The sequence below is a fragment of the Methyloceanibacter caenitepidi genome (assembly GCF_000828475.1).
In the GTDB taxonomy this organism is placed as follows: domain Bacteria; phylum Pseudomonadota; class Alphaproteobacteria; order Rhizobiales; family Methyloligellaceae; genus Methyloceanibacter; species Methyloceanibacter caenitepidi.
Genome location: NZ_AP014648.1, coordinates 3,054,956 through 3,285,641 on the forward strand (window position 1 = coordinate 3,054,956; position 230,686 = coordinate 3,285,641).

Below are 230,686 nucleotides of genomic sequence, written 5' to 3' on the forward strand. Positions count from 1 at the left end.
CGGCGGCGAAAGCGTGATGCTGTTCGACCAGCTGAAGGAAGGCCTCGCCGGGCCGCTCTCCGGCATGGGCATCGCCTTCTCGTCCTCGCTGTTCGGCCTCGCCGGCTCGCTCATTCTCGGCTTCCTCGATCTGCAGGCCGGCCATGCCCAAAGCCGCTTCTACAACGAGCTCGAGGACTGGCTCGCCAACGTCACCGAGCTCCAGACCACCGATCCGGGCGACAGCGTGCCGCCGCAGTTGCGCTACGCGCTGATGGACATGCAGCGTTCGATTTCGGACCTCGGCGATCGGGTCGGCCAGGGTGGGCAGACCGAAGCTGCCGTGCAGGACCTCGCCCAAGGCGTCGACAAGCTGATCCGCCAGATGCGCGCCGAGCAGAAAGTGGTGCGGGAATGGGCCGACGAGCAGGCTCAGCAGCAGCAGGAGATCGCCACCGTGCTGCGCCAGGTCGCGGCCAAGCCCAAGGCGCCCACCGGCCAATGAGCACGATGGAGCAACTCATGCACGCGAGGAGAGGATAGATGGCTCTCGCCCGCGGCCGCCGCGGCCAGTATCAGACCAATCTCTGGCCGGGCTTCGTGGACATGCTCTCCACGCTGCTGCTCGTGGTGATCTTCCTGATGTCGCTCTTCATGGTGACGAACTACATCATCACCCAGGCGTCGAGCGGCAAGGACACGATGCTGTCGCGTCTCAACCGGCAGCTTGCTGAGTTGACGGAGCTTCTCGCGCTGGAGCGCTCGCAGAAAGAATCCGCCGAGGATAATCTCGCCGCGCTGCAGGCGACGCTTCTCGATACCCAGGCCCAGAACAAGCGCCTCACCGGCCTGCTCGGCGATGCCAGCGGCGCCTCGACCGATGCGGAAGGGCGCATCGCCGCGCTCGGCACCCAGCTCGACGAGCAGCGCAACATCACCAATGACGCGCTCGCCAAGGTCGAGCTCCTGAATCAGCAACTCGCCGCCTTGCGCCTTCAGCTCGCCGCGCTGAACGAGGCGTTGGAAGCCTCGGAGGCCAAGGACAAGGAAAGCCAGGAAAGGATTGCCGATCTCGGGCAACGCCTCAACGTGGCGCTCGCCAAGAAAGCGCGCGAGCTGGCGCAATACCGGTCGAACTTCTTCGGCGAGTTGCGCAAGACGCTGGGTCAGCGCAAGGACTTCAGGATCGTCGGCGACCGCTTTGTCTTCCCCTCCGATGTGCTGTTCGATCCAGGCTCGGCCACGCTGAAGCCGAGCGCCTATGGCCAGCTCAACAATCTCGCCACGGCATTGAAAGAGATCGAGGGCAACATTCCCGCCGACATACCCTGGGTCATGCGCGTGGACGGGCATACGGACATCACGCCGATCGCCTCGTCCACCTTCCCCTCGAACTGGGAACTGTCGGCGGCGCGCGCCATCTCGGTGGTACGCTATCTCATGGCGCGCGGCATCGCACCCGAGCATCTCGTCGCCGCCGGCTTCGGTGAATTCCAGCCGATCGACAGCGGCAACAGCCCGGCGGCGCTTGCCCGCAACCGCCGCATCGAACTCAAGCTGACGGAACGGTAGGTCTACTCGGCGGCGTCCGGCGCAAATTGCAGCGAGGCGAGACGCGCGTACAGCCCGCTCTTCGCGATCAGCTGCTGGTGGGTGCCCTCCTCCACGAGCGCGCCCCGGTCGAAGACCAGAATGCGGTCGGCATTCACGACCGTGGAAAGCCGGTGGGCGATGACCAGCGTCGTGCGGCCGTCCATCACCTTGTCCAGCGCCTTCTGCACCAGTGTTTCGTTGGTGGTGTCGAGCGCACTCGTCGCTTCGTCCAGCAGAAGGATCGGCGCGTCGCGCAGCACCGCGCGTGCGATGGCAATGCGCTGACGCTGGCCGCCCGACAACGTGACACCGCCCTCCCCGAGCTGCGTTTCGTAGCCCTCCGGCAATTCGGTGATGAAGTCGTGCGCGAACGCGGCTTTCGCGGCCGCCTCGACTTGCGCCCGCGTCGCGGTGTCGGCGCCATAGGCGATATTGGCGGCAACCGTATCAGCGAAGAGCGCCGTCTCCTGCGGCACCATGGCGAAGCGCGAGCGCAGAGCGTTCAAGTCGGCCATGTCCACCGGCACGTCGTCCAAGCGGACCGTGCCCGATTTCGGATCGTAGAAACGCAAGAGCAGCGCGAAGATCGTTGTCTTGCCCGCGCCGGACGGCCCGACAAGGGCGACGCGCTCGCCCGGCTTGACCGTAAAGCTCACGCTGTCCAAGGCCGCAATATCGGGCCGCAGCGGGTAGGTAAACGACACGTCGTCAAAGGCGATCTCGCCGCGCCCGGGTTCGGGCATCGGCGTCGGATGGGGCGGCGACTGGATCTCGGATTCCGCCTCGAGCAATTCGCCGAGCCGTTCGGCGGCGCCCGCTGCCTGCGCAACCTCGCCCCAGACGTCGCTGAGCCCGCCGACAGCGGCGGCGGCGAAGACCGCATACAGCACGAACTGACCGAGCGTGCCCCCGGTCATCGACCCGGAGAGGACATCCTGCGCGCCGTACCACAAAACGCCCACGACGGACAAAAACACCAGGAACATGGCGATCGCCGTCAGCCCGGCGCGCGCCTTGGCACGGTCGTTGGCCGCCTCGAAGGCTCGGTCCATAGCGCGGCGGAAGCGGCTCGTGGCGGCGCGCTCATTGGTGAAGGCCTGAAGCACTTTCACCTGGCCGAGGCTTTCGCTGGCATAAGCCGACGCTTCGGCCAAGGTGTCCTGGGCGTAGCGCGAGCGGGCGCGCACGGACCGGCCATAGGCGACGAGCGGCAGCACGATCAGCGGAATGGCGATGAGTACCGCCAGCGATAGTTTGGGGCTCGTCACGATCATCATGACGACGGATCCGACGACGAGCAGTAGGTTCCGCATCGCCTGGGACACGGCGGTGCCGGCAGCGGCCTTGACCTGGGTCGTGTCCGCCGTCAGCCGCGACATCACTTCACCGGAGTGGGACACTTCGTAGAAGGCGGGGCTGAGGCCCGTGAGATGCTTGAAGACATCGGTGCGGATGTCGGCCACGACGCGCTCGCCGAGCCAGTTCACGCAGTAGAAGCGCGCCGCACTTGCGATCGCGAGCAGCGCGCCGACACCGACCAACGTGCCGAAATAGACGTCCACCAGCTCGGGCTCGATGCCCGAAAAGCCGAGATCGATCATCCGGCGCAGCGCCAGTGGCAGCGCCAGCATCGCCCCCGCCGCAACGACGAGGGAGACGAGCGCGGCCAAGAGCATGCCCTTGTGGCGCAGAAGATAAGGTTTGAGCCGCCCCAGGGGCCGCAGGGAAACGCGCTTCGGCTTCCCGGTCTCTTCGGGCTCCAAGGGGGTTTCCACGGACGTCGGGTCGGAGGATGGCGCGGGCGTCCCCGCGGGCTTCAACGGAACAGGTTGCAACAGAACTACCCAGCAGAACTTTGGTCCGGCGTCCGAAATGGCGCCGGTTCGGGGCGACTTTAAGCGGCTTGTCACCGCGCGCAAAGCCCCAGATACACCCCAAATCCCCGGGACATAAGGGCAAAGTTAAGCCGCATGCATCGGCTCGGCGGTCAAAACGGCCGCGAAACCGCGCCTATTGCACCGCTGGCTCGGCAAAAACCACGTCCTGGTCGGCATTGTCGATCAGGTCGATCGTCGCGGACTTGGCCCCCTTGGGCAGGCGGATCTCCGTCTTGGACCCGAGCCGCAGCCGCAAGACGCCGTCGGTCAGCACGCCGGACCGGGACCAAGGCTCGAAATAGCTCTTGAGGACATCGATCTCCTCAGCGCTCTGGGTGACCGTCTCCCCGTTGCCGAGCTTGAAGGTGATGCTGCGCACATAGGCGCCGTTGGTCGAGGCGCCCGCGTTTACGTAGAGGACGGCCGCGTCCGGCAGCGGGGCCGGCTCGGCCACAATCCGGTAGGCCTCGACATCGGTGCGCCGCTCCAACTGGGCGATTCCGAAGTAGTAGTCGTAGAACCCGACCGTGAAGATGACCGACGCGGCGGTCAGCGCAATGGCCACGCCCTTGGTGAAGACACCCCGCAACGGATCGATGCCGAACAGATTGTCGAGGGCGAATGAACCGGGCCCGTATAGCATGACGCTCACCGAGATCGCGAAGCCCAGCGCGGCCATGGTCCACTCGTCGAGGCATTCGAAGCCCTGCCAGCCGAAGATGAGCATGAGCGCGATATTCAGAAGGGCCGCGCCGACGGCCGAAAGGCGCGTCAGGAACCCGAAAATGAGCCCCAGCCCCGCGAGCGCCTCGCCGATCGTCATCGCATACGTGGCGAACTCGGCCAGCCCCGGCCGCGCCAGCACGAAATGGACCACGCTCTCAATCGGCGAGCCCGGCGCCGCCGCCACGAGCTTGTTCGCCACGTCCTTGGCGCTATCGATGTCGAGCTTCGCCGGCGCGTTGTAGAAGCGCCGCCAGGCGGCGGACAGGAAGACAAACCCCATTGAAATCGCGGAGGCCCGCAAAGCAAGCTGCTTCACGTCCGCGAAACGATCCTCCGTCTGGTCCATCTTATTCCCTCTGGTTCCAAAGGCCGCCCCGGCAATCCGGTATTAGGGCCCGGTTTTACCGGATTCCAGTCACGATGGCGCGATCTTCGTGGATGCGCAGATGCTTGCCCTACCGGCGGTTCCGCGCTATAGGCTGCGGCCAATTCCGCTAGATCAACGACGCGACGCGGAGCTGCCCGGCACGCAGGGGCGGCCCGAGCAAACAAGGTTTTGAGCCATGAAAAAGGACATTCACCCCGATTACCACCAGATCAAGGTGGTCATGACGGACGGCACGGAGTTCGTCACCTACTCGACCTATGGCGCCGAGGGTGACACGCTGAAGCTGGACATCGATCCCAAGACCCACCCGGCCTGGACCGGTGGCGGTCAGCACCTGATCGACCGTGGCGGTCGCCTCTCGCGCTTCAAGAAGAAGTACGAAGGCTTCATCAAGTAGAATTCGGGACTCAAGTCTCACGCAATAAGCCGGTCCTTCGGGAGCCGGCTTTTTTGTTGCCGCCCCGAACCGTGCGCCCATCGATCGTCCATGGGCTCAATGACGCGCTGTCACCAGCCGCCGGTCCGTTGAAGGCAGCCCCATGGACACTGCCACGCGATCAATCGTCGTCGTCTGCACTTCGGTGCTTCTCGCTGAGAATGAATGCCAGCTCATCGCGCATGATGCGATTTAGCTCGTCGATGTGTTTGGAAGCCTTTGCGAGAACATCGCGAGCCTCTTTGTTGGATGAAACGAGATCGGACGAGTCCAACAGCTCCGTATACCGCCTATGAAGCGCGCCGTTCACCAGCATCATTTTGCCCAGCAAGGTGGCCTGCAAGGTCACAAGCTCCTCGAAGCTCAGCATCTCGGGGGAGGAATGGGCGAGACGTTCGTCTCGAAGTAAATGTGTCCACCAATTCAACTTGGACCTCCTTCGGCAAGTTGCCATCGCGTACTTCGAGGCGATGTGGAGATGCGGTACGCGTTTGAACCGCCTACGGACACTTTATCAATTGTGAAGCGTGAAGGCCCGGCTCCCATGTGAACCGGGCCTTCCGCTTGCGCCAACGCCGTTCGGACTGATGCGGGGAAACGGCGCAACGCAGACTGCAGTGCGACGAAAATCGCCACCAAATCAGTCAGTTTCCGACGGCGGCATCGCGTCCATCTTGGGTCGGACGGCAACTCCGTGCCGCGACAGGATTTCCCTCGCAAAATTTTCGGCTGGTGCTTCGCCCTTCAGGGTTTGCGCAATGAGCGCCGCCATGCCGAAAAGGTGGTCGCTGAGGGCTTCCGAGGCTGACCCATGCGAAGCTCGGGTCAGGTCGGCGACACTCTCAGCTTTGGCGACAAAATCTTGCAGGCATTCCGGCGGCAAACGCCCAGGGTCGATGCCATGCTTCCGAAGTTCATTCGCGAGTTGCGCTTGGGCGACATAGTCAGCCATCGGGATCTCCCAACAACGTTTTTCTTGATCGCTCCGACCCGGAGTCGGACGAGCCTTGGGAGGAACAGCGCGCACGCTGCCATCCCCGCCCCGAGCAGACCCCTAACGAGAGTGGTAATAGACACGGTGTTTCCTCCTCCTTTGGCGGCGTCGAGCCGCAATAGAATTTTACTGCAGTCGGACGTCGCCGACAGTTGATTCCCATCAACGCAGGCGACATTTCATCTGTATGCGTCTCAGCGCTCGTACGACTCCTGGTGGATCGAGCGCGGATGAACGAGGATGCCAAAAATGAGAAAAGCTCCGAACTGCCCCCATTCTCGTCCCGAACGCGTTATTACCAGTTGCAGCGTGTTCGCTGCTCACGACTAGCACCGGCGATCGCGCAAACGCCTTAGTAGGCATCGCCGCCGGGGCACCGTTGTCGGCCCTGCCCTCCACTCGGCGGCGACGAAACACGGCTGCGAAGCCCTGTCTCGATAGAAATTTCCGTCTGTAGATTGTCGGCCGGTGGTGATGTCATGATCCTGAGACAGGCGCGTCAAATCCAATCAAATGGAAGTACGAGCACGCTGCGCCGGCGCCGGGAGGATAGTGATGAGGTTCTTTAAGACTGGAGCGGTTTTGCTCCTGGCGGCGTTTGCCGCATCGGGAGCAGCATGGGCACAAGACAGTAGCGCGTCGAGCGGCAAGCCCAACATTCTCGTCATTTGGGGCGACGACATCGGTTGGCAGAACGTGAGCGCCTACGGCATGGGAACGATGGGGTACACCACGCCAAACATCGATAAGATCGGCAACGAGGGCATCAAGTTCACCGACCACTACGCCCAGCCCTCGTGCACGGCTGGCCGGGCAGCCTTCATCACCGGGCAGTACCCAATCCGCTCAGGCATGACTACGGTCGGGCAACCCGGTGACGCGCTCGGTTTGCAGGCGGCGTCACCGAGCCTCGCTAGAGTCCTCAAGAACGCCGGCTACAGAACCGGTCATTTCGGCAAGAACCATCTGGGCGACCGGAACGAGCACCTGCCGACGGCCCACGGCTTCGATGAGTTCTTCGGCAACCTCTACCATCTCAATACGCAGGAGGAGGCCGAGCAGCGCGACTACCAGCGTTTCGGCGAGGCTTATGCCGGCAACCTCGAAGACTACGAGGCAAAGTTCGGGACCCGCGGAGTCATTCACTCATTTGCAACCGATACGGACGACCCGACCGAAGATCCCCGCTTTGGCCGCGTCGGTAAGCAGACCATCGAGGACACCGGCCCTCTGACACAGGAGCGCATGAAGAACTTCGACGAAGGGGAGGTCATTCCCAAAGCGCTCGATTTCATGACGAAGTCGAAAGAGGAAGGAAAGCCATTCTTCATCTGGCTGAACACCAGCCGGATGCACCTCTACACGCGGCTGAACGACAAATGGCGTTACGCGGCCGAGGAGTACACGAGCGAAGCCGATTATCACGGCAGCGGGATGCTGCAGCACGACCACGATATCGGCCTCGTGCTCGACTACCTCAAGCAACAAGGGCTCGATGACAACACCATCGTCTGGTACTCCACCGACAATGGGCCCGAGCATTCGTCATGGCCACACGGGGCGACCACGCCGTTCCGCGGCGAGAAGATGACGACCTACGAAGGCGGCGTCCGCGTGATTTCGATGCTGCGCTGGCCGGGCACCATCGAGTCCGGGCAGGTGCTGAACGGCATCCAGGGTCACCAGGACATGTTCACGAGCTTCGCGGCGGCCGCTGGAGTGCCGGACATCGTCGAACAGATGGAAGCCGAGAAGAAGCAATACATCGATGGGGTCAACAACCTAGACTACTGGACCGGCAAGTCGCCCAAGTCAGCCAGAACCCACATCTTCTACTACTACGAGAGCAAGCTGATGGCCGTCCGCATGGGTCCGTGGAAGTTCCACTTCTCGACCAAGGAAGACTACTACGCAAACGTCATCCCCCGAACGGTTCCGCTTGTTTTCAACATCCGCATGGACCCGTTCGAATCCTATTTCAGCAAGGACTCCTACGGCCACCTCATGCAGAAGGTGTCTTGGTTGATACAGCCCATGGGCGAGTTGATGGCTCAGCATCTGCAGACCCTTGCGGAATACCCGCCTGTGCAAGGCGGCAAGTCCTTTGACATGTCGAACGTGGTGGAGGAGTTCGTCAACAAGGCGAGGCAATAAGTCAGGCGAAGCGCTCTCTTTCGCGGAGTCGGCCGCCCCCCGCGCGTCATGCAGAGGAACGAAAGCTTCATCGCTAGGGAATCGTGACAATTCTGCAGGCAAAAGCCGGCTCTTCGCGAGCCGGCTTTTTTGTTGGCGGCGGCGCCACGGCTATGCTTTCCCTGATTCCACCGAGGGAGTGTTCGACGGCGCGGCTCACGGCCGCCCTCACAACGAGAGGAGGCCTCCGATGCGCGTGAAGAAAGTGCCGAACTTCGGCGTCTTGCTACTCGTCTTATGCCTATTGATCGTCATTGCGCCGATCGCCACAAGTCCCGCCACGGCCTTCGCCATCGAATTGCTGTTCAACGTCGTCTTCATCGCCGGGGCATATTGGCTGGCGTCGGGAGACAGCACGCGGTGGGTCTATCTTTGCTTGACGCTGGCGGCCCTCGTCACGCGCTGGGCAGCGCTCCTAACGGGGGCGCCCTGGCTGCAAGTGACGTCGGCCACGGTAACCCTATTCTGGTTCGCACTCAGCATCGCGCTGATCTTCGGCGAGCTGGCCCGGCGGCGCGACGTCGACGCCAATACGATCATGGGTGCCGTTGTCGCCTATCTACTCTTGGCCGTCGCGTTCGCGTATCTCTACGGCATCATCGAACACATAAACCCCGGGTCGTTCTCCGGAATTCCCGCCGAGACCGGTCGCACGAACCTTAGCGACGCTCTCATCTATTTCAGCCTCGTGACCCTGACCACCGTGGGATATGGGGACATCGTTGCCGTATCGGGCCCCGCCAGGCCGTTGGCGGGCCTGGAGGCGGCTTGCGGGACGCTCTACGTCGCCGTCATGATCGCACGGCTCGTCGCACTCGAGGTAGCCGCTAGGCTTCGCGGACACGGCGAGCGCTAAGCAGGCAAACCCGCGCCTGGGCGAGACCCACTCGCGGCGCCCCTCTTGCCGTCGGACAAATCTGCACAGTTCGCGTAGCCCGTCGGCTACCCCTTGACCAAAAGACGTCAGCGGGAGACCCTACGTTACAAGGCGGCGCGAGCGGACGAAGTACGTTAGACTTGCATGCCGCCACATCTGCCCGTTCCTCCAATTGGAAGAGAATCATGCGCCTGCGACTGGGTTGCCGTCTCAGCTACCGGCTAGCTGCGCCTACACCGATGATTCTGCTTTTGAGCGTGCATTATTCGCGCACGAGCGACCTTGAGCGGCCTGATCTGCTCACCACCATCCCCGCAGTGCCCATCGAAAGCTATCGGGACGGGTTCGGCAATTGGTGCAATCGGCTGACCGCCCCTGCCGGTGAATTTTGCGTCTCGACCGACACCGTCATTCGCGATGCCGGCTTGCCCGACGAAAAGGACACAACCGCCGAGCAGCACACCGTCGAACGGTTGCCGGGTGAGGTGCTGACCTTCCTCTTGGCGAGCCGCTATTGCGAAACTGATATTCTGTCCGACTTCGCATGGCAGCAGTTTGGCCAGGAGCCTCTCGGCTGGGCACGCGTACAGGCGGTCTGCGATTTCGTGCATGATCGTATCCGCTTTGGGTACGAGTTTTCCCGCGCCACGCGCACCGCGGTGGAAACGATGAAGGAAAGAGTTGGCGTATGCCGCGACTTCACGCATCTCGCGATCACCCTGTGCCGCTGCCTCAACATACCGGCGCGGTACTGCACCGGATATGTCAGCGACATCGGACAACCACCGCCCTATGCGCCGATGGACTTTGCTGCCTGGATGGAAGTCTACCTCGGGGGGCGGTGGTGGGTATTCGACCCGCGCAACAACGACGTCCGCTTGGGCCGAATCCTCATCGCAAAAGGGCGTGACGCGGCTGACGTGCCGTTGACACACAGCTTCGGACAACATGAGCTGGTTGACTTCAATGTCTGGATTGATCGCGTGGACGATAATCCGATTCAGTGATGTTCGCCAACCCCGAGATGAAGCGGTACGAGGACAACGCTTGTCGGCTCAAGAGCGGCCGCTTGACGATTGCCAGGCTTGAAGATCGCAGCATCCAGGTGCCAGTCCGGTCTGCCGGACGCACGTTTGGGACATCAGATTGGCCGTGTCCGACTTCCGCGTTGATTTAACGCGGCAGTTACACAGGAAGGCCCCGCTCGCGAAACCTTGTGGTTTTCACCAAATGCGCCTATATAGAGAAATCGACATTTGGCCGGACCATTGGCCGTAGCGCACAAGCGCGCGTTTCAGACCCTCCCAAACATCGACAATCTCGCTTCGAGTCGCGCTTCGGCGCGTCTTCAGGCACGACTACATACACTTGGACGAAAGGAACCCCGATGAATACGGGAACCGTTAAATTTTACAACTCCACTCGTGGCTTCGGCTTTATTGCACCGGCCGATGGCGGCAATGACGTGTTCGTGCACGCTACTGCGCTGGAGCGCGCCGGCATTGCGCACCTGGCCGAAGGTCAGAGTGTCAAGTTCGACACCGAGATCGATCGCCGCAGCGGCAAAACCGCTGTGAGCACCATTGAGGCCGCGTAGTCTTTTTAGACTAACGCCTTGATGAATTAGAGCCGTCCCTTCGGGGGCGGCTCGTTAGCTTTACTCCAACCCGTCCATTGGATGGCGAACCGAACCAAAGGCCTGACATGAGAACGTCACTTGCCGCGCGCATGACGGCAGCCAAGCGTAGTGCCGAGTTGGTTCGCAGCCAGAGCCAACAGCGCCATGACAACCTGATGCGCGATCAAGAACGGGAGCGCCAGGCAACCGCCACAAAGACCGCCCGCTTGCGCGAACTTCGACTTGCGAAGGAAGCCGCCGAGAGGGAAGAGGCGGCGCTCAAGCCTGCGCCGGCCAAGCGCGTCAGAGCGCGCCGGTCGAAGCAAACGTGATCGCCGTTCAATAACGACACCGAGGTGCAGATGGCCAAGCCGAACTACAATTTTCAGAAAGCCGAACGAGAGCGGGCCAAGCACCTGAAGAAGCAGGAAAAGCTCAAGCGGCTCGAGGAAGAGACGGCCAAGCGCCAAGCGGAGCGTAGCGGTGAGACCGACCCGGACTCCCACGCCCCTACCGACGCAGGGGAACCCTAACCCGAAACAGCATACCGTTGCGGTTGTCCCAGCCCGAAAGGCGGCCAACGGCTCCTTTCGTCCTGGCAGAACCGCCCATGTTTGGCCCGTTGCAGTTTCGAACTCAGTCTTGGAGGAACCGTGGAACATCCTGGCTTTTTTGACCGCGGGACCCCTGTCTCACTCAGACACATTGCCGACGCGGTCGGCGCTGAGTTGAATTGTGCGGACGATGGCCTGACTGAAATCGATGACCTGCGCGCGTTGAACGACGCCGCCGCCACGCATCTCACATTTTGTACCGGCCCCAAATACGCCAAGGCTCTCTGCGCCACGAAGGCGCGGGCGTGCCTCATCAAACCCTCCGACGTCCGTCTCATTCCGGCAAATGTCGTCCCGATCATCACGGACGCGCCGCACCGCGCCTTCGCCATGGCGATTGGGGTTCTCTATCCCTCGTCGCTCCAACCCGAGGCGGACTCGCCGCACGCAACCATCGGCGGCCCGCTGGTACACCCGACCGCCAAGATTGGCGAAGGCGTCACTATAGGGCCCGGCGCCATTGTCGGGCGCGAGGCGAAGATCGGTGACCGCACCACGATTGCCGCAGGCGCCGTGGTTGGCTACCGCGTATTCATTGGAGCAGACTGCTTTGTGGGTCCCGGGGCCTCCGTAACCCATGCCCTGGTTGGCGATAGGGTCACGCTTCATGCTGGTTCCCGCGTCGGGCAGGATGGCTTCGGCTACGTCATGAGCCCGGAAGGGCATTTCAAGATCCCACAAATAGGACGGGTAATCATTGGCGATGGCGTCGACCTTGGTGCCAATTCGACTGTCGATCGCGGGTTCCTCACGGACACGAAGATCGGTGAAGGAACCAAGATCGATAACCTCGTTCAGATCGCCCACAACGTGGTGATCGGCCGCCACTGCATTATTGTGTCTCAAACGGGCATTGCAGGGTCGGCCGTACTCGGCGACTTCGTCATCCTGGGCGCCCAATCCGGCGTGGTGGAACACGTAAAGATCGGCGACGGGGCACTGATTGCCGGCATGGCCCACGTAAAGGACGATGTGCCGAAAGGGGCCCGGATGGGCGGAACGCCGGCACGCCCGTTCAACGAGTGGGCACGCGAGATCGCCGCGGTGAGGCGGCTCGGAAAGAAACGGAATTAGTTAGGCGTAGGCCATCTTCGCAGATTGAGCGCGCTCACGAGCCGGTTGGGTTTTGCAGCTCCCCGTCCGGCCAAAAACTGACCAACGGGCCGCGTCGTCCCGAGGTGCACGGCGCCTGGACGACGGGCGGGCCGCAAGCACCCTCTCCCCCTCTGACTACTCAAGCTGGCATCCGCGGAAGAGCCGTCGCTGTCATATCGCTGTCATAAGCTTGTGAGTCCGGCAGAAACTTCATATGACCTCGCATAGGAAAGCGGGGGGCACGCACCTTATGCCAGTGCAGAACGGCGATGAATCAGAGGTCGGCTTGGGCAGCACCAAGAAGCCGTCTCTCGACAAAGACCTCCAGAAAATCGAGCAATTGGAAGAAGCGACCCGCGCGGTATCCCGCGCCTGGCCTTCCGTTGGAATTGCTATTCTTTTTCTCGCCGTCGCGGGCATTTTTTCCAGCTTCCAGGCCGGGGCCGCGGCCGGCAGCGTACTGATTATCGCAGCGGCCATCATCGGTGGCTACATGGCGCTGACGATTGGCGCCAACGATGTCGCCAATAACGTCGGTCCGGCGGTGGGCGCGCGCGCCCTCACCATGACCGGCGCGCTTGTCATCGCTGCGATCTTCGAGTTTGCCGGCGCCATGATCGCCGGCGGCAGCGTTGTCCAGACTATTTCCAAAGGGATCATCGATCCAAACCTCGTTCCCAGCAGCGAGATTTTCGTTTGGATCATGATGTCCGCGCTCTTGGCGTCGGCGCTATGGGTCCATCTCGCCACCTATCTTGGCGCGCCGGTATCCACGACGCATTCGATCGTCGGCGGCGTGCTGGGCGCAGGCTTAGCGGCCGTTGGCGCCGACGCTGTCGATTGGTTCGTGATGGGGTCCATCGCCCTGAGTTGGCTCACCTCACCCCTGATCGGCGGCGTGATCGCCGCCGCGTTCCTGGCCTTCATCAAGATCAACCTGATTTACCAGGAGGACAAGATCACCGCGGCGCGGCGGTGGGTGCCGGTCCTGGTTGGGATCATGTCGGCGGCGTTTGGGGCCTATCTCGTCATGAAGGGCCTGAAGCACGTCTGGAAACCGGGACTGCCCGCGATCGCGGGAATCGCGATCCTCATCTACGCCGCAGCCTATCTTGCGGCGAGGCCCTGGGTCCGCAGGCAGTCGGAGGGCATGGAGAACCGCAACCAGAGCCTGCGGAAGCTCTTTCACCTGCCTTTGATCTGCTCCGCGGCACTTCTCTCATTCGCGCACGGCTCCAACGACGTCGCCAACGCGGTCGGCCCCCTCGCGGCAATCGTCAGCAGCGCCACGACAGGTACGCTGTCCAGCACGGTCGGCGTACCGATCTGGGTCATGGTGATTGGCGGGGCCGGCATCAGTCTTGGACTATTCCTGTTCGGTCCCCGCATCGTCCGCATTGTGGGCGATCAGATCACCAAGATGAATCCGATGCGCGCGTTCTGCGTCGCGCTCTCAGCGGCGCTCACGGTGTTGGTCGCCTCGCAACTCGGCCTGCCGGTATCGACCACGCACATCGTTGTCGGCGCGGTGTTCGGCGTCGGGTTCTTTCGTGAGCAGTACACTGCGCGCAGCAGGCGGCGGCGGGCCTATGTCAGGACGCATCGCATGCACAACAAGGGGCGCCCCCGCGCTCTGGCACCGGAAGAATTGAAGCACCGAAAGCTCGTACGGCGCTCGCACTTTTTCGGCATTGTCGCCGCCTGGGTCATAACCGTGCCGTCGGCGGCGGCGCTCGCGGCGGTGACCTTCCTCTGCGCCGATTGGCTGCGATAGGCAACGCACATTCGCAGCACCGAAGACTAATTCGGCTGCTGCTCCTCTAACCTCTTGTCTGCCATCTCCTTGAGGGTGTTGAGCATCTTCCCCAGGCTTTTCGTCAGGTCCGCGGCGGCAGCGGGGGACAGGGCAAGTCTCGAAGTGACGTGGATATTCGCCGCTCCAGTCCCCTCCACCGCCCCTGCGTCCGGATTGCCGGTAGGCAGGACACGCGCCACGCCAAAGGTCAAACTGACAGAAGCGCCGTCAAAGGCCGCACTAATGAGCTTGTTGACGTAGATCTCCGTGACAGATGGATCGTCCACTATTTGAGCTGCTGGTCTGGCCGTCATGGCAAAAACCTCCCACATTTTTCACGGCCTCTACTTCCCAAGCGATGCCGTCTCATCGTTCAGGCCCCGCGCGTGCCGGCACGCTCGCTTGCAAGCGAGGGAGAAAATCCCAAAGGTCTCTGTTCAGGTCTCGCAGATCGTGAATTGCAGCGGACATTTCGTCGATGCGCGCCTGGTCGACTTTGCGGGTCTCCCCGAACTTGAACTGGCCTCGCCGCTCCACGATGCGCAAAGACTGCGTGTGCGTTATGTCGCCTTGCTCGTTGAGCATGAACATCGCGTGGTTGAACTCGTTGCGCAGCCGTGTGGCTACCGTGAATCGCTCGATCAGGTCATCGAGCTCCTCCCGGACTTCGGGCTGACCAATTCGGATGAGCGCCAATCGCTGTATCAGATCAAGTCTCGCCCGCGTGGTGTTGAGCGTCGAGAACACGATTGCCGCCGATATTTCGTCCGTATCGAGCAGAAGCATCAGCACATAGATGAACATGCTCTCGTTGTTGGACCAGCTGAACGAGAGATTCCCGATCAGTGCGAGAAGCATTGTCCGGCGGTCGGCAGACGCGAGCGCGGCCGTCTCGATCGATTCGAAGTCGGGTTTCGGCGGCAATCGTGAAACCATGGGAAAGACTCGCAATTGATCCGTGAACGCGCGAAAATGACGATCCAACGCCAGTGTCGATCCCCTTCCGACGAGGGGTGATGCCATGTTTGGACTTCTGAAGGTCCGCCGCGCACGCAAGGCAACCGTCGCTTTGATCTCACCATTCGTCGAGGAGAGTCAGAGACGACTTTCCTCGAAACTGACGGAGCAAGTTTGGTTGGACCCCTACATGGTCGGCTTCATGAGCATGCTGATCTCCTTGGTCGCTGAATACACGACGGGGCGCCTCGATTCTCAAAGCGCGGGCCTCGTTCAACTCGAAGCGTGGCGGGACGTGACAGGATTTCCGAGCCATTTGATCGGAGAAGAGATCTGCTTGCTCAGCAGCGGGCACGACCGGAAATTCAGTCACGGCTGTCTCAACGCCAGCCGCTTCATGGAAGAACTGACGCGCTCCGTGTCTAATCATCCCGATCGCCTTCCACCTGGCTCTCGGGTACACGGCCTCAACTACGATCGATCCGCGGCAATGGCCCTTTGGTCAGACCTGTTTGAGGGCCACATCGAACCATTCGAACAGGATCCGGATCTGCCACCGTAGGACAGGCGCTTCCCATTTGACGCGGGTCGCCGCTGCCGATCTGGGGCTTCCTCAACCGATGCACTTGCAACCCAGAACCCCCGGATGACATAAGCGTTGTCATCGGATTCCACGGGCGCTGTAGGTGTCTTTGGGTGCACCGGAGGTGCAATTTCGGAGAAGGCCGCAAGAAACTCTGTTGTCAGCTCGCGACTGCCATTCTCTCTCAAAATAGTCAGAAAATTTTCGAGCTGACGCTCTCGCGGCGTTTGACCCGCCATATCCCTTGGGCGCGACATGTGACGCAACTCCTTACGCAACTGTACGCCATGACGACCATCGGGGCTTACGCAACCGACCCTACCCTACAACCTTAAGGCTATACTAACAGCACCCCTAAATGTTTATATTTTTTGTGACCATTCTGTGGCGACGGCCATAATCGTCAGTGTACGCCCGTAACAAAAATGGCAAAGCCGGGACATCTTGGAGGCAGCAAAGGAAATCGACCTTCTCGCGAGTGGCGCTGCTCTACCGGGTCCGACCCCGAAGGCGGAGCTTTTGCTCCAGTACGCGCAATCGAGAAAGCATTGCCGTCACGGTCTTGGCGGTGACACCCAGTATCTGCGCAGCTTTGTAGGACGTCAGTGACGGTCCCAGCGCACGGCTGAGCATGATGAGCTGCAGCCATTTGTGCATGGGGACCTTGCTGTCCTGAAAGATCGTTCCGAGTTTGACGGTGAAGGGACGCCGGCAGTCGTAGCACTTGTATGTGTGGATACGGGTGCTCGCCCCGTTCAGACGTCCGATGCGGCGGTTGCTGCCGCAATGAGGACAAACAGGTCCGTCGGGCCAGATTCTTCGCTCGACGAACTCGTAGGCCGCCTCTTCATCGCGGAACGTGCCGAGATCCAGTGTATCTCGCCTCTTCATACGTGCGTCTGACGCCAGCGACATCGCTCGCGATCCTCTAGCTCAACCACCCGGTGGACACCACCGTGAGCTACGTCACCCTGGCCAACTCTACCGTGCGCCCGCTTTGGGCTCAACAGTAGAAGTGGGTACGCGTTGTATATAGGATGGTACGTATAGTATTACGCACCGACCATGGGCAATCACCTAAAATTACAAGTCAGTAAGAAATATCACATGCCTTAGGTATGCTTAGTAATATACGCGAATTTTGCATTTATTTCCGAGATGTATGCTGGGTATGGATTAGAAAATCCTTGGTATGCATAAAATCATTGCGATAATTACTCTTCCTCCTCCTAATAACGAAGACTTGATCGGCGACTTCCGGTCAAGGAGCAAGAGGAAGGAGGCAAAGACCCGGAAGAGCAATCCCATTACCGCAGGCGGCAGATTGACGGTGTGTCTTGGCGTAAGCGAGCCATCCCGCAGTCCGGGCCGCAGATGATGAACCGAAACTGGACGTCATCGCATATGCGTTGCTCGCCGACGCAGAAGATCAGCGAGTTTCTCAGCCGCGGTGCGTCCCTTGTATGACCAAGGAGACCATCATGGGCTTCCGTGACTACGACCCCAAGCACAACGACCCTGATCAGGACCAGAAACAGGATCAGGATCAGAAACAGGATCAGGACCAGAAGCAAGATCAGCTTCAGGGCCAGGCTCAAGGCCAAGCGCAGGGCCAGGCTCAACTAGCGGTCCAGGCTCTCTACCAGGAAAGTGACAACAAGAACGACAACAAGAATGAGAACGAAAACAAGAACGAGAACGAGAACAAGAACGAGGTAGAGAACAAGGTAGAAAACGACGTCGACAATAAGGTCGAAAACGAAGTCGAGAACAAGATCGAGAACGAGGTCAAGAACGAGGTCAAGACTGAAGTCGAGACCAAGGTCGACGTGGATGTCGATATTGACCTAGACCTCGACAGCTTGCCGACTGACGACGATCTGATCGACATCGAGCACTTCAACGCGCAGGACAACGAAGGCATCGTCCAAGCCCTTGCAAACGACGTCTGGCAGGACGTTTCTGGCGCGGGCAACGACAACGCGTTCAATATCCAGCAGGTCAACTCGCTCGTCGATAACGACAAGGTGGAGCGCGCTGAAGTCAGCTACGAGGCCGGCGGCGGCGGTGACGGCAAATCCGATCCGAAGTGGGATTGGGGCCATCACGATTCCGACGGCGGCGGCGGCGGATTCTCTCAGAGCGCCTTCGCTCATGGCGGCGATGCCAAGATGGACGACGTCGACGCCGAGACCGAAATCGGCAATATCAGCGATGCCGCTACGGCGTCTGCCGATGGAATCGCCAGCAACGAAGCGTTCACCCAGAACATCGTTCAGGGTGCCAACATCCAGTTCAACTCAAATGAGATCTCGGTTGTTGGTGACGACGCAACGGACGCGATCCTGTAACCCAACCAACGAGCCCGCGCGGACACTCCGCGCGGGCTTTCTCAATGAGAAACGATATCAGCGGGGATACTTGGAGAGAGGCGCCAAGAGCCGAGCCGAGAGAAGTTCGGCGCGGAGGCATAAATGGGCACCGGTGCTACCGAGATCATCCGCCTGTTCGCAGGGCACTTCCATCTCAGCAATGAGACGGGCCGATTGCGCGAGTCCTACGATGAGTTCATGGCTCACCGGGCGCGCGGGGATTTCGACCCGGGCACGCACGACGCAATCTATAAGTCGCCCGACCTCGACGAATTCCATACGTACTCTCGATTTGTCGATCCGCAGTCGGAACCGCCCGGCTTGGTCGGTTACGGTCCGCTGTCGGCCGACCCTCTCCAATCGGAGCCGCGTCGCCTGGACATCAATCCGATCATCGACAACGCGCTCCCTGACGAACTGGCCGCACCTGGCGCTCCGCTCCTGATCGCCGCCCCCACGCTTCTACAGTACGAGATCGAGTACGGCGAACTGGCAATCAACGTCACGTACGATACCGGCGGGGATCAGCACCTGATTCAAGTCCAACAACTCAACGTCATGTGGGACAATGACATCGCGATCCCCGAGGGGTGGTCGGCGGAAGCGCTCCAGACGCTTCAGTTCCCAGATATCCCGGATACGCTTCAGGACCTTCATGACCAGGCCGTCGCCGCGGCGCCTCCGGAGCTATCCGACGTCTCCTTCAACACAGGCTCGCTGATATCGTTCGCCGGTGAATACGATGCCGAGTGGAAAGCCTCCGGTGAAACGACCCGGAACGACGTCGAGCCGGGGGTCTACGTAAACGGCGAACTGCAGCCCGAAGACGCCGAGTTGCCGGTATTCCCGGTTGGGCTTGGCGACGACGGGGAGGCTGAAAGCGCGTATCCGACGGACGTGCCCGGGCAGATCGTGACGGCAGGTTCGAACCTCGCCGCAAATGTCGCGGGCATCTTCGATATCAATCATGGGATCGGCACCCTGGTCGTCGTCGGCGACTACTTTAGGACCGACGCCATCGTTCAGCTCAATCTCTATGTCGACGACGACGACATCACGTATGCTGGCGACGGCGTTTTTCAGATCGAGGGCGATGGCAACGAGGCCTTCAACATCGCCACCTTTCTCGATACGGACGCAGGAGTTCCGAGCTTTGCCGGGAGCGATATCTTTCCCGGAATCGACTGGTACGTCGATGTGCTCGACGGCGACCTCTACGACGTCAGCGTGGTATCGCAGGCAAACTGGCTATACGACAACGACGTCTCTGTTCAGGACAATTACCTGACCAACTATCAGCTCCTCATGGGAGCCAACGAGCAAGGCAACTTCACCGAGATCCTGACCATCGGCGATAATTACGATCTGGTCATCGTTCTCGGCGACTACCACGAGCTAAACCTAATCTATCAGAAGAACATCCTGCTCGACCCGGACACGCTCAAAGTGCTCGGCTACGACGACGCCTTCGGGGACGGCGACGGTCTGGCTGACCCTTCCATAACGGCCGGTGCCAACTGGTTGCAGAACGAGGCGTTGATCGAGCAATGGGGAACCCAGTCCTTTCAAGAGCTCACGCCGGCCTGGGAGGCCTTGATCGCGCAGCTGAATGCCGGTGACACCGAATTGGATCTTTCGGCCGGCGTCGGCATCCCCAACTTTGGCGATCCTGCGTTCAACATCCTGCTGATCACCGGTGACGTCTATGACATCAACGCCATCGAGCAGGAGAACGTCGTTGCCGATGCCGATGTCGCACTCCAGCTCCTGCCCCCCGCGGCCGCGCATGAGGACCCGGCCATGCAAGTAGCGTCCACCGGAGAGAACGCTCTCGGGAACTTCGCCACCATCGTTCACACCGGTCCAGCGGCTGACTACTACATCGGTGGAGAGCTCTACGAGGATGAGATGCTCATCCAAACAGAACTGATCGCGAGCAACGACGACACGGTCACGGGCTCGGATCCGGACGTTCTGGCGAATGAGCTCGTCGCCTTCACCTTACCTCCCGAAGAAGACGGCCACGACGAGGATGCCGTAGCCGTTCCGGTTCACGATTCGGCTCATTCGGACGTTCTCGGCAATGTCCTCACCTAGCATGTCATCAGGGGCACACCTGCATCATGGGCAACGATAATCGACATCCGCTGCGCAACGGGAAGACGAACGGGGCCGGAACCGACGACGCCGAGGACATCGACTCTGCGCCGGCCGACGTCGAACCAGACAACACCGCCAAGGCCGCTTCCGGTAACGGCACCGGTAACGGCAAGGGCGCTGCGATCGGCAACATCTTCGACGGCATCAAGTCTCGCGCCAATGGCGTCAACGGCGCCGATGGCCATGGCGCAAATGGGAGTGCCGCGATCGGCGGGCGCGTTTCCAGCTTGGACTTCAGGGGCGTCCTCACGAAGGGCCTTGCCAGCTGCCGGCGCAATCTCGCGACCGTCGCGGTGTTCTCGTTCGTGGTGAACCTGCTTGTGCTGGCCATCCCGGTCTATCTTTTCAATCTATCCGACCGCGTTCTGACGAGCCAAAGCATGGACACGCTCGTCATGCTGACGATCGTCGTCGTCGGCGCAATCGGAGCACACGTCCTTTTGGACTTGGCACGCCGCACCATCCTCATGCGCGTCGCGGTCGATCTGGAAAGCAATCTCGGCGCGCCGGTCTTGAGCGCAGCGGCCCGGTCCTCGCAGAACGGGTCCAGCCGTGAGTTCCAAATCCTGTCGGAGCTGCAGCACCTGCGCAGCTTCATCACCGGCCCGGTACTTCTGACAATGCTCGATATGCCGGTGGTGCCGATCTATCTCGTCGTCGTCTTTCTGGTTCACCCCCATCTCGGCTTCATCGTCCTGGGGACCGGCATCGTCCTGCTTATACTTGCGCTCCTGAACCAGAAGTTCACGGCGGTGCATTTCGCCCGCGCAAACGCGTTCGGTACGCGGGCCAACTTGCAGGCCGACGCCATGGCGCGGAACGCACAGGTGATGAACGCCATGGGCATGGTCCCCGAGGGCGTCTTGATATGGGGCGGCGAGACGGCAGAGTCTCTAAAATCACAAGTGTCCGCGCAGGACCGCAATATTTGGCTGACCGCCTTGTCCAAGTTCGTGCGCCTCGGCACCCAGATCGCGATCCTGGGCTGGGGTGCCTACCTCGCAACGCATGGTCATTTGACGGGCGGCATGATTATCGCGGCGTCGATCGTCGGCAGCCGCGCCCTGTCACCGATCGAAGGCACGATCGAAGGTTGGCGCAGTTTCGTGCAAGCACGATCCGCCTTCGCTCGCGTGCGGAAGCTGCTGCAATCCTCGCCGCTGAATTTCGATAGGCTCCGCCTGCCGCGCCCAAAGGGGCATTTGATCGTCGATCGCATTCTTTACGTGCCGCAGCCCGCAAAGAAGGTGATCCTGAATGGTGTCTCGTTCGAACTGAAGCCGGGCGAGTCCCTAGGTATCGTCGGCGCGTCCGGCACCGGCAAGTCGACACTGGGCAAGATGCTTGTCGGCTCGATCTTTCCCACGGCCGGCAACGTCCGCCTCGACATGATGGATCTGCGCAACTGGGATCCGCGGCAACTCGGCGAGAACGTCGGCTATCTCCCGCAGGACGTCCAACTCTTCCCCGCGTCGATAAAGGAAAACATCGCGCGCATGCGTAAGGACGCGAGCGATGAGTCCATCTTCGACGCAGCCGAGATTGCGGACGTTCACGCCATGGTGTCGGAGTTCGCCCAAGGCTACGAGACTCAGGTTTCGATGGACGGGACGCCTCTTTCGGGCGGCCAGAAACAGCGCATCGGCCTTGCCCGCGCCTTCTTCGGAGACCCGCAGCTCGTCGTCTTGGATGAGCCGAATTCCAATCTCGATCCGCCCGGAGAGCGTGCGCTCGCCCGCGCTCTGGAGTTAGCGAAGAAGAAACAGATAACGGTGATTGCGATTACCCAGCGGCCGTCGCTGCTGAGGAGCGTGGACAAGATCATGATCCTGCAGAAGGGAACCGTCCAAGCGCTCGGCGACCGCAATGACATCATTCCGCTGCTCACAGCGCGCAAGGAGCTCGAAACACAGAAGGTCGAAGCCAACGGCGGCGGGGCAAACTATCAGGCTGAAGAGTTGGACGATTTGGACCGCGAGGACGAGTAGGAGCGCTGCGATGAGTCAGGTACCGGTGCCCCAGGAGTGGTATGCAGGCATTCCCCGATCGACGCGAGCAGCGACGATCTTCGGCATTTTCATAATGGTCGCATTTTTGCTCGGCTTTGGATCGTGGGCTTCAACCGCTCCTATCGCCGGCGCGATCATTGCGGGCGGCTCCTTCGTCGCGACTGGTGAGAACAAAATTATTCAGCATCTGGAAGGCGGCGTGATCAAAGAGATCCGCGTTCGCGAAGGTGATGTGGTCGAGAAGGGCGACGTTCTCATCGACCTGGATGAGCGGGAGCCGCGCACGGAACTGCGCCGCTTGGAACTGCGCAAGGCCCGCGCCATGGCCCAGGAAGCACGCCTGAAGGCAGAAATGAATGAACAGGACGATGTGACTTTCCCGCAGGAAGTTGCCGATCAGGAATCCAATCCGGATATCGTGGAAATACTCGAACGCGAACGCCAGGCGCTGACGGCGCGGCGCAATGCCGTCAAGACCGAGGTCGCAACTCTGATGGAAGGCGTAGACGCCTTGAACCAGCGGGTCGAAGGCGGAAAGCTCCAGCTCGCCGCGGTCCGCCAGCAGCTGGCCTATGTCGAGGAAGAGCTCGAAGGGAAGAAGGGTCTGCTCGAGAAGGGGCTCATCCGCAAACCGGAGGTCCTATCCCTGGAACGTGCGAAGGCAAATCTGTCGGGTGAGATCGGTAGGCTGACTGGGGAAATCGGTGACGCGCGCGAACGCATCGCACGCATCAAAGAGCAGGTGACCGGCGTCCGGAACAATACCGTCAAGACGGCTGTGGAGGAGATGCACAAGGTCTCCGCCGAGCTCAAGGACGTACGCGAACTCATAAACGCGGCAAAGGCAGTGGTCGAACGCGTCAGCATCACCGCGCCGGTCAAAGGGATTGTGGTGAAGCTCCAGTACCACACGCCCGGCGGCGTCATCGAGCCGGGTAAACCGATCATGGAGCTCCTTCCGGTTCAGGCGGAGTTGCTGATCGAGGCACAAGTCAGACCGCGGGACATCGACGTCGTGAAGCGGGGCCAGCATGCGATGGTGCGCCTCTCCGCTCTCAACCGCCGTATCACGCCGATGATTCCGGGCGAGGTCGTGTACGTCTCCGCGGATTCGCTCGTGTCAGGCAAACAGGACACATCGAACGCTCAAAGCGATGTCTATATCGCCCGCATCAAGCTGGATCTGATCGAGGCATCGAAACTCCCGGACTTCGCACCCACGCCCGGAATGCCTGTCGAGGTCTATATCAAGACGGCCGACCGGACCTTCCTCGAGTATCTGTTCAAGCCCATCGAGGACAGCATGTCTCGAGCTTTCCGCGAATTGTGACCGGCCGATATTCCCGAAGCCGCGTCACTGCTCAATGGACGAGAGCGCTTGTCTCTTGCTGTAGAGTCGATGCCGCCTGGAATGCTGAGTCGGCCTCCCCCGTTTTCCCGAGTGCCAGCAGTACCTGAGCGAGCCTCGAGTAAGCGGCGGCGTTGGAGGGTTTGCGCTGGAGAAACCGGCGGTACGTTTTTGCCGCGTCCGCAAAACGACTCTGCGCCTCGAAGGTGAGTCCGAGTCGGAGCCACACATTGTCTGCATCCGGCTTGATCGAAATGAGCTTGCGGAACATTTGCCTTGCTCCCTGATAGTCCTTCTTGCGCATCAAGAGCTGCCCGCAGCCATAGAGCGCCGCAGGGGATCGAGGCGTCACGTCGAGCACCTGGCGATAGCCTCGCTCGGCATCGGCGAGCTTGTTGGCCTTGTGGAGTTGCATCGCTTTTTGCAGGACGCGCGAAACACAGCGAGGATCGAGCTTGCCGCCGAGATTTCGATTCCCAGGCGCTGTGATGACGAGGTTATGGAGCAACACCTCTTCGACGCCGAACATGTACTTGTACTCTTCGTTGCCGCGCAGAAAGTCGTAGGTCGTGATTCCGTTCTCGATCGCATGCCGCAAACTGTAGGCATGGAGGGCGACGCCCGACGGGACCGGCGTACGAACCGTTTCGTCGCGTCCCGCCAGGAAGAACAGAAACGCCTTCTTCTGATGGTCGACCAGGGTGGCAAGCGCCCCGAGCGGCCTGTCTCCTTGCCACACGACGGGAAGAAACAGAGCCCCGCCTTCGAAGCAGTCCCGAAACATGCTTCGATTGACCCGCACCAGCCCGCGTAGGCGATCGCCTTTGCGCTGCGCCCATTTCGTCGCCCAGAAGTTCATGAGAATATCGAGATCGCGGTCGATCGTGTCCGCGTTGGCAACGGTGATGCGGTACTCCTGCCCCTCATCGACCTTCCGCAAAAAGCGGCGCATCTTCTGTCGCGTGTTCGAGCCGAGCCCCGCAAGATACGCGTCCCAGGAGTCCGGCAGGCTGATATACGGACAAACGAGATTGTTGACGTTGTCCCTCTTGTTGACCGCCGGAATTTCGATCCGGCGAAAATCTTTCGCCGGCAAACTTCGCAAGAGGCGCTCGAGTCTGTTGGGGGAGGAACGGAAGAATTCCAATGTCAGCGCGGCCCAATTCGCCCGCCGAAGATAGCGGCTGAACGCAGAGACTGTTTGTCCTTCGCATTCAGGCCGTGTGATGAGGCCGGAGTAGTCCGACAGCCCGCGGCCGGCCAGCGTAATCTCGTTGTAAAAGCCGCCGCCCTGCTTGCGCATTCTCGTGCGCAGTCTCAGCGGAAAGAACGCCACATAGTCGGAACAGCTGTCGGGCGCGGCGGCGAGAACGAACCATTGGGACCTGTCCCCATCCAGCCAGCGTGAGATCCAAGTCCAGGATAGGAAGAATTGCGCCTCGGGATCGCTCGCATACACGGCCTCCCAATTCTCCCTGATATCAAGCAGTTCCTGGTGCGTGTCGATGATGTCAATACGCATTGGGTACGTCTTATATCAGTTACTCCACCTCGTAGAGAGTACTATAAAGGAATGCTCATGTATAGAAACTTATCTGTTGAATAGAGTTAAAGTACACGCCGCGCCTCGGATCGATGTAAAGCTTGTGCAGATGCATGCCGGATGATAGATTTCCTTCGGTGCGCGAGAGTCCCGCCGATTTGGAAGGGAAACAGCCCCACTGCTACTGTCAGATCGAAAGGCGCTCGCGTACCGCTGTTAGCTTGGCGACACCCGACGCTGAGGGAGTCCTAAGTTGTTCGGTTGGCTGACCTCTCCAGGACCCGCCACACGGCACCAGCCGCGCAAGGCAACCTACGAAGGCTTCGTTGCGTGCAGCGACCGCGATGACGTGTGGGCCGACAAGCTTACGCAGCAACTCGAGCGCTATTACGCGGGCAAGCCGGGCGCAGGGACGCACCACTTTTTCCGGGCAAGCAAAGACGAAAGTGCGAAATACGCGCTGGCGCAAACCACGATTGGCGCCTTGGAGGCGTCTCGAAGTCTCATTGTCATTTGCTCGCCCGCGGCGGCAAAAAGCTATCAAGTGAACGAACAGATCCGTGCCTTCAAGGCTCAGCATCCCACGCGGCCTGTCTTCCCTCTGATTGTCGATGGCAAGGCCGGCGACGAAGAAAGAGAGTGCATTCCGCCGCTGCTCAAATTCGAGATGGACGCCGATGGCAACATTACGAAAGGGCCGGTCGACGTCGAGGCGGCCGATGTCAGCCAGGACAAGGACGAGCCGGAACGTGCCGCCGCCACAATAGCTTCCGACCTGTTGGGCTTGTCGCCGCGCAAAACGGCTCGGATAGGAGCGCGAGGAAAGAAGCGTGTCCGGAACCAACGCCTCGGCCCTTTGATGAACCTCGGCATCGTTGCGGGGCTGACCGCAATCGCCGTTTTGAGCGGCTCACCGAACAACAAAGCTTTCTTCGCCCGGACGTTTGATCTCGTCGACGCCAACGTGGGGGAACCCGCGCGGAAGGCGATTGCCGACGCTGCGCCGCAAACCACCGCCGTCAACGTCTTCGCCTACGGTGAGTCGTTACTCTGGGATGTCATGAAACGCGGTCCGCTCACGCCGGAGACGAAATACCGAAGAGCGGCGGTGCTGCTTCAATTTGCTCACACCTATAGAGAACTCGGCGACACCGAAAGGGCGGTGCTCGCCGCCGCTGATGCCCAACACCTCCTGCACTCGTTACGCAACGCCGAGCCGAGCAACGCCGACTTCGTACGCAGGCTGGAGATCGCTGACGATGATCTCGCGAAAATCCGGGCAGAAGAAAAACGCGCAACTGACATTCCGGATGGGAAAGAGCCGCTCTCTAAGTTGACAGAATAGTATCGGAACCGACAGCGAGATCATGTATCCCGCTTGGGTACGCAAAGTATAACCGTATGTCCTGAGAGCAAAAAATAAGGAAGCCCCGTACGGGGGGACACGGGGCCTCCTCAATTCCCATGGGCTGCGGTGGGAGGGAAACCACCACATCTGTAATTATAGCACATTTACTTACAAGGTTGGAGAAAATATGCAGTATTAGCGGAGTCGGGTGCAGCCGCGCGACCCGCCGGTCCGGGCTGCGTTATCGGACTGCGGTCCAATCGAAAAGGGGTTCTGCACTGGGTGCGTCGGCACCGGAAATGTCCGCTGACGGTACTGGGCGAACACCTCGAGCACGCGCGACGCGGACCCGCCACAAGGGCCGGGCAGACGCCCTGTCACGTTTCAGGAGACGGTCGCAGTCGTCTTAGAGACGGGCCCTATTCGCGGTCTTGGCCGAAGGCCGCCTGGAGCCGCGAGAAATGCGCGCCGACAGGATGATGGGCATCGGCGCCCGGCTCCTTGAAATCCATCATCTGGTCGAGCCGGACCACCTGCTCTTGCAGCTTCACGCTCTCCTCGATGAGCGCGCGCAGCCGTTCCGGTAGCGCTTCGAGATCGCGCACGGGCTTTGAATCCTCCACCGGAAGCTTGATCTTGCGTTGCTCCTCGACCGCCTGTTCGGGGGTCAGTTCGCCTTCCGTGACAGCCCGGCGGATCAGGAGCCAGGACGCGAGCTGCATCAGCCGCGTGGTGAGACGCATGCTCTCCGTGGCGTAAGCGAGAGAGTGCGGCGGCTTGAGCTGGCGGGCCTCCTTGCGGCCGTCGCCGTCGAGATAGGCCGCGGCCGCTTCGACCAGCGCCATGCCCTCGCGGAAGACGCTCTTGAACTGGTCGGAACGCGCGAATTTCGCGCCAAATGAGACGGTTACGCCGTCACCATAGGTTGTATTTTCGGTCTTCCCCGCCATGTCCCCCGGTACTCCATCGCCCCTCTTATTGAGCGGCATACTATGCCATGGGCCAGCGCTGTCGTTACCTTCCGTTAGGAAAGGTTAAAACGCAAGCTGTGGCGAGCGGAGGGCAAAAAAAAGGAGCCGCCGAAACGGCGGCTCAGGAAGTTAACAGGGAGGCGTCAAACAGAGTGGAACAGGCCACTCAGATCCAGAGGACTGGATAACGATGACTTTACGGGGGAGTCCCTAACAACCGGTTAAGACTAAGGGCCTCTTTACCTAAAGAAACTCTGTCCCGGCCGGTCTAGCGTTTGAACGCGGCCTCTGCGGCATTGCGCGAGGATTGTTTCTCGCCGAGCACGGCCTCGATGCGCGCGATCTCGCCCTTCAAGGTTTCGATCAGCGCGCGCAATTCGTCCACGGACAGTGTGGATAAGTCCTTCCCGATCTCGTGGCCCTTCGGCTTTTTCGGTGTGAGGTCGTCGAGGTCCATGGTCGAAATCTCCGCATCGCGCGCCGGCCATCGCATTCGTGCGATCGAGCTCATCCTAGCATCGCGCAGCCGTCTTCTCTAAGAGTGAACGAGCGAAAGCGAAGCCGAATGGGGACGAGAATGCTGCCAGAGACCATGACCGTGATCGAAGTCCGCGAGCCGGGCGGACCGGAACAACTGACGCCGGGCACGCGGCCCGTGCCGAAGCCCGCCGCGGACGAAGTCCTCATCGCCGTATCCGCCGCCGGCATCAACCGGCCCGACGTGCTGCAGCGCCAAGGTCTCTACCCGCCGCCAAAAGGCGCGTCCGATTTGCTGGGCCTGGAAGTGTCCGGGCCGGTCGTCGCCGTCGGAGAGAACGTGACCCGGTTCAAGCCCGACGATTTCGTCTGCGCGCTCGTGAATGGCGGCGGCTACGCGGAATACGCGGCCGCGCCCGAAGCCACCACTCTTCTTACGCCTCGAGGCCTGGGTGCGGTTGAAGCGGCGGCCCTGCCGGAGACCATCTTCACCGTCTGGCACAACGTCTTCGAGCGTGGATGCCTCAAGGAAGGCGATTGGCTCCTGGTCCACGGCGGGGCGAGCGGCATCGGCACCACGGCCATCCAGCTCGGGACCGCATTCGGCGCAAAGGTGATCGTCACGGTGGGCGACGATGAGAAGGCCAAAGCCTGCGAAGAGCTCGGCGCGGTGAAGGCCATCAACTACCGCAAGGAAGACTTCCTCGAAGTCGTCAAAGAGGTGACGAACAAGCACGGCGCCGACGTGATCCTCGACATGGTGGGCGGCGACTATATCGAGAAGAACATCCGCGCCGCGGCGCTCGAAGGCCATATCGTGCAGATCGCGTTCCTCAAAGGCTCCAAGGTCGAGGTGGATCTCATGCGGCTGATGATGCGACGCCTCACCCTCACCGGATCGACGCTCCGTGCTCAGACCGATGCGACCAAGGCGACAATGGCCCGGGTGATCGAGGAGAAGATTTGGCCTCTGGTCGAAAACGGCCAGTACAAGCCCGTTATCGACTCGACCTTCCCCCTCGTTGACGCCGCCGAAGCCCATAAGCGCATCGACGACCCCAGCCATGTGGGCAAGATCGTACTAACCACCACATAGGAGCGGGACTACGCCAGCCCCGAAGCCGCGATTTACTTCTTCCGCGGCGGCATCGGCACGATCATCGAAACGCGACTTTGGTAGTCGACATAGGCATCGCCGTGAATGGCGATGAGGTCGCGTTCCTCCAAGAAGATGCCGATAAGGATGTACCCCGTCGTCGCGATTGCGAACAGGAGATGGCCCACGCTCATCACCGGCGTCGCCCAGAATGCGAGCAGGAAGCCCAAGTAGATCGGGTGGCGAACGAACCGGTAGAACAAGGGCGACGTGAACTCAGGCGACCGGAACTCTTGGCCGCGCCAGTGCGCATAGACTTGCTTGAGGCCGAAAAGGTCGAAATGGCTGATCAGGAACGTGCTGATGAGCACGACCACCCAGCCGATCCAGAACAACGCCCATAGGATCCCCGCGCCGACAGGATTTGTGACGGACCAGACGACTGCGGGCATCGGGCGCCATAGCCAATACAGAAGGATCAACGCGAGACTTGACGCGAGCACATACGTGCTGCGCTCAAGCTCACTGGGCACGAACTTCGTCCACCAGCGCTTGAACTCCAGCCGTGCCATGACGCTGTGCTGTACGGCAAAAAGTCCAAGCAGGAGAACGTTCACAATGAGGGCCTCGGTCGTGGGACCCGCGAGACCGCTATCGATGGTCTTCGGAACCACAATGTTGCCCACGAAACCAATGGCATAGAGAAAGGTCAGGAGAAAAAGAACGTAACAGAAGGCACCGTAGATCAGCGCAGCCATGGCAACCTCCCTTAGCAATCAGCAAGAGACGAGAGCCTCGAACGGCTCTTTTGGTATCCATACTGACTAGTATCATACGCTGAGCGCAACGCGAACGCCACACGCGTCCCGCGTGCGTGAGCACTGGCGGCCTATTCTAATTGTCTGCCGCTGTGGCCGCTGTCCCGGCACGCGGCCCAATCACGCCGGGCCCGCAATACCTTGAATGAACGAGTCGATCATGCGGTCGTGCCAAGGCTCTCGCTCGCCGCGCTCATGGAACCCGAGATGCCCGCCGCTCCGGGCTAGAAAGATATCCACATTCGGATTGCCGTGTTCCCTGGCACGAAAATAGGGGCCCGGCGGAATCCACGGATCGTTCGCCGCGTGGATCATCAGTGTGGGAATCGCAATCGCCGGCACGAACTGCGCGCCGGCGGTGCGCGTATAATAGTCCAGCGCGCCGTCGAAGCCATTGCGGGGCGCCACCCAACGGTCGTCGAATTCAAACACGGAGCGGGTATCGGCGACGCTTCGGCGCTCTTGGGACGAGAGCACGCAAGACGACAGCACATCCCGCTTCATCCGCTGAATGAGGAAGTGGTGATAAAGCGCGTTGCGCGGCTGCAGGATCCGTTCGCAGGCTTGGGCCGGCTCGATCGGCGCCGATACGGTCGCGGCCCCGATCACGAACGCCGGATGGTCTGCACGCCCCAGCCAATTGAGCAGGACGTTTCCACCCAGCGAATAGCCGATCAGGAAAACGCCGTTTCCCGTTAGCGGCGGATCGAGCCCCTCCAGCACGCTCTGTACGTCCGGGGCGCAGCCCGCATGGTAGTAGTTTTTGGCGAGGGACCGGCCCGGACCTGCCCCGCGCAGGTTGAGCCGGAGAACCATGCGGCCGCGGGCGAGATGGAACCGCGCCGACGCGCGCATGTAGTCGCTGTCTTCGCACCCGGTGAGACCGTGCATGAGGACGATCAGCGGCGCGCGCGGGTCCGGCGCATCGGGCTCGCTCAGCGTAGCCTTGAGCCGGTCGCCACTTCCATCCGCGGTCTCGAATTCAACGGAGGATGCACGGCCCGGCAGAGGCTTGTTGCGCCGCATGACGACATTGCGCAGGGTCTGAAGATCGCCGCCCCACCAAGGGGCGCGATCCTGAAAGACGCCGCCGCGCGCTGCAGGTTTGATCGGTTCGTCCAGCACAACACAGCAGGTCGTGCCCGGTGTGGCGAATTCAAGCCCCCGCGCCAAAACACGCCCGCAAGGCGTTCCCGCCCACCCGCGGGAACCGATTGCCTATTTGAGCCCTTGCGCCTATATAGAGTGCATTCCCCTCAAATTGGGACGTTTGGCTCTTTCGCTGAAAAACGCGAGGGACGCGACGGAACCCTTTTAAGCAAGGTTTGAATGTCACTATGAATCGCACCCCATTGATGCCGAAGGCGACGGCGGTCTGGCTCGTCGACAACACCTCGCTGACCTTCGAGCAGATCGCCGAGTTCTGCCAGCTGCACGTGCTGGAAGTGAAGGGCATCGCCGACGGCGACGTGGCGCAGGGCATCAAAGGCATGGACCCGATCTCGTCCAACCAGCTCTCGCGCGAAGAAATCCACATCGCCGAGGAAGACCCCAAGCATCGGCTAAAGCTCTTGGAGCCCAAGGTCGAGGTGCCGGAAGTCAAGACGAAGCGCGGACCCCGCTATACGCCGGTGTCGCGCCGTCAGGACCGGCCCAACGCCATTTTGTGGCTTCTGAAAAGCCATCCGGAGCTGAAGGACAGCCAGATCATGCGTCTCGTGGGCACCACGAAGCCGACGATCCAGGCCATCAAGGAACGGACCCACTGGAATTCTCCGAACCTGGTGGCACAGGACCCGGTGACGCTCGGCCTGTGCTCGCAAATCGATCTCGACGCCGCCGTGAAACGGGCGGCCGCGCGGGTTGAGCGCGAGCAGAAGAAGGCCGGCAAGGGCGCCGAGAAGGCCGGCTCCCTGATCCCGACCGAGGAGACGATCGGTCTGACGGACACCCAAGGTGACGTGACGGGCGGGGGCGAAGGCCCCACGCCGTTCGCCCCGCCGCAGCCGTCGGAGGACGACATGGCCTCCTCGCTGGCCCAGGAGGCCCGCGACGCCATGGCGGCGCCCGAGCAGGTGGAGGAAGCGCCGGATGCGGATTCCGTGTTCGCCAAGCTCAAGGACCTGAAGGTCGAGGGTGAGAGCACGGAAGGCGAGAGCGCCGAAGACGAGAGCGACAAAGACGGCAATGAGGACGAGAAGAACTCGTCCGACGGCTGATTGCGATGACCGGCGCGGGCGGCGCGAATGCGTGCGCCCGTCCGTCGTCTGACCGTCGGCCACTGCCCCAATCCAGGCTTGATCTCCCTCAAGGCCGCAGGCCCGCTCTGCCGCGAGCATGCCCCCTTCGTCGCTCTTGATGAAAGGGAGGTTTTCATGAGCCCGACCGAAATGGGTATTCTCACCCTGATTATCGTTGCCTTCTGCGCATTCGGGATCACGCTCGCCTACTATTCGCACCGTTCCAGCTAGCGCTGAGGCAACCGGGCCGCACCGCGTGGATCTCACCGTCCACGAAGCCGATTTTTTTTGCCGGTCTGCCCATAAGAAGAATTGATTCATCGGGTCGCCCGTGGCTAGGGTGCGGCAACCAAACGCACCCAATCCGTAAGACCCATGACAAATCCGTATGACGCCGGGCTCGGCAAGACGCCGGCGAACTATCAGCCGCTGACGCCGCTCGTATTCCTCGAGCGGGCCGCCGCTGTTTATCCCGACCATATCGCCATCATTCATGGCAACGCGCATATCTCATATGAGACCTTCTATGCGCGCGCGCGCCAGCTTGCCTCCGCGCTCGCGGCACGCGAGATCGGCGTTGGAGACACCGTGTCGGTGATGCTGTCCAACACGCCCTCGATGCTCGAAGCGCATTACGGCGTGCCGATGACGGGCGCGGTCCTGCACTCGATCAATACGCGGCTGGATGCGCCCAATATCGCCTTCATGCTCGATCACGCCGAAGCCAAGGTCGTCATTTGCGACACGGAATTCGGAGACGTAATGAAAGAGGCCCTGAGCCTCGCAAAGGTCAAGCCGCTCCTGATCGACTACGAGGACACCGAGCTCGGCGAGCCGGGAACGCGCCTCGGTGACTTGGACTACGACGACTTCATCTCGGAGGGCGACGCTTATTACGCTTGGGCCATGCCCTCCGACGAGTGGAACGCTATCTCGCTGAACTACACGAGTGGCACCACGGGCAATCCGAAAGGCGTCGTTTATCACCATCGCGGCGCGGCCATGATGTGCTACGGCAACACCATCGCCACGGGCATGGGACAGCACCCGGTCTATCTGTGGACGTTGCCGATGTTCCACTGCAACGGCTGGTGCTTCCCCTGGTCGCTGAGCGTGGTGGCGGGCACTCACGTTTGCCTGCGGGCGGTTCGCGCCAAGCCCATGTACGATGCGATCGCCGACCACAAGGTCACTCATCTGTCGGGCGCACCCTTCGTCATGTCGGTGCTCTTGAACGCCTCCGACGAGGAGAAGCGCGACTTCGACCATCAGGTCGCCTTCAACCACGCCGCCGCGCCGCCGCCGGCCGCCGTCATGGCCGCCATGGCGGACGCGGGTTTCGCCCTCACCCATCTCTACGGTCTGACGGAGACTTACGGTCCCGCGACGCTCAATGCCTGGCGGCCGGCCTGGGACACGCTTTCCGCAGAAGAGCGCTCCAAGAAGCGCATTCGCCAGGGCGTGCGCTATCCGACGCTCGAGGATCTCACGGTCATGAACCCGGACACGATGGAGAAGACGCCGGCGGACGCGGAGACCATCGGCGAGGTCATGTTCCGCGGCAATATCGTCATGAAGGGCTATCTCAAGAACGAGAAGGCCACCAAGGAAGCCTTCGCCGGCGGCTGGTTCCACTCCGGCGACCTCGGCGTCATGCACCCGGACGGCTACATCCAGCTGAAGGACCGCTCCAAGGACATCATCATCTCGGGCGGCGAGAACATCTCGTCCATCGAGGTCGAGGATACGATCTACAAGCACCCCGACGTGCTGAGCGCGGCCGTGGTGGCCAAACCCGATCCGAAATGGGGCGAGACGCCGTGCGCCTTCGTGGAGCTGCGCGAGGGCTCGAAGACGGAGGCCAAGGACATCGTCGCGTGGTGCCGCGAGCACCTGGCCCACTTCAAATGCCCGCGCTACGTCGTCTTCGTGGACCTGCCCAAGACCTCCACCGGCAAGATCCAGAAGTTCAAGCTGCGGGAACTCGCGAAGGACGTTTAATCCATGCCCCTCCTCCGCTTTGACCTGATCGAAGGCCGGACCGACGACGAGATAAAGGCGCTGCTCGACGCGGCGCATCGCGCCATGCTGGCCGCCTTCAAGGTGCCGGAGCGCGACCGCTATCAGATCGTGCAGGAGCACAAGCCCGGCCGCATGATCGTGGAGGACACAGGGCTGGGCATCGAGCGCACCGCCAAGGTCGTGGTGGTGCAGGTCATCTCGCGGCCCCGGACCCGCGACAAGAAGGAAGCCTTCTACCGGCTTCTCTGCGAGGAGCTGGAGCGCTCTTGCGGCATCGCGCCCTCCGACGTGATGGTCTCCATCGTCGAGAATTCGGACGAGGACTGGTCCTTCGGGCTTGGACGCGGCCAGTTCCTGACCGGGGAGCTTTAGACCCCTTCGCTGTTTCCCCGCGCTGTCGGGCGCACCCCGAATCGGCGTAGTCTTCGCCGGTGACGGACCGGGAGGGCGCCATCACTTCGCTCGAGGAAACCTTCAATGTCGTCGCCAACTACGTGGCGCTGGGCGTCGAGTTCGGCGCCGTCATCGTCGTGGCGTTCGGATCGGCCCAAGCCGTCCTCGCCCTGATCCGCGCCATCGCCACCGGCACGGCGGATAGCCTGCGCGGCCGGGAGATCTGGCTCAAGTTTGCAACCTGGATCTTGTTGGCGCTCGAATTCGCCCTCGCCGCGGACATTGTCCGCACGGCGGTCGCCCCCACCTGGGACGATATTTGGAAGCTGGCCGTGATCGCCGTGGTCCGGACCATGCTGAACTACTTCCTGGCCAAGGACATCGCCGCCTTCAGCAAGCTAGAGCAGGCCCCGGAGGACAATTCGTCCCAGAATCCATCCTCTGGCTCCGTCTCCCCCTAATACGTTGGACCACCGAGCCAATTTATGTTTGAGTGGCGGAGATTATATCGCACCGCACGATGAGTGCGGCGTGCGGCTGCCCGGTTGGCCAAATTTCGGGCGGAATTGGGGGATAGATGCGGACCATGGCCAGGGCGCATTTTTCTGAAGCTGCGCAAAGACTTGAGCATCTTCGCCGCGCGGGGATTGCGCTTCACGGGATCGAGGGATGACAGAGTCAACACGGACGAAAAACGGCCGGCGTTTCCAATTCATCCTGATCAAGCCGTCTCACTACGACGCGGACGGTTACGTCGTGCAGTGGGTGAAATCCACGATGCCGTCGAACTCGCTCGCCGCCGTTTACGGCCTGGCGGTCGACGCGGCCGAGCGCGGCGTGCTCGGCCCAGACCTGCCCATTGACGTCACCGCGATCGACGAGACCAACAAGCGCGTCCGCTTCGACGAACTCATCAAGCTGATCAAGGACAATGGCGGCGAAGGCCTCGTGGGCATCGTCGGCGTGCAGTCGAACGAGTTTCCGCGCTCCGTCGACATCGCCCGGCCGTTCCTCGCCGAAGGCATCCAGGTGATGATCGGCGGTTTCCATGTTTCGGGCTGCCTCTCGATGCTTCCCGAGTTGCCTGACGACATCAAAGCCGCACAGGACCTTGGCATTTCCATCTTCGCGGGTGAAGCCGAAGAGCACATGGATACGGTGATCCGCGATGCGGCCGCGCATAATCTACAGCCCATCTACAACCACATGAAAGAAGAGCTGCCCTGCCTCGCCGATGTGCCGGCGCCGCCCTTCTTGCCGAAGGACTTCGTGGACCGGACCGTCGGCAACGTCACCAGCTTCGATGCCGGGCGTGGCTGCCCGTTCCAGTGCTCGTTCTGCACCATCATCAACGTGCAAGGCCGCAAGTCCCGCTACCGCACGCCTGATTCCATCGAGAAGATCCTGCGCTCCAATTACGAGCAGGGCGTGAACCGCTTCTTCATCACCGACGACAATTTCGCACGGAACAAGGACTGGGAAGCGATCTACGACCGCATCATCAAGCTGCGCGAAGAGGACGGCTTGGACGTGCGGTTCATGATTCAGGTCGACACGCTGTGCCACAAGATCCCGAACTTCATCGAGAAGTCGAAGCGCGCCGGCGTGACCCGCGTGTTCCTCGGGCTTGAGAACATCAACCCGGCCAACCTGATTGCGGCCAAGAAGCGCCAGAACAAGATCACCGAGTACCGCAAGATGCTGCTCGAGTGGAAGCGCGTCGGCATCATGACCTTTGCCGGTTACATTCTGGGCTTCCCCAACGACACACCGGAGTCCATCAAGCAGGACCTCGAGATCATCAAGAGCGAGTTGCCGCTCGACATGCTCGAGTTCTTCATCCTCACACCGCTGCCCGGTTCCGAAGACCACCAGGTTCTGTCGAAGAAGGGGGTCTGGATGGACCCCGACATGAACAAGTACGAGCTGGAGCACGTGGTCACCGGCCACGAGAAGATGTCCAAGGAAGAGTGGCAGGGCGCCTATGAATCCGCTTGGCGAATCTTCTACACCCGCGAGCACCTGGAGACGGTCCTGCGCCGCGCCTATGCCAGCGGCGTCAATATACGCTCGCTGATGCCCGTGCTGTTCTGGTTCAAGAACGCCGTGCCAGTCGAAGGACTGCACCCGCTGCAATGGGGCATTTTCCGCATCAAGCACCGCAAGGACCGCCGCTCGGGTCTGCCCATCGAGAACCCGATCACGTTCTACGCCAAATACGCGGCCGAGATTGCGCGCAAGGCGACCCTGCTCGGCAAGAGCTGGTGGGAGCTGAAACGCATCGTCAAGAAGATCGAGGCGGACCCGCACGCCGCGGACTACAAGGACCAGGCGTTGACGGCCGTCGCCGAGGAAGATTCCGAGCATATGGGCCTCTACAATCAGAACGAGGCCGCGCGGGTCGCCGTGCAGCGCGAACTGCGCGTCGCGAACAAGGCCACCGTTCAGGCCAACGGCGCCGCGAATGGAAACGGCAAAGGGCAGCCGAAACTGTCCGTGAAGCCGAAAAACGGCTTCGCGACGCCGGATGCGGCCAACGAGAGCGGCGCGGCAGGCGAGAAAGCACCGGCGGCTTAGGATAGCCGGATGATCGGATGAGCGCGTCCGAAGGCTTCCAGGAATTCCTCAGAGATCAGCTCGCGGGCTTCGGACCCGTTTCCATCCGCCGCATGTTCGGCGGCGCAGGCGTCTATGCGGACAACGTGATGTTCGGGCTGATCGCCGACGACACGCTCTATCTGAAAGCCGACGACACCACGGCGCCTGACTTCGAGGCCGAGGGCATGCGAGCCTTCACCTACACGGCCAAGGGCCGTAAGCCCGTCTCCATGTCCTATTGGGAGGTGCCCCTGCGCCTGCTGGAGGACCCGGACGAGCTCGTCGCATGGGCCCGCGCGGCCTTATCCATTGCCTGTGCGGCCAAGAGGCCTGCGCGCAAGAAGAAGCCGGCGCGCAGAAAGACAGCCCCAAAACGATCGACATAACCCATCGGACAATGCTCCACCGGACCGAGACCGCTCATGGCTGAGAAGAACGACCCTGCAAATTCTTCCGTCCGGCGCATCGTGACGGGCGACGGCACGGACGGAACCCCCGTGGTGGCGAGCGACAGCGATGTGCCCGCAATCGAGACACCGCTCATGCCGGGCGCGAAGTTCTTCAGCCTGTGGGGCGCGGACGCCCTCCCCTCGCTCCCCAACAGCGGAGAAGAGCCGCCCTTCCGCACCTGGTTTCCGCCTGCCGGCGGTTTCCGCTTCGAGCTCATCGAGCTACCGCCGGAGAATGAGAACGCAACGCCGCCCGCGGATATGAAGCAAGCCTTGAGAGAGACCGAAAATCGCCTGCCCGGCCTCATCCAAACCATGGACCCCAAAGAACCCGGCATGCACCGGACCGACACGATCGATCTGATCTATGTGACGGAGGGGGCGTGCCTGCTCACGTTGGATGGAGCGGCGCCGGTCACGGTCGGCACCGGCGACGCCGTGGTGCTGAACGGGCAGCGCCACGCATGGCGCAACCCGCATGGTTCCCCATGCCGGTTGCTCACGGTCTCACTGGGCGTGAAACGCGACGTCTAGATCAGTTGCCGAGGGATCAGTTGCCGAAGGCGCGGTTGATGATGTCCGCAAAGCCGCCACGGCCGATGGGGCGCCGAGTCTGTTGCTGCGGCTGCTCATCGTAGTAGCCGCCCGCCTGACCGTATTGCTGCGGACCGGCGGATGGCCCCAGCGCGTAGGCCTGGATCCAACCCTTGGCGTTGCTGTTGGGATCGGTCACCTCGACCCATTCCCCGTTGCGGGACACGACCTTCAAATCGCGCCCATAGGGAAAAGCGAACAGCACGGGTGAGTCTTCCGAGGCCGTCAGGCGCATACCCGAACCGGAAACGATGACCTTGGCCCACTCTTCTTGCGGCTGACCGTAGGGGGCCCCGCCATAGCCGGGCTGCTGACCCTGTTGCGGGTATTGCCCCTGGGAATACTGCCCTTGCGGATCTTGCCCTTGCGAATATTGCCCTTGGGGGTACTGGCCCTGCTGCGGGTATTGTCCCTGGGAATACTGGCCTTGAGGATATTGTCCTTGCGGGTACTGACCCTGTTGGGGGTACTGGGCCGGCGGATATTGCCCTTGGGTATTCTGACCCTGGGGATATTGGCCCTGTTGAGGGTACTGGCCCTGAGGGTACTGACCTTGGGCGCCGGGCGGGGCCTGATCCGGATAGTCCGGATAAGCTTGCTGCTGACCGCCGTAACCGCCCGATCCATACGGGTCTTGCCCGCCATTCATATTGGGATTGACCGACGCGGTCCGGTCGTAGGGCTGACCCTGACCATAGGGCTGCTGTTGCTGGCCGTAAGGCGGCTGGTTCTGGCCGTAGGCCGGGCCCTGACCATTGGGATTCTGCTGCGGCGCATTGAAGAAGTCCTGCGGCGGACCGTTGGGCGCGGTGCCGGGCCCCGGCGCCTCGACCACGCTTTCGCCTTGCTCATTCAGCCAAGGCAATTGCTGGGGCGCCGGCTCGTCCTGCCCCGGTGTCTGCGGCGCACCCGCGGCCTGCTGGTCAGGCGCGGGCTGCGCAGGCGCATTTCCGCCTGTATCCTTGGGCGCGGCGGCCTTCTTGGCGGCGCCGCCTGACGTGGCGGTGTCGCCGGACTTGGCGGTATCCTTGGACTTGGGCTGTGCCTTGGCGCTGGAGGCCTCGGCTTCTTCCTGCTGCTTGGCCGCAAGCGCCTGCTCATAGGCCAGCGCGCGCTTCTTGGGCGGAGGCGCCTTCGTCATCGTGTCGGCGATCGGCTCGTTGAACAGCAGCATCCAGACCGCGCCCAGCGCGATGATGCTCATGCTAGCCGAGAAGAACAGTAGCTTCTTGATGGTCGTAACTCCCCTCTTCAACCGCATTTGGCTGAGAAAAGGCGGCAATTGCGTGTCTTAGGCCAGTATTCTGCCTACGTTAACCCTAAAATTCCGTGAAGCGGCACGGGGCCGCAGCACCTGATTGTGGCCGGTGTCCGGGCGGTTCATGCACCAAAAACCCGCTCACCGGCGCTATAGTCTTGAGCGTAATGACGTGCATGACCGCTCCAACATTCCTCACGCTTACGGGACCCAAATCGGGCACATCCATGACAGGCGACCGTTCCGTCTTTTGACCGATCCGTCTTGGCAACTGCCGCCAATCAATCAAGAGGTACATTTCGTAGATGTTGTCCTATGTCGAACATGACAATGCCCAGGCCGTCGAAATCCACATTGGCGGCAAGGTATCGACCGAGGAGTTCGACCGCGTCGCGGACAAGTTGGAAGCCTTCATTGCGCGCCATGGCCAGGTGCGTGTCCTGGAACAAATCTCCGATTTCGAAGGCATGGATGCCGCCGCGCTGTGGCACGACGTCAAGTTCAGCCTCCGTCACCTCAAGGATTTCAATCGCATCGCCATCGTCTGCGACCCGCATATCCGCAATCTGTGGTCCAGCTTCGTGGCTCCCTTCATCACCTGCGAGGTCGAGCATTTCGAGCCGGACCAGATCGCCGAAGCCCGCGACTGGCTGATGTGGCCGGAAGGCGCCGCCGACGTCTGAGGAACTGGCGCAGCGCCTGCCCTCTGGCGCCTACTCCCTCTTCCCTATCCTTGCGCGTCCGGCGGCTCAGGCGTGGACGGCGCCGCCTCGGGCGCGACCTGGATCGACTGCAGATAGGCGATGATCGAATCCACCTCATCGGGTGGAAACACGAAGACGGGCATGTCCGGATGCCCGGACATGATGCCTTCGGCCAGCGATTCTGCCAGGTCGTCGACGGGATAGTTCTCGGAAAGAACGCGGAACGGCGGCGCGTCCTTGTTGGGGCTCTCGCCCGTCGCCCCGATCGCGTGGCAGCGGCCGCAATGCTCGCGGACGATCGCCTCGCCCTTGGCGATCGCCTCGCCCTTGGCCATCGCGTCGCCCTTGGCCATCGGCTCTTCGTCGGCGCCGAGCGCTGGCAATGTCGTGAGAACCAGCAGTGCCGTCAGCACGCCGCGTTCGAAAAAGCCGCCCAGTCCCCGCCGCATGGCCTCCGCCTCAAGTTTGATTCGAGCCTCGCATAGCTATAGCGCAAATTGCGCGCGCACCGCTGAGATAGGTCAAGATGCGGACGCGGTTCCAGCCGCCAGCCGAAAAAAGCGGCCGGAAAACAAAAAGCCACGCCGTAGCGCGGAGCTACAGGGGCGTGGCAACAACAACTCCCGACCCGCGCTGAGCGCTGCGGGTTTTCCACAGGCTGTGCACGGCAATACTGCACTTTTCTCAATCGAGCCCCCGGTGGTGGAGGCTGATGGCCTCTGTAGGCTGAAATGCCCTGAGACCTCGTGAGGCTAACTGTGTTTCAGGCGTTCCATCTCGTCTTTGAGGTAGAGCTTCCGGCGCTTCAGCTCGGCAATTTTGAAGGCGTCCGCCGTGGGCCTTCCTTGTTCTTCATCGATCTTCCGATCCAAAGCGCGGTGTTTCAAAGCCAATTCATCGAGATGCGCTTCTAACGCCATACCGGACCTCCAGATTGAATTGTCAATGTAACTATTCTGACAAAGAGACCGGGGCTTGTCTAATCACGGCTGATTGGGTGGTCGTTTCGACGCAACCCCCAAGAATTGGACCGCCTGGACCTCCGATCCAGCGGACGGGCTCTTGCGCCACTAGCGGTTCGGCAAGATACTCCCGGCCACACGAACAAGGAGCGCCCGATGGAGAGCGAGGAGATCCGCGAGCTTCGGGCTGTACTGGGTAGGCTCAAACAAGAGCACCGCGACCTGGACAGTGCGATCAACGCGCTGGAGGAGTCGGGCCGCGCGGACGCATTGCAGCTCAAGCGCCTTAAGAAGAAGAAGCTTTTTTTGAAAGACGAGATCATCCGGATCGAAGACGAACTGCTTCCCGATATTATCGCTTGAGTTTTCGGTCGGCCGCCGCCAGGACGGCGAGGCCCAGCAGCCCCGCGAAAATCTCGATACCCAGATAGATCAGCAGCAGCGGGCTCGACCGCCCGTCGACCGCGAGGCTGATCAGCCGGCCGGCTGCGATGGACCAGGCGAAGCCGATCACTGTGATCACGGCGACGCGCTGCCACGCGGGGTTGAACGCGGAGACGGCCCAAAACAGCCCGACACCGAGATAAAGGCTCATGACGCCCCGGTAAATATGCGTCTGGTCCGTGCTCAAATCCGGCATGGTCAGAAACATCGGCAGGGTTTTTGCCGGCGCGAAGCCGTAGTTGAGCGCGATCGGCACGATCAGAAAGGCCGACCCCAAAAGGAACAGCCGCATCAGCTTGTCGACTTTGGGCACAACCACGGTTTCGGACATTCAGCTCTCTCGCTCTTCTTTGGGATCGATCAGAATCGTAGGCCCCGATCATGCCGCCTTTTCCGACGCTTGGCTTGTCTGATTCTGCTCCGGCTGGGGCCCTAACTCTGCAAAGCCCCTTAAGCCTGATGCGAGAACCACCCGAAACCCGCCTTGCCAACCCCCCTGGCCTCCCTATAATCGCGCGCTTTCCGCGATCCGCCTTCGGGCGGTTTTTTTGATGGGCGAAAGCATGAGCGAGGCGACCCCCGCCGTCGGCATCATCATGGGAAGCCGGTCGGACTGGCCCACCCTGAAGGCAGCCGCAAAAATCCTGGACGCGCTCAAGGTGCCGTACGAGACGAAAGTCGTTTCGGCCCACCGGACCCCGCAGCGCCTCTATGATTATGCTACGAGCGCGCGCGGCCGGGGCCTGAAGGTCATCATTGCCGGCGCCGGCGGGGCCGCGCATCTGCCCGGCATGGCCGCCTCCATGACCACGCTGCCAGTCCTCGGCGTGCCGGTCGAAAGCAAATCCTTGAAGGGGCTCGACAGCCTCCTGTCCATCGCACAAATGCCGGGCGGGGTCCCGGTCGGCACGCTTGCCATCGGTAAGGCTGGCGCCACCAATGCGGGGCTCCTTGCGGCCAGCATTCTGGCCGTGTCGGACGCCGGCTTGGCGTCGCGTCTGGAGGCGTGGCGCAGCGCCCAGTCCGATGCGGTCGCCGAGACCGTCGAGGATAATGACTGACGTCCCGCTGCCACCCGGCAGCACGATCGGCATTCTGGGCGGCGGTCAGCTCGGCCGCATGCTGTCCGCTGCCGCCAGCCGGCTCGGCCTCAAGACACATATCTACAACGACACCCCGGACGCCCCGGCCTTCCACGTCGCGGCGAAGGGAAGCGTCGGGGACTATGACGATCTGGACGCGGTCGCCAGCTTCGCGCGCCAAGTCGACGCGGTGACGTGCGAATTCGAGAACGTGCCTGCTGCGGCCCTGGAGGCCGCCGGTGCGGAGGCCCCGGTCTTCCCGCCCGTGAAATCCTTCGAGGTCGCCCAGGACCGGCTCACCGAGAAGGACTTCGTGAGCGCTCTCGGCATCGCTGTCGCGCCCTATGCCGCCATCGACACGCTTGCGGACCTGAAGGAATCCATCCTGCGGGTGCCGCCGCCGTGCCTGCTCAAAACCCGCCGCTTCGGCTATGACGGCAAGGGGCAGGCCCGGATCCACACGCTCTGCGAAGCCGAAAGCGCCTGGGAGAGCATCGGCGAGGCCCCGGCGATCCTGGAAGGCATGGTCGCGTTCGAGCGCGAGCTCTCGGTCGTGACGGTGCGTGGGCGGGACGGAACCGTGCGTTTCTACGATGTGGTCGAGAATGTGCACAAAGACGGCATCCTCGACACCAGTGCGGTCCCGGCGAAGATCCCGTCCGCTCTGGAGACGGAGGCGCAGGCAATCGCCGGCAAGATCGCCGAGGCGCTCGGCCATGTGGGCGTCCTCACCGTGGAGATGTTCCAGACCGGCGGCGACAAGCCCGGCCTCACCGTGAACGAGATCGCCCCCCGCGTCCATAATTCGGGGCATTGGACCCAAGACGCCTGCCTTGTCAGTCAGTTCGAAAACCACGTCCGGGCCATCTGCGGCTGGCCGCTCGGCGACGTGGCCCGCCACAGCGACGCCGTAATGACCAACCTCATCGGCAGCGAGGCCGACGACTGGCGCCGATACGCCGCCGAACCCGGCACCGCAGTGCATCTCTACGGCAAGGCGGAGGCCCGCCCCGGTCGCAAAATGGGCCATATCAACCGAATTTCCCCGAAAACATAGGCCCCCGCGACGCGCTCACGGTCTGGACAACCCGCCGCAGGTTTGCTAGAGCACCCTCTGGATGCGTGATTCAGGCGATCCGCAAATGGGTTGCTTTGGCTTCGCTCCAATCCCAAAACCAACGCTAATTCGGAGATTAGAGACGCGTGCAAGTCGTCGTTCGCGATAACAATGTCGATCAGGCCCTCCGGGCGCTGAAGAAGAAAATGCAGCGCGAAGGCATCTTCCGCGAGATGAAGCTCCGTAACTATTACGAGAAGCCCTCCGAGAAGCGTGCCCGCGAAAAGGCCGAGGCCATCCGCCGGGCGCGGAAGCTGGCCCGCAAGAAGGCCCAGCGTGAGTCTGGCGTTGGCGGACGCCCTCGCGGCCGCCGCTAAGACCACTCTTCAAAAGCACAGCGCTGCCAAGAGCCGGGAAGATCCTTCCCGGCTTTGTCGTGTTTGCACGCCTTCAAGGAGTGAAGCGGTACGGCGAACAGATTTCCGGTAGCGCAAAGAAAAGGCCGGCATCGCTGCCGGCCTTCTTGTGTCTGTCGCTACGACGAGCGCTGTTAGCGTTCTGCCGCGGCAGCAGCCGGAACCTCCACCGGCCGCCCGGCGCGGGCCGCGCTCTGGGGTTCGACCGCGGGCACCGCTTCGGTACCGAGACCGGCCAGGAAGTCGCGGACCCGGGCCCAGGCCCCTTGCTCGAAGAGGTCGTTGTGTCCTGCGCGCGGCACGACCGTGAGGGTCTTCGGATCGCTGGCCGCATGAAACACGCGGCGCGCCATATCGAGCGGGATGACCGCATCGCGGCCGCCATGGATGATGAAGAGGGGCACGTCGACAGAGCCGATACGGTCGACGGTACGGTACTGGTCGACCATGATCTGTTTCAGGGGCAGAAGCGGCCAAGCCAGCTTGCCCACGTCGACGACAGATGTGAACGGCGATTCCAGCACCAAGGCCTCGGCCGGACGCTGCTGACAGACCTGGGTCGCAACGCCGGTGCCGAGCGACTCGCCGTAAAGCACGATGTCACGGGGCGGCACACCCAGCCCGCGCAAGGCGTCGTAAGCGCTCACCGCATCCCTCACGATACGTTTCTCGGAGGGGCGGCCGGACGACCCGCCGAAGCCGCGATAGTTGACGATGAAGACGCCGTAGCCGTCTCCGGCGATTGTCTTGATCTTGCCTGCCCGGGCGGCGGCGTTGCCGCTGTTGCCGGGGAAGTACAGGAGGGTGCGCTTGCCGTTCGCAGCCGGCCGGTACCAGGCGATCAGTTTCTTCCCGTCGGGCGCCTTGAAGACGATCTCCTCGACACCCGTCAGGCCTGCTTCGCGCGGGTCGATACGCTTCCGGTCCGGTACATACAGGAAATAGCGATGAAGCAGCCGCGCCACGATGCAAAACAGCGCGAAAATCACGAAAAGAGCTAGAAAAAGGTTCAACATGACCCTGTCTGCGCCTCTCTTATATTTATTTTTGGTCGGCCCGCAAAATACGGACCATGTATGAATGGCGCCTGAACAGGCCATTCATAAGATAGAGCTCTACATGAAGCTCCAATTATCAGAGTTTATGCTTGCCTAATGGCGTATTTTGATCTTGGAAGCTCTAATTAACCTTTGGATAAGAGCCGTCTAGATCTCATGCTAGATGGTCCGGACGGTGGGGGAATCAATGGACGAAAGTCACACGCCGCACCGCACAGCCGCCAAGGCTCAGGGGCGTAAGCGACGATTGAAGCCGCAAAATGGGCGAATCCCGGCCGCACGTTGGCAGTTCTTCGTTGAATTCTAGACGGTTAACTCTATCGCACCGGTCGAGGCTGAGCGGGCGCGGGGCGGTGGACTGCCGCGCTGTGATGGAATGCACAGCGCGTTTTCCCGTCTGCCACTAGCTTGTTGTCACTGACCAAGAGAGACGACCGGCGGCTTTCCGGCCCCCTCCGCCCCCGAGGCGGGCAGCTGCCGCCAAAAAGTACTCGAACGGCCTCGCGCTTCGCCCCCCGTAGCGCAAAAGCCGTTTCACCAGCAAAGGTCCGGAGTTCCCCCCTCCGGACCTTTGTCATGTCTGGCCTCCGGAGTGGACCGGGACGAGGCCGCTGTTATCATCCGAATTCATGGGCGAGATCGGCGACATAGAACTTTTTGCCTCGCTCGGCGAGGAAAGCGCCAGGCGCTTCGCTCCGGCAGTTTCGTGGCGCACCTACCCGGCGAACGAACTGGTCATCGACATGGACGACCCGTCGACCGACGTGCTTTTCGTCGTCAGCGGCTCGGTGCGGGTCATCCACCGCGCCGACGATGGGAAGCAGGTTATCCTCGGTGAGCTGGGGCCCGGCTCCATGTTCGGAGAAATGGCGGCTATCGACGGCATCCCCCGCTCCGCAAGCGTCACGACGATGCAGACGTCCCTCATCGGTTCCATGCGGGCCGCGGCCTTCATGGACGTTCTCGCGCACGAACCGGAGGTGTGCCGCACGGTGCTCAACATGCTGGTGGGGCGCATCCGCTCCCTCAACCTGCAGCTTTACGAGCATGCCTACCTGACGGCCTCCGAGCGGCTTTACGCCGAGCTCTTGCGGCTGTCGCGCCCGCGCCCAGGCCATGACGGACAGCGGAGCATCTCGCCCCCGCCAAACCAGCAGGATCTCGCCGAGCGCATCGGCTCGCGCCGCGAGGTGGTCTCCCGCGCGTTGCGCGCGCTGGAGAAGGACGGGCTCGTAGAGAAGACACGCGGCGCGCTGGTGTTGACCGACCCCGGCGCGCTCAACCGGCGCATTTCCCTCGAAGGCCTCTGGGTCAAATTCGACCAGTAGCTTGCTCAAGGCAGCATCTAAGGCCGCGGTGCCGTAAGCACGCGGCTTAGATCGACTTGCTAGATCGACTTGGCGATCTCTTCGGTCATCTTCTTCGCGTCGCCCAGCACCATCATCGTGTTGTCTTTGTAGAAGACCGGGTTGTCGATGCCGGCATAACCGGATGCGAGCGAGCGCTTGTTGAAGAGCACGGTTCCGGACTTCCACACCTGCAGCACGGGCATGCCGTAGATCGGCGAAGTCGGATCGTCCTCGGCGGCCGGGTTCACCACGTCATTGGCGCCAATAATGTAGACCACGTCGGTCTGCGCAAACTCCGAGTTGATGTCCTCGAGTTCGAACACCTCGTCGTAGGGCACGTTGGCCTCGGCCAGAAGGACGTTCATATGCCCCGGCATGCGGCCGGCGACCGGGTGGATGGCGAACTTGACCTCGACGCCTGCCTCTTTCAGTTCGTCGGTCATTTCCCGCAAGGCATGCTGCGCTTGCGCGACGGCCATGCCGTAACCGGGGACGATGATGACCTTCTCCGCATTCTTCATCAGGAAGGCCGCGTCCTCGGCCGAGCCGAGCTTGACCGGCTTCTGCTCGCCGCCGGCGGCGGGGCCCGCGGTCTCGCCGCCGAAGCCGCCGAGAATGACGCTGATGAACGACCGGTTCATGCCCTTACACATGATGTAGGACAGGATTGCGCCCGAGGAACCGACGAGCGCGCCCGTCACGATCAGCGCCGTGTTGCCCAGGGTGAAGCCGATACCGGCCGCCGCCCAGCCCGAGTACGAGTTCAGCATCGAGATCACGACCGGCATGTCGGCGCCGCCGATGGGGACAATGATGAGCACGCCCAAGAGCAGCGAGAGCGCAACGATCGCCCAGAAGAGGAGCGGCGTCTGCTGCTGGCAGAACAGCACGATGCAGGCGATCAGAGCGACGCCGAGCGCGATGTTGATGAGATGTCGTGCCGGCAGAATGATCGGCGCGCCCGACATGCGGCCCGAGAGCTTGGCGAAGGCGATGACCGAGCCGGTGAAGGTGATCGCGCCGATAGCCGCGCCCAAAGACATCTCCACGAGGCTTGCCACGCGAATGTTGCCAGGCGTCCCGATGCCGAAGGCTTCAGGCGCATAATAGGCCGCGGCGGCCACGAGCACGGCGGCCATACCCACCAGCGAGTGGAAGGCGGCAACGAGTTCCGGCATCGCGGTCATGGGAATGCGGCGCGCGATGACGGCGCCGATCGTCCCGCCGATGGCGATGCCGGCGATGATCATGCCCCAGGACAGAGCCGAGTCGGGGCGCGCCACGGCCAGCGTGGTCGCCACGGCGATGGCCATGCCGGCCATGCCCATGTAGTTGCCCTGGCGCGAGGTCTCCGGCGACGACAATCCCCGCAGCGCGAGAATGAAGAGGACGCCGGAAACGAGATACAGCAGTGCGACGAGTTCGGAGGACATTGTCTGCGATCCCCCTAGCGGTCTTTACGCCGGTACATGGCGAGCATGCGTTGCGTCACCAGGAACCCGCCGAAGATATTGACCGAGGCCAGGATCAGGGCGACGAAACCCAGGATCTTCGCAAGCCAGTGACCGGACGACGCGACCGCGTCTCCCGCCTCGACCGCGACCGCCAGCAGCGCGCCCACGACGATCACGGAGGAGACCGCGTTTGTCACCGACATCAGCGGCGTATGCAGCGCGGGCGTTACGCTCCAGACCACGTAGTAGCCGACGAACACCGCCAGCACGAAGATCGAGAATTGCGACATGAAATCGTGGCCACCGCCTTCCGCTGCCTCGGCGGCGTAGGCCGCGCTCACCAAAAGCGCATCGGAGGCAAGCGCCGCTACGGCAACGATGATCCCCGTTAGAAGGGTCTTATTCGTCATGATGTCTTCCCTCCGGCAACCCGCTCGTTGACGATCGCCCCGTCACGGGCAATTGCCGTACCGATGGCCAATTCGTCGTCCCAATCGATGGCGAGCTCTTTGGTTTCCTTGTCGATGAACGGCTCGATAAAAGCCTGAAGGTTTCGCGCATAGAGGCTGGAGGCGTTGACCGGCACCTGACCGGCCAGGTTCAACTGGCCGAGGATGCGCACGCCCTTGTGCTCGGCGACCTCGCCTGGCTTGGTCAGCTCCGCGTTCCCGCCCCGCTCCGCCGCGAGATCCACGATGATGGAGCCCGGCTTCATGCTTTCGATCATCGCTTTCGAGATCAGCTTCGGCGCCGGACGGCCGGGGATGAGCGCGGTAGTGATGACGATGTCCTGGTTCTTGACGTGCTCGGCGACAAGCTCGGCCTGCTTCTTCTTGTACTCGTCCGACATCTCCTTGGCGTAGCCGCCGGACGTCTCGGCCTGTTTGAATTCCTCGTCTTCGACGGCGATGAACTTCGCGCCGAGCGAAGCCACCTGCTCTTTCACGGCAGGCCGCACGTCGGTCGCGGTCACGATAGCGCCGAGGCGGCGCGCAGTAGCGATTGCCTGGAGCCCGGCCACGCCGACACCCATGACGAACACGCGTGCGGCCGGCACCGTACCTGCCGCGGTCATCATCATCGGCAAGGCCCGCTCGAACTCGGCGGCTGCATTGACCACGGCCTTGTAGCCCGCGAGGTTCGATTGCGAGGACAGAACGTCCATGCTCTGGGCGCGCGTGATGCGCGGCATCAACTCCATGGAGAAGAGCGACACGCCGGTCTTTGCGAGCGCCTCAAGACCGGCCGTGTCCGAGAACGGATCCAGCATGCCGATCAGAGCAGCGCCTTTTTTCATCGCTTTTGCGAGTTCCACAGACGGACGCCGGACGGTGAAAACCACGTCCGCGCCGGAAACCGCGTCCTCATCGGACTTGGCGATTGACGCGCCGGCCTCTTTGTAGTCGTCGTCGCTGAAATGGGATCGAAGCCCCGCGCCAGACCGCACCGTGACCTTGGCGCCGGCTTTCACCAGCTTCTTGACGGTCTCGGGGGTAAGGCCGATCCGAGGCTCCTCGGAGCCTTCTGCGGGTACGCCAATTGCAATCATCTTGGCTCCCTTTGCTGCGGGCGCACCCATCCATCAATGGCGGTGCGCCGAGCGCTGTCGGGTTCTAGAAGAGCGGGAGGATCAGGTGCCTCCCATCCGTGGTGGCCTTAAGCCTAGGTGAGGAAGAAGCCCATGCCCGCGACAATTGCCACACAGGCAAGCGTGCCCCAGAAAAACAGCCCGCAGAAGAGCTTATACGTGCCGAGGTGCTCGGCGTAATCCATATCCGGGTGGCCCTCTTTGGGATCGATGTGCATTCGGCTGTCCCCCTGAATCTTTATCTTTGCTTGGCAACTGTTTCGCGCCACGTCGCGACATCGTCGCATCACGGGGAAATAGCAGACTAGACGGCCTGCCGCAATAATCCTCAGGCGAGCAGAACCCCTTTGGGCCTAGTCCAATAGTACGATCATGTGCCCGTCCGGATCCCGGACAGCGGCTCCCATGGCACCATCCGCGAGCGACACGGCACCGTCGGAGACGAAAGCGGTTCCAGCCGATTTCAGCCGTTCTACGAGTGCTTCCAGGCCCTCCACCCGGTGGACCTGCCGGGCCGAGGCCAAGTCGTTCGCACGCGGCGGCGGGAGGGGCGCGTGCCCCGGCGGTTCCCGATAGTGTAGCAACTCCACATGAGGCGTAGGCTGATCTTGGGGCTGGAGCGCCACTACGTCGACGAGGCAACCGGGAAGACCGTCGAGGAGGTCTTGCCCCGCCCCCTGATTCAAGGAGCGCCCTCCGATCCGCATCCCGAGAAGCTCGGTATAGACCGCCAGACTGCGGTCGAGGTCCGTCACGACGATGGCGGTGTGGTCGAAGCCGCGAATGCCGGCACCGCCCTTTTGCCAGCGGGGATCGCCAATCCCCGCCGGAAACGAGAGCAACTCCAGCGGGTGTCCCTCCGCGTCGCGGAACTTGAACGCGGTCACGCTGCCCGTATTGGGCGGCAGCACCACGGGCGCCCCTGCCGTGACCGTCTCGGGCGTGGTTTTTTCCAGCCGGGACCACACCGCGTGAATATCGCCGGCCACCAGGGCCACGTGCTCGAACCACGGATCGTTCGAGGCGCGCGGGGTGGGATACGGCGACCCCGGCGGATCGAACGCCGCGAGCCTCACAGTTTCCCGGTCGAAGCAAATGTCGGCCGTCCGCATGCAGGTACTGGTCTCGAGCCCCAGAAGGGCATTCCACCGCGCGTCCTGAGAACTTTGAACCGGACCGGTCTCCATGCCGAGCCCGTCACGGAAGAAGCCTACCGCACGGTCGAGATCGGCAACTGTGATGTCGACACGGACAAGCTGCGTGACAGGCATGCGGCAACGTCCTTATCCAAAAACTCCCGGCCGCGCGGCGAGGAAACGGGGATCGTCTAACTGCACGAGTATGAGCGTCGCGGGCTCCTTGCCCACGGTGCCCGACTTGTGGCCGTAGTGCCCTTGCCCATCGGGCTTGGTGTGCTGATCGGCGCCGAAGGAAACCTCGCCCGGCCCCATCTCCACACGCGTGCCGTCCATGGTTTCCACGTACCATGTCCCCGAAAGGGGAATGATCCATTGAGGTTTGGGATTCTCGTGCCAATCGCCGACCCATCCGACCGGCAACACGCAGACCATGACGTTGGCCTTCGACTCGCAGACTTCCGCGTTCCATTGCGGCGCGGCGTTCCCGCCCATGCTCTGCATGGCGAAATTCGTGAGCGCGCATCGAGTCTGACGGCTCGTCCCATCATCGCCCGTCCAAACGTGCCAATAGGAGAGGGTCGGCGCCTTCATGGATTCAAATGCCCTCCGGTGCCCCGGCAACGATCGAAATCTCCGGTGTCAGCATCGTCACCTCCTCGATCTCCTTCTCCGCGCTCTGAAAAAACCCGCTGGCGAGCATCACGAAGATCAGCCCGCCGACGAGACCGAAATTCTTGAAGAAGTCCCAGACATGCGGATAGCCCTCGCTGTCCGACGACCAGAAGCGCGGATAGCTCCAAAAGTTGTGGAACAGGAGCGCGGTGATGGCGCAGTACCCGGCAAGGACGAACGCGGCGATGCCGTCATAGAATCCGAACACGATCATTGGCGGCGTCAGCAATTCGACGGCCATGGCCGGATAGAGCAGCGCCGCACCGCCCGGAAGCCAGCTCGAGGACGCTTGCTTCACCGCGGCCTCGTGATTGATGATCTTGTCGATAAAGCTGAACGGAAAAATCCAGACAATGAAGATGCGCGCCAGTACCGGCAGCGCATCGTTGATCAGCCAATCCATCGCCAGCCCCCCTTCCGATGAAATTCGGTTGCGGTGAATGTCAGGTCGTTGGCGAATCCTCGGGCATGTCGCGTGCAATCACAACCCTTGTCGCGGATTTGTCAGGAAACTGTCTCAGGCGCGTCGGTACCGGGAAGCGGCACGCCCGCTTGCGCGAAGGCCTCGGACTGCCGTTGCGTAACGGTGCCGACATCGACGCCCGCGATGGCTTCGTCGAATAGGTCGTGGAAGTTCAACGCCGCATTTAGATGCAGGAACACGCCGCCGAGCCCGATCGCGGCACGATCCATGAACACGAATTCGCGCGGAATGGTGACGGGCCCCTTGTCGCGCAGGGCTTGATGCACCTGGAAGGCTTCTTTGCGCCCATACATGCCCGGATCCACGTCGTCCGCGATCGTGCGCACGCGGTCGTCCAGCATCGGGCCGTAGATGAACCGGGCCCAGATATTCAGAATGTCGATGAGCTCGTTGGAGAGGCCGGCGAAGCCCCACGTCTCGTAGGCATGTACGACCAAGGACCGGTCGTCGTGCAGGAGCCCGTTGTAGAGATCGATCACGCCCTGGATGAACTTGGGCGCGAAAGTCCGCATACAGCCGTAGTCGAGCAGGTTGATCCCGGCTGCCCTGCCCGCGCCGTCCTCGAACACCGTGTAGTTGCCGAGATGCGGATCGCCGTGGATGACCCCGTAATGGCTGAACGGATACCACCAGGCGCGGAACATGGCCTGCGCGATGGCGTTGCGGTCTTCGAGCGAGTGATCTTTGTACTCGAGAAGCTTTCTCCCCTCGAGCCACGTCATCGTCAGCACACGGTCCGTGGACAGTGCCGGCAACACCTCCGGCACCCGCACGAACGCGTCGGACTTGAATATGTCCCCGTAGAGGCTGGTCATGCGGGCTTCCCGACGGTAGTCGAGCTCCTCGCGCAAACGCTCCGACAGTTCCTTCAGCACTTCGGATGTCTCGACCGCGGGCCGCATGCGCCGGTGCACGGAGAAGAGCATGCCGAGCTGCACCAGGTCCGCTTCAACGGCGGAGCGCATGTCCGGATATTGCAGCTTGACCGCCAGGCTCCGCCCGTCATGAGCCACCGCCCGATGCACCTGGCCGAGCGAAGCCGACGCCGCGGCCTCGTAATCGAAGCTGGCGAACTTGCCTTCCCACTCCGGGCCGAGCTCCGCGGCCATCCGCCGCTTGACGAACCCGCGGCCCATGGGCGGCGCGTGGCTCTGCAGCTTGCCGAGGGCCTCGGCATACTCGGGGGGTAAGGCGTCGGGAATGGTGGCGAGAAGCTGCGCCACTTTCATGATGGGGCCTTTGAGCCCGCCCAGTGCCATTGCGAGCGCCGCAGCCTCCTTCTCGGTCTCCGAATCGAGCCCGAACAAGCGCCGCCCCGCCATGCGCGCGGCCACGCCGCCCACATTCGCGCCGACCCGGCCATAGCGCATGGCCCGCGCGCTGAACCGGTTCTTTTCGCGATCCGTGGACTGGGGACCGTCCTTCGGCGCATCGCCCGATCGGTCTGACAAATCGTTCATGAATTCCGTAACCCTTCCCCTTCCAATGGGATACACCACATATAGGATCGCAAACCCGCCCGCACGATGGCCGATCCTCGGAACGCCATTTCCGGAACAAGATTTTCATGCCGTACTCGAAGATGCTCAACGCCGCCATCATTGCCGGCTGCCTGTTCGGGGCAGTGGCCCTCGTCGCAGGGGGGCTGGCGGAGACCTATCCAGCGCTCGATATCGTGAACAACGGCCTGCTTCTGCTCACCCTTGGCCTCGCCGTTCTCCTTCTCCTGAGCCTTACCTTGCGCAGCCGCATGCTGATCGTCACGACCGGCGCGCTTCTGGCCATCGCGCTCGCCACGTTGGTCTCGAACCTTTCCGGGGCGGCCGCACGCGCGCCGGAAAATGCCGAGCGATTTTTGCGCGTGGCGACATTCAACATGTGGGGCAAGGGCGATCTCCACCTGCAAAAGATCGAAGCGTTTCTCGCCGAGACCGAGCCCGATGTGGTCGTGCTGGAAGAGATTCGCTGGAAGCACGAGGACTTCCTTCGGGATATGCAGGAGACCTTTCCCCAACAGGCGGGCAAGCACGGGCTCGTAATCCTGTCCAAATTTCCCATCGTGGACAAAGGCCGCCTGGATCGTCCGGGCCAACCCTATTGGCAGTCGCTAATTGTGGCGTGGGCCCGGCTCGATGTGCGTGGCCGCGAGGTCAACGTCGTCGGCGCGCACATGTCGCGGCCGTTCTATCCGTCGCAACAGAAGAGCGATTTCGAACACTTGACGAAATTTGTCCGGTCCATGACTGGGCCCGTCATCGTCGCGGGCGACTTCAACGCGGCGCCATGGACCCAAAAGGCGCATAATTTCTCCACCGCGACCGGATTGGGCAGACTGAATACGTTCTCACCCACCTGGCCGGTGCGGTGGAAAGCCGTGCCCCTGGTGCCGGTGCTGCCCATCGACAATGTCTTCGTTTCGCCGCAGCTGACGAAGATCAATCTGACGGTGGGCCGCCGGCTCGAGTCCGATCACCTGCCCGTGGTCGCCGACATCGCTTTCGTGGACTAGAATGCGGGCCGCCCCGCGCCGTCGCACTTCAAGGAGCCCGTGATGCTTTCGATGCGTCCTCTCATCATTGTCGCAAGCCTCGTTCTGACCGGCTTGGCAGCCGGCATACCCGCCCATGCGGCGCCCGAAGCAAGCCCTGCCATCGAGGTCTGGAAGTCGCCCTCCTGCGGTTGCTGCCAGAAATGGGCCGACCATCTCACCGAGAACGGATTCGACGTCTCGGCGAAAAACACGACCCAGGGGATGCTCAATCGCATCAAGAGCCAAGCCGGTATCGGGCCGAAACTCGCCTCGTGCCATACGGCGCGGATCGACGGCTACACGATCGAAGGCCATGTTCCGGCGGACGACATCAAAAGACTGCTCAAGGAGCGGCCCGACGCCATCGGTCTCACCGTGCCCGACATGCCGCTCGGGTCCCCCGGCATGGAGCAGCCCGACGGCAAGACGGAACCCTATGACGTTCTTCTCGTGAAGAAGGACGGCAGCACGGAAGTCTTCGCGCAGCACTGACGGCTTGCGGTGGCGCCCGGGACCAGCGAAGCCCCCTAACTTTTGACGAATCTATCGAGCGCTTCGCGATAGGAGCGCATGGCGTCGCGCGCCACCTCGATCTCGGCCTCGAGTGCCGCGGAGTCCGGCGACCGGGGCCGCTGCTTCGGCCGCCGCGCGGAGGCGATCAACAGCGCCAGCACCGCCATGGGCGTGAGGAAATCCGTCACGAGGATCGGACCCGCGTTGCCGGGCGTCAGATTGTTGTAGGCCATGATGTCGTGCACGTGGCCGATCCCCGCGCCGACCAGGAAGCACGACGCGGCGATCGCCACGGCAACCCGCGCATAGAATGTCGTGAAGGCCGCATAGAGGCTTGCCAGGCCAAGCCCGAGATTGGCGTACCCGACCTCGAACTGGAACGGGCTCGGCGGCCAGCCAATCGCGGCTGCGGACTGAGCGGGGAACAGGACGTGACCGACGAAGGCCCAAATCCCCAGTAGTCCGAGCGGGAAAATGAAGACGTAGCGCAAGGCCCGGTCCAATACGAACCAGCGCAGTAGAGGCCGGGGAGCGCGCCACAGCGCGATACCCCAACAGGCTAACGCGGCGACCCAAGCAAGAAGGGGAACCAGCGCAACCTGACTCATCTCTCTTAAGCCTCCGCGACCACCGCCCGGTCCATCTCTTCGAGCTCGTCGATGAAGCCCTCGATCACCTTGAGACCCATGGACCAGAAATGGGGCTCCGATGCATCAAGACCGAACGGCTTCAAAAGTTCCCTGTGATGCTTGGTGCCGCCTGCGGACAACATCTCGAGATACCGCTCGGCGAAGCCCGCATCCGCCTTCTCGTAGACAGCGTAGAGGGAATTCACCAGGCAATCGCCGAACGCATAGGCGTAGACGTAGAACGGCGCGTGGATGAAATGCGGGATGTAGGACCAGAAGGTCTCGTATTCCGGCTTGAGCTCGATCGCAGGCCCCAGGCTCTCGCGCTGAACGTCCATCCAGATCTCGCCCAGGCGTTCGCTCGTCAACTCGCCCTCGCGCCGCTCGGCATGGACTTGCCGCTCGAAGCTGTAGAACGCGATCTGCCGCACGACTGTGTTGAGCATGTCCTCGACCTTCGCGGCCAGCAGCGCCTTGCGCTCGCGGGCGCTCGGCGCCTGGTCGAGCAGCTTCCGGAAGGTCAGCATTTCGCCGAACACGCTTGCCGTTTCGGCCAGCGTCAGTGGCGTCGGCGCCATCAGCGCGCCCTGCTTGCCGGCCAACACCTGGTGCACGCCATGGCCCAACTCATGGGCGAGCGTCATCACGTCCCGCGGCTTGCCCTGATAGTTGAGCAGAACGTAAGGGTGCGCGCTCGGCACGGTGGGATGCGAGAACGCGCCCTGCTGCTTGCCCTCGCGGACCGGCGCGTCAATCCAGCCGTCGTCGAAGAAGCGCCCGGCGATCTCCGCCATCCGCGGCGAGAAATCGCCATAGGCGGTGAGCACAGTATCCCGCGCATCGTCCCAGCCGATGATCTGTTTGGGCTCCTCCGGCAGCGGCGCGTTGCGGTCCCAGTATTTCAGCTTCTCCATGCCGAGCCACTTGGCCTTCATGGCGTAGTAGCGGTGGGACAGCTTCGGGTAGGCGTCGCGCACGGCCGCCACCAGCGCATCGACCACCTCCCGCTCCACACGGTTGGAGAGGTGGCGGCTGTCGGCCACGTCCTCGAACCCGCGCCAACGATCGGAGATTTCCTTGTCCTTCGCGAGCGTGTTGGTAATCAGCGTGAAGAGCCGGACATTGTCCTTGAACACTTTCGCGAGCGCCTTGGCAGCATGCTTGCGGTTCTTCTCTTTCGGATCGAGAAGAAGGTTGAGTGTCGGTTCGAGGCTCAGTTCCTGGCCATCCACATCGAAGCGCAGATTGGCCATGGTCTCGTTGAACAGCCGGTCCCAGGCGCCCCGCCCGGTAACTGCCTTCTCGTGGAAGAGCTGCTCCAGCTTGTCTTCGAGCTGGTAGGGCTTTTCTTTGCGTAGATCCTCGATCCAAGGCCGGTAATGCCCGAAGGACGGCGTGGCGAGCGCCGTCTCGATCGCCGCGTCGTCGAGACGGTTCAGCTCCAACGGAAAGAACAGAAGCTGCGATGAGATCGCGGTGATCGTCTCCTGGATGTCGCCGTAGAACTTCTGGCGCCGCGGATCGGTCGTGTCGGCGGCGTAGAGCAGGCTGGCATAGGAGGCGACCCGCCCCAGCACGTCGTTCAAGGCCTCGAAGCTGCGAACGGCCTCCGCAAGCGCCTCGCCGCCCGCGCCACCGTCGAGCAGCCCTTCGAGCTTGCCCGCATAGCGCTCATGCATGGCCTCGGCGTCGTGCCGGGCTTTTTCCAGATCGGCCTTGAGCGCGGGCGCCTCCGGGGCGTCGTAGAGATCGCCGAGATTCCATTCCGGCAAATCGCCGAGCGCGGCGCCCTCTCCCGGCTTGGCGCCGGCCTTTTCGAGCGCCTTGGGCGAGAACGTTGCGGAGAAATGGGGAAACAGGCCGGGAGCAAAGCAGGGGGGCAGCATCAGTCTTGAAAATCCTCTCTGACGGGGTGCGAGTTGTGCCGGAGGCGATTCGCTATCACCCGAATGCGTCGATTCCTTACGCCTAGTTTGGGTAGCGTCCGCGCGGCCCGCAAGGCCCTAAGAACGCTTTGTTGTGGGACGCAAAATTACGCATTCGCAACAGTTTCCCCAAAATCGAACTGCGATAAAGAACATGTTTACCCTTCGAGTGCACTGTTTTGGCACAGCAGGGGTCACGTAGCCTCAAGTGTATCGGCCTCATCGGCGCCTGCTCCAGTAGTTGTTTGCGTAACCAGTGAGTTTTGCGTCATGCCCAAGTGCGTCTTGGTCGTCGATGACGACCCTACCCATCGCCGTATTCTTGAAGAGATTACGAGGCGGTTCGGCTACGAGGTTCAATCCGCCGATGGCGGCGAGGCCGCACTCGCTCAACTGCAGGCCGGCAATGCCGGCGATATCTCCCTGGTCCTTCTCGACCTGGTGATGCCCGGAACGGACGGCATGGCCGTCCTGAGCGCCATGCGCTCCCTCCCGAAAAAACCGCCGGTCATCGTGCAGACGGCCAATGGCAGTATCGACGCCGCGATCGCGGCCATGCGCGCCGGCGCGGTCGACTTCGTGGTCAAGCCCGTGAGCCCCGAGCGGCTCGAAGTCTCCATCAAGAACGCCCTCAAGATCGAAGCGCTGGCGGGCGAGATCAGTCGCATGAAGGCGTCCGCCGACGGGAAGCTCGGCTTTTCCGATCTCATCGCCGGCAGCGAGGCCATGGAGCGTGTCATCGAAATCGGACAGCGCGCCGCCTCATCGAATATCCCCGTCCTGATCGAAGGCGAGTCGGGCGTGGGCAAGGAGCTGATTGCCCGCGCGATCCAGGGCGAAGGCGCGCGGAAGACAAAGCCCTTCGTGACCGTGAACTGCGGCGCCATTCCGGAGAACCTGGTCGAAAGCATTCTCTTCGGCCATGAGCGCGGCGCGTTCACCGGCGCAACCGAAAAGCGGGTTGGCAAATTCGTCGAGGCCGACGGCGGCACCCTGTTTCTCGACGAAATCGGCGAACTGCCGCTGGATGCGCAGGTCAAACTGCTCCGCGCACTTCAGGAAGGCGAAATCGATCCCGTCGGCAGCAAGCAATCGGTGAAAGTCGACATCCGGCTCATCTCGGCCACCAATCAGAACCTGATCAAGCTGGTGCAAGAGGGCCGCTTCCGCGAGGACCTCTATTACCGCCTCAACGTCTTCCCCATCTGGGTGCCGCCCTTGCGCGAGCGGCTGGCGGACGTTCCCGAGCTCATTCGTCACTTCACGGCGCGCTTCGCCGCCGAGGAAGGCAAGCGCATCGACGGACCCGATGCGGAGGCCGAAGCCATGCTCCAGCGTTACAGCTGGCCCGGCAATATCCGCCAGCTCGAGAATGCGGTGTTCCGCGCCGTGGTGCTCGCGGACTCGCCCACGCTGACGGTCAGCGAGTTCCCGCAGATCGCCGCACACGTGGAAGGCTATGCGGTGACCGTGCCGCCTGCCCCCGCGCCGAGGGATCTCACTCCCCACATCGATGGGCCGGTCGTGCTCGGCCAGTCCGCCGACACGCCGAAGACCATTCACGTTCCGACTCGTAACGGCAAGGACTCGGTCGGCATCCCGGCCCTCAGCGCGAACGGTGACATCCGATCTCTCGAGGATGTCGAGGCGGACATGATCCGGCTTGCCTTCGGACGCTACCGCGGCCGCATGACGGAGATCGCCAAGAGGCTCGGCATTGGACGGTCCACGCTCTACCGCAAGATGCGGGAGATCGGACTCGAAGCGCGGCCGAACTAGGACGGAAAGGGGGAACAAGAGCCATGAAGGCTACTTACGCAACTGCACTGACGCTTCTTTGCGCGACTCTTCCGGTCCTGCCCGCGGCCGCCGCACAGGACGGGACGACCAGCACCGCGATGCTTGGCGCCGATCCGCGCAGCACCGAGTTCCTCCGCATGCAGATGTTCGATGCGAGCGCGAGCCCCGTCACGCCCGGCGCCGTGATGCAGACGCCAGCCATCGAAATACCGGCGACCCGCGATCCGGTAGCGGTTAGCGCCGGGCCGGCCAAGCCCGCCGATCCTCTGCGCAAGGCAGTGCAGGCGCAGCTATCGCAAGGCGGTGCGGCTACGGATAGCCTTCGAGCCGACGAGAAGACCGCGCTCGTTGACTACTACGCCGATCCGGACCTGCCCCTTCTGTGGGTGGACGGGCGCGGGCTGACGGCCCGCGGTAAGTCCGCGATGGAAGAGATCGCCCGCGCGGATGATTACGGCCTGGATGCGGCAGACTACAAACTGCCGGACCTGAGCAAACTCGACGAGGCCACACCGGAGGCGCTCGCGAAAGCGGAAATTCAGATCAGCCACGCGGTGCTCGAGTACGCCCGCGATGCCCGCGGCGGCCGTATCGATCCCCGGCGCATCTCGCGCAATCTCGATCCGACCCTCGCCCTGCCGAAGCCCGCCGAGGTCATCCAGTCGATCGCCTACCGCCCGGATGCAGGCACGTATTTGCGCAGCTTCCAGCCGCAGCATCCGCAATTTGAAGCCTTGCGCCAGAAGCTCCTCGCCTTGCGCGGCGGCAATACGGACACGGACGCCAAGGAACCCGAGATTCAGATTCCGAGCGGCCCCCTGCTACGGCTCGGCGACACCGACCCGCAAGTGACGCTGCTGCGGACGCGGCTCGGCGTGCCGCAGGGGAGCGACCCCGAACTCTATGACGAAACGGTCAGCGAGGCGGTGAAGCGCTTCCAGAAGACGCACAACACCGCGGCCGACGGCGTCGTCGGCCCCGGCACGCGGCGGCTCCTGAACAATCCGCACCTGCGCAACGCCGGAAGCGCAACGGACATCAAGAAAATCCTCCTGAACATGGAGCGCTGGCGCTGGCTGCCCCAGGATCAGGGCCGGTTCTACGTCACCGTGAACGTGCCGGAGTTCATGCTGCGCGTGGTGAAAGAGGACGAGACGGTCTACACGACCCGCGTCGTGGTCGGAAAAACGAAGACGCCGACGCCGATCTTCTCCGACGACATGAAGTCGGTGGTGTTTGGCCCGTATTGGAATGTGCCGAACTCCATCAAGACCGGCGAGATCCGGCCCTATATCCGCCCCTATGGCGGGGGCTGGTACGGCCGCCGCTGGGACACCCGCGTGCTGCAGCAGCATGAACTGCGCATCAAGTACAACGGTCAGGAGATCGACCCGCAGGCCATCGACTGGGGCCGCGTGGATGTTCGCAAGCTGCACTTCTACCAGCCGCCGAGCCCCAAGAACGTGCTCGGACGCGTCAAGTTCGTGTTCCCCAACAAGCATGACGTCTACATGCACGACACGCAGGACAAGCACTTCTTCAACAAGTCGGTCCGTGCGGAGAGCCATGGCTGCATGCGCGTGCAGAACCCGGACGAGTTCGCCGCCGTCCTTCTGAAGTACGACCGGAACTGGGGCGCGGATAAAACGCAACACGCCTTCAACACCGGCTACGACAAGCGCGTGGCGCTGAACAACGACATCCCCGTCTACATCACCTACTTCACGCTTTGGGTGAACGACGATGGCTCGGTGACGACCTATGGGGACCTGTATGGCCACGATCGCCGCATGAGCGCCGCCCTGCTCAAGAACGGCCGGGACTATGCGGCGGTGAAGCGCCCCGCCGCAACGGCCGAGAATGAGCGGCAGACGGAAATGGCGCCGAGACGCGACGGCACGCGCTTCGCACGGACCGGATACTGACCGATCTCGCCTGACCTTTAAGACTCGCTCCGCCCATTGGGGGGCGGAGCACGCTTGGCCGCCAACACCGGCGGCCACGCACCCTCCCGAAAAACCGCGCAATTTGGCCGATCAGAAATCGTTAACTACGCTCGGAAGTGCGTGTTTACGGTTAAGGGCTTTGCCTTGTTTTTCGCTCATTTTATTTGTTTACTGTTGCTTATAGGTCGCAGTGGGGCACACGCGACTCCGGCACAGGATGGCCGCAAAGGCCTGGTGTCATTGGGGAAAGTCGGCTGATAACGCCGGCGAGGGTATACGGAAAGACGGGGATGCGTTTTCGGGGGAGTCTTGTACGCCGCGCCATGCTGCGCGCTGCAATCGTGACGATGGGCGCCGCGGGCCTCATCGGTCAGATCACGGTTGCTTCCGCTGAAGACCGCACCCTTTCCATGTATGAGATCCACACCAAGGAGACGATCACCGTCACCTACAAGCGCAACGGCGTGTGGGACGAAGAAGCCCTCAAGAAGCTCAACTGGTTCATGCGCGATTGGCGCGCGAACGAGCCGACCAAGATGGACCGGGAACTGATCGATCTCATCTGGACCTTGCACACAAGGCTGGGCTCCAAGGAACCCATCCACCTGATTTCCGCCTACCGCAGTCCTAAGACCAACGAAAAGCTTCGGCGCGCCGGCGGCGGCCAAGCGCGGCGCAGCCAGCACTGTTTGGGCAAGGCCTCCGACATTCACTTCCCGGACGTACCCGTGGCGAAACTCCGGGCTTCCGCCCTCATCCAGGAGGTGGGCGGCGTGGGCTACTACCCGAGGTCCGGCATCCCCTTCGTCCACGTTGATGTTGGCAACGTTCGCATGTGGCCGCGCATGCCGCGACTCGAACTCGCGGCTCTGTTTCCGGACGGCAAGACCGACTACGTGCCGTCCGATGGACGGCGGATCACCAAGGCGGACTATGACCGCGCCGAGTCCAAGGGCATGGTCGACCACGTCCTGATCGCGCAGGCGCAAGGGCTGGGCGGCACGGCCGTCGCTACCTTCACGCCGCCGCCAACGCCGAACCCGGTCCGGGTCATGGCGCAGCTCTCAGAGCCGCCGGCGGCCATGCCGGTGGTCGCGTCCGCGGCGGACACCCAATTCAAGCCCACCGACTTCAAACCCATGGCGCTCGCACCGGCAAACGCGGAGATTCCGGAGCCGGACAAGCCGTCTAACAATTTCGCGCTGGCAAGCCTTGGCGGGACCCTGCCCTGGGCGCGCGAGAGACCCCGTCCGATCGAGGCCAGCCAGGCCATTCCGCCTCAGAGCCAGCAGCCGGGCGCCGGCGCTGTCACGGCCCAGGCCAAGGTGCCGAGCTATCAGGAAGCCAAGCCGGTCGATGCCCCCGCTTTCGACGATGACCATCCGGACGACCTGACCTATGTCGCGGTCGAGACCGCGCGACTGATGGCCGTCCCCTCGATGGCGCACGACCGCGAGGTCGCCCCGATGTCCCATCCCGAACAGGGCAATGTCGACTACATGTTCCGTGATATGGACGGTTCAAGCCACTTCGGCCTGCGCCCCAGCTCGGGCTACCTGGGCCTCGCCAGCATTCAGACACTGACGGGGCCGGCCGTCCCGAGCCTCTATGCCGCCGCCCCGAAAGACGGCCCGACGCGCCTCGCCGCCCGCTAGCCGAGGCCGCATGAAGGGCTGACTCGTCGGCCCCGCAGCACCATCGAACTACGCCGCCTCGGACTCCTCCTCGTCCATGCCGAGCGCATGAAGATAGGTCGCAAGGATCATTTCTTCTTCCCGGCGCTTGTTGTCGTCCTGCTTCCTGATGCTGATGAGCTTGCGCAGCGCCTTGACGTCGAATCCATTGCCCTTGGCTTCCGCGTAGACCTCTTTCAGATCCGCGGAAAGCGCCGCCTTTTCTTCCTCCAGCCGCTCGATACGGGATACGAAGGCACGAAGCTGATCTTTGGCCGATGTCTGAAGCTGCACGGTTTGTTCCTCAAGGCTTTTATGATGGTTCGATGAAGTCGCGAGCTTGGGGCCGAATCGGAACGGGCGGCAAGGCGCAACACCCGGCTTTTCCCGCTTATCCAAAGCCGCGCGCCACCCGGCGCGCTGCCGCCGCCCTAACTACTTATTTTTATTGATAATACCGGCTGGGGTCAGAAGTCGCTTACGTCTGGTACTTAGCCTTCCATTCCTCGTAAGGCATGCCGTAGACGATCTCCCGGGCTTCGTCCTTGTCGAGCGGCACGCCCCGCTCGTCCGCCGCCTCCAAGTACCACCTGGACAGGCAGTTCCGGCAAAAGCCTGCAAGATTCATCAAATCGATATTCTGGACATCGGTCCGCTCTTGCAGGTGCTCCACCAGCCGCCGGAAGGCCGCGGCCTCGATCTCCGTTCTCGTCGTCTCGTCCATCGCGCACCTGCCTCTCAGTCGCCTGTGTGGGATCCGTGGTTCTCGATCCGATGCAGCCCTTCCGCAGACTGGAGCACGTCCGAAACCGCGCGCGCAAGATGCGCGGCCCACTCCGCCTGCCCCTCTTCGCCCAGAATCAGATCCTGGCGCACCTCGATCAGCGCGTGGGCAAGCCCGCGTGCCGTGGCATGCCGGTAGAGCGTATCGCCCTTGAGCTGACCGGAATACGGCACGTTGTCGCCAATCACCGCATCAGGGATCGTCCCCAGCTTCTCGAGCAGCGGCAGCGGCACCCGTGGGTCTTTGTCCCAAAGGACCGAGGCGTGCCAGGGTCTCGGATGCCCCTTCCAGGCCTGGGTAAAGCTGTGGATCGATAGGATCACCGGCGGCTTGCCCGCCTCGATCCCGGCGTCGACGGCCCGGCCGATGGCGGCATCGTAAGGGCGATAAAAGCGGTCGAGCCGCTCTTCACGCGCCTCCGGGCTCAGCCGCACATTGCCGGGCACCACGAGCCCGTCAGCGACCTCCATGATGAGCGTCGGGTCGTCCAGGCCACGGTTCGGATCGATGAGGAGACGGGAGAACTGGCTGATGACCGCCGGCGCGCCCAGCATCTCGGCCAGGAACCGCGTGACGCCCTCTGCGCCGAGGTCGAAGGCGATATGCCGGTGAAGGTCCTCGGGCCGCAGTCCGAGGGTGTGCAAGTCCTCGGGCACGCGATTCTGGGCATGATCACAAAGGAGCAAAAGACCAAGCTTTACATCCCCTTCGATGGTCCGGTATGGCTTCTCGCTCAAATCTTCTTGTATCAAAGTATCCAGACTGAACTCCTGAAAGCGGTAGGGCCCAACGATACGACGATAGGCCCGCGACACATTTACCTCAAAGTGGGGTGGTGTTTTATGGCTATTGCCCCAGCTTTATAATCGAGCCCTGCCAGTCAGTGAAATGCAACCTATTCGAGGCTACTGTTCGGAGTTGGTCCAACGCCACTCCAGACCCTGAGATTTCGATGTTTACTTCTAACGTGATACGAAACGCCACGCCCGTTTGGGCCACCCTACGCCGCTGGTCCGCCGCGGCCACGATGGCGGCCGTCCTCACCGCGCTTGGCATCGTGACGGGGACCGGCGTTTCATCCGCGAAGGCAGACCTGAAGTTGTGCAACACGACCGCGAGCCGTGTCGGCGTCGCGATCGGCTACAAGGACACCGAGGGCTGGGCCAGCGAGGGCTGGTGGAACATTGCTTCGCACACCTGCGAGACTTTGCTCAAGGGTGTGCTGATAGGCCGCTATTACTACATCCACGCAGTGGACTATGACCGGGGCGGTGAATGGGCGGGCGGCCTCTATATGTGCACGGACGACAAGTCCTTCACCATCCGCAACACAACCGACTGCGAAAAGCGCGGGCATAAACGCACCGGCTTCTTCGAGGTCGATACGGGCGAAGAGAGGGATTGGACAGTGCGTCTGACGGACCCAGAAGGCGAAGCAAAGAACCAATGAGGCGAAACCGACGAGTCAAGATCGTCGCCACGCTCGGTCCTGCCTCCACCAACGAAGATACGATGCGGCGCCTGTTCGAAGCGGGCGCCGATGTGTTTCGTGTGAACATGAGCCACGCGACTCATGACGGCTTGCGCGAAGTGCATGGCATCGTCCGCAAGCTGGAGTCGGAGTTCTCGCGCCCTATCGGAATTCTCGTGGATCTTCAGGGTCCGAAGCTTCGCATCGGCAAGATTGAATCCGGGACGATGCGTCTGACCAAAGGCGATGTCGTGAGCTTTGTCCGCCGCGAGGATGTCGGCGGACTGGGCCGCATTCACCTGCCCCATCCGGAAATCTTCGAGTCCGTCGAAGCCGGCCATACGATGCTGCTCGACGACGGCAAGCTCAAGCTGCGCGTGGTGGAAGCGTCCGACGTGCGCATCGACGCCGAGGTTTTGACTTCGGGTCTTCTCGGCAGCCGCAAGGGCATCAGCATGCCCGATACCGTCCTTCCGTTCGGCGCGCTGACCGACAAGGACCGGTCCGACATCGAATGCGCCAATTCGATCGGCGTGTCTTGGCTCGCGCTCTCGTTCGTGCAGCGCCCCGCCGACATCGAAGAGGCGCGCGAACTGAGCCGCGGACGCACCGCCATCATGGCGAAGATCGAGAAGCCGACCGCGGTCCATTACCTCAAGGAAATCGTCGACCTGGCCGACGGGATCATGGTCGCGCGCGGCGATCTTGGCGTCGAAATGCCGGTCGAGAAGGTTCCTGGCCTGCAAAAGCAGATCAGCCGGGCCGCGCGCAATGCGGGCAAGCCGGTGGTTGTCGCAACGCAGATGCTGGAATCGATGATCTACGCCCCCGTTCCGACCAGGGCCGAGGTCTCCGACGTCGCCACGGCCGTGTTCGAAGGCGCCGACGCCGTGATGCTGTCGGCGGAATCGGCGGTCGGCAAATATCCGGTCGATGCCGTGGCCACCATGAACAGGATCGCCATCGAGGTCGAGCACGATCCGTTGCATGCAGCCATCATCCATGCTCAACGCATCGATCCGCAGGCGACAGGCGCGGATGCGATTTCGGCGGCGGCCCGGACCGTCGCGGAGACGCTCAATCTGGCCGCCATCGTTTGCTACACTGCCACGGGCGCTACAGCGTTGCGCGCCGCGCGCGAGCGGCCGCAGCAGCCGATCCTGGCCTTGACGCCGATCCCTCGAACGGCGCGGAAGCTGACCATTGTGTGGGGGCAGCATTGCGTCCTTGCGGACGATCCGATCAGCCTCGACGATATGGTCGCCAAGGCCTGCCGCATTGCATATCAGGAAGGCTTCGCCAAAGCCGGCGAGCAAGTGATCGTGACCGCCGGCGTCCCGCTCGGAAAGTCGGGGGCGACCAATCTCTTGCGCATCGCCGAGGTCGATCCCACTGAAGACATCGATATCCCGTAGCGCGGGCGGAAGGACCTATCGCGGCGAACCGCGCGGCTCGGCAACGCAGCTGGGATAGAGAGATGTTCCGGCAGAAGTCGTGGGCAGGCGCGGCTGTTGGGCGGCTCGGCTAGATATCCTGACCTTCGACTTCGCGCGAGAGCGCATCGACCCCAGCCTGGGCATCATCCAAGTAGGGATTGACCGCCAGCGCCTGGCGGTAGGCCTTCAGCGCTTCTTTCTTCGCACCGAGCTGTTCCAAGACCAGCCCGAGATCCGTAATCGCCCTGTAGTGCTTCTCGTCCAGATTCAGCGCCCGTCGGAGATCGGACAGCGCGCGCTCGGGCTTGCCTGCGAGCACATTGACCTTGGCGCGCAGGTACCATGCTTCCGCCTCGTCTGGCGCGATGTCCACGACGGCATCCAGAACCGCGAGCGACAGGTCCACATCCGAGTCGTTGGCGAATTGTGTTGCGCGGCTCATCAGAAGATCGACCGTGTCGCTGCCGCTCATGGCCCACAGCTCTTCGATCGCCTCGGTGATCGGCTCGGCTTCGGTCGAACTCTTGGCCTGTGCAAGGCGCTCGTAAAGCCCCTCCAGCAAGACCGGCCGTTCGGCGGGGTCGAACGCAGGCGGGACAGCGCCCGCGATGGCCTCTTCCCCTTCGCCTGGGGCTTCGCCCGACGCCCAGCCCGGTACGCGTTCCGGCCCGGCGCCGAGATCGCTCTCTTCCATGTCCTCGAAGTCGAGACCCCCGAGCCCCGGATCCTCCGAAGGCGGAGGCCCAGCCTCGTCATCGAACTGTTCGAAGAACTGCGCGAGCACGGTGGGCGGCCCGGCGAAAACCGGCGCAGGCACGAGCAGCGCCACGCCCAGCAAACACAGACCTAGTTTCTGACCCGGAAGTCTCATGGGCAAAAAATTACGGGGCCCGATAGGGCCCCGTCAAAGCTTTTCCGCATCGGCGCCCCCGAACCGCGAGGAAAGGGGGCAAATCCATGAAGGTCGCAGCCTCAGGTTCGCCTCGAAGGCTAGCCTTGGCGCGCCTTGAAGCGGCGGTTGGTCTTGTTGATCACATAGAGCCGGCCACGGCGGCGGACCACCCGGTTGTCCCGGTGGCGCTTGACCAGGGCCTTCAAAGAATTCTTGATTTTCATCTCACGCCATCCATTTCGGCTGAAAAACAGTCCGGGCGGCCCTTGGTTAAGAGCCGCCCGAAAATTGAGCCGGACCATAAGAACACGCCGCCCTGCTGTCAACTTGCCGGCAGCGCCTGGGCAACGGCAAAAGAACCCCGGCCCTGTTGGGGCCGGGGTCTTCCACTCAAATGGTCTGGAAGACTAGTCTTCCTTGACCTTGTTCGTGACCTTGAAGTCCTTGTCGAGATAGACGTCGTACTGCACGTCGTCCTCGCAGACGACATCCTCGGCCTCGTAGCCGCTCTTCTCCATCTCGATATCGGTATCCTCGACGGTGCAGCCCATGGCCTTGATCGCCGTCTGAACGCCCTCGACCTGCTCCTCGGTGAGCGCCTCGTCGGTGGCGAAGGACGCCGTCGTCATGGCAAACATCAAAGCAAACGCCGTAATTAAAATCCGCATAGTTCGTTCCTCCTGTTGGCCAGTCCCGGATATAGGGATCGCGCCCTCTTAGTAGAAGACTTTCCTAAAACAACGCTGAATATTTCCAGGACAACATGTATGCATTAACGTCAGCGGCATCGCAGTGTTCCAGCATAGTCGACATACTTTTTTGTACGGCATTGGAGAATATCGAAGTCATGACTGAGACGACGACTGGCGAACAAGCCGCCAACGACACCTGCGCGATGCCCACGCCGCAGAAGGAGCACGATTGGCTACATCGGCTGATCGGCGACTGGAACTTCGAAGGCGAATGCATCATGGGCCCCGGCGAGCCTCCGATGAAGAGCATCGGCGAAACGTCGGTCCAGTCGCTCGGCGGGCTGTGGATCTTGTGCGATGGATCCGGCGACGCCCCGGACGGGACGCCCGTCAACAGTCTCATCACGCTCGGCTACGATCCGCAGAAGCAACGCTTCGTCGGCAGCTTCGTCGCGTCCTGCATGACCCATTTATGGATTTATGACGGCTCTCTGGACGCCGCCGGCAAGGTTCTCACGCTCGACACGGAAGGCCCGAGCTTCTCAGGCGACGGCTCCTTGGTCCCCTATCAGGACATCATCGAGATCGAGAGCGACGATCATTGGACCCTGAAGTCGCGCATGCCCGGCGAAGGCGGGGCGTGGTTCGAATTCATGACGGCTCACTACCGCCGCAAAAAATAGCCTAGCGCCGCTCGCGCCCGAACAGCCCCTCGCGGGGAGCCTCGCGTCCGCGGCCCTGCTCGCGCGCACGGCTGGCTGGCCCCTCGCCTCCCAGGATCCCGAGACCGAGCGGGCCGCGGCCGCCCTGGCGGCGCTCTCTACCGCCCTCTTCGGGCATCGCCGTGTGAATCACCTGGCAAGGCTTGTGACGAACCTCCCCAAGCCGCGGCTGAATGATGTGGTCGAGCGCGTTGAACGGAAAGGCGATCGATCCGGCTAGCGCGTTCAACACCGGTACGCCTTTGAGATGGACCGTCGGATGGTAGAGGTTCCCCTGGATCGCGAAGGGCTGGGTGACCTGGATGAGTTCCCGCCGCAAGGGCTGCGGCTTGAACCGCAGATCGATAGTTTCCCGCCGCAGGTTCACATAGCCCACGCCCGCGATCTGAACCTCGCGCGTTTCGAGCACCAGACCGCGCGTGGTGCCCCGGCCCTCGTTGAAGGCAAACGGCGCTACGACGCAAACAAGCTCGGTACCACCGCCGCGTTCGCGCGACAGAAGCCAGGCCGGCAGGCTCATGCCGGTCAGATTGATCAAGTCTGATCCCATCCAGCCGTCGCGCAAAGACGAACGCGCCGATCCGCCGAGTGAGCCGGGAATCTCGGCGATGGTATTGCCCGCGCCTGTCAGGTCGTAGTCGACAAAGAGCGTACCGCGCACCGGGAAATTCACCTTCATCTCTTTCAGGATCGTGCCGATCGCCAAACTGTCCACGTTGCCTTTCAGGGCGAAACTGGTCGGCTTCTTGACCGTGTCGATCTTGCCCGATGTCGTCGCCCGACCGCCGAGATAGGTGAGAGCCAGCGGGTCGAGCCCCACGATCCCCGAAAGATACGTCACCTGTCCCTTGATATTGCTCGCATCGGTTCCGCCGCCCGCGATCTCGGCGACGTCGATCTCCAGGTCGACCGGGAGGTCATTCCACATGTCGCTGTAGTCGACGACATCGAGATCCTTGTCATCGACGTTCTGCAGATAGGTCGTACCGACCGCGTGAAGTCTCTTCACGTCCGACAGATGCAGCAGCGGCGAGGACAGACTGCCCGAAAGCGACGGCTTGCCGTCTTTGACGACCCCGCTGAGCACGCCCTTGATCGTTGTCTCGCCCGCGAGCGCCGTCCCGGCCAGGTTGAGCCTGTTCTTGCCGCCCGACACGGTGCCGTCGAACTTGACCTGCCCCACATCGGCCGCGTCCGATCCGAGAGCGGCGGCCAAGGCTTCGAAGCTCGGAATGTCGAGTTGCGTGGCAAGGTCGAAGTCGTCTCCCGCCTTCACGTCGTCGTAGGAGAGATCGAGCGACAGCGACAGCAGTTTGCTGTCCGTCACTCTTGCCGAAAGCGCCTCAAGTCCCAACGATCCATCCGCATCGGAGACCTCGAAGTCACCGGAAAAGTGGCCGAGCCCGGCAACGTCCTTGTTCACAGCGAGATCCAAGAACTCCGTGGTCGGAATATCGAAAACGCCTTTGAGGTCCACGCCTTTGAAGTCGATGATGTCCTTCACGTCGCCGGTGATGCGGAGACCCGGATGTTCCGTATCGCCGGCGAGAATGACAACATCGTAGATTCCGAGACGACCATCTTTATCCTTGTACAGACGCTCCGCGGTGATCGGTCCCAGCGTGCTGAGCGTCGTGTCAATGGCCGTGGTGTCGATGGTAAGATCCCGCACCATAACGCCGTCCAGAGAGCCCTTCAGCTTGCCCGAGAAACCAGAGATGCCGACTTTCAGGAACGGCCAGACCTGGCTGTCGGGTGGATCATGCTTCTTGATCTTACCGTCCAAGGTCAGGTCGAGACCGCTCATGGCGGTCAGATCGTCAATGCCGCCGGAGAGCGTGTAGGCGTCGCCGGACTCGAAGCTGGTCGTGAATTCCACGTCCGATAGCTTCAGGGCCTCAAGCGGTCCGGATATCCGGCCGGAGAAGTCGCTGGAGCCGTCCAGCTCGCCCTTGATGCCGTAGAGCTCGAGGGATTGCTGCAGCGAGGGCACCTCTGCCGTCACCTTCACATCGACCACATCACCAGCAGAACCGAAGACGTAGTCGCCAGACAGAGCTCCCACGAGGCCTGGATGGTCGACGGAGAAGTCGAATGTCCGCTTCTGTCCATCCATCCGCGGCTTCACATCACCGCTGAACTTCCAGGGCTCTCCATTCATGCGTCCCTTCGCGTCGACGACGATCGACCCGTCGTCTCTTGCCTTACTGACGACCGCATCGAACGCATAGGTGATCTTGAACCCGGTCTCCTGATCGGTGATGTCGATCAAGGTGTCGCGCATCTCGAAATCGCTGGAGGAGCCCGAATGCACGACGTTGCCGACAAATCCGGCAATCGCTTGGATGCCCTGCACTCCGGTGCCGCGTCCTTGCGGGATGTCGATCGCAACCTTGAGGCCATCGACAGTCAACCCGCTCAAATCCAGGTGACCCGTCAACAACGGCAGTAGCGGGATCTCTACAACGACGGCCTTGACCGACAAATCCTTCATGTCCGCCGGCAAGCGGTTCTCAACGGCCACGATATCGCGAAGAGAAACTTTCGGCTCGAGGCTGATGCCGATTTCGACAGGTCCTTTGACCTCGACCGGCACATCGATCGCCTCGCTGATGAAGTGCTGGGCCGCCTTGCGCCGCACCTCTTCGAAGGGGCCGGCCGAAATCAACATAAGTCCCGCCACTGGAATGGCGAGGATCAGAAGCAAAACAAATCCGACTTGGAGGATCGTCCGGAGAAAAGATGAAAGGCTCATGGGAAGAAGGCGCCACGGTTCAAGAGCGGCGAGCCTATCCCAATACCATGGGCGCGCAAGGCCATTGGCCTTGCGCCATCAGAACCGGGGGCCGGCCCGCCGCCGTCACGGCGAAGGCTGTGGACGGATCGCCTCGGCGTTAACACCTCGTTAACAATTGAGGGGCTAGCGTTTTAGGGCTCAAAACCGAACGGGAAGTTAACAATAAAGGCGTTTCGGCCCGGACAGGAATGGGCTCCTGGCCGGGCCACTTCCCGCCATCTCGCTAAAGGAACCGCGCGGCCAGCGTCACGGCGGCCGCGATGATCGCCGTTCCGAACAAATTCAGCAGCGCGCCGGCGCGCATCATCTGAGGCAGGGTGACGTAGCCCGTACCGAAAACAAGCGTGTTCGGCGGGGTCGCGACCGGCAGCATGAAGGCCGATGACGCCGCGAGGGCAATCGGCATCACGAACAGAAGCGGCGCCACGTCCGTCCCGAGCGCAAGACTGCCGGCGATCGGCAGAAAGGCCGCGACAGTCGCCGTGTTGCTCATCAACTCCGTCAATAAGACCACGAGCAGCGTCACGCCGAAGATCAGTACAAACAGCGGCATGGCATCCAAGAAGGACAGGCCGTTCCCGATCCACGCCGCAAGACCAGTCGTGTCGATAGCCTTGGCAAGGCTCAGCCCGCCACCGAACAGGATCAGAACCTCCCAGGGAATTCGGCGTACCGCCGTTGCATCCAAAAGGAAGGTCCGGTCGGGCCAATGCGCCGGGATGGCGAAGAGTGCGATCGCGCCGATGATCGCGATGCCCGTGTCGGAGATATCGAATCCGAGCCGGTCTTCGACCAACGGTGAAACGATCCAGCACAGCGCGACCGTGGAGAATACGGCACAGACGCGCTTTTCAGGACCCGTCATCGGCCCCATTGCGTGCAACATCCCTTGGACAAGCCCCGGATCGACCCTACCGAGGCGGTTGGACACGGGAAACGCGAGCCGCGTCAGGATGAGATAGGCGCACACGAGAAGCATGGCGGAGATCGGCAGCGCGAACAGCATCCAGTCGAGGAACGTCATCTCGATGCCGAAGACCTCCTCCAGATAGCTGGCGGCCAGCAAGTTTGTCGGTGAGCCCACGAGCGAGGCCATGCCACCGATGGAGGCCGCATAGGCGATGCCGAGCATCATGGCGGTGCCGAAATTAGCCGCCTCGCCATGCGCACGTTTCCCGTCCGGTGCGACGACGGCGATGAGCGACATCGCAATGGGTAGCACCATGATGGTCGTCGCCGTATTCGTGATCCACATGCTCAGGAAGGCTGTCGCAAGCATCTTGCCCGCGATGAGGTTGAGCGGACGGCTACCGACCGCGAGAATAATGTGGAAGGCGATACGCCGATGCAGATTCCATTTCTCGAGCGCGAGGCCGATCAGAAAGCCGCCCAGCAGCAAGAACACGACGGGATGTGCGAACGGCGCCGCGGCCCCGTCGATGCCCTCGACACCGAGAAGCGGCAAGACGGCCAGCGGCAGAAGCGCCGTCACGAAGAGCGGGACCGCCTCCGTGGCCCACCATATGGCCATCCATAAGGCCAGAGCCGCAACGGACCAGCCCGCGGCCGACAATCCCTCCGGCGCGGAGCTGATGACACAGGCCGTAAAGACGACCGGGCCAAGTACCAGCCCCACCAGTTGATGCAGTTTGCGGCCGGCACCGCCGTCATCGGGCTCAAGCATGTTTCGCGACCGCCTTTCGCTCAGGTGCCGCGAAACGTTTTCGGGCCACAGCTGAAATCGTCCGTACCCGCTTTGGGCACGGATCGTGGCCGGATGTCAATTTAGGGCGTGAGGGCCAGACCTAGGACGTCCCGTCCATCACCTTTTGCTTGTACTCGTCCTCGGTGATTGTGCCGCCGTTCTCGGCGACCCGGCCGGCGTCGGCTTCAGGAAGAGCCTCCTGAATCAGATCGATCCGCTTCCAGGCGGGCAGCGGCGCCTCTCCCGTCGCATCCGGCACGTAGCGGTTCGTGGCCTCCACGCGCTCATGCTTGTGGATGTAGCGGGCGCAATTGATGAAGGCCTTGTCGACCCTGACCTCGACCACGAACTCGGCGCCGGGAAAGAGCTTCATGTGGTCTTCGTTCTGGGACAGCGCCGCGGTGCCCTGCACCCTCACGCGATGGGGCGTGCACATGTCGATGAACAGCATACCGACCTTCCCCGTGGCGGAGATATTGCCCGCCGAAAAGTACATGCCGTTACCATTGTAACTCGGGAACACAATCGTCTTGTTGTCCACCACATGGGCGACGCCCACATTGCCGCCCTTGTATGAGACCGTCGGCTCTCCGTCCTCGTTTACCGTGGAAAGGAAGAAGTAGTCGCGGCTGGAGATGAAGCCGGCCATCTCCGGGTCAAGCTCGTCGCGAACCACGGCAAAGACCACGGCGTTGGCGAGCGGCCGGCTCTGCATCTCGTCTTGGAGCGCGCGCTGCTGAGGCGAGTAGAACGCGTCCGGATTGGGGATAGATACGTCTTCTTCCGTCGCCATGATGTCCCTCCCGTGTGCCGTTGTTCGTGCTGTTGTCCGCGAAGACCTTCGCGGGCTCGCCTCTAATTGGACGAGCGTCCCCTTCTAGCAGAGCAGGCAATCCTCGGCTTTGCAAAACCCGCTGCCTATCCGCCCGGACGTTCCGTATCTCCACACAGCAAAAAAACGGCGGTGCGACTGAACGCACCGCCGTCTTGAACCGTCGTTTTGCCAGTTCCGACTAGGCCGGATTGTAGAGCCGGTCTCCGACCAGGACGCTGCCCCGCAAGGCATTGATCGCCTTGGCACCGGCGAGCACGGCGAGATCCGCCAGCGGCTCCACAATGATCACCAACATGTAGGCGCCGCCGAAGGTCGCGATCGACTGGACGTTCTCAACGCCGAAGCCATGGCCGTACAGCGCCCAGAACGTCACCCAGGCGACGATCCCCGCCTGATAGGCCGTCGAAAGCGCCAGAGCTTGACGGTACTTCAAATCCACATAGGGCGTGCCGGGCTCGATGACCTTGCCGGCGAGGTAGCGCAGACCGAACAGCGGCACTAGCAGCGTCGTGACGTTCATGCCGTATTGCGGCAGGTCGAAAGGCGCGAAGAAGAGGCCCTGCAGGAAAAGGCCCAAGGCCAAACCGATAGCTGCGGGCGCACCGCCGAAGATCAGGAACAGCGTCGAGCCGAAAATAAGGTGAACCTCGGAGACCCCGACCGGGTAGTGCGGGAACACTTCGAAAAAGCAGAAGACGAGCGATGTGGCGCCCGCGGCCCGAGCGAGCAGCGACACCGGCCCCCGCTCCTTCACGTCTTCCCAAGCGAGCTTCAGGCCGTAGGCGCCTGCGCCGGCGGCGGTGGCGTAACTCAGCCAAATCTTACTGTCGGCAACAAGGCCAGGTTCAATATGCATGTTGTGGTTCCTTTGCCGTCTCACCCGACGGCGCATGGGTTGGTCCGTTTGCCGAATGGCCGGTCTCCTGGCTCGCGGGTCGCGGCCGGCTTCCGTCTTCCCAGCCCTTGCCTTGGGTGACAGTTGGGCCAGTGACATCGGTGGAAGGCGGCTCACCGCATACAGTCGCGGGGGCGGCTAGGCTTCGGGCCGCGGACGGCCCCACCTATTCCCGTTTCATCCGGCCGCGTTTCCGCGCCCGGACACCATAGGCGGGCGAACTTTTGGCCGACTCGGGGCGCCGGTCAAGCAGTGCGGTCTGATTTTTCCTATTTCTTGTCTTTCTCGTAGACGTCGCCGGCCTCGACGCGCTTGGAAAACTCGGTCGTGCGGCCTTCCGCCAGCAGCTTGGCCTGCGCGACCCAGTCGTCGCGCGTGACCCGTCCTTTGAAGCCTTCGAGGTTGGCGTCGACCCAGGCCACTTCAGCGTCGGTCCAATTGGCGATCTGGTCGAAATGCCAAAAGCCCAAACGGTTGCAGAGCTTTTCGAGCTTCGGGCCTACACCTTTGATTTTCTTCAGGTTATCCGCCTTGCCCTCCAGCGGCGCATCGAGCGTCTTGGGTTTGACGCCCTCGCTGGCGCGCTCGGCAACCGGTGCATTCATGACTGCAAGATTGGCAGGGGCCGCAGCCATCGCCGGCGTGGCTGGACGAGCCTCCTTCGAGGTTCCGCGGCCTTCGAGCCGCCCCTCGAGGCGACCGATCAGATCGTCCTTCTCCCGGCAGCTCGCGCGGCAATCTTCAAGTTGGGCGCGCAATGTCCCTGCCTCGTCGCCGGAGCTCTTGTAGGAGGTCTTGCGACGGCCGCCCCACAGGAGCCATCCCACGAACAGTCCCAGAAGGGCTGCGAGCACGATGAGGAACCAGATTTCTGCGAGCAGGAAGCCCCAATTCTTGAACATCGAACAATCCCCCTTGTAGGCCTTCCGGGCCGCTTATTGAGTGAACGCCAAGGTGACGCGTCGGTTCGCCGCCCGGCCCTCTTCCGTGTCGTTTTCGGCCAGCGGCTTCGTGTCGCCATAGCCCGCCGCCGTGATCGCATCCCCCGGGATGCCGCGCTTCTTGAGGGCTTCGACGACCGCGTCGGCACGCTTCTGGCTCAGGTCCATGTTGAAGTCGCTATCGCCCTGGCTGTCCGTATGGCCACCGACCTCCACGCGCAGATTGCCGGACTGGACGCACTTCATAACGAGCGCCGTCATCGCGTTGATGACCTGCAAGGAGCGCGCGTCGAGCCGCGCGGAGCCGGTCACGAAATTGACGTCGCGCTTGGACAGAAGGGCGTTGGCCTTGTCGCGGCACTGACCGTAGCCGGCCACGAAGTCCATTTGCGGCAGCCAATAGCCGGCCGTCATCACCTCGGTCTCGCCTGTCGCCGCGTTCTTGCGGCTTGTGCCGTCTGGCGGCAGATCGGTCGCCGCCTCCACACGCACGGCGACTGCATCCCCGAGATCCTTTGACAGACCCGTCTCGAGAAGTTCGATATCCGCGCCCGGGCTTGCGTTTCCGGCGAACGGAAAACCGTTGTCACCCCCCGACAGCGCCGCATTGCCGGAGTCACCGAGCGTCAATTTCAGCGAGTCGAACTCGGGCAGCCAAGAGCCGAGCTTCTTAAGAATGGCGAGCGCAGGCTCGGGGTCGCCTGAAATCGCGATGCTTGGCTCCCCGGAAACTTGATCGAGACCAAGCGCCGCGGCGATGGCCTCGGTGGTGAGGCCGGCCGGAAGCTTACCGCTGACGGATGCCCCATCGGCGGCGGAATAGACCAGCTCGAACTCTATCGGCTTGCCGTCGTCGAGATAGCTGAGCGACGTGTCCACCATATAGCCCGGCGGCACGTCCTTGAGTTCGGCCAGCGCCGCCTCCCCGGCGGTAGGCGTCGTCGCCTCGCCCTCTAGGGTCAACGACTTGTCCTTCATGGTGAGCGTGCCCTTGTTGAGCTTGATGAGCGCGCTGAGTCCGTCCTGCGCGACCATCGTCCAGCCGCCCGGCGCACCGGAGGCCAGTTTCAGCGACGATGCATCGTGATCGAGAACGACGGCGATACCTGCCCGCGCAGCCTCGGTCGGCACATGCCCGGAAACCGTGATGCCTTTGTCCGACTTCACCGCCGAGAACGTATAGGGAGCGACCGACTCAAGAACCTTGATCTTGTCACGAACGACGCGCCGCCCCTGGACGATATCGAGAGTCTCGAGGATCCGTTTCTGTTCCGCGGCGCTGTCGGCGAGGCCGTTGACCTCGATGTCGCGGCCCGTGACAGTGGTCGTCAGGCCGTGCACCGATGCGGCGACGGCCCCGTTGGCGCCATCGGCAACGGTCTGCTCGATTCGCTTGGCATGATGCTTGGTGCCATACCAGCACAGCGCCGCGACGCCCAAGACGAGCACCAAGATTCCCAAGACCTTCCGCACCGGCATCCTCCCTCGATGGCCCCAAATCGCTGCGAGGGGAACAATGCGCCAAACGCCTTGGCCGGACCTCACACAACGACCGACAACATGCCGCCTAGACGCCGTGCGACGCAACCTCGGAATGGTGTGACTTTGGGCTCGTCATTTTCCGCCGCAGTTCGAAGCCCTTCACCAGGCTGTAGATGGCCGGAATCACCGCCAAGGTAAGAAGCGTCGACGAGGCCATGCCGCCGATCATCGGTACTGCAATCCGCTGCATGACTTCGCTGCCGGCACCATGCGCCCAGAGTATGGGGAGCAAGCCCGCCATGATCGCGGCCACGGTCATGATCTTGGGGCGCACGCGGCCCACCGCGCCGGAAACGATTGCGGCGTGGAGATCGCCCGGTCCAAACGGTCTGCCCTCATCTTCGCAAGCGGCCATCCGCTCCTTCAGCGCGTTCTCGAGATAGATCAGCATCACGACTCCCGTCTCGGCGGCGACGCCGGCCAGAGCGATAAAGCCGGTAACGGCGGCCACCGAGAAATTGAAATCGAGCCACCACATGAACCAAACGCCGCCGACCAGGGCAAACGGTACGGACAACATGACGATCACTGTCTCGGTCAGCCGGCCGAAATTGAGATAGAGCAGCACGAAGATCACGAGCGCAGTAAGCGGCACGACGATCTGCAAGCGTTTTTCGGCGCGCTGCAGATACTCGAACTGACCGCTCCAGGCCACGTAATAGCCCGGCGGGAAGTTGACGGTCTCGGCCACCGCTTTCTGCGCGTCCGCAACGTAGCTGCCGATGTCCCGGTCACGAAAATCGACGAAGATGTAGAGCGCGAGTTGCGCATTCTCCGTGCGGATCATCGTGGGGCCTTGAGCTACCGTGACCGTCGCGACCTCGCTCAAGGGCACGGTGCCACCCGCCGGCGTCGGGATCAGCACTTCGTTCGCAATGGCCTGCGGGTCGTTGCGATAGTCGCGCGGATAGCGGACCGCGACCTTGTACCGCTCGCGCCCCTCGACCGTCGTCGTGACCGCATTCGCGCCCAGCGCCGTCGCGATCACGTCCTGCACATCGCCGACCATGAGCCCATAGCGGGCAAGCCGCGCGCGGTCGGGGTCGATGTTGATGTAATAGCCGCCGGTCGCCCTTTCCGCATAGGCACTCGTCGTGCCCGGCACGTCCCGCACCGCCGCCTCGATCTTACGGGCGAGATCTTCCATCTCACCGAGATCGCGCCCGATCACCTTGATACCGACCGGCGTCCGGATGCCGGTCGACAGCATGTCGGTGCGCGCCTTGATCGGCATGGTCCAGGAATTCGAAACACCCGGAAACTGCAGCGCCTTATCCATCTCGGCCGTCAGTGCATCGATGGTCATGCCGTCGCGCCATTCGCTTTCCGGCTTCAGGTTGATGACCGTCTCGAACATTTCCATAGGGGCCGGGTCAGTGGCCGTCGCTGCGCGCCCTGCCTTGCCCCACACGGACTCCACTTCCGGAAAGCTCTTGATGATCTTGTTCTGGGTCTGCAGCAACTTGCCCGCCTCTGTGACCGAGACGCCGGGCAACGTCGTCGGCATATAGAACAGCGTGCCCTCGTTGAGGGCCGGCATGAACTCGCTGCCGATCTTCGATGCGGGCCAGACAGTCACCCCGAGCGCGGCGATAGCGACCACGACGGCAAGGACCCTGAAGCGCAGGACGAATTCGATAACGGGCCGGTAGATCCAGATCAGCGCCCGATTCAGCGGATTCTTGTGCTCGGGAATAATCCGCCCCCTCACGAACAAGATCATCAGCGCTGGCACCACGAAGATCGACAGAAGCGCGGCTGCCGCCATGGAGAACGTTTTTGTGTAGGCCAGCGGCTTGAACAAACGCCCTTCTTGCGCCTCTAGCGCGAAGATCGGCAAGAACGAAACCGTTATGATCAGCAGGCTGAAGAAGAGCGCGGGCCCGACTTCGACCGCGGCCTCGATGATGGTCTCGCTGCGGGACTCGCCAGGTGGCGCGTGCTCGAGCCGCTTGTGCGCGTTCTCGATCATAACGATCGAGGCGTCCACCATGGCGCCGATGGCAATGGCGATACCGCCGAGACTCATGATGTTCGAGGACAGGCCCAAGGCCCACATGCAGATATATGCCATCAGGACGCCCAACGGCAGCGTGATGATCGCCACGAGCGCACTGCGCGCGTGCATGAGAAAGATCACGCAGACCAAAGCCACGATGAGGCTTTCCTCGATGAGCGTGCGCTTCAGCGTATCGATGGCCCGATAGATCAGGGCCGACCGGTCATAGACGGTCTCGACGCTCACGCCCTCCGGAAGGCTGGGCGCGATCTGAGCAAGACGCTTCTTCACACTGTCGATGACGGACAAAGCGTTCTCGCCGTAGCGCTGCAGAACGATCCCCGAGACGGCTTCGCCATTGCCGTTCACTTCGGACAGACCCCGGCGTTCGTCCGGAACCAGTTCGACGCGCGCGACATCTTTGAGGAGGACCGGAACGCCCGTGTCGTTCTTCAGCACGATGGACTCGATGTCCTCAAGGCTCGTGATGTAGCCGCGGCCGCGCACCATGTATTCTCGCTCGGACAGTTCGAGCGTGCGCCCGCCGACATCCATGTTGCTGTCGCGGATGGCGCTTGTGACCTTGGACAACGGGATGCCGAGTGCCTGCAGCCGGCGCGGATCGACGACGACGCTGTATTGTTTGACGAAGCCGCCAACGCTCGCGACCTCGGCGACGCCGGACGCCTGGGATAAGCCGTAGCGGACATACCAGTCTTGGAGGGTCCGCAGGTCGGCCAGACTTTGATCGCCGCCTTTCAGGACATATTGGTAGACCCAGCCAACGCCCGTCGCGTCCGGGCCGAGCTCCGGCGTTACGTCGGCGGGCAGATCCCCGGCGGCCGCGCTCAGCGATTCCATGACCCGCGAGCGCGCCCAGTAGACGTCGGTGCCGTCGTCGAAGATCACATAGACGAACGACACGCCGAAGAACGAGAACCCGCGCACGGTGCGCGCCTTGGGCACGGTCAACATGGCGGTGGTCAGCGGATAGGTGACCTGATCCTCCACGACCTGCGGCGCCTGCCCCGGATACTCGGTGTAGACGATCACCTGCACGTCGGACAGATCGGGGATCGCATCCAGCGGCACCTTCTGAACCGCATAGAGACCGAGCAGCGTCACAAACGCAGTGGCGATGCTCACCAGGACGACGTTGCGCGCCGACCAGCGGATGATGCCAGCGATCATTGTCCCGCCTCCTCAGTCTCGAGGTTGCGAAGTGCCGCTTTGAGATTGCTTTCGGAGTCGATCAGAAAGGTTGCGGAAGTGACGACTTCGTCCCCATCGGCGAGTCCATCGAGAACTTCGACATAGCCGTCGCCGCGCCGCCCGATCTTTACCGCGCGCGGCTCGAATTTCCCGTCGCCCTTGGCGATCAGGACCGTCTTTCTGGTCCCGCTATCGATCACGGCGCTTGCAGGAACGGCGGTGACCGGGCTCGTCTTCTCGCCGGGGTGAAACACGACGTCAGCGTACATGCCGGGTCTGATATGCCCGTCCTCGTTGGGCAACACGATCCGAACCGGGATCGTCCGCGTCTCGAGCTTCCGCATCTCCGGGTAGATGAACCCGACTTTCGCCTCGATGGGATCGTTGGGAAAGGCGCGCAAGGTGACGGTCACCGGCGTCCCGGTTGCGATGTCGCCGATATCCGCTTCGGCGACCTCCGCAATCACCCACATGCGCGTGTGATCGGCGATGCGGAACAGTTCCTCGCCCGCCTCGACGAATTGACCGTTAATGGCGCTCTTGGAGGTCACGTCTCCCGTCGCGGGCGACGGCCAATCGAGGGTGCGCGGGTTGTCCTTGGACTGCAGCACCTCGTCGATACGGCTCTGGGGCACGCCGAGATTGCGCATCTTCTGGATGGCACCATCGAGATCGCGGCGGCCGCGTCCTTGCGCGCGCAAGGCGACGAGAAGGTCCGCCTGGGCGAGCTGAATTTGCGGACTGTAGAAGCGGAAGAGAGGTTCCCCCTTCTTCACTTCTTGGCCGGTCTTGTCGACGAACAAATCCTCGATATAGCCGTCCGACCGGACGGTCACGATGGTTAGCAGAGACTCGTCATGCTCCACGGTCCCGGCGGCGCGAACGTCGCGCGAGACAACACGCTTTTCCGCCTTTGCCGTGCGCACGCCGCTGCGCTGCACCTTGCCCGGACTGATCGAGACCGTGCCGTCGTCGGACTCTTCATCCGCGTAGACCGGAATGTAGTCCATGCCCATCGAGTCCTTCTTCGGCACCGGCGAGGTGTCGGGAAGGCCCATCGGGTTGCGGTAGTAGAGCACTTTGCGCTCGGCGCTGTCGCCTGCGCCGGCGGACATCGCCATCTCGCCCGGCGCGGCGTGCTCTCCGGCCGTTGTGTGAAAGTACCAATAGGCACTCCCGGCTCCTGCCAGGAGTCCCGCCGCAAGCATCGCGGCGTTCGTCAGACGCGTCATGATGCGCCTCTCCAATAATTCGTTGCGTCGTCCCCGCGGTTCAATTGCAGAGGACCTCGTTGCACGGGCTCACGCGCAGGCGGATTCCGGGCGCGGAGCGGGCGTGCGGTTGGTGCTGTGGAGAGTTAGACGCGTGGAGGCGGCGACGGCAGGCGAATGGCGGGCGCCTGCAGGCTCGGCGTTGCCCAGCCGGTGGGGATGGCTGCAAAGGCAAAGGACGGCGTGGCGGGTCCGATCGACAGCACACCGGTCACGGCAAGACCGAGACAAAGGCACTTGGAGCAGCCACTATCGGGGCATCGACCGCGATCGTCCGCTGTCGGCGCGGACGCAGCGTCCGTTTCGACCGATGCCATCGCCGCATGGTTCTCGCAGTCGCCATGCATCGATGCCGGCTCGCCCCCGTCATGTTCGACGGATGCAGGCGATCCCATCGTGGCGGCCATGCGCATGGCCGCGCTGGCGCTTGTCGCAGGCAAGACCGCGAGCGCGCATACGATGAGAGCCGTAACGATGGTTCTGAACTCGGCCATATGCACCTGAATTTCGTCCTGGCCGCTCCTTACGTCAAGTGACGAGGCCGTGAGGTTGGTTAAGGGCGCCTTTCTGGGTGTCGGTGCTTGGCGCCACCAGACAACACCGTTCAGCCAGAAGTCTCCGGCACGGCGCGCCTGACCGGCCATTCGGCCATCAGATATTTGCGGAACCAGGCGGTGTATCGCTCGGGCGCGACCAATGCATCGGCCTGGACGTCGTCCACGGCCGCCCAGCGATAGGCCTGAGCCTCGTCCGGGTTCGGCACGATTGCTCCGTCATGGACGCCGTGAAAGACGTGGACAATTTCGTGTTCGATCATGTCGTGGTCGAGTTCCGCCCGGTAGCGGATCGTACCGAGCCCCTCCAACGGGCAGACAAATCCCATTTCCTGTTGCAAACGCCGCCGTGCGGCTGCATCGGACGCCTCGCCGGGGCGCGGGTGCCCGCAGCAGGCGTTGGTCCAAAGACCGCCGGAATGGTACTTCTCGGAACTTCGCTGCTGCAGCAGCATCCGGTCTGCATCGTCCCAGATGATCACCGAGAATGCGCGGTGCAGAGAGCCCTGTCTGTGCACCTCGTGCTTCTCGCCGGTGCCGATCTGGCGATCGGAATCGTCAACGAGAATGACTTTCTCCAAAGTCTGCATGGCGCAAAACTCTTGAATCGGCAGGACACTGTCAAGGGCCCGAGAAATCGAGGGCGCGGTCGCCTCCGCTCCGTCAGGACTGGCGAATGGCATTCGCCTCGCACAGGCTGGCCATGCCGGACATGGTCCAGCGCGTCAGCGAATCGCTTCGGCAAATAACCGGCGCCGCAAGCATCACGCTCTTGACCGTCGAACGTGAGATTTTCGGCCGATAGTCCGACGAGAACTGCAACACCTGCACGATACGATTGAGGGTGGCATAGGCCATACCGATGGCAAGCAAGCAGAATTGCCGAATGCCGGTGTGCCGGCGCGGTATCGTCAGCGTGTAGTCGACGGCATTGGCCAAATGGTCCAGCGCAATCCTTGCAAGCCGGTGGATCGTCGGCCGGAAAGCGGGCTTTCGTGCGGCGCCGTCGAGATCGCGCAGATCCAGGCTCGCTGAACAGAAGAGGCTTTGCGGCAGGTAGCAGCGCCCTTGCCGGCGGTCATCCCAGATGTCTTTCAGAATGTTCGTCATCTGCAGACCTTGGCCAAAGCTCGCGGCGAGCTTCTCGAGCTTCTCCCGGTGCGCGTCGATGTCCGCAGCATGGTCGCAGAAAAGCTCGGTGAGCATCTCGCCGACGACGCCTGCCACCACATAGCAATAGTCGTCCAGCTCGGCCATGTCGGCCAGCCCTGTCGGACGGTTGACGAAGGACTTCATGCCCGACGCCATCTTCTTGAGACAGGTGCGAACGGCTTCCTGCTGTCTTACAGGACGGGTCTTCAGGATATCGATCAGGCCGGGCAGACTCTCGATGAGCTCGAGCTCCTCCGGGCCCACTTCTCCCGACAAATCAGCGGCAAGGCGCCTGGAAACCTCATCCCAGGACTCCGTGCGTTCGACCCCAGCAAGGAACAGGTCGAGTTGAGCGATCTTCCGGTCGCAATCCGGAAGCTGAGAATCCTCGATCGTGTCCGCGGCGCGGCATAGCAGGTAAGCGGTCCCCACCGTAGACCGCAGATCCGATGGCAGTTTTGGAATCGTCAGCGCGAAGGTGCGCGACAGCTGGGGCACCAGCAGTAGCGGAAGCTCTTCATTGCCGACTGTCCGATCCAACACGTTTGCTCTAAGCCCCCACAATTTTGACACGCCGCTTCGAAAACCGGTTAGCCGATCCAACCGACCCAGGATAGCCGCCCTAAGCCACAGGCGTCAGGCGAGGAATCACGCGGCGCCCTCGACAGCATATCCGCCAATCTCTGGACGATTGTGGCTGCTGCCCGATTTCATGCACAGAAAGCCCGCGCAAAACGCCTGGAATTGCCGTCGGCGGCGATTGAAATCCCTCAGGTCACGCCCACAAAGCCACGAGCGGCTGGATACCGCCTCATCCTAACACACAGGCCACCCCGCCGGTTCACGACTTTGTCAGGGTGACGCTTCCATTGGCGCGGGAACTCTTGAACGACATGGTCTGGACATCTTCGTCGATAACGACCCGCACGCGTCCGGAGATATCGTAGGAGGCGACATGGAATTCCCCGACATACACCCCCGGATTGACCTTCAATAGCTGACCGGTCTGGTTGATCGCCGTAGAGATGGTCACGCATTTCGCTGCGAGTTTGTAGACCTTCTCGGTCTCGCGCTTGTACTTGATGCGGCACGTCAGCTTCTGGGGCGGATTGTCCATGGCCTGCATCGTGCCGCTGCCGCTCCACGTCCCTTCTAGCGGCAGTGGTTCCGCCTGGAGGGGCGAGACCGTCGCCGCCAACAGTACGGCGCATAGCGATATCAGGCTTCTCATTAAGATCCTCCCTGGCAGCATCTTGCCTAGCTGCTTTTGACCGTCGGCCTCGGCGCGCCCGTCCGCCAGGCCCGCCCTTCAACAAACGCGATCAACGCCGGCAGTACCAAAAGGTTCGCCAGCAGCGCCGTTGCCAAAAGCATTATCACGACTTCTCCAAACAGGCGCAGGCTGGGAAGCTCGCTGAGAACCGTGCCTCCAAACCCGACGATCAACACCAGGCACCCGACGGCAAGCGCCGGACCGATAGTGGCGATGGTCTCCTCGAGGGCCGGCGTCACGGCTTCGCCGTTGGTCCGCATCAAACGATAGTAGTTCAGGATGTGAATGGCATTGTCCACCGCGATGCCGAAACCGATGGTGAAAGCGACCACACAGGTGAATTGCAGGCCTGCGCCCGTGAGATGGAGGATTGCACCGGCAACGGCGATGGGCAGGACGTTGGTCACCATGCTGTAGAGCCCTGCTCGCAACGACCAGAAGACGAGGCCGATCAGGAGAATATTGAGCCCGATTGCGATCAACAGACTGCGGTTGAGCTCGACGATCATGTCGTAGCTGGCCCGCGCGGAATGAGGGGCGATCCCGGTGGCGATGAAACGCACGCCCGGATGCGCCGCCCGCAACGCTTCGAGATCGGTCTCGAGCGCGTCTAGAACGGGCACGAGTTCGGAGGCGTCCACCGCTGGAAAATAGCCGGACACCAGCGCCGAATGCTCGTCCACCGACATCATGCGCTCCACGAACGGCGACTGCGACTCCTCCAGGAAGTCCAGGACTTGCTCCTGCTTGAGGCCGCCCTCCAGCATCCAGGATTCGATGCTGTGCAGGGACACCGCGCGCGTCACGAGTGGCAGCGTCTCCAGGGTCTCATGCGCGTCCCCGACCACGGCAAGAACCTGCGCAGGATCGAGAGGCTTGTCTTTCGGCCATTGGATATGGAGGAGGATGGCCTCGGTACCGCCAAACTCTTTGTCGACCACGTCCATGACCCGCGAAGACTGGCTGTTGGCCGGCAAATAGTCCCTGTACTGATAGCTTGGGCTGATTGTGGCGTAGAGAATGCCTGCACCGATCGCAACGATGAGCCCGGCGACAAGAAAGGCGGTGGGGTTGCCGAGTATGGTGCGGCCCAACCGCCTGCAGATCGCGCTCGTGGCTGTGAAGATGCGGTCGAGTGTACGATCCGAATTTTCCTTTCTCCCGCGCCGGCCCAGGAGCAGCGTCCCCAGCGCCGGAAGGACCGTGATCGTCGTCAGGAAGGCGACGGCCGTGCCGATGGCGGCGGTGAGACCGAAGCCGGACACAAGCGTATGCGGCACAAGCGTAAGGGACAGCAGTGCGATTGCGGTCGTCATCGCTGCGAGGACGCAAGCCGGGCCGATGTCCCGCACGGACGATACGATCGCCTCGCGCGCGCCCTCCCCCGCAACAACTTTGCGTTTGATGCCGAACAGCAGATGCAGCGAGCTTGCAAAGACCAGCACTGTGACCAGCCCCGGCACCACGCCTGTCAGCACGGTGATCTCCTGCCCGCGCAACTCCGTGATCCCCAGGGTCCACAGAACCGCGATGCCTGCCGGCACGCCGGCGAGCAAGGCGTAGATGGGGCTGCGGAAGAACAGTAGGCAGATAATAAGCGACACCGCGAAGCCCGCCCCGATCAGGAGACGCTGATCGCGGATCAAGGCGCCGACGATCTCGAGACGGAAGAACGCTACGCCGCTGAGCTCGGGCTTCATGTCCGTGCCCGCCAGCGCTTCGTCGGTCACCTGCCGCATATCGTCCGCGACGACGCGAAGATCGTCGATTTTCGGCCGGGGCTCGATCGCGACCACGAACAGCGCCGTCGTCGCATCCGCCGATAGAAGCTTGCCGGAAACAAAGGGGTGGGCCAGCAGCGTGTCGCGCAAGTTCAGAATATCCACGCCGTCGAGTTCCATCGGGAAGACCGCCTCGGCATTACCTGAGGCATCCGGCGCGTCGTGCGCCGAAAACATCGACGTGACGTGTTTCACGCCTTCGGCGAAGTGAAGGTTCAGGTGGAGGTCGCGCAGATGCTCGAGATTTTTGCGGCTGAAGAGATCCGGCGCCTGCACCAGCAGCAGCACATCCTCCCCGGTCTGCGGATACTGCTTCTCCACCATTTGGAGATTGCGGAACTCCTCCGTCCCGGAACGGAAGATCTCGCGAATGTCGCTGGAGAACTCGACCTTTGCAGCGGCAAAGGCCAGCGGAATGGTCAGCACGGCGACAATCAGCAGAGTGATTCGCGGGAAGCGCTGCGCCAGCAGTCCCAGCTTTTCGATGCCGAAGCCCGCCGTCATCGCGGCAATCCCTGGACGGTCATGTCCGCGTTGACGCGCACATCCGCGGCGCCCAACGCCCACAGTCCGAAAATCTTGCGGTAATTGTCGTAGGTGATCGCGCAGGTGCGATTGAACACACCGGCGATGGCCTCATCTGGCCAACTGCCGTCGGCGCGCTGCCGGTCCTGTAGGAAGCGCAGTCCGGCGCGTACCGGCTCGCTGTCGGCCATCTCGGTCTGAAGCAGGCTGAGCACGGCCCACGACGTCATCACGACCTGGCCCTCCGGGGTGCTCGCATACGTCCCGCGCCGGCAGCTTTCAATGGTCTCGCCCCAGCCGCCATCGGGCAACTGATGCGAGACGAGAAACGCCGCGGCCCGGCGAAGGGCGGCGCTATCGGCGGGCAGCCCGGCCGCCCGCAGGGCCGAGACCGCGAACCAGGTCCCGTAGGTGAAGCAGATGCCCCAGGCGCCCATCCAAGCGCCGTCGTCACGCTGCCGCGCCAGCAGAAAATCGCGGCCACGCGCGATCGCCTTATCAATGCACTGGGCACGCGCCGGATCGACGCCTTGGTCGCGATACCGGATGAGCGCCTGCACGCAGGCCGACGTGCACTCTACATAGGAGTGATCCACCATGATGTCGGCGAAGACCAGCGACGGGTTCAGCGCTTCCATCCACGATGGCGTCCGCGCCTTTTCGTAGGTTGGCCAGCCTCCATCGGCATTCTGCCAGCCGAGGATCAACTCAGCCGCATCGTCGAGGCGCTCATCGTGGATGGGCTCGTCGACAATGGCGCGCAACGCGATCGCGGCTTTCAAACCCTCCGCGGTGCAGTCCGAAATCGGCCAGCCGTGCGTCCGGTTCGAGAACGGCCAGCCGCCCTGGGATGGATCGCGGAAATAGCGCTCCCGGTCCGGCGTGTCTTCGAGCACCTGGTTTGCTTCGATATAGGCATGGGCCAACTCCAGCATGGGCTTCGCAGTTCCGGCGCGGCCGGACGCGCAGATGGCTTGCACAGCGAAGGCAGTGTCCCAAAGCCGCGAGGAATTGTAGCCCTGCATATGCGTGCCGTGCTCCCCCTTCCACAGATACTCCGGCAGCTGCCGCCGATGTGCGGCGACGCGTTTCCCGTCAGGCTCGGCAAAGTGCCAACACAGCATGTTGAGCACCTTGTTGATGGGCCCGATGCAAATATTGTTCGTGTTCTCGTCCTCCTGGCGGACTTGATCCAATACGAAGTCGGTCGCCCGGGCCCGCAAGCGCTCGCCGGCGATGGCCTCGTAGCCGTTCAGCAGACCGTTCAGAAGGCGGTAGCCCCGCGACAGCGGGGCGTAGATGTCACCGGCCGCGCACTGCATCTGGCTGCCGCGGAAGTCCAATGCCTCGTAGGGCTCGCAAAAGATCTCGTCGCGCAGCGCGCGCACGACCGGCGTCAACGGCGCCTGAGCCCTGATCCCGTAGAGATAGCTCATGGGCAAAAAGATCATGCGGCTATGGCACCAGAAGCGGGACGGATGGGCGGGCAGCCACGTCGGGAGAAGCCATAGCTCCGGCGGAACGGGCATGACGCCGTCGTAGTCGTACAGATTGAGGAGCGCGAGCAGGAACTTGCCCCATGGTGGCAGGTTGGCCGCGCCGCCGCGCTCAAGCAGCCAGACGCGCGCGCGCTCCAAACCGGGATCGTCCGCCGGGACGCCCAGCAGCCGCTGCGCCACGTAGCACAGAGCCGTGGCATAGGCGTAGCTCTCGCCTTGGATGTGGAGCGGCCAGCCGCCATCGGCATTCTGGTGATGCTTGAAGAAGCGGATGAAGTCCTGCTCGGTCTCGGGATCGAACGGCTCGCCGACGATATGCGTCGCGACGATCAGGGTCGGCAGCAGGAACACAGGTCCGCCGTAGTCGCCGTGCCAGCTCCCGTCGGGCGCTTGCGTGTCCTGCAGGTGCCGCCGCGCCAGATCGACGGCCTGCGACAGGTCCTTCTGCGCCGCCCAGTGGTTCAATGTCCCGCGGCCTTGAGATGGGCCGGTATCTTCCGGTAGCCCGGAAGTAGACCGGCGATCGGCCACGTGCTCCACGACGCGAACCGCGCCAGTGTTTGCCGCGTGCGGCTCCAGTGCCCCTCGCGCATCTCCGTACCGACCGTCTTGCGTGCGGCGCGGAAACCGATCCTGAAGAACGACGTCGCGAACGTACTCCCGCGCACATCCGTCGCGGCGAGCAGGGCCATCGTGCGGCGGCGCTCTGCGGCGCTCGTGCGCCACGTATCGAACATCGATTGCCGGATGGCGCGGGCATCGTACCGGGGATCGGAAAAGACCTGATAGAGCGCGTTCGAAAGCATCTCCGGCACCCGCGCTCGCGCTTTCTGCCGACGCGCGTAGTCCGCCGTATCGGCGCTTTCGACCAAGGCCTCCACGTCCTTCAACCCCAGCGAAATGCCGACCGCCGTGAGCGGATGGGTACAGCCGACCGCGTCGCCGACCAACGCCACGTTGCCGCGCCCGTAGGCGGTCCGGGTCTGAAACCGCGTTTCCATCCAGGCGGGCTTACGGGTCTTCAAGGACACGGCAAGCGCCGTTGCCATCGGCGCCGGCAGCGCCGGCGCGACCGCCGCATAGAGCGCGTTCGTATCGTGCCGGAGCTCCGTCGCCGATGCGGGCACGTCGAGACACAAACGCACCTGATTAGCGCCGATCCGGTACGACAGGATGGGGCCGGCCAGACCGCTCAGGACGTGGCCATAGCCTTCAACGGGCAGTTCCACGTCGTCGAGAACGATACCGGCCATGAAGGAGATGCCGACCGAACCGTCGGGCAGACCGAGAAGACGGCGCGTTCCCGAGCGGCGGCCGTCGGCCGCCACGATCCGCTTCGCTTTGATCGCAATCTCTGCGCCCGTATCTCCGTCCACATAGGCCGGCGCCGGCTCGAGCTTGCTCAGCTTCGCCGGCGCGACATAGTCGATCTCGGGCATCGAGACGGCCCTTCGGCGCAGTTCGTCAACGAGCTTGTGATGCTCGAAGCTGACGCCCGTCATGCCGTCCGGATAGGACAAGACAATCGGTTCCGAGCCGTCGCCGGGATGGGCGACGAAACCCCGCCGCGGTCCGTTCTCCGTCAGCGCCGCAAGATCACTTAGTCCAAGCTTCTCGAGGATCCTGACGCCGGACGGGTGGATCCACTCGCCCGCGAATCTCTCAGAAGCGCGCGGGTTGGCCTCGAGGAGCAGGACGGTCTCCCCGCGCTGGGCAAACGCGATGGCCGCGGCGCATCCGATCGGACCCGCACCAATCACCGCAACGTCATGATCCGTTCGCACCTGGGTTCCACCGGCTGTCGTAAGCACGCAAAGACAGGCGGGAATCCGCCCTGTCCTGTCCAGCGCCGACACGATCGCCGAGCCGGACTCTCATATGAATCGTAACGGGTTGGGGCCGACTTGGCCATCCCGCCAACCCGCGAAAACGGAACGGCCTCAGCAGGCTAGGTGATCCGCAATCGCATAACGCTCGTACTTCCGAACTGTGGCAAGCAGATGCCACCTTCCCACATCCTGAATGACCGGTACGAGGCGACGGCGACTGGTCACCACGGTAGGTTTCGGCGGACGATAGGTCATGAAAAGTTTCTTGGCGGCCCTCCTCATCGGATGCGCCCTCCTTCCAGCGCCCGTTTTCGCGGATTCCGAAAACGAGCACCTGTCGTGTGTGAAGGAGTTGCCGGACCCTTATAGCCTTGCCACCCGGCGAAACTACGTTCTGACCTGCCGGACGAAAGTTCCCGGCCTCACCGTGTCGAAGATCACGGCCAACGAGGACAAGTGCGAATGCCGGCCCGTATTGCCCACCGAAAACATGAAACAGGGCGCACGGATCATGTCGATCTGCCGCGATGCCGGACATCCCTGCGACTTCACCGAAGTCACATTCGAGACGAGCGCGGGCGACTTCACCTTTACATGGTCTGAGGACGACGACGCCCTGGACATTCCGTAAGAGCGCCCCAACCCGGCGACACAGCGTTTGCCCAGCTCGACGCAGGCATGTCGGCCATCTCGGGATTTTGGAGAGGAATGGTGGGCGGCACTGGGATCGAACCAGTGACCCCTACGATGTCAACGTAGTGCTCTACCGCTGAGCTAGCCGCCCGGTCTGTGTGGCAAGGCGCCTTCTATATGGGTGGCGGCGCCAGAAGGCAAGCGGCGGATTTCGGTGCTTTTCCCTAAGCCGCCAGCATGCGCTCCACCTGGTCGACCAAATCGCGCAGGTGGAAGGGCTTGGACAGGATCTTGGCGTCTTTCGGCGCGTTGTTGTCCGGATTGAGCGCCACAGCCGCGAAACCGGTGATGAACATGATCTTCAGGTCCGGATCGAGTTCGGCGGCTTTGCGGGCCAGCTCGATTCCGTCCATCTCGGGCATCACGATATCGGTCAGAAGTAGCATGAAGGGCTCTTCCTGGAGCCGCTCGTAAGCCTCCATGCCATTGCCGAACGAGACCACGTCGTAACCGGCCTTCTCCAGCGCCTTCACCAGGAACCGGCGCATATCGTCATCGTCTTCGGCAAGAAGAATACGCTGAACGCTGCGCACGCGCGGGTCGTTCGCCTCCATAATCCTCGTCCCCCTCAACACACACCCTGTATCGCCTACACGAATATGGTAAACGACCGCTTGCCTTATTCTTGAATGATTGGCGCGGTCCCAACCCGTGGGCCCCCAGATCATTGCCGCTATTGAGCCCCGGCACAAGCCGGAACACGCCTGGACAGTCCCCCCTGTCATTGGCAGAGTTAACGCCGGTGCGCTGTCACACGGCCGGCGCCGCTCCCGGAACCGAAGAACCCAGGTTTGGCGTATGAAGCAACTAGAGGCTGAGGCGATCGAGCGGGAACTGTCACCGCCCTTCACCGTGGTGCGACCCGCGAAACTGTCGCTTCCCCTCGTCTTCAACTCGCCCCACTCGGGCCGGGTCTATCCCAGCACCTTCCTGGCCGCCTCCAAACTCGACGCGCTGACCTTGCGGCGATCGGAAGACGCGTATGTGGATGAACTCTTTTCTTTCGCCGCCGCGCTCGGGGCCCCGCTCCTTCATGCTCATTTTCCGCGCGCCTATCTCGACGTGAACCGGGAGCCTTATGAGCTCGATCCGATCCTGTTCCGCGACGGGCTCCCGCACTATGCCAACACCCAATCGGTCAGGGTCGTCGGAGGGCTCGGGACGATCGCGCGGATCGTTTCGGAGTCCGAGGAGATCTACCGGGAGCCCCTTTCGGTCGAGACGGCCCTTGAACGGATCAACCGTCTCTACGTTCCCTATCACGAGACTCTCGCGGCACTCCTGATGGAAGCGAAGCGGGAGTTCGGCTTCGCCGTGCTGATCGACTGCCATTCCATGCCCTCGAGCCCGAACGCCGACAAACGATCGACCCGCGCCGACTTCGTACTGGGCGACCGCTTCGGGACCTCGTGCAGCAGCGAGCTGACGCGCATGGCCGCGCGCTCCCTCGAGGCACAGGGTTTCGGCGTAGCGCTCAACAAGCCCTACGCAGGCGGGTACATCACCGAGCACTACGGACGCCCGCACAAGGCCCAGCACGTGCTGCAGATCGAGATCAACCGGGCCCTTTACATGGATGAGACGACGTTCGAACGAACCGAGCGTTTCGACGTCTTGAGGAAGAAGCTGGAAACGGTGATCCGCGGCCTGATGCCCGGCATTTCCGACCTCATCGTCCCCCGCGCCGCAGCCGAATAGGCCCAGCCAATCCAAAAAAAAGGGCCGTCCGATTGAACGAACGGCCCAAGTCTAGGGAGGAAACGCCCAAGGAGGGCAGCGATATGGCCTGGAGAGCCATATCGCATTGCAACAATATGTCATTGCAATGCACAAAAATCAAGGTGTAGACGGCAATTGGCGACAGAACTGAAACAGTGATGCCGCAAAGTCACGTTACCTGGGCTTTGTCCGCCATACCCGCATACGCCGGACAATCCCGCGACCAGACATCGAGCCTGACCTTCAAGGCTCGGAGGCCTTGACTCTCAACGGCAAACACCGCCAAGCCTTGTATCGTGACCGAAACCGTTCAACTTGATTTCCAGAGCTATATAGCGACAGCGCACGCTCTCGCCGAGAGGGCTGGCGAGGTCATATTGCCGCATTTTCGGACGAACCTGGCCGTCGACGACAAGGGCGCCGCCGGGTTCGACCCGGTCACCGCGGCGGACCGGGACGCCGAAGCCGCCATCCGCGAGATCCTGTCGGAGACCCATCCCGGGCACGGCGTCGTGGGCGAGGAGTTCGCCGATACCCAGGCCGACGCCGAGTTCTGCTGGATCATCGATCCGATCGACGGGACGCGCGCCTTCATCATGGGCCAGCCGCTCTGGGGCACGTTGATCGGCCTGACCGCACACGGCGCACCGGTGCTTGGGATGATGAACCAGCCGTACACGGGCGAACGCTTCTGGTGCGGTGAAACGGAAAGCTATTTCACGCGCGCCGGCGAGACGCGGCCCATTCGCGTCCGTCCGTGCCCCGTGCTCGACAATGCCATACTTGCAAGCACGGCGCCGGAACTGTTCGACGCCGCCGAGGGCATGCGGTTCGAGGCGCTGTCCCGTGCGGTACGACTGCGACGCTTCGGCGGCGACTGCTATAATTACTGTCTGCTCGCGATGGGCCAGATCGACCTCGTGGTCGAGTCGGGGCTCAAGCCGTTCGACATCCTGCCGCTCGTGCCGATCATCGAACGCGCCGGCGGCATCGTCACGACCTGGGACGGCGGCGACCCGGGCAACGGTGGACGCATCGTGGCCGCCGGCGATCGCGCCCTGCACGCGGCCGCTTTGGAGATCCTCTCTGCTTAAGGTCGATTGCTCCTAAGCCGTCTGGCCGCTATGCGGACTTGCGCACCGTGACGCCGGGCGCGAAGGCGTCGAACGCCGCCCAGAACTGCTCGCGGATGGAATCCCGCTCTTGCAGGATTTCGTGCCGGGAGCCGCGCAGCACGATTTGCGTGCCGGCCCGCAGCCGAGACGACAACGCCTCGATCGCCTTGTTGGAGACGATCTTGTCGTCGCCGGCGACGACCAACAGCGACGGCACGCGGATCTTCGGCGCATATTTCTCGCCTTCCAAGCGCGACATGGCATCGAACGCCGCGTGCAGCCAGCCGATGGTCGGCGGACCGGCCGCGAGCCCCGGCGCCGCGTTGAGCACTTCGACGTTCCGATAGAACCTCTCCCGGTCCGAGGTGAGCGGATTGCCTTCGAAGACGTCGCTCGTCCACACGGACTGATCGCCCGGCACGGCTTGCTTGCCGAGCCCCATCCAGGAAAGCCCGGTCGCGAGCCCGGCGCAAACGTTCTGGGGCAGCGGCAGCCCCGCGAGTTCGACCATCGGCGACGTCGTAATCAGACGATGGAACCAGCACCCGCGCTTGGTGGCGGCGTTGAAGAGGATCGGCGCCGACATGGAATGGGCCAGCGCGTAATAAGGCATCGGACAGTCGGGAAGCACGACACCCTTCATGAAGTGATGGATGTCCTGCTCGTAGTCGACGAAGTTACGGATGTGTCCGCGCGAGGATCCGCGCACCAACCGGGTCGACCCGCCCTGCCCGCGCCAATCGATAATGGCGACGGCGAAACCGCGGCGGCGCAACTCGCCGACCACCTCGAAGTATTTCTCGATGTACTCGTTCCGGCCCGGAAAGATGCAAACCGTGCCGCCACGCTGCTGCAGGGCCGACTGCCAGCTCGCATAGCGGACTTTCACTCCTTTGCGCACCTCGAGATAGCCCGCGTTCGCGCCGAGAGGGACAGGGTTCTTGGGTGTCGAAACGAGAGTCATCGAGATTCAGAATGTTCTGCGACCCCGCAAGGGGGGAGGATTGGTCCGCCGGTCTTTCTTACAGCCGCTATGCCGCCGCCGACAACAGAACATGCAGCTTGGCCGCCGCCGCAGGCAGGGCACTGGGCTGATAGATTCTTGAATTTATTGTTATAATTCAGCGCCCTACACCTCTTGAAGCCCCCAGAAAGCAATCCTATATGCGATTTTGCGCAAAGGCCTTCTGGCTTTGCGTCTCAAAGCCCGGCTCCGCATGAGGAGCGGGCTAACTACCATATCGCTTCATAAGGAGGATGTGACATGAGGCATTTCGATTTGACCCCGCTGTATCGCTCCACTGTCGGTTTCGACCGGCTCGGCTCGTTGCTCGACACGTTGAACACGTATGAGGGCGACGCCCCGGCTTACCCGCCCTACAACATCGAGCGGGTGAGCGAGAACGACTATCGCATCAGCATGGCCGTGGCCGGCTTCAGCGATGCCGATCTTGAGATCGAGGTCAAGGAGCACACGCTGTCCGTTCGCGGCGAGAAGCGCGTCGAGCAGGAAAACTCGACCTACCTGCATCGCGGCATCGCCGCCCGCAGCTTCGAGCGTCGTTTCCAGCTCGCGGACCATGTTGTCGTGAAGGGCGCGAGCCTTGAGAACGGGCTGCTGCACGTTGATCTCGAGCGCGTGCTGCCCGAGGCTATGAAGCCGCGCACCATCGAGATCACGACCAAGTCGGACGCCCCCAAGTCGATCGGCGACAAGACGGCCGACGACAAGACGATCGACAGCGAGGCGGCGTAACCCGCACGCGGGCCAATACCGCCCCTGCAAGGACTAAGAAGGGCGCTCCTCACACGAGGGGCGCCCTTCCCCGTTTCGCACTCGGTCACGCCGGATGGGAGAGTCGAGGCGCGGGAGTCTTGCGAAGTAAGCAGTCTACCCCGCAAACAACTTAAAGTAGCTTTACCGAGCTGCTGCTAATGCGCTGCTGCGCATGAGGCCGCCGAGATTGGCGGCAAGGTCGAAGGCGGGGTCCAGTTCCAACGCAATGCGAGCCGCGGCCGGTAGCTTCTCCCCCGCCATGAGCGCTTCCGCGAAGGCAGCGCCGCCAGGTGGCAACCGGCGCACCGTCACTTGAAGCACGGGACGCAGCACGAGCGCGTCTTCCCCGCCGGCAGGCAAGCGTCCCGGTTCATCTTCGCCGTCCCGCATCGTGAGCTCCCAGATGGTGATCACCGGATACGCGGATCGGACAAGACGGGACGAGGGATGAAACACGAAGCCGATATCCTCTGCGCGTGGACCGAGCGCCGTCAGCGCGTCTTGCGACAACGGCTCGGCGTCGGCGGCGTGATAGGCCTCGTGCCAGGCCCATTCGAGCCGCGCCACGTCGGCGAGATAGGGGACCGCCGAAGCCGGGGGAAAGGCGTCGATGAAATCGGGGACGTCGCCGCCATACCGCAGCAAGACGGCCGACCGCGGTGGTGTCTTCTCCACGTACTCCCGCGCCATCGCTCGGAAGAACTCTTCTCCCACGAGCTTCGCCGTCGCCGGAAAGCGGCCGGCAAGCATGTCAATGAGGCTCGCGTAGACATTGTTCCGATACACCGCGAAACGCCGCGTAGGACGCCTGCCGTCGCGCCCTTTCAAAGTATCCGGGATGCCCACGTCGGAATCGAGAAGCGCCTGCGCAAAGACGCTCTCCCGCTGGCCCGCGCCGCTCGTCATGGCGCCGCCGCGAGCTCGGGAACGGCAGACGCCGAGCAAGCCACCAGAAAATCATCGGCCCGCTTGGCCTCGGCAAACAGCACGGACCAGGCTGGAACTTCGTTGTCCCATTCGATCAGGGTCGGCACCGGTCCCGTTCGCGCGAGGGCCCGCGCGTACAAAGTCCAGACAGGATCGGCTACCGCGCGCCCGTGATCGTCGATAAGCAGGAGCGATCCGTCCTCGTCCGCATCCTCGGCATGGCCGCCGAGGTGAATCTCACCCACGTGCTCGACCGGAAACGCGTCGAGATAGTCGCAGGCCGCAAAGCCGTGATTGGCGGCCTGAACGAAGACGTTGTTCACGTCGAGCAAGAGCCCGCAGCCTGTGCGCCGCACCACCTCGCGCAGGAAATCGACCTCTTCCATCGTCGTCTCGGCATAGGCGATATAGGTGGACGGGTTCTCAAGCAGCATTGGCCGCTTCATGGCGTTCTGCACTTCATCGATGTGCTCGCAGACGCAGGTAAGCGTTTCTTGCGTATAGGGCAGCGGCAGGAGGTCGTTGAGATAGACCGTGTCGTGGCTGGACCAGGCCAGATGTTCGGAAAAAAGAGCGGGTTGGTAGCGATCGGCAAGCGCGCGCAAGCGCTGAAGGTGATCCGTGTCGAGCGGCCCGGCGCCGCCAATGGAAAGGCCCACACCGTGGAGCGACAGGGGATAGCGCTCGCGGATCGCCGTCAAATAGGCATGAGGCGGCCCGCCCGCGCCCATATAGTTCTCGGCATGGATCTCGAACCAGCCGATATCAGGAGCGCCGTCAAGAATGTCGCGATAATGCTCAGGCTTGAGCCCGACCCCGCCCTTGCGCGGGATCGAGCTCTCGCCAAAGTTCGCCGGACGTCCCATCGGCTTTATGCAGGCGGGTTGTCGCGCTCGAGAGCCTCGAGGCTGCCGGTGCGGCCCCCGGGCAGTTCCATCGTGGTGCACGTGCCCTTGGGCACGAGCTTCCAGGAATTGCCCTGGTAGTCGATTGTGGACGTCCCCGCGCAGGTCGTACCGGGACCTGCGGCGCAGTCGTTCTCGCCGGCCTTGGCCACGCCGAAGCACTTCTCCTGCTCGTCTTCGGCTGCAGCGGGTGCGGTGGTTGCGGCAATACCAAGGGCGGCGGCAAAGGCGCTGGCCACGGCAACGCCGGAGAGAGACTTGGAATGATGGGTCATATTGGGTCCTTCTAAGGGCTCACGTCAGTGTTGGAAGCGACGGCTGGCGGCGGGTTTTTCCCCGCGCCAGCCAACGAATTTGCGGGGCCAAGTGGGCCGCGAATTCCCGCTCCGGTCAAATCACGCCTCCGCCAGCCCTTTGTGATCCGGGGACCTCTAGCCAGACGGCCGTGATTGGTGCGAAATACTCCTGACGCGCGCGTCCTAGCGCCAGCCTCATCGTGAATCTTGCGCTTGTGCACGCCTCGGAAATCTGGCACTTTGGGGCGAAATAGGACAGGCTTGCTGACCTTTGTACTAGAGTCTGCGGCGCGGAGCTCTTCACCCCGCCTTTGGTAAGGTGGGCTGCTGCCAAGAATCGCCGCGCACGCTAGCGCAGAGGCGCGCTAGCCTACCATGGCCCGATCCTCACTACTGCCTGACGGTCACACTGGTGAGGTAGACGGCTTTTGGCCCAACCCCAACATGCTCGCCCGAGAGGTGAGGTCGAGAGTTCATGCAGAAGATGGCACCCCGTGCGCTCATACCTGGACCTTTCAACGTGGCTGCGAATGGCATGCCGCGCGCGGAAGGACTCTACGATCCGGCCAACGAACACGATGCCTGTGGTGTCGGCTTTATCGCAGACCTGAAAGGGACCAAGAGCCACAAGATCATCGAGCATGGCCTCGAGATTTTGGTGAACCTGACGCATCGCGGTGCGGCGGGCGCCGACCCGCGCGACGGCGATGGCGCCGGCATGCTTATTCAGATCCCTCACGACTTCTTCGTGGAGGTCTGTGCCCCACTCGGGTTCACGCTGCCGGAGCCGGGCGAATACGCCGTCGGCCAAATCTTCATGCCCTCCAATCAAGCGCAGCGCATCTATTGCGAGTCCGCGATCGAACGCGTGATCGAATCCGAAGGCCTGACCCTCCTGGGCTGGCGCACGGTACCCACGGACAACGCCACGCTCTCGCCTGAGGTTATCGAAACGGAGCCGGTCCATCGGCAGGTCTTCATCGGACGCGGCCCCAGCATCAAGGACGAGACGGACTTTGAGCGTCACCTCTACCTGCTGCGCAAGGTGATCTCCAACACGATCAATGGCGAGACGGGCGGTCGCGATATCGGCTTCTACATCGTGTCCCTGTCGTGCCGTACGGTGGTCTACAAGGGCATGTTCCTGGCCTACCAGCTAGGCGCCTACTACCAGGACCTCCATCATCCGAAATTCAGTTCGGCGCTGGCGCTGGTCCATCAGAGATTTTCGACGAACACATTCCCGTCCTGGAAGCTGTCGCATCCCTTCCGCATGGTCGCGCATAACGGCGAGATCAACACGCTGCGGGGCAATGTGAACTGGATGGCCGCGCGGCAGGCAAGCGTGTCCTCGCCGCTCTTCGGCGACGACATCTCGAAGCTGTGGCCGATCTCCTATGAAGGACAGTCGGACACGGCCTGCTTCGACAATGCGCTCGAGTTCCTGGTGCAAGGCGGGTACAGCCTCGCCCATGCCGCGATGATGCTCATCCCCGAAGCGTGGGCGGGCAACCCGCTGATGGATGCGAAGCGCCGCGCCTTCTACGAATATCACGCATGCCTGATGGAACCGTGGGACGGTCCGGCCGCCATGGCCTTCACCGACGGGCGTCAGATCGGCGCGACGCTGGACCGGAACGGACTGCGCCCCGCGCGGTACTTCGTGACGGACGACGGCCTCGTCGTGATGGCGTCGGAGACCGGCGTCCTGCCGATCCCGGAAGACAAGATCGTCGAGAAGTGGCGGCTGCAGCCCGGCAAGATGCTGCTCATCGACCTCGAAAAGGGCTGCATCATCTCCGACGAAGAGGTCAAAGCGGAGCTGACCAACTCGCATCCCTATCAAACCTGGCTCGACCGGACGCAAATCCAGGTCCACGAGTTGCCCGGCGCGACCGTGGCGCCCGCGCGTCCCAATGTCAGCCTGTTGGATCGCCAGCAAGCGTTCGGCTATTCGCAAGAGAGCTTGAAGTTCCTCATGCTCCCCATGGCTCAAACGGGCCAGGAGGCTATCGGGTCCATGGGCACGGACACGCCGATCTCGGCGCTGTCGAACAGGCCCAAGCTGTTGCACACCTATTTCAAGCAGAACTTCGCGCAAGTGACGAACCCGCCGATCGATCCGATCCGCGAGGAACTCGTCATGTCGCTGGTGACGTTCATCGGGCCGCGCCCCAACCTGCTCGACCTCGAAGGCACGTCGAAAGACAAGCGCCTGGAGGCCGCCCAGCCCATCCTCACGAACGAGAACCTGGAACGCATCCGCGGCATCGGCGAGGTCGCCGACAATCAGTTTCTGACCATCACGCTCGACATGACCTATCCCGCCGAGGACGGCGAAAAGGGCATGGCAGGCGCGCTCGAACAGCTTTGCAAGAAGGCGGAAGCCGCCGTTCTGGAAGGCGACAACATCATCATTCTGTCGGACCGGGCAACGGACAGCGACCGCATTCCGCTCCCGTCGCTGCTGGCGACGAGCGCTGTGCACCATCACCTGATCCGTTGCGGGCTGCGCACATCCGTGGGTCTCGTGGTCGAGACCGGCGAAGCCTGCGAAGTGAACCAGTTCTGCACGCTGGCGGGCTATGGCGCCGAAGCCATCAACCCGTATCTCGCATTCGAGACGCTCGAGACGCTGCTGCCGGAACTCGATGAGGACATCACCCTCGACGAGGCCATCACGCGCTACATCAAGGCTGTGAACAAGGGCATCCTGAAGGTCATGTCCAAGATGGGCATCTCGACCTATCAGTCCTATTGCGGCGCGCAGATTTTCGACGCGGTCGGCCTCAAGTCGGACTTCGTGGCCAAGTATTTCACTGGCACCAATACGCAGGTCGAAGGCGTGGGCCTCGCAGAGATCGCCAAGGAGACCGTCGAACGGCACAAGGCGGCTTTTGGTGACTCGCCTGTCCTGCGCAACGCGCTCGACGTCGGCGGCGAGTATGCCTTCCGCGTTCGCGGCGAGGCCCATTCGTGGCGGCCGCAAGTCGTGGCGGACCTCCAGCACGCGGTCCGCGGCAATCTACCTGAGAAGTACCGCACGTATGCCGAGGCCATAAACCAGCAGGACAAGGAACTCCTGACTCTGCGTGGCATGTTCCGCATCAAGAATGCCGACGAACTCGGCCAGAAGCCGGTCCCGCTTGACGAGGTGGAGCCGGCCACCGAGATCGTGAAGCGCTTCGCGACCGGTGCCATGTCCTTCGGCTCGATCAGCCGCGAGGCCCATACGACGCTGGCGATTGCCATGAACCGGATCGGCGGCAAGTCCAATACGGGCGAAGGCGGCGAGGAAGTGGACCGCTTCACGCCGTTGCCCAACGGCGATTCCATGCGTTCGGCGATCAAGCAGGTCGCCTCGGGCCGTTTTGGTGTGACCACGGAGTACCTGTCCAACGCGGACATGATCCAGATTAAGGTCGCGCAGGGTGCGAAGCCCGGCGAAGGCGGCCAGCTGCCGGGTCACAAGGTCGATGGGACGATCGCCAAGGTGCGGCACTCGACGCCGGGCGTCGGACTCATCTCGCCGCCCCCGCACCACGACATCTACTCGATCGAGGATCTCAAGCAGCTGATCTACGATCTCAAGAACGTCAATCCGAAGGCCGACATTTCGGTGAAGCTCGTGTCGGAAGTGGGCGTCGGCACCGTCGCCGCAGGCGTGGCCAAGGCCATGTCCGACCACGTGACGATCTCGGGCTTTGAGGGCGGCACGGGCGCTTCGCCCCTGACCTCGCTCAAGCATGCCGGATCGCCGTGGGAAATCGGACTTGCGGAAACGCAGCAGACGCTCGTGCTGAACCGTCTGCGCGGCCGTATCGCCGTGCAGGTCGATGGCGGGTTGCGCACCGGACGCGACGTGATCGTCGGCGCGCTGCTCGGCGCGGACGAGTTTGGTTTTTCGACGGCTCCGTTGATCGCGGCCGGCTGCATCATGATGCGCAAATGCCATCTGAACACGTGCCCCGTGGGCATCGCCACCCAGGATCCCGTCTTGAGAGCGCGGTTCACCGGCACGCCCGAACACGTCATCAACTTCTTCTTCTATGTCGCCGAGGAAGTGCGCGAGTACATGGCTGCGCTTGGCTTCCGGAAGTTCGAGGAGATGATCGGCCGCACTGAGGTGTTGGATAAGGAAGTCGCCATCGATCACTGGAAGGCGCGCGGCCTCGACTTCACCAAGCTGTTCCACAAGCCCGACAACGCCGACTCGCACCCGATCCGGCATACGGAGCTGCAGGACCATGGCCTCGAGAGCGTTCTCGACACCAAGTTGATCGAGCTTTCACGGGCGGCCCTCGACGAGAAGGCACCGGTCAAGATCGAGCTGCCGATCAAGAATGTAGACCGCTCGACCGGCGCGATGCTGTCCGGCGAGATCGCCAAGCGCTATGGCCATGCCGGTCTTCTGGACGACACGATTTGGGTCCGCTTCAACGGATCCGCCGGCCAGAGCTTCGGCGCCTGGCTCGCCCACGGCGTGACATTCGACCTCGTCGGTGAAGGCAACGACTATGTGGGCAAGGGCCTATCCGGCGGCCGCATCATCGTCCGTCCGCCCGAGGAATCGAAGATCGTTCCCGAGAAGTCGATCATCGTCGGCAACACGGTCCTGTACGGCGCTATTTCCGGCGAATGCTACTTCCACGGCATCGGCGGCGAACGCTTCGGCGTGCGTAACTCCGGCGCAACGGCGGTGATTGAAGGCACCGGCGATCACGGCTGCGAGTATATGACCGGTGGCGTGGTCGTCGTGATCGGCCCCACGGGGCGCAACTTCGCGGCGGGCATGTCGGGCGGCATTGCCTACGTGCTCGACGAGTCCGGCGATTTCGAGCAGCGCTGCAACATGGCCATGGTTGAGCTCGAACCTATTCCGAGCGAAGACCAAGCCATGGAGAAATATCTCCACGAAGGCGGCGACCTGGAGACCCACGGGCTCGTGGATCTCACGGACATGACGCGCCACGATGCGTTGCGCTTGCGCAAGCTGATCGAGAACCATCTGCACTACACCGGCTCGGCACGCGCCCGGGAGATCTTGGACAATTGGGCCACCTACCTGCCGAAATTCGTCAAGGTCATGCCGGTGGAGTATCGCCGCGCGCTGCAGGAAATGGCGCGTCAACAGGCTGCCGACCCGGATGGGCTCGACACGATTGAAATCGGCCTGCGCGAGACCAGCAAATAAGTCACAATGCGGGCATGAGGGCCGGGCTTCGGTACTGCCGAGGCGCCGGCAAGGATGAGATGAGTTAGGGCGGAGATCCTAATCGAATGGGCAAAGTTACAGGATTTCTGGAAATCGAGCGGGAAGACCGGTCCTATCAGCCGGCCGCCGACCGTGTGCGCCACTTCAAGGAGTTCGTGATCGATCCAAGCGACGCGGACCTAAAGAAACAGGCTGCGCGCTGCATGGATTGCGGCATCCCCTATTGTCATACGGGCTGCCCGATCAACAACCAGATCCCGGACTGGAACGACCTCGTCTACCATTCCGATTGGCAGGAAGCGGCGCAGAATCTCCACTCGACGAACAACTTCCCGGAAGTGACGGGACGCATCTGCCCGGCGCCCTGCGAGGCGGCGTGCACGTTGAACATCATCGACGAGCCGGTGACGATCAAATCCATCGAGCGCGCCATCGCGGACCGCGCCTTCGACGAAGGCTGGGTCGTGCCGCAGCCGCCGGAGAGGAAGACCGGCAAGCGCGTCGCGATTGTCGGATCGGGGCCCGCGGGGATCTCGGCCGCGCAACAACTCGCGCGCGCCGGCCACGACGTGCACGTGTTCGAAAAGCACGCCCATCCCGGCGGACTGCTCCGCTACGGCATTCCCGACTTCAAGATGGAGAAGTTCATCATCGAGCGTCGCGTGACGCAGATGGAGGCCGAGGGCGTCACGTTCCACTGCAATGTCGAAGTGGGCAAGGACGTCGACATCCGTGACCTCGAGCGCAAGTACGATGCCGTGCTGCTAGCCGGCGGATCGGAGCATCCGCGCGACCTCCCCGTTCCGGGGCGCGAGCTCGACGGCGTCCACTTCGCGATGACTTTCTTGCCGCAGCAGAACCGCCGCGTGTCCGGGGAACCGCTGGGCGATGTCGAGTCCATCACCGCCGAAGGCAAGCGCGTAGTCGTGATCGGCGGCGGCGACACGGGCTCGGACTGCATCGGCACGTCGTTCCGCCAAGGCGCAACGGCCGTGACGCAGCTCGAGATCATGCCGGAGCCGCCGGCGCAGGAGAACAAGGCGCTGACCTGGCCGCACTGGCCTCTCAAGTTCCGCACGTCGTCGAGCCAGGCCGAGGGCGCCGTCCGCGACTTCAGCGTGGCGACGAACCGGATTCTCGGCGACGGCAAGGTCGAGCAACTGGAATGCGTGCGCCTCGACGAGCAGATGAAGCCGATCGAGGGTAGCGAATTCACGATCCCGGCCGATCTGGTCTTTCTCGCCATGGGCTTCCTGCACCCGGTGCACGAAGGCATGATCGAGGACCTCAAAGTCGAGCTCGACCAGCGCGGCAACGTCAAAGCCAACGACGTCGACTATCAGACCTCGCGGAGCAAGATCTTCGCCGCCGGCGACATGCGCCGTGGCCAGTCGCTCGTGGTCTGGGCCATTCGCGAAGGACGGCAAGCCGCCCATTCGATCGACAAATTCCTGATGGGATCGACGACGCTACCGCGCTAGACGGCAACGTCTCTAGCTGGGCGGCCAGGCGAAGTCGTCGGCACGCCCGGACTTCGGCTCGAGCTGCTCGCCGCGCACAAGCACGCGGTAATAAGGCCTTTGCGCGAGCGGGAGCTGCGGCCGCGACGAGGACAGCGTGACGTCCGATACGGCCGAAATCGAAGAGATCGCAGTGTAGCCGCCGGGCAGACTGGATGTGATGACCTGCGGATCCAGAGCGCCGCCGGACCCCGTGTCGCCATCTGGATCGTCAACAGGCGCTGCCGCGCCCCTATTTGGGCGCACGACGCTGACATCGCCGACCTGGTCCTGCCGCAAGGCGTCGCCTTCCTCGCCGTCAGCCGGATCGCCTGAGACAGCCGTCTGGGTGGCAGGCTCCGGCGACGTCAGTCCCTTCGCCACCTTCTCCTGCTCCTCAGGATCGCCGGCGAGCGGAATGTCGCGTTCCTTCTTCGCAAGCTCGATGTCCTGGCTCAGTTCCTTGCTCACGAGCTGGGCCAGTTTCAGATTGCCGCGCGAGGTGAAACCGTCGCTATCGCGCATACGTTGGCTCCGCCCTTCCTCGTCGGTACCGACCAGCGTGTATTGGCCGTTCTCGTCTGCGAACTCGCTCCAGGTATCGATGAACTTGGCCCCGTTCACAAAGGCCTTCTCGCGAAACACGTCGTTGAGACGTTCCGCGGCGGTCCGCTGGCCGGCCGACCGCATCACCGGCAGTCCAACCCAGTAAACGCCGAGCCCCGCAGCCCGCAATTTCCGGATGAATGTCTCGACGCGGGCGCCATAGGCCTCGCGCCATTCTTCGGTCCCCACATTGAGGACCTTGTCGCCCTCCCGGATCGCCTTGTGCTCGCCAAGGCCGAATTGAACCACGGCGACGTGATAGCTCCCGTCGTTCAAAATCTTGTCGATTTCGCCGTTCCAATCGTAGCGCTTCGGGTCGGTGAACCCGGTCCATTTCTTGGACTGGTTCAGCACATCCACGGTGAGATCTTCTTCGTATGTACGGTAGAGCCCGCTCCAAAGCCCGTCCGCCTCCCCGTCGCCGAGCACCACGACACGGTAGCGGTCGCCATTGGGGAACGGCGTGATGTAGCTGCGGTGCGACAGGGCATCTTGCGCGACCACGGGCGCCGACGCCGTGGACACGAGAAGCGCTGCCAAAAGCAGCGCGATCAAGCCGACCAAACGAGGCATGCGGGTGCAAATAATCCTTAGGCGGGACATCAGTCACCCATCATAGCACTAATTCGCCTGTGCAGGTGGCACGTCGGACGCGCTACGCGAGTAGGACGACGCACCTGCCTGCCCGGGCAAGACCTGGGCCGGCTGCGCCTGTTGCGCAGGCTGCGGATGGATCGGAATAATCGCGTAAGCATTCCGGTGGCCCGGCGGCGAGTATTCGGCCGCAACCTGCTGCTGAGGAGCTTGCGGCCGCGCGGGCTGAGGTTGCACGGCCTTCGGCTGAGTCGCTTGCGGCTGGGCCATTGGGGGCTGCGCCGGAGCCAGAAGCTGTTGCGTGTTAGGCTGCGGGACAGCCCCTTGAGGATGGATGTATTGCGGCTGCCCCGCGTTCGCCGGCCCGGGTTGAGCCGGTGCCACCGCTTGCTGCGGCACATACTGTGGCTGCGCTGCACTCGCAGGCGCGGCCTGTCCCGGAACAGTTTGAGCTGCCGGGATAGACGCCGTCGATCCGGGCGCCCCGGCCGGAGGCAATGCCGGCGCCTCGGCGCGTAGTGCCTTCAAAATCGTCTGCGTCGGGTAGCCGTCGACGGCCAGGCCCTTGGAGCGCTGATAGGACCGCACGCCCTCGAGCGTGCCGCTGCCGATGATGCCGTCCACTTCGCCTTCCAGGTGCCCGAGCGCGATCAGGTGGCGCTGCAACTCCATGCGCTGCTCCATGGAGAGCCGATTTTCGCTTGTGGGCCAGGACTGGACGAAGGGTCCGTAGCCGGCGAGCCGGTCCGCCAGATGGCCCACGGCGAGCGCATAGGAATCGGCGTTGTTGTAACGCAGGATCGACCGGAAATTATTCAGGACAAGGAAGGACGGCCCGTTGCGCCCGTCGGGAGACAAGAGTTGCGCCTTGTCGCCGGGACGCGGAAACGGCTGGCCGTTGGCGCGCGTGATCCCCGCGGCCTGCCAGCTCGCGATCGTGCGCATGGTCCCGCGCTTGTAGCTCTTGGCGGTGTAGCTCTTGGGCAGCTTGACCTCGTACCCCCAGGTCTGCCCCGGAATCCAGTTCGACTTCCTCAAATAGGCGGCGGTCGAGCCCAAAGCGTCGGGAATGGTGTCCCAAATATCGCGGCGTCCGTCACCGTCGAAATCGACCGCGTAGGCCGAATAAGTGGTGGGGATAAACTGAGTGTGCCCCATGGCGCCGGCCCAGGACCCCATGAAATGCACCGGGTCCGTATCGCCGTGCTGCAGAATCTTCAGTGCCGAGACGATCTGGCCCCGGGCGAACTTCGACTTGACCCCCGAACAGGCCAAGGTCATCAGCGACTGGATGACCTGTTTGTCGCCCTTGTTGGTCCCGTAGTTCGACTCCACGCCCCAGATGGCGAGCACGATATGCTTGTCGACGCCGTACTTCGCCTCGACCTGCTCCAGCAGCGGCCCATACTCGATGAGCTTCTGCTGCCCCATTGAAAGCCGTTTTGGCGAGATCGCGCGCTCCACATACTCACCCATCGGCTTCTTGTATTCGGGCTGATACTTGGCGGATTCGATCACTTCTTGATCGTGCGCGATGCCGGCGGTCGCCCTTTCGAACGTGTCCCAGCTGACGCCGGCGCGCTTCGCGGCGGGCCAGAAGCTCTTCACGCAGGTCTGAAACTTGTCCGCATACGCCAAGCTCGGGAAGGCCGCGACTGAGACGCAGGCCAAACCAGCCGAAAAGGCGGACGATATCAATATCTTAGGACAGTTCATGGATCGCATCCTGGGAATGTAACAAATGGGGCGGGCAAAACCGTGGCAAAGCCGCCGTTACGCATTTGCCTAGAATGACAGATCCTACTTTAGCACCTGGTTAATCAAAGCGTGGCTCGGGTAGCAGGTCAGGGGCAGCCCCCGCGCCTTCTCCTCCTTGCCGATCGTCTGCCGCGTCTTGAAGCCCACCAGACCGTCGACCTTACCGACGTCATGGCCTTGGGAAACAAGCACCTCCTGGAACTGCAGGATGCGATCGCGCGTAAAGCGCTCCACCGGCTGCCAAGTGCCGGCAAACTGGACGGGCGCGTTGTAGGCGATCATGTCGGCCACGTGTCCGACGAAAATCGCGTAGACATCAGAGTTGTTGTACAGCTTCAGGACCGAGAAATTGGTCGTGGCCAAAAAGGCGGGCCCCTTCATCCCGGCGGGAAGCACGAGGAAGGTCCAATCGCCGAGCCGGTCTTCCGGGAACGCGCGCCCGTTGACACGCCGCACCCCGAGCTCGATCCATTCCTTGATGGGTAGCGATTGGTCCGGCCCCTGCAGCGTGCAGTCGAAATTTTTGGGCAGCGTCACCTCGTACGCCCAAGGCTGCGTCCCGTCCCACCCTTGGCTTCGCAGGGAGTTGCCCGCGCTTGCCAGAGCGTCCGGAACCGACCGCCAAATATCCCGCCGTCCGTCGCCGTCGAAGTCCACGGCGTAGTCCTCGAAATCGCCCGGCAGAAACTGAACATGCCCCATCGCGCCGGCCCAGGAGCTCTTCATCATCTGACGGGTCGCGTGACCGAGCTCGATGATCTGGAGCGCACCGATCAGTTGCGGACGGAACTCGTCGGCCCGCCGTCCCATGAAGGCCTGTGTTGCGATCGCGGTGATCGCATCATGCGGCAGAGCGGCGGCGCCATATCCGGTTTCGCGGCCCCAGATGGCGAGCACGATACTGGCCGGGACGCCGTACTTCTCTTCGATGGCCTTCAGCGTGGGCGCGAGCTGCCGGTACTTGGCCCGGCCGCCATTGGCGAGCGCATTCAGGCTGCTTGCTTTGAAATAGTTCTGAGGTACGCCGAACTCGGCCTGCGGCTGGGGCTTCGGCTTCATGGAGTCGGGCAAGGCCGGGCCGCCGGGATAGGCGGGATCGGGCGGCGTCAACTGCGGCAACGACCAATCGAGCTTGAGCCCTTTCAGCTGCTTGTCGAACGTCGCGCGGGAAATGCCGGCGGCCTCCGCCTCGGGCCACAAGCCCTCGATCCACTGGGCGAAACTGGCATCGACCGCGCGCTTGTAGTCGGACGCGGCGTCGGCAACGCCGGTCCCCGGCAACGTAGTGAGCGCGAGTGCAAATAATAGTGCGAACGCCGAACGTGTAGGTGTGAGCCATGCGGCCGCCATAGACGATCCTTCAAGCTTCCAAACGAATCTCCGCGGAGAGTGTGGCGGGCCTCTATGACCTTGAAAAGGCGCGTTCGACGCCGAAGGTCCGCGCCGAACGCTAGGAAGCACCGCCTTTGGCCTTGAGATGCCGCTCCCAGGCAAGGGCATGGCCGACGATGGTATCGAGATCGTTCAGCTTCGGTTCCCAGCCGAGCACCTCGTGTATGCGGCCGGCGCCGGCGACGAGCGCGGGCGGATCGCCCGGGCGCCGGTCCACCTTTTTGACAGGAAAGTCGACGCCCGAAACCTGCTTCACCGCGTCCACGACTTCCAGCACCGAAAAACCCTTGCCGTAGCCGCAATTCAGGACCGTGCTCTGACCGCCGTCCCGCAGGTAGCGTAGCGCGTCGAGATGCGCCCGAACCAAATCGGTGACATGGATGTAGTCGCGTACGCAGGTTCCATCCGGTGTCGGATAATCCGTTCCGTACACGTCGAGCCCATGCCGGAGTCCCACCGCCGCCTCGGAGGCGACTTTGATCAGGTGTGTGGCCCGGGGCGTAGACTGTCCGGTCCTCCCTTGAGGATCCGCCCCGGCCACGTTGAAGTACCGCAAAGCCACGTAGCGCAAAGGGTGCGCCCGCGCCGTGTCGGCGAGCATTGTCTCTGTCATCAGCTTCGAACTGCCATAGGGCGAAATGGGCTGCAGCTGCGAATCTTCGCCGATGGGCGTCTTATCCGGTTCGCCGTAGACGGCCGCCGTGGAGGAGAAGATAAAATGCGGCACGCCGGCCTCGACCGCGCATGCCAGGAGATTTCGCGAGTTGCAGGTGTTGTTCCCGTAGTAGCCCAGCGGGTCGATGACCGAATCCGGCACGACGATCGATCCCGCAAAATGCAGGATCGCGTCGATGGAATGGTCGTGCAGAAGCTGACCGACCAGTTCCATGTCGCCGACATTGCCCTCCACGAACCGGGCCGCATCGGGAACTGCGGAGCGGAAGCCAGTCGACAGATTGTCGAGAACGACGACGTCCTCGCCGGCGCCCAACAGTTCCAAAACCATATGGCTGCCGATATATCCTGCGCCGCCTGTGACAAGTACACTCATTGGTTCGTTTCCCGAAAAACCGCGCTTCTCAGCCGCTATCTGTGCTATCGCAGGGTGGTTGAGAGACTGCTAAGCGCCATGGTTTGGTATGTCTCGCCTTCGCATTCCTGTACCCGATTCGCCCCCGGGTCCAGCCCACAGCTTCGAGAGAGGACTTGATGCCTGCCCGCATTCGCAAAGCCGTGTTCCCCGTCGCCGGGCTCGGCACACGATTTCTACCCGCTACCAAGGCAATGCCGAAAGAAATGCTGACCGTGGTGGACCGGCCGTTGATCCAACATGTCGTGGACGAGGCGCGCGAAGCCGGCATCGAGCATTTGATCTTCGTCACCGGACGCAACAAAGGCGCGATCGAAGATCATTTCGACAGACAGCCCGAACTCGAGGAAACACTGGCCGCACGCGGAAAGACCGACGCACTGGAGATCCTCGCCGATTGCTTGCCCGACGCGGGCGAGGCAAGCTTTGTCCGGCAGCAAGCGCCGCTTGGATTGGGCCATGCGGTTTGGTGCGCCCGCGAAATCGTCGGAAACGAACCCTTCGCCGTGATCCTCCCGGATGTGCTGGTGCAGGCGCCGGGCAAGGGGTGCCTCGCGCAGATGCTCGACGTCTACAACAAGCATGGCGGAAACATTCTCGCCGTCGAACCTGTCCCCGAAGACCAGACCAAGAATTACGGCGTGGTCGCAACGGCTGAAGCGGAAGGCAATGTGTTCCCCGTCACCGGGATGGTGGAAAAGCCTGAACCTGGCACGGCGCCGTCAAATCTTACGATCCTTGGGCGCTACATCCTGCAGCCCGAGATCTTCGGCCTATTGTCGGAACAGGGAACAGGCTCGGGAGGCGAAATTCAGCTCACGGACTCGATGCTGACGCTACTTAAGACGCAGCCGTTTTATGCGGTCGAGTATGAGGGCCGCGCCTTCGATTGCGGCTCGAAGTCAGGATTCCTTGCGGCCAACATCGCCTACGCGCTTGAGCGGCCCGACCTGCGCGACGCCGTCGTCGCCGAGATCAAGACGCTGCTCTGACCGTCCGGCGTATCCCCGGCGCGCCTCTGGCCCGAGTTCAGTTTCGTATACTCAGACCGACGCGAATCTCATTTTCCGTGTATTCGCCAAACGGGTCCGTCGAAAAGAAATCCGTGTGCTCGTATCGGGTGTACACGGACATATTCGGGTTGAAGAAGTACTCCATGGTGAGGCCTTCGCGCAGCCGCTCGTCGACCAGCGGATTATCCGTGTAGTCCGCTGTTTCGTAGCTCAGATAGCCGCCGACAACGAGATAGCGCCAAAACGCATGCTGCAGGGAGAGACGGTAGCTCCGGGACACGGCACCAAGCGAGTCCACCGTATTGGCCGTTGCGATCTGCGAGTTGGCGAGGAACTCGACAAGAGTCATCGGCGTCGGCATCCAAACGATATCCGCATTGAACAGAAACCCTTCGATCGGCGCCGTGTCTGCGGCAATCGAGTTTTGTTCCCCCCATCCAAGGCTGATGTCGCCATAGAAGGCATCGCTGACTGCGAATGTCATGCCGACCAGTGTCGCGTAGCCGGTGGAATCTCGCGTTAAGCCGCTGACAGTGACGGGTTGCTTATAGACATCCTCGGAAATCTCCCCTCTTCCAAATAAAGCGAGAGGCCCGGGTTGAATTCATAGCTGCCGCGCATCGTGATCTCGTTTTCGCGATAGTCCCGTACATCGACTATCGGGATGAACTGCCCATCTACGATCTCCGCGATCGCCTGCTGACCGCCGGTCAAGTCCTCGTAGTCGAAGGTCGAGATGCTGCCTTCGGCCCGGACGGTCAGCCGATTGAAATTGTGCTCGGCCGCGAGGGAAATCTGCTCTTCCTGCACGTTCGTCTGGAAGCCGGCGATATTGGTGATGTCGACCGCGTTCCGGCCGTCTTGGGTCTGCGCCTTACCCAATTCGAGCTGCACATTGGTTCGCGCGCCGACATCGAGCCGGCCTCGGAGCAGCGCCGCGTAGATCTTGTCGTCCTCCACGGAGAACCTGTTGAACCAGCTTCGGTCGGCGGTGAACTCGGCTTCGAAGGCATGCCGCTCCCAATCCGATTCGAGGCGGACTTCCGGTGCGAGCTCGAAGGCGTAGGCCGAGTTGCCATTCGGCGTGCCCAGCACATTGTCCGTGAGGATCATGCCGACGTCGGCCTCGGCGAAGAGCAGAAAACTGCCGAGGCGCGTGCCGAGCGGCTCGTAGGGATCGAGCTCTCGCGCGCGCAGTCCAAGCGGGTCGTCGGCCGGGTCGATAGCCACGATGTCGTTCCGGAGCGGCGTTAAGACGGGATCGCCGAAGGGATCCGGTTCGCCCGGCGTTTCCGCCCTGCCCTCATCGATGCCGAAGCCCGGAACCGCCTCGTCCGCCACGACCGTGCCCCGAAGGCCAGGATCCACCGTCGAGGGTCTGAGCTGACGGCTGATGGTGACATCGGTACCTTGGGTTGTCCCTGCCGATGTGGCGTCGTCGCCAAGTCCGCCGAGGGGGTCCGTGTCACCGGCCTCGCTGCCGAGATCGGTCGAGGAGCCGTCTTCGCCCAAGTCGTCTCCGGCCGAATCCTCGACAAGGCCGCCCCTCAGCGGAAGCGCGCGCGAGCGGGCTGGCGGCGCGGCGGTCTCGGTATCGGTGGAAATGCCCGACGAAGGCGTGCCGATGCTGCCGCGCAAGCCCGGCGTGTCCTGCGCCACGGCCGGCACAAGAGAGGCGGCAAGCATAGTGGCAGCGAGCACGCCCGCTGCGCTGGACGTTTGGCGACGCGGCAAGGACGCACCTCGATCGGACTTGGGCTTGTGCAAAAGGCTCTCGGCAGCGAGAGTTCCGCACCTGGACCCGTTGACCTATCGAGCCTAGGGGAAACAGGGTTAACGAGGCGTTTATCGGCGTCCCAAATCGGGCCAGGACAAAGGGTTTGGGAAAGAGGCTTGGCTTGACGTTTCAATGCCTTATTCCATGCTAGAATTGCGTGCCGCAGAGGGGGAATACGAGCCGATGTCCGTTGGTTTGAAACAGGATCTAGCCACAGCCGAAGACCACAGCGAGGCCGTCGCCTCGGCCACGCGAACGCTGCAGCTAGAAGCGCAGGGTCTGAGTGCCTTGCAGCAGGCGCTCTCTGGCGAACTTTCGGCGAACTTCGCCGCCGCGCTCGGCATTTTGCGCGGCTGCCGCGGGCGCGTGATCGTGACCGGCATGGGCAAGAGCGGCCATGTCGGCTTGAAGGTTTCCGCGACGCTGGCCTCCACGGGAACCCCCGCCTACTTCGTGCACCCGAGCGAGGCAAGCCACGGCGACCTCGGCATGATCACCCCGGACGATGCGGTTCTGGCGTTTTCCTGGTCGGGAGAGACGGTCGAGCTCGAGAATATCGTGTCCTACTCGCGCCGCTTCGCCGTGCCGCTGGTGGCCGTGACGTCCAACCCGGAATCGACGCTCGCAAAAGCCGCGGAGGTGGTCCTCACGCTCCCGCGCTCCAAGGAGGCCTGTCCGCATGGGCTCGCTCCGACCACCTCGACCATGATGCAGTTGGCCCTCGGGGATTGCATCGCCATTGCGCTCCTGGAGAGCAAGGGCTTTACCGCGCTCGATTTCGGCGTGCTGCATCCCGGCGGTCAACTCGGCGCCCGTCTGAAGTTCGTCGACGATCTGATGCACCGGGACACCGATCTGCCTCTGACGGACGCGGACACGGTGATGTCCGAGGCCATCGTTGTCATGACTGAAAAGGCCCTTGGCTGCCTCGGGGTCGTGGATCGGAACGGCCAGTTGCAGGGCATCATCACCGACGGTGACCTGCGCCGGCATATGGGCAACGGGCTGCTGGACCGCCGCGCGGCCGAGATCATGACTCCTGCGCCGAAGACCGTGACGCGCGACATCATGGCGAGTGCTGCGCTGGAGATCATCAACGCCTCGGCCATCACGGCACTGTTCGTCGTAGAGGACGGAAGGCCCGTCGGCCTCGTCCATATCCACGATCTGCTGCGCGCGGGCGTAGCTTAAGCAGCTGTCGCCTAGGCGGCGATCGCTTCCTTGTCTTTCTTCGGCGTCGCCGACTCGTCCTTGCGGACGCGCGAGAACGACCGGCCGGCGTTCGACATTGCCCCTGTCTCCGGATCCACATCGGCAATGGATTGCACGAGCTTCGCATAGTGATAATGCGTCGCCACCTTCACCCCGTAGATGAAAAGAATATGCGGTTCGCGCCAGCGCTTCTTCACCACTTTCGCCAATTGCTGACGGTAGCGGGCACGCAGTTCCGGATCTTCCACGGCGCTTAACAGCCGCGACGCAAGTACGCTGAAGCGCACATAGTTGTAGGACGCGCGCTTGGCCCAAGCCCAGCGCCAATTTGCCCAATACGGCAGCTCGTGCACCGTGAACTTGAAGTCCTGATCGAAGAACTGCGAATCGAGACGGCCGAAATAGGAGTCCGCCGAATAGGACTCCTGCATCACCCGCACGAAGCCGTCCCGCAGTTCCTCGGACGACATGCCGAGCGGGATGACATTGGTGCCATACAGGTCCGCGTCATCTTCGCTGTTCAGGCGGCCGGCTTCTTTCAATCGCTTGAAGAGCGGCGTGGTCGGGATGGCGTGCAGCATGCCGACAAGCGCCGTCGAAATTCTGGCGCGGGATAGAAACTCCGGCACGGCGGGGAAAATTGTCGTGTCGTCGTGATCGAAGCCGACGATCATCCCGCACCACACATCGATGCCGTGATCCTGGATGCGGTGCACACGCTCGATCAGCGAGCCCGCATTTGGCCGCACGTTTTGCAGCTTCTTCGTCTCCCGCAGCGATTCCTCGTTCGGCGTTTCGATGCCGATAAAGACGTTCTGGAAGCCCGCGAGCCCCATGAGCTCCATCAGCTCATCGTCCTCGGCGAGATCGAGCGAGGCTTCCGTAAAGAGCGTCAGCGGATAGGCGCGCGCTTGCTGCCATTCCGCGATGTCGCGCAGAATAGGCTTGATGGCCTTCTTGTTGCCAATGAGGTTGTCGTCCACCACGAAAACGATCTTCAGGCCCACATTGAGGAACGATTCGAGCTCGGCAATGACCTGCTCGCTTTTCTTGAGACGCGGACGGCGTCCGAAGGTCACGATGATGTCGCAGAATTCGCAGGTGAACGGACAGCCGCGCGAGATCTGCATACTGCCGAACATGTAGCGTTCCGCCTTGAGCAGATCGGTGCGCGGCAGCGGCAGCGTTTCCAGGTTCGTCTTTTCGGGCTGTTCGTAGCGGGACTTGTGCTCGCCCTTCTCCCACTCTTCGAGGAACTGCGGCCAGGTCTCGTCCGCCTCACCCACAAAGATCACGTCCGTTAGCCCCTCCAGGACTTCGGGCTCGACCGTGGCCATGGGGCCGCCCACGACTGTCATCACACCGCGTGCGCGAACGGTTTCGAGAATCTCGAGGAGCCGGCTTCCTTGGATGCTCATGCCGGTCAGACAGACGAGGTCGGCGCGCGCCAGACGATCGAAATCGATGTCCTCGACATTTTCGTCCACCAGCGTCACGTCATGGTGGTCGGGCACCAGAGCGGCCAGGAGCGCCAGGCAGGCAACCGGCAAATTCGCTCTTTTGCCAAAGAGCGGCATGCAGTGCTCCATCCCCCAAAAAGAGATGTCGAAACGCGGATTGACGATGACGATATCGGCCATGATGTCCTTCTTAAGCGAGCGATTCTCGTTCCAATTCCTACTAGACTAGTGATACGGGTGAACAACCGTCACCCCCCGCCAGCCAGTTCCCGAGACCTTAACCGATTTTCGACCAAGGCGCTGACCCAAATCAAGGCTAAGGGATAATGCCTTCAACTTCCGTCGATATTGTGATCGTTGGTGGCGGAATTCATGGCGCCGCGATCGCGCGCGACGCCGCGGGCCGCGGCCTCAAGGTTATGTTGGCCGAACGCGAGGACTACGCCAGCTTCACCTCGTCGGCCTCGTCGAAGCTGGCCCATGGTGGCTTGCGCTACCTCGAACACATGGAATTCGGACTCGTGCGCGAGTCCTTGAGCGAACGAGCCGGTCTCTTGAAGACGGCGCCGCATTTGGTCTCGCCGCTGAAGTTCCTTCTGCCGGTTTTCGACTGGCAAAAACGTAGCGCCTGGTTCGTCCATACGGGACTGGCGCTCTACGACCTGCTCTCGCTCGGCGGCGAAATGCCGGGAAGTGGACGCCTCTCGCAGGACGAGGTCGATGCTTTGCCGCATTTGCGGCGAGACCACCTCAAGGCCGTGCTGCACTATCACGATGCCCATGCGGACGACGCGAGGCTGACCCTGAGCGCAGCTTTGGACGCGCGAGCCCGAGGCGCCGACGTCGCCAATCGCCGCGCAGTGACGGCGATAGTGCCACGCGAGAACGGGTATACGGTGACCATCAGCGAAGGCGGCAAGACGAAAGAGATCGGCGCGCGCTTCATCGTCAACACGGCGGGCCCCTTCGTGGACGCGGTGGACGCCATGATCCCCAATGGCCCCTCACCAAAGAACATCCGCTTCGTCCGGGGCAGCCATATCGTACTGCCGATGCCGGATCCGCCCGAGACCTGCGCTTACACGCTGCAGGACGAAGGGGAACGCATCATTTTCACCATTCCCTGGCTTGCCGGGAACTTCCTCATGATCGGCACCACCGACATTCCCCAGGCTGGTGCTCCCGGCCACGCCGTCTGCTCCGCCGAGGAGAAGAAATATCTGCTCGACGCCTACAACCGCTATTTCGCACGGGCGGGCGGAGCCGCAACGGAGAGCGACATCGTGTGCGACTGGGCGGGCTTGCGCACGCTGCATGGGAGCCCGGACGAAGCCCCGAGCCGCATTACCCGCGAGGTGACGCTGGAGACGGCGACCCAAGGCACCGGGGGCTTCCTTTCGCTGGTGGGCGGCAAACTGACGACCCACCGCGCCACGGCCGAGCAGGTGCTCACCAAACTTCAAGCGATGGGACTCGACATGGGGCCGGCCTGGACCAAGGGCGTGCCCCAATACGGCGGCACGCTGGATCGCGACGCGTTGCGCACCCGCGCCGAGGAGGGACCGACAGAGGTGTCGCCGCAAACCCGGCGGCGCTGGGCATTCACCTATGGCGACAAGATCGAGTATCTATTTGCGCGGATGGAAAGCGACCCGGGCCTCGCCGAAGGGATAGTCCCCGGGGTCCCCCGCGTGGAATTGGAACACGCGGTGAGCGTCGAGGACGCAAGCACGGGCGAGGACTTTCTCTGGCGGCGGACCAAGCTTCAGCTGACTTTGGATGACGCTGCCCGCGAAACGATTGAAGACTGGTTCGTCAAGAACTAGGAGTTCAGCCAGGACTTGGCTTACGCGTCAGACGGCTTTGGGGAACGAATGTCAGAGTTTACGGTCGAAAAAGGCAAGCGCTACCGCGCCACGATTACGCTCGGAATGCTGCAAAGCTTTGCCTCCAACGAGATGCTCGCCAGCCATTTGATTGAGGCAGGCTTCAGCGATGTGCACGTCACCGGTTCGGGCAGCACCCGGATCGCCACCGCGCTCTGGGACAAAGATACCGTCACAGGCCCGATCCCCGACGAAATATCAGAGATCTCTGCGTTGGCCTAGGAGTTCGCGGCCTCGGCCTTCGCCGGCTCCACTTTCAGTATGGACCCGTCGGCGCCGACCACCGTGACCTGCGCACCCTTGGGCAATGCGGGGCCCTCCACGCGCCAGATCGTATCGCCCACGCGCACGCTGCCGCGGCCGTTCGCAATCGGGTCCACCAATTCGTGGGTCTCGCCGATGAGTTGCGCCGCACGCTGATTGAGCAGGGGCGCATCGCTCTCCAGCGGGTTCCTGCGCAAATAGCGGTTGACCAAAATCACCGTGACGAGTGACAGGCTGCAAAACCAGATGAGCTGCCATTGCCAGGCAATCTCGTAGCGGAGCGCAATGACGCCCGTCAAAATTGCGGCGAGCCCGAACCACATGAGGAAGATCCCTGGCGCGAGCATTTCGAGCACGAGCAGAACGGCCGCCAGGATTAGCCAAACCCAAGGACCGAGACTGACAATCGTTTCCATCATCGTGGCGTGTCCTCAGCCTTGTTCTTAGACCGTGGGCACCGAACCACCGCGCCGCGGGCGCGGGCTGCCCGGCTCCGGCGTGGCGTCGGACGAGTCTCTTCCGAACGCTTCCCGCGCGATCTCGCCGATACCGGCGACCGAGCCAATCACGGAAGAAGCCTCGAGCGGCATGAGCATGACCTTCTGGTTCGGCGCCGCGGCCAACGCCTTCAGCGCGTCGACATAGTTGTTGGCGACGAAATAATTGATGGCCTGGACGTTTCCCGAGGCGATGGCCTCGCTCACCATGGCTGTCGCCCGCGCTTCGGCCTCGGCTTCGCGTTCGCGTGCCTCCGCGTCGCGATAGGCCGCTTCGCGACGGCCCTCGGCTGCGAGAATCTGTGCTTGCTTCGTGCCCTCGGCCTCCAGGATGGCCGCCTGACGCTCGCCCTCCGCTGTCAGGATCGCCGCACGCTTATCGCGCTCCGCCTTCATCTGACGCGCCATGGCATCGACCAGATCGCGCGGTGGCTCGATGTCCTTTATTTCGATGCGGGTGACCTTGACGCCCCAGGAATGGGTGGCGTCGTCGACCACCGTCAGCAGGCGGTGGTTGATCTCGTCGCGCTCGGACAGGAGCTTGTCCAGATCCATCGACCCCATCACCGTGCGGATATTCGTCATGGTGAGATTGAGAATGGCGCTTTCGAGGTTGGTCACCTCGTAGCTGGCCCGCGCGGCATCCAGCACCTGGAAGAAGGCCACGCCGTCGACGCGCACCATGGCGTTGTCGCGGGTAATCACCTCCTGGCTCGGCACATTGACCACCTGCTCCATCATGTTGAGCTTGCGGCCGACCCGGTCGATGAAGGGAATGATAAGGCCCAAGCCCGGCGTCAGGGTGCGCGTGTACCGCCCGAAGCGCTCGACGGTGTAATTGTAGCCTTGCGGCACGATCTTGACCGCCGACATCACGGTCACGACGAACAGGACGAGCAGCGCAATTGTGAAAATATCGAAACCGAACATTCGGCATCCTCCCCCAGGGGTCCGGGCGTCGCTAGATCAGCGTGGCCACGATCTTTCCATAAATGGGGTGGCCATGGCGGTATTTAAGGGCTTTCGGGGGAAGATAACCACCGGTGTTTGCGTACACCAGGCGGCGCGCCTATTGGGCGATATACTGCATGATATCTTGCGCCGCCGCTGATGCCGCCGCCTCGGCGGCCTGGCCCCAGCGCCGGTCGAGCGATCCTTTCGGAATCACGTTGGTCTGAGTCACATTGCCGAGCCGGGTGCCTTCTGGGCCGAACACTGTCCAGTCGATGCGGATCGTCTGTTCGCCGCGACCTGCCGGGAACAGGCGCACCATGCCTTGAATCTCATAGGCATGCGCGGCGGGCGTTCCAGTGACCGTGAAGCCGCGATTGAGGAGCTGGTTCGACAGTGCGTTCTCGAGGGCCTCTTTCCCGTCACCCGGCGCACCGGCCACATCGATAAAAGCCCAGCGTTCCTCCGCCGCGCCGGCGAATTGGGCCATCGCGCCGGTGCTCACAAGCAGCGCGTATGCGATCCCCAAGAACGCAATACGAAACATCAACTTACGACCCCCTCTCTAGTCGACCCAACCCTTCAACTCACGCTCGACGAGATGAAGCAAGACGCGGATACCGCCCTCAGAGTCGTTCAAGCAAGGGATAAAGCTGAATCTCTCACCGCCGTGCTCGAGAAAGATCTCACGCGCCTCCCCATTGATCTCTTCCAACGTCTCGACGCAATCGGCGGCGAAGCCAGGCGTGAGGACGGCCATGCGCTTGACGCCCTGCCGCGCAAGCGCCTCGACTGTCTTGTCCGTATAAGGCTGCAGCCATTCCGCCCGGCCGAAGCGGGACTGGAACGTCGTCATCAGCTTGTTGCCGAGGGGCCCGAGCGCCGCTTGCAGCGCGTCGCTCGTATCCATGCACTGGCACTGATAAGGGTCGCCCTTCGTTACGTAATCCTTGGGGAGGCCGTGATAAGACGCGAGGATGACCTCGGGCTCGAAATCGAGGGTCGCAAGATGATCCCGAATCGACGCGGCAAGCGCCTCGATATACACGGGATCGGACGGATAGGGCGGCACCGTGCGCAGCGCCGGTTGCCAACGCATCGATTTGAGCTTGTCGAAGACCGTATCGTTCACCGTCGCCGTGGTGGCGGCGGCATACTGCGGATAGAGCGGAAACACGAGCAGCTTGGCGCACCCCTGTTCGACGAGCGCCTGCACCCGGTCGGCGATCGTAGGAGTGCCGTAGCGCATGGCCCAATCCACGATCACCTCTTCACGATGACCGAGTCCGTCGGCGATCTTCTCGGCCTGGGATCGGGTGATGGTCCGTAGGGGCGACTCGTCGAGTTCCTCATTCCAGATCGAGCGGTAGGCTTCCCCGCTTTTGGACGGGCGCGTGGTCAGCACGATACCGTTGAGGATCGGCCACCAGATGAGCCGATTGACCTCGATCACCCGGCGATCGGACAGAAACTCCTTGAGATAGCGCCGCATCGACCAGTAGTCGGTGTCGTCAGGCGTGCCGAGATTGACCAGCAGCACACCGATCTTGCCGAAGGGTTGTGATCGGCAATCGAAGGGTTCGGCAAAGGTGTTCGCTGGCGGGCTCTCATTCATCGGCGCACTCCTCGTGCTGGCCTCTCAAGGCATGCCCGTAGATAGAATATCGTACAGGCTAAGCCTAGTCTCGTGAGACGGCGGCACGAAATTTCACCGCATCTTCCAGGATTTTTGCATGGTCGAAGGCGAGACGCTCGGCCCGCCAGTCATCGACCCACGCAGCGGCCGCGGCATCGTCGCCCGCGACCGGATCGGCCGGTGTTGCGAGTTGCGCGAGAAACACGGTGCTGACTGTGTGACCGCGCGGGTCGCGAGCCGGGTCCGAATACACGCCGACGAGCAAAAGATCGCCGACCGTGACACCGGTCTCTTCGCGTAGTTCCCGCCGGCACCCGTCCTCGACAGTCTCGCCGACATCGACGAAACCGCCCGGCAGCGCATAGCAGCCCTTGAACGGCTCGTGCCCGCGGCGAATGAGGAGCACGCGCCCGCGCGGATCGAAAACCACGCAATCGACGGTGAGCGCTGGTGTTTTCGGAAAGCCCATCAGATCTACGTCCGTATCAGCCGTGAGTGGCGCCACCATTGGAACTCGGGCTGCGACCAACCGCTAGAACGGCCGCGCCGGTCCGAGAGACGCGAGGAATAGCAGAAGCCCGATCGTCATCACAAACAACGCGCCGCCGATTGCGCAGACCGTCCAAACGGCCTCTGCCCACCGCGTATTCTCACCGCCGATTGCAAGCGCAACGTTGCGCGAACCGATCGCCAAAGACGCAAGAACCGAGACCGTAATCGCGGTGCCGAGCGCCATGGCAAAGGTCGAGGCGACCCCCGCCCAGAACAGCCCTTGCGCAAGCGCGAAGACGAGAACGAGGACCGCGCCGGAACATGGCCGAATGCCGACGGATAGAACCACCGCCCAAATTTTTCGCCAAGTCATCGGTTGCGCGATCTCGCGAACGTCCACGATATGACCGCAGGCCTCGCATGACTCGTGATTGTGATGATGGTGACCGTGCCGGTGATCGTGGCCGTGGGCGTGACCATGATCGCCATCGTCGTCGTGATGGCTGTGGTCGTGGTGGTGATGCCCCTCGCCCGCTTCCGTCGCTCCCCTGCGGCGCCAGACTCTCCACAGCGTCGATACGAGGAGCGAAAGCCCAACCAGAAAAACCAATGCGTAGCTGGCGCTCTCCAATTGCTTGACCCAGCGATTGACCTCGATCCCGGTGCCGTTAAGCGCAATAATCAGAACACCGACCAGGGCCACGGCCATCAAGCCTTGGACCGCCGCTGCGAGGAACGAGACGAGAATGCCACGGCGCACCGTTTCTCTGTTGGCAAGCACATAAGATGAGATGATCGCCTTCCCATGGCCCGGCCCTGCCGCATGGACGACGCCGTATATGAAGCTGAGTCCCGCGAGCCATAGCCCGGCCCGCCAGGCATTGCCCTCCTTGAGCTTCTTGATCGTCGCCGCAAGCGGCCGCAGCAGTTTCTGCTGCGTCTGAATGATCCAAGTCTGCAAGCGGCTGAATGGACCTTGCGCCTTTAGGGGCGCGGCTTGAACAGCGGCGGCCTGCGGCCGGGGCGTGCCCTGCGGCGCGCTGAATGCTGACGGCGGCGCCTGACGCTGGGCCGGCGCACCGAACGCCGAGGGCGGCGATTGCGGCGCCTCCGCCTGTGCGTGTGTCTGCCCAAGTGGCATCAGCGCCAAAACGGACAGTCCCAAGCATCCAAGAATGATTCTTGCTATTCGGCGCCGCATGTCACCGTCACGGTCTGCGCGAATTGCGATCCATAGTTGGAGTCCGGCCCGAGCTGACTGAAGAAGGATTCGGTCAGGGCCTTGGCGTCTTCGGCCGCCTCCGGATCAGCCGCGACGACTTTGGCGGCGCAGCCTGGCGCCGATCCGGCGATCTTCACCGGGTCCGTCTCGGCAAAGCCGAACGCCACGAAGAACGAGGGATCGTAGACATCCACCGTAACGCTCTTGGAGCTCGGCGAGAGCGGCGCCTCGAGCGGCAAGGTGAAATGGAGTGTCAGCGCCGTGCCGTCGTACTCGACCCAGTAGTCCTCGGGCCCTTTCAACGGTAGAAACGTATCGTCGCCCTCCCGCCTCACATAGGTGAAGTAGTCAAAGTCCTTCAAGGATTCGACGTTAACCTTGGCAAGAGGCTCGAGTTCATCCTTCGCATAGGTGCCGTCGCCATTGGTGTCGAGCCCCTGCACCGCCATGGCGCTGTAGAACTCGTCGAACGTCCAGGCGTGTCGGATGCCGGTGATTTCTGTTCGAGGGCCGAAGACCACTTCGGAACGCACAGTCGCCCAAACGTGGGGATGCGCCTCCACGGAGGCCGCAAAGCCGGTAGTGGCCGCTCCCAAAAGCGCCACGTGTAGGGCCGCGCGCGTCGCGCGCCCGCTCCAATATGGCAAGGCTCCGCTCCTTTGATTCGAAGCGCGTGGATTAGCCCTGAATTATGGAGGATTGGGGGCTGTAACGAAATCACATCCTCTGAGGCTCTAGGGAAGCGCTCCGGAAGAGGATGTGTTCGAGATCGTAGAACAAAGAAGAAAAGAAAACGGCGAGCCCGGAGACCGGGCCCGCCAAAGCTTGCGTTCGCTATCTTACGATGCGCCGCCCGGAAGCTTCTGAAGCTCCGTGTTCACGTTCGTGAAGATACCCGTCAGGGTACCACCGACCGTGCTGACGATCGTGATGATCGCAACGGCGATACCAGCAGCAATCAGGCCATACTCGATAGCGGTTGCGCCGGACTCGTCATTGATAAAACGCTTGATAGAAGTCATCTGGACTCTCCCATTACACTTGGAACTCTCAACATCGGCCCCGTACGCACTCCGTTTGGCCCGTGGAACCTGACGAGGAAGCTAACAGTCAGCCGTTAGACATAGGTTAAATCGATCCTCTAAAGTCGGGATCCTTAGGGTAAAAAATCCCTTAACGAGAAATTCCAAAAATCCAGCAAATCTGCGGTTTTGTTCTGACCGTTAACCTCAGACTTACTTCCTATTAACTTGCGGTTTACCATGTGACGCTGACGGGCGTCCCTATGGATACTCGTTGATAGAGATCGGCCACGTCTTGATTGAACATGCGGATGCAGCCGTGGGACACCGACTGGCCAATGGACCAGGGCGCATCGGTGCCGTGAATGCGGTAGAGGCTCTTGCCGAGATACATCGCCCGCACCCCCAGCGGATTGCGGGGATGCCCTCCCGGGACATAGGCCGGCAGGTCGGGGTTTTCCCGGCGCATTTCAGCCGTCGGCGTCCATCCGGGGTTCACGCGCTTTTCGCTGACATAGGTTTCGCCAGACCATCGCGCGTCGCCCTTGGGGGCCGCGATCGGATAGCTGATGGCTCTCCCGCCCGGCAGGATATAGTAGAGCCGGGCCTGGCCGAACTGGACGAAGATGGTTCCGGGCTTGTAGCCGGGGGGCACGGACACCAGATGGCGCCCCACCACTTGGGGCTGCGGCGGCGCGGGCGACAGGATCGAATCGAACAGCCCCGCCGAGACTTGGGTGGCCGGCAAGGCGGCGAGCGCCGCCGCAAGCCCAACGGCGGCCGGAAATTCGAGGATACGCATCACAAAACCTCGTTACGCTTCTTTGCAGGAAGCGTGGGGTGATTCTGGTTAGCGAAATCCAAACGGACGTGCCCGTGCGGGAAAGTGCCCGGCCGGTCAGTCTGGGCGCGTGCCGGTGACGATGTGGACATGGGCGTCCATATGCACGGCCCCATCAGTTTCGTGCTGCGCATAGCGCTGGGTCAGGCGTCGGCGTACGTCGGCACTGACGGCTGCGTCGGCCTCGGCGAGCAGGTCGCCGAGTGAGAAGGCGCTGAATGCGAAGTCCACGGCAGCCTCCGGCGGGACTCCGCCCCCAAGAGGGATCGTGCCGCGCCAATCGCGGACTTCGAGGTCGCGCAAGCCGGCGGCCTTTAGAAGACCCAATAGCTTTTCCCCGCCTGCATAGCGAAACGGCCCAGGCGCGTCGGGGTCCGGTTCCGGCACCTCCATGACTTGGACTACGGCCTCGCGCAGGCTCGTCATCCAGGGGTTTTGCGGCGGCGGGCCCCAGACGGCGAAGGCAATCCGACCGCCGGGTGCGAGCCAGGACGAAAGGTTTGAGAAAGCAGCCTCAGGGTCGTCGAAAAACATGATGCCGAAGCGCGAGACCAGCCGGTCATACGGGCCGGCGGGCGCAGGCGCGCGCTCCCCGTTGGCGATGTGAAAGGCGATGTCGCCCGTTTCGGTCGCGGCGCGGGTTCGTGCCTTCTCGACAAGGGCGGGTGAGATATCGATCCCGTGCACGCTGCTTCCTGCGGGCGCGTTGCGCAGGATTTTCAGCGTGGTGCCCCCGCCGCCGCAGCCGATCTCCGCGATCCGGAGGGGCCGATCCAGCTGAAGCGCATCGATCAGCGGCGCATCGACAGGATCCAGCGTGGCCTCCATGGCGCTGAGCTGATCGCACCATTTCTGCCCGCGTTCGTTGGCCCAATCTTCCGCCGAAACGGTCTGTGCCGGGGGCTGGGGCTGGATCTGGCTCATGGGCAACGTCTTCCTTCTCTTAGCGATGCGCCCTCTAGATGACCGCACGGACGCGAGGACGCAAGCGCGGCATTTGCGCCGGCTGGACCTCAATTAGGAGCCGCCACCCAACCTCCTTCCTTGACTCATCCCCGACTCGGGAGTAAGAACAAAACAGGAACGAGAGTGGAGTGTCAGTAATGCGTAACAACGTTCCAGACGGCGATCTTAGTGCCCTCGTTCCGCCGGCTGACGTTGAAGAAAGAGCAGGCGGTCACACGGGAAGGGTCCTGATTGAGCGGCTACGGGCATCCATCCGAGCACTCGAACAGGTTCCCGTCTCCTTAAGCATCCCCCCCGCGCCGGGTGCGGCCCCTTCCCGTCCCGCCTGCTCTTTGACGCCTTCTTCTTCTGCCTCCAACACAGCGAATGCCGCTTCGCACAGCCCTTTGAGCACGCTGCACCAAGCAGGGCTGCACGAGATCAAGCCCCATGCCTATCGCGACACGCCGGCGGGGCTGGGGCTTGCCCTGTCCGTGATTGCCGACATCCAAAAGCAAGGTCCGGGAGCGGTGCTGTGGTGCATGACGCAACGGCACGCCCAGGAATGGGGACGCCCTTACGGACCTGGCCTCCTCAAGGCTGGCCTCGACCCGGCGCGCGTCCTTATCGTCGAGACACACACCGCGGACGAAGCCGCCTGGGCTCTGGAAGAAGGGCTGAAAAGCGCCTCCCTGATCGCAGGCCTGGCCCAAACCGAGATCAAGACGCAGCTCACCGCCCGGCGTCTGGGGCTCGCCGCCCGCGCCGCCGGCACGCCATGCTTCCTCCTCACCGGTCATGGCGAGGCGAAGATCCCCGGCACGCTCACGCGCTGGCGGATCGCCACGGAGGCCAGCGCCCATATCCCTTTCGATACCGGCGCCGGCTTCGGCGGAGGCGCCCATTTCGGCGAAGGTACTCCTGGCCCCGCCTGCTGGCGCCTCTCCCTCGAACGCAGCCGGGCCAGTGCTCAACGAGAGGGAGTCGGCTTTCATGTGGAGGCCGAACATGACGGCCCGCATGAGCCGGATGGTCTGCGTGTGGTTCCCGCATCTTCCGATCGAGCGGCTGACCCGGGAACGCTTGCGCGCGGGTCACGCACCGCCACCGGCTAAGGCGCCCTTCGCGCTTGTCGGCAGCGACACGCATGGGCTCACGCTCACGGCCCTCAACATCCCCTGCCGGCAGGAGGGATTGACCCCCGGCATGCGGCTGGCCGATGCCCGCGCCATCTGCCCCGCGCTCCTCACTGAGCCCAATGCGCCGGATAAGGATGCGGCCTTTCTGGAATCCCTCGCCCGCTGGGCCTCCCGCTACAGCCCGTCCCTCAACGTGGACGGCACTGACTGCCTTTGGCTCGACGTGACCGGCGTCGCGCATCTTTTCGGCGGCGAGTCCGAACTGCTTGCCGATCTCAAAGACCGTCTTGCCAGGCTGGGCTTCCGCGCGCGGTTTGGCTGCGCCGGAACGCTCGGGGGCGCCTCGGCGCTGGCGCATTTCGCACGGCGCAGCCCCGCCCTCGCCGTACCCGACACCCTGCCGGACACGCTCGCGCCTTTCCCCGTCGAGGCCTTGCGCCTCGAGCCTAATACAGTCCTCCTCTTGCGGCGGCTGGGACTGAAACGCATCGGCCAGCTTTACGGCCTGCCACGCGCCAGCCTCGAACGGCGCTTTCATTCGAAGGACGCCGCCGAAAGCGTCCTGCGCCGCCTCGACGAGGCGCTGGGACGGAGGAACGAAACGCACGCACCGCTTCTGCCCGCACCCGATTACGTGGCGCGCCTCTCCTTTGCCGAGCCGCTCATCTCCCATGACGGGGTCCTGGCCGGTCTTGAACGTCTGGCGGCCGAGCTCTGCGGCATGCTCGCGCGCGCACGAGCCGGCGCCCGGCGCGTGGTGTTGTGGGCCGCACGCACGGACGGCTCCTCCGTCGCGCTTGAAGCCGGCTTGAGCGCGCCATCGGCGACGGCGGCGCACCTGGTGCGCCTTCTCAAGGAGAAGCTCGACACGATCGACATGGGATTCGGCGTCGACCTCATGACCTTCGCGGCGCTCGCCGTCGACGATCTGTCCCCGGAGCAAACTGCTCTCAGCGCGACCGACCGCAAGCCCGGCCCCGAAAAACTCATCGACGCGCTTGCCAGTCGTTTGGGCGCCCGCACCGTGCGCCGCCTGTTCCCGCAACAAAGCCACATCCCCGAGCTTGCGCAAACGGCGCGCAGCGCCTTCGCAAAGCTGCCGGCCTGGACCGGCGACGCCCGCAACACTTCTTTGGAGAAGCCGCCGCGCCCGCCCCTTCTGCTCGCGACACCGGAAAGTGTGACCGTGATGGCGGAAGTCCCCGAAGGACCGCCGCTCCGCTTCACTTGGCGGCGCGTCAGCCGCCGCGTCGTCAAGGCGGAAGGGCCTGAGCGCATCGCGCCCGAATGGTGGCGCGTCCTCGACGGCAGCCCGGCGCAGCGCACACGCGATTACTACCGCATCGAGGACGAAGATGGCTGCCGTTACTGGGTCTTCCGCGAGGGGCTTTACCAGGAACGGGATGAGGCGCGCGATGGCGATCCCCCGCGCTGGTTCCTGCATGGGGTGTTCCCATGACTGGTCATCCCATGACGGCTCTTGCCGAACCCCGTTACGCCGAACTCGACGTCACCACGAACTTCACCTTTCTACGCGGCGGTTCCCATGGCGAAGAGCTTGTGGCGCAAGCGGCGGCGCTCGGCCATACGGCCATAGCGGTGGCGGACGCCAATACGCTTGCCGGCGTGGTACGGGCGCATATCGCGGCGAAAGAGGCCGGCATCCAGTTCATCGTCGGTGCGCGGTTGATTTTGCAGGATGCGCCGTCCCTTCTCGCTTATCCCACGGACCGCGCGGCCTATGGCCGGCTCTGCCGCCTGCTGACACGCGGGCAGCGCCGCGCCGAGAAAGGGGAATGTCTTCTCGTGCTCGACGACGTGGCGGAACACGCGGATGGGCTGATCTTCATCGCGCTGCCTTCTTCATCGTCATCGCCCGGCTTGACCGGGCGATCCAGTAACCACCGTCCTATCGATTGCGAAGATCAGGGGTTAGTGGATGCCCGCTTTCGCGGGCATGACAGCACTTTCGAAGCGCAACTCATGCGTATCAAAGAAGCACTGCCCTTCCGCACGCCGCTCTATCTCGCCGCTCATCACGGCTATCGCGGCGATGACCGCATACGGATCGAAAGGACCGCGCGCCTCGCCGAGAGCACGCGCATCCCGCTCATCGCCACTGGCGGCGTGCTGTATCACACGCCGGAGCGCCGACCGCTCCAGGACGTGCTCACCTGCATCCGCGAAAAATGTTCGCTTGGAGAGGCAGGCTTTCGTCTCGAGGCCAATGCGGAGCGGCATTTGAAGGCGCCCGCCGAGATGGCGCGGCTCTTCAAAGGCTACGAAGAGGCGCTGGAGCGCACGGTCGAGATCGCGAACGCATGCCGCTTCTCCCTCGATGAGTTGAAATACGAATACCCGGACGAACCGGTTCCCGAAGGCAAGACCCCGCAAGGACATCTGGAGGAGCTGGCGTGGGAGGGCGCCGCCTGGCGCTTTCCGGATGGCATCCCGGACAAAGTCCGCGACACGATCGAAAAAGAACTCGTGCTCATCGAGGAGCTCAACTACGCGCCTTACTTTTTGACCGTCTACGACATCGTCCATTACGCGCGCAGCCTCGGCATTCTCTGCCAAGGGCGCGGCTCAGCCGCCAATTCCGCTGTGTGCTATTGCCTGGCCATCACCAATGTCGATCCCACCGAGATCGATCTTCTGTTCGAGCGCTTCGTCTCGCCTGAACGCCGCGAACCGCCCGATATCGACGTGGACTTCGAGCACGAGCGCCGCGAGGAGGTGATTCAATATATCTATGCGCGCTATGGCCGCGACCGCGCGGGGCTCGCCGCGACCGTCATCTCATATAGAGGCCGCTCCGCCGTGCGCGAGGTGGGCAAGGTGTTGGGGCTTTCCGAAGATACGGTCGCCGCGCTCGCCGGCACGATATGGGGCCTCAGCAATAAGGGACTGCCCGAGAAATATGTACGCGAGGCGGGGCTCGACCCGTCCGATGCGCGCCTCGCGCGCTGCCTGGCGCTGGCCCATGAACTCATCGGCTTTCCCCGGCATCTGTCACAACATGTGGGCGGCTTCGTGCTGACGCGCGGACCTCTGTCCGAGCTTGTGCCCATCGGCAACGCGGCCATGGAAGACCGCACCGTCATCGAATGGGATAAGGACGACCTCGATGCGCTAGGCCTTCTGAAGGTCGATGTGCTCGGCCTCGGCATGCTCACCTGCATCCGCAAGGCCTTCGCGCTTCTCAAGGAGCACTACGGCGTAGACCTCACGCTCGGCACCGTGCCGCGCGAAGACCCAAAAGTATACGATATGCTCTGCCGCGCCGATTCCATCGGCGTGTTCCAGGTGGAGAGCCGCGCGCAGATGAACATGCTGCCGCGCCTGAAGCCCCGCTGCTTCTACGACCTCGTTATCGAAGTCGCCATCGTCCGGCCCGGTCCGATTCAGGGCGACATGGTGCATCCTTATTTGCGCCGCCGCTCCGGCGAGGAGAAGGTCGCGTTTCCCTCGCCTCATCCCGATCACGGGCCGCCAGACGAGCTGCATCAAGTACTCGGCAAGACCATGGGCGTGCCGCTGTTCCAGGAACAGGCAATGCGCCTTGCCATGGTGGCCGCGAAATTCAGCGGCGACGAAGCGAACGAGCTGCGCCGCGCCATGGCGACCTTCCGGCGGCGCGGCACGATCGGCACGCTTCAGGACAAGATGGTCGGCCGCATGACCGCACGCGGCTATCCGCAAGACTTCGCCGAACGCTGCTTCAACCAGATCAAGGGCTTCGGCGATTACGGCTTTCCCGAAAGCCACGCGGCGAGCTTCGCCCATCTCGTCTATGTGTCGTCCTGGCTCAAATGCCATTACCCGGACGTGTTCGCCTGCGCGCTGTTGAACTCCCAGCCCATGGGTTTCTACGCCCCGGCCCAGATCGTGCGCTGTGCCCGCGAACATGGCGTCGAAGCGCGCCCGCCCGACATCAATCACAGCCATTGGGACTGTACGCTGGAGGCGGGTACCGGCAAGTTCCAAGCTTTGCGGTTGGGGCTCCGCCAGATCGACGGGTTTCGCGAGGCCGATGCCGATCAGGCCGTCATCAGACGAGATCGTCCCTATGCCGACATACAAGACGTTTGGCGCCGCAGCGGTCTTGGCCGCGCCGGCATTGAACGGCTCGCATCCGCCGATGCGTTCCGCTCGCTCGGGCTCGACCGGCGGCAGGCACTATGGGCCGTGCGCGGGCTCCCGAAGGAAATTGCCCTGCCGCTGTTCGAACATGCGCAGGCCACGGAAATGGGCCGCGAGCCGGAGGTCGCACTCCCGGCCATGCCTCTGCCCGAGCATGTGGTGAATGATTACCGCACGCTGCGGCTCTCGCTCAAAGCTCACCCGATGTCGTTCCTGCGCGCGCAAGTTACGGCCGCCCGCATCGTCTCATGCGGCGCGGTCAAGGCGATGAAGGACGGCACGCGGGTCAGCGTCGGCGGCGTGATCCTGGTGCGCCAGCGTCCCGGCTCCGCCTCCGGCGTGGTGTTCATGACCATCGAAGACGAAACCGGCGTCGCCAACGCGGTGATCTGGCCCTCGGTGTTGGAGCGCATGCGCAAAGTGGTCATGGGCGCACGGCTCGTGGTGATCCATGGCCGGATCCAGCGGCACGAAGACATTATTCATGTCGTCGCGGAGCACCTCGAAGATAAAAATGACTGGCTGGACCGCCTGTCCGAAGACGACGAACTCGAGGCGACGCTGGCGAACGCGGACGAGATACGCCGGCCCGATCCCGGGTCCTGGCGCTCGTCGCAACCCAAGCCCGGCCTCCTGCCGCCGCTTGCCGCCGCCGACCACGTTAAACGCCCAGAGACCAGCGAGCCGCGCCGCAAGGGCGAGGACCGACACCCGCGTTGGCATCCCCGCTGTCACCCGCGCGACACCCGCATCATTCCGAAATCCCGCGACTTTCATTGAGAGCATGTCCATAAAAGGTGAACACCGGTTTTCAAGCCGGACATGCGACAAAGCAAAAGGACAAAGCTAACGGACGCGTGACTAGCGAGAGCCGCGAAAGTAGATATGCTGCGCCCATGCTGCACCCGAAAAGACTCGCGTATCGCGTTCTCGCCGCCCTCGCGGCGATTTTCTTTCTGAGCGTCCCGGCCCACGCCCTCGACCTGCCCGAGGGCGAGAGCGGTCTTGCGCAGAAACCGCTCGTCACAGCCAAGAAGCACATGATCGTCGCGGCGCACCCGCTTGCCAGCGAGGCGGGGCTCGAGATGCTGCGCAAAGGCGGCGCGGCCATCGACGCGGGCATCGCCACGCAGATGGTGCTGACCCTGGTCGAGCCGCAATCGTCGGGCATCGGCGGGGGCGCTTTCATTCTGTACTGGGACGCCGCGCAAGAAACGCTGACCAGCTATGACGGGCGCGAGACGGCGCCCGCCAGCGCGACGCCCGAGCTTTTCCTCGACGCAGCCGGCCAGCCCCTGCCCCGGCCCGTCGCCATGCATAGCGGACGCTCCGTCGGTGTGCCCGGCGCGCTGGCGGTGCTCAAGCTCGTGCACGACGAATACGGCAAACTGCCTTGGGCGGAGCTGTTCCAGCCCGCCATGAAGCTCGCCCGCGACGGCTTTCCGGTCTCCGCCCGGCTCTCCAAGTTGCTGGGCGAGGCCGACATCAACACATTCGACGCCGCCGCCCGCGCCTACTTCTTTGATGCGAACGGCAAACCCCATCCGCCTGGAACCATCCTGAAGAACGAAGCACTGGCGCAGACCCTCGAGACCATCGCCAACGAGGGGATCAACGCGTTTTACAAAGGACCCATCGCGGCCGACATCGCGAAGACGGTCCAAAGCGATCAGCGCGGTGCAGGCACGCTAAGCGAAAGCGACTTCCAAGCTTATCGCCCCAAGAAACGCGAACCCGTCTGCGTGCCTTATCGCGGCTCGTCCGTCTGCGGCATGGGACCGCCCTCGTCAGGCGCGGTCGCCGTGGGGCAAACGCTCCGACTGATCAAGCCGTTCGATCTGGGGACAAAACCGATGGGCGTACAGGCCACACATGCCATCCTTGAAGCACAGCGGCTCGCTTTCGCGGACCGGGCGCGCTATCTGGCCGATCCAGACTTCGTGGACGTGCCGCTCGCGGGTTTGCTCGACAAAAATTATCTGGCAGAGCGTCGTACATTGATCGATCCCGAGCGCGCCGCCCAAACTGTCACCCATGGCACGCCGCCGAACATTTCCAGCAATTTCGGACGCGACGCCACCGAGGAGAAGGGCGGCACAAGCCATGTGTCCGTCGTAGACGACAGCGGCGATGCTTTTTCGATGACCACCAGCATCGAGACCGCCTTCGGCGCCCGCAGCATGGTGCGCGGTTTCCTCCTCAACAATCAGCTGACGGACTTTTCTTTTCTACCCAAGGACGAGGACGGCATGGAGATTGCCAACCGGGTCGAGCCGGGAAAGCGGCCGCGCAGTTCCATGGATCCAACCATGATCTTCGGCCCCGATGGCGGTCTCGACTACGTGTTGGGGTCGCCCGGCGGCCCGGCGATCATTATCTTCAACCTCAAAGCCATTATCGCGATGATGGATTGGGGCCTGGATCCTGCTGAGGCGGCCGCACTTATCAATTTCGGGGGCTCGCCGTGGGGCGTCCTCCTCGAAACCGGTACCGAATGGAATGAGCTGGCAAGCGCGCTGACGGACAAGGGCCATCCGGTGAAGCGCATTCCCATGACCAGCGGGCTGCATATCATCGCGGTGACGCCCGGCGGCCTCGAAGGCGGCGCCGATCCGCGCCGCGATGGTGTCGCACTCGGCGATTGAATACTTGGTATCGGCGTGCGTGACGGCTATGCCTCAGTCCGCACGCAAGAGCAGGCAATTCGAAGACAATGACTGGCCCCTATAAAATCGCGATCCGCGGCGCCGGAGTCACTGGACTTTGGCAGGCGCTGACTCTCGCGCGCCGGGGGCACAGCATCATCGTGGTGGAACAATCCACAGAGCCGTTCACCGATGCCTGCAGTCCCTGGGCCGGCGCGATGCTGGCGCCACGCTGCGAAGAAGAAAGCGCGGAGCCCGTGATCCGGGAACTGGGCATGCGCGGCATTCAATTGTGGCAGGCCGCCTATCCGGATCTCACATCCGCCGGCAGCCTGGTGGTGGCGCCGGCACGCGACCGCACGCTTCTCGATCGTTTCGAGCGCATGACCGAAGGGGGCAGCCGTCTCGACGCCACGCAGTTGGAAGAGTTGGAGCCGGATCTCATCCCCCGTTTCGACACGGCGTTATTCTATGCCGACGAGGCCCATCTTAATCCGGAAGCCGCATTGCACTTCCTTCTGAACGAGGTTCGGAACGCGGGCGCGGTTGTCCAGTTCGGTACGGGCGAGACCCCTGACGGGGCAGACTTCATCGTCGACTGCCGGGGCCTTGGCGCGCAGGACATGCTGCCCACCCTGCGGGGCGTCCGCGGCGAGCGGATCGTAGTCCGCTCCCCCGACATCGCCTTCGAGCGGTCCATTCGCCTCCTCCATCCCCGTTTTCCGCTCTACCTCGTGCCCTGGGGCGAGGACGAGACCGGCGCGAACCGGTTCATGCTCGGCGCGACCTCGATCGAACGCGAAGATGGAGGGCCCGTGACCCTGCGGTCGACTTTGGAGCTTCTCAGCGCCGCCTATGTGCTCGATCCCGCCTTCGGCGAAGCCGAGATTCTCAGCCTCGGCGCGGGCGTCCGGCCGGCATTTCCCGACAACCGGCCTAGGATTATCACGAGTTCGGGCTATATCTTTGTAAATGGGCTCTACCGGCACGGCTTCTTGCTCGCGCCGGTCATGGCTGAAATGGTGGCGCACTACTTGGAAACCGGCGTCACCCACCCGGAGGTCTTCATTGCAGATTTTGGTCAACGGTGAGCATTTCACGACCGACGCAAACAGCCTCGACGAACTTTGCAAGACGCTCGGTTTCGCCGATGCGAAGATAGCGACCGCGGTCAATGGCAGCTTCGTCGCCGCCACGGCCCGCGCGCGCACCCAGCTTGCCGAAGCCGACGAAATTGAGATCGTCGCGCCAAGACAGGGCGGGTAAGGCAGAGCGGCCGAGACAGGCCGCCAAAGGCATGATCGCTGATGCTTGAACTTTACGGCACGAAGTTTTCCTCGCGCATGCTGCTGGGCACGGCGGGCTATGCCTCGCCCGATTTGTTGCGCCAGGCCGTCGAAGCTTCGGGCGCCGAGATCGTCACCGTGTCTCTCAGACGGGAATCCGCGCGGGCCAAGACCGGCCAAGGCTTCTGGGGGCTGATCGAAGAGCTCGGGCGCCGGGTCCTTCCCAATACGGCTGGCTGCCATACGGCGAAGGAGGCGATCACCACTGCCCAGATGGCGCGCGAGCTGTTCGGGACGAATTGGATCAAGCTCGAGGTCATCGCCAACGACGACACGCTGCAGCCCGAAGTGTTCGGTCTCGTGGAGGCCGCCGCCGAACTCAATGCCGACGGATTCGACGTGCTGCCCTACACCACTGAGGATCTAAGCGTGGCCGAACGCCTGGCCGCGGCGGGATGCGAGGTCTTGATGCCGTGGGGGTCGCCGATAGGCTCCGCCCGCGGACTCGCAAACAAGACCGCGCTCAAGACGCTGCGGGCGTATTTTCCCGACACGCCCCTGATCGTCGATGCAGGCCTCGGCGCGCCGTCTCATGCCGCCGAAGTCATGGAAATGGGCTACGACGGCGTTCTTCTGAACACCGCTGTCGCGAAGGCGGGCAACCCCGTGACCATGGCGCGCGGCTTCGCCCGGGCGATCGAGGGCGGCCGGCTTGCCTACGAGGCGGGAATTGTCGAACCGCGCGACATGGCCACACCGTCCACGCCGATCGCGGGAACACCTTTCTTCAAGATCGATAACGCGTCCTGATCCGCAGCGTGCTCCAACTCGACCCGTTCTATCCCATCGTGCCGGACACAGCCTGGCTCAAGCGGCTGCTGCCGGCGGGGCTGAAGTTGGTGCAACTCCGCATCAAGGACGCGCCGGCGGATACGGTGCGGACGGAAATCGGCGAGGCGCTCAGGCTGTGCGCAGACGCAGGCTGCCAGCTTGTGGTGAACGACTATTGGCAAGAGGCGATCGAAGCCGGGGCGGACTTCGTACATCTCGGCCAGGAAGACCTCGCCGACGCCGACGTCAACGCGATCCGCGACGCGGGGATCAAACTCGGCATCAGCACCCATAGCGACGAGGAACTCGCGACCGCCCTTGCCGCCGAGCCCGACTACGTGGCACTCGGGCCTGTCTACCCGACGCTCCTCAAGAAAATGCCGTGGGCGCCGCAAGGGCTCGACCGCGTGGCCGCCTGGAAAGCGCAAGTGCCCTGCCCCCTTGTGGCCATCGGCGGCCTCACGCCCGACCGTGCCCCTGCGGTGTTTGAGGCGGGCGCGGACAGCCTGGCGGTGATCACCGACATCGTGACGCACGAGGCCCCGGAGAAGCGGACCGAGACCTGGGTCGCGGTCACGGAGCCCTGGCGGCGGCGCTAGCCACCGTTCACACGGGCAAGTAGGCAATAGGCCTTGACCTTTGGGTGGGGTCGCCGGAAAAATTGTCACCGAAGTTTCATATTCGCGGGGAATCGATGAGTTACCAGCTTGACCCTGCCTTGCCCATCAGCGAGGCCTTGCGTTCCGTTGCGCTAGACCAGCTGGATGTTGCCCACACATCGCTCGCCTCGACGCCGGATCGCCACAAGGGCGTTCACAGCGCACGGAAGTGCTTCAAGCGGTTGCGCTCGCTCCTTGTCCTGGCCCGGCCCGGCCTGCCCGAACCCCTTTACGCCAATCTGAATGCGCGCGTTGCCCGTATCGGCAAAGGGCTGGCGGCCGCGCGCGACGCGCACGCCCTGTTCGATGCCCTAAACACGTTGGAACGCAACACCGAGCCAGGGCTCGGAGATGGTCCCATCGAGGCGATGCGCGGCTGGCTTCGGGAGCGCCGCAAGGCGGCCGAGCAGAACCTTGAGCAAAACTCCGCGTCGCAATCGCTGGAGATGCTGCTGGAGCTCCGCCCCCGTTTCGCGAGCCTCGTCGTCTACCCCGACAATTTCACGCCCATCTCGAAAGGGCTGCAGCTCAGCTATTACCGCGCCAGGGAGCAGTTCAAATCGGCTTTCCGATCGAAGGATTCGGAACTGATCCACGATTGGCGCAAGAGCGTTCAGCGCCACTGGCGTCACATGCAGTTGCTCACCCCTTGCTGGCCGTCGGAACTCGGCGCGCGAACGGAGGCCGCCCGCGGCCTGTCGCAGACGCTGGGCGATGATCACGACATCGCCAACCTGATGCATCTGGCGACGACGCCGGCTATGGCGTTCGGGAGTCCCGAGGACATTTCGGGTTTTCTGAAACGGTGCAAAATTCGTCTGAAGGAGTTGCGCAAGGACGCGAAGATCCGGGGCGAACGGCTCTTCGTCGAGAAGTCCGCGCCCTTTGCCGGCCGCATCCACGCCTATTGGACCACCGCGGCTGTCGGCGCCCTCAAGCCGGTTGAGCCGGCGCGTCAGGACGACAACGTCATCGCAATCGGGCACGGGAGGCCCGACGTGGAGAACCAGAAAAAGTACGGCGGGCAGAGCTAGAGCTCTACTTCCATACCGTCATAGGAGACGGTCCAACCCGCCGCTTCCACGGCAGCGCGCTCGGGCGAATCCTCCCGGAGGACCGGGTTCGAATTGTTCACGTGGATGAAGATTTTGCGGTCGATCCCGAGCGGTTCCATCAAAGCCAGCGTTCCGTTTGGACCGGACATATTCATATGTCCGATGCGGTCGCCCGTCTTCTGCATGAGACCCTGGTCGATCATCTCGTTGTTCGTGTAGAGCGTCCCATCGAAAAACAACAGCGCCGCGCCCTGAAGCCGCGCCCGCAGAGCATCGTCCAGTCCCGAACAGCCTGGAATGAAAAAGAACGACTTGCCGCTCGCATCCTCGGTTACCTTGAGGCCGAGCGTGTCGCCCTCCTCGGTGCCGAAACTGCCGCCGGTGCCCTTCTCTTCGTCCTCGAGATAGAGCGGTATCTTTCCCGGCACCGTAAAGGCTTCGACCGTCAGCCCGACGGGGCCGTCCGGCCCTTCGACCGCGAAGGACGAGCCTAGCGCCATGGTCTTGCGCGCGACGAGGTCGGGATTGAGAACGTCGAAAATGCTGTTGTCGGCCAGCACATCGAGCACGCGCGCGCTGCCGTAGACCGTCAGCGGCTGGCTCTCGCGCAGACACAGGAGGCCCGCCACCGCGTCCACGTCGCCATTCGTCAGCACGACCGCCTTGATGGGGCTGTTGCGCGGCGGACCGTCGGGATCGGGCTGAAGTTCCGGCGTCTCGTTGATCTGCTGGCGCAAATCCGGCGCCGCGTTCAACAAAACCCATTGCTTGCCATCGGCACTGACCGCCACCGAGGCCTGCGTGCGGGGCCTGACCGTCGGGACACCCGAGCGCGCGGCGGCCGAATTCCGACCGTTGCAGTTCCATTGCGGCAGGCCACCGCCTGCGCCTGCGCCGATAACTTTGATGAACATAGTAGCGCATGCATGGCGTCTACGGGTGTCGCCCGTCAAGCTCATTCTTGACCTTGATCTGCAACGACGCAGAACTTCCGTTGCGCGATCGGAGGATCGCGGAACCCGTCTCGATTGCGCAAGAAAAAGGGGCGTGGCCCGCAGTCCACGCCCCCATACGTCCCTGATTACCGCGTCGGGCTTTCGCGTTTTCTACCCATCCGCGCCAGGGGAGAGACCCGCGTTAGTCCGCCGTGATCACAATGACCTTAAAGTCCTTGTCCAGACGGAAGTCGTACTGACCGTCCTTGCACTTCACGTCCTCAGCCTCGAAGACGCCCGAAGCCTCGGTCTCCTTTTCGAATTCACCGCCTTCGCAGCCCCAAGCCGCGATGACTTCCTTGATCTTGGCAGCTTCATCCGCAGTTGGATCGTCATCGGCGAACGCGGGCGTCGCCACAAAGGCGAGAGCAGCGGCAGCGATCATCAACTTTTTCATATTAAGTCAGCCTTTCTTCCTAGCTAGCGTTTCGTTCGCGACAGATGTCGCGTCGTCTTGCCCGCTCAGGCGTTTCCTGGCTTGGAAGTTACAAGGTCCGACTTGCCAGTGTGAGGCAAAACCGACGGGAAGAATTGGCAAAGATGTCGTCGAAATATACCGTGGGCGCGCGCGAAGGGCTCCGAGGTGCACGCCATCGGCGCGGATACGGAACGGCGAGAGCGAGGCGGCTTGTGCGGAGGCGCTAGCGCCGGCCGAAGAGACCGCGCCGCGTTTCGACGGTGCCCTCGAGCGGATCGACCGGACCGCGATAACCGGGAACGCCGTACTTCGTGTAGTTGCCGAACCGATCGTAATGACGCCGGCCGCCAAAGCCCCAGAACCCCGGGGTGTAGCCGTAGTTGGGCGGAGGCAATGGCGCATTGTACTCGTAGGCGCTCTCGTATCCTTCACGCTCCTTGAAGAAGCGCAAGGAACTCGCCCTCACATAGCCGGGGCCGACGCGGCACCACCCGCTCTTGCAGGATTTGGCGTCGACGACCTGAGAGATCCCGATCAGGCCAAGCACCTTCGCATTGGTGTTCGGTGCAGCGTAGATGCTCTCGGGCCGCTTCGCGGAAGCGGTCGCCGCCTTGGCTTGTCCTGGCAAACTGAACGACACAGCCAGCGAAACCGCAGTGATCGCAAGAAGCGCTGTTGAAAGTCGGGGCACAGCCGTCTCGAGAGCCATCATGTCGACGTTGTCCAGTCCGGCCGCGCAAGAGAAAGACGCGTCGGCCACGGATCGGAGTTTGCCACGCTTCCGACCGGTTTTCGACCCGGGCGCGATTAACCGCGCCGCGTAACCTGATCGCAAGGAGATCGCTTGCCGGGGACCGGACGCCCACAATGAATGGCGGCCCGCAGAACCCCGCGAGCCGCCACTCTTCAATCGCCACTATCGCTACAAGGCTACCACTTGATGCGGGCGCCTGCCATGACCGACCGGCCGAGACCGGGTTTGACGCCGTCCTCACGGTCGGTGATGTACAGCTCGTCGGTGAGGTTCTCACCGGAAACGAACAGGACCATATCGGCCTTCGGCATCAGGTTCTGTGGGACCGTGTAGTTGGCCCGCGCGTTGAGGAGCCAGACACTCGGCACCAAGCCGTCTTCGCCGCTCGGGTCGCCGCCGTAAGGCGTGTTCTCCACGTCCGTGTAAAACTCGCCCCGATAGACGAAGCTGACGCTCGCATTCCACCCGGCCGTGCTCTCGATACCCGTGGTCAGATACGCGACCTCACGCGGCGAGAAGGGAATACGATTGCCGACGATGCTCTCGCCGCCCGGCAAGATGCCTTCGGTTATCTCGCCGTTCGAGTACGTGTAGGTCGCCTCCGCGAACGGGTTGAGGTCCCATCCCGTAAAGGGCCGGGAGTCGAGACGGCCGTACATTTCGAAACCGCTGATCTGCACCTCGTCGGCGCTCGTGAAGACGTTCTGACCGGAGGCCGTCGTGGCGGAGCCCTTGATCTGGTAGTTAGAGATGTTCTTGAAGAAGCCCGCCATGTCGAGCGTCACGCCCTTGATGCCGGTGGAGCGCAGACCGAGCTGGAAGTTGTTGCCAAGCTCGTCCTCCGGCGGGAAGGGTCCCTCGCGCTGCACGGGGATCGTCACGCCGCGGTTGTACCCGCCATACATCGTCGTGTGATAGACGGTCTCATAGTCCTGAAGAGACTTGCCGTCATAGACAGGTGCGGTTTGCTGACCGAACAAGCCCCAGGAGAATGAGATGCCGGGGAGCCAATAGGTCTTGTTGAAGCTGAAGTTCTTCGTGTCGCGCTCAAGCGCGAAGACGACGCACTCCTCGCCCTCGAAATATTCGTGACCCGCGTAATCGCATTCGTCGAGTTCGTGTTCGCCCTCACCTTCCTCTTCCGAGGAGGCGGTCTGGACGACCTTCGAGTTGAAGTGTTCGAAGCGAATGCCGGGCACGATGTCGATGGCCGGCGTCGCGTGGATCACCGTCTGGAGGTAGGCCGAGACGGCGTCGGTCTCGTGCTCGCTATCGAAGACCGTGAGGCCTTTCTTGTCGCCATCCCTCAAGATCTCACCTTGATCGCCGAAGAAGTTGCGGTTGGCGAAGGTGTGATGCTCCAATCGCACGCCCATCTGCAGGTCCTGATTAAGACCGGAGACAAACTCCCGATTGGCTAATTCGAAGCGCTGCTCGCCGCCGACATGCTGGTAGGTGCGCAAGCGGCCGATCATCACGCCTTCGGGGATCAGCGCTTCGTCGCCGACGAAGAGCGGGCTGAATGCGTCCTCAGCCTGCGACGGGTCTGCGCCCTCGAAGTTCTGATACCGGTCCCGGCGGTGATGCATGTAGTAGACGCGCGTCGTGGACGTCGTGTCCTCATCGAAATAGTAGTTCAGCACGCCCTGAAGGCGGAACGGATCGGCATTGTACGTATTGAAGCGCGAGCCGGGGTTGTAGCAGCTCTTGCAGTGCTTCACCTCCTTGAAGAACGCTTCCTCGACCGTGTCGGACTGGAACGCGGTCTCCTCTTCTTCCTCGAGTTCTTCGTCCTCCGCCAGATCGCCTTCTTCCTCTCCGTCCTCTTCCTCTTCGAACTCTAGATTGGCTTCGTCGTAGTTGTCGCGCTGGCGGGTATAGGACCCGGAGAGTACGAAGTCCGCGTTGGTGTCCTTCCAGCCGAGGGCCGCGTAGAAATCGTTGTAACGCAGGCGCTCTGTGTCCCACGCACCCTGCACGTCGGCGCCGGTATAGGACACGACCGTGCCCCAATTGCCCCAGGTCGACCGGTTGTGCACGTGCCACTTGCCTGCGCTGCCGTCGCTGCCCGCGCCTTCGAGGGCAACCCCGCCACCCTCGCCCGACATAACGAACTCGTTCGGCCCGAAGGGCTGGAGGTTGCGGAAGTTGATGGCGCCGAAGTTGTTGTTCGGGGCGTAGATGATCGAGCCCTTAATCACCTCGACGGCCTCGATACGATCCGGCGGCGGGACATTGTGTACCGATGGATCGATGTAGAGGCTCATATTGATCGACTGACCGTCCTCCATGACGAGGACCTTGCGCGAGCGCCGCGGGTTCGAGCCGCGGATGCCAATGCCGCCGTTCCGCGCCGCGCCATCGTCATTGACGATGTTCACGCCCGGTACGCGCTGCAGGATGTCATTCGTGCTGAAGGGATCCTGTTCGTTGATCTGCTGGCGCGTCACGCGGCTGCCGGCTTCCGAGAAATTCTGCAGGTTGCCCGGCGCGATACCGTTGAGCGGATTGACTGGCGATTGGGCTCCATTCCAGGAGCGCTCGAAACTCGCCTCACCGCCGGCAGGACCGTAGTAGTCGGGCTGCTGCTGCGTGATCAGCGTCGGGAAAAACAATTCGGGCTCGATGGGCTCGAACGCTGGTTGAGCCGGCGGCTCATACGCGACCGGCTCGGGTGCTCGCACCACCGGCTGTGGCGCGGGGCGCGATACGGGACGGCGCTTCGGCTCCGGCTTGCTTTCGGCCTGCTCACGCTCGGGCGGCTGCTCGGGTTCCGCCTGGGGCTGAATGATCTCGACGGCCGGAACGTCACCCTCGGTCGCTCCCCCCGTTTGAGGCTCCCCACCGGACGCCGGCGTCGTAGCGGACGGTGCGGCCTCTTCCGAGACCGCCTCGTTTTCGGTCGTTTGACCTATCGCATCGTATGGCAGCAAGGCCGCAGTGCTGACTGCAAGTGCGCCCCAAAACACACGTGACGGCATTCTTTTCCCCCAGTCCTCTGTCGTGAGCCTCCGCGTCAACGCGAAGGCTGCATTCTCCCTGTCGGGGGCATTTTGTATTTGGACGGAGAGACGCGGCGGATGCCATGTGATCTCGACCCCATCGTGGAAACGTGGTGGTCGGTTGTCCAGATATCCCCGCGCGAATCCCCCATCCCGTGATTGCGCCCCGTCACAACCTGTAAGAGGACGCTCAACGGGGCGATCCAAAAACGAGCGGGAAGATCTTCCCGCTGAGGAGGCCGCAGTCAGGTCCATGAACGAGGCCGCCGCGCGCGTTGCCGGCGCGGTTCCGCAAGATTCAGGGACTTAGTCCCCCAAACCTGACCATTACCCATTTGATTTCTTCCCGAGTAGTCGGGAAGAAATCAAATGAAGCTCTGGATGATCGGTATTTTGGGTGGCTTCTGTCCGGACCCCGTATCTCCGCGTTCGTGGCGGAAATAACACAGGCCGCATGGCGCGCTTCAAAATAACAAGGCGGCGCACTTAGCGCCGCCTTGTTTCCGATAAAGCTGTGAGATGGGCCGGTTCAGCGGCCTACCACTTCACCCTTGCGCCTGCCATCACAGACCGGCCGAGGCCAGGCTTGATGCCATCCTCGCGGTCGGTGATGTACAGCTTGTCTGTCAGGTTCTCGCCCGAGACGAAGACCACCATCTCGCTCCCGAACACATCCGTGGGGATCGTGTAGTTGGCCCGCGCATTGAGCAGCCAAACACTTGGGACCAAGCCATCTTCACCGCTGGGGTCACCGCCGAAAGGCGTATTCTCTTCGTCCGTATAGAACTCGCCCCGATAGACGAAGCTGACGCTCGCATTCCAGCCGGCCGTGCTCTCGATGCCGGTTGTCAGATACGCGACCTCACGCGGCGCAAAGGGAATGCGGTTGCCAACGATGCTCTCGCCGCCCGGCAGAACACCCTCGGTCACCACGCCGTTCGAATAGGTGAACGTGCCTTCAAAATACGGGTTGAGGTTCCATCCCGTGAACGGGCGGGAGTCGAGGCGGCCATACATTTCGACACCGCTGATCTCGACCTGGTCGATGTTTGTGTAGACGTTGAGCCCCGAAGTCGTCGTTGAGGATCCACGGACTTGATAGTTCTCGATGGACTTGAAGAAGCCCGCCATATCGAACGTCACGCCCTTGACGCCTGTCGAACGCACACCGAGCTGGAAGTTGTCGCCGAGCTCGTCTTTCGGCGGGAAGGGTCCCTCGCGCTGCACGGGGATCGTCACGCCGCGGTTGTACCCGCCATACATCGTCGTGTGGTAGACGGTCTCGTAGTCCTGAAGCGACTTCCCGTCGTAGACGGGCGCGACCTGCTTGCCGAACAGACCCCAAGAAAAGGAGATGCCCGGCAGCCAGTACGTCTTGTCGTAGTTGAAATTTTGATCGTTCGGGTTGATCTCGAAGACAACGCACTCGCCTTCATTGAAGAAGTCCTGTCCGTCGATCTCGCACTCCTCGAGCTCGCGCTCGCCCTCGCCCTCTTCCTCACTCGAGGAGAGCTGGCGAACCTTCGAGGAGATGTGCTCGAAGCGAATGCCGGGCACGATATCGATGGCGGGGGTCGCCTTAATCACCGTCTGCGCATAAGCCGATACGGCATCCGCCTCGTGCTCGCTGTCGAAGACTGTGAGGCCCCTGTCATCGCCATCCTCCAAGATTTCGCCCTGACGGCCGAAGAAATTGCGGTTGGCGAAGGTGTGGTGCTCGTATCGTGCGCCGAACTGGAAGTCCTGGTTAAGCCCAGCGATCAATTCGCGGTTGGCCAACTCGAAACGCTGCTCGCCACCGACATGCTGGTAGGTCCGCAGGCGCCCGAGCATTACGCCTTCGGGGATGATCACATCGTCGCCGAGCAAAAACGGCGCAAAATTGCCTTCCGCCTGCGATGGATCGGCACCTTCGAAGTTCTGATACCGGTCGCGGCGGTGGTGGTAATAGTAGACCCGCGTGTTCGAGCTGGTGTCTTCGTCGAAGTAGTAATTCAGGGTGCCCTGAAGCCGGAACGGATCGGCGTTGTACGTGCTGAAGCGCGAACCCGGGTTGAAGCAGCTCTTGCAGTGCTTGATCTCTCGGAAGAAGGCCTGCTCGACGGTATCGGAGCGGAACACGGTCGCCTCTTCTTCCTCGAGCTCCTCATCCTCCTCGAGATCGCCCTCCTCCTCTTCGCCGTCCTCTTCTTCTTCGAATTCTAGGTTGGCTTCGTCGTATTTGTCGCGCTGACGCATATAGGACCCAGAGAACACAAAGTCCGCGTTGGTATCCTTCCAGCCGACAGCAGCATAAAAGTCGTTGTAGGTCAGGCGCTCCGTATCCCAGGTGCCTTGAACGTCGGCGCCCGTGTACGATACGACGGTTCCCCAGTTCTCCCAGGTCTTTCGGTTGTGCACGTGCCATTTGCCCGCGCCACCGTCGCCGCCAGCGCCGTTAAGCGCGACAGCGCCACCTTCACCCGACATGACGAACTCATCCGGACCAAAGGGCTGCAGATTGCGGAAGTTGACCGCGCCGAAGTTATTGTTCGGGGCGTAGATGATCGAGCCCTTGATCACTTCGACGGCCTCGATACGATCCGGCGGCGGCACGTAGTGCACGGACGGATCGATATAGAGGCTCATGTTGATGGACTGACCGTCCTCCATGACAAGAATCTTACGCGACCGCCGCGGGTTCGAACCGCGGATACCGATACCGCCCTGGTTGCCGATGCCGTCGTCGTTGACGATCGTAAGACCGGGGACGCGCTGGAGGATGTCGTTGGTGCTGAGCGGATCTTGCTCATTGATCTGCTGGCGCGTCACGCGGCTACCGGCTTCGGAGAAATTTTGAAGGTTGCCGGGCGCGATGCCGTTGTTCGGATTGATCGGCGACTCGGCGCCGTTCCATGTCCGCTCGAAATTCGCCTCGCCGGCGGCCGGACCGTAATACTCGGGCTGCTGCTGCGTGATTAGTGTCGGAAAGAACTCTTCGGGTTCGATAGGCTCGAACGCCGGCTGGGCGGACGGCGGCTCGTACGCCACCGGTTGCGGCGCAGGGACCGAAACGGGCCGCGGCTCCGGCCGGGCTTCAGCCTGGACAGGTTCCGGCGGTTGCTCGGGTTCCGGTTGGGATTGAATGATTTCGACGGCGGGGACATCGCCTTCGAGCTCGAGCGTGGCGTCGGCAGGAGGCTCGCCGCCCACCGCCGGCGCCGTCACCGCCGGCGCTGTCTCTTCTGAAATAACTTCATTTTCAGTGGCTTGACCGACTGCTTCAGCCGGCAAAAAGGCACAAATACCAAGCGCCAGCGCGCCCCCGCACACTCTGGGTCCCATAGTCAAAGCCCCCCACAGGCAAACCTAGTTGGCTAGGTTCCATTTTCCATTAACGAAAAATTAGCATTGACGGACGGGTCAATCTACCCGAATGCCCCTGGGTCTTTTGGAAGGACAATTAGGAACATTTGGCAAGTGACTTACCAAATCATCCCTTGGCAACGTGCTTGAATGCCCTCGACCGCCACGCTAAAAAATCTCTGGTACTCTCGGAGGACCTACTAACTAGTCTTTGGTTTGGATGTCGGTCCAAGTGTCGAGGCGCCCAGAACTTGCTGGCGGCCTCGCGCGGTACCCTCAACCAAGATCGAGGAACATAAAAGGGAGCGGCTAAAGCCGTCGGAACGCCGTCAGGCAACCGAAACCTGATCTTTCAAAGCAGGCTCGGTATGGGAGGTATTTGTGCTTTTTTTGACTAGAGACAACCGGCATGCGGCCACTTGCACCCGGCAAATTCTCGTAGCTGTTCTGGCGCTTGCCGCAGCACTGCTCATCCGGCCGGCCATCGCTACGGCCGAGGAGGACGCTGTCGCCGCGGCCGAAGAGGCTACCTCCGCCGACACCAAGCAGGCCAGCGTTGCTATCGAGCTCAACAAGCTCGAGCCCAAAGGCTCCGACTGCCGCGCCTACTTCGTCATCGACAACAAGAGCGACAAGGCATACGAGACCCTGAAGCTCGACTTCATCCTCTTTCGTCCGGACGGCATCATCGACCAACGCTTCGCCGTCGAACTTGCGCCGCTCAAGGCCAAGAAGCGAACCGTGAAGCTCTTCGATGTCGCCAGCACGTCTTGCGACGACGTTGGGAGTTTCTTGATCAATGATGTGATGGAGTGCAAGGCCGGGTCGCAAGACGTGGCCGACTGCCTCGGGGATCTTGCCCTGTCGAGCAGGACCGACAACGCACTTAACAAATAGGACTCGGCACCGTGGAAGTAGAACAGGAAATCGCCGTAGCGGCTGCAGCTCACGACTACAGCGTCTGGGGACTGCTCATGCAGGCCGACCCCGTAGTCAAGGGCGTGATTTTGCTTCTCGTCCTGGCCTCCGTGGCATGCTGGGCGATCATCTTCGAGAAAATTGTGCGGGTTAACTGGCTGAAGGGCGGCATCCGCCGCCTCGCCAAGACCCGATCGAGCGCCGATAAGGGCGGATTTCCCCGCAAGGTGCTCGAGGCCGGCGAAGCCGAATTGCAGGCGGACTTCGACGATACGCCGATCGAACGCCGATACCGGGTGGAGACCGCCCTCCGGCACGCTCTGAAAACGCAAATTCAGAAAGTGGAGGTCGGCCTGCCCTTCTTGGCGACCGTCGGCTCGGCCGCGCCCTTCGTCGGTCTGTTCGGAACCGTTTGGGGCATCGTCAACAGCTTTACCGCCATCGCAACGCAGAAGGACACGAGCCTCGCGGTCGTAGCGCCCGGCATCGCCGAGGCCCTTATCGTGACAGCGATCGGTCTCGCCGCGGCTATTCCCGCGGTCGTCGCCTACAACCAGATTTCCGTCGCGCTCGGCCGCGCCTTCGCCAAGGGCAATGACGCGATCATTGAGATCGCCCGCGACCTGACCGAAGACGAAACCGAAGCCACGCCGCAATCGCGGCGTGCGCGTGGCGATAACGTGGAACCGCTCCGCGCAGGGAAGCCTTCGTAATGGGTATGTCCGTCGGCAATGGCGGGGGCGCCGAGGAAGGCGGATACCGCCCGATCTCGGAGATCAACATCACGCCCATGGTCGACGTGATGCTCGTGCTCCTGATCATCTTCATGATCACCGCGCCGCTGCTGGTCGCCGGCGTTCCAGTAGAGCTGCCGAAGACGTCCGCCGCCAAGGTCAGTCAGCCCAAGAAGCCGATGATCGTCTCATTGGATGCGGACGGTCTTGTCTACATCCGCGACGAGCAGGTCACAGCCGACACGCTGGTGCCGCGCCTTCAGGCTCTTCGGCAATCCGAGGGCGACACGGTGGTTTATGTGCGCGGCGACAAGAGCCGTCCCTACGGCGAAGTGATGGAAATCCTCGGCCGCGTCGGCTCAAGTGGTTATTCGCGCGTCTCGCTGCTGTCTCAGCCCAAGGCCGGCGCAGCACCGGGTCAATAGCGCGCCAAGCGGAGCCGTCATGCCGCTCAATATCATTGCATGGTTGGTATCACTCGGCGTCCACGCCGCCTTTGTGCTTGCCCTTTTGCTGCCCGACTCCGGCGGCGCGGCAATTCAGGAAGGTTCGGGGGGCGACATCATGGTCGTCGAGCAAGGCATTGCCATCGAGGGTATTGCGAAGCTCGGCGAGGATGCCATGTCGGTCGAGGCCGTCGAGGCACCGCCCGTGATGACCGCCGCGGCACAGCCGCTGGAGCAGGTTGAGGCCGTCGAGCAGCAGGAAGAAGTCCCTGTGGAAGACGTCCCGGAGGTCGAGCCGGTCGAAGACACTTTGCTGACATCGGAGGCGGGCCCCGAGAACGAGTTGATCGAGCCCGTTGAAGAACTGGTGCAGGAGGAGCCCGAACCTGAGGTGAAGGAACAGCCCCTGCCGCAGCAGCTGGCCTCTGTCGCGCAGCAAACCGTCATTGCGATGCGCGAAAGCTCAGGTCAGGAGCTGTCCGGCGGTGACGCCACCGCGCACAGGGCCTATCTCGGCAAGCTTCGGGTCCATCTCGAGCGGGCGAAAATCAACCCCCGCACGACCCGCGTCGGCACGGCCGTCGTACGCCTGACGGTCAAGTCCGATGGAGAACTCGTCGCACATAAGATCGTCAAGAGCTCCGGCTACAAGGAACTCGACAAGGCCGCGCTCGACTCGATCGCAAGCGCCGCGCCCTATCCGTCGATCCCGGCGGAAGTCGGTGAGGAGACCATCTCTGTCTCGGTGCCGTTCCGCTTCACCGTCCGCTAGGGTCTTCTTGGGCCGTCCTTAGTCGAACTCGTACCCGATGAAGACCTTGATGGCGACATCGGAGGTCGCATCCGTGAGCCCGAACTGCGCACCGAGGCTCACCGTGAACTCCTTGCTTTTTCTATCGACGTCGTAGAGGTCGTCGTCGCCGACGAAGTCGTCGTCTTCCTTGCCGAACGTGTAGTAGAAGGCAGGCCCGATGCTGTGCTGCTGCTCGTTGAAGGGCCCAGCATTAGACATGTCTTCAATCTCTCCGAACATCTCGACCGCGAGCCAAAGGCGCTCACCGAACAGTTCTTTGCGCCCTTGCCAGCCGTACTCGAACCCGAAACCTTCCTGATCGTTCTTGTCACCGATGACGCGGAAGAACAGCGGGTTCAGCACAAGCGTGTAGTTCGACTTTGAAAGCTCGACAATCGGACCGAAAGCGATCTCCGGATCGTTTTCATCCCGAGCCTCGAACACCGGTTGCTCCGTACCCCCTTGAATTGACAGACCCAACCCGTCGCCTTCCCGCGTAATGAGTTCGAACTGGGTTTCGAACTCAATCGCATTGAGGTCGGCGCCATTGTCGTCGATCGGCTCATCGAGGACCTGGGTTAGCGCCACTAGCCAATATGTGGTGGGACTGTATTGAATCTCGAAGTCATGGCTTTGCCGGAGGGGAGCCTCCTCCGTGTCTGGCAGCAGGCTGATATCTTCAACGGCTTGATACGACGGCAGGCCCGTGTGCCACGCACCGCGATATTGCAGCTGGGTTTCGCCGGGATCGATGGTGGATTCTTGGATCTCGAACTCCGCGAGCGCAGGGCCGATCGATCCGAGCAGGATCGCCGCGATGGCAATGTGGCGTGTGGGGAACGAGACCATCAGAATTCCACCGCGAGAGTTATGCGCACGGCGGACTTGGCCGATGCTTCGGTGAGGCCGAACAACATGCCTGCGCCTAGGAGCCATTCCCTTTCCGCGTCGGGCGCGGAAAATACGTAGAGACTCGGACCAAGCACGTGCGTCTGCGCCTCGAACGGCCCGGTGTGAGCGAGTTCCTCAATCTCTCCGAAGCCGAGAACCGCCGCGCCGAGGCGTTCCGTGAATTGATAGCGAAGCTGCGCGGCGTACTCGAAACCGAGGCCGTCATGCTCGGCATCCTTACCGACATCCGTCGCGAGCCGGGGGTTGAGGGTGAGAAGCCAAGGTCCGGGAGCGACCTCCATCACCGGACCGAACTCGAACTCGTCAGGCGTATTGTCTTCGACAAAGAGCGAGTACGGGCCGTAGCCGGCCATGACCGCCAGGCCGAAGACACCATCGTTACGCGGCACCAGCACGAACTGCGTTTCCACGCCCAGGGACGAGAACTCGGCGGCCTTGCCGGGCACGCGCTCGACATTCGGGGTGAGGCGCAACATCCACCAGTCCGTCAACCCGTACTGAAGCTCGATCTCATGGCTCTGGCGAAGCGCCTCGCGGTCGTCGTCATCGTCGCTAGGAGGCAAGCCCCAGTGTTTGGCGCCGCGATACTCGGCCTCGAAGGCACCCTTCTCGGCATCGACTTCCGGGATCTCGAATTCCGCAAAGGCCACAGCGGCGGGGAGCATGACGCTCGCCGCGATGCCGCCCCAGACGGCCGCAAGAGCCGACCGGCCCCGGTTGCCCGGGTTCCCTGCGAGTCCCGACGTAAACACGTGCTGCCCCCCAACGCATCCCTCTGGCGGTTTGCCCCGCCTTTTGCTCAATATCCCCGAAAGATACGTCATATTGCAATGGCGGAGGTGCCATTTTTGCCATTGAATACGGGAAGGTATGGCGGTTTCGCTAGCACGCGCTTGGCGGCGGTGCGGAGCGCCTACACGTCGCGGACCGCATGCGAACTGCCCGTCAACCAGGTCAAAATGCAGTATAGGTAACAGGCCGCCCCATCGGGCGGAGGGAGTTGACCGCGACCCAGACGAAAAGCGCGCCCGGAAGCGCCTCGACGCGGCTACCAAGGAGCGCTTTGCATCTGATGCGTTATCGCACCAAGCTTCTCATCGCAGCCTGTCTCTTGCTCGCCATGTCGCTATCGGCGGCAGCGTTTTCCTATTGGGGCGTGGCGCAGTCGCATCGCTACCTGATCCGGTCGCGCATTGCGCACGAGCAACTGGAACGGCAGCTTCAGCTCTCGCGTCATAGCCAACAGCTCTTCAAGGCCTGGACCGACACGCTCCTGACAGGGCTCTCCGACCGTCCTCTGGGAGAGGCCTATCTGAAGAAGGTCATCGAATCCGACTTATCGGCGCTCGAGGATCTGTCGCGCCGGGAACTGGCGATCGTCGGCGAGGAAGAAGGCCAGGTGGAAATTGCCGAAGTTCATCGGCTGGAAGCGATCCGAAAAGAGTACCGGCACGTTCTGGAGCAGCTCTCCCAGGTCGACCAGCTGAGAAGCCGCGGACGTCCCGACATCGCCTGGCAGAATCTGGTCGACCTCCTTCGTGGCGGTCTCGACAGAGAGCTCAACGAGCTCATCGAAGTCGCCGTGGCCGACGAGACGGCGGAGGTGCTGAGGATCGATGCCGCCGCGACGCAGCTCCTGACGCGGCTGGAGCGCATCAGCACGATCCACGCCGCCCTTGCTGTCCTCATTACGCTGGCTCTCGCGTTCCTGTTGATCCGCGGCTTACGTGCGCCCTTGGCCGCGCTCCTGGATGGGACGCGAAAGTTGGCCGAGGGCGACCTCTCCTACCGCATCGCCGTCCGGGGCAAGGACGAGTTCGCCGAACTCGGGCGCAGTTTCAACAGCATGGCCGCCGATCTCCAGGATCACCAAAAGGCGTTGCAGGACGCGCGCGACAATCTTGAATCGATCGTGGAGGAGCGGACCGAGGAACTGCGCCTCGCGAACGACTCGCTGCGGAAGATCGACGAGACGCGGCGCGCCTTCTTTGCCGACATCAGCCATGAACTGCGCACCCCGCTGACGGTTATTCGCGGCGAGGGCGAAATCGCCTTGCGCGGCCGCAACAAGCGCATTCCGGAATACAAGCATTCCATCGAGCGCATCGTGGAACAGGCTAAGCATCTTTCCGTCCTGGTGGGCGATCTCCTGTTCATTGCCCGGCAAGGCGCCGGTGCAGCCAAGCTGAAGATCAAGCCAGTCGATCTTACGGAGCTGGTCGAAAGCGTTGTGGGTGACGCCAAGATCATCGCCATGAACAAGGACGTGGGAATCGAGTTCGCAAACGATAGCCCGCACCAAATGGTCGACGGCGACCCGGCACGGCTGCGCCAGTTGCTGCTGATCGTCCTCGACAACGCCGTCCGGTACTCCGACGCAAGGGGAACGGTCGACGTCGGACTGTCCCGCGAGAACGGCACCGTCACGATCAAAGTCGCCGATCAAGGCGTCGGCATCCCGAAAGAAGACATGGACAGCATCTTCGAGCGCTTCCGGCGTGCTGGGAACGCCGCCGAGGCCAACGACGAAGGCTTAGGGCTCGGCCTGCCCGTGGCCCGTGCGATCGTGCAAGCCCATGGCGGGACAATCGAGGTCAAAAGTAGGGTCGGGGAAGGAACGATTATTCTGGTAAGCTTGCCGGAAAAGATGGGAGGGAGCCAAGCGTGAACGTGCTCTTGGTGGAAGACGAACCGCGCGTGGCCGATTTCATTGACCGGGGTCTACGCGCCGAGAACCATGGCGTCACCGTCGCGGAAAATGGCGGCGACGGCATCGAACTTGCGAAGACCGGCGACTTCGACGTGATCGTGCTCGATCTTATGCTCCCGGACATGCACGGTTACGACGTGTGCCAGCGTCTGCGCCAAGATGGTCAGCACACGCCTATACTGATGCTGACCGCGATGGACGCGATCGAGGACAAGATCAAAGGCATAAAGCTCGGCGCCGACGATTATCTCACCAAGCCCTTCGATTTCGACGAACTGCTGGTCCGGATCGAGGCGCTGGTGCGGCGGTCGCACAATTTCACGCCGAGTTCCAACGTGCTGACGGTGGGCGACCTGGAACTCGACCGCGAGTTGCTGGAAGTGAAGCGCGGTGACGAGCCGATCAAGCTCACCGCGAAGGAACTGGCCATCCTCGAACTACTGATGAGCTCACCGGGTCGCGTCTTCTCGCGGACACGCATTCTGAACCAGGTCTGGGGATACAGCGAGGACCCTTTGACGAATGTGGTGGACGTCTACATCGCCCGGCTGCGGCGGAAGATCGACACCAAGGGCCGGGAACCGCTGATCGAAACCGTCCGGGGACACGGCTACCGCTTGAAACCGGCGGCGGCGGGCTGACGAACCCGGTTCGACAGGGCCCGGTGTCAGTCCTCTCATTGGCAACGTCTATAAGACTTTTGGCAATTCCCAAGGCATTACTGGCGCCCGTACAATGGAACCTTGCACGGGGCGGCGCATCTTGTAGATTAAGCCGCGCCACTCGCCGACGACGCGCCATAACGATTCCAGGCCTTACTAGCAGGTCACGGCCCCGCGCACCTGTCCGCGACTGTTGCCCAGGGTGCGCATCGCCCGACCTCCTCTCAAGAGAACCTGGAACAGACCGACGCTTGGAGGAAACTCACACTTGGAGATGACCCGTTGCGCCTACGCCTGCTAGCCATATTGTGCCTCGCCTTCGTGAGCTGCCTGCCCGCTCGAGCGGAGAACGTCACGCCGATCAAGGTCGGTGTCCTGAAGTTCGGCACCGTCAATTGGGTCATGGATACGATCCAAGCCAACGGCTTCGACAAGGACGAGGGGATATCTCTCGAGGTCGTCCCGCTCGCCAGCACGCAAGCGACCGCCGTCGGTCTTCAGGGCGGTTCGCTGGACATCGTCGTAACCGATTGGCTCTGGGTTTCACGGGAGCGGACGAGCGGCGCCGACTTCACCCTTGTCCCATTCTCGACGGCGCTGGGCGCGATCATGGTCCCGCCGGACTCGCCCATAAAGACGCTGGCCGACCTCAAGGGCAAGAGGCTGGGGGTCGCGGGCGGCCCGCTCGACAAGAGCTGGCTCCTGATCGTCGCCTATGCGCTGCGGACGGCCAATATCGATCTTAGGACCGAAACCACCCAGGAGTTCGGGGCGCCGCCGCTTTTGGCGGCACGGGCGAAGCAGGGCCAAATCGACGCCGTGCTGAACTTCTGGCCCTATGCCGCCCGCCTCGAAGCGGTGGGGTTCACCCAGCTCATTGGACTTGAGGACGTCGTACGGGAACTCGGCGCCAAGGGAGAGGTTGCCATGCTCGGCTATGTCTTCAATGCCGACTGGGCTGAGCAGAATCCCAAGGCGATCGACGGCTTCGTTCGCGCCGCGGAGAAGGCCAACGAGCTTTTGGCGACTTCGGATGCGGAATGGGAACGGCTGAAGCCGGTCATGAGCGCGAACGATCCCAGTTTCGACGGAGCCACTTTCGAGGCGCTGAGGCGCCGTTTCCGTGAAGGCATCCCCGAGCGAGAAACCACCTCGGAAGAGGCCGACGCAAAGATCCTGTACCAGTTCCTGCGCGAGCTGGGTGGCGCGAAATTGGTCGGCAAGGGGGCCGAACTTGCCCCCGGAACCTTCTGGCACGGGTCCGCCCAGTGACCACGGTGGAGGTACAGTCCGGGGTGCGCCAAGCCTCTTGGTACATGCGCGGACCATGGGTCTCGATCGTGTCCGTGGCTGCCTTTGTGCTGATCTGGTTCATCGCGGCCCATGTGGCCCAAAGCCGGCTCCTGCCGGGTCCGGTCGAGGTGCTGAACTACGTTATCGAGGAGTCGCTGCACGGCGACCTCATCTTTCAGCTCGGCATCACGCTTTGGCGCGTGCTAGCGGCCTTCGTCGTGGCCATGGTCATAGGCAGCGCCGTCGGACTGCTCATGGGTGAGCTGCCCGCCGTCAACCGGGTGCTCGATCCGTGGCTGATCGTGCTTCTCAACCTACCGGCGCTCGTCATCATCATCCTGGCCTATGTCTGGTTCGGCCTGACCGAGGCCGCCGCCATCGGGGCGGTCGCGCTGAACAAGATCCCGAACGTCATCGTGACGCTGCGCGAAGGTGCGCGATCGTTGGACCCCGGGCTCGACGAAATGGCACGGGCCTACCGGCTGACGCCGTGGAGCAAGTTTCGGAATGTGACTCTGCCGCAGCTCCAGCCCTATTTCGCGACCGCCTCGCGAACGGGCCTTTCCCTTATTTGGAAGATTGTTCTGGTGGTCGAGCTGCTGGGACGTCCGAACGGTGTCGGCTTCGAGTTGCACCTGAATTTTCAGCTTTTCAATGTGACCGCTATCCTCGGCTACACGCTTGCCTTCGTGGTCGTCATGCTCGCGATCGAATATCTACTGGTACAGCCCCTTGAAAGATACACGACACGCTGGCGTAACAAGCCAGTTTAAGATCCGCATCGGGGAAAAGACCCATGTCGGCGCCGACGGCACGCGGCTGACGGCGATCCGCGAATTGTCGCTCGACCTGGCGCCCGAGAGCATGACCGTGCTCATGGGGCCCTCGGGGTGCGGCAAGACCACGTTGCTACGCATTGTGGCCGGGCTCGATGACGAATTCACCGGCGAAATCGACATGCCGGCGCATGCACGGTTGGGGTTCATGTTTCAGGAGCCGCGCCTCCTGCCTTGGCGAACCGTGCAGCAAAACATCGAGCTCGTCGCCGCGCCCGGGTTCTCTGGGAAAGATCTCGAAACTTTGGCAGAAGCGGTGGGGATCGCCGAAATGATGTCTCGTTACCCGCAAGAGCTTTCGCTAGGCCTCGCTCGCCGGGCGGCGCTCGCACGCGCCTTTTCGACGGAGCCCGACCTCCTGTTGCTGGACGAACCGTTCGTTTCCCTCGACGAACGCACCGCGGATCGGCTCCGGCGCCTGCTGCTTAAGGTCTGGTCCGCGCGGCCCACGACGGCCGTTATGGTCACGCACAATCCACGCGAGGCCCTGCAACTTGCCGACAACCTCGTGGTAATGGCGCCGCGGCCAACACATGTGCTCGCGGTCGAGAGCATTGACGTGCCGCAAAAGGACCGCGACCCGGCAATGATCGAGGCGCTGCTCACCGATCTCTCCAAGCGCTTTCCGGCCAATTTCTCAGAGATGTAGACCTCAACGGCGCTCGACCTTCGCCTATGTGGCGCGGTTAGCCCCCGGCGGGCGCCGTCGCTTTGCGCTGCTGGATGCCACGCGACGGATCGTAGGCCCATACGGATAGCCCCAGGAACACGACCGTGCAGACCGCCACGACCGCCAGGGCCTCCCAGTTCATCTTCTGATAGAACGCGAACCGGATCAGTTCCACCGCCCAGGTGAACGGGTTGTAGAAGCAGATCTCGTAGAGGATCCAGCTGCCTTCCTGCATCTTCCAAAGCGGGTAGAGCGCCGAGGAGGCGAAGAACATCGGGAAGATGACGAAGTTCATGATCCCGGCGAAGTTCTCGAGCTGCTTGATGGTCGACGACAGCAGCATGCCCAGCGCACCGAACATCATACCGGTAAGGATCAGGGCCGGCAGCGCAAGCACGTACCCTAGGGGCGGCAACTCCACGCCGAACAGATAGGCCACGGCCAAAAACGTGTAGACCTGGAACAGGGACACAAGCACACCGGCAAACAGCCGCGCGATGAGCAAGAACCAGCGCGGAAGCGGTGTGGTCAACAGAACCCGCATCGAACCCATCTCGCGGTCGTACACCATCGACAGCGAACTCTGCATGCCCTGGAAAAGCTGGATCATCGCCAGAAGGCCGGGCGTGATGTAGACGTCGTAGGTGATGTACGTCTCGTAGGGCGGAATGATCGAGATTCCGAGGGCCGCCCGGAACCCGGCTGCGAAGATGATCAGCCAGATCAGGGGCCGGACGAGCGCCGCGAGGAACCGCTCCCGTTGCTGCAAGAAGCGCAGGAGCTCCCGCCAGACAATCCCACCGAAAGCACGGGTGTAGTGCAACAGGGTCATACGGCGACCTCCTCCACGCGATCTCCGGTGAGACGCCGGAAAGCCTCCGCCAAACTCGTCGACCCCGTCTCTTTCTCGATGCCGGCCACGTCGCCGCGCGCGACCACCCGCCCCTTGTTGATGACGACGAGAGCGTCCTCGCTCTCCACCTCGTCGAACAGATGCGTCGCCCACAGGACGCCGATATTGTCTGTGGCCGCCAGCTTGTGAATGTGGCGCACGATGGCGTCGCGCGTCGGATCGTCGAGGCCGATCGTGGGCTCGTCGAGAAGAAGCAGTTTCGGGCTATGAAGAAGCGACCGCGCGATTTCGACGCGGCGCCGGTGGCCGCCGTTCAACGCCCGCACCTTCTCGCCGATACGTTCGGCCATGTCGAGCGAGGCCAACGCCTTCTCCATGCGCGTATCAGCTTCCTTCCGGCCGAGCCCTCGCAGCGAGGCGAAGTAGCGAAGGTTCTGACGCACGGTAAGGTCCAGATCGAGGGTCGGCTGCTGAAAGACGACCCCCAGCGGGGCCAAGATCTTGAAGCCCCACTCGGCCGCCGCCTTGCCGTCGATCTCGATACGGCCGGTCGGGGCGTCGAACAGACGCGTGATGAGCGAGAAGAGCGTGGATTTGCCGGCGCCGTTCGGCCCCAAAAGGGCCGTCACCCGTCCCGGATAGACATCGAAGCTGACGTCGTCCAGCGCTTGTTTGGCGCCGTACCAGTAGGACACGTTCTGAACCGATAGCACCGGCTCCGGCGTTCCGGCAGCGCCGGAGACTGATTCTGCCATGCTCCTCCATCCCCTCGGAACTCTTGCGGTTCCTGTTCGGGCTTCGCTCCTCGTTCGTTTCCTCAAATGAGAAATAGCCTCTGGCCCGGCCTTTCACAAGCATCCCGCCGGATATCGGCATCGGTGCGTGGCTCACCAGCGCACGGATGCCAAAGACCTCTCGTTGATGTGATCGACGGGTTGGGGAGAACGTGCCGGCCTGCATTAGGCAAAAAAGAAGCCGCCCCGAGGGGCGGCTTCCGTAAGTGTCGTCTGGATTGGTGGATTAGAAGAAGATGATGCCACCAACCTGGAACAGATCGTAGTCTTCGAAGCCCTGGCTGACGTTCCGGGTCGTGCCCGTTGCGCCATTGACGCCGATGAAGTCGATGTCGGCTGCCTGGTGCTGCCAGCGAGCGAACACGTGCATCGCTGCCGCGTCGATCTCCTGGACCGCGCCAAGACCCCAGCGCTGGATTTCCGAACCCGTCACGTACAGGCCGTTGACGAAGTTGCCGTTCACGTCCACGCCACCGGCGCCGCAGAAGTTGGAGGCCGTGCCGCCGACCCCGGCGAAGCTGGCGCAGTTGTTCGTACCAGCAACACCGTTGAAGCCGTCGTTATACTGGCCGTACTCGCCGTAAAGGACCGTCGCGCCGAGCGGGTTCCACGTCCGCTTCAGGAAGCCCTTCAAGTACCAGGAGTCCCAGCTCGGGATGCCCTGCTGCACGCCGTTGTAGTTCACGTAGTTCGCGTCGATCTCTTCGTAGTTGTAGTAACCGTAGATACCGAGACCGGTCGGAGCGTGCATGACCGTACCGCCGAACTGGTTGATCGAGGTCGACCCCGTCTGGTTCGCGCTGAACAGGTTGCCGTTCGACTGCGTGTACGAATATGCCGCCGAAATCTTAAAGTCACCCCAGTCGCCCGTGTAGAACACGGCCAGGTCCCAGATCTCAGGCGCATCGTTCACCGGAGCAGCCCGGAAGCTGTTCGAGTAATCGTCCGTGTAAGACGCCTCGATCCGGAAGCCCCCAAACGTCGGCGAGTCGTACCGGATACCGCTCTGCGGAGCACCGTAGCAGTCGCCGCCGACCGGACCGACCAGCGAACAGTTCAGGAAGTTGCCCCAGGTCATGCCCGAAAGGCCGTTGAACCCGGAAGCGCCGTTCTTCGGACGAAGCAGGAACCCGCCGCCTTCGAAGAACACCGCGTTCGATTCGATCACCGTGCCGGAAATGTCGGCCAGAACAGCCGCGTTATCCGACGCAGGGCTCAGATAGCCCAGGTTGATCGTGCCGTAGTCGTCGCTCTTGATGTACATGTACGAGTACAGCGTCTGGATGCTGCCAAGGCTCAGCGAATCCTGGGCAAACTGGTTCGAAAAGATACCGAAGTTGTTGCCGTTCAGCAGATTGCCGGCCCACGCGCCAGGCGTCGTAACCGTCAAGTTGTAACCGCCCGACCACCCAGGAGCGATCGTCGCAGAACCCGTGATCGCAAAACGGGAACCAAGGTCGACGTCCTTCGTGCCAACCCAGCTGTCCGTCAGCGCGCCGTCATCCCACCAGTTCATCGACTCGATGACCCAGCCAGATACCGTCACGGATACCTTCTTGTTCCCCTTCTGCACCGCAGATGCTTCAAGCTCGGCTACCCGCTCTTCAAGATCCGCGCAGCAATTGCCGCCGTAGCCCTGCGCACTCGCAGGCGCAGCGCTCAGAGCGTAAACCCCAAGCCCAAGCGCGGCTGCAATGGCAATGCGGCTGGATGTTCTTGTCAGTCCCCCAAACATCTCCATGTCCACCTTCCCTGGCCAAAATTGACTAATCCAAAACTCTCGTTCTGCGGCGGTTAAGCGCCTTACCGGCTTAGCTGTCGCCAAAATTATGGACGAGTTCCCGCCAGCAGAGAGTTCTACTGTCTGCTTATACGCGATCCCCCTCGAAGGTAAATTGCTAACAAACCGTGCGAGCCCCTTTTCGCTGAAGTTGTGACATTTCGGCCACGAAATATTAGCGCTGTCCTGGGCCCTGCGACCCACCCGATCGCGCTGAGATTTGCACGTTAAATCAGTGTCTTAAGTTGAAGGCGGCGCGTGCGTGCGGCTGATCCCGTAAGAACCGGCGTAGCCCTGCGGCTCGACCAGCCGCCGGCCGGTTTTGCACAATTCGTGTCCATCCGCGGGTGCATTTCAGGGCACTCCGGATTCACCTCTATGCGCCAACCTGTTACCTCCTTCCGGTGGAGCATTTTCGGGTCGCGACGGGGTGGTGTTTGGGCTAGTACTCATGGGTCGGCTTCGGGTTCCGAGGCCGGGCGGGCAAGCTTCCGACGCCTCCGGGCGCGGACGGCACGGCCACATCTCGGGCCTGGTTTTGCTTCGGCTGGTCTCGCCGGGGTGGCCTCGGTCGAATCGCCTGTGGTGAGTCGCCTGTGTCCGTCGCACCGGCGTCCGGGCTTGCAGGGCCTAAAAATCAATCAACCCAGACCAGGGATGAAAACAGGGCGACGCAGACTATGCCTTCTCCGAAAAACGAGCCCCTGAAGGGACTTCGCGTATTGGTCGTCGAGGATCAGGCGCCGATCGCACTCCAATTGGAGGACATGCTGCTCGAATCGGAGTGCGAAGTCGTCGGTCCTGCAAGCCGGGTCGGGCAGGCTCTGAGGCTGCTGAGCGACAATGCCGTCGACGCCGCGGTCCTCGATCTCAACGTCGCAGGCGAACTGGTCTACCCGGTGGCCGACGCCCTGGAAGCGCGCGGACTGCCTTATGTATTCGCCACCGGCTACGACCCGAGCGACGTGGCCGGCCGTTACGGGCACCACACTGTGCTTCAGAAGCCCTTCTCGCGGCGGGTGTTCCTGCAAGCCATTCGGGACACCGTCCGGCAGGACTGACCGGGGCGCCGCCGCCCTGCGTTGCCGCCAATCCGAGCCCTCCAGGCCCAGGGGTTCGGAAATTGAGATGCGTCAAACACAATTGTGAAAGCCGTGCGACATTGGGTCGGCAATTCAGCGGCCCGTTCTCCTTGTGGTGACGCCGTGATTGGGCTAGGTAGCAGGTAAGGCTTCAGTACCGGTTAGGACTTTACGCAAGCCCTACAAGAACTTGTGCCAACCGGGCTGCTCAGGCTCTCCATTCCGTTCGACCAATTGCTGGGTGGCGTTGGCGAACGCCAAGGGTCTAGGGAAACGGAGACACATGGACTACGAGAATCAGTTCCGCCAGCATCTTGAGTCTTTGCATCAAGAAGGCCGGTATCGCGTTTTTGCAGATTTGAAGCGGCGCTGCGGCGCCTATCCCGTCGCCGATCATTACACGGAGAGCGGCACGCGGGATGTGACGGTCTGGTGCTCCAACGATTATCTGGGCATGAGCCAGCATCCGGCCGTGCGCGACGCGATGCACGAGGCGATCGACCAGGTTGGTGCCGGCTCCGGCGGCACGCGCAATATCTCCGGCACGACGCATTATCACGTGGAACTGGAAAGCGAGCTGGCCGACCTTCACAACAAGGAAGCTGCGCTCCTCTTCACCTCCGCCTATATCGCCAACGACGCCACCCTCTCTACTCTGACGCGGCTCATCCCGGGCCTGCAGATCTTTTCCGACGCGAAGAACCACGCCTCGATGATTGAAGGCATCCGGCACGGCGGCGGCCCCAAGCATATCTTCCGGCACAACGACCTCGAGCATCTCGAGGACCTGCTCAAGTCGGTCCCGCTGGACACGCCAAAGCTGATCGCGTTCGAGAGCGTCTACTCCATGGACGGCCACATCGCGCCGATCGGTACGGTGTGCGACCTGGCGGACAAGTACAACGCCCTGACCTATCTCGATGAAGTCCACGCCGTCGGCCTGTATGGCCCGCGCGGCGGCGGCATCGCCGAGCTTGAAGGCGTGATGGACCGTGTCGACATCATTAACGGCACCCTTGCCAAGGGCTTCGGCGTCATGGGCGGATACATCGCCGCCAGCAGAGCGTGCTGCGACGCGATCCGCTCCTACGCCCCGGGTTTTATCTTCACGACATCCCTGGCTCCCGCCATCGCGGCCGGCGCCCTCGCCTCGATCCGCCACCTGAAGCGGTCGGAGATCGAGCGGGCGCGGCATCGCGAGCGTGTGCAGACGCTCAAGTCCATGCTGGCGGATGTGGGTGTCCCGGTGATGGACAACCAGAGCCACATCGTACCCGTGATGGTCGGCGATCCGGTCCACTGCAAGGCCGTGACGGACACACTGCTCACCCACTACGGAATCTACGTGCAGCCGATCAATTACCCGACGGTGCCGCGTGGTACCGAGCGCATGCGGCTCACGCCCTCGCCCGTACATACCGATGCCCAGATGGCCTATCTCGTCGACTCGCTTCGCGAGCTGTGGGCCGCGTGCCCCGTCGCCAACGGTCAGTACGTAAGGCTCGCGGCGGAGTAGCCGCGAACGATCCCATGCGCGCCCGGGCGTTTGCCGCCATCGTCCTCCTCGCGAGCGCCGGTCATCCAGGACCGGCCTCGGCTTCCGCCGCAGACGGCGAGCTCTGCCTCGGTGCCGCGGAAAAGGTCGACGGCGGGCAGACGTTGTCTGCGGAAGAGATCGAGGAAGCGCGCGGCGCCTGTGGGCGCGCCATCACCGCTACGGCAAGCATCTTCCAAAAGTACCAGTTTGAAGAGGCCTACTTCGCCGTTACGGGGGAGCGCTACAAGTACTAGGTACGGCGCTCGGCTCGAACGGACAGCTACCGCCGCATGATCCACGCAGCGGTAAAGGATACGGCCAAAACAATGAGCAGGCACAGCAGCACGACCACCCCGATCGCGCCGAGAATGCCTTTGAGTGTGCCCCAAAACCCGAATGTCGCCACCATGGCGGCAAGCAGCAGCAAAACAATTATCGGCATGCGTCGTTCCTTTTCCGGGTTCCATCACCCGTAGAGTCTCTTTCAGGCCAACCTGATCGCCGTCCTATATCCGCCCCAACAAGAGCTTGCGCATCATGTCCGCACCGACCGCGGCTTCGACTTCGCGGAAGGCAAAATATGGGAACAAGGCCACCGAGAAAATGAGCCACCAGGCGAGCATGCCGCCCAATCCGCCGCCGAGGCTTAGTAACCCGTCCCCGATGCCGGCAAAGCCTAACACACCCATCTCCACCGCATAAGCCAGGACCAAGGCCGTGACGAAAAAGAGCGTCTTGTAGGCGATCGAATAGATCAGCGGCTTATGCGCGAGGTTTTGGAAGAACGCGTGGCGCTCCGCAAGCGGCATCAATCGCATCAGCACGAACGCGTTGATGGTGGTGAGCACGAAGAAGCTAAGTCCCACACCATATTCGGCGCTCCCGACCACGGCATGCACAGTCAGCACGACGAACACAGCCCAGAGATAGGCGCAAAAGCCGCCAAATGTCTTGAGGTCGGCGACCAGCTGCTCCTGAAACGACAACTGCGGAGGCTCGGCCTCGCCCCGTAGGGCCTTGGCAAGCGCACCGACATGGTCGTCGAGCGGATCGTCCAAGACAGAGTCGTCTTCGAACCCTTCATAATGCCGCGCGGCCGAACTTCTTTCAGCGCCGGACTGGGACGCCGCAGCGTCGATTTTTGCTGCATCTTCGGCGGCAACAAAGGAATCCGGCGCGACGTCCTCATCGTCTGGGAGGAACTCGGTGTCCTCCGCGGCAGTCTGGGATGCTGGCGTTTCATCGTCGGTTTGCGCGAGCCCGAAGATAGAGTCGGCAGGCTTCCATTCGTCGAGGCCGGCCGTCCAAAGAAGGTCGCCGGGCTGAAAGTTGCCGCCCTCGGCGAACAAGGACAACTCGCGGTCCGAAAGCGGTCCATGCTGCTGGCCGTCCCGGCTCAAATACCAGGTGGCTTCCGCCGGCTCCGCGTCTTGCTTGTTCACCCCTGCGTCCTGCATCGGCCTCCCCCCAAGCCCCAACTACAAGCCCTCGATCAATGGGTCGTGCCTTAGCATCCCCCACGATCGGCCGTCGAGGCCTCAAATTAGCGTCACGAGACCTGCGGCTGGAAGTAGCAATTTGCGCGCTGCGTCTAATTCGCTGCCAGGTGGGCGCCGAGGCGGAGACCCCACGCGTAGATAGTCAAGGACGGGTTCACCCGGCTAGCGCGAGGCAGCGGACTCCCATCGCCGACATAGAGATTCTCCATCCCGTGCACCTTGCCGTGGGGATCCACCACCGAGCGCGCCGGGTCATCGCCGGTCACCATGCTGCCCAACGCATGGGCTGTCCCGGCCATGCCCATGTATTTATTGAAGCCGACGAGCCCAGCCGCCAGGAGCCGCTCGATCCAAGCATCGACCAATGCGTGGTGCTCTTTCACGGAATGCGGAATGCGGTCGAGACTGTAATCCATAATGGACCTTCCGCCGGGTCCGCCGGAAATGATTCGGTTCTTGGGGCTAGACGAATCCTCGGTTGTGGCCCAAAAGCCGATCGCCCTCTTACCGAGCAGCTTGTCCACGAAACTCGGAACCTCGGGCGGAACCTGGGCCGCAAGGAGTTCGGCATCGATCCAGCCGAGACACTGCATTGAAGAATGAGGAAACCGGTCGTTGTAGAGAACCGCCGTCTTGCGCAGCATGTCGTGGTCCTCGAAAGGTGAGAAGCCGAGCAGCGCGGAGTTGATGTGCATCTTGAAATTCGCGCCCAGGAGATCACCGCACTCGAGCGCGAAACCGTTCGCATGCAGATGATCCTGGAGGATCCGCGGCGAGCTCATAGCGCCTGCCGCAAGCACCACCGTGTGCGCCTCGTAGGTCGATCCGTCCGCACACTGGACACCGACGATCTTGCGGGCGTCGCCCGGCGCCGACACCAGCGCCGACACGGGATCGCCCGCGATGAGTTTGAAGTTCGGCTTGTCGCGAATGTGGTCGATCAGATTGCGTTCTGAATCCGACTTCAATCCAGAGGGCGATGCGAACCCATCAAAGTGCTTCGCTTCTTGCGGGTGATCGACGATGTCGTGAGACAGGCCGAGCGGAAGCGGGTGCAACTCCCATCCCGGATCGGCCGTTGTGATCTTATCGAGCAAGGCTTGAAGCCGCGGCTCATTCTTGAAGGTGGTGATCCGCAGGAAGTCGGTTGCCTCGTCGTAATAGGGCTCCAACTCCTCGTAGCCAAAGGGCCAGCCGAGGAGGTCGAAATCGGGCTCCGCCTTGAACTCCTCAGGGCGAAAGCGAAATAGGGCCGCGCCATACCATTTGGTCTTGCCGCCCACATTGTAGAATTCGCCCGGGACGAACTGGCGCCCTTTGCTGTCGAGCCACGGCACGTGGTTCTTGAAGACGCCGTCGATAAAGACTCTGCGCACGTCCAGAGTGGAGGCGTTGCGTGGAAGGAAAGGCCCCTTTTCGATCAGGAGAACCCGCTTGCCCGCGAGCGTAAGCTTATAGGCGACGCTGGCACCTCCGGCACCACTCCCGACAACGATCACGTCATATTGGGCGGACATGATGCACTCCTTTAAGATGTGAGTCGGATAGTCCGGAGGTGGACTCGTTGATTCGCGTGGTTAACGCGCGTCAGCACCGTTGCCGATGCGATCCGTGATGTCTAGTTTGGATGCCGATCATTTGACGTCGCGTTCATGTCGTTCCGGTTACAGCGTTAGTGGAATGTGAAAAACCTTCCCTGAATGGAGACTGTAAATGCCCCTGAAGAACAAGGTCGCGATCGTTACAGGCGGAAATACGGGCATCGGCAAGGCGATCGTTCTCGAACTCGCCAAGCATGGCGTCAACATCGTGATCGACTACGTCACCCACCCGGAAGCCACGGACGCGCTCGAACAGAAGGTCGCGGCGCTTGGAGACAAGTGCATTGGGATTGACGCCGATGTCAGCAAGGTTCCCGACCTCGAGAAGTTGATCGGGGCCGCGGTCGCCAAGTTCGGCAGGCTGGACATCTTTGTGAACAATGCCGGCATCGAGACACGGACGTCGGTGTTGGACACCACCGAAGACCAATATGACGCCGTCATGAACATCAATCTCAAGAGTGCGTTTTTCGCAACGCAGCTTGCCGCCAAGCAAATGATCAGCCAGGGCGACGGCGGCAGGATTATCAACATCACCTCTGTCCATGAGGATTGGCCGATGCCGGGCAATACGGCCTACTGCCTCTCCAAGGGGGGTATGCGTATGCTCACGCGAACCGCGGGCGTCGAACTCGCACCGCACAATATTCTGATCGTCGGAGTCGGGCCCGGTGCGATCGAAACACCGATCAACACCAGCACAATGGACGATCCCGCGAAGCTCAAGAAGCTTGACGCGGCGATACCCCTCGGCCGCATGGCGAAGCCGGAGGAGATCGCGACCGTCGTGTCCTTCCTGGCAGGTGACGGCGCAAGCTACATGACCGCTACCTCGGTAATCGTGGATGGCGGCTTGATGCAGTCGAGCCCCGGTCTTTAGGGTCGCACCGCCATGGCTCTTCCCATTGAAGACTACGCCCTGATTGGGGATTGCGAGACGGCCGCGCTTGTCGGCAGGAATGGATCCATCGACTGGCTATGCCTACCGCGTTTCGATTCCGAAGCCTGCTTCGCATCGCTACTTGGGGAAGAGAACAACGGGCGCTGGCTGATCGCGGCCACGGACCCCAAGGCGAAGGTCACACGCCGCTACCGCCCCGACACGCTGATTCTCGAGACACGATTCGAGACGGAGACCGGCGCGGCAACGGTCATCGACTTCATGTATCCGTGCGAGAAGCACCCCAACGTCATCCGGCTTGTGGTCGGCGAGAAAGGCACCATCGAATTCGAGAGCGAAATCATCGTGCGCTTCGGCTACGGCGAATCCGTGCCTTGGGTCACCACGATGCCCGACGGCCGCTTGCGGATGATCGCAGGTCCAAGCCGGATCGTCTTGCAGTCTTCCGTCGAGCTGCGTGGCGAAAACTTCAAGACCAAGAGCACGTTTGAGGTGAAGCAGGGACAAACGGAGTCGTTCGCTCTGTCCTACACGGAGTCATGGATTCCCGAGCCCGTGGAGTTCGACGCCGAGTCCTTGATCCATGGCACGGAGATGTTTTGGAAAAATTGGACTTCCAAGTGCACGATGGAGGGCCCTTACGCCGACATCGTCAAACGCTCGCTCATTACTCTCAAGGCAATGACGTATGAGCCGACCGGCGGTGTCGTCGCGGCAGCGACCACATCGCTGCCCGAACACTTCGGGGGCCCGCGCAATTGGGACTATCGCTATTGCTGGGTGCGCGACGCGACCCTGACTCTGCTCGCTCTCATGAACACCGGCTACTATGACGAGGCGCGCTCATGGCGCGAGTGGCTCCTGCGCGCCGTCGCGGGCAGTCCGAGACAGATGCAGATCATGTACGGCATCGCAGGGGAACGCAGGTTGTACGAGTTCGAACTGCCCTGGCTCAAGGGCTATGAGAACTCGACCCCCGTGAGGATCGGCAATGCCGCGCACGATCAAGTGCAGCTCGACGTGTACGGCGAAATGCTCGATGCCGTGCATCAGGCGCGGAAGGGCGGTCTCGCCCCGCTGCAGTCCGGTTGGGATCTCCAACTTGCGATCATCGAACAGGTGGAGGACGTCTGGCAAAAGCCCGATGAGGGCATTTGGGAAGTCCGCAGCGGGCCCGAGCAGTTCGTGTATTCGAAAGTCATGGCCTGGGTGGCCTTCGACCGCACGATCCGCAGCGCCGAACGCTTTAAATTAGAGGGCCCCATCGAACGCTGGCGCGAGACCCGCGAGGCGATCCACAAGCAAGTTTGCGAACAGGGCTACAACAAGGAACTCAATAGCTTCGTGCGCTCCTACGGCTCCACGGAAGTGGATGCCAGCCTGCTGCTCATTCCCGCCATGGGATTTCTGCCGGCGACGGACCCGCGCATGGTCGGAACGGTCGAGCAGATCGAAAAGACGCTGATGAAGGACGGCCTCGTTCAGCGCTACGACACCTCGAAAGCCAGTGACGGCCTCCCGCCCGGCGAAGGCATGTTCCTCGCCTGCAGTTTCTGGCTCGTTGACGCCTATTTGATGATGGGGCGCGAGAAGGATGCGATTGCACTGTTCGAGCGGCTGATTGGCCTATCGAACGATCTCGGGCTCTTGAGCGAGGAGTACGACACGGAAGCCAAACGGCTGTGCGGAAATTTCCCTCAAGCCTTCTCGCATCTTGCGCTCGTCAACAGCGCCTGCAATCTCGGACGCAATGGCCGGCCGGTCGAGCAGCGCACGAATACAGAGAAGGCGGCGGCGCCGAAGAAGACCGCAACCAAAGCAGGGGCAACGCACTAGACGGAGCGAGCATGATGGCGTCGGCGCAGATCTCATCGGGAAGTCTATCGAGCCGGAGACTCACCATGCGCGAAGCGGGGCGCCTGATCGCTTTAGGCCTGGCATTGCTGTTCGCAACGTCAGCCGCCGCAGAGGAGGCCGTGCCTGCCAAAGCGGAGACGGAAGCCAAAGTTCCAAACTACATCCACGACATCCAGCCCCTTTTCAACAAGAGGTGCGTGGCCTGCCATGGCTGTCTTGGCTCACCGTGCAATTTGAAGCTCTCGTCGTTTCGCGGGCTCGAGCGCGGTGGGTTCGGCAAGAACCCCTATTCCAGCCATCTTGGCACGTACCCGCGCACCGACATGAATGTCGTTCAAACAACGGAGCAGTGGCGCAAGCGCGGCTTCTATCCGGTACTGTCCCGGGGGGGCTCGCGCGAAGAGAACCTGTCCCGGTCGATGCTGACCCAGATGATCGAGGCGGGTGCGAAGCACAACACGCCGGGATTCTCGCGGAAAGCCCTGATGCCGCTTTACGCCAAGCGTTACGAGCATCGATGCCCTGCAACCCCGGAGGCACTGTCGCAGCAAATCGAGACAAACCCCGCAATCGGTATGCCCTTCGGACTGACGGCGCTTGCCGAAAAGGACGTTGAGACGCTGCGGGACTGGGTCGCCGCGAACGCGCCTGGCCCGACGGACGCCGAGAAGCGCAAACAGGACATGGTCGCCGACCCGAAAGCTGTTCGCGCCTGGGAGGACTTCTTCAACGCCGACGACAAACGATCGCAGCTCGTCTCCCGCTACATCTTCGACCACTTGTATTTGTCGATGATCGTCCTTGACGAAAGTCCTGGCGACTTCTTCCGGCTGGTCCGTTCGACAACCGCGCCGGGAGACGCAAGCCAAAATCCGCCGGCGCGCGTCGACGTCATCGATACGCCGTTCCCTTACACCGACCCATACAAATATGCCGGGGTCGATCGTTTCTACTATCGACTGCAGAAAGTCACGACGCCGCGCGTTCAGAAGAACCACTTCGTCTGGAAACTCAACAACGCGGATATCGAACGCCTCAGGAAGCTGTTCTTCGGTCGCGACTGGGGCAAGCATGTGCATCTCGATGGAAAGCACGATGCCCCCTGGGACCTCGGCAATCCCTTCAAGGTCTACGAAGCGATTCCCGTCGAAGCGCGCTACCGCTTTCTCCTCGAGAATTCGGAGCTGATCGTTTCGGGGATCACGTACGGCCCCGTGTGTCTCGGACAGACGGCGACCTACGCCGTGAAAGACCAGTTCTGGGTTTTCTTCGTCGATCCCGAATACGACGTATCCGTCCGCGATCCAAAGCTGGGGCTGGAGACCTGGGAGACCTTTATGGATAGGTCTCTGTTCGGCAACGACGCTTACGAGCAGGCCTATGGAGCCGCGCTCAAGAGGCTTCGGCCCAAGGGCTACACGATCGACGCGATCTGGAACGGGGATAAAACCAACGACAACGCCTGGCTGACCGTCCTGCGACACGAGTCGAACGTCTCGGTAATGAAGGGGCGGCAAGGCGGCATTCCGCGGACGCTATGGCTGATGGACTACAGCGGCTTCGAGCGCATCTATTACGACACGGTCGCCAACTTCGAATATTGGTCGGGAGATTTGCCCAAGCTGGAGACACTCATCTTCTTCAACTATCTGCGCCAGGAGTTCGAGGATAACTTCCTCTTGCTCCTACCCGAGAGCGAACGCCGGAGATTCCGTGACGAGTGGACACAAGGAGTAGGCCAAATCGCGCTCGCCCTCGAGCCGTTCGCCGGCGAGGAACAGCCGACGCAGGTCAAGACATCCGCCCGCGACCCTATGCTCAGCCTCATCGACGATATTCAGGAGCATATGGGGGAGAGGGTCAGCGGTCCGCCGGACCTCTTGAATCCGCACGTGAAGCCGAAGGTCTCCCTGGACGATCCGATCAAGAGCTACGACGAGTGGGTCGCCGCCGCATCCCTTTTGACGCAGACCCGCGACTACAAGTTTCCGCGCTTCCTGCCGAGCGTGATCATCCTGCGGCTCAACGATCCTGAAGGACATGCGAGGGTCTATTCGCTCATCGCCAACCGGGTCTACGAGACCCAGGACACGATCCTGTTCCAGAACGGCGAAATGCTTCCGCACCTCTATACGATGAGCATCTATCCGACCATCGTCGGCGGGTTCCCCAATTATTTCCTCGAAATGGACCTCAGTCAGGCCGCTGACTTCCTGCGAGGCCTGCGCGATGTAAAGACTCTCAGGGACTGGAATCGCCTGCGCGACACCTACGGCATCTTGCGTAACAGTCCGCGGTTCTGGGAGACCTATGATTGGTTTACCACCTGGAACGAAAAGCACCGGGGCATCTACGCGGGCTATCTCGACCTCTCCTACTACGACCTCTTCGACTCGGTCTACTAGGCCCTCAGACGGTCACGAGCGGTAGTCGGGATTCTCGTAACCGAAACGGCAGCCGGCCTTCCACGCCTCGCGATTGTTGCCGTGATTGGGATAGCCCCCGGCGTCTTTCAGGATGCGCGCGAGATGCATCAGGTTCCAGGTCATGATCGTGGTGTTGCGCTGGGTGAAGTCATTGTCGAAGCCGACGGGGCCGTTTTCTCCCTCATCGCCGTAGGACGCTCCAGGTCCCGCCTCACCGATCCAGCCGCAATCGGCTTGGGGCGGAATGGTGTAGCCCAGGTGTTGCAGGGCATAGAGCGTCGTCATGGCACAGTGTTTCACGCCGTCCTCGTTGCCGGTAACCACCGTGCCGCCGACTTTTCCGTAATAGAGGCTCTGGCCCTTGGCATTGAGCATGCCTGACATGCCATAGAGCCGCTCGATCAGGATTCGGCACACGGAACTTTCTTCACCGAGCCAGATCGGCGTCGCGAGAATAAGGATGTCCGCACTCTCGATCGACGGCCACAGCTTGGGCCAGTCATCGCGGTCCCACCCGTGCTCGGTCATGTCGGGGTAAACACCTGGCGCGATCTGATGGGACAGTGCGTGTATGCTTTCGACTTTTACGCCGCTCTTCCGCATGATCTCTTCGGAAACGGAGAGCAATAAGCGCGTATGAGACTCGTCCGGTTTGCGCTTGAGCGAACAATTGACCGTGACGGCCTTAAGGTCGGAGAAGTCAGTCGTGTTTTGGGAGCAGAGGTCTTCTTGCTGCGCGGTGAGAGGCATGACGAGGGCTCCTTTCCAGGATGAGAGGCCTTCATCTTAACAACCAGCGTTCCACGCTCCTGACACTCTGTATGAACTTTGTGTGATCAGCTCGATCAAGTGGCAGGTGGCGAAAAGAAAAAGAGGGCGATCGCTGGGAGGGAAAAGCGATCACCCTCTCCGTTCTGCCTACCGGTCAAGGTTGGTCTGGTAGGGATTCGGGAAGCCTTCGGCCGCAACAGGCGCAACGCCGGCGGTGATCAGGGCCACGGAAATCAGAAGCGTCTTCAACATTGTCGTTCTCCTTCGAAATCTATGATGACAGGCTGCCTTAAGAGGATTGGCAGTGTCGGGTTTGCTCTACCGGTCGAAATTCGTCTGGTAGGGGTTCGGGAAGCCTTCGGCCGCGACGGGTGCAACACCGGCAGTGACCAGGGCCAGGGAAATCAGGATCGTCTTCAACATCGTCGTTCTCCTTTGCGTAAGTTGGTTCCGAGTCGTTGGTGTCTCGGTACGCCCAGTCATATTGGGTTTGGGACCGTTCGTTCAATTAACAACATCTCACATACGCGTGTTTGTGGACCGATTGGTCTATAACCTATCCGTGATCATCCCGTGAGCGCGAGAGGCCGGCGCTCATGCCGCTAGATTGCGTCGAGAGTCTTGTCGATGATGGCTTGTAGGGCTTTCGCCGAATAACCGGCGCGGGCCAGGACCCTGAGCCCCATATAAGTGTTCAGGACGGACGCCGCCGTGGCCGTCCGCCGTCCCGCCGACCAGCGCGAACCGCGCCGGCTCTGCTTGAGCGCAGCGACAATGGCATCTTGCAAGCGATGCAGCATGGCGCTGACTTTGGCCTCGACTTCCGTATCGAGGCTCGCACGATCGATAGCCGCGTTGCACATGAAGCAACCACGCCGCACCTTGTCTGATTTCGCCCCCTCCAGCATGGTTCTTATCTTGGCCAGACCATCGCCCGCGCCAGGGTCGGTGAGAAACGCGATTCCCGCCTCGACCTCCGTCTGGTCGTAGCGGTCCAGCGTCGCGAGATAGATGCTGTGCTTGTCGTCGAAGGCCTTGTAGAGACTGCCGCGAGCGATCTTCATCGCGCTGAGCAAATCCTGCAGCGACGCGCCCTCATAGCCCTTTTGCCAAAACACCCCCATGGCGCGGTCGAGCGCCTGATCGATGTCGAATTCTCTTGGACGCGCCAACGTGTCTCTCCCCTCTGCGGAGTATTTCCGATTTGTGACTGGTTGGTCAACATATCGCCGCGTGAATCGAATAATTGTTGACTGTTCAGTTCCTAAATAGGTATCAAGGTGCTGCCGACGGCCCGAACCGCCGTCCACCAAACAATGAGGAATACGCTTATGAGATGGTTGCTTGCCCCAGCTTTGATTTTCGCAGCGCTCGTTTCCGGAACGCTCTCGCCGGCGGGACCCGCAATGGCCGAGCCACTGAGCGCCGAATCCCTCGAACGCCTGTTGCGGGTGCCGAAAGTCGACTATCGGCTCGATTGGGTTTTCCTCGGATCGTTCTCGGTGCTTGCCGACGATCCCAAGGATGGAGCCAAGGGTCTTCACGACGTCTATGCGCCGAGGGAGGCCGTCGAGGCCTACCGGAGGACCGGGACGTTCCCCGACGGCACAGTGCTGGTGAAGGACGTTTTCCTCACGAAAACCGAACCCTTGACCACGGGTACCGTGAGCTATGCGGATCGGCTTCAAGGGCGTTTCGTGCTGGTCAAGGATTCGACCAACCAGAACGCCGCGCGCTCGCCGCTGTGGGGCGATGGCTGGGGCTGGGCCTTCTTCGAGGGAGACGAAACGGACAAGACCGTGACGACGGACTATCGCAAAGACTGCCTCGGCTGCCATGAGCCGGCCCGCAGCCAGGACTTCCTCTACACACGCGGTTACCCCGTCCTCCGCCGCTGAGGATCGCCCGGGGGACTACCGCGTAGTGGAGCGCGGGCAGCATTTGCTGGCCGAAGCTGGTGTCTGCACGATTTCGTGTCATCTTATCGAAGGACTTGATTGCCAGTATCGGCGCCTTCGATCACGATACGTTTTTTTGAATATGCGCTCCGGCGCCGCGCAGCCACTGGACCATTCCCCAACAAGCGGTAGACCCAAATGAAAGCACCAAACGGCCCTTGCCGCCCCACCTGGGCCCCGGCCCGCAAGGACATCGTCGGCAGGAGCCTCGGCTCGTCCCGTCTTTGGTATACCCTCGCGCAAGGCATCGTGACGGAGCTCTACTACCCGCGCATCGACATTCCCCAGATCAAGGATCTCGGCTTCATCGTGGCCGATGGCAACGGCTTCTGGGTGGAACTGCGCCGCAACGGGGATTACACCGTCGAGCTCGCGGCGCCGGGTGTCCCCTCGGCGACCGTGACCCACCGCCACCCGCGGTTCACTTTCACCATGGAGGTCTGCCCCTCGCAGCAGCGCGATGTCCTCCTCATCCGCTACAAGCTTGAGGGCGACCCCGCCTTGAAGCCTTACGTGCTGTTGGCGGCGCGGCTTGGCGATAACGCCGAGAACAACGTGGCCTATGTGGGCCACCATGACGGCCGTGACGTACTCTGGGCGGAGCAGGACCGGTTTGCGCTTGCGCTGACGGCTGTCCGCGACGATGGCTCGGACGCCTTCGGCAAACGCTCCGTCGGCTGCCTCGGCGTGAGCGACGGCTGGCAGGATTTCAATCACAACGGCCAGATGGGCTGGCTTTACGACGAGGCCGGACCGGGCGCGGTCTCGCTCATGGGCGAACTGACGCCGTCGGGCACGCTGTCGCTCGGTTTCGGCGCATCGAAAGAAGCCGCCGCCACGCTCTCCGCCTCGGCAATCATGGATAATTTTGACGAGGAGGTCCGGGAGAACACGCTGGCCTGGCAAGACTGGCTGCGCCAGCGGCGGCCGGCGACCTTCGGCGGCGAGATCGACGACCGGCTCGCGCTCTGTGCGACCGTGATCAAGGTGCACCAGGATCAGACCTTCCGCGGCGCGGCCATCGCCTCGCTTTCGATTCCGTGGGGCGACACGAGCACCAGCCGCGGCGGCTACCACCTCGTCTGGCCCCGTGACCTCGTGGAGACCGCCGGCGCGCTGGTCGCCATGGGCTCGTTCCGCGACGCGCGCGAAGTTCTGCGTTATCTGATGGCGACCCAGCACACGGACGGGCACTGGTTCCAGAACCAATGGCTCGGCGGCCATCCCTTCTGGCAAGGCATTCAGCTCGACGAGGCGGCCTTCCCCATCCTGCTGGCGGCGACGCTCGAGAGCCACGGCGCCCTGGACGATATCCCGGTGCGGACGATGATCGCCCGCGCCGCGGGCTTCATCTGCCGCGTCGGCCCCACGACGGATCAGGACCGCTGGGAGGAAGACTCCGGCCTCAACATGTTCACGATCGCGGTGGCCATCTCCGCGCTCGTCGAGGCTTCCCGCTATTTGGACGGCGCCGCCAAGGCGCATGTCTTGCGGGTCGCGGACTACTGGAACGCCAAGCTCGAGGACTGGGCCTTCGTACGCGGAACCCCGCTGGCCGACCAGCTCGGTATCAAGGGCTACTTCATTCGGACCGTTCCGCTCGATGTCCTCGGCACGCCGGGCGCCGCCAATACACCGGTCGTCATCAAGAACCTGTCGCAGGATCCGAACCTGCCGGCCAGCGGCCAGGTGTCGACCGATTGCCTGCAGCTCGTACGCTACGGTTTGCGCGAGGCGAACAACCCTTTCATCCTCGATACGATCAAGGCGATGGACCATCTCCTGAAGACCGATACGCCCGCAGGGCCGGTCTGGCACCGCTACAATAATGACGGCTATGGCGAACATACGGATGGCACGGGCTTCGACGGCACCGGGCACGGCCGCGGCTGGCCGCTCCTGACGGGGGAGCGCGGTCACTATGCGGTCAGCGCCGGGGAGGATGTCATGCCGTATGTCGAGGCAATGATGGCCATGTCCAACGACGTCGGCCTCATGCCCGAGCAGGTCTGGGACACGGACCCGATTCCCGAATACGGCCTCTATCCCGGCAAGCCGAGCGGCTCGGCCATGCCGCTTGTCTGGACTCACGCGGAATTCGCCAAGCTATGCCATAGCCTGACTGCCGGCCGCCCCGTCGACCGGCCACAGGCGGCCTGGGCGCGGTATCAAGGCGTCCGTCCCACGATCGACTATGAGATCTGGGGACCGCGCCACAAGCCGACCCGGATCGGCGCGGGGCGGTCGCTCTACATCGCCGTGACGGCGCCGGCCCTCGTCCATTACGGCACCAACGGCTGGCGCGATATCCACGATGTCGAGACCGAGGACACGCTGCTCGGCGTCCATGTGGCGAAGCTGCCGACGGAGGCGCTGAACCCCGGCGATACGGTCGAGTTCACCTTGTACTGGCCCGAAAGCGGGAACTGGGAAGGTCAGGACTTCCAGATCACTGTCGAAGGCGAACCCGCCGTGGTCCCGGCGCATGGAGCAGTCTCCTAGGATCGGCCACTAGCGCGGCACGATTCTGTCCGGATGCGCCTCGGCCCAATCCGACAGGAAGGCCATGAGGCTTTCGTCCATGGCGCCGTCGAGAACGGCCTGCCGTAGCGGGGCCCCTGCATCGAGCGCAAGCCGCGCGCAGGCAACATGATCGCGCAAGTCCGTGTCCAACCTATTCTCCGCGCCATGACTAATGGTGCTGAGGAGATCGCCGCCATAGCCGTTCACATGGGTGAGATCGGGCGACAAGGTCAGGAGCCACGCCGTCTGCGCCGGTAGTCCCGCCCAGGCCGCGAGGTGCAGCGGCGTCATATCCATCTCGTCGCTGACGTTCGGATCGATCCCTGCCGCGACCAGCGCCTTGGCGTGGTCGAGCGCGTCCTCCCAGAGGATCACGCGGGTGAGGATGCGTTTCTCCTCATCGCTCAGCTGCATCCGGGCGAGCGGCCGCCCGTCCGGCACGCGGCCTTCGGCACAGCCAGCAAGGATCACCTCGGCCTCACTCAGCCGATTGGCATATCCGGCTGCCGCAAGCGCGCGGGCGAAAGACAGATTCCCGTAAAGCATGGCAACCGCGTAGGCCGTACGGCCTTCCCAAACCGCATTCCCGTCGGCGTCATGCTCCAAGAGAAGCTCCGCGAAGCGCCCGTCTCGTCCGCGCCTGGCCGCATGATGGAGGGCGGGGATCTTCGGCATGGCCTGCCCGCTCGGATGGTCCGGCGCCTTCTCGTTGGGATCGGCCCCGTACTCGAGCAGCAAACGAACGCCATCGAGATTGTCGAAGTCCAGCATCCGCAGAAGCGCGTTGGTGCCTGCCGTCTTAACGCCATAGCGCATCAACAGCTTCACCCCGTCCAGCGTCGGCAACTCCGTGGCGTGGTAGAGCGACTCGTCGTCGTCGGGTGTCGCGCCATGTTCAAGCAACCATTCGGCCAAACGTAGATTGCCCGCATGCCCCAGTGCGCCGTAGAGCGCCGAGAGTTCGTGCGAAGCGCCGGTCTCGAACGGATAGCTGTCATTGACATCGGCGCCCGCATCGACGAGCGCTTCCGCTACGGCGATCATCGCGCCTGCGCGATCCGGATCAGACCGAAAATGCTTGGAATAGGTCAGATGCAGGATCGGCGACCGTACGCCGATGGCGCGCGTGGCCGCCGCAGGATTGCGGTCCAGCACGCGACGGACAGCCTCAATGTCATACAGCGCGCATTGCAGTCCGAAATTGTCCGACCCGAGATCGGGCTCTGCCGCAAGCAGGGCCTCGACGATCCAGGCCTGTCCAAGATAGAGCGCGACCTTGAGACGTTCGGCCCGCGCCGCCCGGTCCATGGCCTGCATCTCGACCGCGAATTTCAGTCTCGGCCAGCTGTCAAACCCGGCTTCGCGCGCCACCACGTGCAGTGCGTCCGCATGCTTGAACAGATGGGGCGAGCCCAGGACAGCGCGAACGCGCGCGATCGCGGCCGCATCGCCCGCGCGGTAGGACTTCTTCAGCGCCTTCGCATTCCGGCGCAATTTGTCGAGGGACATCATAATCGGTTTCTCCCCTAACGCCCGCCGATCCGCCAGTTCGGGCTGGGTGAAAAACCGAGACAATCGGGATCTTCACAAACGAGGTGCTGGCGACAGCTTTCCGCGGATCAGGGTGCCGCCTCGCGACGCGGCACCGCGACAATAGCGAAGCTGGCCAAGCGCGGCAAATGCCGCCGTATCCAAAGCGACGGCCGCGCATTTACAATTCGGTGATGATTCGCCATTGATCTTTCGCAACGAATCCTTGTCTGGCGCGCAACGGCGGGCCAAAGGGCGCTATGACCTACCTGAAGAAAGTCTGGCTGATCGCCGCCTTGGTGCTGCTTCCTTTCACGGCGGCCTACGGGATCGACAGGCTTGTCCTGGCACCGTCCTGCCCGGATTGCCACGCCGCGATGACTGAGGCCCTCCCCCTCTTCGACGGGTCCGAGGACGGTCTCGTGCGCATCCGTGCCAACAACATGACCTTCCGGGCGCGCGTCGCCGGCAGCGGCAATCGCGACGACGAAGGCGTGATCCTGCTGCATGGCTTCCCCGAAACGTCGATCATGTGGGAGCCGCTGCTCGCGGCGCTGCGCAAGGCCGGCTATCGTGCCATCGCCTTCGACCAGCGCGGCTACAGCCCTGGCGCGAGGCCGCGGCTGGAGAACGACTACACCAAGGGAAAACTTGCCAACGACGTCCTGGCCGTGGCGGACGCGGCGGGCTTTGAGAAGTTCCACGTCATCGGCCACGACTTCGGCGGGGCCATCGCCTGGACGCTGGCCGACCGCTATCCGGAACGCGTGCTGAGCCTCACCTCGCTGGCCATGCCGCATCCGATGGCGCTCTCCGAGGCGCTGTCGAACCCGAGCCCGCAATGGCCGGCCAGCAGCTACGTCCTGTTCTATCGCCTGCCGGTTGTTCCGGAACTCGCGATGAGTTTCGACCAGGCTGCCCTCCTTACCCGCTGGAAGTGGTCGCGGCATCCGAAAGACCAAGTGGCCGAGTATCGCCGCGTGTTCGGTGAGCCCGGCGCGATCCACGCAGCCCTGGATTGGTACCGTGCGTTCGAGTTCCGCTCATTGGATCCTGCGGGCAAGGTGCGGCCGCCGACCTTGTTCCTATGGGGCGAGGAAGACGGCGCCTTCAGTCGCGCTTCGGCCGTGGCGACGGCTAACTACATGGACGGCCCCTATCGCTTGCGCACACTCAATGCCGGCCACAATCTCATGCTCGACGCCCCCAGTATCGTCATCCCGGAGGTGCTGGAGCATCTCGCCAGTGCAGCCAAAGCCCGCGAACAATGGACGGCGGCCCTGGCTTCGAGTTCGGAGGAGATGGACGGCACCGAAGCGTCTTGCGACCAAGTGCCCCCGCATTGCCTGCGGATTCAGCTCTCGCCGGAAGGAAAGACCTTCCGCATCCGCAACCAGTGCAATGACACGTACAAGGGCGTCGTCCGCGTCACCTGTTCCGCGTGGGCACCCGATACCGGGATCGAGTACCGTTTCAATCTCGGCGCCAAGTCCGAATTGGCCCAGGAAGGTGTCGGCGCCCGCACCGGCCAATCGAACGGCACATGCTATTTCCGGCCGAGACTCTGCGCGAAGGTTACGGCGCCGGTGAAGCCGAAGGCCGCGTCGTTCTGGCCCTTACCTATAGGGCACTGGTAAGGAGCGGGACGCTGGCGATCACGATCAGCACGGCGAGAATCCCCGCCAGTACAAATTCCATGACGTAGCCCGTTTTGTGAATCTCCTCGTCTAGAAGCAGATTCCGCGTGCGCAGAAAACGAACCGTCGCCGCCACGATAAAGAAGACGCCCACCAAGATGAACCAGACGCCGGTGCTGAGTCCGAAGGCCCGCGACATGCGTTCAAGCTGCGTATGAGCCTCGGGCTTGATGTCCACTGCCTCGGCCATGGTCATGACGAAGAGGTCGAAGCGGTCGATTAGGAACCCGAACGCGATGATCGCGACACCGGTCCGCATCCAGGCGAGAAAGGTCCGTTCGTTGGCTGCGTGGTCCGTATAGGATTTGATCATGGCGCCCCCCTCTTGGCCTGGCATCAGATCCCTGCGGTCGTCCTCATGTCGCCCGGATCATACTGCGCCGGCTCGGCGCGCACCGGGGCTTCGACAGCTCGGCCTGCAAGGTTGCAAGTTTCTCGAGCGACACACCCTTCATCGGGATCGCGTCGAGCCCGTCGGCGACGACCTGCTCCGCATCGCTCAAGAGTTCCAGGCCCGCAGGCGTGAGCTTCGCGAGGCTGCAGCGGGCGTCCCGCTCGTGCTTCTCCGTGGCGACAACGCCGATCTTCTCCAAAGGCCGTAATGCGCGCGTCACCGCCGATGCCGTGAGGCCAACCGCCTCGGCGAGATCGACCCGCATGACCCCGCGGCGCTCCGCGCCGGCAAGCGCCTTGAGAATTCTGTATTCGCTGAACGAAATCCCCCGTGCCATCGACAAAGCATTATCCAGCCGCCGTTCGATACGGGCGGCCACATCCAACAGAACCAGCACGGCATCCTCTCTTTCACTCTCATTCATGCACGCATGATACCGTATAGTTACTTGATTAGTCAAGTATCAAGTTAGCTTAGGTTCTGTTCTCGCCCGCGTCGGCAGCAGCTCTTACCCGTTGCCCTCGACGGGCACGACGTCGACCTCCACGCGCAGCTGGTGCGCGCCGGACCCGACGAACACCCCATGCACGGGAGAGACGTCAGAGAAGTCTCGTCCGACCGCCAAATCCACGTGATCGGTCGATGCGTGGATCGCGTTGGTGGGGTCGAACCCGATCCAGCCGCCGACCTCGCCGGTCCAAACGGACACCCAGGCATGGGTCGCATCCGCGCCCTGCAGCCGCTCCTCGCCAGGCGGCGGAATAGTGCGCAGATATCCGCTCACATACGCTGCCGGCAGCCCCAGCCCGCGCAATCCCGAAATCATGATCTGCGCGAAGTCCTGGCAGACGCCGCTGCGCTGTGCGAAAGCTTGCGCCACCGTCGTCGAAACCTCGGTCGTGGTCGTCTCGTATTCGAAGTCGTTTCGTATGCGCGTCATCAAATCCGTACACGCATCGAATATGCCTCTTCCCTCTGGGAAGCTTTCTTGTGCGTACTGCGCCACATCGCGTTCGAGCGAAATCAGCGGGCTCGGGAACAGGAAATGGGCGAGGCCGCTGCCGGACAAGTCCCGCCGCGAGAGCGCCTCCTGCGCCACCCGCTCCCAGGAGAGATTCTCCCCGATGAGTGACGGACGGTCGAGGCGCTCCACACGTGCCGACGACTTGATGATGAGTTCCGTGTGCTTTGTATCGATAGTGACGACATCGACGGCGTTGCCGAAAAAGTCGTCATGCACCGCAATGTGGTCGGGCGGCGGATCGACTCGAACCGTATGCCCCAGCTTGCGTTGAAGCTCGCTGTTTCGCGGCGTCAGACGAAGCGCGAGTGTCGCAGACATGACAGGCTCGTCGTAGGCATACGCCGTGAGATGATCGATGTCGTAAATCACGAAAGGCTGCTCGTCTCCGCCGCAACCGAGACTTTCTGGCGCCGCGGAAAATAACGGACGGCAATCGCTTCGGCGAGTTGCAGGATTCTTTGCTCGAATGCCAGGATGGCTTGCTTGTCGATCTCGTTGGCCTTGGCCATCTCCAATTCGGTGGCCAGGATCGAGGCGATGCCTTGCGGCTCTTCGGGGACGCCGTCGTTCCGCAGCGTCGGCAGGATCGCCAAATGATCTCTGATCGCCGAGAGCTGGAAGCTGATGGAGCGGGGATTGTACGGATCGAGCATCACCATGTCGCGTACGGGCGCCAGCGCCACGCCGGTCATGTAGCGCGACCGGTAGGTGATCTGCGAGTCGACGAGATCGAGCATGACTTCCAGATCCTCGGCCGTCGCCTCGTCCTCGATGAACGTGCGTGCGATCCGGCAGGTGAGAATGGCTCGTTCGATCCGCCTGCCGATGTCGAGGAAACGCCACCCCGCATCCCGGTTCATACTCTCCTGGGTCAGACCGGAAAGCGCGGCGAGGCCCTCGAGCGCCTTGTCCGCGGCGTCCAGTACATCCGCCTCGCTCGGCAGCGCATCGAGGCTGGGGAAGTGCGCGTCGATCTGTCGGGATAGCCGCGAGGCGTCGATCGAAATCCGCTCGCGGATGACGGAACTTGCGTTGCGGGCAAGACGGATCCCGGCAAGACCGGAGCCGTAAGCGCTATCGTCGGCGAGAGCGTGGCGGGCAACCTCAAGGGGCGAACTGCCTTTCCGCTCCGGTGCGATTGCGCCCCACGCCACGAGCAGGTGCGTGAGCTTCTCGATCGTCTCCGGGACGTTGCCCGACAGGACATCCATGTCGATGCTGCGGACGCATAGGCACCGGACGACACGTAACGTTGCTTCAGCGCGCTCGAGATAGCGGCCGTACCAATAGAGATTGTCAGCCGCGCGGCTGGGGATATTGCTGAAGACGCGCTGGATGTGGATGTCCTCGCCCGCCGACAGCAGGGATTCCGGCGCGACCGGCTTGGACGACAACACCCATACGTCGGCGGACTGCACGCCCACGCCCATGCTGATGGCGCGCGCATCCGTGTCGGCGGAAATGCGGCAGAAGCCGCCCGGCATGATCTGCCACCCGTTCTCCGTCGCCGCTGCGAAGACACGAAGGACGAAGGGACGCGGGACCAGCCTGTCACCCTCCCACACGGGCGTGGTCGACAACTGGACGACCTCCTGACCGACATAGTCCATGCCGCGCCGTTCGACAGCCTCGCGCAGATCGGCCCGCCCAGCCTCGTCGAGTGTTCCTGGCACCGTCGACAGCTCGCCCTGGAGAAGCGACATCTGGCCGAACAAGGCGCCGGAGATCGCCATGTCGTCGAAATTGTCGAGGACGTGACGTTTGCTGCGGGGATCGCCGCACCACCACGTGGCGATGTTGGGAAGCGCCAGTTCCTGATCGATAAGCTTGGAGGCAAGCGACGGCATGATGCTCATAATGGCGCGCGATTCCGCGATGCCGCAGCCCGGCATGTTGGCGACGACCGTGCCGCCATGACGCAACGCCGAGATCAAGCCTGGGATGCCGAGCCGAGATTGCCCATTCAACTCAATGGGATCCACATAGTTCGAATCGACGAAGCGCCAGATCGCGTCCGCGCGTTTGGGCCCCGCGATCGTGCGCACATGCGTCATCGCATCGTGGACCACGAGATCGTCGCCTTCGACCAAAAGAAAGCCGAGATAGCGTGCGAGATAGGCCTGCTCGAAATAAGTCTGGCTGTAAGGACCCGGCGTGAGCAAACAGATACGCGGCTCGGCCCCCGGAGCGGCATCGACGAGCGAGGAGCGAAAGTCGCTAAAGAACGGCGCCAGACGGCACACATTCATGCGGCGATACCCCGTCGGCAACGCGCGCGACATGACAAGCCGGTTCTCCAGGGCGTAACCGAGGCCCGAGGGCGCCTGGGCGCGGTCGCTCAGAACCCACCAGCGTCCGTCCGGTCCACGACCGAGATCGGCGGCATAGAAGCGCAGCCAGCGCCCGCCAGGCGGCGACACACCCGCCAAGGGCCGCACGAACTCGCTCGAGCCGGCGATCAGCGCCGCGGGGACGACGCCATCGTGGACCAGTTCCCCCGGACCGTAGACGTCCGCGAGCATGGATTCGATCAGGCCGGCCCGCTGCGTGATCCCGGCTGCGATCGCGGTCCACTCCTCTTCTTCAATTAGAAGAGGCAGTCGGCTCATCGGCCAGTTGCGTTCCCGCGCCTCGCCATAGACGCGATACGAGACACCGATGTCTTGGAGGTGCCGGTCCACTGCGGCAAGCGACCGCTCGTCTGTCGACAATTGCCGGATAAAGTTGAGCCAAGCCGCGCGCGGGCGCCCGTCCGGCCCGATCAGCTCGTCCGGCACGCCGGGAAGCGGCGCGTAGTCGTCATACCAGGCTTGCTGGGGCGACTCGCCCTCTGCCGTCTTAGGTAAGGTCTGATCCATCGGTCATTACGAACGCCGAGCACTCCGACGCAGATCGAGCGTCAACGGAAACTCGCCCGCCGGCTCTTCCGCAGGCAAGTCCACAACGCCGGCAGTATGACCGTGATCTTGGAAGCGCGCCAGACGCCGCGCTTCGGCTTCGTACGAATTCACAGGGAAGGTATCGTGGCTCCGTCCGCCAGGATGGGCCACATGATAAACGCAACCGCCCAGGGAACGGCCGTTCCAAGAATCCACGAGGTCGAACGTGAGCGGCGCCTGCACTGGAATGGTCGGATGGAGTCCGGAAATAGGTTGCCAGGCCTTGAAGCGGACACCGCCAACGGCCTCGCCCTTCTCCCCCGTCCCGGTCATGGGCACGCGCCGCCCATTGCAGGTGATCACATGGCGCTCGGGCACGAGGTGGCTGGCCTTGACTTGGAGGCGCTCCACCGAGGAATCGACAAAACGGCTCGTGCCAACAGGCGTACTCTCTTCGGCCAGAACATGCCAAGGCTCGAGTGCCTGGCGCAGTTCGAGGCCTACACCCGAATAGTCGACGCGCCCATAGAACGGGAAGCGGAACTCCCACTGCGCCTTGAACCATTGCGGGTCGAAGCGGTAACCGGCCTGCTCCAGGTCGCCCAGGACACCGAGGAAGTCTTGCCAAACATAATGCGGCAGCATGAATCGGTCGTGCAGCGCCGTGCCCCAGCGGACAAATCTGCCCCGCTGCGGCTCTTTCCAAAACATCGAAATCAATGCGCGAATGAGCAGCTGCTGCGCCAAGCTCATGCGGGCGTCGGGCGGCATCTCAAACGAGCGGAACTCCACGAGGCCAAGCCGGCCGGTCGCACTGTCGGGCGAGTAGAGCTTGTCGATGCAGATTTCCGCACGATGGGTGTTGCCTGTGACATCAGCCAGCACGTTGCGGAACAGCCGGTCGGTCAGCCACGGCTGGACATGCGCTTCGCCGTCGGGCATCAGCTCGAGCGCGATTTCGAGTTCGTAGAGGCCGTCGTGGCGCGCCTCGTCCATGCGCGGCGCTTGGCTGGTCGGCCCAATGAAGAGCCCCGAAAACAGATAGGACAGCGAGGGATGACGCTGCCAGTAGAGCACGAGGCTACGCAGCAGATCCGGCCGGCGCAAAAACGGTGAATCGTCTGGCGTGGCGCCGCCAATGACCACGTGATTGCCGCCGCCCGTGCCCACATGGCGGCCATCGATCATGTATTTGTCGGTCCCAAGTCGTGTCTGCCGCGCGACCTCATATAGATCCGTCGTGATCTCCACCGCCTCCCGCCAACCTGAAGCTGGATGCACGTTCACCTCGATCACACCGGGATCCGGCGTGACCTTGATGACATTCAACCGAGGATCGTCAGGGGGCGCATAACCTTCGATCTGCACACTCACGCCTATCGCCTTGGCGCTTTGCTCGACCGCCGTGAGCAGTTCGAGGTAATCCTCGAGGCGCTCAACCGGCGGCATAAACACCCTCAAAACACCGTCGCGCGGCTCGATAGTCACCGCCGTCCGTACAGCGTTGCGATTCTTTTCCTGCTCGGTCTTCTTCTGGCGCTCGGTCCCTCTTGTTGGCGAGGCCTTTGCCGCAGGAAGGACGTCTTCTATCTGCTCGCGGCTCGGCAGCGGGTCGCGGGGAATACTGGGGTCTTCAGGGTAGATATACGGGTAATCCTCTTCCGGAATGAAAGGAAGGGACGCGAGCGGCAGCCTGAAACCAGCCGCGCTGTCACCCGGCATCAAAAACAGCCTGCCGCGCCGAAACGTCCAGTGCTCGCTTCGCCAACGAGCGTCGCTTGCCTTCGATTGCCAGCGCTGGATGGGCAGTACGAATCCGGCCGGCTCCGACAGGCCGCCCTCGAGAAGGCGAACCATGCGGGCACGCATTTCCGGATTGTCTAGCTCGGGATCGGTGGGATCAATATTCTCCGGTAGTTCTGCCTCTTTGGCAGCCCAGTAGACCGGATCCTCGAAAGCGGGCAGCGTGTATTCCGCACCAACGCCAACGCGCTCCGCTAGGTCCTCTGCCAACGCTTTCGCCTCGGCAATCAAGGCCTTCGCTTCGTCTTTTGTTCGGACAGTCTCTTCTGGCTGGCGTTCCTGGGCGAGCAGGGACATGTCTCCCCAAATTGGTTCACCGTCTTTGCGCCAGTACAGGGCAAATGCCCAGCGCGGAAGAACCTCTCCCGGATACCATTTGCCTTGCCCGTAGTGCAGAAACCCATTCGGTGCGAAACGCTTCCGCAGCTTGCGCATCAGCGTGTCCGCCAGCCCCCGCTTGGTTGGCCCCACGGCGGACGTGTTCCATTCGGCACTTTCGAAATCGTCGATGGAGACGAATGTCGGCTCGCCGCCCATGGTCAGCCGGACGTCGTTAGCCACGAGGTCCCGGTCGACGGCTTCACCGAGCGCGTCCAGCTTTTCCCAGGCCTCGTCGGAAAACGGCTTCGTCACGCGGGGCGCTTCGTGGATGCGGTCCACGCGCATCTCGAAGGCAAAATTGGCACTCGCCGCGTCGACCGTCCCCGTGATGGGCGCCGCCGACTGATAGTGAGGCGCCGCGGCAAGCGGGATATGCCCCTCGCCGCACAGCAGGCCCGACGTCGCATCGAAACCGACCCAGCCTGCGCCCGGGATATAGATCTCGGCCCAGGCATGGAGGTCGCAGAAATCCTTGTCGGTGCCCATCGGTCCTTCGATGGGGTCGACGTCCGCCTTCAGCTGGATCAGATAGCCGGACACGAAACGCGCCGCGAGCCCGAGATGCCGGGCAATGTTCACGAGCAGCCAGGCGGAGTCCCGGCAGGACCCCGACCCGAGTGCCAGCGTCTCCTCCGGGGTTTGCACGCCCGCCTCCATCCGGATGACGTAGCGGATGCGCCGCTGCAGTTCGTGGTTCAGGTCGACGAGGAAGAAGACGGTGCGTTCGGCGTCTGTCGGAAGCTCCTTCAGGAACGCCGCAACCCGCGGCCCCGGCTGGGCGTCGGACAGATAGGCCGCGAGGTCCATCCGCAACTCTTGCGGATAGGCGAACGGATACGCCTCCGCATAGGACTCCACGAAGAAATCGAAGGGATTGACGGTCGAGAGGTTGGCGGTGAGGTTGACCTCGACGCTGAACTCCGTCGTCTTTTCCGGAAAAACCAACCGTGCCAACCAGTTGCCGTGCGGGTCCTGCTGCCAGTTGATGAAGTGCTGGCGCGGCGTCACGGACAACGAATAGCTGCGAATCTGCGTCCGGCTGTGTGCCGCGGGCCTCAGGCGGATCACCTGGGGCCCAAGGCCTACCGGACGGTCATACTGATAGGACGTAAGGTGGTGGAGGGACGTGAGTATCGCCATTCAGCCCAGTTCCGTGGCGCCGCAACCGCAGGAGTTCGCTTCTTTATTAGTTCCCTGCCGATCACCATAGCAAACTCGGCCGCAGCGCCATGCCTGTATTTGTCGCAGGGACCGCATGGAAACTAGCCAAGCAGGCGGAGCATGCAAGGGGCGGCGGTTTCCGTTGTGTCGGACCCCCTATCCGCTGCCGCCGGCAGATGGGGCGCTCCCCAGTATCGAGCGGCGAAACAGGCGATGTGGATTACAGATCCACCAACACGTCGAATCCGCCGAAGATCATCCGTTTCCCGTCGAAAGGTGGCTCTGCTAAAGTGCCGGCCGCCATGCCGTCCCGCATCTCGCTCATGACCTTGGGCATTCCTTCGTCTTGCGCAGCCTCGGACTCCCACTCGGCGAAGCCGAAGACGACCGTTTCATCGGGCTCGCATTTCACGGCCAGCGGAAATGACGTCAGCTTCCCGGAAGGAATGTCGGCGCCCCAGCATTCAACGCAGCGGACCGCGCCGTGTTTCTTGAAGATCTTTGTGGCTTCCTCGACATGGGTGGCATAGGCGTCCTTGTCCGCGGACGGAACGGCGGCAACATACGCAACGACATAAGGCATTGGATTTCTCCCTATTGTCCCGCCGCCGCGGCCTCGAGCGCGGCGACATCGATTTTGGTCATCTGCATCATCGCAGCTTGCGCACGGCCTGCCGCCGCGGCATCGGGATGACCGAGCAGGCGTGGGAGCGCTTCAGGGATGACTTGCCAGGAAACACCGAACCGGTCGACCAGCCAGCCGCATTTGCTTTCCTCGCCACCCCCTTCGATGAGCTTCGACCACAACCGGTCGGTCTCCCCCTGGCTTTTCGTCAGAACACTGATCGATGCGGCTGGCGAAAGTTTATGATACGGACCGCCGGTGAGGATCATCATTGGCGCGCCGGCAAGCGTGAACTCGACGACCATCGGATCGTCCGGCTGCCCATGCGAATAGATGCCGTCGATCTCACTGTCCGGCAGTAGCGACACGTAGAACTCTGCTGCTTCCTGCCCGCCGCTCTCGAACCAGAAACACGTCCGAACCTTCGATTTGAAGGTCATTGGCAAGGGCGCAGCGCCGGTCCCGTTTGCGAGAGATCGCGCCAACTCTTCGAGCTGCGCCGCCGCCGCGGACCACCCCCTCTGAAAGCCCATCTCGAGATGAGCCTGTTTGTCGGCGGCTTTGCTGTGGCGCGCTCCCCAGACCATCGTCGTTCGCTGGCCAGGCGCATCCGACAATGCCACATAGCCCGTCATGAATGACGACTCGCGAGGCACGAAACCTTCGGAGTAGGCGTCCGTGAAGGTCAGACGCTTTCCGCTGACGATCTCCAGCCAGATCCCCGTGTTGTCCATTCGCGTGCCGTCCGGCCCCACCATGACGGTGTTCATTCGGCCGCCGGGCCGAAGATCGAAATCGGCCTCCGACACCTGCCACGGTTTCGGGCAGAACCATTGCTTGAGGAGATCCGGTTCCGTCCAGCAGCGCCAAACCGCACTGCGGGGAGCGTCGAGATCACATTGAATCTCGAGCGAGAGCCCCTCTTCCCGGAATTCTGTGTCCGCCATTGACGACCTCTCTCGATAATTGCGCGATCGGACCTGCCCGATGCGTTCTTGAACTTTCGGGGCGCACGGTATAGAAATACAATCATATGAGCAATAGGTGATAAATGCTGGACGCAACGTTTGCCGCTTTGTCGGATCCCACGAGACGCGCAATCGTCGGATATCTCAGGAATGAGGACATGTCCGTCGGTCAAGTGGTCGAAAAATTCGAGCTGACCCAATCGGCGATTTCACGTCATTTGGACGTTCTGGAGAATGCCCGTCTCATCAAGCGCAAGCGTGTGGGACAGCGGCGGGTCTGCTCGTTGTCGGCCATGCCGCTACGCGAACTCAGCGATTGGCTGGAGGCATATCGCATATTCTGGAATGACTCCTTGGAGCGCCTGGACCAAACGATTGCAGGGAAGAAGCAATGACCGCAGTGACTGAAGACGTTTTGGAAATCCGCCGCGTCATCGACGCCTCACCCGATGCAGTGTTCGATGCCTGGACCACACCGGAGCTTGTCGAAGCGTGGTGGGGGCCTCATGGCTACCGGACCAGGGTGATCGAGCTTGATGCGGTTGTCGGCGGCCATTTTGCATTCCAGATGACGGCTCCGTCCGGCGCTTCGTGTCCTATGAGCGGCACGTACACAAAAGTCGAGCGGCCCCGCCGTCTGGCCTTTGAGGTCGCCGAGCATTGTATCGCGGACGTACCCGACGACGTCCGCGAACCCTCAGGTCCTTCCCAAGTCGAAATCAGGTTCGAAGCCAATGGCGAGACGACCGAGATCGTCCTGCGGCAGAAGGGCCTCGCAGCCGACTATCGCATGCTCGCGAATGGCGGCTGGTCCCAGAGCTTGGAGCGGGCAGACGAAGTATTGCGGCGCGCCTAACCGCAAGTTCTGCGCCCTCCCCGCACCAACCGCAGCCATGCTAGAGTGCCGCGGCTGACGGGAGCGCTGCCGCGCGGCGCGCTGTCAGCTCGGATTCCATACGAGGGCTGCCTTCGATGCCACTCCTAGACGACGCCACGTGCCAACTGCTTCACGTGGCCTTCGACGACCTGCCGTCCGAGTACAAGGCGCGCGCCTACGGCGTCGACTATGCGCGTCTATGCCTTCTCGGTGGCGGAGAACTCTTCCTGACCCGCTACGGCTGGGGGCTTTCCAAGCGCGCCCTGCCCAAGGCCTGGTTCATCGATCAGCGCTATGAAGAGACCGGCAAAAAGCTCGACGGGACTGGAACCGTATACCGTGTGCCGATCGTCGTTCCTGTGGGCGCCACGAAGGATGTCGTCGTCAAGTTTTCGCGGGTCGCTCAGGACGTTCCCATCTTCGTGGACAAGCCCGTTGCGGAACTCGTCCCCCGTTCGGTTATCGACAATGCGTGTTTCAACGATCCGTTCGAGGAGTTCGGATTGTTGACGGAATTGCGCCGCGGTCCTTTCAGTCCGGACCGTCCACCCATCAAGACGAAACGGCCCCTCGCCATCTACAGTCCGCCGCGCGAGTACAAGCTCTGGCAACTCGGCCGCAAAGAAGGACTGTTCTCCCAACACGTCGCGCGGCTGAGGGCGGACCAGGAAAAGAACGGCACCGGCGTGCCGGTGACACTTCACCTGAGGCGCGACTACATCATGTTCTTTCAATGGGTCAAAGGTCTGGATGCAGTAGAGCTCTACAACGATGGTTTCCTGACGGCAGAGGATCTGCAAAACCTCTACAACAAGTCCAACCTTGATCTGCGGGCCCACAACCTTGTCGTCCTCGACCACAAGCCGCGCCATTTGATTTTGCGCCCGCTCCGAAACGGAATCGAACTGCTCGCCCGGGATGGCACGTTCGACTATGCGCTTATCGATTTCGAATTGTTGAAGCACGTCCCGACAGACTTGCCGGACAAGGCATCCACGAAGGAACTGGCTAGCGCCGGCGCTTGATCGGCAGCCAGATTGCTGACCGAGATGTCGGCCTGCAGGCGTCGCCGGGCCGCCGTCAATCTGACCTATGGCTCTCGCAGCAACGGTTCGGTCGAAAGACCTGCACGGGCGAGCACACCCCACGCCTCTTCGGCGTTGTCGACCATTTCGAACGAGCCCGCATCGTCTTGTCGGATGGTCCCCCGTTCCACCAGCGCGCCAAAGTCGATCAGATTCGTCCAATAGGACCGTGAGAACAGAATGACCGGAATCGGCGCCATCCTCTGAGTCTGTTTGAGTGTGAGAATCTCGAACAGCTCGTCCAAGGTCCCGAAGCCGCCAGGGAAGATCGCAAGCGCGCGGGCCCGCATGGCAAAGTGCATCTTGCGGATGGCGAAGTAGCGAAACGAAAAACAAAGGTCCGGCGTAATGTATGCGTTGGGGCGCTGCTCCTCTGGCAAGACAATGTTGAAGCCGATGCTCGGCGCACCAGCCTCCATTGCGCCCCGGTTGGCCGCCTCCATGATTCCAGGTCCGCCGCCGGTCGCCAAAACGTTGTGACGTGGACCGCTTGCGGCGAGCGCGCCGCCACGTTCCGATACAATGCGTGCGAAGCGGCGCGCCTCGTCGTACCAGGCGGACATAGCGCGCTGCTGTTCGGCGCGGGCCTGGCCGGCTGGGTCCGTGGCCCGGCTCAAGGCCGCATCGGCAGTCTCTGGCGAGACGATCAGGTGACTGCCGAAGACGACGACTGTCGAGTTGATCCCCTTGTCGATCAGGGCGCGATCAGCCTTCATGAACTCGAGAGCCAGGCGCAAAGGGCGCATCTCGTCGCCTTCGAGACAATTGTGTTCGTCCAGCGCGATGAGTTGAGCAAGCGCTAGCTTTTTTTGGCTCTCCGGATCGAAAGCGTTGTCTTCCATGGGAGGCGTCCAGGCGATATTTCCTGGGCGCCATCCTATGACAGCCGGAGCCCTTGACGCCAATCAATGCGCCCAACCGGAATTGGCTCCACAGAGAAGTTGTCCGGCCGGCGCGCGTGCGATCGACAAATCGCGGCGCATCGGGAAAGAGCGTGCTACCTTCGCTGCGGCTTGAAACAAGCGTTCGATAACGACGGGGTGAAATCGCGATGGAGGATGTAAGCCGGTTCGAACGCCTGGAGCCCGGCGAGGACGATTTCACCAGGAACTACCTCGACGACCTCGAAAAGTATCAAAGCGCGGTGGCGACCCAGCATACCGGCGGGCGCATTTGCCGCGGTTTTCACAAGAAAACATTGGCGGCTGCGCGAGGCACCTTTCGCGCTGCTGAGGCTTTGCCCGCGGAACTGCGCGTCGGTGTCGGCGCACTCTCGGAAAGCGTGTCGGCTGTCGTGCGCTTCTCCAGCGGTCAGTCGTTTGCGCAGCCCGATTTCGTTCCGGACATTAGGGGGCTCGCGGTCAAGATTCTCGACATCGATGGCGAACCTCTCGACGGGGCGCCCAACGGCGTTCAGGATTTCCTCGCCGTCAACGCGAACAACCATTCGATCCGCGACGGCGAGACGTTCGCGCGGCTTAGCTTGACCGCCACGTCGCCCCTCAAAGCAGCGGCAACGGCATCGAGCCTCCTAACTTTCGGCGAGCAAATGCGTCTAGCGTGGGAGTTTTCCCGACTTGCCGGTCGAACCTTGCTTCCCCTTTCGAGGCCCACCTATTTCGGCGCAGGGCCGATTGCCTTTGGTGATATCCCGGCGAAGTTCCGCTGGGTTCCCGTGAGCCCGCCACCGGGCCGCTTTGTATGGCCGGGGCACGATTCACACCGGAACCGGTTCTGCCGGGACCTGATGAAAAGACCGTTGAAGTTCGACCTCGAGGTCCAGCTCTTTGTGGATGAGGGTGTGACCCCCGTCGAGGATTTGAGCGTGACTTGGGATGAGAACGTCGCACCGCCGCGCAAGGTCGGAACGCTGCAACTTTCACCGATCCAGTCGCATTCGGACTTCGAAACGGCGTGCAACCAGGTTGAGGCGCTCGCCTTCAGCCCCTGGAATGGCTTGTCCGTTCACAGACCGCTCGGGAACCTCCAGCGGATCAGGCGTTTGGCCTATGCGCAAAGCGCCGAGCGGCGCGGTGCACGGTCGTGCCCATGATCCAGCCTATAAGAGAAGCTGCTAGAAAAGCGGAACGCTAAAGCGGCCGACCAGCTCGCTCTGGCTCGCGACGCCGGTTTTCTCGTAGATTCGCTGCAGATGAACCCGCGCCGTGTTGTACGAGATACCCATTCGCGCCGCAGCGGCTTTCAACGTCTCGCCTCCTATCAAGCGGCGCAGCAATTCGCTCTCGCGGCCGGTCAGACCGAAGAGACCATTGAGCTGTTCGTCGCTGAGGGCGAGGCGTAGGCTCGGATCCTGAATTTTCACCAGCACGACGGGGGCACTGACATCGTAGCCCCTCGCGGGGCTCAGTCCCGGCTCCGCGCTGATCAAATAGCTGGGCTTTGCACTTGGGCGCGCCGCAACGAGCGCTTCGCCCGCGAAGACCGACTGGCCCGCGCACGCCTTCAACGCCTTCCCGATTGCGCGCTGCAGCACCGGCTCGGCTTGAGGACAGGACAAGTGCAAGCGCCGGTCAGAGCCGAGGTAAACCCCATCGCCCTCCCGCAAGATCCTGTCGGCGATCGCATTGGTCTGTATGCAGGTCCCGTCGGGATTGATGCAGAGAAGCCCGAAGGGAAGATTTGCACTGAGTATTTCGGCGAAAGTCGCAGCGTTCTTGGCCTGCTCCTTCAAGCGGCCGATCCGGACGGCATTGGCGATATGCGGTCTTAACATGCGGCAACGCTCAACTTGCTGGTCGGAGGCGTGGCCCTGCCGGGCCTCGTAATGCATCCCGAGTAACGTAACCTCGGGACCACCGCCATCGAGGCGAGACCCGATAAAGTATTTTACGCCAACGGCACGCTGAAGCCAGTCGTAGGACGGGTTCCGGTTGATCTCGCTCTCGGACATGAGGTCGTAATCGCAGACCGTGTGGGCCTCGGCGCGGCCAAGTGAGTACTTAACGTGGGCGTCGGTGACATTGGGGTCATGCACATACTCCTCGGCGTACTCCTGTTCGATCTGGGGTAGACCGTGGGCGAAGATCCGCAGAAGGTCTTGAGTCTCCGAGTGAAACTGAAGCGCGACGCCGCCGACGGCCCCGATTTCCTCCGCCACCGTCCGAATGACATCGGAGACGCCGTTCCCGCACCATGCCGCGTCCTGAACGTCGGCGACAGCATCCACCAGCGAGCGTCTCACAAGCCCCCTCCACGCAGCATTCGATACGCGCTTCTAATGCAGTCGCATTATTGCCCGCCTTGATGGCGGTTGGCAAATTGCCCTGGGCATCGGACTGCGACGCAGGCCATGCAACTTGGGTTGCCGTAGGAATGGGACACGCCTTCAGGGCCAGGCGCCTGACCTGCTTGCGGCATGGGGGAGCGAGATGGGGTCTGTGGAGCCATCGTCTAGCCGTGGCACGCCGCGCCTGACACTGCGCGTGTGGCTCGTTGCACTATGGACCGCGGTGCTGGTTCTCGACGCAGCCGCACTCCTCGGCGCATCGAAACTTCGCTACGAGGAAGGACTCGATGTTCCCTTCTCCAGCTCCAGCCAGCGATACCAGGACTACGTTCGGTTCAAAGAACAGTTCACGCCGCCCACGGGCGATGTCGCCATCTTGTTCACAGCGAAGGACTTGGCTGAACCTGAGATTCTGGGTGCCATCCAGGACTTCACGCTCGATGCTCAACTGATCGACGGCGTTGCGGACGTTTACTCCATCTTCGCATTGAGAGAGCCGTCTCCGAACGGAGACAGCACCCTACCGATCATTCCCGAACCGCTGCCGGACCGGCCGGCGCTCACCCAAATCCTCGATGATATGCGTGCGCTTCCGACAGGCTTGGGCCGCTTCGTCTCCGCGGATCGCACCATGACAGCGGTCGTTGTGACGCTCGCAGAACCGGATGCGCCGTTGCCGGCACGCAAGGCTCTGCTGTCCGAACTGCAGACGGCCGCGGCTGAAGCCGGGCCCGAAAACAAGTTGCAAGCCGAGCTGACCGGACTACCGATTCTAAGGGAGACGGTCATTGCCTCCGTCTTCAAGGACACCTGGACTTTTACCGCGTTTGGCATGCTTTGCGGATTTCTCGTCTGCGCCGCCGCGTTGCGCAGCATTACACTGGCGGTGCTCGTGCTGATGCCGTCCGGCACCGCGCTCTTGTGGACGCTCGGCGTGCTTGGATTTGCCGGTTACCCGATCGGGGTCCTTACGGTCGCCCTTCCGGCGCTCGTCGCCGTCTTGTCATTCACCGACACGCTGCATCTGACCTTCGAGATGCGCAGGCTGCGCGACAACGGCGTCTCCGATGAGAAGGCGCCGCTCGAAGCCTTGCGGCGCGTCGGACCCGCCTGCGCGCTTGCGTCGATCACGACAGCGGCGGCGTTCGCGGGCCTCACGATATCAACATCGGCGGTCATCAGCGGCTTCGGCGTCTCCGGACTCATCGCCGCGCTCGTTTCGCTGGCCGCGGTCGTTGTCACCTGTCCGATGCTCTTTACGACGATCGCGGCCGTTCGCCCCAAGCGCTCGGTATTCGCCGGCCGCGCAGGCATGTACCCGGCCTTTCTCGACCTGGGGCCCTTGGCGGACTTCACGCTGCGGCACTACCGGCCGATTCTTGTTGCGTCTTTCCTCTGTCTCGTCGCGACCGCCGTCGCCTACACACAGATCGCGCCGAATTTTTCGATTCATGAGAACATCGACGCGGATGAGCCTGCGTTCGTCGCGCTCAAAAAGATGGACTCGGAACTCATACCGACGGGAATCATCGACATTCCCGTGCGTCTGGCTCCGCGGGATAATGAGTATTTCGATGGTGAGGCGCTCGCCCGTGTGAAGGCCGTGCACGCCGTAACGGCCGCCGCCGTACCGGACGCCGTCGTCGTCTCCGTCCAATCGCTGCTGAATCCCAGTCGATCTGGGGACGCGGGCGAAGAAGTCACCGAAGCCAACGCAATCCTAGCGCAGATGACGGAGACACAAAGAGGCCGGTTTGTCTCCCGCGACGGAGATTTCGGCCTGGTGCGCGTTGCAGTCCCCAATCACGAGGCCGCCCATGGGCGGGAGACGGCAACCGCGCTTGAAACCGCGCTGAAAGAACAGATCGATCGTGGGATCGTTCCCGGGGCGACAGGGTTGTTGCTGCTCCAATCCTTCATCAGCGGCGAGATGATCCGCGACCTCAACACCTGCTTCCTCATGGCCGTCGTCTTGTCGGGACTGCTGATCGCCTATTGGTTCCGAAGCGGTGTTCTCGGGCTGGTCGCACTGGTTCCAAACGTCCTGCCGATCCTTGCCGTCGGGGCATTCTTGGCTGTGTCCGGCTGGGGACTCGAATACGCGAGCGGTGTCGCGCTGACGATCGCCTTCGGGCTCGCGGTCGACGACACGGTACATGTTCTCAACCGGCTGCGTTTGAATGCGGATTCTGCCCGGCCCTACGACATTCGTGTCATTGCGACCTCAATCAAGGAGGTCGCGCCGGTGCTCGTCATCACGAGCGCGGTTCTTGCACTTGGCATGGCCGGACTGTTCTTCAGCTCGCTGCCAACGCTCCGCTATTTCGGCGGCATTCTCATCGCTGTCTTCGTCATGGCACTCATCGCCGACCTGGTGGTGCTGCCGGCTTTGCTGCGGTGGCTGGACACCCCTTCCCTATTCCGCCGTCCATGGAGGACCGCATGAAAGCATCCCTACGCCTCGCGATCGTATCGTGTTTTCTCCTGAGCACTCTTGGGCCGGCAACGGCGTCGGACTTGAGCGACCTTCGCGGTTCCTGGTCGGGCCGCGGCACCCTCAAGGAATCCCCGGACGGACCGATGCGGCGGGGGTCATGCAGGGTTGGCATTCAAGGGAGTGGCGCAGGATCGTCCGTGACGTTGTCGGGCCGGTGCGCAGGTCCCGGCAAGGCGGCCTCGTTCGGCGGCACGATCGCGCAGCGTGGCGGCAGCGCGGTCAGCGCGCGGTTTTCGTCGCCCGGCCGGCCCACGATCTCATACGCGGGCACTCAAAGCGGCTCAACGGTATCAATGCGGTCGAGCAATGCCGTCACCGTCGACGGCAGAACGTATCGGTTGCAGCTCTGGATCAGGTCTCAAGGGGCAAACAGCTTCTCGATGACGCAGCAGGCGACCGAGATCGGAACGGGCAAACGGTCCCAGGTCTTCAACATGGCTTTCCAGCGGAAGTAACGCCCGATGGACGCTACCGCCCCCTCACCCGCCTCTGCTTTTACGGAATCGCCCGTCGATGCGCAGTATGACTTCGATATCCGGTCGGACTGGACGTTGATTGCCGAACCGGAGGAATTGACCCCCATCATCTTGGATCCGGAACTGCTCCCACTCTGGTGTCCGAGCGCGTTCTTGAAGGGGGAACTGCTCGATCCCGGCGACAGCACGGGACTCGGCATGAGAATGCTCGTGCGGAGCAAGGGCATCCTTCCGCATACGTTCTTCTTCATCGGCGCGATTGTCTACGTCGAGCCCCACCGCGCGATGCAGATTACTGCCAGGGGCGACTTCGACGGTCTTTGCGACATGCGCGTGATGCCGAACGGAGATGGAACCTGTGACGCCGACTTCCGGTGGCGCATCAATATTCGTCAGCCCTATATCCGTCCTCTGGTGCCGGCTCTACGACCGGTCTTCCTCTGGAACCATCGCGCCATGATGCGTCGGGTTCACCGCCAGTTTCAGCAAGAGATCGACCGGCGCCGGCGTGGATCGAACCGGTTCACACAAGAGACGGCGACGTTCCCGCACAACATTCCCTTCTTCCGCCGCACCTGGAAACGAATCGGGGCATCCGTCCTGTCTCAACGGACGGTCGAATAGCCGTCGTTGGTTTCGAGCGCCTATGAATCCTCAGCAGAAGCGAACGCCTATGAGCCGAAAAATCCTCACACTCCCAGTCGTCAGTCTTTATCTCGTCGCCGCTGCCTGGCTGGGCAATGCACTCTACGCGATGGGCGATCCTGGCGGTGCGCTGAAATATTGGTCGCCAGCTTTGGTCGCGGTCGGCATGATCACGTTCGTCATCATCCACGGACGCATTTTCGAAGGCTCTAGGGACCTTCTGCTTTTCGCGGTGACAGTGTTCGTCATCGGTTGGACCTTCGAGACAATCAGCATCGTCACCGGTATCCCCTTCGGGAATTATCACTATACGGACGTGATGGCCCCGTTCCTCGGGCACGTCCCTGTATCCGTCATGCCCGCCTATTGTCTCATGGGCTACATCTCCTGGGCCATGGCCCGCATCCTTTGCCTGCAAGGGGACGGCTCCGATTTTCGTACGCAACGTTTGATCGTTCCGCTCGTCGCGGCCCTCCTCATGGTTCTGTGGGACCTGTCGATGGATCCACTCAGGGCGACAATTGAGCAACGTTGGATCTGGCACGATGGCGGCAGCCATTTGGGCGTACCGCTTCTCAATTATTTGGGCTGGTTCCTGGTCACCTGGACGATGTTTCAGACCTATGCGCTGTTGCGGAGCCCAGCCCCGTCAACGCAGGCCGACCTAGGGGCAGCGGACACCGTGCTTCTCCGCCTCTCGGTTCCGTTGATGTATCTGGCGTTTGCCGTCGAGTACGTCCTCAATCCTGCGGTGGCCGATCCGGAGCATGCCGCATCCATGGTTGAAAGCGGCCAGCTGAGCGTCGGACATATCCATGCCGCGACGGCGCTTCTGACCATGGTGACGATGGTGCCGGTGGCGCTTGTCGCCATTCACAAGGTTTGGCGCGCCGAGAAGACGAGCCTCTATCTCACGCTGAACGAGGAGACGCAGCGATGAGCACCGTCCGCGTCGCACGTGACGACGCATACGATTTCGATATCACATCCGAATGGAACCTGCGGGCCGAACCCGAGGAGCTGTCCGAGGTTGTATTGGATCCGGACCTCTTTCACCTTTGGTGCTCGAGTACCGTTCTGAAGGCTCAGGTTCTCGATCACGGCGCGCCGGATGGAATGGGTATGACCCTCCGTCTCCATGTCAAAGGGATGCTGCCCCACACGTTCTTCTGCTTGGCGAAGGTCGTGGACCTGGTCGGCCATCGCTCGATGACGATCGCCGTCAGCGGCGATTTCGAAGGCGTCGGTACGCTCGCGGTGGAGCCGACGGGTACGGGAGTATGCGCGGTGACGGCGGGATGGCGCGTTCGGATCAACCAGCCCTACATCCGCCCCTTCATCACGCTGCTGAAGCCCGTCTTCATCTACAATCACCTCTGGGGCGTACGCCAAATCGCCCGCCGGATGCAGGAGGAAATCGACCGGCGACGGAAGGGTTCGGACCAGTTCGCCGGTGCAATGGCGACGTTCCCGCACAACCTGGCCTTCTTCCGGCGCGGCTGGCGTCGAATCGGATCTGCGTTCCCTGTCGCAGTTCATCCCGGCGGGCCGGGGCGCAATCCTGTGGCGACCAAAGGCCCCTACCCCTGATCGTCACGGCCAGAAAAGTGCGAAGCGAATTTCGACGATCTAAGCGGGCCAATTGGTTGCGGGCGCTCGCAACCAGCCTCAAATGCACCTAGACCATGCCCTCTTCCGAGCCAGATTCTGGCCGCCCATGACAAAGGCGCTGTTGGCGCAATTGCTGCTCCGCTGTTGGCGTGGCACGGTTGACATTCCGAATAACTACAGGCCTTCGTGAGCGGGGTAACCACGTTGGGAAGGTCATCGTTGCGGCAGTCTTCGTATACCGAACCATGTAGCAGTTGGGTAACACCCAGATTGGGCGTGGGGTGAGGATGAAGGCGGCGCACGCGTTGCTAATCACATCGTTGCCGAGCACGAATTGTATGAAGAACTCCAGATCGGAGCCATTCTTGCACTGCCATCACGTTTTTCCCGATTGGCCATCACGTTTTCCCTGCTGCCCTTGAAGTGTGCTCAACACCTCCTAGCTCTAGTTCTGAACGCGAGAGCTGAGCCAACGATGAACGCGCAGGGCTTGTTGCCTGTTTACGGAGCGTGTTCTCGGAACATCGTGGCAAGCTTGCCCACGATGAGGCGTCTTGGCGTGCAGCCTAAGCACCCATTTTGCTTGGACCGTCCAAATCCGCGGTTCACGAAAATGACGCCGAAGCGTTCAGCGCGGCATCATTCCGCGAACGTTCCATAGCCGCGGCACGTGATGTCGGCGCGGCTTTCAATCACAGATACGAGATGAAAGGAGTGCCTTTCATGAGACTTGCTATTCTGGCGACAACAGCATTGCTCGCGATGACGAGCTACGCCCTTGGCGGCGGCGGCGCACCCGTTCCTGAGAAGGCAGAGGGTGTTCCGCCTTCTGGCAGACCAACAGCTGTGCTCAACCAAGCTGATTGCGAACGCGTCTGGAGAAAATCAAAGGACGCCCTGAGCGGTCACATCGTGAACTTTGAACTGGTGGACAAGAGCGGAGACGGGAAAATCTCCAAGTCTGAGTTCAAGAGAGGTTGCAATAAGGGTTGGGTGCAGAAACACGCTGCCCTGCCGTCAAACTCGGGTGGCGGTCAAACGCCACGTAAACCGATGCAATAGCTCCTAACGTCAACCGACGCTGGAACGGACAGCGTCCCCACCGATCCTGCGGCGTGTCGCTATTTGCGAGGCCATCCCACTCACGTCGAGCAAACAGCGGCATTGCCGCGGGGACCAACAGCGAGATGGAGCAAAGCAATGGATAGAGACCACAAAACAGGGGCTTCGGTCTTGAGCTCGACGGAAGGGCGGCTGGGCCAGAACGACGCAAGGCTCGAGCAACGCAGTGAAGACAAGCTCAAGCATTTTGGAACTGGATCCAAGCAACCTGAACAGGACCGCCGTCCACCGAAGCTCGGCCAGAAGGAGGCCGAGGAAGAGGCAAGCAGTGAGGCGGCGCTCAAAGACCTGTCGCGCAAAAGCGCGCGTTAGGGTTCCGCGGCTGGAGCCGAAACAACGACGGCAACGAAGGACTGGCGAGTTTTTCGACCCGCCACCCAGTGGATACGCGCGTACTGGAACATCGGCGGTGAGGGCGTGTTGTCTAAGTGATCATGGCTGATGCAGACCTCGAATTTGTCGATGTCAGTGCGCGCCTCGTTGCGGCCGTCGCTGTGGGTATGGGGATTGGCCTGAACCGCGACATTGCGGACAAGCCGATCGGCATGCGCACGCTTGGGCTCGTCGCGCTCGGCGCGGCTCTTGTCGCGCTCTCGACCGTCCATTTTAACGTCCTGGCCGATCATCCCGATGCGTTGAGCCGTGTCGTGCAAGGCGTCATTCAGGGCGTGATGGCTGGGATCGGTTTCATTGGCGCAGGCGTGATCATGCGCGACCCCAGTTCGGGCAATGTCGAAGGGCTGACCACGGCCGCAACCGTGTGGGTGACGGCAGCTCTCGGCATCGCGTGTGCGCTTGCATCGTGGGCAATCGTTGCGGTGTCCGTCTCCCTGGCGGTGTTCCTGCTTGTGGTCGTGGCGTGGCTGGAAGCTGCCGTGGAGCGGGGACGGTCGCGCTAGTCAATTCCGGCTCTTGAAGGAGGCTCCTATGACCAAATGTGCAACATGTGGCAACGACTACGACAAGACGTTCGAAGTTCACATGCAGGGCCAGAGCTACCACTTCGACAGTTTCGAGTGCGCTATCACGGCTTTGGCACCGCTCTGCGCACACTGCGGCGTCCGCATTGTAGGACACGGCGTCGAACAGGACGGCAGGATTTTCTGTTGCGCCCATTGCGCCAAGCGCGACGGGGTCGACGGCCTTGTGGATCGCGGTTGATAACAGCATCTCCCCCGGCGACCCAAGAAGGAACGAGATCATGTCGAAATACACGGGCGTTCTGAACGAACCGTTGGAGGTCGAAGATGGCCCTGAGGCGTACTGGGAGCGTGTCGAGGCCCTCGCGGATCACTACGGCATCGATCTGCACGAGGACGCAGGATGGATGAGATTGGCGATCGAGCTTGCCGCAACTCACGTTCCGGGCTTCCAAATGAAACCAACGAGCCTCCCCGTAGAGGGGCTCACCGCACGCGACGCGGCTTCGTTGACGAGGTTGATCGAGCACATCAAGGAGGCTCGCTCCGCACGGCGGGCTGCGGCTCGCCTCGAGAAGGCACGAACCGATCTCGATCTCGACAATGCTGACGCTGTGACGGCCTGGCTTGAAGGATTCATGGACCCCGCCAACGGCAGCTACGACAAGCGACGGGCCATGGCATTCATTTTTATGCGTTATGGCGCTTAGGACCGGTTGCCGCGCCGAGCCGGCGAAGGGTAACCTCCGGGTTCTATGTCGATGAGGTCGGCCGCCGCGCCCATGACCGATATGTAGGATCTCTCGACGCTTATGGCATTGGGTCTATTCTTACTGGCCGCCGTCGTGATTGCGATCGCCGGCGTGCGAATGGCCAAACTCGCCGACATACTCGCCGACCGTACCAGGCTGGGCGAAGCGGTGGTCGGCGGCATGTTTCTCGGCGCCAGTACGTCGCTTTCCGGCGCCGTCACGTCCATATCCGCAGCGTCCGAGGGGTTGGTGTCCCTTGCTGTCTCCAATGCCATCGGTGGAATTTGCGTGCAGACCGTATTTCTCGTGGTTGCCGATATGACCTATCGCAAGGTCAATCTGGAGCACGCCGCGGCCGACGAGAAGAACACGCTTCAAGCGGCGATACTCATTTTGCTCCTCAGCGTGGCGCTTGCCGCGTATCTAACTCCACCGTTTGCTTTGTGGGTCGTCCACCCCGCCTCGATTGTCCTGGTGGCGGTCTATATCTTCGGGGCACGTGCGGCGGTGGCTCTTGCGAAGCGGCCCATGTGGCATCCCGAGAAAACCAAAGATACAGTCCCGGACCAACCGGAGAGCCAACACAAGAGCTCGCAGCTCGCCTATCTTCTCGTCCGGTTCGCCGCACTTGCTGTGATCCTCGGTGTGGCCGGGTATCTGGTGGCGACGACCGGCGCCCAGATATCGCGCGAGTTCGGCATTTCGCAGACCGTCGTCGGTACCCTATTGACGGCGACCACAACTTCTTTGCCCGAATTGGTCACCACGCTTGCAGCCGTGCGTCGCGGAGCGTTGCAGTTGGCCGTCGGCGGCATCGTCGGCGGCAATACCTTCGACGTTCTTTTTCTTAGCTTGTCGGATCTGGCTTATCGCGAAGGCTCGATCTATCACGCCATGGGGAGTCGCGATGCGCTGCTGCTGGTCGCCGGCACTCTCTTGGCGGCAATACTCTTGGTTGGACTAATCATGCGCGATCGCCGAGGCGTCGGCTTCGAAGGCATCAGCATCCTGGCGGTCTATATCGGCCTGATCGCCCTGCAAATCTCGCTCGGTTAGCCGTCGAGCGCGACGACTACTTTGGGTCAATAGCGGGCGACAGCGGGCAAGTCCTAGCCGCCGTGTGGCCCTTCCAGCTTCCAGCGTTCGAGCACCTGCTCGACTTCATCGAGAGTCATATTGTCTCGGCGCATGCGGTCACCGATTTTTCGGTGCAGTGAGAAACGATTGCCGTGTTTCTCGAGTTCGAAGAATAGCCGCTCCGCCAAGTCATTGGCGGCGCGCTCGCGATCGGTAGCGAACGTTTGCATCGCTGCCCTCCCATCAAGAGTCGCCCTTAGCCTTCAGGCATTCTAACCCGGTTTGACGCTGACCAAGATCAAACTCGGCGAACGGAATGAAATCGACTAGGTCGCCATTGCCGACTGATTCCACATCTTCACCGAGTTCAATCAAGCCATCGGACTCGCGCAGTGAAGAGATGAGCCCCGACCCATCGCGCGGAAACTTGGTCGCTACAAGCTTCCCATTCTCGCGCGCAAGCATTGCGCGCCAGAATTCGCGCCGTCCCGGCTTCTTCCGCTGACTGAATGCGGCCGGTACGGGGAAGCGCACTGGCTCCGGCCAGGCCCCTCCTGCAAGCCGCGTGACGAACGGGCGCACATAAATGAGATAGCAGACGAACACGGCCACGGGGTTCCCCGGCAGACCGAGGACGACACAGTCGCAAATCTGCCCGAAACTCATAGGGCGCCCAGGCTTGATCGCAATCTGCCAGAGGTGTCGCTTCCCCAGCGCATCGATACTACGAACGACATGGTCCTCCTGCCCCTGGCTGGCGCCTCCGGAGAGCACAATGACGTGAAAGTCGCGGCTTGCTTTAGCAAGCGCCGAAGTGACCGCCTCCGGTGTATCCGGAAGCACGCCCATGTCGACGGCCTGGGCGCCGCTTGCGGAGATCAGGCCCTGCAACATCGGCGCGTTGGCATCGTAGACAGCTCCGTCGACGAAAGGGTCGCCAGGTCTGAGGACCTCATCGCCAGTTGAGAACACAGCGACCTTCAGCGGCGCATGGCACAAGAGCGCACCGAGACCCGTGGCCGCGGCGCTCGCGACATCTTGCGGCCGCAACCGCCTTCCCGGCGCAAGCAGCATCTCGCCGGCCTTGGTGTCCTCGCCCGCAAGTCGCCGATTGGCGCCCGCCTTGAGCCCCGCCGGCACATGCGCACGGCGTGAGCTTTCACGCGCTGAGACTTGCACGTCCTCCTGCATCGCAACTGTATCGAGGCCAGCGGGTATCACCGCGCCGGTGAAAATTCGCACAGCGGCACCTTGCGGAACCGAACCCTGGAACGGGTGCCCCGCCATGGCTTCGCCGACGATGTCGAAGTCCGTCCCAGCTTTCGGATCATATTCTCGCGAAGCGAATGCGTAACCGTCGACCGCCGCATTATCATGTCCGGGGATCGCGCGCGGCGAGACAACTGCTTCGGCCAGGAAGCGGCCGTTTGCTTCCGCGACTGACACGGACTCCGTCCCCGTCACCGGGCGGACGCGAGACTTGAGAATCTCAATCGCCTCGTGATGTGGTAGGCGATCCTTGTCGAGGACGAAGCAATCGTCGATCAGCTTGGCTTGCGTCATGATCGCTCCAAACCCACGGCCTTGAGCATGAAATCGACTATGCGCTCGGTGGCGTCGATTGGGAAGACCGGCAGAGACTCCGTCTCGCCATCCGGCCGGTCGGAGGCAATTGCAACGATCCCGGGCACTTCAGCAGACAAAGACTCGCGCGATGCAGCCCCGTCGCGCCTGATCTCGATCTTTGGATATGTCTCGCGCTTATAGCCTTCGACCAATACGACATCGCACGGCCCGGCATGCTGCATAAGCTCACCGAAGCTCATCTCTGGAGCATCGCCCAACTCGCGCATCAAGGCAAAGCGGCGCGGTGAGGAAAGGATGATCTGCGTGGCGCCGGCCTCACGCATCTTGAACGAGTCGCGCCCCGGGTGATCCACGTCGAAGTTCACATGGGCATGCTTGAGGACGGAAACGGCAAAGCCCCGGGCCGTAAGTTCATGGATGAGACCGGTCATGAGTGTGGTCTTACCGGAGTTCTTCCAACCGACCACGCCGAAGACAGGCGGGCTCATGACGCCGCCTCGCCCAGCAGCGCCTCGGCCGCGGCCAGATCCTCCGGCGCATTGATATTGAAGAATGGGTCAATGCTCCGCGAACCGACGTCGACCGGCGGAAAGAAAACCGGTACCGCTCCGTGATCCGTGGTCCAGGCTGTCACTTTCCGTTCGCCACGTTTGAGAGATTGCTCAAGTTCTTCGCCGAGCCCGATTGGCCAAAGCCCGATCACAGGATGCAAACCGGCATCGGATTGCGCGATGCGAAAACCTGAAGCGTTGCCGGGCGACTCGAGGAACTTTTGCACAAGATCGGCAGGAAAGAAGGGCGTGTCTGTCGCGATTGTCACCGCATACTCGACCCTGGGCCGGTTCGCTTTTATCCATTCGAGTCCCGCAAGGACGCCGGCCAAAGGTCCCTGAAAGCCGGCGACACTGTCCGGCACGACTGGGTGGCCGAATGCCTCGAAGCGTGACGGATCGCCGTTGGCGTTGATGACAATTTCCGCGACCTGCGGGCTCAAGCGATCGATGATACGTGCGAGAATCGGCTCCCCGCCGAGCGGCCGCAGACACTTGTCGCCGCCTCCCATGCGGCTTGATTTTCCGCCGGCGAGCAGGATTCCAACAACACCATTGGGCGGGGCCATGGTGAATCTTACGGCTACAGGCCCGAAGCTGTCACGTCGAGACTGGGCTCGGGTACGCGCGGGGTCTCGCCGTCCGCAGGGCCGATCCTAACCGCGCAATACTTGAACTCGGGGATCTTGCCGTACGGATCGAGCTGCGGATTGGTTAGGATGTTGGCCGCGGCTTCGACGTACGCGAAAGGAATGAAGACGGTGCCCTCCTGGACTGCCATATCGGCGCGGGCCGTCAGTTCGATCGAACCACGCCTTGTCGTGACACGCATGAGATCGCCGGGAGCGATGTCGTAGCGAGCGAGCGTATTGGGGTGCAGGCTTGCCGTCGGACCGGGCTCGAGGGAATCGAGTACGTCAGCACGGCGCGTCATGGCGCCCGTATGCCAATGCTCCAGCTGCCGCCCCGTCATCAGCACGAACGGATATTCCTGGTCCGGAACTTCCGCAGGCGGCAAGACATCGGCGGGCACAAGATAGGCCCGGCCCGACTTTGTCGGGAATCCGTCGCCGAAGACTACGGCCTCGCCCGGATGATCAGGCTCAGGGCAGGGATAAATCACCGAGGATTCGTTATCCACACGCTCCCACGTGATGTTGTCGAGCGACGGCATCGCGCGCTTCATCTCCTCAAAGACCTGCGAAGGATGGGTGTAGCTCCAGGGCAGACCCAGCCTTTTGGCCAACTCTATGATGATCCAGAGATCTTCGCGCGTGTCCCCGGGCAGGTTCAGCGCCTTGCGTCCCATCTGAACCTGACGGTTCGTGTTGGTGACGGTGCCCGTCTTCTCCGGCCACGCGGAGGCGGGCAGCACGACGTCCGCCATCATTGCGGTCTCGGTGAGGAAGATGTCCTGCACCACGAGATGTTCGAGCTTGGCGATACCGGCGCGCGCGTGATCGAGATCCGGGTCGGACATGGCCGGGTTTTCGCCCTGAATGTACATGGCCTTGATCGTGCCGGCGTTCGCCGCATTGATGATTTCGACCACCGTGAGCCCGGCCTTCTTTGATAGGGGCGTCTGCCAAAGCTCCTCGAACTTTGTATAGACGGGCTCGGCCTCGACGTCGGCATAGTCCGGATAGAACATCGGAATGAGACCGGCATCGGATGCGCCTTGCACGTTGTTCTGCCCCCGCAACGGATGCAGACCCGTACCGGGCCGGCCCACCTGGCCACACATCAGGGCGAGAGAAATCAAACACCGGGAGTTGTCGGTGCCGTGCACATGCTGGGATATGCCCATGCCCCAGAAAATCATGGCGCGGTCAGCATTGCCGAAAACTCGTGCCACTTCTCGGATCGTCTCGGCGTCAATCCCGCAAATCGGGGCAACCGATTCCGGGCTATAGGCAGCCAGCTTTTCCTTCAGCCGCTCGAAGTTCTCGGTGTGCGCCTGCACATACTGAACGTCGTAGAGACCTTCCTCGACGATCGCGTGCATGATGCCGTTCAGGAGCGACACATCGCTCCCCGACTTAAACCGCAGCATATGCGTCGCGTAGTTGCGAAGCGCCTGGCCGCGCGGATCGATCACGATCAGCTTGGCGCCGCGCCGCGCCGCCTGCTTGAAGAAGGTCGCGGCCACCGGATGGTTTTCCGTCGGATTAGCGCCGATGATGACAATAACGTCGGCATGCTCGACCTCATTGAACGTGGCCGTCACGGCGCCTGATCCAATGCCTTCGATCAATGCCGCAACCGACGACGCATGACATAGGCGCGTGCAGTGATCGATATTGTTGCTCTGGAAGCGTGTGCGGATCAGTTTCTGGAATAGATAGGCTTCCTCGTTCGAACATTTGGCCGAACCAAACCCGGCAATGGCCTGGCCGCCATGCTCGTCGGCGATGCGCGACAAGCCGGACGCAGCGACGTCGAGCGCCTCCTCCCAGGTTGCCTCACGGAAGTGGGTGTAGGGGTTCGAGGGGTCGACGTTCACGCCCTTTGGCATGTCCGGCTTGCGGATCAGTGGTTTCATCAGCCGCTGGGGATTGCTGACGTAGTCGAAGCCGAAACGGCCCTTCACGCAAAGCCGGTTCTCGTTCGAGTAGCCGTTGCGCCCCTGCACGAACGCAATCTTCTCATCCTTGATCTGATAGCTGATCTGGCAGCCGACGCCGCAATACGGACACACGGAGTGGACTTCGCGGTCGACCTCGCGGGATCCGTGTTGCGTGATCGGATCGACGATCGACTTGGGCATAAGCGCGCCGGTGGGGCAGGCCTGCACGCACTCACCGCAGGCCACGCAAGTCGATTTCCCCATGGGATCGTCGAAGTCGAACACGGGTTTGGCGTCGAAGCCCCGAAACGCCATGCCGATGACGTCGTTCACTTGCACGTCGCGGCAGGCACGCACGCATAAACCGCACTCGATGCAAGCGTCGAGATTGACGGCCATCGCCGGATGCGACAGGTCCGGCTTGATGATATCGCTCGCAGGGAAGCGCGAAGTATGAATGTCCTGCTCATCGGCCCAATGCCAGAACGGCGACACCCGGTCAGGCGAGTCCTCCTGCGGCGGCTGGTCCGCGAGGAGCAGTTCCATGACCATGCGGCGCGCCTTGACGGCGCGGTCCGTGGCCGTCCTGACCACCATGTCGGGGGCAGGCTTTCTAATACACGACGCCGTCAGTGTGCGTTCACCCTCGACCTCGACCATACAGGCGCGGCAGTTGCCGTCGGCCGCGTAACCAGGCTCCGGCAGCCAGCACAGATGCGGGATATCGATCCCGTGGCGCTTTGCCACCTGCCAGATGGTTTCACCCGGCTTAGCCGAGACCGATTTCCCGTCGAGGGTGAAATGCAGTTCGCTTGTCTCGTCTGTCATGGCGTCCTCCATCAATATCTCGCCGGCGGTCCGCCGGCGTCCGGGACGGCCTCGTCAGAGAAAAACTCCATCGCGGTGACAAAGGCATTCGGGGCGGCTTGGCCAAGTCCGCAGATCGAGGCATCGCGCATGGCCTGTGCGAGCTCGCTCAGGAGGTCACCGTCCCACTCGTCTTTCTTGAGCAGAGCCACGGCCTTGTCGCAGCCAACGCGGCAAGGGGTGCATTGGCCGCACGATTCGTTTTTGAAGAACTGAAGCAGGTTGACCGCGACGTCCACGACGCGATCCTGTTGCGAGAAGATGACGATCGCGTGGCTGCCCACAAACGATCCGTACTTGTCCAAGGTTCCGAAATCGAGAGGGACGTCGCCGAGGCGCGCCGGGAGAATACCGCCGGAGGCGCCGCCCGGAAGATAGGCCTTGAAGTCATGGCCGTCCTCCATGCCGCCTGCGCGCTCGATCAGCTCATTCACGGTGACGCCGGCGGGCGCGATAATGACGCCCGGTTTCTTCACGCGGCCCGACACGGACCAGGACCGGAAGCCCTTGCTACCGTTCATGCCGTGATCGGCGAACCACTTGGCGCCCTTCTCCAGGATGGCGGGCACCCAGTAGAGCGTCTCGACGTTGTGGTTCAGCGTCGGGCGTCCAAACAGCCCGACCTCGGCGATGTAGGGCGGACGATTGCGCGGATAGCCGCGCTTGCCCTCGATGGACTCGATCATCGCCGACTCTTCACCGCATATATACGCGCCAGCGCCGCGGCGAAGCTCAATGTCGCCCTTCTTGATGATGCCTGACGATTCGAGCGCTGCGATCTCGCGCGCCAGAATATGGAGTACAGCGGGATACTCGTCGCGCATGTATAGATAGATGCGCTCAGCCTCGACCGCCCAGGCACCGATCAAGGCGCCCTCGAGCATTTGATGGGGATTGCGCTCGAGATAGTAACGGTCCTTGAAGGTGCCAGGCTCGCCTTCATCACCGTTGATCGTCATCAGCCGAGGGCCTGGAAACGAGCGGACAATCTGCCACTTCTTGCCCGCAGGGAAGCCCGCGCCGCCGAGCCCGCGCAAACCGGCGTCAGACATCTCGTCGATGACGTCCTCGACGCTGCGCTGCCCGGTTCGGCATTCTTCCAGCATGGCGTAACCGCCCTCGGCGCGATAGGCGGCGAGATCTTTGTATTCGGGGATATGAGGATCGTGCCGGCCGCTATCGAGATCCGCTTGAACCCGGTCGGGCGTTGCGTGGTCAACGAAATAATGTCCGATCTCGCACACGGGCGCGGTATCGCAGCGCCCCATGCACGGTGCCTTCAAAACCCGCACCTCCGACGGGTCCGTGCCGGCCTTTAGTGCATCATAGAGTGCGTCGGCCCCTTTGATGGCGCAGGTGATGGAATCGCAAACCCGAATGGTGGTGCGCGGCGGGGGCGTCTCGCCCTCCTTCACGACGTCGAAATGCGCGTAGAACGTCGCTACCTCGTAGGCGGCGGCTTGCGGTAATTTCAACTCCTCGCACAGAGCACGGAGGTGCCGGCTGGAGATGTGGTGATAATGATCCTGAATTAGGTGGAGGTATTCGATGAGGAGATCGTGACGGCGCGGACGGTCGCCCAACAGTTCACGGACTTGCTCCAGAGCGCTGACGTCGAGCTGCCGACCCTTGGGGAATCCTCGCGCACGCTTACGAGAGCCAACATTTCTTGCAGGCCGATCAGGCCCGCCATTCATAGGGGCTTCCTGCTCCACGCTCCACCAATCTTCCTCTCAGATCAAACTGAGGCCCAACGGAAAATTTGTTAGCTTCCAAAGTTGTGATACCAGCCACTAGTATGGTGGAGCAAGGGAAGTGGGACAATCCACTTCGGATAGCAGCGAAGAGGCATACTTTTTTGCACGAACGATCCGAAAAGCCGAATGGCTGATCGGAAATCCTGATCGATAATCACGGACCCACGTCGTTCAATGACCGACTTTATCGACGCTTTTCGCACAGCTCTTGGTCTCATCGTCACGCTCGATCCGAATCTGGTCGAGATCCTTATCCTGTCCCTCAAAGTCAGCTTGGCGGCGGTTGTCATTGCCAGCCTGCTCGGATTTGCCATTGGCGGGGCGCTGGCGGTCTATCGCTTCCCGGGGCGCGGCGCGGTATCGGCGGTACTCAGCGCTCTGATGGGGCTGCCTCCGGTCGTCGCAGGACTTGTCGTCTATCTCCTTTTGTCGAATGTGGGGCCGCTGGGTGTGCTGCAGCTTCTCTACACGCCGACAGCGATGATTATCGCTCAGGTTGTTCTGGTGACGCCGATTATCGGCGCCCTGACGCGGCAGGCCTGCCAAGACCTTCTGGAAGAATATGACGAACAGCTGCGCTCGCTGGGAGCCTCGTCCAGTGCTATTGTCACCACGCTACTTTGGGACGGGCGTTATCGCCTGATCACCGCAGTTCTGGCTGGCTTCGGCCGCGCGATCGCCGAGGTCGGCGCCGTCATGATCGTTGGCGGCAATATTGATCACGTGACGCGGACGATGACGACGGCCATTGCCTTGGAAACATCGAAGGGAAACATCGCACTCGCATTGGCGCTGGGCATCGTTCTTCTTACCATTGCCTTAGCCGTCAACGCCTCGCTGCTTTGGGTACAGCGTTTTGCCAACCGTCTCGCCTATGCTTGATCCCACCTCGCCCCTGAAAGACTTCGGCGATCGTCTCGCGAGTCCGCCTTTGCCGGCCGAGCTGAAGGGGCTCGTCTATGAGACGGGTGGCAAGCGGGTGATCAACGACGTCAATGCAACCATCCGGTCTCGCCGCATCACCGCCATCATGGGGCCGAACGGCGCGGGAAAAAGCATTCTCCTCAGACTGATGCATGGGCTGATCCTTCCCACGAACGGGGAGATCCTTTGGGCCGGGCGCCAGATGGATCGCGCCATGGCCCACCAGCAAGCGATGGTCTTCCAAAGGCCGGTGCTGCTGCGCCGCTCGGTGGCTGCGAACGTTTCGCATGCGCTGGGTCTCCGCGGGATCAAGCGTGACAAACGCGCGATTTGCGTTGACGAGGCGCTTCGGCTTGCCGGACTGGAGTGCCACGCTGCCATGCCGGCTCGCGTCCTGTCGGGTGGCGAACAGCAACGGCTCTGCCTTGCCCGGGCGCTCAGTTTGGAGCCCAACGTACTGTTTCTTGACGAGCCGACGTCGAGCCTCGATCCGGCGTCGACACTGGCTATCGAGCGGCTGCTGCTGGACGCTCAACGCCGCGGCATCAAAGTGATCCTTGTGACGCACGACATTGGTCAGGCGCGGCGGCTGGCCGACGACGTCATGTTTCTGCATCACGGCCGCGTTCTCGAGCATCAAGACGCTCAGAACTTTTTCGATGATCCGCAAAGCGAGGAGTTGCGTGCGTTCCTGAGTGGCGGTTTGGTACTTTGAGCTTCACTTGGAGGTTTCCGGTGCTCATTCACCGACGATGGATCCTTGGTCTTGGCTCCGCGCTATTGTTTGCGTCGCTGAGCTGCTCGAGTTTCGCGGTCGACGACGACTTCATTATTGTGCAGTCCACCACATCGACCCAGAACTCGGGGCTGTTCGATCACATACTGCCGAAGTTCACAGAGAAAACCGGCATCGACGTGCGGGTGGTCGCCGTCGGTACGGGCCAGGCCCTCAAGAACGGCAGGAATGGAGACGGCGACGTCGTGCTCGTGCACTCCAAGCCCGACGAGGAAAAGTTCGTCGCCGAAGGCTGGGGCGTGAAGCGGCACGACGTAATGTATAACGACTTCGTCATCGTTGGGCCTGCCTCCGACCCCGCCGGTATCGCGGGATTAAAGGACGCAGACCAAGCGCTCAAAGTTATCGCCGCGGCCGAGGCGCCGTTCGCCTCCCGCGGCGATAACTCCGGCACGCATAAGGCCGAGCTGAGGCTATGGCAGAAGGCCGGCGTCGATCCAACGCATGCGAGCGGCGACTGGTACTTGGAAACCGGTTCCGGCATGGGCACGACGCTAAACACGGCCGTCGGCAAGCACGCCTACACGCTCACCGACCGCGGCACTTGGCTCAGCTTTGCGAACAAGTACGACTTCAAAGTGCTCGTCGAGCGCGACCCTGCGCTTTTCAACCAATATGGCGTGATCCTGGTCAATCCGGAAAGGCACACCCGCGTGAAGGCCGAGAAGGGCCAAGCTTTCATCGACTGGCTGATCAGTGCCGAGGGCCAGAAGGCAATCGCGAGCTATAAGATTGACGGTCAACAGCTCTTCTCCCCAAACGCAGCTCCAGGAACGTGACCGTAGTCGGCATATCTTTCTAGAGAGAAACCCGGAAGCTGAGCCCATCTTCTCCGGGTACGTTCAACGAAATGAATAGTGACCAGACGTCGATCCGCTAGCTGAAACAGGATCTCCGAGACGTTCCCGTGCGTAGCTAGGATTACCGAAACGATGTCCGCTTTGGGTCAGGAGCAGACCTAGAGGCTCGCCGGTCAGCACGTCCGGTTCGTGCCATAAGTGCACTCTCTAGGCAGTTCGCGGCTGTCCGCATGGACAAGATTCCCTATCAAGATTCTGCATAGGGGATACGCGACATACGATGTGGAGCTAGGCCTGCGACACTCGTGCTTCTTCGTCTGTCTGCCCGGCTTTGACATAGGACTCCATGGGCGGACACGAGCAGACGAGGTGGCGGTCGCCGTGGACATTGTCGACGCGATTGACCGGCGGCCAATACTTGTCGACGCGGAAGGCCCCGGCTGGAAAGCACGCGCATTCTCTAGAGTAGGGGCGCTGCCACTCGCCGATAAGGTCTTCGACCGTATGCGGTGCATTCTTCAAAGGATTGTTCGTGCTGTGGTATCGGCCTTGCTCAATGGCCGAGACCTCCTCGCGGATCGCGAGCATGGCGTCGCAGAACCGGTCCAGTTCTTCCTTGGTTTCCGATTCCGTCGGCTCGACCATCAACGTGCCCGGTACCGGCCAGCTCATTGTCGGCGGATGGAAGCCGCAGTCAATGAGCCGCTTGGCAATGTCGTCGACAGTCACGCCGGCGCTCGCGTTGAGGGGACGGGTGTCGATGATGCATTCATGCGCAATCCGTCCTTTGCTGCCGGTGTAGAGCACGTCGTAAGCCTCCGATAGCCGCGCGGCGATATAGTTGGCGCTCAGGATCGCGACACGCGTGGCTTGCGTAAGCCCGGCCCCGCCCATCATCAGGAGGTAGCTCCAGGAGATTGCCAGAATGCAGGCGGAGCCATACGGCGCCGCTGACACCGTCATGGCATTGCCGCCGGTCTCGGGATGGCCCGGCAGGAAAGGAAGCAAGTGCGCCTTGACGCCGATCGGTCCCATGCCGGGGCCGCCGCCGCCATGCGGGATGCAGAACGTCTTATGCAGGTTCAGATGGCCGACGTCGGGACCCAAATCGCCCGGCCGTGCGAGGCCCACGAGCGCGTTCATGTTGGCGCCGTCGAGGTAGACTTGTCCGCCGTTGGCGTGGGTCGTATCGCAGATCTCGCGCAGCGTTTCTTCGAACACGCCATGTGTCGAGGGATAGGTGATCATCACCGCGGCGAGGTTCGCGGCGTTCGCCTCGGCCTTGGCCCGGAAGTCCGCGAGGTCGATATTGCCGTGCGCGTCCGTCCCGACGACGACGACCTTGAAGCCGCTCATGGTCGCCGATGCGGGGTTGGTCCCGTGCGCCGAGGCCGGGATCAAGCAGATGTCCCGATGATCGTCGCCGTTGGCTTTGTGGTATGCGCGGATGGTGAGGAGCCCTGCGTACTCTCCTTGCGCGCCCGAATTGGGCTGCATGGAAAACGCATCGTAGCCGGTGATTTGGCACAGCTTCTCTGAGAGATCCTCGATCATCTCCGCATAGCCCAAGGTCTGATCTGCCGGCGCGAAAGGATGAATTTCCGCAAACTCGGGCCACGTGATCGGCTGCATCTCGGCCGTCGCGTTGAGCTTCATGGTGCAGGAGCCGAGCGGGATCATGGCGCGATCCAGCGCCAGGTCGCGGTCAGCGAGGCGGCGCATGTAGCGCGTCATTTCGCTTTCCGCCCGGTTCATGTGGAACACGGGGTGGGTGAGATACGCGGACTGACGGATCAGCGGCTTGGGCAGCCGATATTCGGGGTAGGTTTCGGGATACACGAGCTTGTCGCCGCCGAATGCCCGCCAAACGGCTTCGAGCGTGTCGGGCCGCGTGCATTCGTCGACCGTGATGCCGATACGATCCGTTCCGACCTTGCGCAGGTTAATGCCGTTATCGATGGCATTCTTCATGACAAGCCCCTGATAGGGTCCGACCTCGACGGTTATGGTGTCGAAGAAGGCGCCGGGGCGGATCTTGAAGCCGAGCGACTCGAGGCCGTCCGCCAAACGCGCCGCCTTGCGGTGCACGCGCTCAGCGATAGCCTTGAGCCCTTTTGGCCCGTGGAATACGGCATACATGGACGCGATCACGGCGGGCAGGACCTGCGCCGTGCAGATGTTCGACGTCGCGCTCTGTCGGCGGATGTGCTGCTCGCGGGTCTGCAGCGCCAACCGGTACGCGCGGTTTCCCCGGGAATCGATCGACACGCCTACCAAACGCCCCGGCAAAGCGCGTTTATAGGCATCCTTGACGGCCATGTAGGCGGCATGTGGCCCGCCATAGCCCATCGGCATGCCAAACCGCTGCATCGACCCGACGGCGATGTCGGTGCCCATCTCGCCCGGCGGTTTGAGCAGTGCGAGCGCCAGCGGATCCGCCGCAACGACGGCTAAGGCCTGAGCCTCATGCAACTTGGCAATTACATCGGAGAAGTCGTGGAACGAGCCCTCAACGCCGGGATACTGGAACAGCGCGCCAAAAACCCTCCCCGGTTCCAAGTCGTCGAACGGATCGCCGATGACGATCTCCCAGCCGAGCGGCTCGGCACGCGTCTTCAAGACCGCGATCGTCTGCGGCAGGCACTGCGCATCGACGAAGAAAGCAGTAGCCTTCGACTTTGTGACCCGATGCGCAAGCGCCATAGCCTCGGCCGCGGCCGTCGCCTCGTCGAGGAGCGAGGCGTTGGCAATATCGAGCGCCGTCAGGTCGGCGACCAGCGTCTGGAAGTTGAGTAGCGCCTCGAGCCGGCCCTGACTGATCTCCGGCTGATAGGGCGTGTAGGCCGTGTACCACGCCGGGTTTTCCAGAATATTGCGTTGGATGGCGGGGGGCATGATCGTGCCGTGATAGCCCTGGCCGATGAGCGAAGTGAGGACACGGTTCTTGTTGGCCGTCTCGCGCAAGCGATCGAGTGCGCCGCGCTCGGACAACGGGCGGCCAAAATCGAGCTGCTTCGCCTGGCGAAGACCCGCCGGTACCGTTTCCGCGATCAGCACATCGAGGTTGGCCGCGCCCACGACATCGAGCATCGCCGCCATCTCCTCCGGAGACGGCCCGATGTGCCGGCGGTTGGCGAAGTCGTACGGCTCGTAGCTCGTCTTTCTGGGTGCCATGACGTGTTCCATTCAGCCGATGAGCTCCTTGTAGGCGGCTTCGTCCAGGAGACTGTCGACGGCTCCCAAGTCGGCGAGCTTCAGCTTGTAGAACCAACCGTCGCCTTCCGGGCTGGCGTTCACGATCGAGGGGTCGTCGACGATGTCTTGGTTTGTTTCCACCACCTCACCGGCAAGTGGTGCGTATACGTCCGATGCTGCCTTAACTGATTCAACAACGGCAACCTCCTGGCCCTTGTCGAGCGTTGTGCCGACATCGGGCAGCTGCACGAAGACGAGGTCGCCGAGCTGCTCGGCCGCATGGGCCGTGATGCCCACGGTCGCCACATCTCCGTCGATCCTCATCCATTCGTGGTCCTTGGTGAATTTCAGCAAGATTACCTCCTTGCGGGCTCACCCGCGTTTGTACCGGTGTTCAACGAAGGGGAGAGGGCTGACGACAGCAGGCAGCCGCGTGCCGCGAACCTCGGCAAACAATTGAGTTCCCGGCTTGGAGAACTCGGTGTGGACGTAGCCCATGGCGATGGGCCGATCGAGGCTTGGACCGAACCCGCCCGAGGTCACGTGACCAATTGGCGCCGCGCCGGCTTCGTCGGCAAACAGCGAGGTTCCTGCGCGGATAGGGGCTCGGCTTTGGGGGAACAAACCGACGCGATGGGTGGCACTGCCTCTCTCCAACTCGCCGAGAATGACTGCTGCGCCCGGGAAGCCGCCAGCTCGTTGCCCATCCTCGCGTCGCGCCGGCGAAATCGCCCAAGACAAGCCGGCCATCACCGGCGTGGTCGCCGCATCGAGGTCGGCTCCATATAGGCACAGTCCAGCTTCGAGCCTCAGCGTGTCCCGTGCAGCGAGCCCTGCCGGAGCCATATCCGGGTTCTCCAGCAAACCTTCCGCAAGCTCACGAGCGACATCCGGTGGCGTCGAGATCTCGAAGCCGTCGTCGCCGGTATATCCAGACCGGGAGACGACGCATATCGTGCCCATTATCGCCGTTTCGCGTACGTCCATGAATCGCATGCTGGCGCAATCGGGGGCGAGGTGGGCGAGCGCCGCTTCCGCCTTCGGCCCCTGCACCGCGATCAATGCATGATCCGTTGGCTCGACGCTGCAGTCCGCCGACAGCGCGTCGCGCAAGAGCGTTTCGTCCTGTTCTTTGCATGCCGCATTGACCACGAGGAGAAAGTGATCGCCACGGTTGGCGACCATCAGGTCATCGAGAATGCCGCCGTCGTCGTTTGTGAAGAAGGTGTAGCGCTGCCGGCCCGGCGCCAATCCCACGATGTCGGCGGGAACGAGGCGCTCGAGCGCATGCGCGGCATCGGCCGACGAGCCCGACCGCGCGCGCACCAGGATCTGCCCCATATGCGAGGCGTCGAACAGACTTGCCGCGGCGCGCGTATGCCTGTGCTCTTTGAGGACACCGGCCGCGTAGTTGAGCGGCATGTCGTAGCCGGCGAAGGGCGCCATGCGGGCGTCCAGCGTCAAGTGCAACGCATGCAGTGGCGTCCGCTTCAATGCGGCTGACGTTTCTTGGGCGGCTTTGACACTCATGCAGAGGCTCCTCGAACTCGCCACCGGCGAAATCCCGCCGGTAAGAGCCCCCTCTGTCACGAGACCTGAAAGATTCGGCACATGCCCCAGGGGGCAGCTGCGCCTTCTCCTCGTCGGTGGGCCAGGAAAACCTGACCGCTTTCCAGAGTGTCAGTATGCCTTGCGGTCCTTGTTGCCTGAGAGTTTCCGGGGCGGTTGCTCCTTCGGCGCCGGGATTAGCCGGTCTCTTCCGCAAGACAGCGGTGACCATTAGAGAATGGTGATTCTGGACCTCGCGGTCAACTGCCGGTTGGGCCCGCGGACGTCCGGTTTCGGTCAGAAGCAGATTTTGGCATTAGGCTCAGAAACGGCCGCTTGGTCGCCGATGGCGGACGTGCATTTGCTCCACGCCGTAAGTCTCTCGAAAGCGCCGAGACCAGACCTAGACGGCGGTTTTTGCGCAGCTCTTGCAGTACGATCGAGCGCCTGGATCTTGCTGTCATCCGAATCTTGCGGAGCTCTACCGCCAGAAAGTCATGAACCTCGCCGCCGCCCTGAAGGACGACAGCACGCGCCCAGAGGCTGCTGAATGCCTCCGCGAACTTATCCAAGAGCTCCGACTTGTGTCGAAGAATGGGAAGTTCCAGGTCGAGTTCTATGGCGAGCTGGCAGCCCTCCTCGACCTCGAAAACAAACGCCCCCATTCCAAGGAAACGGGGGCGCAAGTAACGTTGGTTGCGGGGGCCTGCAACCACCGAGAATTGGCCCTACCGCCGGTCCCGATTTGACGTTGAAGCTGTTAGCCGACAAGCAGCTTTATCTACACCTGAGCTACCGCGTCCTATCGGGCACGACTTTGGCCTCTGGCTGCCAAGTTCAGAACGCTATGCAGCTCCGCGCGGCGGGCTTTGAACCAGCTTACTTCACGTCTGCTTGCCAGAGCAAAGCTGACCTTTCCAACCGACGACCCGAAGTCCGCTTCTGATCCAAAGCGGACAACCCGCAGAGCAAATTGGTTCGGGCTTCAGATGGGTCAAACGATAGCCGGATGCTATTGGACTGGCAGTCCATTGCCGCGCATCTTTACGACAAGCCCCAAAAACGGGAGAGCGTTTCCTGGCGCGCCCCGATTGGCGACTCCGAGGTTGAAGCGCTTGATAGACGACGGAAAATTCATGCCTGAGACGCAGTTTGAAACACTTGAAGATGCTTTCGCGTATTGCCGGGACCTCGATGCGTCCCTCGCTGAGCGCCTTCGGCTGTTCTCCGACGCTTCGCGGGCATTGCACCCCGAAGGTCAGGACGTCGTCGACGGCTTGGCCGAACGGCTCAGAGCCTCCGATGCGTGGGCAGCGGCCCCGGCGCCCGGCGATCTCATGCCGAAATTTGCGCTGCCCGATGAGACCGGACACATTGTCCGTCTAGACGATCTCCTGGAATCGGGGCCAGCTGCAATCACCTTCCACCGCGGCCATTGGTGTCCTTATTGCCGTATTAGCACCCGAGCTCTCGCCGAGGTGCAGGACCAGATCGCCTCAGAAGGGGCCTCGATTGTTGCGATAACGCCCGAACGGGAGGCTTACGGCGCGCGTCTCAAAAGCGACTCTGGTATCCGCTATCCGGTGCTAGCAGACGTCGATAACGGGTACGCACTGTCCATTGGTCTGGCGATTTTCGTGGGCGCGCAGGTCGAAGCAGTAATGCGGCAGGCAGGCCGTGATCTGCCGAGTTACCAGGGCAACGATGGCTGGCTTCTGCCAATTCCGGCGACGTTTGTAGTGGCGCAGAACCGGCAAGTCGTCACGCGCTTTATTGACCCAGACTATCGTCGTCGCATGGCGGTGGATGATCTACTGAGGGCTTTGAATTTGGCCCGCTCCAGAGGCGCCTAGCTTCCGAGCTGCGGTTTCGCCTCCCAACCCTGCTTTTCGAACCGGGCCCGCAATGGTATCCAGGGGACCAGGGCCTGCTGCCCAGGCGCAACCTTCAAGGTGCAGCCATCATGGAGACGAAAATGGCCGCGCAGCCGCTGTCCGAGTTGCTTGAGGAGAAGTTCGTCGAGTGCCGTGACATGGACGGCTCCCTCGGTGAACGCCTACAAGCCTTCGCCGACGCCGTGCGCGAGATGGGAGAGGTCTTTCAGGTCTCTGTTGACGAGCTCGTGGCCCGCCTTCGCGAGCATAAGGTCGGCGAGCATGCACCCAAGGCCGGTGATCCCATGCCAAACTTCGTCTTGCCGGACGAGCGAGGTCATTTGGTGAGCCTCGGGGAGATGCTGAAGTCCGGTCCCGTCGCAGTTGTATTCCACCGTGGCCATTGGTGTCCTTACTGTCGAATCAATACCAAGGCGCTCGCTGAGATTCAGGATCAGGTGGTGGCGCTGGGAGGCCAGATCGCAGCGATCATGCCTGATCGTCAGCACTACACGAGCGAACTACGGGAGAGTTCTAGGGCCAAATTTCCGATTCTCACGGATTTCGACAACGGCTATGCGATGTCGCTGAATCTCGCATTTTGGGTGGGCGCAGAAATGCAGCAGATGATGTGCGAGGCAGGTTGGGACGTGGCGCCCTCGCAAGGCAGCGACACCTGGCTCCTGCCAATCCCGGCGACCTTCGTTGTTGGCACAGACGGTGTGGTCACGTCGCGCTTCGTCGATCCAGACTACCGCAAGCGCATGGCTATCGAAGACTTGCTGTCGGCACTGGCGCGGTCCCGCTAAGCCTCCGCGGTCTGAGTTCGCGACCAGTCATAGGCGCGCAACATCTTCATCATGGCGCCAGCGACCGCTGTGCGTTCGCGACCGGCGACTCCATAGAGATAGACGGTGCGCTCGAGATCGATGTCAGCGACCTGAATGCGCTTTAGGCCGATGGGGCTTTGGGTGCTTTCCGGCACGAATGCAACGCCAAACCCCGCCTCAAGCAGAGAGAAGAGGTCTGATTCAGCGCTGACTTCGTGGAAATGAGCAACCTCGATCTCGCGTTCGCGTAAGAGCCTTAGAAGGTCCTCTGTACTCTCACAATAAGTGCGGATCATCAGACGTTCCTCGCGCAGTTCCTCCAGCCTGGCTGTCTGCTGTTGGGCCAGCTTGAGCTGGCTTGCCACGCCCAGATGAAATCCCTCGGAAAACAGAGGCCAGCGATCCAGTCGATCCCAGTCCTCTGCGATGGGCCCAGCGAGAGCAAGTTCTGCCTCACCCTTTTTGAGATAGTCGAGAACCTCGCTCGCACTGCCTCGCAGCAATTTCAGGTCAAGATTGCTGAATAGAGTGCCAAGTTCGACAACATGGGATGTGACCAGCGCCGGGTCGATCGTGGCCGACAGTGCGAGCCGAAGCGAGCCTACCTCGCCCTTCTTGATGGCTGAGGCCAAGGACCGCGCATTCATCGCGCTGTCGTAGCATTGCCGAAGGTGCGGTAACATCCTCTGGCCAAGCTCGGTCAGTTGAGCGTGTGGCCGCTCACGCCGAAACAGGTCGCCACCGAGTTCGCCCTCGAGTTGGCGAATGGCACGCGTCAACGAGGGCTGGGCCACGTTGCACTGCTCGGCAGCTCGCGTGAAGTTCAGCTCTCGCGCTACAGCAAGAAAGTAGCGGACCTGGTGCATCTCCATGCGAGTTGCTCCGCTAGGTGATCGGGCCGAAGGGAGAGTGATTCTGAGAATAGCGCCGCGGCGCCGTCGCGCCAAGGTGTCGCCACTCGCGCACCGTCAAGTCCCCCCCCCTGAAAGATTGGATCTCGTCTGAGGTTTTACGCGCAACGGGTGCGAGCCGTCGAGGCCTTTATCTGTGCCGGAAAGAAGAGGATGTGACACCTTCCGGGGGGAAGAAGGTGTCACATCCTTGAGGGGGGCAGGAGGGAGGAGAGTTCGTCTCTGATTGAGAGGATCTCCTATGCGGGGCAGCAAATGAAATACCAGTTGGCTTCTTTGATGATAGCCAAAGGCTATCCCGTGCACGCTGTGCACGGTTTCAATAGCGACAAGGTATTGGGCAAGCGTGGGTGTCCGCCCCTACGTTGGGGGTGTTCCGAACAGACACCTTGGCCAGCTGATCGGAACTTCCTCTACCCCCGGCCAGAGACACTCAAAGGAGACTTACAATGAAAGAGATTCTCATCGCCTTGACCCTGGTTACCACCTTTGCCGCTCCTGCCGCGATGGCTGAGGGTTTTCCGAATCCTTACCTGACGGAACAGTCCCGCTAGGCAAGTGGCTTTGCAAAATGGGTGCGACGACTGCACCCACCGTCCCAAGGGGCGCCCCTCCCGAGAGAGTCGGAGCGGGCGCCCTTTCTGCATCTGGCGTTCGGTCTCTCGCTGAAACTCCTGTCGCCGATGCACTAGGACCCTACGTACTGAGTACCGTCATCATAGACAGAAGGTATTGGGAAGACGAGTGCGCCATCGATAGCTTTCGATTGTTCCGGGACGAACAAACAAAGCCCTTCGATCCGGTTCAGCTGTCACTAGATACGCCACAGAAACAACTTTGGCTCAAACATTGGAGATTGACGATGCTTAAGATCTTCCCCGCAAAAAAGTGCGTCCTCGCAGTTCTGCTGATCGGCGCCTCTGCTGCCCCTGCGCTCGCGATGGGGCCGTTCTATATCATGTTCGACAACACGACGAAGCAGTGCGTCATGAGCCGCACGGCTCCTACCGACACCGCGAAATTCGCGATGATGGGTGAGTACAAGACCGAGGCCGATGCCAAGATGGCGATGGCCGGTATGACGAAGTGTAAGGGTTAGTCGCTGTCCCCAACGATATTGCCACAAGAGGGCGCTTAGCTTCGGTTAGGCGCCCTTCTTGGTGTCCGAGTGCGCGACAAATGTGGATTAGGCATGAGTCTTACTCGTCGTGCCGTTCTCCTAACTACTAGACCGAGCGGCGCATTACGGCGCGGTCCTTCTTCTCCCATCTGAGCAAAAGCAGATGTCCGCTTTTGGCACTTGGCAGACTCCAATCGTGAGGCAGAGGATGTCCGCATAGGGACCCAAAGCGGTCGTCGCGGGCTGCTCAGCATATGAGATTGATCCACCAGAATGCGGTACACGCCGGCGACACTCCGGCTGGTGTCGGACTGGACCTACGGCATCTGGCTCGATCCTTTGGTTTTTCGGAACGCACTCACTGCGAAGAACCAAGGCGACCTTGATCTACCGAAAGACCGGCAATCTGCGCGCGGTCCCGCTGCTGCTAGGACAATCAAGAATTGAGAGCACAGTTCGCTGCTTGTGAGTCGAAGTAGACGATGCCCTAGCTACTTCTGAAAATGTGGACGTATGAGTCCAGGGGTAGGGCAGACGCTGCTCTGCCCTATTCCCGCGGCCGCTCCGTACCAAGAGTTGCCGCATTGCGGCGATTTACCTCCCCGTCTTCAGCAAACTCGAGCTGTCCCCTCCCACCCGTTTCGCACCTTCAGCCCACTTGCTCATCATGGCACGGAGCGTTGCGGGCGTGATTGGCTTTGGGAGATGATCGCTCATACCGGCTTCCCGGCACTTCTCCCATTGCGACGCGAGAGCTTGTGCGGTCATGGCAATGATCGGCAGGTGCTCGAAGCCGCGCATGGCACGGATGGTGCGGGTGGCCTGGAGGCCGTCCACATCCGGCATCTGGACGTCCATCAGCACCATGTCGTAATTGCCGGTCTTCACGGCTTCGATCGCTTGCGCTCCGCCTGCCGCCTCGGAAATAACGTACCCCTCAGGCTCGAGCAGCGCCGAAACCAGGTCGCGGTTGAGATCGACATCGTCGACCACGAGTACGCGCGCTGCCGAACTGGACCTCTGGGGCTCATCCGCGCGATCATCGTCCGCTAGGGCCTGCGCGGCCATGCACGGTAGAGTGATCTCAAACCACACGGTGGTTCCTTTGCCCTCCACGCTCTCAACGCCCATCTTGCCGCCCATCATCTCCACAAGACGGTAGGAGATCGCCAGCCCGAGGCCCGTTCCGCCATACCGGCCGTGGATCGATGAGTTTGCTTGCGTGAAGCGATTGAAGATCGTTTCCACGCGCTCCGGATCGATCCCGATTCCCGTGTCGCGCACCTCGATTCGCAAATGCTGGACCGAGTCCGAGTGCTCCGCCGCCGAGAGCGCAATGGTGACCGTGCCCTTGTCCGTAAACTTCACCGCATTGTTGACCAGGTTGAGCAAAACCTGATGCAGGCGTCCCGGGTCTCCGAAATGCGCCTCGCCGACCGCATTTCCCCTCTCGATTTTGACCGTCAGGTTCTTCTCCTCGGCCATGAGGGAGACGCTCGCTGCAACCTCCTCAACCAACCTGACCATAGAGAATGGCACGGGATGGAGTTGGGCTGCGTCGGCCTCGAGGCTGGAGAAATCGAGAATGTCGTTGACCAGCGCGAGCAGCGCCCGGCTGGACGAGTCGATCGTGTTCGCGAAGCGCCTATCCTCGTCGCGAAGACCCTTGCTCTTGGCGAGGAGCCCCGCGAAGCCCACGATAATGTTGAGCGGAGTCCTGAGCTCGTGGGTCATGTTGGCGAGAAACTCGGACTTGGCAATTGTCGCCGCCTCCGCTTCCGTACGCGCGAGTGCCAACTCCTCGTTGGACCGCTTCAGACGTGCGATGAACCGCTCCTCTCTTTGTCGCTCGATAGCCTTCTTGCGTGAGATGTCGCTGGTCATGCCGAGAAACAGCTGCTTGTCGCCCACTTGCATGGGGGACACGCCGAGTTCGATAGGGAAGGTCGTACCGTCTTTCCTGAGGGCGTGGACCTCTCGCCCCGCACCGATGATCTGGCCCTCGCCCGTGTCGAGGTAGTTCCGGATGTAGCCGTCATGCTCCCGGCGATAAGGCTCAGGCATCAGGATACGGACGTTCTGTCCGATCACCTCGTCCTTCGAGTAGCCGAACATGCGCTCGGCGGCGGGATTAAAGCTTTGGACGATGCCAGCTTCGTCGATGACGATGAGGCCGTCCGGTGCCGTCTGCATCACAGCCGAAAGTTGCGTGTTTAGATCGCTGAGCCTCTCATTGCTCTCGATAAGTGCTTTCGACTGCTCGCGCAGAGCCAACTCGCGATCGCTGATCTCGTCCGCCATGGCGCCGAAGGCCCGTGCGAGGTCTCCGGTCTCGTCATTGCGCTCGCGAACGCCACTCAGATCGACGTCGCGACGACCGCGGCGCAAACTCACAGCCGCTGCCGTAACTTCCTTCAGTGGCCGCGTCATATAGCGCGACCAGAATACGGCGAGCGCCGTGCCACCCAGGATGAAAGCGACAGCCGTGAGAATTACCCGGATGGTGTCGGCGCCAATCTGCCGCTCGAGCCCCGACTCTGCCTCTATAACGCCCAGCGTGAGAAAACGGTCAGGCCGGTCGCCATCGATGACGATGCGTTTCTGGTGAAGCTGAGACTTGCCGTCGGCGCCGACGACGACGCTTTCCGTGTCCGGATCAATGTCACCAAGGCCCGGGTACGCGTCTTGAATAAGATGACGTTCGCCAAGGTCGAATCCAAAAGAAAGCGCCGGATCGGGATGGTACAGGTAGTCGCCGTCCGCGTTGGCGACCACCAGCCTCTGCCCTCTCTGCAGTACGGCTGCCATGCGGCGGAAATAATCCTGGGCATCAGCGTTGATGACGATCATCCCGAAGACTTCACCGGTCTTGTCGTCGAAGACGGGTGTCGCGGCGCGAACCGTAGGCCGATGGGGCACCTCGAGTTCGCCGTACTCCCGGTTCAGGTTGACGTCGCTGAGAAACCGTTCGCCAGGTCTAAGCTCCAAGGTGCGTCTGAAATATGGACGTTCCGCTTTGCGCTGCAGCTTGCTCTCTGGTGTCCTCTGGATACCGTCCTCTGTCTTTTCCACGCGCACAATTTCTATGCCGTCGTCTGTGGCGGAAACAAACCGGATCTGGAAGTACTCGGGTCTCGCCTCGAGGAAACTTGTGAATATGTGCGCTAGGCGATTGCCCCAAAGCACCTCCGTGGAGTCATCCAGCGGGTCAATGCCGCCACTTTCTCTTGTACGGATTAGGCCCTGGATCGGCGGCATGGTGGATAGAATGGTCGTGTCCTGCTTGAGGCGGTCCAAAGAGGCCCCGAGACGGACCGATGCACGCTCCAAGGCCTCGGACGTTGCCAGCGCTTCCATCTGCTTCACGGCGGAGGAACTCGTCATGTACATGAGCGCAGCAACGCCTAGCGCTGTCACGCTGCCAAAGACGGACGCCCATATCGCCATCTTTGCCGCGAGGCTGAAGCGCATCCGCTTTGGCGTGGCAGCATTTTGCCGCTCTTCGGACATGGCTAGTCCTGGACCTGTTCAGCGCCGAACAAATCACGCAAGTGCTCGCGCGCGCCGCCAATTTTTGGAAATCGGGACACGCCGACCTTCTGGTTCAGAGGAAACGAACTGTCGCTCGAAAGACTGATTTTGGCGAGCTGACTTCGGTCCGATGGCTTGAAGGTGTTCTGAAACTCTCGTGGCAACGTGTCGGTTACCGGCAGAATCTCGGTAATCGTGCCGAACGTCGCTCCGCGGCCGTCGGAGACGCGCACCTCCATTCCGACGGAAATGGGAAAAAGATAGCGGCGCGGCAGATAGGCCAGCACATAGGGCTTGCCGGAATAGACGGACAGGATCGGCTCACCCGGGCGGTAAACGTTGCCTACCGAGGGAACAGTCGCGCCAATTGACCCGTTCACGGGGGAGCGAACGGTGCCATTATCGTAGAGTGCCTCGACCTTGGAGATCGCGTCGGCCGCGTCTTCCAGCGCCTCGTCTAGAGAGTCGAGTTCTTCCTGGAGAACCTGACGCTGTGTCCTGAGACTCACGCGATCGCGGTTTGCCTCATAACTCACCTTCAGCGCCTCTTGATAGCGCGCCGACGTCACAAGCTTCGCGGCGGCCAGATCGTCGAACTGCTTTATGGTGTTGACAGCTTCATCTGCACGGCGTTCGGCCAGGGGCAGGAGCTGCGCTACGTTCTCCGACCGCACCTTGAAGTCGGTGGCCTTCGCGACGAGCTCGGCACGCTTTGTCGACAGATCGGCAAGGCGCTCCAGAATCTCGGTCGACTGGAGATTGATCAATACGCTCCCCGCGTCGACATCTTGCCCTTCTCTCACGTCGACCGCTTCCACGCGCGCGACATAGGGCGTGGCGATGACATGCTGGTCCCGCAGCACAAGGCCGTCGGCTCTTAGAAACACGTAGTCGCCGAAGAGATAGTTGGCGACGACGAGTCCGAACAGACAAAGCAGGACGATGTAGATGGTCCGCCCCGTCTTGCTGCGGATGACACGCTGCTCGTTTGGGATATTGTCAGGACGCTGACGATTTTTCAGCGGTCTCATGGGTCACCTCCGTACGCGATGTACCTTTTGCGGCACATAGGTGTCTCTGTACGACGCAGCGAAAATCCACTCTTGAAGGTAAGCTCCGAGCCGGACGAAGCGCATTAGAAAGCCATTGAAAAGGCTGTAGCCGGGCAAGAATGGAATTAGCCGTATGGTATCCACCTTTGGCGTCGCTACCGCCGCCAAGGAGAAGGCCAACGCATCGAGCACGAACATGCCCGCCTGCGCGCCAAGCAGGATGACCAAGCCAAGGTCTCCATAGGTCGCGAACAGCCAAACGATATAGACCGGAAAAAAGAAGGCCGAGCCCAGATTGAAGACGATAAAGTCGATTTGGTGCCAAAGCTCCCCGAGATTGAAACGCGGGCTCAAGGGATTCATCAAATCGGCATGCTTCCGGTAGCGCAGGTGAACGGCATCCCGTTCCCACCGGAAGCGTTGGCGGATCAGCACGGACAGTCTGTGCGGAACATCCGTATAGCAGAGCGCATCGGCGGCAAAGACAGTCTTCCACCCCGCCTTCCGCAGCGATAGCGTGACATCCAGATCTTCGCCGCCGCCGGCGTCATATCCGCCAACGCCAAGCAAGGCCTTGCGCCGAAATGCGCCGAAGGCGCCCGACACGCAGCTGACCTGATCGGTCAAGTCGGAGGCCTGCTTGCCTTGCGAGATCGAGATCAAATACTCGATCGCCTGAAAGGCAGTCACTAGGCTTCGCTCGGGGTTGCGCACCACGACGTTGCCGGCGACGGCGCCAGCGCGCGGATCGGCGAACGGTTCGAGAATATCCCTGAACGCATGACGGTCGAAGGTGCAATCGCAATCCACCACGACGACGATGTCGCCGGTGGCTCGGGAGAGCGCCAGGTTCAGCGCTGCCGACTTGCCGGCCCGTACCTGCGTGCTGTGACCCTCGGTAATGAGGCCGGCATCTTGCAGATCCCGTAGTTTCATCGGTGTACGGTCGGCGGAGCCGTCGCTGACTGCGATGATCTCGTCGGGCACTCGACTTTGTTCGTGGAGCGCAAGCACGCAACGTTCGATGGAGTCTTCCTCGTTGTGCCCGGCGATAACAACCGTCACGCGCCCGAGGAACGGATCCTGCCTCCTCTTCGGGTAAAGAAGGATGGCGGCGACGGAGAAGAAGCTGAGCGTGTAGCGCGGGAACTCGAAGATCACGACGAACCAGAACAGCCGAAAGAGGCTCTCGCCACTTTGCGCCGTCAAGTAGGTGATGCCATCTGCGACGGGCTGGAGCATCACGCAAAGTCTCCCGGACCGAAGACCTGGAACTCGGGTCCGATATCGCAGCGAAGCGTCTTCTCGGCGGCGGCTACAAGAAGGTCAAAGTCGGCCTTCGTCTCCTCTGGCTCGCTTCCGGCCATGAGGACGAAGTCCCTGGAGTGGCCGGAAACTACGAGATCCGCGTCGCTGCTAAGGCTCGTGCGCAAATTCTCGATGAAAAGATCGCGCACTTTCGCAAAGGTGCGCGCGCCATGTTGCGCGGCGATCTCTTTTTCGTTGCGATAATGCAGGCTGATTAGCGTGAACGGCACCTGAGCGTCGTTGTACTTCTTGGCGGCCGAGTTGAGCGCGACGACCAACTCGAGCGGCAAGTCTGCGAAGCGAAGCGCGTGGCTTGCCGTTCCCAACAGAGAGTGACCGTGCTCGGCGAAGCCGGCTCCTTGGTCGGTCAGATGATAGCTGTAGATGTCGCGCGGCGGCGCGATATCGGAGTCGACGTGGCCGCCGCAATCCAGGCAAACGAATCCCACCGCCGGCTCCGATGCGGCATGGCCGCAAGCGTCGCAAACCACCATGGAACCTGGCCGGTCGTAGTCGAAGCCGAAATGGGTCAGCTCGTAGCGGCACTTGGGGCATACGAGACGGTCGCCACGGCGAAACTCGCGCTCGGGCCCCTGATAGGCGCAACGGAAGTGATGCAGGTACTGCTCTTCCTCGAGCTGGGGGCTGTGGCACTGACGGCACTCCTCGCGTACGTGCAGGCGAAGAGAGTCGCATTGCGGGCAAACATGGAAGCGATCGAAGAACTCACGCCGCAATAGTCCGCGCTCGCAAAGCGCTTCGGCCTCGCGTACCGCGACCGCCGTGGCAAGAGCGACGTTGTAGGACACCAGCCACTTGGATTGCGGGTCGTAGGTAGGCGCGAGAGGCTGGTCCGCCACGAACAGGCGTCCGATAAGCTGCTCGCCGAGGTCTTCGCTAAATCGTACGTCGCGGTCCAACTTCATCCGCCGGTCGTGGGCCTTGCCAAGAACCTGCTCGAGATAGGTCGTGTCCCGCGCTGTGAGCTTGGAAGCATCGACATCCGAGGCATGCCCGAGAAGACCGGTAGCATCGACGATCGGCAGCGAAAATAGGGCCTTGGCGCGCCAAATCGCGCCGAGATCCTCGACCGAGACGGGCTCCTTGATGAGGATGCCATCGAAGCGCGGATCGGCGAGGCTCGCTTGGATAGCCCGCGCCGACAAGTGTCCCGCTTGGATGTCGCCAGGCCATGTCAGAAAATTGTGACCGAGGCTTTCAAGGGGCGATCGTGAGACCGCAGCCGAGCCGGGGCTTTTTTCCGCAGGGGGCGCTTCTCGGGCCTCCATGTCCGCGATTTCCGCTTGATCCTCGACGACACGCGCGACCTCGTAGATATCGAGGGGCTTCGGCAGGACGTGATCGAAGTTGTGGCAGCCCTCCGGATGCGCCAGCAAACCCTCCGCATCCAAGGTGATCGCGATGAGCTTTGGGATTTTGCGGTCGCCCGCTTCACGCCGGAAGATTGTCGCGACCTGCAAGCCGTCCATTCTCGGCAGGTGGAAATCCAGCAAGGCGACGTCGTACGAGTTCTGCCGCAGCGCCGCGAGCGCCTGCTCCCCGTCGGTAGCGATATCGACGTGGTGGCCGCGCTGGCTGAGCAACATTTTCAGGATTTCGTGGGTCGTCGGGCTGTCTTCGGCGACCAGAATGCGCCGGGCCACCGGCAACTCCGGGGCACCTTCAGGGTTCTTGGTAATCACGGATAGCATGTCGAGATTCGGCCCGGTTTCACTCAATCAATTGCGCGATCAAGCATACGGGCCCCGCAATAAGCCTGGGTGAATCTTCCCGGCCACTTTTGCTGCTTTTCTCGCTGATACGGTTACTTAGTCGTTAAGAGCGGGGGATTCCGGATCGGGCGCGGGCGCTAAAACCCACTGCGTTTAAGGCGTTGCTTTCAGGTTCCATTATCCTTTGAACCGCTAGGCTTCGAGCATGAAACCGGTGCTCGATCACACCAAGCTCCAGGGCCTGAAAGAGATCCTCGGAGAGCAGAAGTGCAACGCCGCGCTGGAGCGCTTCCAGGAGGAATTGCGCACCTGCCTTGCCGCAATCGAGGGTGGCGGCGCGGAGCGCGCCGAGAGCGCACACAGGCTCGCGGGCGTCGCAGGCCTCTTGGGATTCGACGACCTCGAAGAGCACAGCAGGCGGTTTCTCGACGCGGTTACCCAAGAACAGGACGATGTCCCGGCGCTGGCCGAGAACCTCGTCGAAGCCGCGCATCGCGCAGAAGCGGAACTTTCCGCCGCAGTTTAGGTGCAGCAACAACTGGCGTTGGGAGCATAAGATATCCAGCGTCCGCTTTGGGTCAAAAGCTGACGTTCAGGGCGTCAGTCAGCATGTCCGGTCCGTGCCAAAAGCAGAATTCAGACCAACCGTCACGCTAGGTCCGAGATGCCCTGCCGAGACCTGGCGAATTCTTCCTGGCGCAACCGTGCCCACTTGTATGCGTCGGTGATGGAGAGAGCATAGATGAACAGTCCGCCAGCGAATCGGCCCATGAGAGACTGATCGGGTGTGGTGAGGTGCACCGTTATATAGCCGAACAGAAGCATGAAAAACACGAACACCAGACCGCGGCTCGGCATGCCGGCCGCGACGTGGCCTGCACCCGGCAGAACGATGGCAAGAGCCAGGACGATATAGGGGTTCACCGGCCGGCGGTCGGAACCGACTCGCGCGAGAATTTCAGGCGGCGGCTTCACGAAGCATCTCCTTGGTTGCACCGGTCTCTAACGCATGCCGCACCGCGATGCAGCGCCGCACGAGATCCACAAAGCGCTCCCGGTCGAACTGAACGACCTCGAAGCGCGCTTGACGAAGCAAGAGGTAATCCCCCCTCTGTGCCTCGTCGGCTTGCCAAACGATCCGCACGCCCTTTGGCGTGATCAGAAGCTCTTTCGCTTTGGCTTCGTCAAGGATGTCCACGTGGGGCTGGATCGACTCCGGCGGCGGGATATTCGCAGGGTCGTCGCAACGGATCACGGCACGTTCCGGCCAGTTCGCCGGCGTATCGAGCCGCTCCGACAACGTGTCAAATGGCGAGAAGAACTCGGCTCCTGACGGACGCATCATAATATCGACGGCACTGCCGGTCGCGACAGGCGCCTGCAGTGTAACCCGCAACCATAGGGACGGCAGCTTGCGAAGCGCCATACCGTCGACGACCACATCCGCCCGAATGGGCTCGCCCTCATACGTGCCGGTGATCGTAGGATATCCGAACACGTCGAGGGCGAGCTTCGGGTCATCGAGGACGGTCCGGCAGTCGTTGAAGAACGCGGCCCTCCGTGCTCGGACCGTTTTCTGATCTTCGCGGTGGCGGTAGACAAGATATGCCAGCCCCACCACCGCTGTTATGACTGCCAGAACCGTCATCGACGCCTACCGTACGATCGTCACGGGACAAT

The 230,686-nt window shown here is 62.2% G+C and carries 210 protein-coding genes, 1 tRNA gene, 2 pseudogenes and 2 riboswitches (2 of these 215 cut by a window edge); of the genes and pseudogenes, 100 read left to right on the top strand and 113 right to left on the bottom strand.

Translation table 11 applies throughout. From position 1 onward, the window contains the following. Positions 1–484 carry the 3' portion of a flagellar motor protein MotA gene (locus GL4_RS14675; protein WP_244462630.1) on the top strand. Its footprint begins 464 nt before the window's first position, so the window shows 484 of its 948 coding nt (coding positions 465–948); its start codon lies beyond the left edge, outside the window; the stop codon is at positions 482–484. 38 nt (positions 485–522) lie between these two features. Then, a complete protein-coding gene (locus GL4_RS14680) occupies positions 523–1,551 on the top strand; it encodes a peptidoglycan -binding protein (RefSeq protein WP_045368614.1) in 1,029 nt (342 codons plus the stop codon). A 2-nt stretch (positions 1,552–1,553) separates the two neighbouring features. Here the strand turns inward: GL4_RS14680 and GL4_RS14685 are convergent, their stop codons facing one another. Both GL4_RS14685 and GL4_RS14690 read right to left on the bottom strand, forming a co-directional pair. Further along, the gene (locus GL4_RS14685) at positions 1,554–3,347 is read right to left on the bottom strand and encodes an ABC transporter transmembrane domain-containing protein (RefSeq protein ID WP_244462631.1); all 1,794 of its coding nucleotides are present in this window, start codon (positions 3,345–3,347) and stop codon (positions 1,554–1,556) included. 235 nt (positions 3,348–3,582) lie between these two features. Beyond that, entirely contained in the window at positions 3,583–4,521 is a 939-nt protein-coding gene (locus GL4_RS14690) for a TQO small subunit DoxD (protein WP_045368616.1), read from the bottom strand. A 217-nt stretch (positions 4,522–4,738) separates the two neighbouring features. Between GL4_RS14690 and rpmE the strand changes: the two genes are divergently transcribed. After that, the gene (gene rpmE, locus GL4_RS14695) at positions 4,739–4,960 is read left to right on the top strand and encodes a 50S ribosomal protein L31 (protein ID WP_045368617.1); all 222 of its coding nucleotides are present in this window, start codon (positions 4,739–4,741) and stop codon (positions 4,958–4,960) included. Between the two features lie 160 nt (positions 4,961–5,120). Here the strand turns inward: rpmE and GL4_RS14700 are convergent, their stop codons facing one another. Together GL4_RS14700 and GL4_RS14705 are read right to left on the bottom strand one after the other, a co-directional pair. Then, the gene (locus tag GL4_RS14700; RefSeq protein ID WP_156137638.1) at positions 5,121–5,426 is read right to left on the bottom strand and encodes a hypothetical protein; all 306 of its coding nucleotides are present in this window, start codon (positions 5,424–5,426) and stop codon (positions 5,121–5,123) included. A gap of 213 nt (positions 5,427–5,639) precedes the next feature. Beyond that, a complete protein-coding gene (locus GL4_RS14705) occupies positions 5,640–5,951 on the bottom strand; it encodes a hypothetical protein (RefSeq protein ID WP_045368622.1) in 312 nt (103 codons plus the stop codon). 597 nt (positions 5,952–6,548) lie between these two features. On the opposite strand from GL4_RS14705, the gene GL4_RS14710 reads away from it, so the two are divergent. From GL4_RS14710 to GL4_RS14740, 8 genes are all read left to right on the top strand, one after another. After that, the gene (locus GL4_RS14710) at positions 6,549–8,147 is read left to right on the top strand and encodes an arylsulfatase (RefSeq protein ID WP_082025698.1); all 1,599 of its coding nucleotides are present in this window, start codon (positions 6,549–6,551) and stop codon (positions 8,145–8,147) included. Between the two features lie 229 nt (positions 8,148–8,376). Next, positions 8,377–9,042 carry a potassium channel family protein gene (locus GL4_RS16970; protein ID WP_052464638.1) on the top strand — a complete coding sequence of 222 codons (666 nt, stop codon included), beginning with the start codon at positions 8,377–8,379 and terminating at the stop codon, positions 9,040–9,042. Between the two features lie 206 nt (positions 9,043–9,248). Next, positions 9,249–10,070, top strand: coding sequence for a transglutaminase-like domain-containing protein (locus tag GL4_RS14720; RefSeq protein ID WP_045368625.1), 822 nt, complete (start codon positions 9,249–9,251; stop codon positions 10,068–10,070). A 380-nt stretch (positions 10,071–10,450) separates the two neighbouring features. Next, positions 10,451–10,660 (top strand): cold-shock protein, encoded by a 210-nt coding sequence (locus tag GL4_RS14725; protein ID WP_045368628.1) that lies wholly within the window; start codon positions 10,451–10,453, stop codon positions 10,658–10,660. A gap of 107 nt (positions 10,661–10,767) precedes the next feature. Then, positions 10,768–11,013 carry a hypothetical protein gene (locus GL4_RS14730; protein ID WP_045368630.1) on the top strand — a complete coding sequence of 82 codons (246 nt, stop codon included), beginning with the start codon at positions 10,768–10,770 and terminating at the stop codon, positions 11,011–11,013. A 30-nt stretch (positions 11,014–11,043) separates the two neighbouring features. Continuing rightward, positions 11,044–11,214, top strand: a complete 171-nt coding sequence (locus GL4_RS17800) for a hypothetical protein (protein ID WP_172653376.1) — start codon at positions 11,044–11,046, stop codon at positions 11,212–11,214. 120 nt (positions 11,215–11,334) lie between these two features. After that, a complete protein-coding gene (gene lpxD / locus GL4_RS14735) occupies positions 11,335–12,369 on the top strand; it encodes a UDP-3-O-(3-hydroxymyristoyl)glucosamine N-acyltransferase (protein WP_045368632.1) in 1,035 nt (344 codons plus the stop codon). Positions 12,370–12,640: 271 nt separating this feature from the next. Then, the gene (locus GL4_RS14740) at positions 12,641–14,164 is read left to right on the top strand and encodes an inorganic phosphate transporter (RefSeq protein ID WP_045368633.1); all 1,524 of its coding nucleotides are present in this window, start codon (positions 12,641–12,643) and stop codon (positions 14,162–14,164) included. Between the two features lie 26 nt (positions 14,165–14,190). Here the strand turns inward: GL4_RS14740 and GL4_RS14745 are convergent, their stop codons facing one another. Then, on the bottom strand, positions 14,191–14,499 hold the full coding sequence (locus GL4_RS14745; protein WP_156137639.1) for a hypothetical protein: 309 nt from the start codon (positions 14,497–14,499) through the stop codon (positions 14,191–14,193). A gap of 52 nt (positions 14,500–14,551) precedes the next feature. Further along, positions 14,552–15,121 carry a hypothetical protein gene (locus GL4_RS14750; RefSeq protein WP_045368638.1) on the bottom strand — a complete coding sequence of 190 codons (570 nt, stop codon included), beginning with the start codon at positions 15,119–15,121 and terminating at the stop codon, positions 14,552–14,554. An 85-nt stretch (positions 15,122–15,206) separates the two neighbouring features. Here GL4_RS14750 and GL4_RS14755 point away from each other — a divergent pair, with 85 nt between their 5' ends. Then, positions 15,207–15,704, top strand: a complete 498-nt coding sequence (locus GL4_RS14755) for a hypothetical protein (protein ID WP_052464647.1) — start codon at positions 15,207–15,209, stop codon at positions 15,702–15,704. 510 nt (positions 15,705–16,214) lie between these two features. On the opposite strand, the gene GL4_RS14760 is transcribed toward GL4_RS14755, so the two are convergent. After that, positions 16,215–16,616, bottom strand: a complete 402-nt coding sequence (locus tag GL4_RS14760; RefSeq protein WP_052464649.1) for a transposase — start codon at positions 16,614–16,616, stop codon at positions 16,215–16,217. A 572-nt stretch (positions 16,617–17,188) separates the two neighbouring features. On the opposite strand from GL4_RS14760, the gene GL4_RS14765 reads away from it, so the two are divergent. The 4 genes from GL4_RS14765 to GL4_RS14780 all read left to right on the top strand — a co-directional run bounded on the left by GL4_RS14765 (position 17,189) and on the right by GL4_RS14780 (position 23,596). Further along, positions 17,189–18,076, top strand: coding sequence for a hypothetical protein (locus tag GL4_RS14765; protein ID WP_052464651.1), 888 nt, complete (start codon positions 17,189–17,191; stop codon positions 18,074–18,076). A gap of 123 nt (positions 18,077–18,199) precedes the next feature. After that, complete coding sequence (locus tag GL4_RS14770; protein ID WP_045368640.1) at positions 18,200–20,194, top strand: hypothetical protein; 1,995 nt, start codon at positions 18,200–18,202, stop codon at positions 20,192–20,194. A 26-nt stretch (positions 20,195–20,220) separates the two neighbouring features. Continuing rightward, a complete protein-coding gene (locus GL4_RS14775) occupies positions 20,221–22,245 on the top strand; it encodes a type I secretion system permease/ATPase (protein ID WP_082025700.1) in 2,025 nt (674 codons plus the stop codon). A 10-nt stretch (positions 22,246–22,255) separates the two neighbouring features. Beyond that, entirely contained in the window at positions 22,256–23,596 is a 1,341-nt protein-coding gene (locus tag GL4_RS14780) for an HlyD family type I secretion periplasmic adaptor subunit (RefSeq protein WP_045368641.1), read from the top strand. Positions 23,597–23,627: 31 nt separating this feature from the next. Here GL4_RS14780 and GL4_RS14785 read toward each other — a convergent pair whose 3' ends face one another. After that, on the bottom strand, positions 23,628–25,136 hold the full coding sequence (locus GL4_RS14785) for a GNAT family N-acetyltransferase (RefSeq protein ID WP_045368642.1): 1,509 nt from the start codon (positions 25,134–25,136) through the stop codon (positions 23,628–23,630). A 274-nt stretch (positions 25,137–25,410) separates the two neighbouring features. On the opposite strand from GL4_RS14785, the gene GL4_RS16975 reads away from it, so the two are divergent. Next, the gene (locus tag GL4_RS16975) at positions 25,411–26,502 is read left to right on the top strand and encodes a TIR domain-containing protein (protein WP_052464653.1); all 1,092 of its coding nucleotides are present in this window, start codon (positions 25,411–25,413) and stop codon (positions 26,500–26,502) included. 422 nt (positions 26,503–26,924) lie between these two features. Here the strand turns inward: GL4_RS16975 and rcdA are convergent, their stop codons facing one another. Next, positions 26,925–27,455, bottom strand: a complete 531-nt coding sequence (rcdA, locus tag GL4_RS14795; protein ID WP_045368644.1) for a protease adaptor protein RcdA — start codon at positions 27,453–27,455, stop codon at positions 26,925–26,927. A gap of 289 nt (positions 27,456–27,744) precedes the next feature. Then, positions 27,745–27,933, bottom strand: a complete 189-nt coding sequence (locus GL4_RS14800) for a DUF1192 domain-containing protein (protein WP_045368646.1) — start codon at positions 27,931–27,933, stop codon at positions 27,745–27,747. Between the two features lie 120 nt (positions 27,934–28,053). Between GL4_RS14800 and GL4_RS14805 the strand changes: the two genes are divergently transcribed. Beyond that, positions 28,054–29,049, top strand: a complete 996-nt coding sequence (locus tag GL4_RS14805; protein ID WP_045368648.1) for an NAD(P)H-quinone oxidoreductase — start codon at positions 28,054–28,056, stop codon at positions 29,047–29,049. Between the two features lie 32 nt (positions 29,050–29,081). Here the strand turns inward: GL4_RS14805 and mddA are convergent, their stop codons facing one another. Both mddA and GL4_RS14815 read right to left on the bottom strand, forming a co-directional pair. Next, entirely contained in the window at positions 29,082–29,807 is a 726-nt protein-coding gene (gene mddA / locus GL4_RS14810; protein WP_045368650.1) for a methanethiol S-methyltransferase, read from the bottom strand. 180 nt (positions 29,808–29,987) lie between these two features. After that, a complete protein-coding gene (locus GL4_RS14815; RefSeq protein WP_045368651.1) occupies positions 29,988–30,992 on the bottom strand; it encodes a YheT family hydrolase in 1,005 nt (334 codons plus the stop codon). A 212-nt stretch (positions 30,993–31,204) separates the two neighbouring features. On the opposite strand from GL4_RS14815, the gene GL4_RS14820 reads away from it, so the two are divergent. The 7 genes from GL4_RS14820 to GL4_RS14855 all read left to right on the top strand — a co-directional run bounded on the left by GL4_RS14820 (position 31,205) and on the right by GL4_RS14855 (position 38,103). After that, the gene (locus GL4_RS14820) at positions 31,205–32,086 is read left to right on the top strand and encodes a DUF1013 domain-containing protein (RefSeq protein ID WP_045368653.1); all 882 of its coding nucleotides are present in this window, start codon (positions 31,205–31,207) and stop codon (positions 32,084–32,086) included. Between the two features lie 396 nt (positions 32,087–32,482). After that, on the top strand, positions 32,483–34,108 hold the full coding sequence (locus GL4_RS14830) for an acyl-CoA synthetase (protein ID WP_045368657.1): 1,626 nt from the start codon (positions 32,483–32,485) through the stop codon (positions 34,106–34,108). A gap of 3 nt (positions 34,109–34,111) precedes the next feature. Continuing rightward, positions 34,112–34,501 carry a tautomerase family protein gene (locus GL4_RS14835; protein WP_045368659.1) on the top strand — a complete coding sequence of 130 codons (390 nt, stop codon included), beginning with the start codon at positions 34,112–34,114 and terminating at the stop codon, positions 34,499–34,501. A gap of 59 nt (positions 34,502–34,560) precedes the next feature. Next, positions 34,561–34,983 carry a DUF1622 domain-containing protein gene (locus GL4_RS14840; protein WP_197539044.1) on the top strand — a complete coding sequence of 141 codons (423 nt, stop codon included), beginning with the start codon at positions 34,561–34,563 and terminating at the stop codon, positions 34,981–34,983. 208 nt (positions 34,984–35,191) lie between these two features. Then, positions 35,192–37,099, top strand: coding sequence for a B12-binding domain-containing radical SAM protein (locus tag GL4_RS14845; RefSeq protein ID WP_082025701.1), 1,908 nt, complete (start codon positions 35,192–35,194; stop codon positions 37,097–37,099). A 17-nt stretch (positions 37,100–37,116) separates the two neighbouring features. Beyond that, the gene (locus tag GL4_RS14850) at positions 37,117–37,506 is read left to right on the top strand and encodes a TfoX/Sxy family protein (RefSeq protein WP_045368660.1); all 390 of its coding nucleotides are present in this window, start codon (positions 37,117–37,119) and stop codon (positions 37,504–37,506) included. A gap of 36 nt (positions 37,507–37,542) precedes the next feature. Continuing rightward, complete coding sequence (locus GL4_RS14855; protein ID WP_045368662.1) at positions 37,543–38,103, top strand: cupin domain-containing protein; 561 nt, start codon at positions 37,543–37,545, stop codon at positions 38,101–38,103. Positions 38,104–38,119: 16 nt separating this feature from the next. On the opposite strand, the gene GL4_RS17625 is transcribed toward GL4_RS14855, so the two are convergent. Then, positions 38,120–39,424 carry an SH3 domain-containing protein gene (locus tag GL4_RS17625; RefSeq protein WP_045368664.1) on the bottom strand — a complete coding sequence of 435 codons (1,305 nt, stop codon included), beginning with the start codon at positions 39,422–39,424 and terminating at the stop codon, positions 38,120–38,122. 302 nt (positions 39,425–39,726) lie between these two features. Between GL4_RS17625 and GL4_RS14865 the strand changes: the two genes are divergently transcribed. Further along, positions 39,727–40,104, top strand: a complete 378-nt coding sequence (locus tag GL4_RS14865; protein ID WP_045368665.1) for a SpoIIAA family protein — start codon at positions 39,727–39,729, stop codon at positions 40,102–40,104. Positions 40,105–40,148: 44 nt separating this feature from the next. On the opposite strand, the gene GL4_RS14870 is transcribed toward GL4_RS14865, so the two are convergent. Continuing rightward, positions 40,149–40,574, bottom strand: coding sequence for a c-type cytochrome (locus GL4_RS14870; RefSeq protein ID WP_082025702.1), 426 nt, complete (start codon positions 40,572–40,574; stop codon positions 40,149–40,151). A gap of 303 nt (positions 40,575–40,877) precedes the next feature. Further along, positions 40,878–41,045 carry a YdcH family protein gene (locus GL4_RS17305; protein WP_082025703.1) on the bottom strand — a complete coding sequence of 56 codons (168 nt, stop codon included), beginning with the start codon at positions 41,043–41,045 and terminating at the stop codon, positions 40,878–40,880. 198 nt (positions 41,046–41,243) lie between these two features. On the opposite strand from GL4_RS17305, the gene GL4_RS14875 reads away from it, so the two are divergent. Beyond that, complete coding sequence (locus GL4_RS14875) at positions 41,244–41,450, top strand: YdcH family protein (protein WP_045368668.1); 207 nt, start codon at positions 41,244–41,246, stop codon at positions 41,448–41,450. Here GL4_RS14875 and GL4_RS14880 read toward each other — a convergent pair. Next, positions 41,440–41,862 carry a DUF4345 domain-containing protein gene (locus GL4_RS14880; RefSeq protein ID WP_052464655.1) on the bottom strand — a complete coding sequence of 141 codons (423 nt, stop codon included), beginning with the start codon at positions 41,860–41,862 and terminating at the stop codon, positions 41,440–41,442. The two genes, GL4_RS14875 and GL4_RS14880, sit on opposite strands and share 11 nt — an antisense overlap. Before the next feature lie 232 nt (positions 41,863–42,094). On the opposite strand from GL4_RS14880, the gene purE reads away from it, so the two are divergent. The 3 genes from purE (at position 42,095) to rpsU (ending at position 44,047) form a co-directional block, all read left to right on the top strand. Beyond that, positions 42,095–42,592, top strand: coding sequence for a 5-(carboxyamino)imidazole ribonucleotide mutase (gene purE / locus GL4_RS14885; RefSeq protein ID WP_045370308.1), 498 nt, complete (start codon positions 42,095–42,097; stop codon positions 42,590–42,592). After that, a complete protein-coding gene (locus GL4_RS14890; protein WP_045368669.1) occupies positions 42,585–43,670 on the top strand; it encodes a 5-(carboxyamino)imidazole ribonucleotide synthase in 1,086 nt (361 codons plus the stop codon). Before purE ends, GL4_RS14890 begins: the two co-directional genes overlap by 8 nt. A 146-nt stretch (positions 43,671–43,816) precedes the next feature. After that, the gene (gene rpsU / locus GL4_RS14895) at positions 43,817–44,047 is read left to right on the top strand and encodes a 30S ribosomal protein S21 (RefSeq protein ID WP_045368671.1); all 231 of its coding nucleotides are present in this window, start codon (positions 43,817–43,819) and stop codon (positions 44,045–44,047) included. 173 nt (positions 44,048–44,220) lie between these two features. Here the strand turns inward: rpsU and GL4_RS14900 are convergent, their stop codons facing one another. After that, on the bottom strand, positions 44,221–45,102 hold the full coding sequence (locus tag GL4_RS14900) for an alpha/beta hydrolase (protein WP_172653378.1): 882 nt from the start codon (positions 45,100–45,102) through the stop codon (positions 44,221–44,223). Between the two features lie 671 nt (positions 45,103–45,773). Between GL4_RS14900 and GL4_RS14905 the strand changes: the two genes are divergently transcribed. Further along, entirely contained in the window at positions 45,774–46,472 is a 699-nt protein-coding gene (locus GL4_RS14905; protein ID WP_045368673.1) for a Crp/Fnr family transcriptional regulator, read from the top strand. A gap of 59 nt (positions 46,473–46,531) precedes the next feature. Here the strand turns inward: GL4_RS14905 and GL4_RS14910 are convergent, their stop codons facing one another. The 8 genes from GL4_RS14910 to GL4_RS14940 form a co-directional block, all read right to left on the bottom strand. Then, on the bottom strand, positions 46,532–47,926 hold the full coding sequence (locus GL4_RS14910) for an NAD(P)(+) transhydrogenase (Re/Si-specific) subunit beta (protein ID WP_045368675.1): 1,395 nt from the start codon (positions 47,924–47,926) through the stop codon (positions 46,532–46,534). Between the two features lie 14 nt (positions 47,927–47,940). Then, positions 47,941–48,357, bottom strand: a complete 417-nt coding sequence (locus tag GL4_RS14915; RefSeq protein WP_045368678.1) for a proton-translocating transhydrogenase family protein — start codon at positions 48,355–48,357, stop codon at positions 47,941–47,943. Next, positions 48,354–49,496 (bottom strand): Re/Si-specific NAD(P)(+) transhydrogenase subunit alpha, encoded by a 1,143-nt coding sequence (locus tag GL4_RS14920; RefSeq protein ID WP_156137641.1) that lies wholly within the window; start codon positions 49,494–49,496, stop codon positions 48,354–48,356. The genes GL4_RS14915 and GL4_RS14920 overlap by 4 nt, the downstream gene beginning before the upstream one ends. Positions 49,497–49,609: 113 nt before the next feature. After that, positions 49,610–49,753 (bottom strand): aa3-type cytochrome c oxidase subunit IV, encoded by a 144-nt coding sequence (locus tag GL4_RS17630; protein WP_244462632.1) that lies wholly within the window; start codon positions 49,751–49,753, stop codon positions 49,610–49,612. A gap of 135 nt (positions 49,754–49,888) precedes the next feature. After that, the gene (locus tag GL4_RS14925; protein ID WP_045368680.1) at positions 49,889–50,806 is read right to left on the bottom strand and encodes a VOC family protein; all 918 of its coding nucleotides are present in this window, start codon (positions 50,804–50,806) and stop codon (positions 49,889–49,891) included. A gap of 12 nt (positions 50,807–50,818) precedes the next feature. Beyond that, on the bottom strand, positions 50,819–51,265 hold the full coding sequence (locus GL4_RS14930) for a cupin domain-containing protein (RefSeq protein ID WP_045368682.1): 447 nt from the start codon (positions 51,263–51,265) through the stop codon (positions 50,819–50,821). A 4-nt stretch (positions 51,266–51,269) separates the two neighbouring features. Next, the gene (locus GL4_RS14935) at positions 51,270–51,749 is read right to left on the bottom strand and encodes a DoxX family protein (RefSeq protein WP_052464658.1); all 480 of its coding nucleotides are present in this window, start codon (positions 51,747–51,749) and stop codon (positions 51,270–51,272) included. Positions 51,750–51,850: 101 nt separating this feature from the next. Beyond that, on the bottom strand, positions 51,851–53,290 hold the full coding sequence (locus GL4_RS14940) for an ABC1 kinase family protein (RefSeq protein ID WP_045368683.1): 1,440 nt from the start codon (positions 53,288–53,290) through the stop codon (positions 51,851–51,853). 107 nt (positions 53,291–53,397) lie between these two features. Between GL4_RS14940 and GL4_RS14945 the strand changes: the two genes are divergently transcribed. Beyond that, entirely contained in the window at positions 53,398–54,339 is a 942-nt protein-coding gene (locus GL4_RS14945; protein ID WP_045368685.1) for an endonuclease/exonuclease/phosphatase family protein, read from the top strand. A gap of 42 nt (positions 54,340–54,381) precedes the next feature. Then, entirely contained in the window at positions 54,382–54,852 is a 471-nt protein-coding gene (locus tag GL4_RS14950; RefSeq protein ID WP_197539045.1) for a DUF411 domain-containing protein, read from the top strand. A 35-nt stretch (positions 54,853–54,887) separates the two neighbouring features. Here GL4_RS14950 and GL4_RS14955 read toward each other — a convergent pair whose 3' ends face one another. Both GL4_RS14955 and GL4_RS14960 read right to left on the bottom strand, forming a co-directional pair. After that, positions 54,888–55,481, bottom strand: coding sequence for a DUF6790 family protein (locus GL4_RS14955; RefSeq protein WP_197539046.1), 594 nt, complete (start codon positions 55,479–55,481; stop codon positions 54,888–54,890). Between the two features lie 5 nt (positions 55,482–55,486). Next, on the bottom strand, positions 55,487–57,388 hold the full coding sequence (locus GL4_RS14960) for a M3 family oligoendopeptidase (RefSeq protein WP_045368686.1): 1,902 nt from the start codon (positions 57,386–57,388) through the stop codon (positions 55,487–55,489). A 309-nt stretch (positions 57,389–57,697) separates the two neighbouring features. Here GL4_RS14960 and GL4_RS14965 point away from each other — a divergent pair, with 309 nt between their 5' ends. The 3 genes from GL4_RS14965 to GL4_RS17850 all read left to right on the top strand — a co-directional run bounded on the left by GL4_RS14965 (position 57,698) and on the right by GL4_RS17850 (position 62,828). Continuing rightward, positions 57,698–59,206, top strand: coding sequence for a sigma-54-dependent transcriptional regulator (locus GL4_RS14965; protein WP_045368689.1), 1,509 nt, complete (start codon positions 57,698–57,700; stop codon positions 59,204–59,206). A gap of 23 nt (positions 59,207–59,229) precedes the next feature. Beyond that, positions 59,230–61,152, top strand: a complete 1,923-nt coding sequence (locus GL4_RS14970) for a L,D-transpeptidase family protein (RefSeq protein ID WP_052464660.1) — start codon at positions 59,230–59,232, stop codon at positions 61,150–61,152. A gap of 344 nt (positions 61,153–61,496) precedes the next feature. Beyond that, positions 61,497–62,828, top strand: a complete 1,332-nt coding sequence (locus GL4_RS17850; protein ID WP_052464661.1) for a peptidoglycan L,D-endopeptidase MepK — start codon at positions 61,497–61,499, stop codon at positions 62,826–62,828. 48 nt (positions 62,829–62,876) lie between these two features. Here GL4_RS17850 and GL4_RS14980 read toward each other — a convergent pair whose 3' ends face one another. From GL4_RS14980 to GL4_RS14990, 3 genes are all read right to left on the bottom strand, one after another. Beyond that, entirely contained in the window at positions 62,877–63,140 is a 264-nt protein-coding gene (locus GL4_RS14980) for a DUF2312 domain-containing protein (protein ID WP_045368691.1), read from the bottom strand. 184 nt (positions 63,141–63,324) lie between these two features. Beyond that, positions 63,325–63,570 (bottom strand): DUF1244 domain-containing protein, encoded by a 246-nt coding sequence (locus tag GL4_RS14985; protein WP_045368692.1) that lies wholly within the window; start codon positions 63,568–63,570, stop codon positions 63,325–63,327. A gap of 14 nt (positions 63,571–63,584) precedes the next feature. Next, entirely contained in the window at positions 63,585–64,367 is a 783-nt protein-coding gene (locus tag GL4_RS14990; RefSeq protein ID WP_244462633.1) for an N-formylglutamate amidohydrolase, read from the bottom strand. Positions 64,368–64,657: 290 nt separating this feature from the next. Between GL4_RS14990 and GL4_RS15000 the strand changes: the two are divergent. Together GL4_RS15000 and pyk are read left to right on the top strand one after the other, a co-directional pair. Beyond that, positions 64,658–65,077, top strand: a pseudogene (locus GL4_RS15000) (DUF1036 domain-containing protein); the annotation flags it as partial. Next, positions 65,077–66,516, top strand: coding sequence for a pyruvate kinase (gene pyk, locus GL4_RS15005; protein ID WP_045368699.1), 1,440 nt, complete (start codon positions 65,077–65,079; stop codon positions 66,514–66,516). The pseudogene GL4_RS15000 and the gene pyk, both read left to right, overlap by 1 nt. A gap of 109 nt (positions 66,517–66,625) precedes the next feature. On the opposite strand, the gene GL4_RS16985 is transcribed toward pyk, so the two are convergent. The 3 genes from GL4_RS16985 to GL4_RS15020 all read right to left on the bottom strand — a co-directional run bounded on the left by GL4_RS16985 (position 66,626) and on the right by GL4_RS15020 (position 68,097). Further along, positions 66,626–67,408, bottom strand: a complete 783-nt coding sequence (locus GL4_RS16985) for a tetratricopeptide repeat protein (protein WP_156137642.1) — start codon at positions 67,406–67,408, stop codon at positions 66,626–66,628. A gap of 119 nt (positions 67,409–67,527) precedes the next feature. After that, the gene (gene ykgO / locus GL4_RS15015) at positions 67,528–67,653 is read right to left on the bottom strand and encodes a type B 50S ribosomal protein L36 (protein WP_045368701.1); all 126 of its coding nucleotides are present in this window, start codon (positions 67,651–67,653) and stop codon (positions 67,528–67,530) included. Positions 67,654–67,836: 183 nt separating this feature from the next. Continuing rightward, positions 67,837–68,097 carry a PepSY domain-containing protein gene (locus tag GL4_RS15020; RefSeq protein ID WP_082025708.1) on the bottom strand — a complete coding sequence of 87 codons (261 nt, stop codon included), beginning with the start codon at positions 68,095–68,097 and terminating at the stop codon, positions 67,837–67,839. A gap of 179 nt (positions 68,098–68,276) precedes the next feature. Between GL4_RS15020 and GL4_RS15025 the strand changes: the two genes are divergently transcribed. Beyond that, positions 68,277–68,804: a DUF1579 domain-containing protein gene (locus GL4_RS15025; RefSeq protein WP_244462634.1), complete on the top strand. Its 528-nt coding sequence runs from the start codon at positions 68,277–68,279 to the stop codon at positions 68,802–68,804. Between the two features lies 1 nt (position 68,805). On the opposite strand, the gene GL4_RS15030 is transcribed toward GL4_RS15025, so the two are convergent. The 15 genes from GL4_RS15030 to GL4_RS15100 all read right to left on the bottom strand — a co-directional run bounded on the left by GL4_RS15030 (position 68,806) and on the right by GL4_RS15100 (position 90,608). Further along, entirely contained in the window at positions 68,806–71,598 is a 2,793-nt protein-coding gene (locus GL4_RS15030) for an AsmA family protein (RefSeq protein ID WP_045368706.1), read from the bottom strand. Positions 71,599–71,863: 265 nt separating this feature from the next. Further along, complete coding sequence (locus tag GL4_RS15035) at positions 71,864–73,324, bottom strand: SLC13 family permease (protein WP_045368708.1); 1,461 nt, start codon at positions 73,322–73,324, stop codon at positions 71,864–71,866. A gap of 121 nt (positions 73,325–73,445) precedes the next feature. Next, the gene (locus tag GL4_RS15040) at positions 73,446–74,138 is read right to left on the bottom strand and encodes a pyridoxamine 5'-phosphate oxidase family protein (RefSeq protein ID WP_045368710.1); all 693 of its coding nucleotides are present in this window, start codon (positions 74,136–74,138) and stop codon (positions 73,446–73,448) included. Between the two features lie 220 nt (positions 74,139–74,358). Then, on the bottom strand, positions 74,359–75,036 hold the full coding sequence (locus GL4_RS15045) for an energy-coupling factor ABC transporter permease (RefSeq protein WP_045368712.1): 678 nt from the start codon (positions 75,034–75,036) through the stop codon (positions 74,359–74,361). Between the two features lie 40 nt (positions 75,037–75,076). Next, positions 75,077–75,301, bottom strand: a riboswitch (cobalamin riboswitch). A gap of 43 nt (positions 75,302–75,344) precedes the next feature. Next, entirely contained in the window at positions 75,345–75,977 is a 633-nt protein-coding gene (locus GL4_RS15050; protein ID WP_045368713.1) for a hypothetical protein, read from the bottom strand. A 33-nt stretch (positions 75,978–76,010) separates the two neighbouring features. After that, on the bottom strand, positions 76,011–77,489 hold the full coding sequence (locus tag GL4_RS15055) for an OmpA family protein (RefSeq protein WP_172653379.1): 1,479 nt from the start codon (positions 77,487–77,489) through the stop codon (positions 76,011–76,013). 94 nt (positions 77,490–77,583) lie between these two features. Beyond that, entirely contained in the window at positions 77,584–80,748 is a 3,165-nt protein-coding gene (locus tag GL4_RS15060) for an efflux RND transporter permease subunit (RefSeq protein ID WP_045368718.1), read from the bottom strand. Then, positions 80,745–82,001 (bottom strand): efflux RND transporter periplasmic adaptor subunit, encoded by a 1,257-nt coding sequence (locus tag GL4_RS15065; RefSeq protein WP_052464665.1) that lies wholly within the window; start codon positions 81,999–82,001, stop codon positions 80,745–80,747. The genes GL4_RS15060 and GL4_RS15065 overlap by 4 nt, the downstream gene beginning before the upstream one ends. 125 nt (positions 82,002–82,126) lie before the next feature. Beyond that, a complete protein-coding gene (locus GL4_RS15070) occupies positions 82,127–82,534 on the bottom strand; it encodes a hypothetical protein (RefSeq protein WP_045368719.1) in 408 nt (135 codons plus the stop codon). A gap of 110 nt (positions 82,535–82,644) precedes the next feature. Further along, the gene (idi, locus tag GL4_RS15075; RefSeq protein WP_045368721.1) at positions 82,645–83,184 is read right to left on the bottom strand and encodes an isopentenyl-diphosphate Delta-isomerase; all 540 of its coding nucleotides are present in this window, start codon (positions 83,182–83,184) and stop codon (positions 82,645–82,647) included. Between the two features lie 73 nt (positions 83,185–83,257). Continuing rightward, complete coding sequence (locus GL4_RS15080; protein ID WP_045368722.1) at positions 83,258–84,289, bottom strand: phytoene/squalene synthase family protein; 1,032 nt, start codon at positions 84,287–84,289, stop codon at positions 83,258–83,260. 298 nt (positions 84,290–84,587) lie between these two features. Beyond that, positions 84,588–84,977 carry a DUF2147 domain-containing protein gene (locus GL4_RS15085; protein ID WP_156137643.1) on the bottom strand — a complete coding sequence of 130 codons (390 nt, stop codon included), beginning with the start codon at positions 84,975–84,977 and terminating at the stop codon, positions 84,588–84,590. A gap of 26 nt (positions 84,978–85,003) precedes the next feature. Then, positions 85,004–87,304 (bottom strand): efflux RND transporter permease subunit, encoded by a 2,301-nt coding sequence (locus GL4_RS15090; RefSeq protein ID WP_045368726.1) that lies wholly within the window; start codon positions 87,302–87,304, stop codon positions 85,004–85,006. Continuing rightward, positions 87,301–89,289 carry a terpene cyclase/mutase family protein gene (locus GL4_RS15095; protein WP_045368728.1) on the bottom strand — a complete coding sequence of 663 codons (1,989 nt, stop codon included), beginning with the start codon at positions 89,287–89,289 and terminating at the stop codon, positions 87,301–87,303. The genes GL4_RS15090 and GL4_RS15095 overlap by 4 nt, the downstream gene beginning before the upstream one ends. After that, on the bottom strand, positions 89,286–90,608 hold the full coding sequence (locus tag GL4_RS15100; protein ID WP_045368730.1) for an FAD-dependent oxidoreductase: 1,323 nt from the start codon (positions 90,606–90,608) through the stop codon (positions 89,286–89,288). The genes GL4_RS15095 and GL4_RS15100 overlap by 4 nt, the downstream gene beginning before the upstream one ends. A gap of 298 nt (positions 90,609–90,906) precedes the next feature. On the opposite strand from GL4_RS15100, the gene GL4_RS15105 reads away from it, so the two are divergent. Next, positions 90,907–91,284, top strand: coding sequence for a hypothetical protein (locus GL4_RS15105; protein ID WP_045368732.1), 378 nt, complete (start codon positions 90,907–90,909; stop codon positions 91,282–91,284). 78 nt (positions 91,285–91,362) lie between these two features. Here GL4_RS15105 and GL4_RS15110 read toward each other — a convergent pair. Both GL4_RS15110 and cpdR read right to left on the bottom strand, forming a co-directional pair. Beyond that, a tRNA-Val gene (locus GL4_RS15110) sits at positions 91,363–91,437 on the bottom strand. Between the two features lie 73 nt (positions 91,438–91,510). Then, positions 91,511–91,900 carry a cell cycle two-component system response regulator CpdR gene (gene cpdR, locus GL4_RS15115; protein ID WP_045368735.1) on the bottom strand — a complete coding sequence of 130 codons (390 nt, stop codon included), beginning with the start codon at positions 91,898–91,900 and terminating at the stop codon, positions 91,511–91,513. Positions 91,901–92,144: 244 nt separating this feature from the next. On the opposite strand from cpdR, the gene GL4_RS15120 reads away from it, so the two are divergent. Both GL4_RS15120 and hisN read left to right on the top strand, forming a co-directional pair. Next, complete coding sequence (locus tag GL4_RS15120; protein ID WP_045368737.1) at positions 92,145–93,044, top strand: N-formylglutamate amidohydrolase; 900 nt, start codon at positions 92,145–92,147, stop codon at positions 93,042–93,044. A 317-nt stretch (positions 93,045–93,361) separates the two neighbouring features. After that, positions 93,362–94,159: a histidinol-phosphatase gene (hisN, locus tag GL4_RS15125; RefSeq protein ID WP_172653380.1), complete on the top strand. Its 798-nt coding sequence runs from the start codon at positions 93,362–93,364 to the stop codon at positions 94,157–94,159. 28 nt (positions 94,160–94,187) lie between these two features. Here hisN and GL4_RS15130 read toward each other — a convergent pair whose 3' ends face one another. After that, on the bottom strand, positions 94,188–95,144 hold the full coding sequence (locus GL4_RS15130) for an alpha/beta fold hydrolase (protein ID WP_045368738.1): 957 nt from the start codon (positions 95,142–95,144) through the stop codon (positions 94,188–94,190). A 300-nt stretch (positions 95,145–95,444) separates the two neighbouring features. Here GL4_RS15130 and GL4_RS15135 point away from each other — a divergent pair, with 300 nt between their 5' ends. Beyond that, a complete protein-coding gene (locus GL4_RS15135) occupies positions 95,445–95,936 on the top strand; it encodes an Hsp20 family protein (protein ID WP_045368740.1) in 492 nt (163 codons plus the stop codon). Between the two features lie 162 nt (positions 95,937–96,098). On the opposite strand, the gene GL4_RS15140 is transcribed toward GL4_RS15135, so the two are convergent. Genes GL4_RS15140 through GL4_RS15150 form a run of 3 tightly spaced genes read right to left on the bottom strand, consistent with a single transcriptional unit; the run spans position 96,099 to position 98,064 of the window. After that, positions 96,099–96,863 (bottom strand): HvfC/BufC N-terminal domain-containing protein, encoded by a 765-nt coding sequence (locus GL4_RS15140; protein WP_045368743.1) that lies wholly within the window; start codon positions 96,861–96,863, stop codon positions 96,099–96,101. Next, a complete protein-coding gene (bufB, locus tag GL4_RS15145) occupies positions 96,860–97,750 on the bottom strand; it encodes an MNIO family bufferin maturase (protein ID WP_045368746.1) in 891 nt (296 codons plus the stop codon). Before bufB ends, GL4_RS15140 begins: the two co-directional genes overlap by 4 nt. Positions 97,751–97,755: 5 nt before the next feature. Next, positions 97,756–98,064, bottom strand: a complete 309-nt coding sequence (locus GL4_RS15150) for a BufA1 family periplasmic bufferin-type metallophore (RefSeq protein ID WP_045368748.1) — start codon at positions 98,062–98,064, stop codon at positions 97,756–97,758. 505 nt (positions 98,065–98,569) lie between these two features. On the opposite strand from GL4_RS15150, the gene gltB reads away from it, so the two are divergent. Both gltB and GL4_RS15160 read left to right on the top strand, forming a co-directional pair. Continuing rightward, on the top strand, positions 98,570–103,279 hold the full coding sequence (gltB, locus tag GL4_RS15155) for a glutamate synthase large subunit (protein WP_082025813.1): 4,710 nt from the start codon (positions 98,570–98,572) through the stop codon (positions 103,277–103,279). An 86-nt stretch (positions 103,280–103,365) separates the two neighbouring features. After that, positions 103,366–104,781, top strand: coding sequence for a glutamate synthase subunit beta (locus GL4_RS15160; protein WP_045368754.1), 1,416 nt, complete (start codon positions 103,366–103,368; stop codon positions 104,779–104,781). A 12-nt stretch (positions 104,782–104,793) separates the two neighbouring features. On the opposite strand, the gene GL4_RS15165 is transcribed toward GL4_RS15160, so the two are convergent. The 4 genes from GL4_RS15165 to galE form a co-directional block, all read right to left on the bottom strand. Then, on the bottom strand, positions 104,794–105,978 hold the full coding sequence (locus GL4_RS15165) for an SGNH/GDSL hydrolase family protein (RefSeq protein ID WP_172653381.1): 1,185 nt from the start codon (positions 105,976–105,978) through the stop codon (positions 104,794–104,796). 48 nt (positions 105,979–106,026) lie between these two features. Continuing rightward, entirely contained in the window at positions 106,027–107,715 is a 1,689-nt protein-coding gene (locus tag GL4_RS15170) for a lytic murein transglycosylase (RefSeq protein WP_172653382.1), read from the bottom strand. A gap of 84 nt (positions 107,716–107,799) precedes the next feature. Then, positions 107,800–109,107, bottom strand: coding sequence for a lytic murein transglycosylase (locus GL4_RS15175; RefSeq protein ID WP_045368756.1), 1,308 nt, complete (start codon positions 109,105–109,107; stop codon positions 107,800–107,802). Positions 109,108–109,207: 100 nt separating this feature from the next. Further along, positions 109,208–110,200, bottom strand: a complete 993-nt coding sequence (galE, locus tag GL4_RS15180; protein WP_045368758.1) for a UDP-glucose 4-epimerase GalE — start codon at positions 110,198–110,200, stop codon at positions 109,208–109,210. A 158-nt stretch (positions 110,201–110,358) separates the two neighbouring features. Here galE and galU point away from each other — a divergent pair, with 158 nt between their 5' ends. After that, positions 110,359–111,231: a UTP--glucose-1-phosphate uridylyltransferase GalU gene (galU, locus tag GL4_RS15185; protein WP_045368760.1), complete on the top strand. Its 873-nt coding sequence runs from the start codon at positions 110,359–110,361 to the stop codon at positions 111,229–111,231. A 37-nt stretch (positions 111,232–111,268) separates the two neighbouring features. Here the strand turns inward: galU and GL4_RS15190 are convergent, their stop codons facing one another. Next, a complete protein-coding gene (locus tag GL4_RS15190) occupies positions 111,269–111,856 on the bottom strand; it encodes an outer membrane beta-barrel protein (RefSeq protein WP_082025714.1) in 588 nt (195 codons plus the stop codon). After that, positions 111,772–112,986 (bottom strand): outer membrane beta-barrel protein, encoded by a 1,215-nt coding sequence (locus tag GL4_RS15195; protein ID WP_208430888.1) that lies wholly within the window; start codon positions 112,984–112,986, stop codon positions 111,772–111,774. Before GL4_RS15195 ends, GL4_RS15190 begins: the two co-directional genes overlap by 85 nt. A gap of 226 nt (positions 112,987–113,212) precedes the next feature. Here GL4_RS15195 and GL4_RS15200 point away from each other — a divergent pair, with 226 nt between their 5' ends. Then, positions 113,213–114,220, top strand: coding sequence for a KpsF/GutQ family sugar-phosphate isomerase (locus tag GL4_RS15200; RefSeq protein WP_045370330.1), 1,008 nt, complete (start codon positions 113,213–113,215; stop codon positions 114,218–114,220). An 11-nt stretch (positions 114,221–114,231) separates the two neighbouring features. Here GL4_RS15200 and GL4_RS15205 read toward each other — a convergent pair whose 3' ends face one another. Further along, on the bottom strand, positions 114,232–115,881 hold the full coding sequence (locus GL4_RS15205) for a B12-binding domain-containing radical SAM protein (RefSeq protein WP_045368766.1): 1,650 nt from the start codon (positions 115,879–115,881) through the stop codon (positions 114,232–114,234). Between the two features lie 146 nt (positions 115,882–116,027). Here GL4_RS15205 and glpD point away from each other — a divergent pair, with 146 nt between their 5' ends. After that, on the top strand, positions 116,028–117,527 hold the full coding sequence (gene glpD / locus GL4_RS15210) for a glycerol-3-phosphate dehydrogenase (RefSeq protein ID WP_045368768.1): 1,500 nt from the start codon (positions 116,028–116,030) through the stop codon (positions 117,525–117,527). Between the two features lie 15 nt (positions 117,528–117,542). Next, positions 117,543–117,809, top strand: a complete 267-nt coding sequence (locus tag GL4_RS15215) for a hypothetical protein (protein WP_208430889.1) — start codon at positions 117,543–117,545, stop codon at positions 117,807–117,809. Here the strand turns inward: GL4_RS15215 and GL4_RS15220 are convergent. The 10 genes from GL4_RS15220 to GL4_RS15265 form a co-directional block, all read right to left on the bottom strand. Continuing rightward, on the bottom strand, positions 117,806–118,270 hold the full coding sequence (locus tag GL4_RS15220) for an NfeD family protein (RefSeq protein ID WP_045368772.1): 465 nt from the start codon (positions 118,268–118,270) through the stop codon (positions 117,806–117,808). The two genes, GL4_RS15215 and GL4_RS15220, sit on opposite strands and share 4 nt — an antisense overlap. A 24-nt stretch (positions 118,271–118,294) precedes the next feature. Further along, positions 118,295–119,278, bottom strand: coding sequence for an SPFH domain-containing protein (locus tag GL4_RS15225; RefSeq protein WP_045368774.1), 984 nt, complete (start codon positions 119,276–119,278; stop codon positions 118,295–118,297). A gap of 139 nt (positions 119,279–119,417) precedes the next feature. Then, the gene (locus GL4_RS15230; protein ID WP_045368776.1) at positions 119,418–119,846 is read right to left on the bottom strand and encodes a hypothetical protein; all 429 of its coding nucleotides are present in this window, start codon (positions 119,844–119,846) and stop codon (positions 119,418–119,420) included. A gap of 18 nt (positions 119,847–119,864) precedes the next feature. Then, the gene (gene hemH / locus GL4_RS15235; protein ID WP_045368778.1) at positions 119,865–120,914 is read right to left on the bottom strand and encodes a ferrochelatase; all 1,050 of its coding nucleotides are present in this window, start codon (positions 120,912–120,914) and stop codon (positions 119,865–119,867) included. Between the two features lie 64 nt (positions 120,915–120,978). Then, positions 120,979–121,443 carry an NUDIX domain-containing protein gene (locus tag GL4_RS15240; RefSeq protein WP_197539047.1) on the bottom strand — a complete coding sequence of 155 codons (465 nt, stop codon included), beginning with the start codon at positions 121,441–121,443 and terminating at the stop codon, positions 120,979–120,981. A 24-nt stretch (positions 121,444–121,467) separates the two neighbouring features. Beyond that, positions 121,468–122,592, bottom strand: coding sequence for a nickel/cobalt transporter (locus GL4_RS15245; RefSeq protein WP_156137645.1), 1,125 nt, complete (start codon positions 122,590–122,592; stop codon positions 121,468–121,470). Positions 122,593–122,612: 20 nt separating this feature from the next. After that, the gene (locus GL4_RS15250; protein WP_045368780.1) at positions 122,613–123,296 is read right to left on the bottom strand and encodes a DUF1007 family protein; all 684 of its coding nucleotides are present in this window, start codon (positions 123,294–123,296) and stop codon (positions 122,613–122,615) included. Between the two features lie 192 nt (positions 123,297–123,488). After that, complete coding sequence (locus GL4_RS15255; RefSeq protein WP_045368781.1) at positions 123,489–123,671, bottom strand: Flp family type IVb pilin; 183 nt, start codon at positions 123,669–123,671, stop codon at positions 123,489–123,491. Positions 123,672–123,906: 235 nt separating this feature from the next. Next, positions 123,907–124,473 carry a L,D-transpeptidase gene (locus GL4_RS15260; RefSeq protein WP_045368783.1) on the bottom strand — a complete coding sequence of 189 codons (567 nt, stop codon included), beginning with the start codon at positions 124,471–124,473 and terminating at the stop codon, positions 123,907–123,909. Positions 124,474–124,569: 96 nt separating this feature from the next. Next, positions 124,570–125,436, bottom strand: coding sequence for a class I SAM-dependent methyltransferase (locus GL4_RS15265; protein ID WP_045368784.1), 867 nt, complete (start codon positions 125,434–125,436; stop codon positions 124,570–124,572). A 428-nt stretch (positions 125,437–125,864) separates the two neighbouring features. Between GL4_RS15265 and GL4_RS17805 the strand changes: the two genes are divergently transcribed. From GL4_RS17805 to GL4_RS16990, 9 genes are all read left to right on the top strand, one after another. Beyond that, positions 125,865–126,572 (top strand): ImuA family protein, encoded by a 708-nt coding sequence (locus GL4_RS17805; RefSeq protein WP_045368786.1) that lies wholly within the window; start codon positions 125,865–125,867, stop codon positions 126,570–126,572. Beyond that, positions 126,466–128,055 carry a Y-family DNA polymerase gene (locus GL4_RS15275; RefSeq protein WP_172653383.1) on the top strand — a complete coding sequence of 530 codons (1,590 nt, stop codon included), beginning with the start codon at positions 126,466–126,468 and terminating at the stop codon, positions 128,053–128,055. The genes GL4_RS17805 and GL4_RS15275 overlap by 107 nt, the downstream gene beginning before the upstream one ends. Next, positions 128,052–131,519 carry an error-prone DNA polymerase gene (locus GL4_RS15280; protein WP_244462635.1) on the top strand — a complete coding sequence of 1,156 codons (3,468 nt, stop codon included), beginning with the start codon at positions 128,052–128,054 and terminating at the stop codon, positions 131,517–131,519. The genes GL4_RS15275 and GL4_RS15280 overlap by 4 nt, the downstream gene beginning before the upstream one ends. Positions 131,520–131,596: 77 nt before the next feature. After that, positions 131,597–133,384, top strand: coding sequence for a gamma-glutamyltransferase (gene ggt, locus GL4_RS15285; RefSeq protein WP_244462636.1), 1,788 nt, complete (start codon positions 131,597–131,599; stop codon positions 133,382–133,384). 68 nt (positions 133,385–133,452) lie between these two features. Beyond that, positions 133,453–134,475, top strand: coding sequence for an FAD-dependent oxidoreductase (locus tag GL4_RS15290; protein ID WP_045368797.1), 1,023 nt, complete (start codon positions 133,453–133,455; stop codon positions 134,473–134,475). Further along, entirely contained in the window at positions 134,453–134,650 is a 198-nt protein-coding gene (gene thiS, locus GL4_RS15295) for a sulfur carrier protein ThiS (RefSeq protein WP_045368799.1), read from the top strand. The genes GL4_RS15290 and thiS overlap by 23 nt, the downstream gene beginning before the upstream one ends. A 41-nt stretch (positions 134,651–134,691) precedes the next feature. Continuing rightward, positions 134,692–135,480 (top strand): thiazole synthase, encoded by a 789-nt coding sequence (locus GL4_RS15300; protein ID WP_045368802.1) that lies wholly within the window; start codon positions 134,692–134,694, stop codon positions 135,478–135,480. Between the two features lie 8 nt (positions 135,481–135,488). Further along, on the top strand, positions 135,489–136,100 hold the full coding sequence (locus GL4_RS15305; protein WP_045368804.1) for a thiamine phosphate synthase: 612 nt from the start codon (positions 135,489–135,491) through the stop codon (positions 136,098–136,100). 95 nt (positions 136,101–136,195) lie between these two features. Continuing rightward, positions 136,196–137,194, top strand: a complete 999-nt coding sequence (locus tag GL4_RS16990; protein ID WP_052464679.1) for a CHAD domain-containing protein — start codon at positions 136,196–136,198, stop codon at positions 137,192–137,194. Here GL4_RS16990 and pqqB read toward each other — a convergent pair. The 5 genes from pqqB to GL4_RS15335 all read right to left on the bottom strand — a co-directional run bounded on the left by pqqB (position 137,191) and on the right by GL4_RS15335 (position 145,591). Then, the gene (gene pqqB, locus GL4_RS15315; RefSeq protein ID WP_045368807.1) at positions 137,191–138,129 is read right to left on the bottom strand and encodes a pyrroloquinoline quinone biosynthesis protein PqqB; all 939 of its coding nucleotides are present in this window, start codon (positions 138,127–138,129) and stop codon (positions 137,191–137,193) included. The genes GL4_RS16990 and pqqB overlap by 4 nt on opposite strands. Positions 138,130–138,352: 223 nt before the next feature. Beyond that, positions 138,353–138,607, bottom strand: a complete 255-nt coding sequence (locus tag GL4_RS15320; RefSeq protein ID WP_045368809.1) for a hypothetical protein — start codon at positions 138,605–138,607, stop codon at positions 138,353–138,355. A gap of 244 nt (positions 138,608–138,851) precedes the next feature. Next, positions 138,852–139,388 carry an SH3 domain-containing protein gene (locus GL4_RS15325; protein ID WP_045368812.1) on the bottom strand — a complete coding sequence of 179 codons (537 nt, stop codon included), beginning with the start codon at positions 139,386–139,388 and terminating at the stop codon, positions 138,852–138,854. A gap of 170 nt (positions 139,389–139,558) precedes the next feature. Then, a complete protein-coding gene (locus GL4_RS15330) occupies positions 139,559–142,363 on the bottom strand; it encodes a TonB-dependent receptor plug domain-containing protein (RefSeq protein WP_172653384.1) in 2,805 nt (934 codons plus the stop codon). 558 nt (positions 142,364–142,921) lie between these two features. Beyond that, entirely contained in the window at positions 142,922–145,591 is a 2,670-nt protein-coding gene (locus GL4_RS15335) for a TonB-dependent receptor family protein (RefSeq protein WP_045368816.1), read from the bottom strand. 519 nt (positions 145,592–146,110) lie between these two features. On the opposite strand from GL4_RS15335, the gene GL4_RS15340 reads away from it, so the two are divergent. Genes GL4_RS15340 through GL4_RS15355 form a run of 4 tightly spaced genes read left to right on the top strand, consistent with a single transcriptional unit; the run spans position 146,111 to position 148,599 of the window. Beyond that, the gene (locus tag GL4_RS15340) at positions 146,111–146,626 is read left to right on the top strand and encodes a hypothetical protein (RefSeq protein WP_244462637.1); all 516 of its coding nucleotides are present in this window, start codon (positions 146,111–146,113) and stop codon (positions 146,624–146,626) included. Positions 146,627–146,637: 11 nt separating this feature from the next. Continuing rightward, positions 146,638–147,360, top strand: coding sequence for a MotA/TolQ/ExbB proton channel family protein (locus GL4_RS15345; protein WP_244462638.1), 723 nt, complete (start codon positions 146,638–146,640; stop codon positions 147,358–147,360). Continuing rightward, positions 147,360–147,806: an ExbD/TolR family protein gene (locus GL4_RS15350; RefSeq protein ID WP_045368818.1), complete on the top strand. Its 447-nt coding sequence runs from the start codon at positions 147,360–147,362 to the stop codon at positions 147,804–147,806. The genes GL4_RS15345 and GL4_RS15350 overlap by 1 nt, the downstream gene beginning before the upstream one ends. A 19-nt stretch (positions 147,807–147,825) precedes the next feature. Continuing rightward, positions 147,826–148,599, top strand: a complete 774-nt coding sequence (locus tag GL4_RS15355; protein WP_045368820.1) for an energy transducer TonB family protein — start codon at positions 147,826–147,828, stop codon at positions 148,597–148,599. 18 nt (positions 148,600–148,617) lie between these two features. On the opposite strand, the gene GL4_RS15360 is transcribed toward GL4_RS15355, so the two are convergent. Further along, on the bottom strand, positions 148,618–149,469 hold the full coding sequence (locus tag GL4_RS15360) for a hypothetical protein (RefSeq protein WP_045368823.1): 852 nt from the start codon (positions 149,467–149,469) through the stop codon (positions 148,618–148,620). Further along, on the bottom strand, positions 149,469–150,284 hold the full coding sequence (locus GL4_RS15365; protein ID WP_045368826.1) for a hypothetical protein: 816 nt from the start codon (positions 150,282–150,284) through the stop codon (positions 149,469–149,471). Before GL4_RS15365 ends, GL4_RS15360 begins: the two co-directional genes overlap by 1 nt. A 320-nt stretch (positions 150,285–150,604) precedes the next feature. Here GL4_RS15365 and GL4_RS15370 point away from each other — a divergent pair, with 320 nt between their 5' ends. The 5 genes from GL4_RS15370 to GL4_RS15390 all read left to right on the top strand — a co-directional run bounded on the left by GL4_RS15370 (position 150,605) and on the right by GL4_RS15390 (position 155,682). Then, positions 150,605–152,200: a sensor histidine kinase gene (locus GL4_RS15370; protein ID WP_045368829.1), complete on the top strand. Its 1,596-nt coding sequence runs from the start codon at positions 150,605–150,607 to the stop codon at positions 152,198–152,200. Then, on the top strand, positions 152,197–152,883 hold the full coding sequence (locus GL4_RS15375) for a response regulator transcription factor (protein ID WP_045368831.1): 687 nt from the start codon (positions 152,197–152,199) through the stop codon (positions 152,881–152,883). The genes GL4_RS15370 and GL4_RS15375 overlap by 4 nt, the downstream gene beginning before the upstream one ends. A 342-nt stretch (positions 152,884–153,225) precedes the next feature. After that, entirely contained in the window at positions 153,226–154,176 is a 951-nt protein-coding gene (locus GL4_RS15380) for an ABC transporter substrate-binding protein (protein ID WP_244462639.1), read from the top strand. After that, positions 154,173–154,970: an ABC transporter permease gene (locus GL4_RS15385; protein WP_244462640.1), complete on the top strand. Its 798-nt coding sequence runs from the start codon at positions 154,173–154,175 to the stop codon at positions 154,968–154,970. Before GL4_RS15380 ends, GL4_RS15385 begins: the two co-directional genes overlap by 4 nt. Beyond that, complete coding sequence (locus GL4_RS15390) at positions 154,930–155,682, top strand: ABC transporter ATP-binding protein (protein WP_045368836.1); 753 nt, start codon at positions 154,930–154,932, stop codon at positions 155,680–155,682. The genes GL4_RS15385 and GL4_RS15390 overlap by 41 nt, the downstream gene beginning before the upstream one ends. A 37-nt stretch (positions 155,683–155,719) precedes the next feature. Here GL4_RS15390 and GL4_RS15395 read toward each other — a convergent pair whose 3' ends face one another. The 3 genes from GL4_RS15395 to GL4_RS15405 form a co-directional block, all read right to left on the bottom strand. After that, on the bottom strand, positions 155,720–156,535 hold the full coding sequence (locus GL4_RS15395) for an ABC transporter permease (RefSeq protein WP_045368839.1): 816 nt from the start codon (positions 156,533–156,535) through the stop codon (positions 155,720–155,722). Beyond that, positions 156,532–157,311, bottom strand: a complete 780-nt coding sequence (locus tag GL4_RS15400; RefSeq protein ID WP_045368840.1) for an ABC transporter ATP-binding protein — start codon at positions 157,309–157,311, stop codon at positions 156,532–156,534. The genes GL4_RS15395 and GL4_RS15400 overlap by 4 nt, the downstream gene beginning before the upstream one ends. 265 nt (positions 157,312–157,576) lie before the next feature. Next, entirely contained in the window at positions 157,577–159,091 is a 1,515-nt protein-coding gene (locus GL4_RS15405) for a porin (protein ID WP_052464631.1), read from the bottom strand. 719 nt (positions 159,092–159,810) lie between these two features. Between GL4_RS15405 and GL4_RS15410 the strand changes: the two genes are divergently transcribed. The 3 genes from GL4_RS15410 to GL4_RS15420 all read left to right on the top strand — a co-directional run bounded on the left by GL4_RS15410 (position 159,811) and on the right by GL4_RS15420 (position 162,003). Next, complete coding sequence (locus tag GL4_RS15410; RefSeq protein ID WP_045368843.1) at positions 159,811–160,191, top strand: response regulator; 381 nt, start codon at positions 159,811–159,813, stop codon at positions 160,189–160,191. Between the two features lie 304 nt (positions 160,192–160,495). Beyond that, positions 160,496–161,728 (top strand): 5-aminolevulinate synthase, encoded by a 1,233-nt coding sequence (hemA, locus tag GL4_RS15415; protein ID WP_045368845.1) that lies wholly within the window; start codon positions 160,496–160,498, stop codon positions 161,726–161,728. Between the two features lie 14 nt (positions 161,729–161,742). Beyond that, positions 161,743–162,003, top strand: a complete 261-nt coding sequence (locus GL4_RS15420) for a hypothetical protein (protein ID WP_045368847.1) — start codon at positions 161,743–161,745, stop codon at positions 162,001–162,003. Between the two features lie 26 nt (positions 162,004–162,029). Here the strand turns inward: GL4_RS15420 and GL4_RS17810 are convergent, their stop codons facing one another. The 3 genes from GL4_RS17810 to GL4_RS15430 form a co-directional block, all read right to left on the bottom strand. After that, on the bottom strand, positions 162,030–162,191 hold the full coding sequence (locus tag GL4_RS17810) for a hypothetical protein (RefSeq protein WP_172653385.1): 162 nt from the start codon (positions 162,189–162,191) through the stop codon (positions 162,030–162,032). Positions 162,192–162,255: 64 nt separating this feature from the next. Beyond that, positions 162,256–163,206, bottom strand: a complete 951-nt coding sequence (locus GL4_RS15425) for a DUF4339 domain-containing protein (protein WP_045368849.1) — start codon at positions 163,204–163,206, stop codon at positions 162,256–162,258. A gap of 134 nt (positions 163,207–163,340) precedes the next feature. Next, the gene (locus GL4_RS15430; protein ID WP_045368851.1) at positions 163,341–164,765 is read right to left on the bottom strand and encodes an FAD-dependent oxidoreductase; all 1,425 of its coding nucleotides are present in this window, start codon (positions 164,763–164,765) and stop codon (positions 163,341–163,343) included. Positions 164,766–164,961: 196 nt separating this feature from the next. On the opposite strand from GL4_RS15430, the gene GL4_RS15435 reads away from it, so the two are divergent. Genes GL4_RS15435 through GL4_RS15445 form a run of 3 tightly spaced genes read left to right on the top strand, consistent with a single transcriptional unit; the run spans position 164,962 to position 170,012 of the window. Then, positions 164,962–165,729 carry an SDR family NAD(P)-dependent oxidoreductase gene (locus GL4_RS15435; RefSeq protein WP_045368853.1) on the top strand — a complete coding sequence of 256 codons (768 nt, stop codon included), beginning with the start codon at positions 164,962–164,964 and terminating at the stop codon, positions 165,727–165,729. Positions 165,730–165,741: 12 nt separating this feature from the next. Continuing rightward, positions 165,742–167,586, top strand: coding sequence for a glycoside hydrolase family 15 protein (locus GL4_RS15440; protein ID WP_045368856.1), 1,845 nt, complete (start codon positions 165,742–165,744; stop codon positions 167,584–167,586). Positions 167,587–167,597: 11 nt separating this feature from the next. Then, positions 167,598–170,012 carry a fatty acid cis/trans isomerase gene (locus GL4_RS15445; protein ID WP_082025720.1) on the top strand — a complete coding sequence of 805 codons (2,415 nt, stop codon included), beginning with the start codon at positions 167,598–167,600 and terminating at the stop codon, positions 170,010–170,012. A gap of 12 nt (positions 170,013–170,024) precedes the next feature. Here the strand turns inward: GL4_RS15445 and GL4_RS15450 are convergent, their stop codons facing one another. Both GL4_RS15450 and GL4_RS15455 read right to left on the bottom strand, forming a co-directional pair. Next, positions 170,025–170,783 carry a flavodoxin family protein gene (locus tag GL4_RS15450; RefSeq protein ID WP_045368859.1) on the bottom strand — a complete coding sequence of 253 codons (759 nt, stop codon included), beginning with the start codon at positions 170,781–170,783 and terminating at the stop codon, positions 170,025–170,027. 623 nt (positions 170,784–171,406) lie between these two features. Further along, positions 171,407–171,976, bottom strand: coding sequence for a TetR/AcrR family transcriptional regulator (locus tag GL4_RS15455; protein WP_045368860.1), 570 nt, complete (start codon positions 171,974–171,976; stop codon positions 171,407–171,409). A gap of 234 nt (positions 171,977–172,210) precedes the next feature. On the opposite strand from GL4_RS15455, the gene GL4_RS15460 reads away from it, so the two are divergent. Beyond that, a complete protein-coding gene (locus GL4_RS15460) occupies positions 172,211–172,702 on the top strand; it encodes a cytochrome P460 family protein (RefSeq protein WP_045368862.1) in 492 nt (163 codons plus the stop codon). 198 nt (positions 172,703–172,900) lie between these two features. After that, positions 172,901–175,264, top strand: a complete 2,364-nt coding sequence (locus GL4_RS15465; protein ID WP_045368864.1) for a glycoside hydrolase family 15 protein — start codon at positions 172,901–172,903, stop codon at positions 175,262–175,264. Between the two features lie 9 nt (positions 175,265–175,273). Here GL4_RS15465 and GL4_RS15470 read toward each other — a convergent pair whose 3' ends face one another. Continuing rightward, positions 175,274–176,797: an ankyrin repeat domain-containing protein gene (locus GL4_RS15470; protein WP_045368866.1), complete on the bottom strand. Its 1,524-nt coding sequence runs from the start codon at positions 176,795–176,797 to the stop codon at positions 175,274–175,276. A gap of 278 nt (positions 176,798–177,075) precedes the next feature. Between GL4_RS15470 and GL4_RS16995 the strand changes: the two genes are divergently transcribed. Continuing rightward, positions 177,076–178,452, top strand: coding sequence for an alpha/beta fold hydrolase (locus tag GL4_RS16995; RefSeq protein WP_052464686.1), 1,377 nt, complete (start codon positions 177,076–177,078; stop codon positions 178,450–178,452). On the opposite strand, the gene GL4_RS15480 is transcribed toward GL4_RS16995, so the two are convergent. The 7 genes from GL4_RS15480 to GL4_RS18150 form a co-directional block, all read right to left on the bottom strand. Further along, positions 178,436–178,825 carry a YidH family protein gene (locus GL4_RS15480; RefSeq protein ID WP_045368868.1) on the bottom strand — a complete coding sequence of 130 codons (390 nt, stop codon included), beginning with the start codon at positions 178,823–178,825 and terminating at the stop codon, positions 178,436–178,438. The genes GL4_RS16995 and GL4_RS15480 overlap by 17 nt on opposite strands. A 43-nt stretch (positions 178,826–178,868) precedes the next feature. After that, positions 178,869–179,330, bottom strand: coding sequence for a MarR family winged helix-turn-helix transcriptional regulator (locus GL4_RS15485; RefSeq protein ID WP_045368869.1), 462 nt, complete (start codon positions 179,328–179,330; stop codon positions 178,869–178,871). Between the two features lie 84 nt (positions 179,331–179,414). Then, complete coding sequence (locus tag GL4_RS15490) at positions 179,415–180,299, bottom strand: transglutaminase family protein (protein WP_045368870.1); 885 nt, start codon at positions 180,297–180,299, stop codon at positions 179,415–179,417. Beyond that, positions 180,296–182,788: a circularly permuted type 2 ATP-grasp protein gene (locus GL4_RS15495; RefSeq protein ID WP_045368871.1), complete on the bottom strand. Its 2,493-nt coding sequence runs from the start codon at positions 182,786–182,788 to the stop codon at positions 180,296–180,298. Before GL4_RS15495 ends, GL4_RS15490 begins: the two co-directional genes overlap by 4 nt. 6 nt (positions 182,789–182,794) lie before the next feature. Then, entirely contained in the window at positions 182,795–186,133 is a 3,339-nt protein-coding gene (locus tag GL4_RS15500; protein WP_045368873.1) for a transglutaminase family protein, read from the bottom strand. A 241-nt stretch (positions 186,134–186,374) separates the two neighbouring features. Further along, entirely contained in the window at positions 186,375–186,737 is a 363-nt protein-coding gene (locus GL4_RS15505) for a DUF1428 domain-containing protein (RefSeq protein WP_045368875.1), read from the bottom strand. A gap of 11 nt (positions 186,738–186,748) precedes the next feature. Then, positions 186,749–187,726, bottom strand: a complete 978-nt coding sequence (locus tag GL4_RS18150; RefSeq protein ID WP_197539048.1) for a VOC family protein — start codon at positions 187,724–187,726, stop codon at positions 186,749–186,751. A 104-nt stretch (positions 187,727–187,830) separates the two neighbouring features. On the opposite strand from GL4_RS18150, the gene GL4_RS15520 reads away from it, so the two are divergent. From GL4_RS15520 to GL4_RS15530, 3 genes are all read left to right on the top strand, one after another. Beyond that, a complete protein-coding gene (locus GL4_RS15520; protein ID WP_045368877.1) occupies positions 187,831–188,142 on the top strand; it encodes an ArsR/SmtB family transcription factor in 312 nt (103 codons plus the stop codon). Next, positions 188,139–188,603 carry an SRPBCC family protein gene (locus GL4_RS17000; protein WP_052464688.1) on the top strand — a complete coding sequence of 155 codons (465 nt, stop codon included), beginning with the start codon at positions 188,139–188,141 and terminating at the stop codon, positions 188,601–188,603. Before GL4_RS15520 ends, GL4_RS17000 begins: the two co-directional genes overlap by 4 nt. 116 nt (positions 188,604–188,719) lie before the next feature. Next, positions 188,720–189,649, top strand: coding sequence for a hypothetical protein (locus tag GL4_RS15530; protein ID WP_045368880.1), 930 nt, complete (start codon positions 188,720–188,722; stop codon positions 189,647–189,649). A gap of 65 nt (positions 189,650–189,714) precedes the next feature. Here GL4_RS15530 and GL4_RS15535 read toward each other — a convergent pair whose 3' ends face one another. Beyond that, positions 189,715–190,551, bottom strand: a complete 837-nt coding sequence (locus GL4_RS15535; RefSeq protein ID WP_045368881.1) for an LOG family protein — start codon at positions 190,549–190,551, stop codon at positions 189,715–189,717. Positions 190,552–190,760: 209 nt separating this feature from the next. Between GL4_RS15535 and GL4_RS15540 the strand changes: the two genes are divergently transcribed. Continuing rightward, entirely contained in the window at positions 190,761–191,762 is a 1,002-nt protein-coding gene (locus tag GL4_RS15540; RefSeq protein ID WP_045368882.1) for a catalase family protein, read from the top strand. A gap of 21 nt (positions 191,763–191,783) precedes the next feature. Here GL4_RS15540 and GL4_RS15545 read toward each other — a convergent pair whose 3' ends face one another. Next, positions 191,784–192,911 carry a helix-turn-helix transcriptional regulator gene (locus GL4_RS15545; protein WP_045368884.1) on the bottom strand — a complete coding sequence of 376 codons (1,128 nt, stop codon included), beginning with the start codon at positions 192,909–192,911 and terminating at the stop codon, positions 191,784–191,786. A 187-nt stretch (positions 192,912–193,098) separates the two neighbouring features. Between GL4_RS15545 and GL4_RS15550 the strand changes: the two genes are divergently transcribed. The 11 genes from GL4_RS15550 to GL4_RS15590 all read left to right on the top strand — a co-directional run bounded on the left by GL4_RS15550 (position 193,099) and on the right by GL4_RS15590 (position 202,035). Continuing rightward, positions 193,099–195,402 (top strand): efflux RND transporter permease subunit, encoded by a 2,304-nt coding sequence (locus GL4_RS15550; protein WP_082025723.1) that lies wholly within the window; start codon positions 193,099–193,101, stop codon positions 195,400–195,402. Continuing rightward, positions 195,399–195,908 (top strand): hypothetical protein, encoded by a 510-nt coding sequence (locus tag GL4_RS17640; RefSeq protein ID WP_156137647.1) that lies wholly within the window; start codon positions 195,399–195,401, stop codon positions 195,906–195,908. Before GL4_RS15550 ends, GL4_RS17640 begins: the two co-directional genes overlap by 4 nt. A gap of 6 nt (positions 195,909–195,914) precedes the next feature. Then, positions 195,915–196,553 carry an SRPBCC family protein gene (locus GL4_RS15555; protein ID WP_045368887.1) on the top strand — a complete coding sequence of 213 codons (639 nt, stop codon included), beginning with the start codon at positions 195,915–195,917 and terminating at the stop codon, positions 196,551–196,553. A gap of 49 nt (positions 196,554–196,602) precedes the next feature. Then, on the top strand, positions 196,603–197,514 hold the full coding sequence (locus GL4_RS17005) for a carotenoid biosynthesis protein (protein WP_052464691.1): 912 nt from the start codon (positions 196,603–196,605) through the stop codon (positions 197,512–197,514). Continuing rightward, positions 197,511–198,164 (top strand): SRPBCC family protein, encoded by a 654-nt coding sequence (locus GL4_RS15565; RefSeq protein ID WP_045368889.1) that lies wholly within the window; start codon positions 197,511–197,513, stop codon positions 198,162–198,164. Before GL4_RS17005 ends, GL4_RS15565 begins: the two co-directional genes overlap by 4 nt. A 744-nt stretch (positions 198,165–198,908) precedes the next feature. Further along, complete coding sequence (locus GL4_RS17645) at positions 198,909–199,247, top strand: EF-hand domain-containing protein (protein ID WP_156137648.1); 339 nt, start codon at positions 198,909–198,911, stop codon at positions 199,245–199,247. 138 nt (positions 199,248–199,385) lie between these two features. Next, on the top strand, positions 199,386–199,619 hold the full coding sequence (locus GL4_RS15570) for a hypothetical protein (protein ID WP_045368891.1): 234 nt from the start codon (positions 199,386–199,388) through the stop codon (positions 199,617–199,619). Positions 199,620–199,741: 122 nt separating this feature from the next. Further along, a complete protein-coding gene (locus GL4_RS15575; protein WP_045368893.1) occupies positions 199,742–200,206 on the top strand; it encodes an MgtC/SapB family protein in 465 nt (154 codons plus the stop codon). Positions 200,207–200,234: 28 nt separating this feature from the next. After that, positions 200,235–200,468: a hypothetical protein gene (locus GL4_RS15580; RefSeq protein ID WP_045368895.1), complete on the top strand. Its 234-nt coding sequence runs from the start codon at positions 200,235–200,237 to the stop codon at positions 200,466–200,468. A 40-nt stretch (positions 200,469–200,508) separates the two neighbouring features. Next, positions 200,509–200,937: a hypothetical protein gene (locus GL4_RS15585; RefSeq protein WP_156137649.1), complete on the top strand. Its 429-nt coding sequence runs from the start codon at positions 200,509–200,511 to the stop codon at positions 200,935–200,937. A 102-nt stretch (positions 200,938–201,039) separates the two neighbouring features. Further along, positions 201,040–202,035, top strand: a complete 996-nt coding sequence (locus GL4_RS15590; protein ID WP_045368899.1) for a sodium:calcium antiporter — start codon at positions 201,040–201,042, stop codon at positions 202,033–202,035. A gap of 53 nt (positions 202,036–202,088) precedes the next feature. Here the strand turns inward: GL4_RS15590 and GL4_RS15595 are convergent, their stop codons facing one another. The 6 genes from GL4_RS15595 to GL4_RS15620 all read right to left on the bottom strand — a co-directional run bounded on the left by GL4_RS15595 (position 202,089) and on the right by GL4_RS15620 (position 209,324). After that, a complete protein-coding gene (locus GL4_RS15595) occupies positions 202,089–202,286 on the bottom strand; it encodes a hypothetical protein (RefSeq protein ID WP_045368901.1) in 198 nt (65 codons plus the stop codon). A 13-nt stretch (positions 202,287–202,299) separates the two neighbouring features. Next, entirely contained in the window at positions 202,300–203,619 is a 1,320-nt protein-coding gene (locus GL4_RS15600) for a molybdopterin molybdotransferase MoeA (protein ID WP_045368903.1), read from the bottom strand. Beyond that, complete coding sequence (mobB, locus tag GL4_RS15605) at positions 203,616–204,131, bottom strand: molybdopterin-guanine dinucleotide biosynthesis protein B (RefSeq protein WP_045368905.1); 516 nt, start codon at positions 204,129–204,131, stop codon at positions 203,616–203,618. Before mobB ends, GL4_RS15600 begins: the two co-directional genes overlap by 4 nt. Beyond that, a complete protein-coding gene (gene mobA / locus GL4_RS15610) occupies positions 204,128–204,706 on the bottom strand; it encodes a molybdenum cofactor guanylyltransferase MobA (RefSeq protein WP_244462641.1) in 579 nt (192 codons plus the stop codon). The genes mobB and mobA overlap by 4 nt, the downstream gene beginning before the upstream one ends. 71 nt (positions 204,707–204,777) lie before the next feature. Then, complete coding sequence (gene fdhF, locus GL4_RS15615; RefSeq protein ID WP_045368908.1) at positions 204,778–207,588, bottom strand: formate dehydrogenase subunit alpha; 2,811 nt, start codon at positions 207,586–207,588, stop codon at positions 204,778–204,780. An 11-nt stretch (positions 207,589–207,599) separates the two neighbouring features. Next, complete coding sequence (locus tag GL4_RS15620) at positions 207,600–209,324, bottom strand: NAD(P)H-dependent oxidoreductase subunit E (protein WP_045368910.1); 1,725 nt, start codon at positions 209,322–209,324, stop codon at positions 207,600–207,602. Positions 209,325–209,558: 234 nt separating this feature from the next. Here GL4_RS15620 and GL4_RS15625 point away from each other — a divergent pair, with 234 nt between their 5' ends. Genes GL4_RS15625 through GL4_RS15635 form a run of 3 tightly spaced genes read left to right on the top strand, consistent with a single transcriptional unit; the run spans position 209,559 to position 211,883 of the window. After that, entirely contained in the window at positions 209,559–210,266 is a 708-nt protein-coding gene (locus tag GL4_RS15625) for an ABC transporter permease (RefSeq protein WP_045368912.1), read from the top strand. Continuing rightward, a complete protein-coding gene (locus tag GL4_RS15630) occupies positions 210,259–211,023 on the top strand; it encodes an ABC transporter ATP-binding protein (protein WP_045368914.1) in 765 nt (254 codons plus the stop codon). The genes GL4_RS15625 and GL4_RS15630 overlap by 8 nt, the downstream gene beginning before the upstream one ends. A gap of 26 nt (positions 211,024–211,049) precedes the next feature. Further along, positions 211,050–211,883 (top strand): ABC transporter substrate-binding protein, encoded by an 834-nt coding sequence (locus tag GL4_RS15635; RefSeq protein ID WP_082025817.1) that lies wholly within the window; start codon positions 211,050–211,052, stop codon positions 211,881–211,883. Between the two features lie 309 nt (positions 211,884–212,192). Here the strand turns inward: GL4_RS15635 and gcvP are convergent, their stop codons facing one another. Genes gcvP through gcvT form a run of 3 tightly spaced genes read right to left on the bottom strand, consistent with a single transcriptional unit; the run spans position 212,193 to position 216,629 of the window. Further along, positions 212,193–215,078 (bottom strand): aminomethyl-transferring glycine dehydrogenase, encoded by a 2,886-nt coding sequence (gene gcvP, locus GL4_RS15640; protein ID WP_082025818.1) that lies wholly within the window; start codon positions 215,076–215,078, stop codon positions 212,193–212,195. Between the two features lie 12 nt (positions 215,079–215,090). Further along, entirely contained in the window at positions 215,091–215,453 is a 363-nt protein-coding gene (gene gcvH / locus GL4_RS15645) for a glycine cleavage system protein GcvH (RefSeq protein WP_045368920.1), read from the bottom strand. A gap of 18 nt (positions 215,454–215,471) precedes the next feature. Further along, positions 215,472–216,629 carry a glycine cleavage system aminomethyltransferase GcvT gene (gcvT, locus tag GL4_RS15650; RefSeq protein ID WP_045368922.1) on the bottom strand — a complete coding sequence of 386 codons (1,158 nt, stop codon included), beginning with the start codon at positions 216,627–216,629 and terminating at the stop codon, positions 215,472–215,474. A 153-nt stretch (positions 216,630–216,782) separates the two neighbouring features. Continuing rightward, positions 216,783–216,871: riboswitch (glycine riboswitch) on the bottom strand. Positions 216,872–217,144: 273 nt separating this feature from the next. On the opposite strand from gcvT, the gene GL4_RS17815 reads away from it, so the two are divergent. The 3 genes from GL4_RS17815 (at position 217,145) to GL4_RS15665 (ending at position 219,330) form a co-directional block, all read left to right on the top strand. Continuing rightward, positions 217,145–217,396 carry a hypothetical protein gene (locus GL4_RS17815; protein ID WP_045368924.1) on the top strand — a complete coding sequence of 84 codons (252 nt, stop codon included), beginning with the start codon at positions 217,145–217,147 and terminating at the stop codon, positions 217,394–217,396. 387 nt (positions 217,397–217,783) lie between these two features. Next, on the top strand, positions 217,784–218,500 hold the full coding sequence (locus tag GL4_RS15660; RefSeq protein WP_045370350.1) for a peroxiredoxin-like family protein: 717 nt from the start codon (positions 217,784–217,786) through the stop codon (positions 218,498–218,500). A gap of 122 nt (positions 218,501–218,622) precedes the next feature. Further along, positions 218,623–219,330, top strand: a complete 708-nt coding sequence (locus GL4_RS15665; protein ID WP_045370352.1) for a peroxiredoxin-like family protein — start codon at positions 218,623–218,625, stop codon at positions 219,328–219,330. Here GL4_RS15665 and GL4_RS15670 read toward each other — a convergent pair. Beyond that, complete coding sequence (locus GL4_RS15670; protein ID WP_045368926.1) at positions 219,327–220,223, bottom strand: LysR family transcriptional regulator; 897 nt, start codon at positions 220,221–220,223, stop codon at positions 219,327–219,329. The two genes, GL4_RS15665 and GL4_RS15670, sit on opposite strands and share 4 nt — an antisense overlap. 901 nt (positions 220,224–221,124) lie before the next feature. Here GL4_RS15670 and GL4_RS15675 point away from each other — a divergent pair. Then, positions 221,125–221,361 carry a hypothetical protein gene (locus GL4_RS15675; RefSeq protein ID WP_156137650.1) on the top strand — a complete coding sequence of 79 codons (237 nt, stop codon included), beginning with the start codon at positions 221,125–221,127 and terminating at the stop codon, positions 221,359–221,361. A gap of 318 nt (positions 221,362–221,679) precedes the next feature. After that, a pseudogene (locus GL4_RS18050) lies at positions 221,680–221,851 on the top strand (tyrosine-type recombinase/integrase); the annotation flags it as partial. A gap of 125 nt (positions 221,852–221,976) precedes the next feature. Here the strand turns inward: GL4_RS18050 and GL4_RS17010 are convergent. The 4 genes from GL4_RS17010 to GL4_RS15695 form a co-directional block, all read right to left on the bottom strand. After that, a complete protein-coding gene (locus tag GL4_RS17010) occupies positions 221,977–224,829 on the bottom strand; it encodes a PAS domain S-box protein (protein WP_208430890.1) in 2,853 nt (950 codons plus the stop codon). A 65-nt stretch (positions 224,830–224,894) separates the two neighbouring features. Then, on the bottom strand, positions 224,895–225,944 hold the full coding sequence (locus GL4_RS15685) for an HlyD family secretion protein (protein ID WP_045368929.1): 1,050 nt from the start codon (positions 225,942–225,944) through the stop codon (positions 224,895–224,897). 3 nt (positions 225,945–225,947) lie between these two features. After that, positions 225,948–227,207 (bottom strand): glycosyltransferase family 2 protein, encoded by a 1,260-nt coding sequence (locus GL4_RS15690; RefSeq protein ID WP_045368930.1) that lies wholly within the window; start codon positions 227,205–227,207, stop codon positions 225,948–225,950. Further along, a complete protein-coding gene (locus GL4_RS15695) occupies positions 227,207–229,012 on the bottom strand; it encodes a TackOD1 domain-containing metal-binding protein (RefSeq protein ID WP_172653387.1) in 1,806 nt (601 codons plus the stop codon). Before GL4_RS15695 ends, GL4_RS15690 begins: the two co-directional genes overlap by 1 nt. Before the next feature lie 199 nt (positions 229,013–229,211). Between GL4_RS15695 and GL4_RS15700 the strand changes: the two genes are divergently transcribed. Then, positions 229,212–229,532, top strand: coding sequence for an Hpt domain-containing protein (locus GL4_RS15700; protein WP_045368933.1), 321 nt, complete (start codon positions 229,212–229,214; stop codon positions 229,530–229,532). Positions 229,533–229,654: 122 nt separating this feature from the next. Here GL4_RS15700 and GL4_RS15705 read toward each other — a convergent pair whose 3' ends face one another. The 3 genes in view from GL4_RS15705 to GL4_RS15715 are tightly spaced (at most 6 nt apart) and all read right to left on the bottom strand, a layout consistent with a single transcriptional unit that may run on beyond the window. Next, positions 229,655–229,981, bottom strand: a complete 327-nt coding sequence (locus GL4_RS15705; RefSeq protein ID WP_244462642.1) for a hypothetical protein — start codon at positions 229,979–229,981, stop codon at positions 229,655–229,657. Then, positions 229,965–230,654, bottom strand: coding sequence for a hypothetical protein (locus tag GL4_RS17015; RefSeq protein ID WP_052464695.1), 690 nt, complete (start codon positions 230,652–230,654; stop codon positions 229,965–229,967). The genes GL4_RS15705 and GL4_RS17015 overlap by 17 nt, the downstream gene beginning before the upstream one ends. Before the next feature lie 6 nt (positions 230,655–230,660). Further along, a protein-coding gene (locus tag GL4_RS15715; RefSeq protein WP_045368934.1) for a universal stress protein crosses the window boundary here: on the bottom strand, positions 230,661–230,686 show its final stretch. It continues 406 nt past the right edge of the window; the window shows 26 of its 432 coding nt (coding positions 407–432); the start codon falls outside the window, past its right edge — the gene reads right to left on this strand; its stop codon occupies positions 230,661–230,663.

Excerpts from the sequence above, each read along its gene's own strand:
- GL4_RS14680 (WP_045368614.1), top strand. The coding sequence starts at position 523 with ATGGCTCTCGCCCGCGGCCGCCGCGGCCAGTATCAGACCAATCTCTGG.
- GL4_RS14690 (WP_045368616.1), bottom strand. The coding sequence starts at position 4,521 with ATGGACCAGACGGAGGATCGTTTCGCGGACGTGAAGCAGCTTGCTTTG.
- rpmE (WP_045368617.1), top strand. The coding sequence starts at position 4,739 with ATGAAAAAGGACATTCACCCCGATTACCACCAGATCAAGGTGGTCATG.
- GL4_RS14705 (WP_045368622.1), bottom strand. The coding sequence starts at position 5,951 with ATGGCTGACTATGTCGCCCAAGCGCAACTCGCGAATGAACTTCGGAAG.
- GL4_RS14710 (WP_082025698.1), top strand. The coding sequence starts at position 6,549 with ATGAGGTTCTTTAAGACTGGAGCGGTTTTGCTCCTGGCGGCGTTTGCC.
- GL4_RS16970 (WP_052464638.1), top strand. The coding sequence starts at position 8,377 with ATGCGCGTGAAGAAAGTGCCGAACTTCGGCGTCTTGCTACTCGTCTTA.
- GL4_RS14720 (WP_045368625.1), top strand. The coding sequence starts at position 9,249 with ATGCGCCTGCGACTGGGTTGCCGTCTCAGCTACCGGCTAGCTGCGCCT.
- GL4_RS14725 (WP_045368628.1), top strand. The coding sequence starts at position 10,451 with ATGAATACGGGAACCGTTAAATTTTACAACTCCACTCGTGGCTTCGGC.
- GL4_RS14730 (WP_045368630.1), top strand. The coding sequence starts at position 10,768 with ATGAGAACGTCACTTGCCGCGCGCATGACGGCAGCCAAGCGTAGTGCC.
- GL4_RS17800 (WP_172653376.1), top strand. The coding sequence starts at position 11,044 with ATGGCCAAGCCGAACTACAATTTTCAGAAAGCCGAACGAGAGCGGGCC.
- GL4_RS14740 (WP_045368633.1), top strand. The coding sequence starts at position 12,641 with ATGCCAGTGCAGAACGGCGATGAATCAGAGGTCGGCTTGGGCAGCACC.
- GL4_RS14745 (WP_156137639.1), bottom strand. The coding sequence starts at position 14,499 with ATGACGGCCAGACCAGCAGCTCAAATAGTGGACGATCCATCTGTCACG.
- GL4_RS14750 (WP_045368638.1), bottom strand. The coding sequence starts at position 15,121 with ATGGTTTCACGATTGCCGCCGAAACCCGACTTCGAATCGATCGAGACG.
- GL4_RS14755 (WP_052464647.1), top strand. The coding sequence starts at position 15,207 with ATGTTTGGACTTCTGAAGGTCCGCCGCGCACGCAAGGCAACCGTCGCT.
- GL4_RS14760 (WP_052464649.1), bottom strand. The coding sequence starts at position 16,616 with ATGAAGAGGCGAGATACACTGGATCTCGGCACGTTCCGCGATGAAGAG.
- GL4_RS14765 (WP_052464651.1), top strand. The coding sequence starts at position 17,189 with ATGACCAAGGAGACCATCATGGGCTTCCGTGACTACGACCCCAAGCAC.
- GL4_RS14770 (WP_045368640.1), top strand. The coding sequence starts at position 18,200 with ATGGGCACCGGTGCTACCGAGATCATCCGCCTGTTCGCAGGGCACTTC.
- GL4_RS14775 (WP_082025700.1), top strand. The coding sequence starts at position 20,221 with ATGGGCAACGATAATCGACATCCGCTGCGCAACGGGAAGACGAACGGG.
- GL4_RS14780 (WP_045368641.1), top strand. The coding sequence starts at position 22,256 with ATGAGTCAGGTACCGGTGCCCCAGGAGTGGTATGCAGGCATTCCCCGA.
- GL4_RS14785 (WP_045368642.1), bottom strand. The coding sequence starts at position 25,136 with ATGCGTATTGACATCATCGACACGCACCAGGAACTGCTTGATATCAGG.
- rcdA (WP_045368644.1), bottom strand. The coding sequence starts at position 27,455 with ATGGCGGGGAAGACCGAAAATACAACCTATGGTGACGGCGTAACCGTC.
- GL4_RS14800 (WP_045368646.1), bottom strand. The coding sequence starts at position 27,933 with ATGGACCTCGACGACCTCACACCGAAAAAGCCGAAGGGCCACGAGATC.
- GL4_RS14805 (WP_045368648.1), top strand. The coding sequence starts at position 28,054 with ATGCTGCCAGAGACCATGACCGTGATCGAAGTCCGCGAGCCGGGCGGA.
- mddA (WP_045368650.1), bottom strand. The coding sequence starts at position 29,807 with ATGGCTGCGCTGATCTACGGTGCCTTCTGTTACGTTCTTTTTCTCCTG.
- GL4_RS14820 (WP_045368653.1), top strand. The coding sequence starts at position 31,205 with ATGAATCGCACCCCATTGATGCCGAAGGCGACGGCGGTCTGGCTCGTC.
- GL4_RS14830 (WP_045368657.1), top strand. The coding sequence starts at position 32,483 with ATGACAAATCCGTATGACGCCGGGCTCGGCAAGACGCCGGCGAACTAT.
- GL4_RS14835 (WP_045368659.1), top strand. The coding sequence starts at position 34,112 with ATGCCCCTCCTCCGCTTTGACCTGATCGAAGGCCGGACCGACGACGAG.
- GL4_RS14845 (WP_082025701.1), top strand. The coding sequence starts at position 35,192 with ATGACAGAGTCAACACGGACGAAAAACGGCCGGCGTTTCCAATTCATC.
- GL4_RS14850 (WP_045368660.1), top strand. The coding sequence starts at position 37,117 with ATGAGCGCGTCCGAAGGCTTCCAGGAATTCCTCAGAGATCAGCTCGCG.
- GL4_RS14855 (WP_045368662.1), top strand. The coding sequence starts at position 37,543 with ATGGCTGAGAAGAACGACCCTGCAAATTCTTCCGTCCGGCGCATCGTG.
- GL4_RS17625 (WP_045368664.1), bottom strand. The coding sequence starts at position 39,424 with ATGCGGTTGAAGAGGGGAGTTACGACCATCAAGAAGCTACTGTTCTTC.
- GL4_RS14865 (WP_045368665.1), top strand. The coding sequence starts at position 39,727 with ATGTTGTCCTATGTCGAACATGACAATGCCCAGGCCGTCGAAATCCAC.
- GL4_RS14870 (WP_082025702.1), bottom strand. The coding sequence starts at position 40,574 with ATGCGGCGGGGACTGGGCGGCTTTTTCGAACGCGGCGTGCTGACGGCA.
- GL4_RS17305 (WP_082025703.1), bottom strand. The coding sequence starts at position 41,045 with ATGGCGTTAGAAGCGCATCTCGATGAATTGGCTTTGAAACACCGCGCT.
- GL4_RS14875 (WP_045368668.1), top strand. The coding sequence starts at position 41,244 with ATGGAGAGCGAGGAGATCCGCGAGCTTCGGGCTGTACTGGGTAGGCTC.
- GL4_RS14880 (WP_052464655.1), bottom strand. The coding sequence starts at position 41,862 with ATGTCCGAAACCGTGGTTGTGCCCAAAGTCGACAAGCTGATGCGGCTG.
- purE (WP_045370308.1), top strand. The coding sequence starts at position 42,095 with ATGAGCGAGGCGACCCCCGCCGTCGGCATCATCATGGGAAGCCGGTCG.
- GL4_RS14890 (WP_045368669.1), top strand. The coding sequence starts at position 42,585 with ATGACTGACGTCCCGCTGCCACCCGGCAGCACGATCGGCATTCTGGGC.
- GL4_RS14900 (WP_172653378.1), bottom strand. The coding sequence starts at position 45,102 with ATGTTGAACCTTTTTCTAGCTCTTTTCGTGATTTTCGCGCTGTTTTGC.
- GL4_RS14905 (WP_045368673.1), top strand. The coding sequence starts at position 45,774 with ATGGGCGAGATCGGCGACATAGAACTTTTTGCCTCGCTCGGCGAGGAA.
- GL4_RS14910 (WP_045368675.1), bottom strand. The coding sequence starts at position 47,926 with ATGTCCTCCGAACTCGTCGCACTGCTGTATCTCGTTTCCGGCGTCCTC.
- GL4_RS14915 (WP_045368678.1), bottom strand. The coding sequence starts at position 48,357 with ATGACGAATAAGACCCTTCTAACGGGGATCATCGTTGCCGTAGCGGCG.
- GL4_RS14920 (WP_156137641.1), bottom strand. The coding sequence starts at position 49,496 with ATGATTGCAATTGGCGTACCCGCAGAAGGCTCCGAGGAGCCTCGGATC.
- GL4_RS17630 (WP_244462632.1), bottom strand. The coding sequence starts at position 49,753 with ATGCACATCGATCCCAAAGAGGGCCACCCGGATATGGATTACGCCGAG.
- GL4_RS14925 (WP_045368680.1), bottom strand. The coding sequence starts at position 50,806 with ATGCCTGTCACGCAGCTTGTCCGTGTCGACATCACAGTTGCCGATCTC.
- GL4_RS14930 (WP_045368682.1), bottom strand. The coding sequence starts at position 51,265 with ATGAAGGCGCCGACCCTCTCCTATTGGCACGTTTGGACGGGCGATGAT.
- GL4_RS14935 (WP_052464658.1), bottom strand. The coding sequence starts at position 51,749 with ATGGATTGGCTGATCAACGATGCGCTGCCGGTACTGGCGCGCATCTTC.
- GL4_RS14940 (WP_045368683.1), bottom strand. The coding sequence starts at position 53,290 with ATGAACGATTTGTCAGACCGATCGGGCGATGCGCCGAAGGACGGTCCC.
- GL4_RS14945 (WP_045368685.1), top strand. The coding sequence starts at position 53,398 with ATGCCGTACTCGAAGATGCTCAACGCCGCCATCATTGCCGGCTGCCTG.
- GL4_RS14950 (WP_197539045.1), top strand. The coding sequence starts at position 54,382 with ATGCTTTCGATGCGTCCTCTCATCATTGTCGCAAGCCTCGTTCTGACC.
- GL4_RS14955 (WP_197539046.1), bottom strand. The coding sequence starts at position 55,481 with ATGAGTCAGGTTGCGCTGGTTCCCCTTCTTGCTTGGGTCGCCGCGTTA.
- GL4_RS14960 (WP_045368686.1), bottom strand. The coding sequence starts at position 57,388 with ATGCTGCCCCCCTGCTTTGCTCCCGGCCTGTTTCCCCATTTCTCCGCA.
- GL4_RS14965 (WP_045368689.1), top strand. The coding sequence starts at position 57,698 with ATGCCCAAGTGCGTCTTGGTCGTCGATGACGACCCTACCCATCGCCGT.
- GL4_RS14970 (WP_052464660.1), top strand. The coding sequence starts at position 59,230 with ATGAAGGCTACTTACGCAACTGCACTGACGCTTCTTTGCGCGACTCTT.
- GL4_RS17850 (WP_052464661.1), top strand. The coding sequence starts at position 61,497 with ATGCTGCGCGCTGCAATCGTGACGATGGGCGCCGCGGGCCTCATCGGT.
- GL4_RS14985 (WP_045368692.1), bottom strand. The coding sequence starts at position 63,570 with ATGGACGAGACGACGAGAACGGAGATCGAGGCCGCGGCCTTCCGGCGG.
- pyk (WP_045368699.1), top strand. The coding sequence starts at position 65,077 with ATGAGGCGAAACCGACGAGTCAAGATCGTCGCCACGCTCGGTCCTGCC.
- GL4_RS16985 (WP_156137642.1), bottom strand. The coding sequence starts at position 67,408 with ATGAGACTTCCGGGTCAGAAACTAGGTCTGTGTTTGCTGGGCGTGGCG.
- ykgO (WP_045368701.1), bottom strand. The coding sequence starts at position 67,653 with ATGAAAATCAAGAATTCTTTGAAGGCCCTGGTCAAGCGCCACCGGGAC.
- GL4_RS15020 (WP_082025708.1), bottom strand. The coding sequence starts at position 68,097 with ATGCGGATTTTAATTACGGCGTTTGCTTTGATGTTTGCCATGACGACG.
- GL4_RS15025 (WP_244462634.1), top strand. The coding sequence starts at position 68,277 with ATGACTGAGACGACGACTGGCGAACAAGCCGCCAACGACACCTGCGCG.
- GL4_RS15030 (WP_045368706.1), bottom strand. The coding sequence starts at position 71,598 with ATGAGCCTTTCATCTTTTCTCCGGACGATCCTCCAAGTCGGATTTGTT.
- GL4_RS15035 (WP_045368708.1), bottom strand. The coding sequence starts at position 73,324 with ATGCTTGAGCCCGATGACGGCGGTGCCGGCCGCAAACTGCATCAACTG.
- GL4_RS15040 (WP_045368710.1), bottom strand. The coding sequence starts at position 74,138 with ATGGCGACGGAAGAAGACGTATCTATCCCCAATCCGGACGCGTTCTAC.
- GL4_RS15045 (WP_045368712.1), bottom strand. The coding sequence starts at position 75,036 with ATGCATATTGAACCTGGCCTTGTTGCCGACAGTAAGATTTGGCTGAGT.
- GL4_RS15050 (WP_045368713.1), bottom strand. The coding sequence starts at position 75,977 with ATGTTCAAGAATTGGGGCTTCCTGCTCGCAGAAATCTGGTTCCTCATC.
- GL4_RS15060 (WP_045368718.1), bottom strand. The coding sequence starts at position 80,748 with ATGATCGCTGGCATCATCCGCTGGTCGGCGCGCAACGTCGTCCTGGTG.
- GL4_RS15065 (WP_052464665.1), bottom strand. The coding sequence starts at position 82,001 with ATGACGCGTCTGACGAACGCCGCGATGCTTGCGGCGGGACTCCTGGCA.
- GL4_RS15070 (WP_045368719.1), bottom strand. The coding sequence starts at position 82,534 with ATGGCCGAGTTCAGAACCATCGTTACGGCTCTCATCGTATGCGCGCTC.
- idi (WP_045368721.1), bottom strand. The coding sequence starts at position 83,184 with ATGCAGACTTTGGAGAAAGTCATTCTCGTTGACGATTCCGATCGCCAG.
- GL4_RS15085 (WP_156137643.1), bottom strand. The coding sequence starts at position 84,977 with ATGAGAAGCCTGATATCGCTATGCGCCGTACTGTTGGCGGCGACGGTC.
- GL4_RS15090 (WP_045368726.1), bottom strand. The coding sequence starts at position 87,304 with ATGACGGCGGGCTTCGGCATCGAAAAGCTGGGACTGCTGGCGCAGCGC.
- GL4_RS15105 (WP_045368732.1), top strand. The coding sequence starts at position 90,907 with ATGAAAAGTTTCTTGGCGGCCCTCCTCATCGGATGCGCCCTCCTTCCA.
- cpdR (WP_045368735.1), bottom strand. The coding sequence starts at position 91,900 with ATGGAGGCGAACGACCCGCGCGTGCGCAGCGTTCAGCGTATTCTTCTT.
- GL4_RS15120 (WP_045368737.1), top strand. The coding sequence starts at position 92,145 with ATGAAGCAACTAGAGGCTGAGGCGATCGAGCGGGAACTGTCACCGCCC.
- GL4_RS15130 (WP_045368738.1), bottom strand. The coding sequence starts at position 95,144 with ATGACTCTCGTTTCGACACCCAAGAACCCTGTCCCTCTCGGCGCGAAC.
- GL4_RS15135 (WP_045368740.1), top strand. The coding sequence starts at position 95,445 with ATGAGGCATTTCGATTTGACCCCGCTGTATCGCTCCACTGTCGGTTTC.
- GL4_RS15140 (WP_045368743.1), bottom strand. The coding sequence starts at position 96,863 with ATGACGAGCGGCGCGGGCCAGCGGGAGAGCGTCTTTGCGCAGGCGCTT.
- bufB (WP_045368746.1), bottom strand. The coding sequence starts at position 97,750 with ATGGGACGTCCGGCGAACTTTGGCGAGAGCTCGATCCCGCGCAAGGGC.
- GL4_RS15150 (WP_045368748.1), bottom strand. The coding sequence starts at position 98,064 with ATGACCCATCATTCCAAGTCTCTCTCCGGCGTTGCCGTGGCCAGCGCC.
- gltB (WP_082025813.1), top strand. The coding sequence starts at position 98,570 with ATGGCACCCCGTGCGCTCATACCTGGACCTTTCAACGTGGCTGCGAAT.
- GL4_RS15160 (WP_045368754.1), top strand. The coding sequence starts at position 103,366 with ATGGGCAAAGTTACAGGATTTCTGGAAATCGAGCGGGAAGACCGGTCC.
- GL4_RS15165 (WP_172653381.1), bottom strand. The coding sequence starts at position 105,978 with ATGCCTCGTTTGGTCGGCTTGATCGCGCTGCTTTTGGCAGCGCTTCTC.
- GL4_RS15170 (WP_172653382.1), bottom strand. The coding sequence starts at position 107,715 with ATGAACTGTCCTAAGATATTGATATCGTCCGCCTTTTCGGCTGGTTTG.
- GL4_RS15175 (WP_045368756.1), bottom strand. The coding sequence starts at position 109,107 with ATGGCGGCCGCATGGCTCACACCTACACGTTCGGCGTTCGCACTATTA.
- galE (WP_045368758.1), bottom strand. The coding sequence starts at position 110,200 with ATGAGTGTACTTGTCACAGGCGGCGCAGGATATATCGGCAGCCATATG.
- galU (WP_045368760.1), top strand. The coding sequence starts at position 110,359 with ATGCCTGCCCGCATTCGCAAAGCCGTGTTCCCCGTCGCCGGGCTCGGC.
- GL4_RS15200 (WP_045370330.1), top strand. The coding sequence starts at position 113,213 with ATGTCCGTTGGTTTGAAACAGGATCTAGCCACAGCCGAAGACCACAGC.
- GL4_RS15205 (WP_045368766.1), bottom strand. The coding sequence starts at position 115,881 with ATGGCCGATATCGTCATCGTCAATCCGCGTTTCGACATCTCTTTTTGG.
- glpD (WP_045368768.1), top strand. The coding sequence starts at position 116,028 with ATGCCTTCAACTTCCGTCGATATTGTGATCGTTGGTGGCGGAATTCAT.
- GL4_RS15220 (WP_045368772.1), bottom strand. The coding sequence starts at position 118,270 with ATGATGGAAACGATTGTCAGTCTCGGTCCTTGGGTTTGGCTAATCCTG.
- GL4_RS15225 (WP_045368774.1), bottom strand. The coding sequence starts at position 119,278 with ATGTTCGGTTTCGATATTTTCACAATTGCGCTGCTCGTCCTGTTCGTC.
- GL4_RS15230 (WP_045368776.1), bottom strand. The coding sequence starts at position 119,846 with ATGTTTCGTATTGCGTTCTTGGGGATCGCATACGCGCTGCTTGTGAGC.
- hemH (WP_045368778.1), bottom strand. The coding sequence starts at position 120,914 with ATGAATGAGAGCCCGCCAGCGAACACCTTTGCCGAACCCTTCGATTGC.
- GL4_RS15240 (WP_197539047.1), bottom strand. The coding sequence starts at position 121,443 with ATGGTGGCGCCACTCACGGCTGATACGGACGTAGATCTGATGGGCTTT.
- GL4_RS15255 (WP_045368781.1), bottom strand. The coding sequence starts at position 123,671 with ATGACTTCTATCAAGCGTTTTATCAATGACGAGTCCGGCGCAACCGCT.
- GL4_RS15260 (WP_045368783.1), bottom strand. The coding sequence starts at position 124,473 with ATGCGTATCCTCGAATTTCCGGCCGCCGTTGGGCTTGCGGCGGCGCTC.
- GL4_RS15265 (WP_045368784.1), bottom strand. The coding sequence starts at position 125,436 with ATGAGCCAGATCCAGCCCCAGCCCCCGGCACAGACCGTTTCGGCGGAA.
- GL4_RS15275 (WP_172653383.1), top strand. The coding sequence starts at position 126,466 with ATGACGGCCCGCATGAGCCGGATGGTCTGCGTGTGGTTCCCGCATCTT.
- GL4_RS15280 (WP_244462635.1), top strand. The coding sequence starts at position 128,052 with ATGACTGGTCATCCCATGACGGCTCTTGCCGAACCCCGTTACGCCGAA.
- GL4_RS15290 (WP_045368797.1), top strand. The coding sequence starts at position 133,453 with ATGACTGGCCCCTATAAAATCGCGATCCGCGGCGCCGGAGTCACTGGA.
- GL4_RS15300 (WP_045368802.1), top strand. The coding sequence starts at position 134,692 with ATGCTTGAACTTTACGGCACGAAGTTTTCCTCGCGCATGCTGCTGGGC.
- GL4_RS16990 (WP_052464679.1), top strand. The coding sequence starts at position 136,196 with ATGAGTTACCAGCTTGACCCTGCCTTGCCCATCAGCGAGGCCTTGCGT.
- pqqB (WP_045368807.1), bottom strand. The coding sequence starts at position 138,129 with ATGTTCATCAAAGTTATCGGCGCAGGCGCAGGCGGTGGCCTGCCGCAA.
- GL4_RS15320 (WP_045368809.1), bottom strand. The coding sequence starts at position 138,607 with ATGAAAAAGTTGATGATCGCTGCCGCTGCTCTCGCCTTTGTGGCGACG.
- GL4_RS15330 (WP_172653384.1), bottom strand. The coding sequence starts at position 142,363 with ATGCCGTCACGTGTGTTTTGGGGCGCACTTGCAGTCAGCACTGCGGCC.
- GL4_RS15350 (WP_045368818.1), top strand. The coding sequence starts at position 147,360 with ATGGGTATGTCCGTCGGCAATGGCGGGGGCGCCGAGGAAGGCGGATAC.
- GL4_RS15355 (WP_045368820.1), top strand. The coding sequence starts at position 147,826 with ATGCCGCTCAATATCATTGCATGGTTGGTATCACTCGGCGTCCACGCC.
- GL4_RS15360 (WP_045368823.1), bottom strand. The coding sequence starts at position 149,469 with ATGGTCTCGTTCCCCACACGCCACATTGCCATCGCGGCGATCCTGCTC.
- GL4_RS15370 (WP_045368829.1), top strand. The coding sequence starts at position 150,605 with ATGCGTTATCGCACCAAGCTTCTCATCGCAGCCTGTCTCTTGCTCGCC.
- GL4_RS15395 (WP_045368839.1), bottom strand. The coding sequence starts at position 156,535 with ATGACCCTGTTGCACTACACCCGTGCTTTCGGTGGGATTGTCTGGCGG.
- GL4_RS15400 (WP_045368840.1), bottom strand. The coding sequence starts at position 157,311 with ATGGCAGAATCAGTCTCCGGCGCTGCCGGAACGCCGGAGCCGGTGCTA.
- GL4_RS15405 (WP_052464631.1), bottom strand. The coding sequence starts at position 159,091 with ATGGAGATGTTTGGGGGACTGACAAGAACATCCAGCCGCATTGCCATT.
- GL4_RS15410 (WP_045368843.1), top strand. The coding sequence starts at position 159,811 with ATGCCTTCTCCGAAAAACGAGCCCCTGAAGGGACTTCGCGTATTGGTC.
- hemA (WP_045368845.1), top strand. The coding sequence starts at position 160,496 with ATGGACTACGAGAATCAGTTCCGCCAGCATCTTGAGTCTTTGCATCAA.
- GL4_RS15420 (WP_045368847.1), top strand. The coding sequence starts at position 161,743 with ATGCGCGCCCGGGCGTTTGCCGCCATCGTCCTCCTCGCGAGCGCCGGT.
- GL4_RS17810 (WP_172653385.1), bottom strand. The coding sequence starts at position 162,191 with ATGCCGATAATTGTTTTGCTGCTGCTTGCCGCCATGGTGGCGACATTC.
- GL4_RS15425 (WP_045368849.1), bottom strand. The coding sequence starts at position 163,206 with ATGCAGGACGCAGGGGTGAACAAGCAAGACGCGGAGCCGGCGGAAGCC.
- GL4_RS15430 (WP_045368851.1), bottom strand. The coding sequence starts at position 164,765 with ATGTCCGCCCAATATGACGTGATCGTTGTCGGGAGTGGTGCCGGAGGT.
- GL4_RS15435 (WP_045368853.1), top strand. The coding sequence starts at position 164,962 with ATGCCCCTGAAGAACAAGGTCGCGATCGTTACAGGCGGAAATACGGGC.
- GL4_RS15440 (WP_045368856.1), top strand. The coding sequence starts at position 165,742 with ATGGCTCTTCCCATTGAAGACTACGCCCTGATTGGGGATTGCGAGACG.
- GL4_RS15445 (WP_082025720.1), top strand. The coding sequence starts at position 167,598 with ATGATGGCGTCGGCGCAGATCTCATCGGGAAGTCTATCGAGCCGGAGA.
- GL4_RS15450 (WP_045368859.1), bottom strand. The coding sequence starts at position 170,783 with ATGCCTCTCACCGCGCAGCAAGAAGACCTCTGCTCCCAAAACACGACT.
- GL4_RS15460 (WP_045368862.1), top strand. The coding sequence starts at position 172,211 with ATGGCCGAGCCACTGAGCGCCGAATCCCTCGAACGCCTGTTGCGGGTG.
- GL4_RS15465 (WP_045368864.1), top strand. The coding sequence starts at position 172,901 with ATGAAAGCACCAAACGGCCCTTGCCGCCCCACCTGGGCCCCGGCCCGC.
- GL4_RS15470 (WP_045368866.1), bottom strand. The coding sequence starts at position 176,797 with ATGATGTCCCTCGACAAATTGCGCCGGAATGCGAAGGCGCTGAAGAAG.
- GL4_RS16995 (WP_052464686.1), top strand. The coding sequence starts at position 177,076 with ATGACCTACCTGAAGAAAGTCTGGCTGATCGCCGCCTTGGTGCTGCTT.
- GL4_RS15480 (WP_045368868.1), bottom strand. The coding sequence starts at position 178,825 with ATGATCAAATCCTATACGGACCACGCAGCCAACGAACGGACCTTTCTC.
- GL4_RS15485 (WP_045368869.1), bottom strand. The coding sequence starts at position 179,330 with ATGAATGAGAGTGAAAGAGAGGATGCCGTGCTGGTTCTGTTGGATGTG.
- GL4_RS15495 (WP_045368871.1), bottom strand. The coding sequence starts at position 182,788 with ATGGATCAGACCTTACCTAAGACGGCAGAGGGCGAGTCGCCCCAGCAA.
- GL4_RS15500 (WP_045368873.1), bottom strand. The coding sequence starts at position 186,133 with ATGGCGATACTCACGTCCCTCCACCACCTTACGTCCTATCAGTATGAC.
- GL4_RS15505 (WP_045368875.1), bottom strand. The coding sequence starts at position 186,737 with ATGCCTTATGTCGTTGCGTATGTTGCCGCCGTTCCGTCCGCGGACAAG.
- GL4_RS18150 (WP_197539048.1), bottom strand. The coding sequence starts at position 187,726 with ATGGCGGACACAGAATTCCGGGAAGAGGGGCTCTCGCTCGAGATTCAA.
- GL4_RS15520 (WP_045368877.1), top strand. The coding sequence starts at position 187,831 with ATGCTGGACGCAACGTTTGCCGCTTTGTCGGATCCCACGAGACGCGCA.
- GL4_RS17000 (WP_052464688.1), top strand. The coding sequence starts at position 188,139 with ATGACCGCAGTGACTGAAGACGTTTTGGAAATCCGCCGCGTCATCGAC.
- GL4_RS15530 (WP_045368880.1), top strand. The coding sequence starts at position 188,720 with ATGCCACTCCTAGACGACGCCACGTGCCAACTGCTTCACGTGGCCTTC.
- GL4_RS15535 (WP_045368881.1), bottom strand. The coding sequence starts at position 190,551 with ATGGAAGACAACGCTTTCGATCCGGAGAGCCAAAAAAAGCTAGCGCTT.
- GL4_RS15540 (WP_045368882.1), top strand. The coding sequence starts at position 190,761 with ATGGAGGATGTAAGCCGGTTCGAACGCCTGGAGCCCGGCGAGGACGAT.
- GL4_RS15550 (WP_082025723.1), top strand. The coding sequence starts at position 193,099 with ATGGGGTCTGTGGAGCCATCGTCTAGCCGTGGCACGCCGCGCCTGACA.
- GL4_RS17640 (WP_156137647.1), top strand. The coding sequence starts at position 195,399 with ATGAAAGCATCCCTACGCCTCGCGATCGTATCGTGTTTTCTCCTGAGC.
- GL4_RS15555 (WP_045368887.1), top strand. The coding sequence starts at position 195,915 with ATGGACGCTACCGCCCCCTCACCCGCCTCTGCTTTTACGGAATCGCCC.
- GL4_RS17005 (WP_052464691.1), top strand. The coding sequence starts at position 196,603 with ATGAGCCGAAAAATCCTCACACTCCCAGTCGTCAGTCTTTATCTCGTC.
- GL4_RS15565 (WP_045368889.1), top strand. The coding sequence starts at position 197,511 with ATGAGCACCGTCCGCGTCGCACGTGACGACGCATACGATTTCGATATC.
- GL4_RS17645 (WP_156137648.1), top strand. The coding sequence starts at position 198,909 with ATGAGACTTGCTATTCTGGCGACAACAGCATTGCTCGCGATGACGAGC.
- GL4_RS15570 (WP_045368891.1), top strand. The coding sequence starts at position 199,386 with ATGGATAGAGACCACAAAACAGGGGCTTCGGTCTTGAGCTCGACGGAA.
- GL4_RS15575 (WP_045368893.1), top strand. The coding sequence starts at position 199,742 with ATGGCTGATGCAGACCTCGAATTTGTCGATGTCAGTGCGCGCCTCGTT.
- GL4_RS15580 (WP_045368895.1), top strand. The coding sequence starts at position 200,235 with ATGACCAAATGTGCAACATGTGGCAACGACTACGACAAGACGTTCGAA.
- GL4_RS15585 (WP_156137649.1), top strand. The coding sequence starts at position 200,509 with ATGTCGAAATACACGGGCGTTCTGAACGAACCGTTGGAGGTCGAAGAT.
- GL4_RS15590 (WP_045368899.1), top strand. The coding sequence starts at position 201,040 with ATGGCATTGGGTCTATTCTTACTGGCCGCCGTCGTGATTGCGATCGCC.
- GL4_RS15595 (WP_045368901.1), bottom strand. The coding sequence starts at position 202,286 with ATGCAAACGTTCGCTACCGATCGCGAGCGCGCCGCCAATGACTTGGCG.
- GL4_RS15600 (WP_045368903.1), bottom strand. The coding sequence starts at position 203,619 with ATGACGCAAGCCAAGCTGATCGACGATTGCTTCGTCCTCGACAAGGAT.
- mobB (WP_045368905.1), bottom strand. The coding sequence starts at position 204,131 with ATGAGCCCGCCTGTCTTCGGCGTGGTCGGTTGGAAGAACTCCGGTAAG.
- mobA (WP_244462641.1), bottom strand. The coding sequence starts at position 204,706 with ATGGGAGGCGGCGACAAGTGTCTGCGGCCGCTCGGCGGGGAGCCGATT.
- fdhF (WP_045368908.1), bottom strand. The coding sequence starts at position 207,588 with ATGACAGACGAGACAAGCGAACTGCATTTCACCCTCGACGGGAAATCG.
- GL4_RS15620 (WP_045368910.1), bottom strand. The coding sequence starts at position 209,324 with ATGAATGGCGGGCCTGATCGGCCTGCAAGAAATGTTGGCTCTCGTAAG.
- GL4_RS15625 (WP_045368912.1), top strand. The coding sequence starts at position 209,559 with ATGACCGACTTTATCGACGCTTTTCGCACAGCTCTTGGTCTCATCGTC.
- GL4_RS15630 (WP_045368914.1), top strand. The coding sequence starts at position 210,259 with ATGCTTGATCCCACCTCGCCCCTGAAAGACTTCGGCGATCGTCTCGCG.
- gcvP (WP_082025818.1), bottom strand. The coding sequence starts at position 215,078 with ATGGCACCCAGAAAGACGAGCTACGAGCCGTACGACTTCGCCAACCGC.
- gcvT (WP_045368922.1), bottom strand. The coding sequence starts at position 216,629 with ATGAGTGTCAAAGCCGCCCAAGAAACGTCAGCCGCATTGAAGCGGACG.
- GL4_RS17815 (WP_045368924.1), top strand. The coding sequence starts at position 217,145 with ATGAACCTCGCCGCCGCCCTGAAGGACGACAGCACGCGCCCAGAGGCT.
- GL4_RS15660 (WP_045370350.1), top strand. The coding sequence starts at position 217,784 with ATGCCTGAGACGCAGTTTGAAACACTTGAAGATGCTTTCGCGTATTGC.
- GL4_RS15665 (WP_045370352.1), top strand. The coding sequence starts at position 218,623 with ATGGCCGCGCAGCCGCTGTCCGAGTTGCTTGAGGAGAAGTTCGTCGAG.
- GL4_RS15670 (WP_045368926.1), bottom strand. The coding sequence starts at position 220,223 with ATGGAGATGCACCAGGTCCGCTACTTTCTTGCTGTAGCGCGAGAGCTG.
- GL4_RS15675 (WP_156137650.1), top strand. The coding sequence starts at position 221,125 with ATGCTTAAGATCTTCCCCGCAAAAAAGTGCGTCCTCGCAGTTCTGCTG.
- GL4_RS17010 (WP_208430890.1), bottom strand. The coding sequence starts at position 224,829 with ATGGCGATATGGGCGTCCGTCTTTGGCAGCGTGACAGCGCTAGGCGTT.
- GL4_RS15685 (WP_045368929.1), bottom strand. The coding sequence starts at position 225,944 with ATGAGACCGCTGAAAAATCGTCAGCGTCCTGACAATATCCCAAACGAG.
- GL4_RS15690 (WP_045368930.1), bottom strand. The coding sequence starts at position 227,207 with ATGCTCCAGCCCGTCGCAGATGGCATCACCTACTTGACGGCGCAAAGT.
- GL4_RS15700 (WP_045368933.1), top strand. The coding sequence starts at position 229,212 with ATGAAACCGGTGCTCGATCACACCAAGCTCCAGGGCCTGAAAGAGATC.
- GL4_RS17015 (WP_052464695.1), bottom strand. The coding sequence starts at position 230,654 with ATGACGGTTCTGGCAGTCATAACAGCGGTGGTGGGGCTGGCATATCTT.